Annotated in this window: 214 protein-coding genes and 2 tRNA genes (1 of these 216 cut by a window edge); 119 read left to right on the forward strand and 97 right to left on the reverse strand. The window is 41.9% G+C overall.

Translation table 11 applies throughout. The features are described 5' to 3' along the window. Positions 1–314: 314 nt before the first annotated feature. Both LEP1GSC185_RS17240 and LEP1GSC185_RS17245 read left to right on the forward strand, forming a co-directional pair. Positions 315–1,826 carry a cryptochrome/DNA photolyase family protein gene (locus tag LEP1GSC185_RS17240; protein WP_008592870.1) on the forward strand — a complete coding sequence of 504 codons (1,512 nt, stop codon included), beginning with the start codon at positions 315–317 and terminating at the stop codon, positions 1,824–1,826. Positions 1,827–1,905: 79 nt separating this feature from the next. Continuing rightward, the gene (locus tag LEP1GSC185_RS17245; RefSeq protein ID WP_008592340.1) at positions 1,906–2,241 is read left to right on the forward strand and encodes an Mpo1-like protein; all 336 of its coding nucleotides are present in this window, start codon (positions 1,906–1,908) and stop codon (positions 2,239–2,241) included. A 136-nt stretch (positions 2,242–2,377) separates the two neighbouring features. Here the strand turns inward: LEP1GSC185_RS17245 and LEP1GSC185_RS17250 are convergent, their stop codons facing one another. Further along, a complete protein-coding gene (locus LEP1GSC185_RS17250) occupies positions 2,378–3,898 on the reverse strand; it encodes an adenylate/guanylate cyclase domain-containing protein (protein ID WP_008592663.1) in 1,521 nt (506 codons plus the stop codon). Between LEP1GSC185_RS17250 and LEP1GSC185_RS17255 the strand changes: the two genes are divergently transcribed. Continuing rightward, complete coding sequence (locus LEP1GSC185_RS17255; RefSeq protein ID WP_008592517.1) at positions 3,890–4,576, forward strand: oxidoreductase; 687 nt, start codon at positions 3,890–3,892, stop codon at positions 4,574–4,576. The two genes, LEP1GSC185_RS17250 and LEP1GSC185_RS17255, sit on opposite strands and share 9 nt — an antisense overlap. Positions 4,577–4,640: 64 nt before the next feature. Here LEP1GSC185_RS17255 and LEP1GSC185_RS17260 read toward each other — a convergent pair whose 3' ends face one another. The 3 genes from LEP1GSC185_RS17260 to LEP1GSC185_RS17270 form a co-directional block, all read right to left on the reverse strand. Next, positions 4,641–6,395 (reverse strand): acyl-CoA dehydrogenase family protein, encoded by a 1,755-nt coding sequence (locus LEP1GSC185_RS17260; protein WP_008592415.1) that lies wholly within the window; start codon positions 6,393–6,395, stop codon positions 4,641–4,643. Between the two features lie 431 nt (positions 6,396–6,826). Next, positions 6,827–7,633: a major surface lipoprotein LipL32 gene (gene lipL32, locus LEP1GSC185_RS17265; protein WP_008592267.1), complete on the reverse strand. Its 807-nt coding sequence runs from the start codon at positions 7,631–7,633 to the stop codon at positions 6,827–6,829. Positions 7,634–7,864: 231 nt separating this feature from the next. Next, complete coding sequence (locus LEP1GSC185_RS17270) at positions 7,865–8,263, reverse strand: ParB N-terminal domain-containing protein (RefSeq protein WP_008592847.1); 399 nt, start codon at positions 8,261–8,263, stop codon at positions 7,865–7,867. Between the two features lie 195 nt (positions 8,264–8,458). On the opposite strand from LEP1GSC185_RS17270, the gene metK reads away from it, so the two are divergent. Genes metK through LEP1GSC185_RS17285 form a run of 3 tightly spaced genes read left to right on the forward strand, consistent with a single transcriptional unit; the run spans position 8,459 to position 10,931 of the window. Further along, entirely contained in the window at positions 8,459–9,619 is a 1,161-nt protein-coding gene (gene metK, locus LEP1GSC185_RS17275; RefSeq protein WP_008593000.1) for a methionine adenosyltransferase, read from the forward strand. Further along, on the forward strand, positions 9,619–10,578 hold the full coding sequence (locus LEP1GSC185_RS17280; protein ID WP_008592971.1) for a transketolase family protein: 960 nt from the start codon (positions 9,619–9,621) through the stop codon (positions 10,576–10,578). Before metK ends, LEP1GSC185_RS17280 begins: the two co-directional genes overlap by 1 nt. A 38-nt stretch (positions 10,579–10,616) precedes the next feature. After that, positions 10,617–10,931: an ATP-dependent Clp protease adaptor ClpS gene (locus LEP1GSC185_RS17285; RefSeq protein WP_008597187.1), complete on the forward strand. Its 315-nt coding sequence runs from the start codon at positions 10,617–10,619 to the stop codon at positions 10,929–10,931. 170 nt (positions 10,932–11,101) lie between these two features. Here LEP1GSC185_RS17285 and LEP1GSC185_RS17290 read toward each other — a convergent pair whose 3' ends face one another. Both LEP1GSC185_RS17290 and lsa23 read right to left on the reverse strand, forming a co-directional pair. Beyond that, on the reverse strand, positions 11,102–12,277 hold the full coding sequence (locus tag LEP1GSC185_RS17290) for a MaoC family dehydratase (RefSeq protein ID WP_008592795.1): 1,176 nt from the start codon (positions 12,275–12,277) through the stop codon (positions 11,102–11,104). A 74-nt stretch (positions 12,278–12,351) separates the two neighbouring features. Next, on the reverse strand, positions 12,352–12,951 hold the full coding sequence (lsa23, locus tag LEP1GSC185_RS17295) for a surface adhesion protein Lsa23 (protein WP_008592742.1): 600 nt from the start codon (positions 12,949–12,951) through the stop codon (positions 12,352–12,354). A gap of 96 nt (positions 12,952–13,047) precedes the next feature. Between lsa23 and LEP1GSC185_RS17300 the strand changes: the two genes are divergently transcribed. Then, a complete protein-coding gene (locus LEP1GSC185_RS17300; RefSeq protein ID WP_415857739.1) occupies positions 13,048–15,015 on the forward strand; it encodes a M3 family metallopeptidase in 1,968 nt (655 codons plus the stop codon). A gap of 6 nt (positions 15,016–15,021) precedes the next feature. Here the strand turns inward: LEP1GSC185_RS17300 and LEP1GSC185_RS17305 are convergent, their stop codons facing one another. Both LEP1GSC185_RS17305 and LEP1GSC185_RS17310 read right to left on the reverse strand, forming a co-directional pair. Next, positions 15,022–15,258 carry a hypothetical protein gene (locus tag LEP1GSC185_RS17305; RefSeq protein WP_008592710.1) on the reverse strand — a complete coding sequence of 79 codons (237 nt, stop codon included), beginning with the start codon at positions 15,256–15,258 and terminating at the stop codon, positions 15,022–15,024. A gap of 120 nt (positions 15,259–15,378) precedes the next feature. Further along, entirely contained in the window at positions 15,379–16,032 is a 654-nt protein-coding gene (locus tag LEP1GSC185_RS17310) for a glutathione S-transferase family protein (RefSeq protein WP_008592290.1), read from the reverse strand. Positions 16,033–16,207: 175 nt separating this feature from the next. Between LEP1GSC185_RS17310 and LEP1GSC185_RS17315 the strand changes: the two genes are divergently transcribed. From LEP1GSC185_RS17315 to LEP1GSC185_RS17335, 5 genes are all read left to right on the forward strand, one after another. After that, complete coding sequence (locus LEP1GSC185_RS17315; protein ID WP_024864058.1) at positions 16,208–16,990, forward strand: SDR family NAD(P)-dependent oxidoreductase; 783 nt, start codon at positions 16,208–16,210, stop codon at positions 16,988–16,990. Positions 16,991–17,010: 20 nt separating this feature from the next. Continuing rightward, on the forward strand, positions 17,011–18,195 hold the full coding sequence (locus LEP1GSC185_RS17320) for a sterol desaturase family protein (protein WP_008592931.1): 1,185 nt from the start codon (positions 17,011–17,013) through the stop codon (positions 18,193–18,195). A 156-nt stretch (positions 18,196–18,351) separates the two neighbouring features. After that, complete coding sequence (locus LEP1GSC185_RS17325; RefSeq protein WP_008592059.1) at positions 18,352–19,533, forward strand: acyl-CoA dehydrogenase family protein; 1,182 nt, start codon at positions 18,352–18,354, stop codon at positions 19,531–19,533. Between the two features lie 88 nt (positions 19,534–19,621). Continuing rightward, positions 19,622–21,793 (forward strand): 7TM diverse intracellular signaling domain-containing protein, encoded by a 2,172-nt coding sequence (locus LEP1GSC185_RS17330; RefSeq protein ID WP_008592939.1) that lies wholly within the window; start codon positions 19,622–19,624, stop codon positions 21,791–21,793. 111 nt (positions 21,794–21,904) lie between these two features. Further along, positions 21,905–22,543, forward strand: a complete 639-nt coding sequence (locus tag LEP1GSC185_RS17335; RefSeq protein ID WP_008592773.1) for an START domain-containing protein — start codon at positions 21,905–21,907, stop codon at positions 22,541–22,543. Between the two features lie 11 nt (positions 22,544–22,554). Here the strand turns inward: LEP1GSC185_RS17335 and LEP1GSC185_RS17340 are convergent, their stop codons facing one another. Continuing rightward, positions 22,555–23,364, reverse strand: coding sequence for an LIC_11366 family protein (locus tag LEP1GSC185_RS17340; protein WP_008592490.1), 810 nt, complete (start codon positions 23,362–23,364; stop codon positions 22,555–22,557). Positions 23,365–23,553: 189 nt separating this feature from the next. On the opposite strand from LEP1GSC185_RS17340, the gene asd reads away from it, so the two are divergent. The 3 genes from asd to LEP1GSC185_RS17355 are packed head-to-tail and all read left to right on the forward strand — an operon-like array spanning position 23,554 to position 26,597. Continuing rightward, positions 23,554–25,776, forward strand: a complete 2,223-nt coding sequence (asd, locus tag LEP1GSC185_RS17345; protein ID WP_008592562.1) for an archaetidylserine decarboxylase — start codon at positions 23,554–23,556, stop codon at positions 25,774–25,776. A 3-nt stretch (positions 25,777–25,779) separates the two neighbouring features. After that, complete coding sequence (locus tag LEP1GSC185_RS17350) at positions 25,780–26,109, forward strand: DUF971 domain-containing protein (protein ID WP_008592147.1); 330 nt, start codon at positions 25,780–25,782, stop codon at positions 26,107–26,109. Further along, positions 26,106–26,597: a hypothetical protein gene (locus tag LEP1GSC185_RS17355; protein WP_008592178.1), complete on the forward strand. Its 492-nt coding sequence runs from the start codon at positions 26,106–26,108 to the stop codon at positions 26,595–26,597. Before LEP1GSC185_RS17350 ends, LEP1GSC185_RS17355 begins: the two co-directional genes overlap by 4 nt. Positions 26,598–26,629: 32 nt before the next feature. Here the strand turns inward: LEP1GSC185_RS17355 and ilvA are convergent, their stop codons facing one another. The 7 genes from ilvA to LEP1GSC185_RS17390 all read right to left on the reverse strand — a co-directional run bounded on the left by ilvA (position 26,630) and on the right by LEP1GSC185_RS17390 (position 32,033). Then, entirely contained in the window at positions 26,630–28,147 is a 1,518-nt protein-coding gene (gene ilvA, locus LEP1GSC185_RS17360) for a threonine ammonia-lyase, biosynthetic (protein ID WP_008592853.1), read from the reverse strand. Positions 28,148–28,196: 49 nt separating this feature from the next. Then, a complete protein-coding gene (locus LEP1GSC185_RS17365) occupies positions 28,197–28,631 on the reverse strand; it encodes a DoxX family protein (RefSeq protein ID WP_008592997.1) in 435 nt (144 codons plus the stop codon). Between the two features lie 37 nt (positions 28,632–28,668). Then, complete coding sequence (locus tag LEP1GSC185_RS17370; protein ID WP_008592661.1) at positions 28,669–28,890, reverse strand: hypothetical protein; 222 nt, start codon at positions 28,888–28,890, stop codon at positions 28,669–28,671. A 130-nt stretch (positions 28,891–29,020) separates the two neighbouring features. Beyond that, the gene (locus LEP1GSC185_RS17375) at positions 29,021–29,491 is read right to left on the reverse strand and encodes an SRPBCC family protein (RefSeq protein WP_008592464.1); all 471 of its coding nucleotides are present in this window, start codon (positions 29,489–29,491) and stop codon (positions 29,021–29,023) included. 67 nt (positions 29,492–29,558) lie between these two features. Next, a complete protein-coding gene (locus tag LEP1GSC185_RS17380; protein WP_008592342.1) occupies positions 29,559–30,014 on the reverse strand; it encodes an SRPBCC family protein in 456 nt (151 codons plus the stop codon). A 30-nt stretch (positions 30,015–30,044) separates the two neighbouring features. Next, complete coding sequence (locus LEP1GSC185_RS17385; protein ID WP_008592367.1) at positions 30,045–31,613, reverse strand: MFS transporter; 1,569 nt, start codon at positions 31,611–31,613, stop codon at positions 30,045–30,047. 60 nt (positions 31,614–31,673) lie between these two features. After that, positions 31,674–32,033 carry an ArsR/SmtB family transcription factor gene (locus LEP1GSC185_RS17390; RefSeq protein WP_008592739.1) on the reverse strand — a complete coding sequence of 120 codons (360 nt, stop codon included), beginning with the start codon at positions 32,031–32,033 and terminating at the stop codon, positions 31,674–31,676. Positions 32,034–32,404: 371 nt separating this feature from the next. Here LEP1GSC185_RS17390 and LEP1GSC185_RS17395 point away from each other — a divergent pair, with 371 nt between their 5' ends. The 18 genes from LEP1GSC185_RS17395 (at position 32,405) to LEP1GSC185_RS17480 (ending at position 49,254) form a co-directional block, all read left to right on the forward strand. Next, entirely contained in the window at positions 32,405–32,605 is a 201-nt protein-coding gene (locus LEP1GSC185_RS17395) for a DUF2283 domain-containing protein (protein WP_008592255.1), read from the forward strand. Between the two features lie 163 nt (positions 32,606–32,768). After that, entirely contained in the window at positions 32,769–33,842 is a 1,074-nt protein-coding gene (gene fliN / locus LEP1GSC185_RS17400; RefSeq protein ID WP_008592963.1) for a flagellar motor switch protein FliN, read from the forward strand. Then, the gene (gene fliO / locus LEP1GSC185_RS17405; protein WP_008592843.1) at positions 33,839–34,627 is read left to right on the forward strand and encodes a flagellar biosynthetic protein FliO; all 789 of its coding nucleotides are present in this window, start codon (positions 33,839–33,841) and stop codon (positions 34,625–34,627) included. The genes fliN and fliO overlap by 4 nt, the downstream gene beginning before the upstream one ends. 56 nt (positions 34,628–34,683) lie before the next feature. Then, the gene (gene fliP / locus LEP1GSC185_RS17410; RefSeq protein ID WP_024864059.1) at positions 34,684–35,478 is read left to right on the forward strand and encodes a flagellar type III secretion system pore protein FliP; all 795 of its coding nucleotides are present in this window, start codon (positions 34,684–34,686) and stop codon (positions 35,476–35,478) included. Continuing rightward, positions 35,475–35,738, forward strand: coding sequence for a flagellar biosynthesis protein FliQ (gene fliQ / locus LEP1GSC185_RS17415; RefSeq protein WP_008592775.1), 264 nt, complete (start codon positions 35,475–35,477; stop codon positions 35,736–35,738). The genes fliP and fliQ overlap by 4 nt, the downstream gene beginning before the upstream one ends. Positions 35,739–35,747: 9 nt before the next feature. After that, positions 35,748–36,527 carry a flagellar biosynthetic protein FliR gene (gene fliR / locus LEP1GSC185_RS17420; RefSeq protein WP_008592674.1) on the forward strand — a complete coding sequence of 260 codons (780 nt, stop codon included), beginning with the start codon at positions 35,748–35,750 and terminating at the stop codon, positions 36,525–36,527. After that, a complete protein-coding gene (locus LEP1GSC185_RS17425; protein WP_008592532.1) occupies positions 36,527–37,774 on the forward strand; it encodes an EscU/YscU/HrcU family type III secretion system export apparatus switch protein in 1,248 nt (415 codons plus the stop codon). The genes fliR and LEP1GSC185_RS17425 overlap by 1 nt, the downstream gene beginning before the upstream one ends. A gap of 15 nt (positions 37,775–37,789) precedes the next feature. Beyond that, positions 37,790–39,907, forward strand: a complete 2,118-nt coding sequence (locus tag LEP1GSC185_RS17430; protein ID WP_008592279.1) for a flagellar biosynthesis protein FlhA — start codon at positions 37,790–37,792, stop codon at positions 39,905–39,907. Positions 39,908–39,946: 39 nt separating this feature from the next. Then, the gene (flhF, locus tag LEP1GSC185_RS17435) at positions 39,947–41,221 is read left to right on the forward strand and encodes a flagellar biosynthesis GTPase FlhF (RefSeq protein ID WP_008592364.1); all 1,275 of its coding nucleotides are present in this window, start codon (positions 39,947–39,949) and stop codon (positions 41,219–41,221) included. Positions 41,222–41,259: 38 nt separating this feature from the next. Further along, positions 41,260–42,165, forward strand: a complete 906-nt coding sequence (locus LEP1GSC185_RS17440) for a MinD/ParA family protein (protein WP_008597222.1) — start codon at positions 41,260–41,262, stop codon at positions 42,163–42,165. Continuing rightward, positions 42,162–42,647: a hypothetical protein gene (locus LEP1GSC185_RS17445; RefSeq protein ID WP_008592725.1), complete on the forward strand. Its 486-nt coding sequence runs from the start codon at positions 42,162–42,164 to the stop codon at positions 42,645–42,647. Before LEP1GSC185_RS17440 ends, LEP1GSC185_RS17445 begins: the two co-directional genes overlap by 4 nt. Before the next feature lie 197 nt (positions 42,648–42,844). After that, positions 42,845–43,645 carry an RNA polymerase sigma factor WhiG gene (gene whiG / locus LEP1GSC185_RS17450; RefSeq protein ID WP_008592176.1) on the forward strand — a complete coding sequence of 267 codons (801 nt, stop codon included), beginning with the start codon at positions 42,845–42,847 and terminating at the stop codon, positions 43,643–43,645. A 29-nt stretch (positions 43,646–43,674) separates the two neighbouring features. Then, positions 43,675–45,657 carry a FapA family protein gene (locus tag LEP1GSC185_RS17455; RefSeq protein ID WP_008592539.1) on the forward strand — a complete coding sequence of 661 codons (1,983 nt, stop codon included), beginning with the start codon at positions 43,675–43,677 and terminating at the stop codon, positions 45,655–45,657. A 5-nt stretch (positions 45,658–45,662) separates the two neighbouring features. After that, the gene (locus LEP1GSC185_RS17460; protein ID WP_008592883.1) at positions 45,663–46,028 is read left to right on the forward strand and encodes a hypothetical protein; all 366 of its coding nucleotides are present in this window, start codon (positions 45,663–45,665) and stop codon (positions 46,026–46,028) included. Positions 46,029–46,092: 64 nt separating this feature from the next. Next, positions 46,093–47,301 carry a hypothetical protein gene (locus LEP1GSC185_RS17465; RefSeq protein ID WP_008592309.1) on the forward strand — a complete coding sequence of 403 codons (1,209 nt, stop codon included), beginning with the start codon at positions 46,093–46,095 and terminating at the stop codon, positions 47,299–47,301. Next, positions 47,301–47,582, forward strand: a complete 282-nt coding sequence (locus LEP1GSC185_RS17470) for a DUF370 domain-containing protein (RefSeq protein WP_008597280.1) — start codon at positions 47,301–47,303, stop codon at positions 47,580–47,582. The genes LEP1GSC185_RS17465 and LEP1GSC185_RS17470 overlap by 1 nt, the downstream gene beginning before the upstream one ends. A 14-nt stretch (positions 47,583–47,596) precedes the next feature. Next, entirely contained in the window at positions 47,597–48,130 is a 534-nt protein-coding gene (gmk, locus tag LEP1GSC185_RS17475; protein ID WP_081467339.1) for a guanylate kinase, read from the forward strand. Positions 48,131–48,201: 71 nt separating this feature from the next. Next, the gene (locus LEP1GSC185_RS17480; protein WP_008592148.1) at positions 48,202–49,254 is read left to right on the forward strand and encodes a DUF3089 domain-containing protein; all 1,053 of its coding nucleotides are present in this window, start codon (positions 48,202–48,204) and stop codon (positions 49,252–49,254) included. Between the two features lie 102 nt (positions 49,255–49,356). Here the strand turns inward: LEP1GSC185_RS17480 and LEP1GSC185_RS17485 are convergent, their stop codons facing one another. The 7 genes from LEP1GSC185_RS17485 to fliF form a co-directional block, all read right to left on the reverse strand. After that, positions 49,357–49,752, reverse strand: a complete 396-nt coding sequence (locus tag LEP1GSC185_RS17485; RefSeq protein WP_008592514.1) for a TOBE domain-containing protein — start codon at positions 49,750–49,752, stop codon at positions 49,357–49,359. Positions 49,753–49,758: 6 nt separating this feature from the next. Continuing rightward, a complete protein-coding gene (locus LEP1GSC185_RS17490; RefSeq protein WP_008592384.1) occupies positions 49,759–50,400 on the reverse strand; it encodes a periplasmic-type flagellar collar protein FlbB in 642 nt (213 codons plus the stop codon). 157 nt (positions 50,401–50,557) lie between these two features. After that, positions 50,558–51,130: a flagellar export protein FliJ gene (fliJ, locus tag LEP1GSC185_RS17495; protein ID WP_008592420.1), complete on the reverse strand. Its 573-nt coding sequence runs from the start codon at positions 51,128–51,130 to the stop codon at positions 50,558–50,560. Positions 51,131–51,133: 3 nt separating this feature from the next. Beyond that, positions 51,134–52,498 carry a FliI/YscN family ATPase gene (locus tag LEP1GSC185_RS17500; protein ID WP_008592072.1) on the reverse strand — a complete coding sequence of 455 codons (1,365 nt, stop codon included), beginning with the start codon at positions 52,496–52,498 and terminating at the stop codon, positions 51,134–51,136. Positions 52,499–52,698: 200 nt separating this feature from the next. Continuing rightward, entirely contained in the window at positions 52,699–53,622 is a 924-nt protein-coding gene (gene fliH / locus LEP1GSC185_RS17505) for a flagellar assembly protein FliH (protein WP_008592071.1), read from the reverse strand. A 1-nt stretch (position 53,623) separates the two neighbouring features. Continuing rightward, the gene (locus LEP1GSC185_RS17510; protein ID WP_008592983.1) at positions 53,624–54,592 is read right to left on the reverse strand and encodes a FliG C-terminal domain-containing protein; all 969 of its coding nucleotides are present in this window, start codon (positions 54,590–54,592) and stop codon (positions 53,624–53,626) included. Further along, positions 54,592–56,292 carry a flagellar basal-body MS-ring/collar protein FliF gene (gene fliF, locus LEP1GSC185_RS17515; RefSeq protein WP_008597258.1) on the reverse strand — a complete coding sequence of 567 codons (1,701 nt, stop codon included), beginning with the start codon at positions 56,290–56,292 and terminating at the stop codon, positions 54,592–54,594. Before fliF ends, LEP1GSC185_RS17510 begins: the two co-directional genes overlap by 1 nt. Before the next feature lie 245 nt (positions 56,293–56,537). On the opposite strand from fliF, the gene LEP1GSC185_RS17520 reads away from it, so the two are divergent. Next, positions 56,538–57,278 (forward strand): TrmH family RNA methyltransferase, encoded by a 741-nt coding sequence (locus LEP1GSC185_RS17520; RefSeq protein WP_008592568.1) that lies wholly within the window; start codon positions 56,538–56,540, stop codon positions 57,276–57,278. A gap of 30 nt (positions 57,279–57,308) precedes the next feature. Continuing rightward, a complete protein-coding gene (locus LEP1GSC185_RS17525) occupies positions 57,309–58,190 on the forward strand; it encodes a DUF4349 domain-containing protein (RefSeq protein ID WP_008592771.1) in 882 nt (293 codons plus the stop codon). Here the strand turns inward: LEP1GSC185_RS17525 and LEP1GSC185_RS17530 are convergent. From LEP1GSC185_RS17530 to LEP1GSC185_RS17555, 6 genes are all read right to left on the reverse strand, one after another. Further along, positions 58,187–59,293, reverse strand: a complete 1,107-nt coding sequence (locus LEP1GSC185_RS17530) for a M23 family metallopeptidase (RefSeq protein WP_008592922.1) — start codon at positions 59,291–59,293, stop codon at positions 58,187–58,189. The genes LEP1GSC185_RS17525 and LEP1GSC185_RS17530 overlap by 4 nt on opposite strands. A gap of 1 nt (position 59,294) precedes the next feature. Beyond that, a complete protein-coding gene (locus LEP1GSC185_RS17535) occupies positions 59,295–60,308 on the reverse strand; it encodes an N-acetylneuraminate synthase family protein (RefSeq protein WP_008592183.1) in 1,014 nt (337 codons plus the stop codon). 244 nt (positions 60,309–60,552) lie between these two features. Beyond that, the gene (locus tag LEP1GSC185_RS17540) at positions 60,553–62,508 is read right to left on the reverse strand and encodes an LTA synthase family protein (RefSeq protein ID WP_008592946.1); all 1,956 of its coding nucleotides are present in this window, start codon (positions 62,506–62,508) and stop codon (positions 60,553–60,555) included. Positions 62,509–62,510: 2 nt separating this feature from the next. Continuing rightward, positions 62,511–64,652: a ferrous iron transport protein B gene (feoB, locus tag LEP1GSC185_RS17545; protein ID WP_008592608.1), complete on the reverse strand. Its 2,142-nt coding sequence runs from the start codon at positions 64,650–64,652 to the stop codon at positions 62,511–62,513. Between the two features lie 3 nt (positions 64,653–64,655). Beyond that, positions 64,656–64,889 carry a FeoA family protein gene (locus tag LEP1GSC185_RS17550; protein ID WP_008592751.1) on the reverse strand — a complete coding sequence of 78 codons (234 nt, stop codon included), beginning with the start codon at positions 64,887–64,889 and terminating at the stop codon, positions 64,656–64,658. Beyond that, positions 64,886–66,187 (reverse strand): ABC1 kinase family protein, encoded by a 1,302-nt coding sequence (locus LEP1GSC185_RS17555; protein ID WP_008592393.1) that lies wholly within the window; start codon positions 66,185–66,187, stop codon positions 64,886–64,888. Before LEP1GSC185_RS17555 ends, LEP1GSC185_RS17550 begins: the two co-directional genes overlap by 4 nt. 195 nt (positions 66,188–66,382) lie before the next feature. On the opposite strand from LEP1GSC185_RS17555, the gene LEP1GSC185_RS17560 reads away from it, so the two are divergent. After that, positions 66,383–68,386: a helicase gene (locus LEP1GSC185_RS17560; RefSeq protein ID WP_008592475.1), complete on the forward strand. Its 2,004-nt coding sequence runs from the start codon at positions 66,383–66,385 to the stop codon at positions 68,384–68,386. Between the two features lie 199 nt (positions 68,387–68,585). On the opposite strand, the gene LEP1GSC185_RS17565 is transcribed toward LEP1GSC185_RS17560, so the two are convergent. After that, positions 68,586–68,858 (reverse strand): hypothetical protein, encoded by a 273-nt coding sequence (locus LEP1GSC185_RS17565; RefSeq protein WP_010515454.1) that lies wholly within the window; start codon positions 68,856–68,858, stop codon positions 68,586–68,588. An 85-nt stretch (positions 68,859–68,943) separates the two neighbouring features. After that, positions 68,944–71,490, reverse strand: a complete 2,547-nt coding sequence (locus LEP1GSC185_RS17570; protein ID WP_008592065.1) for a methyl-accepting chemotaxis protein — start codon at positions 71,488–71,490, stop codon at positions 68,944–68,946. Positions 71,491–71,588: 98 nt separating this feature from the next. On the opposite strand from LEP1GSC185_RS17570, the gene LEP1GSC185_RS17575 reads away from it, so the two are divergent. Next, the gene (locus tag LEP1GSC185_RS17575) at positions 71,589–72,539 is read left to right on the forward strand and encodes a metallophosphoesterase (protein ID WP_008592495.1); all 951 of its coding nucleotides are present in this window, start codon (positions 71,589–71,591) and stop codon (positions 72,537–72,539) included. Positions 72,540–72,546: 7 nt separating this feature from the next. Here the strand turns inward: LEP1GSC185_RS17575 and LEP1GSC185_RS17580 are convergent, their stop codons facing one another. Beyond that, positions 72,547–73,665: a tetratricopeptide repeat protein gene (locus LEP1GSC185_RS17580; RefSeq protein ID WP_008592410.1), complete on the reverse strand. Its 1,119-nt coding sequence runs from the start codon at positions 73,663–73,665 to the stop codon at positions 72,547–72,549. A gap of 249 nt (positions 73,666–73,914) precedes the next feature. On the opposite strand from LEP1GSC185_RS17580, the gene ilvB reads away from it, so the two are divergent. The 4 genes from ilvB to LEP1GSC185_RS17600 all read left to right on the forward strand — a co-directional run bounded on the left by ilvB (position 73,915) and on the right by LEP1GSC185_RS17600 (position 80,525). Continuing rightward, positions 73,915–75,624, forward strand: a complete 1,710-nt coding sequence (gene ilvB / locus LEP1GSC185_RS17585; protein WP_010515458.1) for a biosynthetic-type acetolactate synthase large subunit — start codon at positions 73,915–73,917, stop codon at positions 75,622–75,624. Further along, a complete protein-coding gene (gene ilvN / locus LEP1GSC185_RS17590) occupies positions 75,621–76,100 on the forward strand; it encodes an acetolactate synthase small subunit (RefSeq protein ID WP_008592270.1) in 480 nt (159 codons plus the stop codon). Before ilvB ends, ilvN begins: the two co-directional genes overlap by 4 nt. Before the next feature lie 224 nt (positions 76,101–76,324). Beyond that, positions 76,325–78,400 (forward strand): methyl-accepting chemotaxis protein, encoded by a 2,076-nt coding sequence (locus LEP1GSC185_RS17595; RefSeq protein ID WP_008593030.1) that lies wholly within the window; start codon positions 76,325–76,327, stop codon positions 78,398–78,400. Positions 78,401–78,449: 49 nt separating this feature from the next. Continuing rightward, positions 78,450–80,525 (forward strand): methyl-accepting chemotaxis protein, encoded by a 2,076-nt coding sequence (locus LEP1GSC185_RS17600; RefSeq protein WP_008592332.1) that lies wholly within the window; start codon positions 78,450–78,452, stop codon positions 80,523–80,525. A 1-nt stretch (position 80,526) separates the two neighbouring features. On the opposite strand, the gene hemW is transcribed toward LEP1GSC185_RS17600, so the two are convergent. Both hemW and LEP1GSC185_RS17610 read right to left on the reverse strand, forming a co-directional pair. Next, positions 80,527–81,693: a radical SAM family heme chaperone HemW gene (gene hemW / locus LEP1GSC185_RS17605; RefSeq protein ID WP_008592777.1), complete on the reverse strand. Its 1,167-nt coding sequence runs from the start codon at positions 81,691–81,693 to the stop codon at positions 80,527–80,529. 1 nt (position 81,694) lies between these two features. Beyond that, a complete protein-coding gene (locus tag LEP1GSC185_RS17610; protein WP_008592508.1) occupies positions 81,695–83,479 on the reverse strand; it encodes a glycoside hydrolase family 3 protein in 1,785 nt (594 codons plus the stop codon). Between the two features lie 106 nt (positions 83,480–83,585). On the opposite strand from LEP1GSC185_RS17610, the gene LEP1GSC185_RS17615 reads away from it, so the two are divergent. Then, entirely contained in the window at positions 83,586–84,266 is a 681-nt protein-coding gene (locus LEP1GSC185_RS17615; protein ID WP_008592691.1) for an arylesterase, read from the forward strand. Positions 84,267–84,405: 139 nt separating this feature from the next. Further along, positions 84,406–86,520, forward strand: coding sequence for a molybdopterin-dependent oxidoreductase (locus LEP1GSC185_RS17620; protein WP_008592967.1), 2,115 nt, complete (start codon positions 84,406–84,408; stop codon positions 86,518–86,520). Between the two features lie 55 nt (positions 86,521–86,575). Here LEP1GSC185_RS17620 and LEP1GSC185_RS17625 read toward each other — a convergent pair whose 3' ends face one another. From LEP1GSC185_RS17625 to LEP1GSC185_RS17640, 4 genes are read right to left on the reverse strand one after another with little or no spacing between them, the layout of a single operon-like run. Beyond that, complete coding sequence (locus tag LEP1GSC185_RS17625) at positions 86,576–87,028, reverse strand: VOC family protein (protein ID WP_008592492.1); 453 nt, start codon at positions 87,026–87,028, stop codon at positions 86,576–86,578. Positions 87,029–87,032: 4 nt separating this feature from the next. Further along, entirely contained in the window at positions 87,033–87,428 is a 396-nt protein-coding gene (locus LEP1GSC185_RS17630; RefSeq protein ID WP_008592087.1) for a hypothetical protein, read from the reverse strand. A 2-nt stretch (positions 87,429–87,430) separates the two neighbouring features. Further along, positions 87,431–87,943, reverse strand: coding sequence for an SRPBCC family protein (locus LEP1GSC185_RS17635; protein WP_008592678.1), 513 nt, complete (start codon positions 87,941–87,943; stop codon positions 87,431–87,433). A gap of 1 nt (position 87,944) precedes the next feature. Further along, a complete protein-coding gene (locus tag LEP1GSC185_RS17640) occupies positions 87,945–88,325 on the reverse strand; it encodes an ArsR/SmtB family transcription factor (protein WP_008592779.1) in 381 nt (126 codons plus the stop codon). A gap of 103 nt (positions 88,326–88,428) precedes the next feature. On the opposite strand from LEP1GSC185_RS17640, the gene LEP1GSC185_RS17645 reads away from it, so the two are divergent. Continuing rightward, positions 88,429–89,013 carry a DJ-1/PfpI family protein gene (locus LEP1GSC185_RS17645; protein WP_008592969.1) on the forward strand — a complete coding sequence of 195 codons (585 nt, stop codon included), beginning with the start codon at positions 88,429–88,431 and terminating at the stop codon, positions 89,011–89,013. On the opposite strand, the gene LEP1GSC185_RS17650 is transcribed toward LEP1GSC185_RS17645, so the two are convergent. Next, positions 89,010–90,068: a HesA/MoeB/ThiF family protein gene (locus LEP1GSC185_RS17650; protein ID WP_008592885.1), complete on the reverse strand. Its 1,059-nt coding sequence runs from the start codon at positions 90,066–90,068 to the stop codon at positions 89,010–89,012. The two genes, LEP1GSC185_RS17645 and LEP1GSC185_RS17650, sit on opposite strands and share 4 nt — an antisense overlap. Before the next feature lie 79 nt (positions 90,069–90,147). Here LEP1GSC185_RS17650 and LEP1GSC185_RS17655 point away from each other — a divergent pair, with 79 nt between their 5' ends. The 8 genes from LEP1GSC185_RS17655 to clpX all read left to right on the forward strand — a co-directional run bounded on the left by LEP1GSC185_RS17655 (position 90,148) and on the right by clpX (position 95,798). Next, positions 90,148–91,092, forward strand: coding sequence for a GTP 3',8-cyclase MoaA (locus LEP1GSC185_RS17655; RefSeq protein WP_008592163.1), 945 nt, complete (start codon positions 90,148–90,150; stop codon positions 91,090–91,092). Then, complete coding sequence (locus LEP1GSC185_RS17660; RefSeq protein ID WP_008592305.1) at positions 91,093–91,335, forward strand: MoaD/ThiS family protein; 243 nt, start codon at positions 91,093–91,095, stop codon at positions 91,333–91,335. It begins immediately after the preceding gene. 1 nt (position 91,336) lies between these two features. Then, on the forward strand, positions 91,337–91,774 hold the full coding sequence (locus LEP1GSC185_RS17665; protein ID WP_008592810.1) for a molybdenum cofactor biosynthesis protein MoaE: 438 nt from the start codon (positions 91,337–91,339) through the stop codon (positions 91,772–91,774). After that, positions 91,761–92,372 carry a molybdenum cofactor guanylyltransferase gene (locus LEP1GSC185_RS17670; RefSeq protein WP_008592136.1) on the forward strand — a complete coding sequence of 204 codons (612 nt, stop codon included), beginning with the start codon at positions 91,761–91,763 and terminating at the stop codon, positions 92,370–92,372. Before LEP1GSC185_RS17665 ends, LEP1GSC185_RS17670 begins: the two co-directional genes overlap by 14 nt. 63 nt (positions 92,373–92,435) lie before the next feature. Beyond that, a tRNA-Gly gene (locus tag LEP1GSC185_RS17675) sits at positions 92,436–92,507 on the forward strand. A 34-nt stretch (positions 92,508–92,541) separates the two neighbouring features. Next, entirely contained in the window at positions 92,542–93,930 is a 1,389-nt protein-coding gene (gene tig / locus LEP1GSC185_RS17680; RefSeq protein WP_008592326.1) for a trigger factor, read from the forward strand. After that, on the forward strand, positions 93,921–94,514 hold the full coding sequence (gene clpP, locus LEP1GSC185_RS17685; protein WP_008592146.1) for an ATP-dependent Clp endopeptidase proteolytic subunit ClpP: 594 nt from the start codon (positions 93,921–93,923) through the stop codon (positions 94,512–94,514). The genes tig and clpP overlap by 10 nt, the downstream gene beginning before the upstream one ends. 12 nt (positions 94,515–94,526) lie before the next feature. Next, entirely contained in the window at positions 94,527–95,798 is a 1,272-nt protein-coding gene (gene clpX, locus LEP1GSC185_RS17690; RefSeq protein ID WP_008592610.1) for an ATP-dependent Clp protease ATP-binding subunit ClpX, read from the forward strand. Between the two features lie 173 nt (positions 95,799–95,971). Here the strand turns inward: clpX and LEP1GSC185_RS17695 are convergent, their stop codons facing one another. From LEP1GSC185_RS17695 to LEP1GSC185_RS17710, 4 genes are all read right to left on the reverse strand, one after another. Next, entirely contained in the window at positions 95,972–97,018 is a 1,047-nt protein-coding gene (locus tag LEP1GSC185_RS17695; RefSeq protein WP_008592383.1) for an NAD(P)-dependent alcohol dehydrogenase, read from the reverse strand. Positions 97,019–97,323: 305 nt separating this feature from the next. Next, the gene (rktP, locus tag LEP1GSC185_RS17700) at positions 97,324–98,424 is read right to left on the reverse strand and encodes an Arg-Lys translocation region protein phosphatase RktP (protein WP_008592744.1); all 1,101 of its coding nucleotides are present in this window, start codon (positions 98,422–98,424) and stop codon (positions 97,324–97,326) included. 1 nt (position 98,425) lies between these two features. Next, entirely contained in the window at positions 98,426–99,223 is a 798-nt protein-coding gene (gene tatC / locus LEP1GSC185_RS17705; protein ID WP_008592681.1) for a twin-arginine translocase subunit TatC, read from the reverse strand. Positions 99,224–99,281: 58 nt separating this feature from the next. Further along, a complete protein-coding gene (locus tag LEP1GSC185_RS17710) occupies positions 99,282–99,530 on the reverse strand; it encodes a Sec-independent protein translocase subunit TatA/TatB (protein WP_008592990.1) in 249 nt (82 codons plus the stop codon). A 118-nt stretch (positions 99,531–99,648) separates the two neighbouring features. Between LEP1GSC185_RS17710 and LEP1GSC185_RS20055 the strand changes: the two genes are divergently transcribed. The 7 genes from LEP1GSC185_RS20055 (at position 99,649) to LEP1GSC185_RS17740 (ending at position 106,354) form a co-directional block, all read left to right on the forward strand. Next, on the forward strand, positions 99,649–99,822 hold the full coding sequence (locus LEP1GSC185_RS20055) for a hypothetical protein (protein WP_008592916.1): 174 nt from the start codon (positions 99,649–99,651) through the stop codon (positions 99,820–99,822). A gap of 3 nt (positions 99,823–99,825) precedes the next feature. Beyond that, entirely contained in the window at positions 99,826–100,635 is an 810-nt protein-coding gene (locus LEP1GSC185_RS17715; RefSeq protein WP_008592772.1) for a hypothetical protein, read from the forward strand. A 53-nt stretch (positions 100,636–100,688) separates the two neighbouring features. Further along, on the forward strand, positions 100,689–101,003 hold the full coding sequence (trxA, locus tag LEP1GSC185_RS17720; RefSeq protein WP_008592903.1) for a thioredoxin: 315 nt from the start codon (positions 100,689–100,691) through the stop codon (positions 101,001–101,003). A gap of 32 nt (positions 101,004–101,035) precedes the next feature. Next, positions 101,036–103,186, forward strand: coding sequence for a cAMP/cGMP-dependent 3',5'-cyclic-AMP/GMP phosphodiesterase (locus LEP1GSC185_RS17725; RefSeq protein WP_008593002.1), 2,151 nt, complete (start codon positions 101,036–101,038; stop codon positions 103,184–103,186). Between the two features lie 14 nt (positions 103,187–103,200). After that, the gene (locus LEP1GSC185_RS17730; RefSeq protein WP_008592630.1) at positions 103,201–104,331 is read left to right on the forward strand and encodes an acyl-CoA dehydrogenase family protein; all 1,131 of its coding nucleotides are present in this window, start codon (positions 103,201–103,203) and stop codon (positions 104,329–104,331) included. Positions 104,332–104,365: 34 nt separating this feature from the next. After that, positions 104,366–105,580, forward strand: a complete 1,215-nt coding sequence (locus LEP1GSC185_RS17735; RefSeq protein ID WP_008592787.1) for an Lsa36 family surface (lipo)protein — start codon at positions 104,366–104,368, stop codon at positions 105,578–105,580. A 165-nt stretch (positions 105,581–105,745) separates the two neighbouring features. Further along, a complete protein-coding gene (locus tag LEP1GSC185_RS17740) occupies positions 105,746–106,354 on the forward strand; it encodes a hypothetical protein (protein ID WP_008592413.1) in 609 nt (202 codons plus the stop codon). A 54-nt stretch (positions 106,355–106,408) separates the two neighbouring features. On the opposite strand, the gene LEP1GSC185_RS17745 is transcribed toward LEP1GSC185_RS17740, so the two are convergent. The 12 genes from LEP1GSC185_RS17745 to LEP1GSC185_RS17805 form a co-directional block, all read right to left on the reverse strand. Further along, positions 106,409–107,725 (reverse strand): MFS transporter, encoded by a 1,317-nt coding sequence (locus tag LEP1GSC185_RS17745; RefSeq protein WP_010515469.1) that lies wholly within the window; start codon positions 107,723–107,725, stop codon positions 106,409–106,411. Positions 107,726–107,821: 96 nt separating this feature from the next. Further along, entirely contained in the window at positions 107,822–108,175 is a 354-nt protein-coding gene (locus tag LEP1GSC185_RS17750) for a phasin-related domain-containing protein (protein ID WP_008592274.1), read from the reverse strand. 97 nt (positions 108,176–108,272) lie between these two features. Further along, the gene (locus LEP1GSC185_RS17755) at positions 108,273–108,848 is read right to left on the reverse strand and encodes a bifunctional nuclease domain-containing protein (RefSeq protein WP_008592198.1); all 576 of its coding nucleotides are present in this window, start codon (positions 108,846–108,848) and stop codon (positions 108,273–108,275) included. Between the two features lie 60 nt (positions 108,849–108,908). Continuing rightward, a complete protein-coding gene (locus LEP1GSC185_RS17760; RefSeq protein WP_008593008.1) occupies positions 108,909–110,786 on the reverse strand; it encodes an alpha/beta fold hydrolase in 1,878 nt (625 codons plus the stop codon). Positions 110,787–110,875: 89 nt separating this feature from the next. Continuing rightward, a complete protein-coding gene (locus LEP1GSC185_RS17765; protein ID WP_008592114.1) occupies positions 110,876–112,762 on the reverse strand; it encodes a PAS domain S-box protein in 1,887 nt (628 codons plus the stop codon). 737 nt (positions 112,763–113,499) lie between these two features. After that, positions 113,500–113,573 (reverse strand) — tRNA-Ile (locus LEP1GSC185_RS17775). A 44-nt stretch (positions 113,574–113,617) separates the two neighbouring features. Continuing rightward, a complete protein-coding gene (locus tag LEP1GSC185_RS17780) occupies positions 113,618–114,118 on the reverse strand; it encodes a hypothetical protein (protein ID WP_008592390.1) in 501 nt (166 codons plus the stop codon). After that, positions 114,115–114,606: an LIC_11959 family protein gene (locus LEP1GSC185_RS17785; RefSeq protein ID WP_008592090.1), complete on the reverse strand. Its 492-nt coding sequence runs from the start codon at positions 114,604–114,606 to the stop codon at positions 114,115–114,117. The genes LEP1GSC185_RS17780 and LEP1GSC185_RS17785 overlap by 4 nt, the downstream gene beginning before the upstream one ends. Before the next feature lies 1 nt (position 114,607). Beyond that, positions 114,608–116,023, reverse strand: coding sequence for a HEAT repeat domain-containing protein (locus LEP1GSC185_RS17790; protein ID WP_029607962.1), 1,416 nt, complete (start codon positions 116,021–116,023; stop codon positions 114,608–114,610). Then, on the reverse strand, positions 115,956–116,447 hold the full coding sequence (locus LEP1GSC185_RS17795; RefSeq protein WP_008597153.1) for a response regulator: 492 nt from the start codon (positions 116,445–116,447) through the stop codon (positions 115,956–115,958). Before LEP1GSC185_RS17795 ends, LEP1GSC185_RS17790 begins: the two co-directional genes overlap by 68 nt. 109 nt (positions 116,448–116,556) lie before the next feature. Further along, on the reverse strand, positions 116,557–117,888 hold the full coding sequence (locus tag LEP1GSC185_RS17800) for a 6-hydroxymethylpterin diphosphokinase MptE-like protein (RefSeq protein WP_008592616.1): 1,332 nt from the start codon (positions 117,886–117,888) through the stop codon (positions 116,557–116,559). Between the two features lie 42 nt (positions 117,889–117,930). Further along, positions 117,931–118,473 carry a hypothetical protein gene (locus tag LEP1GSC185_RS17805; RefSeq protein WP_008592460.1) on the reverse strand — a complete coding sequence of 181 codons (543 nt, stop codon included), beginning with the start codon at positions 118,471–118,473 and terminating at the stop codon, positions 117,931–117,933. Between the two features lie 86 nt (positions 118,474–118,559). On the opposite strand from LEP1GSC185_RS17805, the gene LEP1GSC185_RS17810 reads away from it, so the two are divergent. The 10 genes from LEP1GSC185_RS17810 (at position 118,560) to LEP1GSC185_RS20060 (ending at position 130,978) form a co-directional block, all read left to right on the forward strand. Continuing rightward, the gene (locus tag LEP1GSC185_RS17810; protein ID WP_008592407.1) at positions 118,560–119,189 is read left to right on the forward strand and encodes a TlpA family protein disulfide reductase; all 630 of its coding nucleotides are present in this window, start codon (positions 118,560–118,562) and stop codon (positions 119,187–119,189) included. Then, positions 119,186–119,881, forward strand: a complete 696-nt coding sequence (locus LEP1GSC185_RS17815) for a type 1 glutamine amidotransferase (protein WP_008592320.1) — start codon at positions 119,186–119,188, stop codon at positions 119,879–119,881. The genes LEP1GSC185_RS17810 and LEP1GSC185_RS17815 overlap by 4 nt, the downstream gene beginning before the upstream one ends. 70 nt (positions 119,882–119,951) lie before the next feature. Next, positions 119,952–122,672, forward strand: a complete 2,721-nt coding sequence (gene secA / locus LEP1GSC185_RS17820) for a preprotein translocase subunit SecA (RefSeq protein WP_008592085.1) — start codon at positions 119,952–119,954, stop codon at positions 122,670–122,672. Next, on the forward strand, positions 122,669–123,154 hold the full coding sequence (locus LEP1GSC185_RS17825) for a hypothetical protein (protein WP_008592637.1): 486 nt from the start codon (positions 122,669–122,671) through the stop codon (positions 123,152–123,154). The genes secA and LEP1GSC185_RS17825 overlap by 4 nt, the downstream gene beginning before the upstream one ends. Before the next feature lie 572 nt (positions 123,155–123,726). Continuing rightward, positions 123,727–125,142 carry a TolC family protein gene (locus LEP1GSC185_RS17835; protein WP_008592076.1) on the forward strand — a complete coding sequence of 472 codons (1,416 nt, stop codon included), beginning with the start codon at positions 123,727–123,729 and terminating at the stop codon, positions 125,140–125,142. After that, on the forward strand, positions 125,139–126,134 hold the full coding sequence (locus tag LEP1GSC185_RS17840; RefSeq protein ID WP_008592222.1) for an efflux RND transporter periplasmic adaptor subunit: 996 nt from the start codon (positions 125,139–125,141) through the stop codon (positions 126,132–126,134). The genes LEP1GSC185_RS17835 and LEP1GSC185_RS17840 overlap by 4 nt, the downstream gene beginning before the upstream one ends. A gap of 5 nt (positions 126,135–126,139) precedes the next feature. Beyond that, positions 126,140–126,883 carry a hypothetical protein gene (locus LEP1GSC185_RS17845; RefSeq protein ID WP_008592328.1) on the forward strand — a complete coding sequence of 248 codons (744 nt, stop codon included), beginning with the start codon at positions 126,140–126,142 and terminating at the stop codon, positions 126,881–126,883. Continuing rightward, positions 126,883–130,176: an efflux RND transporter permease subunit gene (locus tag LEP1GSC185_RS17850; RefSeq protein WP_008592447.1), complete on the forward strand. Its 3,294-nt coding sequence runs from the start codon at positions 126,883–126,885 to the stop codon at positions 130,174–130,176. The genes LEP1GSC185_RS17845 and LEP1GSC185_RS17850 overlap by 1 nt, the downstream gene beginning before the upstream one ends. 69 nt (positions 130,177–130,245) lie before the next feature. Next, complete coding sequence (locus LEP1GSC185_RS17855; RefSeq protein ID WP_008592689.1) at positions 130,246–130,647, forward strand: hypothetical protein; 402 nt, start codon at positions 130,246–130,248, stop codon at positions 130,645–130,647. A 187-nt stretch (positions 130,648–130,834) separates the two neighbouring features. Beyond that, entirely contained in the window at positions 130,835–130,978 is a 144-nt protein-coding gene (locus LEP1GSC185_RS20060; protein ID WP_008592952.1) for a hypothetical protein, read from the forward strand. 108 nt (positions 130,979–131,086) lie between these two features. Here the strand turns inward: LEP1GSC185_RS20060 and LEP1GSC185_RS17860 are convergent, their stop codons facing one another. The 5 genes from LEP1GSC185_RS17860 to LEP1GSC185_RS17880 all read right to left on the reverse strand — a co-directional run bounded on the left by LEP1GSC185_RS17860 (position 131,087) and on the right by LEP1GSC185_RS17880 (position 135,607). Beyond that, a complete protein-coding gene (locus LEP1GSC185_RS17860; protein WP_010515481.1) occupies positions 131,087–132,673 on the reverse strand; it encodes an outer membrane beta-barrel protein in 1,587 nt (528 codons plus the stop codon). Between the two features lie 244 nt (positions 132,674–132,917). Further along, positions 132,918–134,213 carry a CCA tRNA nucleotidyltransferase gene (locus LEP1GSC185_RS17865; protein WP_008597180.1) on the reverse strand — a complete coding sequence of 432 codons (1,296 nt, stop codon included), beginning with the start codon at positions 134,211–134,213 and terminating at the stop codon, positions 132,918–132,920. After that, complete coding sequence (locus tag LEP1GSC185_RS17870) at positions 134,210–134,557, reverse strand: hypothetical protein (protein ID WP_008592062.1); 348 nt, start codon at positions 134,555–134,557, stop codon at positions 134,210–134,212. The genes LEP1GSC185_RS17865 and LEP1GSC185_RS17870 overlap by 4 nt, the downstream gene beginning before the upstream one ends. Positions 134,558–134,894: 337 nt before the next feature. Beyond that, on the reverse strand, positions 134,895–135,290 hold the full coding sequence (locus tag LEP1GSC185_RS17875; RefSeq protein ID WP_008592055.1) for a ribonuclease HI family protein: 396 nt from the start codon (positions 135,288–135,290) through the stop codon (positions 134,895–134,897). A gap of 5 nt (positions 135,291–135,295) precedes the next feature. Continuing rightward, positions 135,296–135,607 (reverse strand): hypothetical protein, encoded by a 312-nt coding sequence (locus LEP1GSC185_RS17880; protein WP_008592116.1) that lies wholly within the window; start codon positions 135,605–135,607, stop codon positions 135,296–135,298. A 56-nt stretch (positions 135,608–135,663) separates the two neighbouring features. Here LEP1GSC185_RS17880 and LEP1GSC185_RS17885 point away from each other — a divergent pair, with 56 nt between their 5' ends. The 3 genes from LEP1GSC185_RS17885 (at position 135,664) to LEP1GSC185_RS17895 (ending at position 138,860) form a co-directional block, all read left to right on the forward strand. Then, complete coding sequence (locus LEP1GSC185_RS17885) at positions 135,664–136,458, forward strand: arginyltransferase (RefSeq protein WP_008592181.1); 795 nt, start codon at positions 135,664–135,666, stop codon at positions 136,456–136,458. A gap of 165 nt (positions 136,459–136,623) precedes the next feature. After that, the gene (locus LEP1GSC185_RS17890; protein WP_008592818.1) at positions 136,624–137,349 is read left to right on the forward strand and encodes an SDR family NAD(P)-dependent oxidoreductase; all 726 of its coding nucleotides are present in this window, start codon (positions 136,624–136,626) and stop codon (positions 137,347–137,349) included. A gap of 17 nt (positions 137,350–137,366) precedes the next feature. Continuing rightward, the gene (locus LEP1GSC185_RS17895) at positions 137,367–138,860 is read left to right on the forward strand and encodes an FAD-binding oxidoreductase (protein WP_008592943.1); all 1,494 of its coding nucleotides are present in this window, start codon (positions 137,367–137,369) and stop codon (positions 138,858–138,860) included. Between the two features lie 131 nt (positions 138,861–138,991). Here LEP1GSC185_RS17895 and LEP1GSC185_RS17900 read toward each other — a convergent pair whose 3' ends face one another. Then, positions 138,992–140,521, reverse strand: coding sequence for an LA_3751/LA_3752 family putative glycosyltransferase (locus LEP1GSC185_RS17900; protein WP_008592552.1), 1,530 nt, complete (start codon positions 140,519–140,521; stop codon positions 138,992–138,994). Between the two features lie 120 nt (positions 140,522–140,641). Here LEP1GSC185_RS17900 and LEP1GSC185_RS17905 point away from each other — a divergent pair, with 120 nt between their 5' ends. Together LEP1GSC185_RS17905 and LEP1GSC185_RS17910 are read left to right on the forward strand one after the other, a co-directional pair. Beyond that, complete coding sequence (locus LEP1GSC185_RS17905; protein WP_232298461.1) at positions 140,642–142,288, forward strand: hypothetical protein; 1,647 nt, start codon at positions 140,642–140,644, stop codon at positions 142,286–142,288. Between the two features lie 94 nt (positions 142,289–142,382). Next, the gene (locus LEP1GSC185_RS17910) at positions 142,383–143,666 is read left to right on the forward strand and encodes an EAL domain-containing protein (RefSeq protein WP_010515483.1); all 1,284 of its coding nucleotides are present in this window, start codon (positions 142,383–142,385) and stop codon (positions 143,664–143,666) included. Between the two features lie 2 nt (positions 143,667–143,668). On the opposite strand, the gene LEP1GSC185_RS17915 is transcribed toward LEP1GSC185_RS17910, so the two are convergent. Next, positions 143,669–144,829 (reverse strand): DUF1577 domain-containing protein, encoded by a 1,161-nt coding sequence (locus LEP1GSC185_RS17915; protein ID WP_008592271.1) that lies wholly within the window; start codon positions 144,827–144,829, stop codon positions 143,669–143,671. Between the two features lie 88 nt (positions 144,830–144,917). Here LEP1GSC185_RS17915 and guaB point away from each other — a divergent pair, with 88 nt between their 5' ends. The 3 genes from guaB (at position 144,918) to LEP1GSC185_RS17930 (ending at position 147,967) form a co-directional block, all read left to right on the forward strand. Next, positions 144,918–146,444: an IMP dehydrogenase gene (gene guaB / locus LEP1GSC185_RS17920; RefSeq protein ID WP_008592675.1), complete on the forward strand. Its 1,527-nt coding sequence runs from the start codon at positions 144,918–144,920 to the stop codon at positions 146,442–146,444. An 81-nt stretch (positions 146,445–146,525) separates the two neighbouring features. Beyond that, complete coding sequence (locus tag LEP1GSC185_RS17925; RefSeq protein WP_008592318.1) at positions 146,526–147,269, forward strand: outer membrane lipoprotein-sorting protein; 744 nt, start codon at positions 146,526–146,528, stop codon at positions 147,267–147,269. Then, positions 147,269–147,967, forward strand: a complete 699-nt coding sequence (locus tag LEP1GSC185_RS17930) for a 16S rRNA (uracil(1498)-N(3))-methyltransferase (RefSeq protein ID WP_008592379.1) — start codon at positions 147,269–147,271, stop codon at positions 147,965–147,967. Before LEP1GSC185_RS17925 ends, LEP1GSC185_RS17930 begins: the two co-directional genes overlap by 1 nt. Here LEP1GSC185_RS17930 and LEP1GSC185_RS17935 read toward each other — a convergent pair whose 3' ends face one another. Beyond that, positions 147,968–148,306: a hypothetical protein gene (locus LEP1GSC185_RS17935; protein ID WP_010515487.1), complete on the reverse strand. Its 339-nt coding sequence runs from the start codon at positions 148,304–148,306 to the stop codon at positions 147,968–147,970. It lies immediately after the preceding gene. Between the two features lie 102 nt (positions 148,307–148,408). Here LEP1GSC185_RS17935 and thiS point away from each other — a divergent pair, with 102 nt between their 5' ends. The 3 genes from thiS to LEP1GSC185_RS17950 all read left to right on the forward strand — a co-directional run bounded on the left by thiS (position 148,409) and on the right by LEP1GSC185_RS17950 (position 150,214). Then, positions 148,409–148,609 carry a sulfur carrier protein ThiS gene (gene thiS, locus LEP1GSC185_RS17940; RefSeq protein WP_008592479.1) on the forward strand — a complete coding sequence of 67 codons (201 nt, stop codon included), beginning with the start codon at positions 148,409–148,411 and terminating at the stop codon, positions 148,607–148,609. Positions 148,610–148,616: 7 nt separating this feature from the next. After that, a complete protein-coding gene (locus tag LEP1GSC185_RS17945) occupies positions 148,617–149,285 on the forward strand; it encodes a thiamine phosphate synthase (protein ID WP_008592599.1) in 669 nt (222 codons plus the stop codon). Between the two features lie 98 nt (positions 149,286–149,383). Further along, positions 149,384–150,214 carry a WecB/TagA/CpsF family glycosyltransferase gene (locus tag LEP1GSC185_RS17950; RefSeq protein ID WP_010515490.1) on the forward strand — a complete coding sequence of 277 codons (831 nt, stop codon included), beginning with the start codon at positions 149,384–149,386 and terminating at the stop codon, positions 150,212–150,214. A 191-nt stretch (positions 150,215–150,405) separates the two neighbouring features. Here the strand turns inward: LEP1GSC185_RS17950 and LEP1GSC185_RS17955 are convergent, their stop codons facing one another. Then, the gene (locus LEP1GSC185_RS17955; RefSeq protein ID WP_008592789.1) at positions 150,406–154,104 is read right to left on the reverse strand and encodes a tetratricopeptide repeat protein; all 3,699 of its coding nucleotides are present in this window, start codon (positions 154,102–154,104) and stop codon (positions 150,406–150,408) included. A 122-nt stretch (positions 154,105–154,226) separates the two neighbouring features. Here LEP1GSC185_RS17955 and LEP1GSC185_RS17960 point away from each other — a divergent pair, with 122 nt between their 5' ends. Both LEP1GSC185_RS17960 and LEP1GSC185_RS17965 read left to right on the forward strand, forming a co-directional pair. Beyond that, entirely contained in the window at positions 154,227–155,105 is an 879-nt protein-coding gene (locus LEP1GSC185_RS17960) for an early set domain-containing protein (RefSeq protein ID WP_010515492.1), read from the forward strand. 31 nt (positions 155,106–155,136) lie between these two features. Next, on the forward strand, positions 155,137–155,859 hold the full coding sequence (locus LEP1GSC185_RS17965) for a hypothetical protein (protein ID WP_008592715.1): 723 nt from the start codon (positions 155,137–155,139) through the stop codon (positions 155,857–155,859). A gap of 49 nt (positions 155,860–155,908) precedes the next feature. Here the strand turns inward: LEP1GSC185_RS17965 and trxB are convergent, their stop codons facing one another. Continuing rightward, positions 155,909–156,856, reverse strand: coding sequence for a thioredoxin-disulfide reductase (trxB, locus tag LEP1GSC185_RS17970; protein ID WP_008592323.1), 948 nt, complete (start codon positions 156,854–156,856; stop codon positions 155,909–155,911). Between the two features lie 170 nt (positions 156,857–157,026). On the opposite strand from trxB, the gene LEP1GSC185_RS17975 reads away from it, so the two are divergent. Continuing rightward, positions 157,027–158,364, forward strand: a complete 1,338-nt coding sequence (locus LEP1GSC185_RS17975; RefSeq protein ID WP_008592693.1) for an LA_2490 family SGNH/GDSL-type esterase — start codon at positions 157,027–157,029, stop codon at positions 158,362–158,364. Next, on the forward strand, positions 158,354–159,784 hold the full coding sequence (locus LEP1GSC185_RS17980) for an MBOAT family O-acyltransferase (RefSeq protein ID WP_008592782.1): 1,431 nt from the start codon (positions 158,354–158,356) through the stop codon (positions 159,782–159,784). Before LEP1GSC185_RS17975 ends, LEP1GSC185_RS17980 begins: the two co-directional genes overlap by 11 nt. Positions 159,785–159,982: 198 nt before the next feature. Here LEP1GSC185_RS17980 and LEP1GSC185_RS17985 read toward each other — a convergent pair whose 3' ends face one another. Both LEP1GSC185_RS17985 and LEP1GSC185_RS17990 read right to left on the reverse strand, forming a co-directional pair. Further along, on the reverse strand, positions 159,983–161,038 hold the full coding sequence (locus tag LEP1GSC185_RS17985) for an LA_2486 family SGNH/GDSL-type esterase (RefSeq protein WP_008592912.1): 1,056 nt from the start codon (positions 161,036–161,038) through the stop codon (positions 159,983–159,985). Continuing rightward, positions 161,035–161,583 carry a tetratricopeptide repeat protein gene (locus tag LEP1GSC185_RS17990; RefSeq protein ID WP_008592917.1) on the reverse strand — a complete coding sequence of 183 codons (549 nt, stop codon included), beginning with the start codon at positions 161,581–161,583 and terminating at the stop codon, positions 161,035–161,037. The genes LEP1GSC185_RS17985 and LEP1GSC185_RS17990 overlap by 4 nt, the downstream gene beginning before the upstream one ends. Before the next feature lie 172 nt (positions 161,584–161,755). On the opposite strand from LEP1GSC185_RS17990, the gene xerD reads away from it, so the two are divergent. The 3 genes from xerD to LEP1GSC185_RS18005 all read left to right on the forward strand — a co-directional run bounded on the left by xerD (position 161,756) and on the right by LEP1GSC185_RS18005 (position 163,562). Beyond that, positions 161,756–162,652, forward strand: coding sequence for a site-specific tyrosine recombinase XerD (xerD, locus tag LEP1GSC185_RS17995; RefSeq protein WP_024864084.1), 897 nt, complete (start codon positions 161,756–161,758; stop codon positions 162,650–162,652). A gap of 18 nt (positions 162,653–162,670) precedes the next feature. Next, entirely contained in the window at positions 162,671–163,096 is a 426-nt protein-coding gene (locus LEP1GSC185_RS18000; protein WP_008592233.1) for an ATP-binding protein, read from the forward strand. 61 nt (positions 163,097–163,157) lie between these two features. Further along, positions 163,158–163,562 (forward strand): LA_2478/LA_2722/LA_4182 family protein, encoded by a 405-nt coding sequence (locus tag LEP1GSC185_RS18005; protein ID WP_008592366.1) that lies wholly within the window; start codon positions 163,158–163,160, stop codon positions 163,560–163,562. A 74-nt stretch (positions 163,563–163,636) separates the two neighbouring features. Here LEP1GSC185_RS18005 and LEP1GSC185_RS18010 read toward each other — a convergent pair whose 3' ends face one another. After that, positions 163,637–165,355 (reverse strand): DUF342 domain-containing protein, encoded by a 1,719-nt coding sequence (locus tag LEP1GSC185_RS18010; RefSeq protein WP_008592381.1) that lies wholly within the window; start codon positions 165,353–165,355, stop codon positions 163,637–163,639. A 212-nt stretch (positions 165,356–165,567) separates the two neighbouring features. Between LEP1GSC185_RS18010 and LEP1GSC185_RS18015 the strand changes: the two genes are divergently transcribed. Together LEP1GSC185_RS18015 and LEP1GSC185_RS18020 are read left to right on the forward strand one after the other, a co-directional pair. Further along, the gene (locus LEP1GSC185_RS18015; protein ID WP_008592602.1) at positions 165,568–166,173 is read left to right on the forward strand and encodes an LIC_11485 family protein; all 606 of its coding nucleotides are present in this window, start codon (positions 165,568–165,570) and stop codon (positions 166,171–166,173) included. A 1-nt stretch (position 166,174) separates the two neighbouring features. Continuing rightward, positions 166,175–167,149 carry a tetratricopeptide repeat protein gene (locus LEP1GSC185_RS18020; protein WP_008592277.1) on the forward strand — a complete coding sequence of 325 codons (975 nt, stop codon included), beginning with the start codon at positions 166,175–166,177 and terminating at the stop codon, positions 167,147–167,149. Here the strand turns inward: LEP1GSC185_RS18020 and LEP1GSC185_RS18025 are convergent. Together LEP1GSC185_RS18025 and LEP1GSC185_RS18030 are read right to left on the reverse strand one after the other, a co-directional pair. Further along, a complete protein-coding gene (locus LEP1GSC185_RS18025; protein WP_008592074.1) occupies positions 167,146–167,610 on the reverse strand; it encodes a chemotaxis protein CheX in 465 nt (154 codons plus the stop codon). The genes LEP1GSC185_RS18020 and LEP1GSC185_RS18025 overlap by 4 nt on opposite strands. Further along, on the reverse strand, positions 167,610–168,764 hold the full coding sequence (locus LEP1GSC185_RS18030; protein ID WP_232298463.1) for a hypothetical protein: 1,155 nt from the start codon (positions 168,762–168,764) through the stop codon (positions 167,610–167,612). The genes LEP1GSC185_RS18025 and LEP1GSC185_RS18030 overlap by 1 nt, the downstream gene beginning before the upstream one ends. A gap of 167 nt (positions 168,765–168,931) precedes the next feature. Between LEP1GSC185_RS18030 and LEP1GSC185_RS18035 the strand changes: the two genes are divergently transcribed. Next, positions 168,932–169,651: an LIC_11490 family protein gene (locus LEP1GSC185_RS18035; RefSeq protein ID WP_008593020.1), complete on the forward strand. Its 720-nt coding sequence runs from the start codon at positions 168,932–168,934 to the stop codon at positions 169,649–169,651. Positions 169,652–169,671: 20 nt separating this feature from the next. On the opposite strand, the gene lmtA is transcribed toward LEP1GSC185_RS18035, so the two are convergent. The 7 genes from lmtA to LEP1GSC185_RS18070 form a co-directional block, all read right to left on the reverse strand. Then, a complete protein-coding gene (lmtA, locus tag LEP1GSC185_RS18040; protein ID WP_008593028.1) occupies positions 169,672–170,430 on the reverse strand; it encodes a lipid A Kdo2 1-phosphate O-methyltransferase in 759 nt (252 codons plus the stop codon). A 79-nt stretch (positions 170,431–170,509) separates the two neighbouring features. Next, positions 170,510–171,514 (reverse strand): DUF4340 domain-containing protein, encoded by a 1,005-nt coding sequence (locus LEP1GSC185_RS18045; protein WP_010515504.1) that lies wholly within the window; start codon positions 171,512–171,514, stop codon positions 170,510–170,512. Further along, on the reverse strand, positions 171,511–173,154 hold the full coding sequence (locus LEP1GSC185_RS18050; protein WP_008592374.1) for a GldG family protein: 1,644 nt from the start codon (positions 173,152–173,154) through the stop codon (positions 171,511–171,513). The genes LEP1GSC185_RS18045 and LEP1GSC185_RS18050 overlap by 4 nt, the downstream gene beginning before the upstream one ends. Then, positions 173,151–173,903 carry an ABC transporter permease subunit gene (locus tag LEP1GSC185_RS18055; RefSeq protein ID WP_008592483.1) on the reverse strand — a complete coding sequence of 251 codons (753 nt, stop codon included), beginning with the start codon at positions 173,901–173,903 and terminating at the stop codon, positions 173,151–173,153. The genes LEP1GSC185_RS18050 and LEP1GSC185_RS18055 overlap by 4 nt, the downstream gene beginning before the upstream one ends. Continuing rightward, positions 173,900–174,811, reverse strand: a complete 912-nt coding sequence (locus LEP1GSC185_RS18060; RefSeq protein ID WP_008592877.1) for an ABC transporter ATP-binding protein — start codon at positions 174,809–174,811, stop codon at positions 173,900–173,902. The genes LEP1GSC185_RS18055 and LEP1GSC185_RS18060 overlap by 4 nt, the downstream gene beginning before the upstream one ends. Positions 174,812–174,864: 53 nt before the next feature. Next, a complete protein-coding gene (locus LEP1GSC185_RS18065) occupies positions 174,865–175,167 on the reverse strand; it encodes an STAS domain-containing protein (protein ID WP_008592372.1) in 303 nt (100 codons plus the stop codon). Positions 175,168–175,262: 95 nt separating this feature from the next. After that, complete coding sequence (locus LEP1GSC185_RS18070) at positions 175,263–176,048, reverse strand: class I SAM-dependent DNA methyltransferase (protein WP_008592157.1); 786 nt, start codon at positions 176,046–176,048, stop codon at positions 175,263–175,265. A 59-nt stretch (positions 176,049–176,107) separates the two neighbouring features. Here LEP1GSC185_RS18070 and LEP1GSC185_RS18075 point away from each other — a divergent pair, with 59 nt between their 5' ends. The 4 genes from LEP1GSC185_RS18075 to LEP1GSC185_RS18090 all read left to right on the forward strand — a co-directional run bounded on the left by LEP1GSC185_RS18075 (position 176,108) and on the right by LEP1GSC185_RS18090 (position 181,860). Further along, positions 176,108–179,689: a SpiroCoCo family coiled-coil protein gene (locus LEP1GSC185_RS18075; RefSeq protein ID WP_008592218.1), complete on the forward strand. Its 3,582-nt coding sequence runs from the start codon at positions 176,108–176,110 to the stop codon at positions 179,687–179,689. 237 nt (positions 179,690–179,926) lie between these two features. Then, positions 179,927–180,160, forward strand: a complete 234-nt coding sequence (locus LEP1GSC185_RS18080; protein WP_010515511.1) for a hypothetical protein — start codon at positions 179,927–179,929, stop codon at positions 180,158–180,160. Positions 180,161–180,167: 7 nt separating this feature from the next. Continuing rightward, positions 180,168–180,923 (forward strand): type I methionyl aminopeptidase, encoded by a 756-nt coding sequence (map, locus tag LEP1GSC185_RS18085; RefSeq protein WP_008597167.1) that lies wholly within the window; start codon positions 180,168–180,170, stop codon positions 180,921–180,923. A 13-nt stretch (positions 180,924–180,936) separates the two neighbouring features. Next, a complete protein-coding gene (locus LEP1GSC185_RS18090) occupies positions 180,937–181,860 on the forward strand; it encodes a DUF350 domain-containing protein (protein ID WP_008592605.1) in 924 nt (307 codons plus the stop codon). Positions 181,861–181,862: 2 nt separating this feature from the next. Here the strand turns inward: LEP1GSC185_RS18090 and LEP1GSC185_RS18095 are convergent, their stop codons facing one another. Then, a complete protein-coding gene (locus LEP1GSC185_RS18095) occupies positions 181,863–182,225 on the reverse strand; it encodes an LIC_11502 family protein (RefSeq protein ID WP_008592439.1) in 363 nt (120 codons plus the stop codon). A 16-nt stretch (positions 182,226–182,241) separates the two neighbouring features. On the opposite strand from LEP1GSC185_RS18095, the gene queG reads away from it, so the two are divergent. After that, positions 182,242–183,171 carry a tRNA epoxyqueuosine(34) reductase QueG gene (queG, locus tag LEP1GSC185_RS18100; RefSeq protein WP_008592830.1) on the forward strand — a complete coding sequence of 310 codons (930 nt, stop codon included), beginning with the start codon at positions 182,242–182,244 and terminating at the stop codon, positions 183,169–183,171. Positions 183,172–183,215: 44 nt separating this feature from the next. Here the strand turns inward: queG and LEP1GSC185_RS18105 are convergent, their stop codons facing one another. The 4 genes from LEP1GSC185_RS18105 to LEP1GSC185_RS18120 all read right to left on the reverse strand — a co-directional run bounded on the left by LEP1GSC185_RS18105 (position 183,216) and on the right by LEP1GSC185_RS18120 (position 188,113). Beyond that, a complete protein-coding gene (locus LEP1GSC185_RS18105; protein ID WP_008592956.1) occupies positions 183,216–184,265 on the reverse strand; it encodes an LIC11966 family surface protein in 1,050 nt (349 codons plus the stop codon). Between the two features lies 1 nt (position 184,266). Then, a complete protein-coding gene (locus LEP1GSC185_RS18110) occupies positions 184,267–186,339 on the reverse strand; it encodes a carboxy terminal-processing peptidase (protein WP_008597264.1) in 2,073 nt (690 codons plus the stop codon). 141 nt (positions 186,340–186,480) lie between these two features. Then, complete coding sequence (locus LEP1GSC185_RS18115; protein ID WP_008592089.1) at positions 186,481–187,173, reverse strand: Pr6Pr family membrane protein; 693 nt, start codon at positions 187,171–187,173, stop codon at positions 186,481–186,483. A gap of 49 nt (positions 187,174–187,222) precedes the next feature. Beyond that, positions 187,223–188,113: an AraC family transcriptional regulator gene (locus LEP1GSC185_RS18120; RefSeq protein ID WP_008592896.1), complete on the reverse strand. Its 891-nt coding sequence runs from the start codon at positions 188,111–188,113 to the stop codon at positions 187,223–187,225. A gap of 157 nt (positions 188,114–188,270) precedes the next feature. On the opposite strand from LEP1GSC185_RS18120, the gene LEP1GSC185_RS18125 reads away from it, so the two are divergent. The 4 genes from LEP1GSC185_RS18125 to rfaD all read left to right on the forward strand — a co-directional run bounded on the left by LEP1GSC185_RS18125 (position 188,271) and on the right by rfaD (position 193,189). Then, on the forward strand, positions 188,271–189,023 hold the full coding sequence (locus tag LEP1GSC185_RS18125; RefSeq protein WP_008592677.1) for an SDR family NAD(P)-dependent oxidoreductase: 753 nt from the start codon (positions 188,271–188,273) through the stop codon (positions 189,021–189,023). 232 nt (positions 189,024–189,255) lie between these two features. Beyond that, on the forward strand, positions 189,256–190,386 hold the full coding sequence (locus LEP1GSC185_RS18130; protein WP_008592499.1) for an A/G-specific adenine glycosylase: 1,131 nt from the start codon (positions 189,256–189,258) through the stop codon (positions 190,384–190,386). 23 nt (positions 190,387–190,409) lie between these two features. Continuing rightward, positions 190,410–192,167, forward strand: a complete 1,758-nt coding sequence (locus LEP1GSC185_RS18135; protein WP_008592765.1) for a UbiD family decarboxylase — start codon at positions 190,410–190,412, stop codon at positions 192,165–192,167. A gap of 56 nt (positions 192,168–192,223) precedes the next feature. Next, positions 192,224–193,189: an ADP-glyceromanno-heptose 6-epimerase gene (rfaD, locus tag LEP1GSC185_RS18140; protein WP_010515518.1), complete on the forward strand. Its 966-nt coding sequence runs from the start codon at positions 192,224–192,226 to the stop codon at positions 193,187–193,189. 36 nt (positions 193,190–193,225) lie between these two features. Here the strand turns inward: rfaD and LEP1GSC185_RS18145 are convergent, their stop codons facing one another. The 3 genes from LEP1GSC185_RS18145 to LEP1GSC185_RS18155 all read right to left on the reverse strand — a co-directional run bounded on the left by LEP1GSC185_RS18145 (position 193,226) and on the right by LEP1GSC185_RS18155 (position 195,430). Beyond that, positions 193,226–193,528: an ArsR/SmtB family transcription factor gene (locus LEP1GSC185_RS18145; protein WP_008592190.1), complete on the reverse strand. Its 303-nt coding sequence runs from the start codon at positions 193,526–193,528 to the stop codon at positions 193,226–193,228. Between the two features lie 443 nt (positions 193,529–193,971). After that, positions 193,972–194,742 (reverse strand): SDR family NAD(P)-dependent oxidoreductase, encoded by a 771-nt coding sequence (locus tag LEP1GSC185_RS18150; RefSeq protein ID WP_008592292.1) that lies wholly within the window; start codon positions 194,740–194,742, stop codon positions 193,972–193,974. Beyond that, positions 194,726–195,430, reverse strand: coding sequence for a hypothetical protein (locus LEP1GSC185_RS18155; RefSeq protein WP_008592866.1), 705 nt, complete (start codon positions 195,428–195,430; stop codon positions 194,726–194,728). Before LEP1GSC185_RS18155 ends, LEP1GSC185_RS18150 begins: the two co-directional genes overlap by 17 nt. A gap of 621 nt (positions 195,431–196,051) precedes the next feature. Between LEP1GSC185_RS18155 and LEP1GSC185_RS18160 the strand changes: the two genes are divergently transcribed. From LEP1GSC185_RS18160 to LEP1GSC185_RS18200, 9 genes are all read left to right on the forward strand, one after another. Next, positions 196,052–197,035, forward strand: a complete 984-nt coding sequence (locus LEP1GSC185_RS18160; protein ID WP_010515521.1) for a GDSL-type esterase/lipase family protein — start codon at positions 196,052–196,054, stop codon at positions 197,033–197,035. A 148-nt stretch (positions 197,036–197,183) separates the two neighbouring features. Next, on the forward strand, positions 197,184–198,890 hold the full coding sequence (gene recN, locus LEP1GSC185_RS18165; RefSeq protein ID WP_008592067.1) for a DNA repair protein RecN: 1,707 nt from the start codon (positions 197,184–197,186) through the stop codon (positions 198,888–198,890). Between the two features lie 131 nt (positions 198,891–199,021). Beyond that, a complete protein-coding gene (locus tag LEP1GSC185_RS18170; RefSeq protein WP_008592180.1) occupies positions 199,022–199,627 on the forward strand; it encodes a MotA/TolQ/ExbB proton channel family protein in 606 nt (201 codons plus the stop codon). Position 199,628: 1 nt separating this feature from the next. After that, a complete protein-coding gene (locus LEP1GSC185_RS18175; RefSeq protein ID WP_008592349.1) occupies positions 199,629–200,096 on the forward strand; it encodes an ExbD/TolR family protein in 468 nt (155 codons plus the stop codon). 86 nt (positions 200,097–200,182) lie between these two features. Beyond that, positions 200,183–203,080, forward strand: coding sequence for a BamA/OMP85 family outer membrane protein (locus LEP1GSC185_RS18180; protein WP_008592534.1), 2,898 nt, complete (start codon positions 200,183–200,185; stop codon positions 203,078–203,080). Positions 203,081–203,092: 12 nt separating this feature from the next. Next, the gene (locus LEP1GSC185_RS18185) at positions 203,093–205,303 is read left to right on the forward strand and encodes an ATP-dependent helicase (RefSeq protein WP_008592755.1); all 2,211 of its coding nucleotides are present in this window, start codon (positions 203,093–203,095) and stop codon (positions 205,301–205,303) included. 59 nt (positions 205,304–205,362) lie between these two features. Beyond that, positions 205,363–205,803: an LIC11625 family surface-exposed protein gene (locus LEP1GSC185_RS18190; protein ID WP_008592849.1), complete on the forward strand. Its 441-nt coding sequence runs from the start codon at positions 205,363–205,365 to the stop codon at positions 205,801–205,803. Positions 205,804–205,812: 9 nt separating this feature from the next. Further along, complete coding sequence (locus tag LEP1GSC185_RS18195) at positions 205,813–206,664, forward strand: 3'(2'),5'-bisphosphate nucleotidase CysQ (RefSeq protein ID WP_008592093.1); 852 nt, start codon at positions 205,813–205,815, stop codon at positions 206,662–206,664. Positions 206,665–206,693: 29 nt separating this feature from the next. Then, positions 206,694–207,830, forward strand: a complete 1,137-nt coding sequence (locus LEP1GSC185_RS18200) for a glycosyltransferase family 4 protein (protein ID WP_008592932.1) — start codon at positions 206,694–206,696, stop codon at positions 207,828–207,830. Here the strand turns inward: LEP1GSC185_RS18200 and LEP1GSC185_RS18205 are convergent. Further along, positions 207,807–208,226 (reverse strand): hypothetical protein, encoded by a 420-nt coding sequence (locus LEP1GSC185_RS18205; protein ID WP_008592315.1) that lies wholly within the window; start codon positions 208,224–208,226, stop codon positions 207,807–207,809. The two genes, LEP1GSC185_RS18200 and LEP1GSC185_RS18205, sit on opposite strands and share 24 nt — an antisense overlap. Positions 208,227–208,328: 102 nt before the next feature. Between LEP1GSC185_RS18205 and LEP1GSC185_RS18210 the strand changes: the two genes are divergently transcribed. The 3 genes from LEP1GSC185_RS18210 to LEP1GSC185_RS18220 all read left to right on the forward strand — a co-directional run bounded on the left by LEP1GSC185_RS18210 (position 208,329) and on the right by LEP1GSC185_RS18220 (position 211,832). Beyond that, positions 208,329–208,835 (forward strand): TlpA family protein disulfide reductase, encoded by a 507-nt coding sequence (locus tag LEP1GSC185_RS18210; RefSeq protein ID WP_008592804.1) that lies wholly within the window; start codon positions 208,329–208,331, stop codon positions 208,833–208,835. Positions 208,836–209,002: 167 nt separating this feature from the next. Next, positions 209,003–211,042, forward strand: a complete 2,040-nt coding sequence (locus LEP1GSC185_RS18215; RefSeq protein ID WP_008593038.1) for an AMP-dependent synthetase/ligase — start codon at positions 209,003–209,005, stop codon at positions 211,040–211,042. Between the two features lie 118 nt (positions 211,043–211,160). Then, the gene (locus LEP1GSC185_RS18220) at positions 211,161–211,832 is read left to right on the forward strand and encodes an LIC11631 family protein (RefSeq protein WP_008592718.1); all 672 of its coding nucleotides are present in this window, start codon (positions 211,161–211,163) and stop codon (positions 211,830–211,832) included. A 97-nt stretch (positions 211,833–211,929) separates the two neighbouring features. Here LEP1GSC185_RS18220 and ptsP read toward each other — a convergent pair whose 3' ends face one another. The 3 genes from ptsP to LEP1GSC185_RS18235 all read right to left on the reverse strand — a co-directional run bounded on the left by ptsP (position 211,930) and on the right by LEP1GSC185_RS18235 (position 215,608). Continuing rightward, on the reverse strand, positions 211,930–213,672 hold the full coding sequence (gene ptsP / locus LEP1GSC185_RS18225; protein ID WP_008592612.1) for a phosphoenolpyruvate--protein phosphotransferase: 1,743 nt from the start codon (positions 213,670–213,672) through the stop codon (positions 211,930–211,932). Between the two features lie 102 nt (positions 213,673–213,774). Continuing rightward, positions 213,775–214,680 carry a UDP-3-O-acyl-N-acetylglucosamine deacetylase gene (gene lpxC / locus LEP1GSC185_RS18230; RefSeq protein WP_008592449.1) on the reverse strand — a complete coding sequence of 302 codons (906 nt, stop codon included), beginning with the start codon at positions 214,678–214,680 and terminating at the stop codon, positions 213,775–213,777. Between the two features lie 262 nt (positions 214,681–214,942). Further along, positions 214,943–215,608: an SDR family oxidoreductase gene (locus LEP1GSC185_RS18235; protein ID WP_175284901.1), complete on the reverse strand. Its 666-nt coding sequence runs from the start codon at positions 215,606–215,608 to the stop codon at positions 214,943–214,945. An 89-nt stretch (positions 215,609–215,697) separates the two neighbouring features. On the opposite strand from LEP1GSC185_RS18235, the gene LEP1GSC185_RS18240 reads away from it, so the two are divergent. Genes LEP1GSC185_RS18240 through LEP1GSC185_RS18250 form a run of 3 tightly spaced genes read left to right on the forward strand, consistent with a single transcriptional unit; the run spans position 215,698 to position 217,749 of the window. Then, positions 215,698–216,363, forward strand: a complete 666-nt coding sequence (locus LEP1GSC185_RS18240; protein ID WP_024864087.1) for a TIGR00266 family protein — start codon at positions 215,698–215,700, stop codon at positions 216,361–216,363. An 18-nt stretch (positions 216,364–216,381) separates the two neighbouring features. After that, positions 216,382–217,053, forward strand: a complete 672-nt coding sequence (locus LEP1GSC185_RS18245; RefSeq protein WP_008593043.1) for a TIGR00266 family protein — start codon at positions 216,382–216,384, stop codon at positions 217,051–217,053. Between the two features lie 3 nt (positions 217,054–217,056). Then, positions 217,057–217,749: a TIGR00266 family protein gene (locus tag LEP1GSC185_RS18250; RefSeq protein ID WP_008592736.1), complete on the forward strand. Its 693-nt coding sequence runs from the start codon at positions 217,057–217,059 to the stop codon at positions 217,747–217,749. Here the strand turns inward: LEP1GSC185_RS18250 and LEP1GSC185_RS18255 are convergent. Continuing rightward, positions 217,746–219,077, reverse strand: coding sequence for a radical SAM protein (locus tag LEP1GSC185_RS18255; RefSeq protein WP_008592827.1), 1,332 nt, complete (start codon positions 219,075–219,077; stop codon positions 217,746–217,748). The genes LEP1GSC185_RS18250 and LEP1GSC185_RS18255 overlap by 4 nt on opposite strands. A 98-nt stretch (positions 219,078–219,175) precedes the next feature. On the opposite strand from LEP1GSC185_RS18255, the gene LEP1GSC185_RS18260 reads away from it, so the two are divergent. Beyond that, a complete protein-coding gene (locus tag LEP1GSC185_RS18260) occupies positions 219,176–220,375 on the forward strand; it encodes a PQQ-dependent sugar dehydrogenase (RefSeq protein ID WP_008592151.1) in 1,200 nt (399 codons plus the stop codon). 100 nt (positions 220,376–220,475) lie between these two features. Next, on the forward strand, positions 220,476–221,657 hold the full coding sequence (locus LEP1GSC185_RS18265) for a lipoprotein LipL45 (RefSeq protein WP_008592546.1): 1,182 nt from the start codon (positions 220,476–220,478) through the stop codon (positions 221,655–221,657). A 224-nt stretch (positions 221,658–221,881) separates the two neighbouring features. On the opposite strand, the gene LEP1GSC185_RS18270 is transcribed toward LEP1GSC185_RS18265, so the two are convergent. Together LEP1GSC185_RS18270 and lipA are read right to left on the reverse strand one after the other, a co-directional pair. Continuing rightward, positions 221,882–222,217 carry a hypothetical protein gene (locus tag LEP1GSC185_RS18270; protein WP_008592470.1) on the reverse strand — a complete coding sequence of 112 codons (336 nt, stop codon included), beginning with the start codon at positions 222,215–222,217 and terminating at the stop codon, positions 221,882–221,884. After that, positions 222,202–223,107 (reverse strand): lipoyl synthase, encoded by a 906-nt coding sequence (gene lipA / locus LEP1GSC185_RS18275; RefSeq protein ID WP_008592088.1) that lies wholly within the window; start codon positions 223,105–223,107, stop codon positions 222,202–222,204. Before lipA ends, LEP1GSC185_RS18270 begins: the two co-directional genes overlap by 16 nt. 93 nt (positions 223,108–223,200) lie before the next feature. Between lipA and LEP1GSC185_RS18280 the strand changes: the two genes are divergently transcribed. From LEP1GSC185_RS18280 to LEP1GSC185_RS18290, 3 genes are read left to right on the forward strand one after another with little or no spacing between them, the layout of a single operon-like run. Then, positions 223,201–223,956 carry a pseudouridine synthase gene (locus LEP1GSC185_RS18280; RefSeq protein ID WP_008592780.1) on the forward strand — a complete coding sequence of 252 codons (756 nt, stop codon included), beginning with the start codon at positions 223,201–223,203 and terminating at the stop codon, positions 223,954–223,956. After that, complete coding sequence (locus LEP1GSC185_RS18285; protein ID WP_008592432.1) at positions 223,953–225,362, forward strand: MBOAT family O-acyltransferase; 1,410 nt, start codon at positions 223,953–223,955, stop codon at positions 225,360–225,362. Before LEP1GSC185_RS18280 ends, LEP1GSC185_RS18285 begins: the two co-directional genes overlap by 4 nt. Before the next feature lie 8 nt (positions 225,363–225,370). Then, positions 225,371–226,405 carry a DUF1574 domain-containing protein gene (locus LEP1GSC185_RS18290; protein ID WP_008592570.1) on the forward strand — a complete coding sequence of 345 codons (1,035 nt, stop codon included), beginning with the start codon at positions 225,371–225,373 and terminating at the stop codon, positions 226,403–226,405. A gap of 175 nt (positions 226,406–226,580) precedes the next feature. Here LEP1GSC185_RS18290 and fsa read toward each other — a convergent pair whose 3' ends face one another. From fsa to purN, 5 genes are all read right to left on the reverse strand, one after another. Continuing rightward, complete coding sequence (fsa, locus tag LEP1GSC185_RS18295; RefSeq protein WP_008592908.1) at positions 226,581–227,225, reverse strand: fructose-6-phosphate aldolase; 645 nt, start codon at positions 227,223–227,225, stop codon at positions 226,581–226,583. A 71-nt stretch (positions 227,226–227,296) separates the two neighbouring features. Continuing rightward, a complete protein-coding gene (locus tag LEP1GSC185_RS18300; protein WP_008592960.1) occupies positions 227,297–228,007 on the reverse strand; it encodes a hypothetical protein in 711 nt (236 codons plus the stop codon). A 35-nt stretch (positions 228,008–228,042) separates the two neighbouring features. Then, entirely contained in the window at positions 228,043–228,675 is a 633-nt protein-coding gene (locus LEP1GSC185_RS18305; RefSeq protein ID WP_008592066.1) for a hypothetical protein, read from the reverse strand. A 1-nt stretch (position 228,676) separates the two neighbouring features. Beyond that, on the reverse strand, positions 228,677–230,218 hold the full coding sequence (gene purH, locus LEP1GSC185_RS18310; protein WP_008592430.1) for a bifunctional phosphoribosylaminoimidazolecarboxamide formyltransferase/IMP cyclohydrolase: 1,542 nt from the start codon (positions 230,216–230,218) through the stop codon (positions 228,677–228,679). A 1-nt stretch (position 230,219) separates the two neighbouring features. Next, a protein-coding gene (gene purN, locus LEP1GSC185_RS18315; RefSeq protein ID WP_008592347.1) for a phosphoribosylglycinamide formyltransferase crosses the window boundary here: on the reverse strand, positions 230,220–230,686 show its 3' portion. Its footprint extends 160 nt past the window's final position; only the last 467 of its 627 coding nucleotides appear in the window; its start codon lies off the right edge, out of view; it ends in the stop codon at positions 230,220–230,222.

Raw genomic sequence — 230,686 nt, forward strand, 5'->3', positions numbered from 1 at the left:
TGAGCGGTCAAGCACTTTAAGCTTAAGAGTGCTAAAATATTGCCCAAATTCCTTTTAAACCCTCAAATTTTTCATTTCCCGTTTTTTAGAGAGAAGAGTCTAAGGGGGACTGGGCGGCTCCTCGGACCGGGCTTACTCCGGGTTCGCGCATTCGCGCTCATCCAGGCTTCGCCTGGACTAAAGCCCTTCGTATCCCTGCCGCGTTAGCTACCAAGAAATAGACACGCAGAGACGCGAAGCCGCAGAGGAGTTTCATAAAGACCTTCGCGACTTTACGCCTCTGCGTGATAAAAAGAAAAAAAGGATATTATCATTTGTTCTCAGAGAAAAACTTAATCAGAGTGCGAGAAGGCAATAAAAAGCCTGTCTTGGAAGAAGGAGAATATATCCTTTATTGGATCCGAGCGAATCGAAGGTTGGCTTGGAATCACTCTCTTGATTACTCGATTCATTTGGCGAAAAAGTTCAAAAAACCTTTGGTCCTATTCGAATCCGTCATGATGGATTATGAATGGAGTTCCCCTAGGCTCCATCAATTTCTTTTAGAGGGAATTTGTGATACAGCCGAAGATGCTTCTCGTGTCGGCTTTACTTATTGGCCTTTTGTGGAAACGAAAGAGCATTCACTTTCCGAGATCGTTCCGGGTATTTTAAAAAAAGCCTCAGTGGTGATTACGGATGATTTTCCTTGTTTTTTCCTGCCGGAACATGCGGAGAAGATCGCAGAGATTCTAGATTGTAAACTTCTGCTCGTAGATTCCAATTCGATCACACCTCTTGCTTCTTACGAAAAGTCCTTCGGTTATGCTAGAGTCCTTCGCCCTAAACTACATGATAGATTTGTGGAATCTTATATGCATAGATCCGAGCGGAAACCGAGTCCGAAAAGAATTCCAAGTTCGGATACTTTAAAAAAACCGGATTTTCTATTTTCAGGGAAGAAGGAGGAAATCCCTTCCTATTTACAAAAAATGAATTCTCAATTCCCGAATGTGCTTCCTGTTCCCGGAAAGATTGGAGGAAGAAAAGAAGGGTTGGACCTACTTAAAAAATTCCTAAAGGAAGGTCTTCCGTATTATTCGGAAGAAAGAAGCGAACCAAGGCCGCCTGAAAAGACCAAATCCTCATATCTATCCCCCTATTTACATTTTGGAATGATCTCCGTGGAGGAGATCGTAACTGCAGTACTGGAAGCAGATCCTAAGGTCAATTGGACACCGGATACTTTAAATCATTCTTATAGAGGAAAGAATGAAGGTTTCTTTCATCCGAACCCGAATATAAACTCATTTTTGGACGAACTTTTAACCTGGAGAGAACTGGGTTATCTTTTATTCTATAAGGAACCGAGCTTTAGAAAGGATCTCTCTATTCTTCCCGATTGGGCTAAGCTATCCTTAAAGGTGCATAGCGTAGATAAGAGAGAATACATATATACCAAGGAACAATTTGAGAACGCAATGACTCACGATCCTATTTGGAACGCTGCTCAGAAAGAATTAGTTCTCACCGGGACCATCCAAAATTATCTCAGAATGCTTTGGGGAAAGAAAGTAATCGAATGGTCTTCTTCGCCGGAAGAGGCATTTCGTACATTAGAAGATTTGAATCATAAATATGCGTATGATGGTAGAGATCCGAATTCATACACCGGCATTCTATGGTGTTTTGGAGCATTCGACCGGCCTTGGGCACCGGAAAGAGCGGTATTCGGGAATATCCGTTATATGTCATCGGATTCTACTTCTAAAAAGTTCAAATTAAAACCGTATTTGGAATATATCCAATCTCTGGAGGGATTGTCGGAATTCCGACTTTTTAAATAACGGTCGTTATTATAAGCGAAAGAGAAGTTGTTGCGAATTCTTTTTCCCTGCCGTATCATGTAGTTCCGGAGGGACAAAGATGACCGAAAATAAAAAATACGAAACCCTGCAGGAATTCTGGCCATTTTATCTAAGAGAACATTCGAACAAAATGAATCGGGTATTCCATTTTATAGGAACCACATGTGCCCTTGTGTTTATAGTTTCTGCAATCTTCTATTTAAACGCTTGGTACTTATTGGGAGCGTTGTTTAGCGGATACCTGTTCGCATGGATCGGGCATTTTTTCTTAGAAAAAAACCGTCCTGCTACTTTTATATATCCGTTCAAATCCTTTGTAAGCGATTGGAGAATGTATTTTTATACGATCACCGGTCAATTAGGTAAGGAACTCGAAAAGGCAGGAGTGAAGTAACTTCCTTGAGTTGCGAAGTCGCAGGGTTTTTCTTTAAGATTTACCGTTATCTGCGATTTCGCGACTAGTACCTCGTTTTAGTGTTATTCATCTATTACCGAAGCATAATAAATTTAATCGCAACTATCTAAAATCCTTAAGCTCCGACAGCTACTACAGTCACCGGTTTTTCTTTTCCTTTTACTTGTACTGGAGGAAGAGTTTCTCCTATAAAGTTCGCCCCCGCTAGTTTCCAGGTTTCTTCGGAGACCAATAGTTCTTTTCCGAAGTTTTTAGTAAGAGATTCTATTCTGGAAGCAGTGTTGACTGCGTCTCCGATTACGGTGAATTCTGCTCTTCTGCTTGTTTCAATATTTCCGGAGAAAACTTCTCCCGTATGGATCCCGATCCCGATCCTTACAGGTTCCAGTCCTTTGGCTTCTCTGTTCTTATTAAATTCTCCTAATTTTTCCAACATCCTCTGTCCGCATTGTAACGCACGGATTGCATCCGAGGCAGGATCGGCAGAAGGATAGGGAGTTCCGAATGTTGCCATGACTGCGTCGCCTATATATTTGTCCAGGGTCCCGCCGAATTCGAAAACACAATCGGTTAATGTTTCTCTAATGGAAGAAAGAAATCTACTTAGTTCGAGAGGATCCATATTTTCCGAAAGAGCAGTGAAGTTGCGGATATCGGTGAATAATATTGTGGCGGTTTGTCTTCTTCCTTCCAAGACGTCTGGATTAGTCATCATTTCCTCAACCATTCCGGGAGAGAAGTAACGAGATAGTAGTGATCTTTGTGCTTCTCCTTCTCCGATTCGTCTTATCATGATCAGAGTCCTCAAGATCCCGAAAGCGAAAAAGAATGCCAGGATCAGATAGACCATAGGCCTTCCGAATAATGCATCCGTGAAAAGAACGTTCGGACCCATTACATAGTCTCCCCAATCTTTTGCGAATACCATCTTATCATACAATAACGCATAGGAAAAGATCCCGAAATAGACCATGTAAAATAGGATAACGCTTAAGACCACGTATCTTAATCTGAACTGGATCAATGAAAACGCGAGAGGGAAGAGCAGAAAGTTCATGATTGGATTTTTGATAGCAAATCCTAGATCGAACGAATTTTGGTGAAGAGTATAATATAATAACAAAGAACTGATCACAAAAAAGTCCGCTACCAAAGCAAGATAAGAAAATCCTTTGATCGCCCAATGAGTGCAGGTGCGTATTACGTAAGAGTGTCCAATTGTGACTGCAGTGAAAAGTGTAAACGCGATCCCGTTTATGATTGCGTCTCCGGTTTTCCAATTTAAGGCCAACTGGGCCGCAAAAAATAGAAGAAGCAAATATCGAAAGGCATTGGACACATAGGCGCCTATGATCTCTTCGTTTTCCAAAACTTTACGGACCGAATCGTCCATTTTATTGCGATCCGTTATTTCCAGAATATTACAAAGAAACTTAGGTAGATAATCTTTGATAGGCATAGCTCCCCAAAATACTCCTTTCCATTTTTGATTCAATCGTTTCTTATTGTTTTCGACTGAATCGGATAACAAAAGGAATGTTATAATTCCTAAATAAAAATCCGAATCGGTGGAACTTTTATACAAAACCAAGATCGGGTCAACCCTTGGATAGAACAGGATAGAAGAATGAACCATAGAGTTGCAATCATTGCAGGCGGAACGGGACTTGTTGGCGGAGAGCTTGTGCAGGAATTATTAATAGATCCATCTTGGGATAAGGTTTACCTTTTGGTTCGCAAACCTCTGGGATGGACCCATTCCAAATTGGAATTGATCCTTACAGATTGGGAAAAACTTCCTGAGTTTCCTCAAGGTATTACGGATGCATTTTGCACTTTAGGAACTACGATCGGCAAGGCAGGCTCTAAAGAGAATTTTAAAAAAGTGGATTTCGAATATCCATTAAGCTTTGCAAAAGCCGCAAGGGAGAAGGGCGTAAAATCTTTCTTCATAGTGACTGCACTCGGAGCGGATACGAATTCATTCGTATTTTATAACCAAGTTAAAGGAGAAGTAGAAGAGGAAATTTCAAAACTCGGTTTTGAAACTTTCGGGATTTTCAGACCTTCTCTTTTAGAAGGAGATCGAAAAGAATTCAGGTTGGGGGAGAAGATCGGATCAAAACTTGCCTTTTTGATCAATCCTCTGCTTTTAGGTCCTCTCAAAAAATACAGATCTATTCATGCAAAGACGGTAGCCAAGTCCATGTTGAACCTGGCTTGGTCCGGCAAAAAAGGAAAGCAGATCATAGAATCGGATCAGATACAGATATTGGGATCTTCTTCCGCAAGAGCGAATTTGGATTCTATTTAGCAGCTTCCTGCCTCTGTGCGCAAAAAACTGAGGCTTTCCTTCCTTTTGTGCCGAGAAGCCGAAATTAAACCAACACTGCTTCTTTTTTATTTTGGATGCGGATTTTATTATATTCTAAGAAAGCCGAGCTATCCAGATTATAAGAATGAACCAGAGTTTCTCTTTGGGCCTTCGCTTCTCCGTCTAACTTTTTCAGGCCTCTTTCTAAGATCACTCCTATGATAACTCTTGTTGCGGATTCCACTAGTTCGAACGCAACCTCGTCTTTGGATGTTCCATTCTCTAAAGAAGTATAAATTGTATGGGATTCTTCCAGTTTTTTACGGTTTTCGATCAGTTCTCTGGAGGCGGAGATATTAGATATTTCCTCGTCCAGATATTGTCTTAAGATCCCTTTTGCGCCAAGTCCGGTGACAATTCCACCGATTGCCGCTACTACCTGCAATTGTGTGGTCCCTTCATAAATATTGGTGATCCGTACATCCCTATAGATCCTGGAAATATCGTAATCGTAGGTATATCCCGCTCCTCCGTGGATTTGGAGTGCGTCGAATGCGATCTTATTTGCCTGTTCCGTAATATAATATTTAGATAATGGAGTGAATAGATTGGCGAGTTTCTCCCATTTTTTGATACTTTCTTCCTTTTTGATCTCCCTTTCGTCTACACCGGACTCTTTCATTTTTTCCGATTTCCAATGATAAAGGTCTATAGATCTGGAAGCTTCCTGGAGAATGGAACGCATTGCTAGGATCTCTCTGTCCATTAGATCCAACATTTTTTTCACCGCAGGTATATTTTTGATCTTCTTACCGAATTGTTCTCTTTCATCCGCGTATTTTTTGGCTTCATAATAAGCGGCCGCTCCGATCCCCATTGCTTGCCCTGCGATGGAAAGTCTTGCGCCGTTCATCATTGCCATGGAATATTTTACGAGTCCGTAACCTTCTTCTCCGATCAATATACCTGGGGTGTTTTCGTAGACTACTTCACAAGTCGGAGAACAATGTAGTCCCATTTTCTTTTCAATTCCGGCGATCTCCACATCTTCACTTTTGACGATGAAGAAGGAGAGTCCTCTTGCACCGCTTGTCGGACTTCCGGTTCTTGCCAATGTAAGAATAATGGAAGGTTTATCATTGAAGCCGCAACCGTGAGTGATGAATCTTTTCGCTCCGGTGATCCTCCAGATCCCGTCTTCTCCTTTGATCGCTTTTGTTTGCAGGTTTGGGAGATCTGATCCGTAATTCGGCTCCGTGAGCGCCATTGCTCCGCAAAGTTCTCCGGCCGCCATTTTAGGCACATAGGATTCTACCATTTCTTTAGAACCGAATCTTTCAATAGTCTCTGCAAGGTTCATACATCCTAAAGCGATCGCAACCGATCCATCCGCTCTGGAAAATATTTCCATAAGCATTGCCTGTACGGTGCAAGGTAATCCTAAACCCCCATGTTTACGTCCGATCGAATAAGGAAGAATTCCGGCTTCTTTGACCTGATTGACTGCGTTTATCATTTCCTTAGGGAAACGAACTTTACCTTTTTCGTATATTAGACCTTCTGAATCCATTTTCTGAGCGAAAGGAGCGATCTCTTTTCCTGCGATCTCACCCGCAGACTCTAGTACGGATCTGTAAAATTCGACTGCTTCTTCTTTACTTCCCGGAGCTAACGCGAATTCTTCCTTTCCGGTCTTTTCATATTCTTTTTTGTCTAAAAAACCTTGTTCGAATGCTTCTACTATCTCTTCCCAATCTATTAAGGATTCGAAATATTGTTTTAAGTCTTCGTTCTCTAAGAAGTAATTATTTTCGAGCATAGATATTCTCCGGATATAAATGAACTTTTGTTCAGTGTGATTGCGTTTCTTAAGAGACCCTTATTATTCGGATTTGATATGGAAAGGGAAAAATTCTAGGACGGAATATTTTTTAAAAGTCAGGATTCTTTTTGAACAGTATTAGGTTTCGCGAAGAGGCCACGGAGTTCGAAGAGTTAGAAGGAATGGGGAGATTATTCACGCAGAGTCGCAAAGCCGCAGAGAGGGTTGGATAATAGTTTTTGATGGCTTGAGGATTTAGTTAGTCTGAGGATTGATAAAGAAATTGGAAATTGAGTATTTGGAATGTGAAAAAAACTCCGCGCCCCTGCGTCTCGGCGAGCGTAATTGCAGCTAATCGAATGTATAAAAAAAGCCGCCGGTTTTACCCGACGGCTTTCGGCTTTAAGCAAAGCGGGAAAAAAGAAGGATTACTTCTTGTCTCCAGCAACTGCAGCTTTCAATTTTTCTTCTGCATCAACAGCTAATTTTTGCAATTCAGCTGGGTTTGCGTGAAGAATAGGAGAAAGACCTGGAACACCTGGAGGGCCAAGAACTCCAACAGTAGCTACGAAAGAACCTTTAACTTCGCCTACTTTGTAAGTAGTGAAGGTAATTCTGTATAAACCGCGAACTAAAAGTTTTTTAGTGTCGATGTTTTTCAGTTCGTCCAAGCTTTTTGGAATATTAGGAATTTGGATACGAAGTAAAGAGTTGTACTTGTTGTGACGCTCTTCATTGTAAGTATCGTCTCCATCATCATTGTCGCCAAGATTTTGAAGAGCTTTTCCTTTAGCTGCTCCTTCGATTTGGTTCGGCATAATAGCTGCTAAGCGCTCTACGCGAATCCAAGTATCGAACCAGTTCGGCATGCTTTTTTCTTCTGGAGTTGCAGCTTTGAAAGCCTCGCTCACGAAGTCGCCGCTAGATGGCTCACCGATTTCTCCGGTAGGGGAAATTAAGCGAACACCTAGTTCAACGATAGCTGCTGGAACCCAAATATAAAGGAAATATGATTTCTTTCCGTTTACTACTGCGTCAGCGGCTTGTCCTGGTTTGATGTATCCCCAATAGTTCACAGTTTCAGAATAAGGTGCGAAAAGCTTCTTAACTCCTACTCCTGGAATGTCTTGCTCTCCGACCGAGAAATTACTTTGTAGGCCGGGGAGTCCACCGATACATGCAGCAAAGCTGACCATTATAGCGGTGGAGATTATAAGGATCGAAGATTTTTTCATTCGAGAGATCTCCTTGGTATGGATTGCTCAAGATAGAGAAGAGATTCCTTTTTGTAAATCTAATTAATAAATTTTTGTTTCCTACGACTCTTTTGCGGTGCAAAAATTTTACAAAGAGGTAATTTTACCTCCGGCAGGGATCATATAACAAGTTCCATTTGGAGAGTAAAAAAATTTCCAGGTCTCCGAATATAGGAAACGTTTCAATGAGGGAATGATGGATAGGTTAGTTTAGTTTTTGAAAAGCCAGGACCAAAACCATTCCCAAAGATCCAATAACCAGGCAAATAATCTACCAAGGATCCCAGTATGGGAATATCTTCTTAATAGCTTTTGGGCCCTTTCTTGTTCTTCCGGGGTAAACGGTAGCCGTACATTGTTTTCTTCGGCTTCGATCAGAACTCTTTCTTTTTTACTTCGTACATCTACGATTCGGACATCAACATATTCCCAGCCCAGAAGTTTTACACATTCCAGGCGTCTTTCGCCAGAGACTAATTTATTGTCCAGGTCGATAATGATCGGATGCAAAAGCCCTAAGTTTTGTATGGAAGATTTTAGACCTTGTAAGTCGCCTAAATCTTTACGAATGCGGTTCTTTACCTTAATATCGGAGACCCGAATTTTCATCTAAGAAATGCTTTTTTCACCGTATAATTCCTACAAATCAATTTCAGAAGTTTTGACTAAATTTCCGTAAGAAGCCTCCTTGGATTGGAAAAGGTTGGGTCGGATTCACTTGACAGTGACGACTTGCATAGGTTTATAGTTTTAGGCGGGGAAGATTCTCCCCTTCGAAATAATTTTAACAGGAATTACAATCGAATGTCCCTTCAAGACTTCATCTTTACCTCGGAATCCGTATCGGAAGGACATCCGGACAAGGTTTGCGATCAAATTTCCGACGCAATTCTGGACGCTTATTTAGCACAGGATCCAAAATCTAGGGTAGCCTGCGAGTCCCTGGTAACTACTAATTTAGTGGTTATCGCAGGAGAAGTTACCAGCAAAGGAAAAATCGACGCTGCCGAGATCGCAAGAAACGTAATCAAAGAGATCGGTTATAACGATATTTCTCTAGGATTTGATGCAGAGTTCGCGGTAGTTTCCTCTCATATTCACGCCCAAAGTCCTGACATTTCTCAAGGTGTTACCGAGGGAGAAGGTCTTTTTAAAGAGCAAGGAGCCGGCGACCAAGGTTTGATGTTCGGGTTTGCTATCGACGAGACTCCTGAACTAATGCCTATGCCTATCTACTATTCTCACGAGTTAGTCAAACATCTGGCTGGATTACGTCATACCGGTAAATTGAATTGGTTACGTCCTGATGCTAAGTCTCAGGTAACTGTTGAATACAAAAATGGAAAACCTACTCGTGTGGATACCGTGGTAATTTCCACCCAGCATACTCCAGAAGTTTCCCATAAACAGATTGAGGAATCCGTAATTGAAGAATGTATTAAGAAGGTAATCCCGGCTAACTTCTTGAAAGACACGAAATATTTTATCAACCCAACCGGACAGTTCATCATTGGCGGGCCTCACGGGGATACAGGTCTAACCGGGCGTAAGATTATCGTGGATACTTACGGCGGCTACGGAAGACATGGTGGTGGAGCATTCTCCGGAAAAGATCCATCCAAAGTGGACCGTTCCGCAGCTTATATGGGTAGATATATCGCGAAAAACGTGGTAGCAGCCGGACTTGCTTCTCAATGCGAGGTGCAGTTGGCATATGCGATCGGAGTGGCAGAACCTGTTTCGGTTCACGTGGACACTTTCGGAACAGGTAAACTTTCCGAAGAAGAGATCGTAAAAAGAATTAGAGCTAACTTCAAACTGACTCCAAGAGGGATCACCGAGTCCTTACAATTATTGGAGAAAGGAAGAAAATACAGGGAAACCGCAGCTTACGGACATTTCGGAAGAAGTGGAGAAACATTTACCTGGGAAAGAACCGATAAAGCAGGAGCATTGAAAGGTTAATGGGAGCAGTATCCGCATCTAGCGCAGACCAAAAAGCAACCAGAGACGGTTACGGAGACGCATTGCACGAATTAGGTGCTGGACGTCCCGATATCGTAGTACTAGACGCGGATCTTTCCGGTTCTACTAAGACCAATAAATTCGCGAAAGCATTTCCGGATCGTTTTTTCAACGTAGGAGTTGCGGAGCAGAATTTAGTGGGCCATGCAGCCGGACTCGCTCTTTCAGGTTACGTTCCGTTCGCTTCTTCTTTCGCGATGTTTTTATCCGGAAGAGCTTGGGAAGTGGTGCGAAATAGTGTAGTTTATCCTTTCTTAAATGTGAAATTAGTAGCTTCTCACGGCGGGATTACGGTGGGCGAGGACGGAGCTTCTCACCAATGTATCGAGGATTTTGCCACTATGAGGGCCATTCCTGAAATGGTGGTGATCTGTCCTTCCGATTATAATGAAACTAAACAGATCATTCATGCAATTGCAGATTATAAAGGACCGGTTTATGTAAGAGTTGGCCGTCCAAATCTTCCGTTGATCGAAAGAGAAAATTATAAATTCGAGATCGGAAAAGCGGAAGTGATGAGAGAAGGTAAAGACGTTCTTATCATCGCAAATGGAGTTCTGGTAAACGAGGCTATGATCGCAGTAAAAGAACTGGAAGCAGAAGGCATCCAGGCTACTCTTTTGAACATGGCAACGATCAAGCCAATCGATAAAGAAGCTATATTAAAATATGCTAAACTTTGCGGTGCAGTTGTCACTTGTGAAGAGCATAACGTGATCGGAGGATTAGGTTCCGCAGTCAGCGAATTTTTATCCGAAGAACATCCGGTTAGAGTTCTGAAATTAGGAATGAAGGATACTTTCGGAAAATCCGGTACTTGGTCGGGACTTCTGGATTATTTCGGACTCAGATCCAAAAACATAGTGGAATTAGCGAAAAAAGCAGTCCAATCCAAATAGTCCCGCGCCACCTCGAGGTATATTCGGTTTTTCTTGTCATGCCTAGCTCACCCTCAATAGAAGAAACCACCACAGAAGAGCCGGTGCAGATCGGAGGTCCCTGGAGAGTGGTTTTGTGGGATGATAACGAGCATACCTACGAATACGTGATCATGATGCTCATGGATGTTTGTAAGATGACTCCTGAGCAAGCGTTTAGTCACGCTGTAGAAGTAGACGCCCAAAAAAAGACTGTAGTGTTTGCAGGGGAATTAGAACACGCAGAACATATCCAAGACTTAATCCTGAATTACGGACCGGATCCTTTGCTGCCCGCATCCAAAGGCTCTATGAGCGCCACTTTAGAAGGGTGAGACATAGCCCACGCGAAGTCGCTAAGACTCAAAAGAGACGCAGTTTTTTAGGCACGCTGAGACGCGAAGACGCAGAGAGTTTTTGGTTTTACTAATTCCAATAAACCTCCGCGACTCTGTGCCTCCGCGTGAGTCATTACTACGCCGCGTCTCTAATATCTCTGCGGCTTTTACTTCTTCTTAACTAAGATCTTTCTTTCGATCTCGAAAATTTTCTCAGGTAATTTTTCCTTACCGTGTTTTTTCTTATCGTTTTCTTTGAGGAATAGATCCGCTCCGAATTTTTCGAAGGCGTCGTTTGCCTTGATGTTTTTCAGACCGATGAACTGAAGATGCACTTCTCCGGCAGGGATCCCAAATTCGGTCCCTCTGTCTTTTACCGCCAAAACTCTAGTGATCGCAGTCACTGTGTCCCCACTGAAAGAAGGTTGAGTATGATATCCTTCGGTGAATCCAAGATCCCAAAGAACATTTTCGGTCACATCTCTGGAAGAAAGTCCGCATAACCATGCGAAGACTAATCCTCCGTAAACGACAGGCTCTCCACCCATTGGACCGGAAATTCCAGAAGAATACAGTTTGTCGTAGTGAAGCGGGTGAGTGTTCCCAACTCTGTACGTCCAAGGGAAATGTTCGTCAGTGATGGTTCTTCCGTTTTGGTGGATATAGATCTGACCTGCTGCGAAATTTTCGAAATAAGTGTCCGTCCAGGTAGCGGTCTCGAAACCTTTAGGGAATTTTAACTCAGGAAGTTCGATCACAGGGCTATCGGTCTCAGGGAAAAAAGCATCCTTGATCACAGGTTTAGGAGTTCCTTTCGGTTTTCCGTTAGAGTGATAGATCATGATCTTTCTTTCGTATTGAAGAACCAACTCTTTGTTCTGGTTCAAGCAGATCGTACGAACATGAACGATCCCCGGTTTGTCCGCTCCCTTATCATCAATTTTGATAATTTTGGTTTTAGCGGAAAGAGTATCTCCGGGATATACAGGTTTCAAGAATTGAACGTCGTAGTATCCAAGGTTTGCGAGAGCTTTTTCGGAATCATTTTGAACTCCTAAAGAAAGCGCTACGTTGAACACCATTAACGGGGAAACTAATAGATCCTTAAATCCGTGAGCTTGTGCATAAGGAGCGGAAAGATAAAGTGGGTTTGCTTCCATAAAAGTGGTAGCAAACTCTTGTGCAAAAGAACGATCGATGGTCAGTTCTCTTGGATGTTCGAAAATTGCACCTTCTGTAAATTCTTCCAGATATCTGCCGTAAATGCCCCGTTTTACGGTTCCGGTTTCCACCGGAGTTTTGGGACCTAGTTCCGCGAAGGGGGAAGTAGGGATTTTAGCCATAGTGAGAACTCCTGCTTCGTTTTAAGTTTCTTCCAGGATTTTGAGATCCTCCGGTCGGAAAAGGCTTTTTCGGCTTAATAAGTCCCGAAATACCCGTCCAGTTGGCTTCTGGATCCGAAACGAAACTCCGAAATTTGGATCTCTTGTTTCGTAAGCTCCGGATTATTGTCCTTCTCCCCAAACATATGATTCCAGGTATTTACGTAAAGGATCGGCAGAGAGTTTCGATTTTCCAAATGAGAAGAAAAAAGTACCCTGTCTTTATGGACGACCGGATCTTCTTGGAAGAGCTGGTCTCCTGAATAAACATTCTTTAGATCTAATTGAAAAGTTTTACCGTCCGGCTCGAGTCGAACTAAGAACGACTCAATGTCGTAGGTCCTACCGTAGCGGATCCTTCGGTAAATCCTGTAAAAAAAATCCTTCCAGGAGCTTGGATGGATCTCATCCCTAAAGACCAAACTGATCTCCCATTCGAATCCAATCGGAGTGATATTTGCCTTACAATAGATCCCTACCAGATCGTTGCCGGTCTGCACATCTATCTCAGGTTGGGATAAAACGAAAAGATCCGACTTGGGACAGATCCCTTCCGTGGCTTGGAATATTGGCAGAGGTGGACTAGCGCAGCCCAAATGAAGAATGAATAGTGGGATGAGAAGATAAGATTTCATGAGAAGGTCGGAATGGAGGAATTCGAATCAGTTTTTCAATCTTGTCAAGATGGAAAATAGGTGCTTTTCCATTCGGGAAGAGAAAGTCTGGAATCGATGAGTTCCTCAGTTTTATTCAGAGAATTTCCCCAAATAGCGCTTTCTGCCCAAAAGGAGAAGGTGAGAGAAAAGATACAAAACACTAAAAAGGTTTTGGAAGAAGTTTTACAAAAGAGGGATGTTGTAAATTACGAGTCCGTAATACGACCTCTGAACGATTCTATGGAAGAATTGCAGGAAGAGTTTACCGTACTTTCCCACCTAAATAGTGTTAAAAATAGCGAAGAAACACAAGAACACTATACTGAGATACTTCCTGAGATCACAGAGTTTTATACAGCACTAGGCCAAAACGAAGAATTATTCAAACTATATTCTGAAATTTACGAGAAGGAAAAATCCAGATTAGACAGACCTAAAAACAAGGTGCTGGAAGATGCAATCCTGCAGTTCAAATTAGGAGGAGTTGGACTTCCGGAAGATAAAAAAAATCGTCTTCAGGAAATTCAACTTAGGTTGTCGGATCTTTCCAACCAATTCTCTCAAAATTTATTGGATTCCACCAACTCTTTCGAAATGAAGATCGAATCTGAAGAAGATGTAAAGGAGATCCCTGAATCGGATAAGGCGTTGTACAAAAACGAGGACGGGACTTACACTTTCACTCTTCAGTTCCCAAGTTATAATTGTTATATGACTTACGGAACAAATCGCTCCAAAAGAGAGGAATTATACAAAGCATACGTAACCCGCGCTTCGGGAAACGGCAAAATTTTGGAAGAGATACTGGCTGTCCGAGATGAGTCCGCTAAATTATTAGGATATAAAAATTACGCAGAATCTTCTTTGGCGACCAAGGTTGCCGATTCTCCTGAGCAGGTGTTGGACTTCCTTCAAAGGATCGGAAAACTTGCCAAGCCGGTAGCAGAGAAGGAAATTTCCAAACTCAAAAAATTTGCAGAAACGCTTGGTATTCCGGATTTTCAAGCATTCGACAGCGCTTATGTTTCTGAAAAATTAAAGAAGAAGGACTATAATTTTGACGAAGAGCTGACTCGTCCTTATTTCGAAAAAAATTCTGTGGTAAAGGGAACTTTCGCCTTTTTGGAGAAATTATTAGGATTAAAATTTGAGAAGACGAACGCTCCCGTTTGGGATCCCAAAACGGAAGTGTATCATGTAAAAAACGGCTCCGAAATTATTGCCAGATTGTATTTGGATCTGGAAGCGAGAAAGGACAAACAGGGCGGCGCCTGGATGAATCATTGGGAAACTAGAAATAAACTTTCCGGTAAAACGATCCTTCCTTCCGCATTCGTTATTTGTAATTTTCCTCCTTCTAAGGATGGCGCTCCTTCTCTATTAAATCATTCCGATGTCGTAACATTCTTTCATGAGATGGGACATGCTCTCCATCATCTTTGCGCGAAAATTGAAGAACCTCCTGTGAGCGGGATCAACGGAGTAGAATGGGACGCAGTGGAATTTCCTTCTCAGTTTTTAGAAAATTTTGCGTATGAACCAGAGGTTTTAGATTTTTTTGCATTTCATTATGAAACGGGAAAACCTATGCCGAAAGAATTGGCGCAAAAATTAAAGGATACTAAAAACTTTTTGGCTGCGATGGGGGTGGTGAGGCAGCTAGAATTCGGGATTTTTGATATAAGGATCCATCTTCAAAAATATTCGGAGGAGGAAGTGCAAAATATTCTGGATACTGTGCGAAAGGATGTAAGCGTAATTTTTCCGCCCGAATATAACAAGTTCCAGAATGGTTTCGGTCATATTTTCTCAGGAGGATATGCAGCAGGTTATTATAGTTATAAATGGGCGGAACTTTTAGCAGCGGACGCGTTCTTTGCGTTTAGATCCAAGGGAATTTTTGACGAGGACCTGGCTGCAAAATACAGGACCGAGATTTTGGAAAAAGGGGGCTCCGAAAACGCAATGGTACTATTCAAACGTTTTCTGGGAAGAGATCCTGAACCGGACGCTCTATTAAAACTCTATGATTTAGTAGCTTGAACCGCTTTAAGAAAGCTTTTTGCGGAAATTTTGAAGCAATTGTTCCGTGCCTGAAAGTAGTAATTCTACTTGGTCGGAATCGATATTATAGACCACATTCGTCTTTAAAGAATCTTTAAAGGCGTTTGCATCTATCGTTTTCTGATCGTAACTATCCTTTAAAAAATTGTACCATCCGGCTAGGATCACTTTTAAGTGAGGAAGTTCTTTGATAGGGACCGAAATGACTTTCTCTGCTTCCATAAAGACACCAGCAGGTTAATTTGCGAACCGAACCAGTCAACCAGATTTTTTGAAACTATGTTTGATCCGAATTTTTCTCATGGAAAAAGGCGGCGCACAAAATTAGAGTTTAGATCCACTCTATTTGCGGAGTCTTTTTAAGGCTTTCATCACGACTGACTTTGGTTTATCCACTTTTACGGCATTCGGATTCTTCATCATCATATCTAGATACTCTTGTAATCCTGTAATTTCTAAGAGAGGATTTGGAGAGATCCAATCCGCAATATGATCGTTTATGATCTGAAAGGTGGCAAACGCGGAACAATCCGCTGCAGTGAATTCTTTTCCTGCGATATAGGGAGAAAATTTTACCACCCTGGAAAGCGCTTTCGCTCCTTTTTGGATAGAGAGTCTTGTGAGTTCTACAGTTTCCGGTGAGATTGTTTTTCCTTCCACGATCGACTCATACAGTCTACGGGCGGGAATATCTATATAATTTTCGATAAAAGATATAATCGTCCGAACTTCGGCTGCTTCGAAAGGATCTGCCGGGATCAAACGTTTGCTATTTGGATAAGCATCATCTAAGAATTCCAGAATCGCTTGGGACTCTACCAGATATTTTCCATCCACTTCTAAATAGGGAATTTTTCCCATTGGGCTTTTTTGTAGGAACTCCTCGTCTTGGGAAAAGCCGGTGCGAATCTCTTCGAACTCCAAACCTTTTTCTAAAAGTGCCAATTTGACCTTATTCGTATAATTGCTGATCGGATAACCGTATAGTTTTATCATAAGAGCCTAGGATCATCCAATTAGAAGCAGGATGGTAAAGTCTTTTTCAAGATAGATAAGAAAGAATGGGAACTTGGATGGATTTTCAATTTCTACTTTCCCGAAAGGAAATCTAAATCTAAAATTGGCAGCGAAAAAAAGAATTTACTCTTTCGAAAAGGAATCTTATCGGATCATGAAAAAAACAGCATTAATTACAGGTGCTAGCGTAGGCATCGGATACGAAATTTCAAAATTGGCCGCTAAAGACGGTTACGATCTTATACTCGTAGCTCGAAATCTCAAGACCTTAAATTCCGTAAAAAAGGAAATGGAAAGTTTAGGAGCGAACGTAGAAGTTCTTTCCGCGGATCTCTCCGATCCCAAGTCCCCTAAAAAAATTTACGATTTCGCCAAAAAGAAAAAAGCGATCGTGGATCTTTTGGTAAATAACGCAGGCTTTGGGACTAACGGAAAATTCCATTCTTTAGATCTGAAAGAAGAATTGGATCTTATCCAAGTGAATGTTACCTCTCTTGTGGAATTAACTCATCTATTTTTGAAAGATATGAGAGAAAGACATGCAGGAAAAATTTTAAACGTAGCTTCCACTGCGGCTTTTCAGCCGGGACCTATGATGACGAACTATTACGCTTCCAAGGCATACGTTCTATTCTTCTCGGAAGGTATTGCGGAGGAAGTCCGTAAAGACGGAGTGAACGTTACCTGTCTTTGCCCTGGTCCTACTAAAACCGAATTTTTTAAAAGAGCGGAAATGGATAAGTCTGCGATCTTGAATAGTTCTCTTGTCCCTAAAGCGGACGCAGCCTATGTGGCAAAGATCGGTTATCAGGGAGTAAAGGCGGGTAAAGCTGTAGTAATATCCGGAGTGGCAAACAAGGTAATGGCACAATCCGTTCGGATCGCTCCTAGATTTTTGGTCCGTAAGTTGGCAAAATTTCTAAATACAGTAAATTAAACAGAAGAGTGTCCTAAGATATGCAAGAAACGATTTTGGATAAGGCGGTTCCCTTTTTCCTCGGATTGGCTTTGGTGGAATTTATATGGGGAAGAAGGAAATCGGTCTATAGATGGAATGATTCTGTCTCGGATCTCGCAACAGGGATTTTATACTCTTTTACCGGAGTTATTATCACTTTGGGAGCTATTCTCCTATATGATAAAATCAGAATATATTATTCGATCCAAAGTCTTTTTCATGTAGGGGAATTCCCGTCTTCTTCCCCTTTGGTAAAAACAGCCGAGGGTTGGCAATTCAGTCCGGAGTCGTTTTTTGCATGGACATTCGTTTTGATCGCTGTGGATTTTATTTATTATTGGTTCCATCGGGCAACTCACGAGATCCATTTTCTTTGGGCCTGTCATGTGACCCATCATTCTAGCGAAGAATTTAATTTAACTGTGGCGCTTAGGCAATCCATGTTCCAAAGGATTTTTGAGTATATGTTTAATCTTCCTTTGGCTTTACTCGGGATCCCTTGGTGGATGTTTTTTATCTGCCATGGGATATTGAAGATCTATCAATTCTGGGTCCATACTAGATTGATCGGAAAGCTCGGTTGGATGGAAAAAGTTCTTTTGACTCCTTCTCACCATAGGGTCCATCACGGAAGAGATCCGGAATATTTGGACAAGAACCACGGAGGCATTCTCATCCTCTGGGATCGTTGGTTTGGAACATACGCGGAGGAGAAGAAGGAACCGATCTACGGACTGACGGAACCTCTTCCTACATTTAATCCAATTTGGGCGAATCTACATGTGTATGTTTCCCTCTGGAATTTAATGAAGGCAACTCCAAACTGGAAGGATAAACTTCTTCTTCTTGTCAAAAAGCCTGACTGGAGACCCGATTCCCTGGGAGGGGAGAAGAAGGTCCCTGAAATCAACAGAGCCACTTATACAAAATTCGATCCGACTATTTCTAGTTCCAGAAAAGTTTATGGAGTAATGCAGTTTGTACTTCTTGCCGGACTTTCCGTTTATTTATTAAAACTTTTGAAATTAGGAAAGATCTCTCTAGCTTTGTATTCAGGCTTTGGAGTTTGGTTCTTCTTTGCATTTTTAAGTTTAGGACTCGTATGGAACGGTAGATCTAGAATGGAAAAATGGGAAGTCCTGAAATTCGTATTGCTCGGAGTCCTAGTTTGGAACCTGAAATAATTTTCTCGAATCGGCTCTTTTAGTTCGTATAACAAACAATCCGTTTATTATAGTAAGCGACATGAAAAGCTTCGCTTGATCAATCCATACCTTCTTCTAAAGATTGCCTAGGAATCAAAAACCGAATTTGAAAAAGAATATCATTGGGAGGCAAGCTTGAATTCACCGCTTCAATTCGAATTACCAGAGGAATTACAACAACTCAGAGAACTGGTCAGGGACGTAGTCAGAAAGGAAGTTGTTCCGAACAGGATGCACTACGACGAAAATAACGAATATCCGAAAGCTATTTTACAAAAATTTAAAGAAGCAGGATTGTACCAGGCGTTGTTCGACGAAGAACACGGCGGACTAGGTTACGGAATGATGGGAGGTATCGTCCTCGCAGAAGAAGTTTCTTGGGGTTGTTTGGGAGTAAACACAGCATTCACTTCTACAAAACTTGGCGCTTTGCCGATCGATGTGGGAGGTACCAAAGCGCAAAAAGACAAATGGCTCCCACTTCTTGCTTCCGGAGAAAAAACTGCCGCATTCGGTCTATCCGAACCCGGAGCCGGCTCGGATGTTCCCGCTATGGCGACTACCGCAGTAAAAAAAGGGGACCGTTATGTTTTAAACGGGACCAAACAATGGATCAGTAGCGCCGGCCAAGCGGATATTTATACTGTATTTGCGATGACCGATAAGGACAGAGGCCCGAGAGGGATCTCTTGTTTTATCATAGAAAAAGGGACCAAAGGATTTTCTTTCGGAAAGAAGGAAGATAAATTGGGGATCCGATGTTCCGAAACAAGACAGCTCATCATGGAAGATTGCGAGATCCCGGAAGAAAATCTTTTGGGCGGAAAAGAGAATATGGGATTTTTACACGCGTTCAAGACGCTCATACTTTCTAGACCCGCAGTTGCAGCAGGTGCAGTCGGGCTTATGCAAGGTGCATTCGACGCTGCGATCGAATACGCAAGAGAAAGAGAGCAGTTCGGAACTACGATCGCTTCCTTCCAAGCGATCCAGCATATGCTTGCAGATATGGCAATCAAGATAGAAGGTTCCAGACTTCTGACTTACAAGGCAGGAGTGTATGCGGAAACTTTTCATAAAGATGCCGCAAAATTTTCCGCAATGGCAAAATGTTACGCATCCGATTCTTCGGTCCAAGTCGCGTCCGATGCTGTACAAATTTTCGGCGGCTATGGATATACAAAAGAATACCCTGTGGAAAAATTTTATAGGGACGCTAAAATCCTTCAGATTTACGAAGGCACAAGCCAGATCCAGAGAAACGAAATTGCCGCAGGACTTATAAAAGATGCGGCATCCAAAAACAAAAAAGGGTAAAATTCTCTTTTAGTCTCCGGCGGGAGAATTTTGACTTGCTTGCCGATCCGCCAGAAGTCAAACTTTTCCCTCCGGTTTTTTAGAAAGAGTGAAAAGGTTTTTGGACATCCAGAATTTTTTGCCTTCGAGAGTTTTTTGTAAACTCTCGTTCACTTTTTTGATCTTTTCCTTTTTTAGTCCGATTTTTGCGTTCGATCCTTCTTCCCTTCCTTATGATGGGATATCATTGGTTCCTCATGCCGAGGTTTGGGCCGACCTAGAAGGAGGCACAAGCTTCGAAAAAATGCAAAAGAAAGAATTTTATCCTCTTTCTTCTGCGAGTTTAGGTTATTCGGATCTGGCTCACTGGTTTCGGATCCCTCTTGAAAATAAATCTTCTCATTCTGTTTCTTGGATTTTGGAAATCCATTATAGCCAACTGGATAAGGCGGAATTATATCTTGCCTCCAAAGGTGACCAGGTTTTGTTCCGGGGCGGGGATAGAGTTCCTTTTGGAGAGAGACCGATACAATATAGGTTCCCTAGTTTTCCTTTAGAATTAAAGGCAGGAGAGAAGGACACAGTCTATTTAAAGATCCAAACCAAAAGTTCCATAAACTTTGCTGCATACGCGTATAAGTCGGAGGATTTTTTTTCGAATATTAGCAATGAGCAGATATTACTTGGGATCTATTTCGGATCTCTTTTGGTAATGGCGTTGTATAATTTATTTTTGTTCTTATCCACAAGGGAAAGAACATATTTGGCGTTTTTCGGATATGTTGGCGCTGGAGTCTTGACCCAGTGGTCCCTCCACGGTTATTCTTTCCAATTTTTTTGGCCCAACTCTGTAGTGTGGGCAAGTCATATAATCACTTCCTTTACGTTTTTAGTCTCAGCGACCACTGCGGATTTTATCCGACTTTATTTCGATGCTCCTAACGATTATCCGAATTCGAATAAGGTTCTGAAAGGAATATCAATTTTATCTTATATACTTGTAGTTGTCGGGTATTTTTTCCCTTTCAGTTTCGCGTTAGCGCTTTATATGTTCCTTTCTACGATCACGTTAGCCGTTATCTTGTATTTGGGGTTTCAGGGATTTTCCAGGAACATCCGACCTGCACTTTTCTTTTTGGGAGCATGGATTGCGCTAGTTACGGGAGCGTTCGTATTCGTCTTAAGATTTTCCGGAATCATTCCTCATACAATTTCTTTGGCTTATTGGGGAGTGGAGATTGGGACTGCGATACATATCCTTCTCTTGGCCTTGGCCTTAGCCGATAGAGTAAACGACCTTTCCAAAGATCTTTCTTCCAAGGTGGAAGATTTGAACGAGGCAAAACACGCGATAGAACAATCCGAGCTTAGATTTAGGAATTTGTTTGAAGGAGCGGAAGAACTTCTACTTACATTGGACCAAGAGGGAAATATTAAGGATGCAAATCGGACCCTCTCCAGGCTCACAGGCTATAAACCTGCAGAAGTAGAAGGTAAAAATTTTTTAGATCTGATATATACTATAGATACCCAGGAAGGTTCTATAGTAATCCTTCTTGCTAAAGAGAAATTAGAAGAACATTTACGAACCAGAAAGACTGTCGAGTTCCATTCCGAATTCAAACAGAAATACGTAATGGAACCTAAACCTGTAAAGATCCGTCTCCAATCTTTCGAGAGTGAAGCGGGCAGAAAGGTGCTCGGTAAAGTTTCTGAGATCTCCGAGGATATTCTATCTCGCTTTTTGGTCTCAGAAAGTATGCATTTCACCGTGAATAATTATCTCAGAAATGCGGATATCCTAAGTAGGCAGCTTACTTCCAAGTTAAGTCAGTTTGCAGGTTCCGAGATAATAACCGCGATCCGAACATGTCTTCGAGAAGTTCTGATCAATGCGATTGAGCATGGAAATTTGGGGATCAGCTTTGATGAAAAAACGGAAGCGATGAAATCCGGAAATTATATGGAGTTCATACAAAAAAGGCAGAGAGAGGCTTTTTACGGTGCAAGAAACGTAAAAGTAGCTTATTCCCTAAATTCTAAAAGGATCGGTTTCGAGATAGAGGACGAGGGAGACGGTTTCGATTTTAAGAAGATGTTAAATTTAGACGGAGAAAAACTGAACGAGGAAAGTTATACGCACGGTCGCGGGATCATGATGACCCGGAAAGTTTTCGACGTAGTAAAATTTAACGAAAAAGGGAATAAGGTCCTTTTAATTAAATATCTCCAAAAGCCTCTTAAATACAAAAGAGAACCGAGTTCTTTAGATATTGATTAATATTTCCTAACTTGGAAAATTGAGACTCGATTTTACGGTTGATCTGATCTTAGATCCGGTTAGATCATTGCTTCGGCTCGGAAGCATTTCTCGTGAGGTTAAAATATTCCTATGAAACATATTTATATGATCGTTTTTCTTTTAATTCCAATGCGGATATTTTCTTGGGATTTGGAGAAGGAGAAAAACGGGATCACTATTCATACAAGAGCTGTAGAAGGTTCGGAGTTAAAAGAGTTCCGTGGAAAAACAAAACTTAAAACGGATCTAAATACCGTGATCTCTTTAATGGAGGATAATCCGAACTATGTGACTTGGTTTAAAAATTGTAAACATGCGGAAGCGGTTAAAGTTTTAAATACAAGAGAAAAGTATATTTATATCCAAAATGGAGCACCTTGGCCGGTGGATGATAGGGACTTCGTTATCCATACTACTTTTAGCCAGGATAAAACCACAGGAGCAGTAACCTACACAATTCGACCTGTCGCGAATATAGTCGCGGAGAAAAAAGGACTCGTAAGAGGAACGCTTAAAGGTTTTTGGAAGTTTGTGCCAGTTGGGGACGAGATAGAGGTTACCTACCAAATACTGAGCGACCCTGGGGGAAGTATCCCTAGCTCCATTGCAAATTTTGTGGTAGTGGACATTCCATATGAAACATTAAGGAAAATGAAAGAGAAGGTGACGGAGTCCAAATATATCAATTCTCCCAAACACCCGGATCTATTTATTCCAGTGCCTAAATGAGTATTAGAATTCTATAATTTATAATTTACGCCGAAAAATAGTCCTCCATATGCGGACTGCATGTCCAACTTTCTGGAATATTGGTTGGAGAGTAATATATTATCCTGGTTGGCGGATTCAGTAAGAGGAGAAAGTCTTCCGTCTTGTCTTACATAAAAGGATGCAGTATCTCCGTTAAAGGAACCGTCAAAAGAAGTGATATTGATCCATGCTAAATAAGTGCCGAAGCTTAAGCTCACTCTTTCATTGATTGGATGGATCAAAGAACCTTCCAATCGGAATTCTAATCCGCTTCCTCTCATATTACCGTTTTGTTGGTAGTATTCTTTTCCGTCGGTAGCATAACCTTTTGTAACCCACAATGCTCTTGTAATTCCGAGTCCGAGCCCGGTTTCCCAACGAAAGTATCTATTCAATCTACCTTCCTGCCAGACCATTCCTAAAATATAAAAACTTTCCATTTGGAAATTCAGATTCGTATAAAAAGGTTCGGAAGTTAGATTGGTAAGACGAAACGGATCGAAGTATCTGTATCCACCTATCATCCCGATCTTAAAATTTTCGCTGAATCTGGTCCTGGCTAAAAATTCTCCCTGAATACTTCCTCTTGTATTTTCCTGCTTTGTTTGGCTGGCCACGAGTGGATTGAGGTTGGAACTAAAACCGTTTAAATTCTGATCGAATCTGTTGGGTCCTCTCATTCCGAAACCAAATCTGGCTCCAAATTCCCAAGTATCCTGAGTTTCAGAAGCCCTGTTTTCAGGCATTTCCTTCAGTTTGGGCGTGGTTGTAACACTTTCTTCTGCGCCCAAGGAAATCATTCCGAATAAGATCCCGGTCAGGAGGATAGAAATGAAACTTGCTCTTCTCCTTTTGGGCCCCGACGGCTTTTTAAAAAGGAGTGGTTTTGGGACTGGATGCGTGAAAACTGTGTAGGAGCCCGGCATGCTAGCAGAATTTTCCGGGCCAAGAATTGTAAAAGCCTTTATTTTAAGGAAAGATTGATTGGGATGCTGACTACTAAACTATTTCCGTTCTTGGATTTGGATCTTCTAAAACCTTATTTTTACTTTTTAGTTTTTATAGGGATATACCTTACCTTTCGTTTGAAGTTTCCACAGGTCCGATTCCTATTTTTAGCGATTAAAATTTTTTCCGGGAACATGGACTACAAAGGTTCCCGAGGACGTTTGGTACATTCTCAAGCATTCTATGCGGGAACAGGTTCCTCTTTACTTCCCGGAGCAGTGCTCGGTTCCGCGCTTGCATTGGTATTAGCGGGTCCGGGGGTTTTAGTTTGGATTTGGCTCTCTAGTTTTCTGATCATGCCGCTTCGTTTTGTTTCCTCTACACTAGCGATCAGATTCAGGATCAAATTGGAAAGTGGGAGATATCTTTCCGGTCCGATGTATTTTATAGAAAAGGCGCTTAGAGCAAGATGGCTTGCTATCGCTTTTTCTTTGGCTTGTTTATTGACTGTACTTTCTATGGGAAGTGCTATCCCCGTTTTAGGCGCTTCTTTCTTAGCGCAGAATGGACTGGATATCCAAGGGATGACAGTTCCATTTTTGATCTCCATCATAGTCGTATTCGTAGTGTTAGGCGGGATCAGAAGGATCGGAAAAGTTTCTTCTTATATCGCTCCTATAGGTCTAATCCTATTTTTCTTAAGTTATGTTCTATTGTTTAGGGATCATTTAGGGAATTTTTACGTATTCTTAGAATCCGTATTTAAAGAAGCTATGCAACCTTTCTCCTTACTACTTGGGGGAGGATTCTCTCTCGCAAGGATTTTCAGCACTGGAACCGGAATGTTCTTCTTGTCCACTGAAACAGGGATCGGAAAGAGTGCGGGAGTTGCAGGAGTGGTCCGTACCGATTCAGCCGCAAAACAAGGGATCGTGAGTATGCTTGCCACATTTTTCGAAGGATTTGTGGTCTCCACTCTTGTGATTTACGCGTTATTCTCCTTTGGAGTAAAGGATGTTGAGTCTGTTAGGAATTTCTTATTCGTACTAATAAACGGACCTACCGATCCAGCAAGACTTGCTTTGATCGTTTCTTTCTTATTATTCTCTATCGTTGCGATCTCCGGATGGTTCTATACAGGAGAACAAAACGCTAGATATATTTTCGGAGAAAAATTCGCAAACGCGTATCGGATTTTATTCGTAGTTTCTTTGCTCGGTTCCGCATACGCTTACGTTCAATATGGAGAAGAGTTTCTATTACAGGTATTCGGTATCGGTTATGGACTTGCTCTAATCACCGCGGTCCCAGTTTTAATCAGTTTGGTCCTTTTAGCTAAGGTGGCACAGGGAGAACTAAGAAAATTCCTGGAAGGTGGGGCGCATTACGAAATCTTTAAGGACTTCTATCTACTTCTTCTTTCTATCCTACCTAAAAACTTGGTTTCTTTGTTATTCGGGATTTTGGCTTCTTTGAGACTGCCTAGGTTTATCATGATCCCGATCTTAAAGGCGTTTGCGAAGGCCTATAAGATCAATTTGAACGAGGCGGAGTTAGAAATCCAAGAATATAATTCTTTGAACCAGTTTTTCACCAGAGCGTTAAAAGCAGGCGCAAGGATCATAGATTCCGCGGAGAATGCGCTTGTTTCTCCGGTTGACGCAAGGATCACAGGTTTCGGAGATATTAACGATCAGGTGATCCTCCAAGCAAAAGGTGTGGATTATAACCTAAAGGAATTGATAGGAGGAGATAAGTATCTTTCCAAATTTCAGAACGGAAAATATATCACATTCTATCTTTCTCCTCAGGACTATCATAGGATACATTCTCCCGCGTATGGAAGAATATTAGGATATTATTATGAACCTGGAAAACTTTTCCCTGTAAACGAATTGGCTGTTTTTGGGATTAGAGGACTTTTCCCTAAAAACGAAAGATTGATCACGTTCTTGCAGACAGAATATGGACTTGTCGCTGTGATTAAAGTGGGGGCTTCCAATGTAGGTCGTATCCGTGTGACTTACGATAAAAAGATCATCACAAATACTTTGATCAGAACCACCAAAGAAGAAGATTATAAAGACGTTTCCATTATGATCGAGAAAGGTGCGGAATTGGGCAGATTTGAAATGGGTTCCACGGTTATCTTGATACTGGAAAGAGATACCTTCGATTTTGCGGACCTTCCTCTAAATGAAAAGGTTACTTACGGAACTACGATCGGGACTTTCAGAAAACAGGTCTTAAAACTTCCTAGATAAAATATGAGCCTTAGTTTAAAAGCGACTACGCCAGAAACCATAGAATTCGATGAGAATATTCTAAAAATAGAATGGAAAGACGGAGTGATCTCCGAATTTCCGCTATTGGAGCTCAGAAAAAGATGTCCCTGCGTTGTTTGCAAGGGTGGCCACGGGGGAAAAGTAGGAGCTACGACCGGCGGGATCAAGGACGCTAAATTATTGTCTTTTTCCAAGGTGGGAAGATACGCAATCAATTTGGTCTGGGGGGATTATCATAATACAGGTATTTATAGTTTCGATTCTCTCAGACTATATTGGCAAGGTGAACCAGGGGATCTTGGGATCCCATGAATCGTATACTTTTCGTGTTTCTGATATTTTCGGTATTTTCGTCTCTTTCTCCGGAAAAGAAGAAGGAGCCGAATTCTCCTCTCAATCTGACCATACCATTCGATTGGTTTCCTATGGAACCGTTTGCAGGTGGGATTTTTGCTGCAAAAGATTATAATGAATCTGCAAGTGTTTTGATCACTCGAAGAGAATTAACGGAACCGATAGACCAAGGCGCCTTAAATCGTGATTTCCAGATAGGGGTCATAGATTCTATCAAAAAGGGAAACGGCAGGATCATCGAATTCGGAGAATTAGAAGTAGCGAGCCGTCCAGCATTCAGTGTGCATTATAAAGATAAAGGAAGTAATCTTCACATTCTCCATATCACCTTATTTAAAGAAAATGTAATGTATGGAATTATGTTCTTTTGTTTAGGAGAAGATCCAGGCCAAAGATATGACGTCCAAAAAATGGTGAAAAAAGCCTACTTTAGGATAGACGCCTAGATAATTGGCTTAGATCGTTTCTCAATCTTTGATCAAACGCTGTGCAAGAACATCTTATAGGCCGGGTTATCCGTCTCTTCTTCGTATGGATAGCCTAAACTTTTGAGTCTTTCTCTAAAACCTTCTCTATCGGAAGAAGGAACCTGGAATCCGACTAATACTCTTCCGTAATCCGCTCCATGATTTCTATAATGGAATAATGTAATGTTCCAATCGGTTCCGACCGATTCTAAGAATTTCAATAAGGCTCCGGGACGTTCCGGGAATTCGCATCTTAAGATGATCTCGTCTTTGAGTTCGGAAACTCTTCCGCCAACCATATATCGGATATGGATCTTAGCGGTTTCGTTCGCGCTTATATCCAAAACCTCGTAGCCTAAGGATTCTAACTCGGAGATTACCTTTTCTTTTTCGGAATGGGCGCCTTTTAATTTTAAACCGACGAATACATGTGCTTGTTTGTCCGTCGCATATCTATAATTGAATTCGGTGATGATCTTATTCCCTAAAGTCTGAACAAATTTCAGATAACTTCCCGGTTTTTCCGGAATGGTAACCCCGAGTAAAATTTCTCTTGATTCTCCGATCTCAGCTCTTTCCGCCACATGTCTAAGCCTATCAAAATTCATATTAGCGCCGCTATTGATCGCTATGAGCGCTCCTGATCGATTCGGATTTTTGTTTACGTAAGATTTTAATCCTGCGAGGGACAATGCACCTGCGGGTTCCGCGATCACTCTCATGTCTTCGAATATATCCTTAACTGCGGCGCAGATCTCGTCCGTGTTAGATACTATTACGTCGTCCAGAAGTTCTTTACAAACTTTGAATGTTTCCGCTCCCGCTTGCCTAACTGCAACTCCGTCCGCAAATAATCCGACTCTATCTAAAATGATCCTTTTGCCTGCGGATATTGCTTCTTTCATCGAAGCTGCATCCGAAGGTTCTACTCCGATTACTTTGATTTCAGGTCTTAAAAATTTTATATAAGAAGCAATACCTGCTGCCAAACCGCCGCCTCCGATCTGAATAAAAACCGCTTCGATCGGATCGGCATACTGCTGTAAAATTTCCAGACCTACCGTGCCTTGCCCTGCGATCACATCCGGATCATCGTAAGGATGAATGAATCTTAGTCCATTCTCCTTTTCTAATTTTCTGGCATGAGAGTATGCATCGTCAAAGGTATCTCCATGGAGAACGATCTCTGCTCCGAAATATTGGACCGCTTCTATTTTGATGGATGGGGTAGTGACGGGCATGACGATGATCGCTTTTATCCCTAATTTTTGGGCGGAGAGTGCAACTCCTTGAGCATGATTCCCAGCGGAGGCACAAATCACTCCTGATCTTTTTTCGTCGGGAGAAAGTCTGGAGATTAGATTATATGCTCCTCTGATCTTAAAGGAGAAGATAGGTTGTAGATCCTCCCTTTTTAAAAGAACCGAAGAATTTAATCTTTGGCTCATTCGGATCATCGGGTCCAAGGGGGTATGGACCGCTACGTCGTACACTCTTGCGTCTAAAATTTTGCGGATATAATCTATCACGAAAGGTAATCCCTAAGAGCAAAAACCGCTCTTAAGGATAGAATTTAACCTACTCGGATTTACTTCCAAAGATTTTTTGATCTAAAGAGAATCTTCCTGCGCCTACCGTTAGAAATACCAGAGAGATGGTAAAAAACACTCCTGCCAATTCGTACGATCTACCGCCCGTCAGATTGATAAAAGAATCCCCCAAGATCACCGAATGAAAGTATGCAGCCACGATCATGGTACAAACGATACCGAAGGAAGCAAGCCTTGTCAAAAGTCCAATCACCCAAGCTATCCCTCCGCCGAATTCGGAAAGAGCGGCTAAAAATTGGAAAACAGCAGGCACAGAGGAATCTGGTCCCATCCAATGAAGAGGATCTTGTATTTTTCCCCAACCATGTAGTATAAATGCGTAACCGCAGACCGCTCTTGCCACTAAGATTGCGATATCCGCTTTGATATTTAGGGTTTCGTTCTTAAATATGTCCAAATTCATCCAATAGTTTCCTTTAAATTTTAATAATATTCTAATATCAAGATCCTTGGATCTTACGGAGAAGTTCCGCTAATCTTTCCAAGGCTTCCTCCCAAAATCGGCTTATCTCCTGTTTTTCCTCGGGAACGGAAAATAGGGCCGTAAAAAAGATCCTTTTTTTATGAAAAATGTCGTTCTGAGCTTTTTTGGTGTGAATCTTCTCCTTATTGGGAGGAGATTTATGAAAATAGTGGGAGTACCCTCCCACTTTTGAGTCCATCTTTAAGCTCCGGCTCTTTTCCTTTTTTGGAAAGGAAAGATGATGATCCAAAAACTCAGTATTTGCAACGGATTTACTTTCATATTCTGTTTCCTTAATGTTTATTTTTTGTGTTTCCCATCCGGGGAAATTAAGCAAAAATTGCAGTAAGTTTATCGAGGGTTTGGGTCCAACCTTCTTCCATACCTTCCACTGCAGGATAAAGTTCCGGATCCACTTTGATCGGAAGTGCGCGCACTTGAAGTTCCGTTTGAGAACCCTTGTCCGCAAACAGAATAGTGATCTGGATTTCCGCTGCAGGTTTTTTGCCGTCCATTTCAAAAGCGATATAAGAGGAGAATACTATCTTTTCTAAAGTGACGATCTCTTTATATTTCCCGCTCATCGGATTGATCCCGCCTTCCGGATCTTTCATATGGATCAGGATCTCTCCGCCTGGCCGAAGATCTAATTGGCATAGAGGAGCCGTAAAACCGTGTGGACCCCACCATTGAGACACCATATTCGGATCCGTCCAAGCTTTCCAAACCAGGTCTCTCGGAGCGTTTATAGTCCTAGTCAGTATCATTTCTTTAAATTCAGGTTGTTTGATCTCGCTCACAAACTTCTTCTCCTCTATTTAGAAAATTATTATATTCAAAGTTACTTCGGGATCGATCGGAGATCTTTTATTTCCTTTCCAAAAAATCCTGTAGACGTCCCAAAGTTTCTCTAAGCCCATCCAATGCATATTTGACAACGTTTTTGACTTCTTCTTCGCTTGGGAAAATGGTTCTCATGGTGAGTTTAGTTTTGGGACCATCTTCTTCGAAAAGAACGATTACATGGAATTGTTTCGGATTGGCATCGTCTCCATGGTCGTAGACTAGTTTTTCAGGTTTGATCACTTCGATGAACTGGATGTGATTCGGATAATCTGTTCCATCCGGACCGTGCATTGTAAATCTCCAGATCCCTCCCGGTTTTACGCTCATTTCGTGAATTGTATTCGTAAAACCGTTCGGTCCCCACCAGATAGCTACTTGTTTAGGGTCAGTCCAAACTTCCCAAACTAATTCTCTCGGTGCGTCTAAAGTCTTAATCCCTATGATTTCTTTTCCAACTACTGAAATTTCTGCCTTCATTCCATTTACCTTATTTATATTATTTTAATATTATCTTGCTACTTTGTCTAGTTCTGCCGGTTCTGCGACTACTTTGGGTTCTTTTCTGTCCCTTAATATGAAGAAGATCGCAAATGCCAGAGCAACAGAGATCCCAACGCTCAAAAAAGAAACAAAATGCAAAGAATCGGTAAATGCGCCTTGGGCGGTGGTAAGCAGTATTTGCCTAGTAGGTTCCGGAAGTTCTTTCGCTACGGCAACCGCGGAAGCTAAAGTATTATGAGAACTTTCTAATTGTTCGGGAGTAAGCCCAGGTAGATCAATTGAATTGATCCTGGATTTGAAAATCGCGACGCCTATACTTCCGAGTACTGCAATTCCGAGAACTCCTCCGAACTCTGCCGCTGTCTCAGAAATAGAGGCAGCAGCTCCCGCTCTTTCCGGGGGGGCAGAACCTACGATGATGTCTGTTCCTAAGATCACAACTGTGCATATCCCGAAGGACATGATTATTGATCCTGCTATTATCATCCAAATTCCATTCTCAATATTGATCAGAGCATAGAGGAGCATACCAATTGCGAGTAAGAAAAGGCCACCTAACATTGCATATAATGGACGCATATTACGAGCGATAATCGGAATTGTAAGAGAACCGATCACATTCCCGGCTGCTCCGGGTAGAGTCCAAAGTCCTGCTTCTAAAGGAGAAAGTCCTAAAACCAATTGTAAATATTGAGAAATAAATAGGAATCCTCCTAATCCTACAAAGATGGTCATCGTATTTCCAATAACAGCCGCGCTGAATGCCGGAAGTTTAAACAACTGAAGATCTATCATTGGATCTGCCAGAGTAGTTTGTCTTTTGATAAAGATCACTCCAATCAAAAGTCCGGCAAGTATGGTAAGAGTAGGAACAATTCCAAAACCATTTTCCGCGATCTGTTTCAATCCATAGATGATAGAAAGCACAGATACCAGGGATAGAACTGCACTAGGTAGGTCCATCTTACCTGAATTCGGATCCTTAAACTCCGGAAGAAGTTTAGGACCGACAATAAGAAGAAGGATCATAATAGGGACACTCATCAAGAAGACGGATCCCCACCAGAAATATTCTAAAAGAACACCGCCTGCAAGAGGTCCGATCGCTCCGCCTAAAGAGAAGCTCATACCCCAGATACCGATCGCAAAAGTCCTTTCTTCAGGATCCAAAAACATATTACGAATTAATGATAGAGTAGAAGGAGCTAAGGTGGCCGCCGTGATACCTAAAATTGCACGAGTTAAGATCAAAATTTCGGAACTAGGCGAAAATGCAGCAAGAACCGATGCCACTCCGAATGCAGCTGCTCCATAGAGAAGAAGTTTACGGCGCCCGATCCTATCTCCCAAATTTCCCATAATCACAAGAAAACCTGCGACCAAAAAGCCGTAGATATCCATGATCCATAATTGTTGAGAAGGGGTCGGATTCAGATCTGCGGACAATTGGGGAGCCGCCAAATAAAGAACCGTTAAATCCATTGCGTATAGAAGGCAGGGGAGTGCGATTACCGCTAAGCCAATCCATTCTTTTCGTGTGGCTTTGGGAATATTTTCAGTTTTAGTTTCAGACATTCTGAATGTACCTTTTTATATAATTCTAATATAACACCGGGACAAATTCCCGGATGATTCCTATTTTTCCGGCTCTTTATTTTTAGCTTGGAGTTGTTGTAGATACGCATCTAAACGATCCAAACTTTCTTCCCAAAAATGACGGTAATGATCCAGCCATCCGGAAGCTTCCTTTAAGCCGTCAGGTCGGATCCTGCAAGGCCTCCATTGAGCCTCTCTCCCTCTTTCAATCAAGCCCGCCTTTTCCAAAACCTTTAGGTGTTTGGAAATTCCGGGGAGGCTCATATTAAAGGGTTCTGCAAGTTCCTTAACAGTTGCCTCTCCTGAAACCAGATAGAGTAAGATCTCCCTCCTGGTTGGGTCTGCCAGAGCGGCAAAAGTATTGCTCAGTCGATCGGATTGTGTCTCGTATTTAACCATTTAGTTAATTTACCATTTGGTAAAATAAGGGACTTCGGATCGTCAGTCAAGCCCAATCTGCGAGGTAGATCCAAAAAATTCGGACAGGGAAGCTGGTCTGGAGCGATTTTCCGTGCTTGAGATGACGAGGTCGTGACCTGAAGCTTCGTGCACTAGACTCGTTATTTCGTTACGGTATTAGAAAGGCGGCCCGAGATTCGTTTAGAATGGGTCAGGGAGACGATCTCTAATCCGGACTATATGGTGATTCAAATCGATAAAAGGTTTCGTTACTGGAAATGGATTGACGAGGCTCAAAAATACCTTCGAGTTATTACCTTAGAAGATCGCAAAACTGTTCATAATGCCTTTTTCGATCGAGGTTTTAAAAGATGAAAGTTATCCATTATCCTGAAACTGATTCCGTTTATATCGATTTAGCTGACCGGCCCTCGGCAGAAACCAGGGAAGTGAGCACGGATCTGAACATAGATTTGGATGCTGAAGGCAAGCTTGTGGGGATCGACATCCACGGAAATGCTTCTAAGTATGTAGACCTTTCTTCTTTCCTGATCGAGACCATAGAAACCTGATTTCATTTTTATAGAAATATACTTGTTTTCACCCTAAAATTGGGGTTTTATCTAATAGTTCATCACGGCTCTTTTCCGCTGATTTTCTGAGCAAGAAAAAAAAGGGTCGACAAATTTCTTTTTATTATGTCTCCTAATCCAAAACTAAGAGAGAGTGCCCAAGATGGGTGAAGGATCCCTTTCCCAGGAAGAAATAGATGCCCTTTTAGCGGGTGCAAATGACACATTCGATCCAGGCAGTAGCATGGCTGCCGGAGGCGGGTCCAAGGAAGCTGCCGGTCTTTCTCCGGTAGATAGGGATCTTCTGTCCGATTTTCTTTCTCATTGTTTTATGACTGCTGGAAATACTCTAGCCGCTATTCTTTCCAAAACTTCTAATTTTATGAATCCTACTTCCGAGGCAAAGTCCCGGAAGGATGTGGAAGCGGAACTTAAATCCAACACGTTTTTATTATATTCTACCTATTCCGGAAATCTGAACGGTAGAGTTGTGCTTGCAATGGGCGCGGATAATGCGGCTCGCATCGCGAATATGATGATGGGTGGCTTTGATTCAGGTGGCCTAGACGAAGGCCAACTACAAACATTAAGAGATAGTTTAACTCCTATCATGGGGGCTCTTCAGTCTCAGATCGCTGCTAAGACCGGTGGTGGAGTGAACGGGTCTCCTGCGGAGACCAGGCATGTAACTTCTCCGGCTGCGTTAGTGCTTCCTGAAGGTGATCCACTAGTTCGTACATTCTTCAATTTAGCGATAGAAGGACTTCCATCCTTCAGAGTTCAATTCATTCTCTCTTTATCTATGGCGAATGATATTCTCTCTCTTTCTAAAAGATCCGGAGGAGGAGGGGGAGGAGATTACGCTTCCGGTGGCTACCAAGGCGGAATGGGCGGTGGCGGAATTTCTCAGGTAGGAATGAAGGGCGTTTCTTTCCCGAACCTTGCTACTGCAAGCGGTGCCCAAGGCACGCCGAACCTGAACCTTCTCATGGACGTTCAAATGTCTGTGACAGTGGAACTCGGAAGAACCAAGATGTATATTAAAGATATCTTAGGTTTGGGAGAAGGTTCCATCATCGAATTAGACAAGCTTGCAGGTGAGCCTGTGGATCTTTTAGTAAACGGTAAGTTGATTGCGAAGGGAGAGGTCGTGGTCATCGACGAAAACTTCGGTGTGCGTGTAACGGATATCGTAAGTCCGGCCGATAGGATCAAGCCGGAGTCAGGAGGCGGATGAGCCGAATTTTTCAAACGATCCATTCGTTTTTTTCAGGATTCGGCTCCCTCGCTTTGGCGTTCGGAGTCTTTTGTATTTTATCGGGTATCGCCGGAGGATTGTATTCTCAGGGTTCCGAGAGAGAACAAATGGACGAAGTTCTTAAGAAAGAATTGGGAACCTCCGAAAAAAAGACTTCCGAATCTTCCACAATATCCGCTCCCAAGCAGGAAGAGAAGAAGGAGCCAGCTACCGAAGCGGCACCGAATCCTGTGGAAGAAAGATATAAGCCTGTTTCGGACGGGCCTAGTCTCGCCGGAATTTTATTTAGGATCGTTCTTGTATTAGGAATTCTTTGTGGAGCCGCGTATTGGGTACTTCGCACTCTCGCAAAATCCAGAGAAGGTTCTCTTCCTGTCCGAGGAGAAATGAATCTTCTCGGAAGTTTGAACTTGGGGACGAATAAGCAGCTTCAGATCGTAGAAGTGACTGGACAGATTTTTGTGTTGGGTGTGGCGGATAACGGTATCAATTTAATCTCCGAAATTACTGATACGGAGACTAAGGCGAGACTCCAAAGGATGAGAGACGAGTTCAAACCTCCGGAAGGCGGTTTTTTGGTCACCGCTCTGGAACAATTAAAGGATTTGAATATCCGTCTGACAGGAAAGTCGGAGGAAGAGGAACAAACTTTTCGGCAAACGCCTGGCGAAAGAAAAGAGAAACAGAGAAAACTCAAAGAGAAGTTAGACGAAATTAAGAAGGAAAGGAATAATCTGGAGAACGGATTATTCGATTTGAACTAGGGGGAAATGTGGGAGAGGGGTTCGCTACAAAGGCAGGGAAAAAGTTTTCCGAAGGTATGAGACATAACTCGGTTATGTGGAAGATACTTTCGGGTGTTCTTCTTTTTACCATATTGATCGTTGCAATCCCGGAAGAAACTTACGCGCAAGCCAAGGCCCCTAGGATTCCGATTCCGAATTTGAATATCAATGTGAACGAAGCAAAAGGTCCGAGAGAGACAAGTCTTTCTTTGATGATTCTTTTTTTGGTCACTATTCTTTCTTTGGCTCCTGCCATTGTGATGTCCCTGACTTCTTTTACCAAGATAGTGATTGTTTTGGATTTTGTAAGAAGGGCTCTTTCTATTCAGAACCTTCCACCTAACCAAGTAATGGTGGGGCTCGCATTATTCATGACATTCTTCATTATGGCGCCCACTTTGAATATCGTGTACGAGAAAGGTTTAAATCCGTACATGGAAGGTAAGATAGACACAAACGAATTTTTCGATAAGTCCATGATCCCTCTTAGGGAATTTATGATGAGGCAGATCGGGACAAGTGGAGCCAAGGATGTGGCTTTGTTCTTAAAGATCGGTAAAGTGGAGAATGTGGAATCATTCGACGATGTTCCGAATTACGTTCTGATTCCCGCCTTCATGCTTTCGGAAATAAAGAAAGCGTTTTGGATCGGGATCATAATATTTATTCCTTTTATAGTAGTCGATCTTGTGGTCGCTTCCGCACTTCTCTCCATGGGTTTGAATATGCTTCCTCCTGTGATGGTGAGTTTACCGTTTAAATTGATCTTATTCGTTCTGGTGGATGGTTGGAATTTAATCGTCTACGAGCTCGTAAGGAGTTATAAATGACGGAAGTAGATGCAATCACTCTGATCAGGGATGCTTTGTTTGTGACTCTAAAACTTTCTGCCCCCATTTTATTTACTGCGATGGTGGTTGGGCTTATTATAGGAATTTTGCAAACCACAACTTCTATCCAAGAGCCTACGATCGCTTTCGTTCCTAAGTTACTGTCTATTTTTGCAGTAATAGTGATCTTTGCCGGCTGGATGCTCCAAACCATGACTGATTATACCAGGGATCTTTTCCTGATGATAGAGAAGTTTTAGATTCAAAAAATGGAATACTTTATAGGAAATTTCCAAGTCTTTCTTCTGATCCTGGCAAGGATCGTGGGGCTTCTATCCGTAGCTCCTGTGTTTTCCTTTGCCTCCATCAGTTTTCCGCAAAGAATGACTCTTGGTTTTCTGATCTCGGTGATCTTATTTCCTGTAAGCGCTTCCTTTGTTCCTCCGATCCCGGGCAATATGATCGATTACGGTTTGATTGTTATGGCTGAGGCTCTGATCGGGATACTCATGGGATTTTTGGTGAGTTTGGTTTTTTCTTCATTCCAAATGGCGGGAGAATTTTTTAACGTTCAACTTGGTTTCGGTTACGCGGAGATCTTGGACCCGATCTCTCAAACAAGTCTTCCCGTTATCAGCACTCTAAAAAATATGTTGGGTATGCTCCTATTCCTTTCTTTGGGAGCTTACCGTTTCCTGTTCGAAAGTTTGGTATATTCTTTCGAGAAAGTACAGGTCTTAAAACTCGTGCCTGAGATCCAAGATGGTCTATACAAGGCAATGGAAGAAGCGGTAGGTGCGATGTTCCTAGTCGCTTTTAAAATTTCTTTGCCGATACTTGGAGTTCTTTTTTTAGTCACAGTTTCGGAAGCGCTGATGGGAAAAGCAGCTCCTCAGTTAAATATTTTACAGCTTAGCTTTCCCATTAAGATTGCGATCGGTCTTATTGTGATGATCCTGATCGTTCCATTCTTGATCACTCAGATGGACAATGCATTCCAGCTTTCTTTCGAGAAGATGAACCTAATGCTGAAAGGGTGGCCGAATTAATGGGCTCCTTTTGGAAGAAGATATTCGGATTTTTTTCTAAGATTGCCGTGTTGGAACTCCTGCACAGGGCGTGGGGATTCTTTTCTAATGCGATGTTGGAATTCCAACATGCTACTTCGCACTCGCAGCCAGTCCCCGCAACTACTCCTTTCCGGATCGATCTGCAATTATTCGCCGCGGAAGATGAGGGACGTACACAACCGGCCAGCGAAAGAAGAAGAAGGGAAGAAAGAGAAAAAGGAAATGTTCCCAAAAGCCCTGAAGTCGCATCTGCAGTCGTTCTTTTAGCAGGCATTGTTTTAATGTATCTTATGGGAGAATATTTTTTCATGAGATCCTACTATCTATTGAGGAAATATTTTTTCGGAATACGTTCTGCGAATGTGGTTAGTTCGGAAACGGTAGGCGAACTTCTGAACAACGCTCTCGCGGATATCACTCAACTTCTTCTTCCTTTGATGGGGATCACAGTGGTTGCTGCGATTATTGGTAATGTAGTCCAGACCGGGTTTTTATTCGCTCCCAGAGCTCTTGCGTTCAATTTCGGAAGGATACGTCCGAATTTCAAAAAGGTGCTTCCGAATCGCCAGACGTTATTCGGTTTAGCAAAATCCTTAGTCAAAGTGGCTGTAATCGCTTGGGTCTCTTATTTTGTAATAGAGAAGGACTTCTTCAAGATACTGATGCTCGGAAATATGGGCTTAGAAGAATCCGTAGCATTAATCACTTATACGGCATTTAAAATTTTTATAGTGGTAGGGATACTTCTACTCGCGATCAGTATCGGAGATTATTTCTTCCAAAAATACGAATACGAAGAAGCCCTCAAAATGACTCCTTCCGAATCCAAAAGAGAGATGAAGGAGCAAGATGGGGATCCTTCTTTGCAAGCTAGAAGAAGGCAAATGGCTAGGGACCAGATCAAAAAAAGCAAGATGCTGGCGGAAGTCCCGAAAGCGGACGTAGTCATTACGAATCCAACCCACTTTGCAGTGGCATTAGAGTATAAGCCTAACAAACATAGAGCGCCGGTCGTGATCGCAAAGGGCGTAGACGATTTTGCATTACGTATCATTCGCGTTGCAAAGGCGAACGATATCGCTACGGTAGAAGACCGTCCAATGGCAAGAACACTTTACGACGAGGTAGAAATCGGTCAGGAAGTTCCTGCCAAATTCTATACGGCCCTTAGTGTGATCTTCACAAAACTCGAATCTTTCCGGAGAGCGTTCCGAAACGCTTCTTAAGCCTAGGAGAATATTATGGATAAGAAATGGTACACACAATCCGACTTCATCCTGGGTGCGGGAGCAGTTGCAATTGTCGGGATGTTGGTAGTTCCTCTACCTGGATTTGTTCTGGATATTTTGATATTATTCAGCTTAGCCTTGAGTTTACTGATCGTTCTGACATCTTTATCCATTAAAGAGCCGTCCGAGTTTTCCATTTTCCCAAGCTTATTGTTGATCACTACGATCTATCGATTGGCTTTGAACGTTTCGACGACCAGACAAATTTTGTCAAAAGGTCCCGCGGTAAATAGCGCTATCATAGATGCATTCGGTTCCTTCATCGTAGGAAGTGAATCTGGTTTGAGCAAGTACGTAGTCGGATTTATTATCTTCTTAATTTTAGTGATCGTTCAGGTTCTCGTGATCACCAAAGGTGCAACCCGTATCTCGGAAGTGGCAGCAAGATTTACATTGGACGCATTGCCCGGTAAACAGATGGCAATCGATATGGAACTTTCCACCGGAAATATTAACGAGGCGGAAGCTCGCAAAAGAAGAAAGAAGATAGAGGAAGAAGTGGACTTTTACGGTTCCATGGATGGAGCGAGTAAGTTCGTGCAAGGTGACGTGAGAGCTGGACTTATCATCACAGCGATCAACCTAGTTGGAGGAGTCATTATCGGAGCAAGTATCCGCGGAGAATCCTTTATATCCGCGATCGAAACCTACGGAAAGTTCACTATAGGTGACGGACTTGTTTCTCAAATCCCAGCGCTTCTCACAACTGTTGCAACGGGTATAATTGTTACCCGTTCCGGATCCGAATCGGATCTTGCAAAACAATTTAAGACCCAGCTATTTGCGAACTCCAGAGTATTGTATGTAGTAGCCGCTTCCATGGGTCTTGGCGCATTTATACCTGGTTTACCTTTTATTCCGATGGTGCTTCTTGCAGGCGGACTTGCGTATCTTGCATATTCCTTGGAAAGAACAGTGCAAGAACAGCTTGAGGTTTTGGAGAAGAAGGAAAAAGAATCTGTGGGGGATCGCAAACCTAGGGATTATTACGACGAACTTAGGATAGAGCCTATCGAGATCGAATTCGGTTATCATTTGGTGCCGTTAGTGGACGCTTCTCAAGGCGGAACATTGATGGATCAGATCTCCAACTTAAGAGGAAAGTTTGCGCGTGAAAGCGGGATCGTCATTCCTCCGATCCGTATATTAGATAATTTGGAAATACCTCCGGATCAATTCACGATTAAGATCAACGGAGTGGAGGTAGGTTCCAGCACTATCCGTCCTGAAAAACTGATGGCGATGCCTTCCGCGGAAAGCCAAGATCTTTCCTCTATCGAAGGAGAATCTTTCTTAGAACCTGCTTATGGAAGGACTGCGAAATGGATCTCTGCGGATTCGAAAGGAGATGCGGAGTCCAAAGGATTTATCGTGGTGGATTCTTCCACCGTTATCATAACATATTTGAGAGAATTACTCGCGACTCATGCTTCCAGTTTACTTGGAAGAGAAGAAGTCAAAAAACTTCTGGATCATTACAGATCTCAGTATCCGACTCTCATCCAAGAATTGGAAGCAGACAAGCCGGGAAATTTGGGAATGCTCCAGCAAGTTCTTCAAAATCTTCTCAGAGAAGGTTTGGGAATTCGAAACCTGGTCCCGATTTTGGAAACTGTCGCAAACAAGATGGGCAAGTATCCGAACCCGTACGTTCTTACGGAATTCGTAAGACAGGCAATCTCCAATACGATCGTAAAAGATTATATGGTGGATGGAAAACTACAAGTCATTGTGGTAGAAGGCCGGGTGCTCGACAGATTGAACAAATCTCTGGCGCAAGATCGTTTGGAAGGAAGGGATATTTTAGTCCTTCCTCCCGATTTCCAAAGAAGACTATTGGAATCCGTTGCGGATATGAACCGAAGGGTACAAGAAGGAAGAGGATTCCCGATCTATGTGGTCAACAGAGAGGTGAGAATGCCTTTCGCTTATTTCTTAGCGAAAGAATTCCCGCCTAGGAACTTTGCGGTGCTCGCTTTAGAAGAGGTGCATTCTTCCGTTCCTACGGTAATCGCGGGAGAGCTCAGGATCGCACAAGCCCAGGCGGCGGAACCCGCAGAAGTGGTTTAAGAAAACGTAATATTTTAATCGAAAACACAGGAGGATAACATGGATTTCGCAAAGATTAGGGGCAAGGATCTACAGGATTGCCTAATGCAGATGAAGATGAAATACGGCCCGGAAGCCCATGTCATCGAACATAGGATTTTGACCGAAGGTGGGGTGTTTGGAACAGGTCTTATGGCCCGCAAGGTCGTCGAGATCCAAGTCGGGATCCCTGAAAAGGCAAGTTCCAGAGAGAAGGTGGAGAAAAAACTCCAAGACCTAAAAGAATTGCTGAAACAAAAGTCTACTCTTGGCTCTGAAAAAAGAAGAAGTCTGGAAGAGTTACCTAGTTGGGAAGAAAGAACTTCTCGTCCGAGGACTTCTTCTTTGCCTAAAGAACTAATAGAAGTCACATCTGAAGAAATAGAGTCCGAGGAAAATTTAGGGCTTTCTTTCTCCAAAGAATTCGAGCCTAAAATTGTAAGGCCGATCCGCAAAGAGCAGGATTCCAATATCCTTAAAATGAGGGATAAACTTATCAAAGAAGGAATGAGCGAGGCTTACGCGGAAGAAATTATTTCCCAGGTGGAGCAGAGACTTTCCCCTTTGGATCGTTCTCGTACAGTGGCAGTTCAGGAAAAAATCGTAGAAGTTCTTTCTGAAAGAGTGCAGGTGGAACCTGATATTTTTAAGGGAACTAGAAGGGGACAGAGAAAAGTGGTCTTCTTTGTGGGGCCTACCGGTAGTGGAAAGACAACTAGTATCGCAAAACTAGCCGCTAAGTACCATCTTCATATGGGAAAATCAGTGTCACTTTACACAACCGACAACTATAGGATCGCGGCAATCGAACAGCTAAAACGCTACGCGGATACCATGGAAATGCCTTTTTATGCGGTAAAAGATCTGAAACGTTTTCAGGAGACCCTGGCAAGAGACGGATCAGAGCTGATCCTAATAGATACTGCGGGTTATAGCCATCGTAATGTGGACCAGCTTAGCAAAATGTACGGATATCTTTCCGCATTCGGAGAAAGGGACAACGTCGAAAATATCCTTGTATTATCCGCCACATCTTCGTATCATCACACCCACTCCGTAATGAAAGCCTACGAACCTCTTGGTTTCCGTAGAATTTTATTAACTAAACTGGACGAAGCGGAATTTTTGGGTGGATTTCTGGAACTAGCCGATACACTTAATAAGGGTTTTACCCATTTAAGTGTTGGTCAAGAAGTTCCCTTCGATATGATCCCAGCGGAAAAACACCAACTCGCTGAATGCGCAGTAAATCCGGAAAAACTCATCGAGATCCGTGGAGAAGTATTCTCCGCTTAAGGTTTCGATAAACCTAAGTCCCAGAGAAAGAGGTTAGGATGGACCAAGCGACTCAGTTGCGGAAACTTACCGAGGGTAATACGAGTTTAAAACTCGTGTCTTCAACCAAACCTATGACTAAGATTATAGCGATCGCTTCCGGAAAGGGTGGGGTCGGTAAAAGTACTATCTCCGTAAATCTAGCTATCTCCATGGCTAAGGCGGGACAGAAAGTCCTAGTATTCGACGGAGACCTAGGACTCGCTAACGTAAATGTGATCTTAGGGATCATCCCTAAGTATAATTTGTATCATGTAGTCAAGGGACATAAAAGTTTAAAGGACATCATCATCCAAGCTCCGGAAGGAGTGGATATCATTGCGGGCGCAAGCGGATATTCTCAACTTGCGAACCTGAACGATACCCAAAGAAATAATTTGATCAAAGGATTTGCCGATCTGGATTCCTATGATTATATGATCATAGACACCGGAGCAGGGATCAGTTCTAACGTGATCGGACTTACACTTCCTGCGGACGATGTAATCGTAGTTACTACGCCTGAACCAACCGCAATCACCGACTCTTATGGTCTCATCAAAGCGATCGTTTCCCAAAGTAGGGACAAAAATCTAAAGATGGTCGTCAACCGTGTGCGTTCCGCTATCGAAGGCAAAAAGGTTGCAGATCGTGTGATCGATATCTCAGGCCAGTTCCTAGAAGTGAGAGTCGAAAATTTAGGATTTATCTTCCAGGACGACGAGGTGGAAAAAAGTATCCGGGAGCAAAAACCTTATATCATCCATTCACCTAAGAGCAAAGCGGCCGCTTGTTTGAATCGGATCACTTATTCTCTACTCAACCAAGAAATGGACAATTTGGACGACTCCGGAATTACAGGATTCTTCCGTAAGTTTTTCAATTTTGTGGACGTTAGAGAAAAACAACAGAGCGAGGAAGAGTGAACCTGCAAATCGGTTTCCTCGCTTTTTTCTCCTTTTTAGGACTCATCATTAGTCTTGTCTGCGGCATCATGGTCGGAAATTACTTCGGCCATATTCTATTTATTACCTTTTTATCCACGGTCGGTATGTCTGTTTTCGGATTCGGGGTTTATTCCGTTTTAGCTGCTAAGGTCCCAGAGTTTTTGGAACTTTTAAGCAATTTTACCGGGGCTCATTCCTTGGGAGACGAGGATGGTTTGGATGGCGGGGGTCGTCATTCTCATTCGGAGCACGCGGATATGGATACTTCTACCGTTAATTTCGATTCTCCAAGTAGCGCGGACGAGATCCGAGCGGCTGCAAGTGGTATCCCTCGCAAAAAAGCGGATAAATTCGGAGATCATATCATTGTAGAAAATATCGCGATCAAAAACGAGCCTAAGTTAATGGCGGAAGCGATCCGGACCATGCTCGCCAAAGACGACGGCAGCCAGGACAAATAGTAAAAATCTTTCCGACCGAATTCTTGGCTCGTTGGAACTCCAACACACGATTTACATCGCGATTTTGGCTTAAATCCGCCCAGAAACCCAATGAGACAAAAAACTGCTTGATTTCCCTTTTTTGAGTCAAAAAATGCTATTGCAAATCGGTTTGGTCCACGACACTCTTAAGCAGAGGACCATCCTATTCCGTTGTTATGTCCAAACTTTTCGAAAAATACAATAATACGGATGAAACCGAACTTTGGAAGTCCTACCGGGATTCAAAAGACCAAAATATTCGCAGTTATCTTGTAGAAAAATATTCTCCTCTAGTCAAACACGTAGCTGGTCGTATCGCGATCGGTATGCCTCAAAATGTTGAGTTCGATGATCTTGTTTCATACGGGGTATTCGGTCTTCTAGATGCGATCGAAAAATTCGATCCGGAAAGACAGATCAAATTTAAAACCTATGCGATGACCCGGATCAGAGGTTCTATCTTCGACGAACTTCGTTCTATCGATTGGATTCCCCGCTCTATTCGCCAAAAAGCGAAACAGTTGGAGCAAATTATCGGAATGCTCGAGAACAAAGAGGGCGCTCATGTAGAGGACGAAGCGATCGCAAAAGAAATGGGGATCTCCGTCGAGGAGTTCAACTCTCTTCTTACTAAGATCAGCGGCACGTCACTCGTTTCTTTAAATGATATTTGGTTCCTTGGCGATGAGAACGACGAGGTTTCTTTCATGGAGACATTAGAATCTCCAATGAACATGAATCCTGACACGATCATCGAAAAAGAAGAAATCAAAAACGTGATCGTGGAAGCGATTAAGACACTTCCGGACAAAGAAAAAAAAGTAATCGTCCTTTATTATTACGAAGATCTAACCTTAAAAGAGATCGGAGAAGTATTGGAAGTAACCGAGTCCAGGATTTCCCAACTTCATACGAGAGCTGTCGCAAGGCTTCGTAGTAAATTAGGAAAAGTGAAATCGGTTATTAGTAAAAAATAATATACCGAACCGTCTCAGAGGAGCTTCTTTTGAGTCTTACATCCTTTCTTAAAGACCAATCTAAAGAACTAGATAAGCTCCAAAACGAGCAGGTAGAAGTAATAGCTCCTACTTTGGAGAAATGTCTGCAGATGGCTGCAGCACATCTCAAACGAAAATCACACGAGCTGGACTATATAGTAATCAAACGCGGAAAGAAAAAACTTTTCGGATCGGAACCTTGGCATATCAGAGCATCCATTCTTCCGGAAGATACTTTCTTAGACGAACTCTCGGAATTGGACAAAAAGCTCACCGGCGGCTCCGGAAAACTAGTCTCCAAAGATCTGAAAGAGTTCCTACAACCTAAGGATAGAGACGGAAAAGCAGTCGTTCAAATTTTCCGCAACGGAGTTTACCTCACAGTATATCCCCCATCCGGCGAAGGAAAGGCGATCGAATTGTCGGAAGTTTCTCGAAGACTTTCCGTTAGAGGCGTAAACGAAGTAGACGATGGCCAGATCCGCAAGATCGTAAAAGAGACAAAGGGAGAACCTATTTATATTTCCAATATGAAACCAAGGCAGGGCGCCGAGGGGAAAATGGTATTGGATATCGCTCCCGATAAGATGAAGGCAAAGATTACTTTTATCCCTCCAAAACCGGGCGGAAGAGATCTGGAAGTAAAAGACGTAGTCAATTATCTCAAAAATGCAGGGATTAAATACGGAGTAAAAGAAGAAGAGATCCAAAAAAGGTTGGAGGACGAATTTTATAACCAACCTTTCACCGCTGCAGAAGGAGATCCTCCTGTTAACGGAAAAAATGCTCAGGTTATCTTCCATGTACGTGTCAGCAAGAAGGTAGTCTTCCGAGAAGACGAGTCCGGAAAAGTAGACTACAAAGATATGGACCTGATAGAGAACGTTGTTGTAGGACAACTTCTGGCGGAAAAAATTCCTGCGGAAAGAGGGAAATACGGACGCACATTATTCAACGAACTTCTACCAGCAAAAGACGGATTAGATACCGAACTCAAACAAGGTAAGGGTACTATCCTTTCCGAAGACAGGACCAAACTCACTGCGGAGGTGAACGGACAAGTTGTCTATGCAAGCGGTAGACTTTCCGTCGAAACGGTTTACAGGGTCAACGGGGACGTGGGTATCAAAACAGGTAACGTTACATTCTTAGGTTCCGTAATCATCACTGGGAACGTAGAGGACAATTATTCGGTCAAGGCAGCGGGAAATATAGAGATCTACGGCACTGTCCAAAAAGCAAACGTAGAAGCGGATGGGGACATTATCATTCGCCAAGGGGTTTCCGGAAGAGACGAGGCCAGGATCGAATCCACTGGCGGGAACGTGATTGCAAAGTTCATTCAGAACGCAACCGTAGTCACCGAAAAAGACGTAGTAGTGCAGGAAGGAATCCTACACTGCTTTGTGAGCGCCGGGGGGAAAGTGATCTCCAACGGTAAGAGGGGGCAAATTGTAGGAGGTACGATTCGTGCTTCCGATACCATTGCGGCCAAGGTCATAGGATCTTCCGCCAACCCAGCAACAGAGTTGATTGTAGGAACGGATCCAAAAGTATTAAAACAAATCTCAGAATACGAAGAAAAACTGGCAGAAAACCAGGATAAGTTCGAGCAGATCTCCAAGAGTCTAAAGACTCTTAAGGCGAGAAAGGAGAATGATCCGGCATCTTTTACCCAAGACCATGAGCAACAATTGATCAAAACCAGTAAGGCTACCGAAAAACTGGAGATCCGGGTCCGAGAATACGAAAACGAGATCCAGAATCTCAAGGCGTATATAGAAGAAAGAGCCGCGAACGGAAAGATCAGCGTCGAAAAGACCTTATACGGTGGGGTTACCATCAAGATCAAAAGTGCGGAATTTAAGACCCGTAATGAGATCAAACATAAGAGTTTTGTGGAAGAGAACGGGGTTATTAGACAATTGCCGTACCAAGATCCTGAACCGGATAAAAAAGACTGGAGAAAAAACAGATCTAGAGGAAAATAAAGGATATGAGGCTGAACGAACCTCTTTCCGGATACGGCGCTGCGAACGATTTGGTCCGAAGGACTATACTGGAGAACCCACATACTCTTTCGAACGTAATCGCCCAGAACGAAAAATCGGTCCGAGAGTATTCCATAGATAAAAAGTATGCGGTGCAAATGTACACCGAGACTTTTTCTCTTTCACCGGAATATAGGGAAAGACTTCGCACCTCATACACCCAAAGGATCGGAGAAATAGAAAAGGAAATCCGTTCTTTTAAAGGACCAAAACCCGAGGGTGGAAAGGAGAAAATTTTCTCCTATGATAAGAGCGGTAGAAAAACCGAAATTCGGACTCCTACTCGTTCTACAGTGGACTATATAGCTTAATAAAAACGCGCCGGTCTTCCTGAGGGATGTTGTTGGAAATATCCTCGAAAAGGACGCTTGTGCGATGGAACTATTCACAGTCCTATTCTTAAATATCATCATAGCCGTAGGCTTGTACGTAGGCGTATCCGCCCAAGTGACGAAGAGAATTCGTTCTCATATGATCCGTCGTATCAACGAAGAGATCCGTACATTAGTAGACGAGATCCAAACGGAAACAGAAAGCCAGATCGAACTTTTGAATTCAAAGATCCAAGCTTATAAAATTTTGGTCCAACGTTCCGATTCTTTGGAGGATAAATATAAGTCCATTCTCCAGAAACTGGAATCTCTTCCAGACAGAATACTTTCTACCGAAGGTAAAAAATCAGAAAAACAGAATATAGCTCCTGAACCGATCTTGGAATTCGAAAGTGTAGAAGAGGAATTAGAAATCAGCGAGCCTTCTATCCTAACACAAAAAGAAGCGATCCAAATTTCCGACGAAGAAAAATTCAAGAATGAGTATCTGACCCTGATTCGTGAAAAACAAAAGGAACTTAAAACTACTCCGACTGAATCGTTAGAGAGTAGAAAACAAGAACTTGCCGCAAAAGCCGGAGAAGGTGTAGGCAGGCTTTATAAACAGAATCTGAGGGAGAATTATTCTGCAGAAAATCCAAAACCTTTCTTGGATCCTGAAAGAAAAAATCTCAAAAAAGAAACTGTTCCTTCTGGAGAAGAAGATTCGGGAACGTTAGGGATTCTGAAAAACTTCGGCAAGAAGATCAAGGATGTAATGGGCTGGAAAGATCCTCAGGAATTGATGTCCGAAATTTCTCCCACCAGAACTCCTCAGCCCATGTATAACCCGAGTTCTACATTCGATATTTCTCTGGACGGAGATCCGTTCGAAGAGAATAAAATCCAGTTTCCAGATGATATTAGCGGAGGCTCTTTGAAAGCGGAGTCGGATTATACTCCTGAATTGGATCCTAAAAAAACGAGTTCCAAGTCCAAAAGAACGGACAATAAAATCCCGGTGGAGGAAAACTTCGGAAAAATCCTGGAAAGAAAAATGACGGGTTACGCTCCTCAAAAACAGGATTCCGTAAAAATTTCCTCCGAAACAGCGCTAAAAGACCTAGGAGAAGGGGCAAGCAAAATTGAGAAGGTCGTTTTCCTCTTGAAAAAAGGATACTCCCATGAGGAGATCTCAGAAGCCTTGGATCTCGCCACCGGTGAGGTGGACATTATTGAAAGATTTAGGTTGGAGAGAAATAGGAGGACCTAATGTCCCAATTTAGCGTCTTGAACGTTGGTTTTGGAAATATAGTCATGGTTTCCAAGATCGTGGGTATCATTCATTCGGATTCGGCCTCCGCAAAAAGGATCCGAAACGAAGCCAAAAGTAATAACAGTTTGGTAGACGCGACTCAAGGGAAAAAGACCAGGTCCATTATCATTACGGACTCCAACCATCTGATCCTTTCCAACTTAAGAGTGGAAGCCCTCACAAGAAGGATAGAAAGCAGGGATAATTCTATCGCAGAAGAAGAGGAAGAAAAGGACTGAAATCTCCCAAACTAATCGTTCTATCCTCCGTAGCAGGAGGCGGTAAATCCACACTTATCCAAATGATACGAGCCAAACATCCAGATTTGGCTTTTTCAGTTTCTTGTACTACGAGACCTCCGCGTCCCGGGGACAAAGAAGGAGTAACGTATTTTTTCTTAAGCAAAGAAGAATTCGAATCCGGGATCGATAAGGGAGAATTTCTGGAATGGGCCAAGGTTCATGATAATTACTACGGAACTCCCGTTAAGTTCGTGAATCAATGTATGTCAGCCGGCAAATCCGTGATCATGGATTTAGATGTGCAGGGAGCTGCCCAGGTAAAACAAAAACTCGGAAAAGAAGCTATCACGATCTTTATACTTCCTCCAAACGAAGAAGAATGGGAAAAAAGACTAAGAGGTAGAGGAACCGATTCCGAAGAAAGTATCCTGAAACGTATCAAGAATGGAAAAGAAGAACTGTCACATAAAGACGAGTTCGACCATATCATTGTGAACGATACTCTCGAACACGCTCTCTCTCGTTTAGAAGAAATTTTATTTTAGTTCAAATTCATTCCCATGAGTTTTTCACAAAAAATACAAAGTCACTAAAGATTTTGTTAGCAGGAGATAATATGAGTAAGACAGTGCGTTTTATTTTCTTGGTATCCGTTTTAACAGTTTGTTCTAATTGTATATTCCTCATTAAACCCAGGAAGGATTTTGAAGAGAGTAAAAATTTAGCAGCCCCCGATTATTCTAGATCTGAATTTTGGGCGGCGCTCCCGGATAAAAAAGATAATGCGGATCTGGTCCCGGAAAATTCAGGTTTAAAGGAAAGCCAATCTATAGCGGAAGCGGATACTTTTTATATTCATCCAACCACGTTACTTCTTCGGCCTAAGTATTGGAATGGGGATCTAAAGGACGAAAGTTTAAACGAAAGAACCGATAAACATCCGATCAAGACGCAAGCGAGCGCATTCAATGAATGTTGTAAGGTCTATGCTCCTAGATATAGACAGGCTGCATTTTTCGTTTTTACTAAAGATGCTCCGGAAGGAGAAGCCGCTTTGGATCTTGCATTCCAAGATGTGAAAAACGCCTTTTTATACTATATGAAAAACTGGAACAAGGGGCGTCCTTATATCATAGCTTCTCATAGCCAAGGTACTCGGCATTCCGTTCGTCTGCTCAAAGAGGTCATTTCTTCTAATCCTGAATATAAGAAAAATTTAATTGTTTCTTATTCGATCGGGTTTCCATTTAAACAAGAGGAAACTGGTTTGCCCGTGTGTTCCGGTCCAAAAGATACAGGATGTGTGGTCGGTTGGAATTCCTATATTTGGGGAAATTCTCCGGGTAGATTATTGGACAGATATGGAAAAGAGACAGTCTGTGTGAATCCGTTAAGTTGGAAACAAGACCAGGAATATTCTGCTAAATCCGAAAATTTAGGAAGTATAAATCGAAGTTTCGATCAATTGATCCCGGGCATTGCCGATGCTAAATGTAATTCAGGCGTTCTATGGATCCATGAGCCGGAGATAAGCCGGACGCCAAACTTAGGAAAGGACGGGAATTTACATACAGGTGATTTTCATTTCTTCTACGCGAATATTAGAAAAAATGCAAAGGATAGATTGGAATCTTTTAAAATACAGAGTGTTAAAAGAGGCAGAGAGTAAATTATCACGCAGAGCCACGGAAAACGCAGAGTTGTAATTATAGAATATGAATAAATATAACTTTAATTTCTCCGCGTCTTTGCGCCTCTGCGTGACAAAAAATTAATTCGTGCAGTAGGTTTGTTCTATCACGATCGAAGGCATATCTGTTCTTCTTCCGTCCAGATCTAACTTTTTGTTTTTTAGATAAAATCCGCAGACTTCCACGTAAGAACCGACGGATACTCTATTCATTAGGCTGTAATCATCCGAGTCCAAAACCACCGGTTTTCCTGAAAAATGAACTACGAATCGGATCGAATTCCCTTTGTATAATACATGGGTCACAGTGCCGGCGACTCGTACTGTTTCGCCGACAGCTTTTCCCGGATTATTGACCAGTTCCTCTCCGGAAACATATTTAGGTTTCGTGGGAGCAGAAACTTTTTTACTCTTAGAGTAAACGGTTCCGGTAGAGATGATTATTAGTGAAAGAAAGAGGATCGTTTTCTTTTTCATAAAATTTTAAAGTTCTTCGGACTCTGAATTGGACTCAGGAGCTTTGATCACATCAGATCTGGACAACCATTTGTTCGTAATATTCGCCCTGCGTTCGGCCGGGAATAAGGTGAGAAGGTAAGTGGTGATCGTTTGTCTACCGTCTTGTTCTGCGTCCTTATCCATTTGGATGAATACATCTATAATATCTTTGTCCGGCCAATTGGTCAACATCTGCACGGCATTATCCGGAGGCATATTTGCAACCTTCTCCGCCATGACCTTAACCAATTTACCTCTGCTATTCCTTTCGGACTCTGAAGACTTGAGCTCGTTTTCCTTGGAAGTAAGACCTCGCTTGAGTTCCTCGATTTTCTCGAGTTCTGCCTCCAGACGCTCTTTTTCTTTTTTTAATTCTTCTTCTTTTTGTGAGATCTCATCCCTATCTTTAGCGAGTCGTTCCATCTCTTTGCGGAATTCCAACTTTTCCAATTCGGAAGGGGATTCTGAGTCCGCATTCACTAAGCCGGGTTCGGTCCTTAAGAAAGGAAAAATTTCAGCAGCATCTATGATCTGAAAATAATGAAACGCGAAAAATCCGATCAACACAAGGAAGAAGATCAGAAGTACTAGATATACGGCTCTTGCTTTGTCGGTTAAACTTGCCACTTTTTATACCCGGATGTCCAGCCTGGAGCCTGAAATTCTTTTTTCCAATTCTCCTGCCTTATTTTCCAAATGTGAAATTTTGTCTTGGAGGTTTGCCATACTCCCGATTAAAGGATCGGAAGATTCTACAGTTTTACGCACTTCTAAAAAGGGAAGGTCACTTTTTATAACGCTCGTAAAGCTTTCTGAGCTCAGAAAGTCCCGCATCTTCTGTACCGGTGCGCTCGACGCCTCCCGTATCATAGGTAAATACTTTCGGATCCCGTTTAGATCTATCATCCCCATAAATTTCCTCCCTAGTTTTCCTATAAAGATCTGCTAAAAATTGCTCTTCTGCTTGGATTCTTTCCGCCTTTCTATAGGAATGCATGTATTCCTTAAAACGGCTTTCCTTTAGAAGTTCCAGCACCTTCTTCTCTTTTCTTGCCTCTGAGACTTCCGCCCTTTTTTTTCCAACCGGTTCATCGAAAGAACGGATCTCGGTCTCTAACTCAGTGTTTCGAGTTAGAAGCTGTCTCATATAAGTTTGCAAATACGAATATTCTCTTAAGTCCGTATTTCCGGAAAGCTCCGTAGAAGATAGGGAATGTATCCTTGCTTCATTGGAATCTATTTCAGATTGTCGTTGGTTTACTTCCGCAACCAATTCCGAAAGTTCTTTGAGCTTTTGGTCTTCTCTGATCTTCTTTAAACGAAGTACTGGCTCGAGTCTGAATTGGAATCTTTTCATAGATTAGAATTCCTCTTCTTCTCTTTCTTCTTTTAAGATATCTCTTAAACCGCTGATTGTTTGAGGGAAAAGACTTCTTTCCATAAGTCTCTGTTTTAGATAAGAATCTATTTTATCTTTTTTACGAATGGCAAGATCTACTTTTGGATCGGATCCTCTTACATATGCATTCAACAAGATCAATTCTTCCACAGAATAATATGTGGAGATGAGTTCTCGGATCATCCCTGCTCTCATGAATTGATCTTCTTCCACAATGGATTGCATTACCCTGGAAAGAGAAGCCGGAATATCGATAGCGGGGTAATGATTTCTTTCCGCAAGTTTACGGGAAAGGATAATGTGACCGTCTATATAACCGCGGACTGCGTCGGCGATAGGGTCTTCCATTTCGTCTGTGTCCGTTAGGATCGTATAAAATCCGGTGATACTTCCTCCTGATTTGGAAGTTCCCGAACGTTCTACAAGTTTTGCTAATTTAGTAAAAACGGATGAACTAAATCCTCTGGTGATTGGAGGCTCATGGTTGGAAACGGAGATTTCTCTGTTAGCGTGAGCGAACCTGGTCAAGGAATCCATCATTAAGTTTACATGAAGTCCTTGCTCTCTAAAATATTCCGCGACGGAAGTGGCGAGTAGGGCGCAGTTGACCTGTTCCATTTTAGGAGCGTCGGAAGTAGCTGCAAATACGACCGATTTTGCGAGACCTTCTTTTCCTAGGTCTCTTTCCAAAAATTCGTTCACCTCTCTGCCTCGTTCTCCTACGAGTGCGATCACGTTCACATCTGCGTTCGTGAATCTTGCGATCATACCGAGCAAGCTGGATTTTCCCACACCGGATCCGGAGAAGATCCCTAATCTTTGTCCTCTACCTACGGTTAAAATCCCATCGATCGCTCTTACGCCTGTAAGAAGAATGTCCCGGATCACAGGCCGATCCAAAGGATTGATACTTTCTCCCTCTGGAGATTTTTCTTCCGATGTGATAATGAGTCCTTTTTTATCGATTGGACGTCCAACACCGTTCAACACTCGGCCGAGTAGTTCTCTACCTACAGGGACATTTAAACTTCTTCCCGAAGAAAACACGAATGCGTCAGGATATACACCTTCTACTGGACCCAAAGGCATTAGTGTATATACATGATTTTCGAAGCCAACAATCTCACATTGCAGGTAACCTTCCGTTCCTGCTTTTTGGACTTCCATGATCTCTCCGATCTTGGAATCTGGAGGTCCTTCCGAATAAATTACATTGCCGGAAACACGAACAACCCTTCCGGACTTACGGATGGTTTCTGTGCGGTCCAAGATCAGGAAATACTTGGAGATGACGTCTACCTTTTCGTGAAACTTCTTCTCTATCATGATCTTAGGCTCGAAAGAGTGAGGATACTGTCCTCGGGATTTTACCCGGAGTCAAGTGATAATGAGAATATAACCGAATTATGTCACTTATCGGACTAAGGCAGAATCTGTCGAAGTGCCTACAAAGAAAACCCCCCTGACCCGACCGCCTATGGTTTCGGCGGCCGGGTAGGAGACTAAGTTTGGACGTGAATGGTGGATTAGATCGGCTCCGCATTTCGAATTGCTTCTTCGATTTCTTTGAGCTGGGTGGAGATCCTTGCATCGATAGCACCAACATCCGTTTCGATAATGACCCCGCCTCTGTCGACGCGAGAGTCTTCGTAGATATTGACCTTGCGAAGTGACTCCATGAGTTTGATAAGTTCGTCTTTGTGAGCTGTGGTTATCTCCAAGTCCGCAAAGTTGACTCGGATATCCACACGGTCCCTGTCCTTGATACGTTTCAGGGCTTCTCTAATATTATTGAGTACGATTTCTTTACGTTCAATGATCTCGTCTTTGATGATCTTACGAGCGATGATCAGGATCATCTCCACCATCTGTTTTTCGGATGCTTGGATGAGTTCCGCACGGATATCGATCGCTTTACCTACGATGGTCCCAAGACGGTCGATTAGGCGTCGGACTTCTCCTTGTCCTTTTCTGAAACCGACCTCTCTTCCTGCTTCGAATCCTTTTAAGTAAGCCTCGTGTTCGATCTCTGCCGTTTTCATCTCGGCTTCTTTGATCATTCTTTCGGCTTCCATCTTGGCTCTTTCCAAGATCTGTTCCGCTTTGGCTTTTCCTGAATCCTCTTCGAGTTTGATCTTCTCTTTGGAATCCTGGATCATTTGGAAGGCTTTTTTACGACCTTCTTCCTCGATCTCCTCCGATTTGCGGCGGGAGTCCTCGAGCATTGTTTTGATATTTTCTTCCGTTTCTTCTTTGTAACGGTTTAGCTCTGCCTCGATCTCTTCGATAGAAGGACCTTGGTATTGCTCTATAATATTTCCTTCTTGGTCGACTTCGAACTCTTCGGCGTCTTCGTCCCTATGGAATTTTTTATATTTGTCCGGAATTTGCAGCTCTACCTGATCCTGCATGTCCGCGATTTGGATAGGTTTGAAGACTAGTTTTGCCATATTAGTTCTTTCTCCGGAACTTGATTCTTCCTGATTCTACGGATTCCTTAAAAATTTCAAGTAGTCCGTTCTGAGCGGTTTCAATCTCTGCGAGAGAAACCGGTCCCATCGAATCTTCTTCCAAACGGATGGAGGAGGCAAGAGATGGATCCAGCCTTTCCAGTAAGACCTGTTTCGTTTCCGGTTCAGTGCCCTTAAAAGCGGTCGCGGTCACGATCGGATGGAGATCGGCCATAAACTTGTTTAAGGCTTCTCGACTAAGATCCATCAGGTCTTCCATTCGGAAGAAATGCTTATTTATATTTTCGGCAAACGACTGGCTCTTTTCGCGTATCCTGGAGAATAATTTCTGGGAATCTTGCGGGTCCAATTTGCCCAAAAGTTCCGCGGCTCTCTTCCCGCCCTTGTCCCTGGTAGGAACTCCAGATTGAGGGGATTTTAGAACTTCTTTCTTGAAGCGCAAAAACCTCTCCAAAGAGTCCATAAGCCCTGCAGAAGAAAGGTCCAAATTCCGGATGGAAAGTAAGATCTCCTCTTGGGTCTCTTCAGGGAATTCCTCCAATACTCTGGCGGAAGTATCCGGATCCGCATAGCAGAATACGAGCCCTATCCTGTCTGGGGATTCTCCCGCTACGATCTTGGAAAGTTCTTCCTTGGTATAAGATTTGAGTTCCTCGGACCATTCTGGCTCGGTAACCAAATCTTCTTTTAAGATGGTTTCGAGTTCTTGGATTAAAGCCAAGGTGTCTCGATCGATTCCTTCTTTTGGGACGCTTGAGAGTCCTTCTAAAAAGGAACCTAAAAGTTCTCTTTCTTGTTTTGCTTCTATCTTGCCGGACTTGTGAAAACTTTCTAAAAGTTTCGATGTGTCCTGAGGCCCAAGCTTACGAAACACTTCCGGGGGAAGATGCTCCCCCAGGATTCGGAGGAGCTGTCCCGCCCGGTTTCTTTTTCCGGACAGGATACTCATTAGGTTGCTTCCTCTTCAGATAGCCAGGTGCGTAGAAGTTGTGCCACTTCTTCCGGTTTTTCCCTGGCCAGGTTGATTGCGTTTTCGAGAAGTTCTCTTCTGAGTTTTTCGTCCAGAGAGAGTTCGACTTCTGCACTTCCGTCGTCCATGACTCGAAGTGCTGCTTCTCTCATCATCTGCTGCATTGCTGCGAGTTCTTCTTCGCGTAGTCTGCGGCGTCTTGCGATCTCTTTTTTGATCGCTCTGTAGATGAGGATAGTGAGTATTAAGAATAATACGATGACCAAGGATGCAATGACCATTTGGCGGATCGCTTTCTGTTTTCTTAATTCTTCGTCTTCTGCAGCGAATTGAGCGGTGCGGTCTTTAGCGATGCTGATTACGGAGATTTGGTCTCCTCTTGCTTTGTCTATACCTACTGCTGCTTCTAAGTTTTTGCGAATGGTCCGGATATCGTCATCCGAAACTGGGATATAAGTTCTGTCGTATCCTGTTCCGTCTGCGTTCTCTTTTTTGGTCCATTGACCGTCAACTACCACGGAAAGGTTTACTTTTTCGATCTTCCAAGGTTGTTTTTGGACTTCGCTTACTCTTCTGTTGAATTCGAAGTTATTAATATTCTCAGTTTTTTTATAATCTGCTTTTTGATAGTCGGTGTCTTTATAACCGGGAGGAAGATTAGGCTCTGTTCCTGCAGGGCCGTCCGGAGTAAAGCCTCTACCGGTAAATTGTTCGCTGGTTTCTTTGGAAGAAACTTTCAAACTATAACCGTCTACGATCTTCAATTCAGAGTAAGGAGTATTCGGATCATCCGGTCTTTCGATTACTGGGGAAACTTGGTTGTCTTTATAGGACTCCTTGTCCCAATTCAACATGTATTCGAAACGAGTGATGTCCACTCTGTCTTCTCCGCCTAAGAACCAACGAAGAGTGTTTCGTACGTCGATGAGTCTTTGGATCCTTTGTTCTTCTTGGATCCTTAATTTTTCTTGGACAACTCTAAGCTCTAATCTTTCTTTTTCTAAGTCTTCTTCGAAGTCGGAGATGATCTTGCCGTCTGCATCCGCGACTACTACGTTTTCCGGTTTGAGTTTAGGCACCGCCCTGGAAACCAAGTTTACGATACCTTTCACTTCTTTTTTGGAAATCCCTTCGACTCCAGGGATAAAATGCAAAATGACCGAGGCTTTTACTGGAGAAGCATTCGAGTTGAACAGTTCATCTTCCGGTATTGCGATGTTTACGAATGCCTTGTCTACAGGTCTTAGGGTCATCAAAGATTGTTCGATGGCTCCTTTTAAGGCCCTGTATTTTTTGATATCCTTGTCGAACTGGGTTTCCGTGAATTTTTCCACGTTGAATAGTTCCCAGCCTTGGACACCTGCAGGAATCAGGTTCTCTTGGGCAAGTTTAGTAATAATTTCTTGCCTTTGTTCGGGATCCACGCTTACGATGCTCGTGTCTCCGGTGCTATACGAATAACCCATAGAGTCCAATTTTTTAGTAACCTCTGCGAAATCCTTCGCAGTTAGGTTTTGGAAGAGAATAACCTTATTCTTTTGAGACGAAACGGTTGTCAGAAGCCCTAAGGCAACGACCACAGTGATCGCCACTCCACCTAAAATCAGTTTCTTTGTAGTATCTAAAGAGTTGAAGAACTCCTTGATATTGTTCAGAATCTTTTGCAATTGCTCGGGCATTTTCCTTCACCACCGGACAAGATAGGGGACATAATAGATTTTCGGAAACAAAGTACAATCCCTTTTTAAAAAAACTTTAGAATTTTTTTATTTTCTCCGGATTTTTTATATTAACTCTTTTGGAAAGAGTCTCGAGACGAAAAATAAAATCTGTTGTACGTAAATGCTATATTAATGTTTAGTATGAATTTGATCGCTTCCGATTTTCACGCATGAAATTGTCTAGGAAATAATACATTTTTAACATGAAACTCTCCCAAGAACATTCAAATTTTATAACTCTAGAGGAGGCGATCCGGTTAGAACAATATTTTAAGACCTTAATATCGCCGGAGAAGGTCTCTAAGATCCAAGAAGTCGCTTCTTTTCGCACAAAGTACTTAACAATTGTAATGGAAGATATATTCCAACCTTATAATGCTAGCGCTCCTGTACGAACTTCAGAATGTTTAGGACTAACGGAGATCCATGTTGTGGAGAATCGAAACCCTTATAGACCTAACGAAGGCATTTCTCTTGGCGCACAAAAATGGATACAGATACACAAATACCAAAAACCTAATATCGATAATACTAGACATTGTATAAGCGGATTAAAGGAGAAGGGATATCGTGTAGTAGCAACTTCTCCTCATACATTAGCAAATTCTTACGAACTGAATACTTTGCCCTTGGATAAACCGTGCGCCATCCTATTCGGATCGGAAGAAAAAGGATTATCTTCTTATTCAATGGAAGAAGCGGACGTATTCCTAAAACTTCCTATGTACGGGTTTACGGAAAGTTACAATATTTCGGTAACAGTGGCAATCGTGCTTTCTCACCTTGCATTTAGGCTTAGAAAGGAAGTTCCAAATTGGGGATTAACAGAAGAGGAGAAGTTGTATATCCGAAATTCTTATTATAAAAAATGCCTTCATAATGGAAATCTTGTGGAATCCGACCTATTACAAAGGATCAGATCGGAACCTACAAGGGTCCAATAATTCGATTTTTCAATTAAAAAGTAGGGTAGGATGGAGCAATTCAACGGTGTTTCTAAGTTTGTTAAAAAGTTTTCTCTGATATTTGCGGGGATTTTTGCATTTCTATTTATAATTCGGCTTATCTACAGCTATGCAGTTGGTCCAGAAACAAATATTGTAAATCAAGAACAAGGTTCTTCCATCAATTTTGACTATGGACGCAAAAACTATGCGTCCGAAAAGTTTTATGCTCCCCAGGACAAAACCACAATCAGTTCATCTTCTCAAAAATATGAAAAGGTAGCGGCTGTTTCTTCAAAAACTTCCGAGTTTGAGGAGAGCGAAAAGAAGACCCGCAAGATGGTAGAGGACGTAAAAGGTGTCATCCAATACGAACAAAGATCAGGACTTCCCGGCAAGAGAACTTTGCAATTAGGGATCGGAGTAAATCCGGATAAATTCGATTCCATGGTAGAATCTATTCAGACGATTGGTGTCATTGATTCTATTTCGGTGAATAAAACCGACAAAACAAACGAATATAAAAATATCACTGCAACCAGAATCTCTTTGGAAAAATCTAAAGCAGGTCTTTTGGGTCTAAAAGGAAAAAACGGCAAAATAGAAGAACTTATCTCTCTAGAAAAAGAAATTTTAGAGATAGAAGGTAAGATCCAAGACTTAGGGGTGAAGTTAGGCGAATTCGATCAGGAGAATGAATTTTGCACGATCAAATTTACCTTAAAGGAAACTGGCGCGGTATCCGGTGGATTCGTTACTTTTTTGAAGAAATGTAAAATATCGCTGGAGTGGACTATCAAATACGGACTATTATTCTCTTTCCTCTATGCATTCGCTGCTGTCGGAGGTTGGATCACTTGGTTTTTTGGAGTAAAAACTTTAGGTTATTTAAGATCTAAAGGAATTCTTTAATTCAGATTCGACTTTGAAAAGAAAAACTGAAGGAGTTTCCTCATTTGATTTGTAGGAACTCCGGCACCTAGATATTCTCCGTCCACCCAGATTTCGAAATGCAAATGTATGTTCTCATCATTTCCTTTCGCTTCTCCCATGAGACCCGAGTTACCTACGTTACCTATCTCTTCGCCTGATTTCACTTTCGCACCGGGTTTGATCCCTCTTTTGATAGAAGAGAGATGATTAAATGATGTCATTACTCCGTTCCCATGATCGATCCAAACCTGTCTGCCGCCGAAGTCCTTTTCCACATAAGTTACCCCGTTCTTCTGGGCTAACGAGGAATATTTTTGGAATTCCGAGAGTGTCATAGGAGAATAATCTAGATCTGCCCGGATAATCGTGCCGTCTGCCGGCGAAACCAAAACATCTTCGAAGGTCAAGCGTCTAGGCGGACCGATCTTCTCACGTTTATAATAAATATCTAATCCTTTGTGGATTCCGTTCCTATATTCTCTGGGAGCTCCCGGAAGTTGATAATCTTTTTCGGGAAGAAGTCCGTCCGGAACCGGATATTGGTAGCCGGTAAATCTGCTGGACACCGAATTTAGGACCGTTCCGTTTAAAAGGATCTTAAATTCACCGATCACTATATTCTTTTCTTCTTTTTTAGGAAAATATAATCTAAGAATAGAGGCATCGATCGGAATAATATCGTGATGGTTAACTAGATCGACTTTATTCGTCTTGAAAATTGTCTTCCAGTTTTCTTGATGAAGAACTTGAAGTTCGTATTCTTCCGCCGCTCTTTTGCCCCTGAACATAGGGACCAAAACTTCGATCGAATTGATCAGTCTCTTGGAGCCGAAATCCACGATGATCCATTCCGGTTTATTTTCCCCGGAGGAATACCAGTAGGATTTCGGATTGGAATCGAATAGATTAAATGCACCGTATTCTTCATCGAAGGAAGAAGATACGGAATAGGAAAAGGGAGCCACTGTTACTTTTCCAAAATCCAAAAAATCCACTTCGGAACCTAAGGATCCGTAAGACTTGGGAGCTGCAGATAGGCCGAAAGAAAAAGCCGTAAATAAAAGAAAGATTTTTCGGATCATATTAAGATAGGAAAGGCGCTCCCGGTTTTGGGCCCTTGCCGTGCTTTAGGAGAGAGTTTGCCTCATCTAGTTTCCAGGAATCGAAATATATTTTATCTTCTTGGCTTAGGTCTGGTCGAAGCGAGATCGCATTTCCGTTTTGGTCCGCGTATAAACCTCTTCTTCCGAAAAATCTACCTGCAGATTCTTGGGGTTGCACTAACTTCTTCTTTTCTCCTCTCATTTGAAATGCTAATCTTGCATTTTCTACGTAGGATTTCAGCTCGGAAGGGTCGACAGAAATTGTATGATCCGGACCGGGTAGTGTTTTATCTAGGGTAAAATGTTTTTCTAAAACGCTTGCTCCAAGCGATACTGCTAACGCTCCAGCGATACTTCCCGCAGTATGATCGGAAAAACCTATGGGACCATTAAATATATTTTTATAATATTCGATAGTTAGCAAATTTGCCTTTTCAGGCGGAGTAGGATAAAGGGAAACGCAGTGGAATAATACTAGATCTTTTACTCTTTCTGAGCCCAAGTATTCTAATGCACGAATGACTTCAAAACCTTCCGCAGCGCCACTAGATAGAAACAAAGGGAGTCCTGTACTAGCACATTTTTGCAGAAGTTGCTTATTTACTATATCTCCGCTAGCGATTTTAAGAGCCTTAACTCCTAAGTTTACTAAAAGATCCACACTTCCCGTATCTAAAGGAGTTGAGAAAAAGAAAAGACCTTCTTCTTTTGCCGTTTTTTGGAATTCAATATGTAATTTTTCGGAAAGTTCGTAGGTTTGAAAAATATCCACTAGGACTTTCGCTTTAGGATTTTTAACATCTAAAAAGTTTTCAGTCTTATAGGTTTGGAATTTTACCGCATTTGCTCCCGCTTTTTTCGCGGCTTGGATGGTCTTCTTTCCTAATTCCAGATCTGCATTATGATTCAAACCGATCTCGGCGATTATAAATGGGGAAGAATCCGGACCAATCTCCCATTTTTCTTCCAAAGGAAAACTTTTCGAAAAAGACATTCTTTCTCCTGAAATGAAAGGGTAATACCCTTAAGACTAGGATCGGAATACCTGGCCGGAAAGGGAAGGATTTCTCTCGGAATTCAGATCAAGTTGGAAGGCAAGAAAATAAAAAGAAATAAGTGTGTAGGAGCTCCTACAAAATTGTTGGAGATAATTGTTTGAAAAATACCTAATTTCGTGAGATGGCTTGCGAACGGTACCACCGGACCGGCCCCCACCCAGGAAGGGTGGGGAGACCATTTTACTTCTCTGGCAAGATCCGATTCGTGTTCAAAAGCTCATAACTTAGATTTAGAAATGCCTTTGCTTTCCGTTCGTAGGCGTCACAGGTTTCCTTGATGGAGACACACTTGGACATACTCTCGCTCCATGGCATAGGATAAACTTCTCTGAGTTCACCCTCGGTGGATCTGTAAAGAGCGTATTCGTTCTCTATCCAACCGATCACGCTGGAAAATGCAAAATAAGAACCGCCTGCTTCGGATTGTTTGGAGTTGGAGAGCAGGTCCTTCCCGAAAGAAGAAAATTTTACCTTCTTTCCTACGAGACCTAAGATAGTAGGGATCACATCCAGCTGAGAGGAAATTTGAGGGTCCAATCCTGATTTTACGTATTTCGGGGAATAGATCAAAAAAGGAATATTACGATCTTCGAATGGATTTAGATCCCTATGATGTGTATGATCCGCCACAAATATAAAGATGGTATTTTGAAAGTAGGGAGACTTTTTCGCCTTCTCCATAAATTTGCCAATGGATTCGTCCGAATAGGAGTAGGTATTAAAATAGTCGGAATCCTTCATTGTTTCCGGATAAGGATGTTTTGAAGTTTCCGGTACTTGGTAAGGATAATGTGTGGTCAAGGTTAAGCTAACCGCTGCAAAAGGAGGTTTTGCATTTGAGAGGGTTGCATGTAATTCCTCTAATACATCTCCATCGTAAAATCCCCAGGCGCCCGATCTATATTTTCCTGTTTTTTCGATTTCCTCTTTTCCAATGATAGTGTCGAAACCCCAATGAGGAAAAAGAAAACTCATATTATCGAATCCTACATCTCCGCCATGAACGAAATATGTGGAGTATCCCAATGTTTTTAATAAGGAACCTAAACCGCCGAAATTTCCTAAAACTTGATGAGTCCTTACTACCGTTATACCTGGGCGATCCGGAATTCCAGTGAGTACTGACATGAGTCCGTTTACGGTTCTGCCACCTGTCGCGAAAAATTTAGGAAAGTATCTGCCTTCCTTTATTAGAGAATTAAAATTCGGAGCGAGTTCTTTTCCTCCTACGATACCATCCCCATTCGGTTTTAGGAATTTTCCAGTCCAGCTTTCCAAAAGAATGATCACTATATTCGGAGGAGTTTCTTTTCTTGTTTCGGAAGTCTCTCTTAAGAGAGGATATTCGGGATCGATAAACTTTGCTCCAGGATAGTCTATCTCATTTCTCACTATCCTGATCGATTCTTCTTTAGACATTTGTAATTCAGGAAGAATGGACTTTGATTTTAAGTCCATGATCGTAGTGAACACTCCGTTCAATGGAAGTTGGTTTAAGAAGGGATTTTCCGAGTGGATTGCTTCTGTGGATCTCAATGGCCTTGGTTGGATCCCTCCTCTAAACAGAAGTAAAAGCAAAATTATGGATATAGGTATCTGCGCCAATTCTTTGGTTTTATTCTCGGAAGAATATTGATACCCATTATATTTTATAAAAAGATAAATTAATGCGGGAAGTCCTGTGAATATTCCTATCAATCCCAGGATCACTTTTAAAGTGTCATTCTTGATAGCTGCTTCTATCAATATTAATAGGTCTTTCCCTAAGAATACGAAACCTTCATAGCCTAAATGTTTGTCAGCTTCTCCGAAATAGATCGTGTCTCCGATCAAATGTCCGATCATCCAAAGGAATAATGGGATCGGTAATATTCCCCAAATGTATCTGTAGGACTTCCAACGATTCGGATAATGAAAGGAAGATAGGATCCAAGATAAGGCGATTACTATGGAGATCACACATAGGTCGAAACGTATTCCGATCAAAAAAGAATTGATCACTTCGATAATCGGAGAATTTCCTAGTTTGGAAAAATAGATAAAGAGTAATACGAATCTAAAAATAGTTAGGAGGATCAAAAAACAAAATGAGTAGAATAGGATTATCCTGAGGTTTGCAGGCAGCTTTTTTAACATTCTTAATTCCAGCCTAAAAATTTAGAAAGATGGAAAATTAAAAAAGAAGAAGTATATGCGAGAACTGTCATGTATGTGAACATAAAGAACGGCCAGAATAGGGAGTTTGTCTCCTTTTTTACCACCGCAAGAGTGGACATACATTGGCAAGCGAACGCAAAAAATACGAGTAAGCTCAAGGCGCTTGCGATTGTCCAAACAGGTTTTCCTGTTTCTGGGTCCCTGTCTTTTCTTAGAGCTGATCTTAGATTTTCGTCCTCTGAATCTTCTCCTTGTACCCCGTATACGATGGATAATGTGGATACCATTACTTCTCTAGCTGCAAATGAAGTTATGATTCCTAACCCCATCTTCCATCCGAAACCGATCGGTTCTAAAACCGGCTCCATCATTTTGCCCATTCTTCCTGCGTAGGACTCTGAGATTTGTAAGGACTTTGCCTGAGAGGAACTTAGGTTTTCTGTTTTGGGACCTTCTACCCTTGGATAATTTGCCAAGAACCAAAGGATGATGGAGATAAATAAGATTATTTTGCCCGCATTTCCTATGAACGCTTTTAGTTTTTTATAAACGGTAAAAAAAAGACTTTTGAGGGACGGCCATTGGTATCTGGGAAGTTCCATCAAAAAGTAAGCAGGCTCTGATCTGAAAAAAGTCTTTTTGAATAAGAAAGCGGCTCCCATGGATGCAAACATACCTAACAGGAAAAGGCCGAATAACGCTAGGACTTTGGGAGAGAATATGCCAAAAACAGGTTCAGCAGAGAAGACCGTTCCGATTACTAAAATATAAACCGGATATCTGGCAGAGCAGGTGATTAAAGGCGACACTAAGATCGTAGTGAGCCTGTCCGCTTTGTTTTCGATCGTTCTAGTTCCCATGATCGCGGGGACCGCACACGCTGCGCTGGAAAGTAATGGGATGAATGATTTTCCGGAAAGTCCGAATTTTCCCATGAATCTATCCATAAGAAAGGAAGCCCTAGCGATATATCCGCTTTCTTCCATGATCCCTATGAATAAGAACAACAAGCTAATCTGCGGAACGAATACTAAAACTGCTCCTACACCGCCTATCATTCCTTCCTGGACAAGAGAACGGATCGGGCCGTCCGGCAAATAATTTCCTGTCCAATCTGCTAGATCCCCGATTCTGCTTTCGATCCAATCCATGGGAACTTCGGACCAGGTAAATAAGAATTGGAATACCAACGCCATGATTCCTAGAAAGATCGTAAGTCCCCAAACCGGATGGAGTAGTATTTTATCCGCGAATCCTAAAATCCCTTTTTCGGAGATTTCCGAGCCGGAGACCGCTTTTGATAAAAGTTTTTTGATCCAAATGGATCTTTGGACTAATTCCTCTCCATAAGAAAATTCTAATTTAGATCTTTGCCATTCCGAACGAATGAATTCTCTGGTTTTTTCCGGGAAAAAATTAGAAGAAGGAAGTCCTTTTTGAAGACTTTCTCCGCTAAATTCCTTAAAACTATTTTCCAAAACGAATCGAACCGAGTCCGGATCGTCTACCGAAAGTTTAGAAAGTACCGACTCGATCAGTTCAGTCCTTTTTTTGTCCCAGGAAAAATCAGGGACCGGGACCTTATAAGAAGAAGAGTCCATCAAAACATTTTCTAAAACCTCTACACCTTCTCCGGATCTTGGGTTTACGAAATAGAAAGGAACGCCGAAAGCCTTGGATAAAACTCTTAGATCTAAATGAACTCCTTTTTTTTCCAAGGTATCGTTCATCGTCACTGCGACTATCATTGGGATCTTGAGAGAAGAGACTTGAAGTAAAAATTGGAGTCCTCTTTCTATTGCAACCGCATCCAATACGAAAATCAATTTGTCTTCCGTATCCCTGGAAAGCAGAATTCGGGTAGTTACCTGTTTGTCTTCCGATTCTCCCCCTAAACTATAAGCTCCGGGAAGATCCACTATATGAACAATTGTATTATCTTTATGAATCGTACCTTCCGCTTTTTCAACGGTGACTCCGTGGTAGTTCCCCGTCTTTTGTCTAAGACCGGTCAACCTATTGAACAAAGTGGATTTACCACAGTTAGGATTGCCGGTGAGCAGTACCCGAAATTTTTCAGTTTTATGTTCGGTAGCTTGTATTTCGGTATTTAATAATTTCATAAACTAATTCAATTCCAGAAGGTCGGCTTCTAATTTTCGAATGGCCAAACGGACCAGGCCCAATTTTACGATCATCTTGTCTTGGTCCTGGAATTTTCGGACCACTGTGATTTTAGTTCCAGGAAGAAAGCCCATGTCTAAAAGGTTTCTGACCAGTCCGGTCTTTCCGGATTCGTTCTTAATTCCGGTGATCTTTCCGGATTCTCCCTCTTCTAATTCGAAAAGTTTGGATTTCATCTGATAAATTTTTCCCTGTCCCGGATCAGATCTAACTCAGGCGCGAAAGATTTTATATATCTGTCAAAGTATAAGATTTGTTTTATAAGAAGTCCGAATTCTTTAGGGATCTTTAAACCGTTACGATCGGAAATATCCCTGAACTCGAAAAGGATAGTGTTCATCTTCTTCTCGTCGAAAGCGTCCAATTCTCCCATTTGAATATCTAAGACCATCTTGCTCATTTGATCGAATACGGTTTCCAGATCCTTCGCTAACTTTTTCTCGTCTATTCCTTGAGCGGTCCCGTCCATACGAACTAACCCGCTTGCGATCCGATCCGTTCTGTTTAATGCAAGTCCTTCTAAGAAGATCATTAGACCTTCCCATACTTTGGCGGAAATCCTTCCTACGATGCCGAAATCTATAAAACCTACAGTTCCGTCTCTTAATATCATTAAATTTCCCGCATGTACATCCGCATGAAAAAATCCCGATTTAGAAAGTGTGGAGAACCAGATCTCCAGGGCGTCCGAAAGCGTTTTGGCGGGATCTTTGGCCGATTTACGAAGAGAAACTTCGTCAGTGATGGGAGCTCCGTAAAATTTTTCCATGACCAAAACCTTTTTGGTGCTGAGGTCTCTGTAAATTTTTGGAACTCTTGCTCTAGTTTCTCCGGAAGAAAGAAGATATCTTTCGAATTCTTCACAATTGTTCGCTTCTTTTATAAAATCTATTTCTTCTAGGATGGAGGATTGGAACATTCCTACCATTTCGGAAAGTCCGGATTTGTTCAGACCAGGTACGAATATTTCGAATAATTTGGAGGCTAAAAATAGAAGATTTAAATCAGCTCCTAACGCGCCTTCTATATCCGGCCTTTGCACCTTGATCACCACATCCAAACCTTCTTTGGTCACGGCGGAATGGACTTGCGCGATAGACGCGGATGCCATAGGGACTGGATCTATATTTTGGAAAAGTTTTTGGTAATCTCTACCCAGTTCTTTCTTTAATACTTTCTGGATATCCGAGAAAGGAAGAGGTCGTACGGAATCCAAACATTTTTGCATCTCCGTTACGATCTCTTCGGGAAAGAGAGAAGGTGCGGACGCGATGAACTGGCCCAATTTAATATATGTTGCGCCTAATTCTTCAAACGCTTCTCTCAATCGAACCGGAATATTACGGGACCCGCTTCCTCCCGTAGCCAAATCCTTTAAAAGTAGGATGGTTTTGGTGGAAAAAACATAACTACTGGTCACTATACGACTAGCGCTGTTTACCCCTTGCATAAGTTGGTCTAGGAATCCGGTCATTTCAGCTCCAGATTATGATAACTTGAAAGGAACACAATCGAAATCAGGGAGAAAAGAACCTCTATTCGGGATAAAGGAACCTGAAGAAAGGTACTCGGGTCTATTTTGCATGTTCGGCCGAGAAAACCGTATTTTGGTTTACTGCAGCGGCGAGAATTAGAGTATGGCTCTCGAGCGAGAATTTCGGTCAGTGGTATGAGCGGCGAATCGGTTTTATTGCAAGAATTAGAAAAACTCGAACTGAACGACCTAAAGAAGACAGCTGCTCTCTGGAACATTCAAAAGCTTCCGTTCAAAGAAAAGAATAAGAACGTTAAGTTCCTTTTCGACAGTTTTCTGGACGAGTTCTACCTCAAAGGTGTGCTGGAAAAGCTCACCGTTCTCCAAGTTAATATCTATACTTCTATCTTAAAAAATAAGAATGTTCTCACTTTGGGAGAGATCTCTCGTAAGGTAAATATTCCGCCAATCAACGTGGAGATGGAACTCAACCTTCTCCGCAAATACCAACTCGTATACCAAAGAAAGAACAGAGAAAGACTTACCAATAACTTGGATAAGTACCATGCGTATGACGAGCTGGCCGATCTAGTTTCCTTAGACCAAAACCTGAAAGGGGACAAATACAAGGTCTCCGTCGAAAAACTTCTAGATCGCAAAAAGCTGACCGATATTTCCAACGAATGGAAGAAGGCGGTCAAGGCTCCTGCAAAGATAGACAGCATTCGCAAGTTTATCACTCATGCTACTTCCGACGAGGCGTATGAGGCCGCTATCCAATCCCTATCCGAATTAGAAAGAGATACTGTAGTTAGGATCTATCTAAGCGGTGGTGCGGCTGACGCAGACGATATCAGAAGTTTTATCGTAATGAGCAGAGGCAAATACGAGACAATCATTCCTGCTTTGGTTGAGAAAGGAATGATCGCAGACGTTTGTTTCGTAGAGGAAAAGTTCGTAAGGATTTTTGCTCTTCCGGAAGAACTTTTAAAATATATCCAAAATAATCCGATCCTTCCTTCCGTTAAAAAAGGAACACGCCAGAGACAGGAAAAACTTGCAACTAACGAGTTGGACTTCTTCTTAAATACCAAAAAGCTTCTTTCTTATATTAGCAGAAAAGGTTTGGTTCTTGCAAAATCCGGCAAAGTAAAGCAGGCGGATCATAAAAGAACAGAGCAGGAATTATTAAATCCGGATATCAGTATTTTTCCGGAAAAAAGCCAGATCTATCAAATGGAGTTAATTCTCCCTATACTGAAACTTTTGAATCTGGCGGATATCAAAGGTGAGAATATCATTTTAAGAGGGGACCTGGACGGTTTCCTTGCAAAGGATATTTTCGAGATCATGAAGCTAGTCATCCATGAGGTGAACGAAGCAAGAATGAAAAGGGTCAATCCTCCTGAAGTTTTCCAACCTACGGAGATGCCTTTTTACGATAAGATGATCCTGGACAAATGTGTGAACCTGATCATTAAGTCCAAACGTATCCATCTTTCCGTTATTTTCTCTAATATTATCAGGGAACATTTGATCTTTAGCCCTGGTTTCCGCACTAAAAACTTCCAGACTGATCTGGCGGATCTTCGTAAAGAGATCATGAGTGCGATCTTCTATCTGCATTTATTCGGATTATTAGAAGTAGAATATCCGAACCGTTTCCTGACTCTTTCCAAACTGGGAGAATATTTTTTCCAAACTGGAGAGCTTGCTGGAGTTACGGAGAAGGGTGGGATCACGATCAACCCGGACTTTTCCGTGATCGCATTCCCGGAAAAAGTTTCCATTTACGGAATTCATCTTTTAAAAGCATTCACTGAACTCAAAGACTATGACAGGGTTTATACTTTTGTTCTTACCAAAGAAGCTTACCAATTGGGAATTCTTCTGGGATACAAAACGAATGAGTTCGTAGACTTCTTAAAAGCATCCAGCAAAGCGGAACTTGCACAAAACCTTCTATTCTTATTGGAAGACTGGGGCGGAAACCTGCCTGTGGTCGAAGTAGCAGAAGATTGTGTACTTGTTCGCACCAAAGACCAAAACGTTATGGAACTTTTACTTGGTCAGATCAAAGGCAAGAAGATCGTTCTGGACGAGATCGGGCCGACCGCAGTGCTTGTGGATAAAACTCGGGTCCAAGATGTGATCACAGTCGCAGAAAAACTGAACTTGATAATTAACCTAACTAGATAACCTTTTTACTAATTTTAGTTTCCACGCAGAGGCGCGGAGACGCTGAGTTTTGGGCTTTTGTAAGCTGGTTTCTTTTTGATTTCTATATCTTTTGCTGTGAGAAAATCCTAAAAACAGAAAAACCAGAAATCATGTTTCTCTCTGCGTCTTCGCGTCTCTGCGTGCAAAAATCCTTGGGTCTTCTAACTCTCTGCGGCTTTCAATCGGGAGTGACTTTGATTTTAGTTTTGAATTCCCATTTGCGGAATGGAGCCAGTGCTTGGAGCCTTTCTTCGCTCACGAAAAAAAGACCCTCTCCAAATTTGACCAATCCACCCTTGTAATGGGCGTATTTGGTTTTGTGATCGATTAGACCTATTTCCTTTACCTTATTCCAGTCATCGCAGGTTTTCAGGGTGGGAACTCTCCGAAGATACAATTCCTTGATTGAACCGTCCCGTACAGAGTCCCTTAAGATCTTTTCCCATTCCATATAAGCGCAAATTAGAATAAATTCTCTAAAATGCAACTAAGTTTCGGAATCTTCTTTTTCTCCCGAAAATCCGGCGGATACTTTTTTAAAATTGAAAGTACTCAGCTTGGTTTTTCAGATCCTCGGACAAATGGGCAAGTCCCACTGAACCGGAACTCAATTCTTCCGTGGAAGAAGCGTTAGATTGGGTCAGGTCGTTGATACTAGAAATGGTTTTCGAAATTTCTTCGATCGCCAGTTTTTGCTCCTGGATAGCAGTTTGGATCCCTTCCGATCTTTCCTTCACTTCCTGGCCCTTTTTGTTCACGATCTTATTTCGGACCAGCTGCTCTCCCATCACGGAGGATACCTCATTCATCCGGATATAGATTGTTTCTATTCTTTGGATAATCCCACCGATCACACTCACCGTGTCTCGGATATTGCTGACTCCGATCCCGATTTCGGTCTCATTTGCTTGGATGATATTTTCTATTTCCTTCATGCTGTCGGAGGTTTTGTCCGCGAGTTTGGAAATTTCATCTGCAACTACTGCGAATCCTTTTCCAGCGGCTCCGGCTCTGGCTGCTTCGATAGCTGCGTTCAACGCAAGAAGATGGATCTGTTCGGAAATAGTTGTTATGATCTCTATCACACCGGTGATCTGATCGGAACTCTGAGAAATTTTTCGGATACTCTGGTCCGTCAGTTCCAAAGATTTTCCTCCTCTTCTTGCTTCGTCGGTGATCTCTTTTACATGAGAAAGAGTGTTTTCTAGATTTTCGGAAGTGGCTTGGATAGAAGATGAAAATTCTAACATCTCCGTGTCCAAAGAGTTCAGAAGAGTGACTTGTTCTTTTGTTCTATAGGAAATAGCATCCATTCCGGCGGATATCTCCTCGATAGAAGCTGAAATTTCCTCGGAAGCGGCCGCTTGGCTTTGCGCATTATCTGAGATCGTTTTTAAAGTATTCGACATTTCATCGGAAGAATTCGCCAGACTATGGGAGGCATCAAAAATTTTATAAAGAACCGCTTTTACCTTACGATTGAATTCGTTGATACTGATGGCCATTTCTCCGATCTCATCTCTGGAAAGAACCGTGAGTTTTTGGGTCAGATCTCCTTCCGACATTTTTTCGATCAGGTTTTGGCTATCTCTTAAAGGTTTCAGACTTTTGGAAAGGATGAAATAAATGATAAATCCTATTACAAACAATCCGCTAAATGAAATAGCTAACATATAGAAGATAGTGGAGATCGCTTCTTTGGAAACTTCTTCATTTACGATGGTCACAAAGGACCTAAATCCATATTTTTTATTCGTATGTACTACCATGGATTTATAGGCGCCGTCCATCACGTACTTGATCGGGACTCCGTCTTGTGCGTTTACGAATGATTTTGCAAAAGGAAGATCCTCCATTTTTTTCAATCTCATATTTTCGCTGACGTGATTTAAGAAGGTCATCTTAGGGGTTAGAAGTCCCGGATAGCCTGTCTTTCCTATCTTGATCGATTGAACTATATTATTCGTCAGATCACCTATCCGAACGGAAAAAACTAAAAACGCCTTTGAGCCGTCATTCAATTCAAATTCTCTAATATACAGAATGACCGGGGAACCGTTTTGGGTGGAATTGGAAGGTTCGCTAAAAAAGAATGCTTTCTCTTTATTTGTATTTCGTATTTCTTCCGCTCCGGGAAGTTGGAAGGCTGAAGTCAAAGGAACAATTGTGCTGCTCGCCAATGTACCGGTGCCCACGGAATGAGAAAACCAATCTCCTGCTTCTTTCCAAACCGCTATCCCTTCGAATCTTTGGCTAGATCCTAAAAAATTACTTAGGAAATTCTCCGCCTCTTTCCATTTTTTCTGAGAGACTAGATATCCTAGGGTTTTGTTCCGGATAATGAGCTCAGCTTCGTCTTCCGTGTCCTCATAGATTCCTTGTGTGAGTAGGTCCAAAGTATGGGCCACGTTCAACATTTGATTTGTATAAGCGTTCTTTAGAGATTCGTAATTTAGCTTGTAGACTACTAGGGAAACGCCGATCGCCAAAACTAGGACGATAGCAAAGAAGATCAATGATAGGGTCCTAGTCAGATTCAGTTTAACCAAAGACTCTAAGGAAATAGAACCGAATAGATCAGTACTGGTCAAATTGTCCTTTAACCAATCGGTGACTAGATAAAAATATACGGCGCTCCAAAGTCCCCCGAATACGATCAATCCTAACAAGATAGAATAATCGGTTTTGCTGATCGGCAGGAAAATCCCGAGAGCCACCACAAAGATCCCGCCTCCTATCCAGATCCTGACCAAGATGTCCAATGCATGAAGAATCGGAAGACGGAATACTGCCTTTTGAGCTCCGATGACCGTTTCTTTAGTCACTGCACCTTCTGCAAATTGTTTGGAATATTTTCGTAACGGTTTTAATTTATAGTAGGAGGAAAGAGAACTGGTGATAAGTCCTAATACAAAGATTATCCCCATGACGACCCAAAGAGAATCGGCGCCGCTAAGATCTAAGTCCATAAAATGGATCAAAAACACGATCGCAAATGGCGTTCCGATCAGATAACCTAGACCTTCCGTTAAGAACAGAAACCTTGCGGAGAATACGGAAATTTCTTTGTTTATGTTTTTCATGCGTGATCCTGGTTGATTTTTTTTTCGACCTAGTATGAGCTAAAAAAGTTTCTTTTAAAATGCCCTATGGGCGAAACCCAAAATTTAGGAATACAAAATTGATATTTGATTCTTCTGATAAGCGGATCGCTGTAATAGGCGATATACATGGATTCTGGACCTGGGTCGATACCGAATACTTCTCTAAAAGTAATTATGATTCTGTGATATTCACCGGAGATCTTGGAAACGCTCGACCCGGCAATACGAACAAAATCGCACAATTGATCTCCAAAGTTCGGAAACCAAAGTATATCATTTTAGGAAATCATGATACTACTTCTATCCCCCAATTGTTGATGGAGATCACGAATGCTTCGCCTAATATGGGTTACTTAAGTCATACTTTTCATTTGCTTCGATATAGAAAGTTACTCAAAGATCTGGGCGATTCCCATATTTGCCAGTACAATCTTTCCGAGATCGGATCAGGGCTTTCACTTTTGGGCGCCAGACCTCTTTCTATGGGAGCTAGGTTTAATTTTCAGGTATTTATTAAGTCGGTATTCGGGATCTCTTCTTACGAAGAATCCGAGAGAAAACTGAATCAATTGATCCAGGAAGTTGACCTCCAAAAGCAGGATCTGATCGTTCTTGCTCATAATGGACCTTCCGGCCTAGGAGGCAGAGCTCACGATATTTGGGGCTGCGATTTTAAGAGCGAAGAGGGCGACTTCGGCGATAAAGACCTGGGCGATTTTATTCGAACTGTTTCCAAACAAGGCAAACAACCAAAAGTAGTGATCGCAGGCCACATGCACCATTCTTCCCGAAAATTAAGAGTAAAGACTAGAATTTGGAAAAAGAAAGAAGAAGGTATACTGTATGTAAATGCCGCCAGAGTTCCTCGCATCTTTTCAGACAAAGAAGGAAATATTTGGCACCATCATGTGGAACTCACAAGAAAGAACGGAACTTGGGATGCGGAAGCGAAATATTTGAAGAATGGAACGGAGGAAATTTTCCCCCTCCCTGAATTTATAGAGAGGGAGAAAAATCGAGTAGAGTAAACCCGAATTATTCGGAAAAAGAATCTAGCTTTTGTTTTACTTCCTCGTTCAAAGGCTGCTTTTTGTGGAAGTCGTTTAACAACTTGAGAGCCTCGTCCCTTTTCCCCAGATCCGAATAGAGTTCGGAAAGTTCTACCACAGGACGAGGATCCATCGGGAACTTTTTATGAAGATCCACATAAATTTCCTCTGCCTTGTCCCTTGCGCCTTTCATCTTTAAGGATGAAGCTTTTCCAAGAAGTGCGAAGTAGTCCTCACCCTCGGAAAGAATTCTATTAAAACATTCTAATGCTTTATCGAATTCTCCCATACCTCTCAAGCTGTCTGCATATCTGTTAATAATCAGCTTATTATCCGGATCGAATTCCAAAATCCTTTCCCAGAATTCGTTAGCTTTGCGGAAATCCTTTTTACCACGATAAGATTCCGCCAAACCGTACAGTGCGAAGAAGTTTCTAGGATCTAGATCAGCTGCTCTGCGATAATAACGGATCGCTTCATCGAAATCTTTGATCTTACGATAGCTGTTCCCGATCTCGGTTAGGATCTTGATATTATCCGGTTGGATAACCAACAATTTTTCCCACCAGCTGATTGCATCTTTGTATCTTTGGCAGGCAAAGAATAAATGTCCCAAACCTACGATCACATACTGATCCTTAGGATTGATCTGCAAAGCCTGCATATAATAAACTTCTGATTCTTTGAAGTTTTTGAGTTTTCTGTGAGCGTCCGCAACTCTACTTAAAATAGATGCGTCTGTGATAGTAATATGTCTGTATTCTTCCGCTACTTCGATGACCCGATTGAGTAGATTCATCTCTCTATAGCAGTTCATAAGTCCCATTAGGGAAAACTTATTGGATGAATCTTCTTTGATACATCTGTTATAAAAATCCAGAGCTTGCCTGAATTCCTTTCGTTTAAAATGAAGATCTCCCATTCCGACTAAACCGTAGGTGTTACTAGGTTCTTTAGCCAGAAGTTCCTTTAATTTAGATTCGGCCTTGTCCCATTGTCTGCTATCCAGAAAACGGTAGGCCTCTTTTGCTAAACTTTTGATCTGAGCAAAATGTGAATCTTCTTCTTCCTTTCCTGCTTGGGGTTTTTCAATAGGCTCGTTCATAGGACCGAAGTTCCTTTTTAAATTTAGAAAGAAGATCCGCGAGATTCTTCATTCAATTTTTTATTTAATATTACTTTGACGGATGAGTAAAGGTTTTCCTTGGTACTAAATCCGTAAAGAAAATTTGAAATTGGAAAAAAAGAGAGAAATCTAGGTTTGCAGTGCATAAAATAATACGAAAGCTATAGTCCATTCTTCCTTCTTGACAGGGCCTTTACTTTGCATGGAATGGATTCTAACGAGGGAAAGATGCCGAAAACCGAAGCAAAAATCTCCGGTGCCCGTTTGATGGTCGAACTCCTAGAAGAATACGGAGTGGATATCGTCTTCGGATATCCCGGCGGAGCCATTCTGCCGTTTTACGACGAATTATATAAAAGTACTAAAATCAAACATATCTTAGTCCGCCACGAACAAGGCGCAATCCATATGGCAGAAGGGTATGCGCGTTCCACCGGTAAGCTGGGGGTATGTATTGCGACCTCTGGGCCAGGCGCTACAAACTTAGTCACCGGGCTGACGGATGCAAAACTAGACTCGGTTCCGATCTTAGCGATTACCGGACAGGTTGCTACCAACGCGATCGGAACAGATGCATTCCAAGAAGCGGATATTTATGGGATCACAATTCCTATTACAAAGTATAACGCGCTCATCAAATCCGCAGATGATATCGCTCGTCATTTCCAAGAGGCGACTTTAGTCGCCTTAGGTGGAAGGCCGGGGCCTGTTCTTTTGGATTTTCCTAAGGATGTCCAAACTGAGCTTACCTCAGTTCGTAAAGTAGATAAACTTAAAATAGATCCTAGACATTACCAAAAGCCTCCGATCGGAGGAGACTTGGATTCTTTTGCGGCGGCATTGAATAAGGCAAAACGTCCTCTTCTCTATGTGGGAGGAGGAGCGATCAATGCGAACGCTTCCAAGGAGATCAAGGAATTAGCGGAAAAGGGAAATATACCCGTTACTACTACTCTTATGGGGATTGGGGCGTTTCCCGGTACTCACCAACTTTCCGTAGGGATGTTAGGGATGCACGGAACAGCTTATGCGAACAAGGCTGTATTAGAATGTGATTATATTCTAAACTTAGGCGCTAGGTTTGATGACCGGGTCGCTAAACCGGGAGAATTTGCGGAGAATGCCGTACGTGCTCATATAGATATAGACACTGCGGAATTTAACAAAAGAGTCTCCGTAGATTATCTTCTACACGGGGACTTAAAAGAAGTCCTAAAGGCGTTGATTCCGAAAGTGAATAAGGTGGATCGCCCGGAATGGGTCGGATTTTTAGACACACTAAAAAAGAACCATCCATTAGAATTTGATGATTCTACCGAGACCATCAAACCTCAGGGATTTTTGCAGAAATTGTACGAAAAAAGTAAGGGAAAGGCGATTGTTTCCACCGACGTGGGGCAACACCAGATGTGGGCGGCTCAGTACTATCTTTTTGAAGAAGCGAATCGTTGGCTGACTTCAGGAGGATTAGGAACCATGGGTTACGGTCTTCCCGCAGCTATCGGAGCTAAATTCGGAAATCCTAATAAAACTGTGATCTGTGTTTCGGGCGACGGTTCTATCCAAATGAATATCCAAGAATTGGCAACCATAGCAATGTATAAGAAAGGTGTAAAGATTCTGATCTTTAATAACAACTTCTTAGGTATGGTCCGCCAATGGCAGGAATTATTCTACGAGGAAAGATTCTCTGAGTCCGAATGGAATTATAACCCAGATTTCGTAAAATTGGGAGAAGCTTATTCCATAAAAGGATTAAGAATTTCTAATAAATCCGAAATCGACAAAGCATTGGAATTTTTCTTAGAAGACGATGACGCAAGGATCCTGGAAGTAATGATCCCAGCGGAAGAAAAAGTATTCCCTATGATCCCAGCTGGTAAATCCCAGAAAGACATGATCGAATTTTCCGACACAGTTCGGGCCGGTAAAAAATGAAACATATACTGAAAATTTTGGTAAACAATCATCCGGGTGTAATGAGCCATGTCTCCGGTTTATTTACCAGGAGAAGTTATAATATAGATTCCATCGCAGTAGGTGTTACCCAGGATCCGGAAATTTCGAATATGGTGATCGTAGTTAAGGGAGACGATTCAGTAGTAGAGCAGGTAAAACGGCAACTTCTGAAACTTCCGGATGTGATCGAGGTGGAAGATCTTGCTTATCATGATTGTATTAGCAGAGAGCTTGTGCTTGTCGTTGTAAAAACAGAGGATTCCAATCGGACTGAGATCATTTCAATTTGTGAAGTTTTCCAAGCAAAGATTGCAGACCTTACAAAGACTACGATGACCATTGAATTTTCCGGAAATACCAGACAGGTGGAGCATTTCCTGGAAATGATGCAAAAGTATGGGATCCAAGAAATCGCTCGTACTGGTCAGATTGCTTTAAAATACAGATCTACCTAGTTCTGAGTAAATACTTCGAACGGTCCAGGTTATCTATTGTTACAAAATTATTACAATTAGATTACAGGAAAAGGCTGCTTCGGAAATTAATTTCCTGAAAGAATGCTTTTCATCGTTGGAATAAAAACGATCTATGTTGCGGATCGGTTTTCTTTTTTACAATTTCGTATCGGAAAGAATTTTTTTGTTCCATATTTGCGGTTTCCCTATTCTAATTCCCTCCCATGAGTATTAGGGCCCGAATTTCATTATATCTATCCTTAGTTCTGTTTTTAGGTTTTGCAGTGCTGACTGCGATCAATTCGGTGATCTCTTATCGTAGTTTGCATACTGAGATAGAGTCCGGTTCCGCATTAAGTGCGGAAAGGTATACTTTTGAAGTGAAAGATTATCTGGATTCCGCTATGGGAATGACCAGAGGTTTCAGAATGCTTCTCATCTTCTCCAACCCTAAAAGAGAAGAAGTGGTAGATACAATGTTGGAGATCCTGCACCGGAATCCCAAGTGGTTCGGAATGTGGGCGGTGTATGAGCCTAACGCGTTCGATGGGTTGGATGCTCAGTTCAAAAATAAGAAGGGACATGATTCGACCGGAAGATTTATAACTTATGTTCATTCAGTGAAATCGGTTACTGATGCAGTAATCGAGCCTTCCACCAATTACGATGCTACCGATGGGAGTGGGGATTTTTATCAGATCCCTAAAAAGACAATGGAGCCATTCGTAACGGACCCTTACATTTATAGCGCGGGCGGAAAACAAATACAAATGATCTCTCTTTGTGTTCCTGTAAGCAATGCAGGAAAGTTTTGGGGAGTACTTGGAATGGATATCACAACGGCTCAGCTACAAGAGACAATGGGAAATATAAAACCTTTTAGAGGTTTAGGATATCTTGCTCTTATTTCTCCTAAAGGGATTTATGCAGCGAACGGGGGAGATCCTAGTCTAGTCGGTAAGGAAATTCCTAACGCCGAAGAGTTAAAACTAGTACAATCCAAATCGGAGGAGCATGAACGTTTTATTTATGAATCGGACGGTTATACTCATCATTTCTTTCCGTTTAAGATAGGTAAAGGACAGAAACAGTGGGTGATGCAAATCAGCATCCCGAATTCGATTTTTGCGAAAGAACTATTTAGTGTACTTCTACAAAATGCTCTCTCTTCTTTACTTATCGTGAGTTTGATCGTGGTGGTCCTTCATTTTATATTCCAAAAACTGATCTCCGCCGGATTATTAAAGGCGATCGGATTTTCGGAGGAGATCGCAAAAGGAAATCTGCTTGCTTCTTCCGATTATAATCGTAACGACGAGATAGGCGCATTATTGTCCGCAATGAATACGATGAGAGAACATCTATTCGGTGTTGTTAAAGAGATCGGCGTATCCACCAACAAGTTAGCCGGAACAGCGGAGAAGATGGCGGTGTCTTCTCGGAACTTCTCGGATGTAGCCCAGACACAAGCTTCTGCTGCGGAAGAATGTTCCGCTGCGGTGGAAGAATTGGCTGCTTCCGCCCAAAATGTAGGTAAGTCGATGCAAAGGGCAGTCACTAGTATGAGAGAGATTGACGGGAACGTAATCTTATTGAAGGAACAGATTGCAAGTATCAATTCCGAGATGCAAGGCCTGGTAAGTTTGGCTGCTTCTTCCAAAGAAGAAGCGGTTACCGGAGAATCCGCGATGAGTACTTCTAATCGTGCTATGGGTGCGATCGGGGAAAGCGCCTCTAGGATCAACGAGATACTTTCTTTAATTACCGAGATTTCCGAAAAAACGAACCTTCTCGCATTAAACGCCGCGATAGAAGCCGCTAGAGCGGGAGAAGCCGGAAAAGGTTTTGCGGTTGTAGCGGAAGAAATAGGAAAACTTGCTTCTCAAACTTCCAGTTCCGTACAAGAGATCGGAGGCCTAGTAAATTCTACTAATACAGCGGTCTTAGACGGTAATAATAAAATGGGAGAAGCTTCTCAGATCCTACAAAGGATCAAGGAGAGAGTGGACGAATTCGATAAATCCGCGAAGGCGGTCTTAAGTTCCGTTAAAACCCAAGAATCCAATACCAAAGAGATCGCAGAAAGTGCAAATTCTTTGATGACCTTCAGCTTGCAGATTGAAGAAGCAGTAACCGAGCAAAGAAGAGCAACGGAAGAAATCACTAAAACTATCGTAAATATCTCCGAAGGAACGCAAGAGATTGCGACCGGAGCCGACGATCTCACCACATTTTCCGGAGATATGCATGGTCAGTCTGAACAACTGTCCAATCTGATCGGAAAATTCAAAGTCGGTTAGAAAGAAAAAGCGTTCCAAAATTTCTTTCGATTTTCATAATGGAGCCCTTATGAGTATTCGGCTCCGAATTTCTTTATACATTTCCATTATTCTATTCACCGCATTCTCTCTGCTTGCGGCTTATAATTCTTATTCTTCTTACCAGAACTTGAGAGAGGAAGTGGAACAAAGTTCCGATGTCACTGCGGAAAGATGGACCTATGAAATTATGGAAGAGTTGAATACTCTTATGGGTTTGATCCGAGGCTTTCGTTTTCCTTTGATCTATGCTTCTCCTCAAAGGGAGCAAGTGATCCAAACCTTACAGGAAATTATGAAACGTAACCAAGACTATTTCGGAATGTGGCTTTGTTACGAACCGAACGCGTATGACGGAAAAGACGCTTTGTATCGGAACAGACCGGGGCACGATGGAACTGGTCGTTTTATTCCGTATTTAAACCGTGCTCGCGCCAAAGACGTAGTGGATCTGGAAGCATTAAGAGATTATAATAACACCGACGGCACCGGAGATTTTTATCAGATCACTAAAAAGACGGACAAGATGAGTGTAGTCGGTCCTTATCATTATACGGTTAGCGGTAAAAGTATATTAATGATCTCCCTGGTTGTGCCAATTAGCGTAGAAGGCAGTTTTTACGGCGCTGCAGGAATGGATATAGATCTGAAAAATCTGCAAGAGAGGATCGGGAATAAAAGACCTTTTCGTGGTAAAGGTCATATAGCTTTGATCTCTCCGGCCGGTTTGTATGCGATCAACGGAGAAAATCCTGAATTACTCGGCAAAAAGATCCCTGATGAGGCCGAATTAAAACAATATCTGGAAAATTCGAAAGAAGGAAAAAGATTCGTGTATGAATCCGGTGGAGAGACTTCTTATTATTTTCCGTTCCATATAGGCAAGGATCCCAAGTTTTGGACCCTGATGGTGAGTATTCCGAATTCGGTATATTATGAAAGTATTGGGGAGATTATTTTAAATGCCGTACTTTCTTCTTTTCTAATCCTTGTCGTAGTCTTACTTTCTTTAAATTTAATATTCGATCGATTAGTGAGTTCCGGTCTTTTGAAAGCGATCGGTTTCTCGGATGAGATCGCTAAAGGAAATCTAACCGTACAAAATGATTACCCTGTAAAAGACGAGATCGGCACATTATTTATTTCTATGGACCAAATGAGAGAAAATCTTCTGAATGTGGTCAAAGAGATGAGATCCTCTTCCGAAAAATTGAGTTCTAAATCGGAGGAGATGGCTATCTCTTCCAGAAATTTTGCAGATATAGCTCAAACCCAAGCCTCCGCGGCAGAAGAATCTTCCGCTGCGGTAGAAGAGCTTGCCGCCTCCGCTCAAAACGTCGGTAAATCCATGGAAAAAGCCGTGGAGAATACCAAAGAGATCGATGGAAACTCTATGCGTTTGAAGGAGCAGATCATAAGTATCAACCAAGAAATGCAGGGCCTAGTGAATCTCGCGGTCGAATCCAAAAGACAGGCAGTGACGGGAGAGAATGCAATGTTCGCATCCACAAATGCGATGGGGGAGATCGGAGAAAGCGCTTCTAGAATTACGGAGATCTTATCTATTATCACTGAGATCTCCGAAAAAACGAACCTTCTAGCATTGAACGCTGCGATCGAGGCTGCAAGAGCGGGAGAAGCAGGTAAAGGATTTGCAGTTGTAGCGGAAGAGATAGGCAAACTTGCTTCTCAAACTTCAAGTTCGGTGCAAGAGATCGGAGAACTTGTAGAATCCACAAACGACGCAGTGATGAACGGTAACTCGAAAGTAGAAGAGGCTTCTCTAATATTAAAAAAACTGAAACAAAGCGTGAACGAATTCGAAATTTCCGCGAATAAGGTTTTGGCTTCCGTAAAGGATCAGGAATCGAATACGAGCCGTATCCAATCAAGTTCTAATACTTTGACTTCTTTTAGCATACAAATCGAGGAAGCGGTCATCGAGCAGAAAAATGCTACGAATGAGATCACTAAAACGATCATCAGTATTTCGGAAGGGACTCAGGAAATTGCGGGCGGGGCAGACGATCTTACCACATTCTCCGGTGAGACCCAGATGTTGGCAGAACAACTTTCCAAACTGATTGAAAAGTTTAAAGTGGATTGATTTACTGATCTGCCAGATCTAAGATCTCTGAATCTAAAAATAGGACAGATTTCGGATCCCATTGGAAAATAGTACCATCCAAAATACATTTTCCCTCCGAGGCTTTTTGATTTAGTTTATATAGGATGTTTTCCTTTTTATCAGGAAAACGATCCAAAAAATCCTTTAAGTCTATCGGAAGGAATATTCTAAAAAGAGATATTAGGATTTCTTCAAATGGGTCGGAAGTTTCATACGAGGTTGGACTTTTTCCGGTTCCGTTGATATAAGTTAAAGTATTTCTTGGGTTGGAATATCTACCTGGCGGTAAAAATCCGTGAGCTCCCGGCCCGATTCCCAAATAATATTCGTAGGTCCAATATTTCATATTATGGCGGGAGAAAAGCCCGGGCTTGGAATAATTTGAAACCTCGTATTGGACAAAACCTTTGGATCTCAAAAAATCAGGCAGATCTTGGAGGATTTTTTGCTGCACTTCTTCGGAAGGTGGGGCAACCGTTCCAGCGGAAACTTTTCTGCTGTATTCCGTTCCTTTTTCCACAGTAAGAGCGTAAATGCTGATATGAGAAACTCCGGACGCTAGGACCGAATTTGCATCTTCGTAAAATTCACTTTCCGTTTGTCCCGGGACTCCGAACATCAGGTCAGCGCCGAAGTTTTTTATTTTAGAAGTTTGTAATGCTTCCAAAGTTTTAGAATAAGTATCCGGATCGAAATATCTGTCTAAAAATTTCAGATTTTTAGGAAGAAAGGACTGTATTCCGACATGAACCCTGTTGATCCCTGCATCATGCAGGCCTTGCAAATACTCAGGAGTTACGTCTTCCGGGTTACATTCTAATGTGATCTCCGAATCGGAGGAAAAATTTAGATTATCCTTTAAGAATTTTATAAAATCCGCATATCGCGTATAGGAAGCTTTTGAGGGAGTTCCTCCGCCGAAAAATAAACTATCAAATACAAGATCTTGGTACTTAGGGAAATTTTTAAGTCTGAGTACGACTTCTTCCTTATATTTTGAAAATAAATTTTCTTCCAAGGGAGAAGGTTCTAATCCGATCCCTTCTGAAAAAAAATCGCAATAGCTACATTTGTGAACGCAGAATGGGTAATGTACGTAGATTCCCGGCCTGTTTGTTTTTTGTATGACCGGGAGTCCTGTTTCCAAATTACTTCGTATTTTTGCTTACCGAGTTTTCTTCCGTTTCCGTGGATGCGGTAGCCTTTTTTGGATTCGGTTTTAAGATCAGATCGACAAGTGGGATCTCGTCCTTTCTATCCAATACAGAATAAACTAAAGCCTTTTTGGATTCTGCCGTAGGAGAAAAGGAGAATAATATTTTCAGATTGGATGCATCGGGCAAATCCAGGAATGGAGTTCCGTAATGCAGACAGACGATTTCCACTTCCGGAAATTTTTGAGCAAGAGAAAGAGCCAGATCCAATTCGGTTTGGGTGAACGAATTTAAGACTGCACGTTTTGTTTCTTTCTTTTCCAATTTTTTGCGGAGGGAAGCTAAGTCTAAGTTGGCGATATTGCGAGACCTCAGATCGGAAAGGAATTCCTCTCCTTTTAAATAGAAAGCAGTGTTTTCGATAGATACCTTTTCGGGAAGAAAAGTTTTAGGAAAGGAAACAATAGCTTTTCTGCTTACATCTCTGTTAAGAGTATCTTGGTAATATTGAGAGAATAAATTTTCTCTATTTTTATCTTGTTCCTCAAAATGATTCTTTAATACTTCCGGAAGTTCTTTAGGAAAAACGGAGGAGGCTCTTCCGGTTTTTGCAACTTCGCTAAACTCGGTAATGATCCCGTATTTTAGTTTATAGTAAATTTGTCTTTTGACCGCTTCTTTTAGAAGGTCTTTTCCTTCTCTTACTAAGGTTCCCTTTTTATAAGCCTTTAAGATCTGGTCTCTCATTGCCTGAGTAGTCGGGCCCCAACTAGTCATAAGCACTATATCCGCGCCGGCGATTAGCGCCAATACACCCGGATCTTCTTTTTGGTAATGTTCGTCAATAGCGTCCATTTCCATTGCGTCCGTAATGATCAATCCTTGGTATTGGAATTCTTTGCGTAAAAGATCTCCTAAAATTTTAGAAGAGAGCGTGGCGGGAAAATTCGGATCTATTTTAGGATATACGATATGCGCGCTCATAATTGCATCCGCACCGTTTTGAATAGAAGTTTGGAACGGGATCAGTTCGAAATTTTTCAATTCTTCCAATGTTTTTTCTATTTTAGGAAGTCCTAAATGACTGTCCACATTGGTGTCCCCATGTCCCGGAAAATGTTTGATCACAGGAATAGAACCGCCGAGTCTTGCTCCTTCTTCGTAGGAAACTCCTGCATTTAATACCGTTTCTAAATTGCTTCCGAGAGACCTGGTATTGATGACAGGGTTGAATGGATTATTGTTGATATCCATGTCGGGAGCGAATAGAAAGTTTAAGCCCAATTTTCTCAATTGGTAAGAAGTGACAAAGCCTACTTTTTTAGCCATGTCCTTGTCCTTGGTCTGACCAAGGGCCATTGCTCCTGGAAATTGGGTCACTCCGTCTTTGACTCGGATCACTCTTCCGCCTTCTTGGTCGACGGAGATTAGTAAAGGTAATCCAGTATTTTCTAATGCACTAGTTTGTAGATCCTTGTTCAAGGATTTGATCTCTGATTTGGAGCCCAAATTCCTTCCGAATAAGATGACCCCACCAGGTTTGATCGTCTCAATTTCTTTTTTAGCGATCGGATCTAAAACGGTCCCAGGGATAGCAACATGGATGACCTGTCCTACTAATTCTTCTGCCTTTAGTTTAGAAGTAATCTCCTCAGCTTGACGAAGCATTCCTTCTTGGATTTCCTGGGCTTGGAGTTCACTTCTGAATTGGCCCAACCAAAAGAATAGGAAGAATAAGAAAGCGGCAGTAACGCCTGCAACTAGAAACCGTTTGAACATACTTACTAGATCCCAATCGGTTGCGTATTCGTAAAGCAGAACTTAAAGCCTCGGTTTTTGGGACCTTGGTTGGGGCAGCGGGGTCGGATTGGAGATAGGAGAAAAAATGAGCCGTTTATCATATTCCGGATTTTTTAGTATTTTAGTAATCTTTTCTTTTGTTGCTTCCTGTGATAAAGATGGATCGGAGCAACAACCTAAGGCTTCTCCTAAAATGGAAATAAAAACAAACGGCAAAAAGATCCTATTCTTCGGAGACAGTTTGACCGCAGGTTACGGTTTGAACGGGCCTGAAGAATCTTTTGTCCACCTGGCTTATTTGGAACTCAAAAAAAAATATCCGGATCTGGAATACGTAAATGCAGGCGTAAGCGGGGATACTACTTCCGGCGGACTTGCAAGATTAGATTGGGTCTTGAATACCAAGTATGATGTATTCGTTTTGGAATTAGGCGCAAATGATTCTTTGAGAGGACTTCCCACAAAAATGACCGAGGAGAATCTAACAAGGATCATTCGAGAGGCTAGGGCAAAATATCCTTCTATTAAAATTCTATTAATCGGAATGAGAACGCTTCCGAATATGGGTCCGGTGTACGCGAAGGAATTTGCGGCGCTTTTTCCTAGGGTATCTAAGAAAGAAAAGACGGAGTTTATGCCATTCTTGCTGGAAGGAGTAGCCGGGGACAGAAGGCTAAACCAAGACGACGGGATCCATCCGACTGCGGAAGGTCATAAGATACTTTCCAAACAACTTCTCCCTTATTTGAATAAACTATTGAAATAGTTCGAACTTCAAATCATATAAAGTTCTTTAATATTCGTAAATGCTTGCTTTCTAATTTCGGATGGGGGATAACTCCTTCCTGGGACAGGGGCAAGAGATGATACGCCAACATTATAGATCATGTACTTTATGCGAAGCTATGTGCGGACTTAGACTTGAGATCGAGGACGATGTAGTAGTTGCAGTCAGAGGAGATAAAGAGGATAAGTTTAGCAGAGGTCATCTATGCGCCAAAGGACCGGAACTCAAAAATTTATACGAGGATCCGGACAGGCTTAAATTTCCTTTAAAACGTACAGAGAGCGGATGGGAGAAGGTGGACTGGGTCACTGCTCTCACTGATATTGCTACAAAACTTGTAGAGATCCAAAATAAATACGGAAACGATTCCATCGCAGTATATAGCGGAAATCCAAGCGTTCATAATTACGGTTCCATGTTATTCGGCCAACGGTTTATCGGAAGGCTCAAAACTAAAAATAATTATTCTGCAACTTCCGTAGACCAACTTCCTCACCAATTACTTTCTTATTGGATGTTCGGTCACCAACTACTTGTCCCGATTCCGGATATAGACAGGACCAATTTCTTTTTGATCTTAGGTGGAAATCCATTTGCGTCTAACGGAAGTTTAATGACTGTTCCGGACGTAAAAAAAAGGCTCAAAGAGATACAGGAAAGAGGCGGAAAATACGTAGTTATAGATCCGAGAAAGACCGAGACTGCAATCCACGCAGACGAGCATCATTTTATCCTTCCAGGAACGGACGCATTCTTTTTACTTTCTATTATAGATGTATTATTTAAGAAAAACTTAACAAAGAACAATTCTTTAATTAAGGAAGAAGATTTACTCAAACTAAGATCTATTGCAGAGAAATATCCTGCGACTGAAACGGAAAAAATGACAGGGATCTCTGCTGAAACAGTGGAGAGGATCGCAATAGAATTTTCCAAAGCGAATGGTGCTGTATGTTACGGTCGTGTAGGAGTTTCTACACAACCATTCGGAGCACTTTGCCAATGGTTAATTAATTCGATCAATTGTATCACAGGAAATATGGACTCAGTGGGTGGAGCAATGTTCACACTTCCTGCCGTGGACATGATAGATCCAAAAGGTGTGATGAAAAGTTCTCCGGGAAGTTTTCATACTTACGGTTCAAGAGTCAGGGACTTACCCGAATTTAACGAAGAGTTACCTGTAGCAGCCCTTGCGGAAGAAATTTTAACGCCGGGAGAAGGTCAGATCAAAGCGCTCGTAACTTCCGCTGGAAATCCGGTGTTATCTACTCCGAACGGTTCTCAGTTAGAGAAGGCGGTCTCTAATCTAGAATTCATGGTAAGCGTTGACTTTTATTTAAACGAAACAACAAAACACGCTCATTATATTCTTCCACCTAGTTCCGCTTTGGAACATGACCATTACGATCTAGTATTTAACGTTTTTGCTGTAAGGAATACTGTCAGATACAACCAACCTGCATTTGAACCGGAAGAAGGAATGCTTCATGATTGGGAAATTTTTTCGGATCTTACCAAAAGAATAGAATTATTAAAATCGGGAAAACCTTTGCCTAAAGAACTGATCAAAACGAAGATCACTCCTTCTGCGATTATTGATCATGCTTTGAAGTCAGGCCCTTACGGAGAAAAATCAGGATCTTCCGTTGGGATGAGTTTGGAACTTCTAAAAAACAGTCCTCATGGAGTCGATCTAGGAGCATTGAAGCCTTGTTTTCCGGACAGACTTTGGACGGAAGATAAGATGATCCGACTTGTACCAAAAGAAGTTATTTCCGATCTGGACCGATTGGCCAAATACGGGCAGAATCTTATCGCAGATAAAGAAGGGAACGGCTCTTTCTTGTTAATAGGAAGAAGACATTTAAGAAATAATAATTCATGGATGCATAATCTTCCAAAACTAATGACAGGAAAAGATAGATGCACTCTCATGATCCATCCCGAAGATGCAAACCTACTCGGTATCAAGGAAGAAGAGGAAGTCCTTGTAGAATCCAGGGTCGGTAAGATTGGACTACCTGCAGAGATCACAGACGAAATGATGAGGGGAGTGGTGAGTATTCCTCATGGATTCGGACATGCAAAAGAAGGAGTCTCTTTGCAGGTTGCGTCTAAATTTGCAGGATCTAGCATCAATGATCTGACGGACGATCAGGTCCTGGATGAACTCTCCGGAAATGCAGCGTTCAGCGGCATTCCGGTTTCTTTAAGTAAAAGATCCGCTTAAGACAGGACCTTAGGACACTCGGCATCCATGGGTCTAACTGCGGATCTCGCAGAGCTTAATTTTGATCGTAAGCTTCTTGTAGTTTAGATATTTCTATCTTATACATTTGCAACATTGCTTGTGTAACTCTTTGCGACTTCGCTTGGTCTTTATCGTATAGATATTTTTCTAAGATGGGAGGAATGATCTGCCAAGATAGACCGAATTTATCTTTTACCCAACCGCAAGGTTGTTTGGTCCCGCCTGCAGAAAGTTTTTCATACAGATCGTCTATTTCTGTCTGGGTTTCCGCACTGATATAGATGGAAAATGCCTCAGTAAATTTAAAATGAGGACCTCCTGTGAAGGCCAGAAATTTCTGGCCTTCTATCTCGAACTTTGCGGAAACCATTCCTCCGCCTAGTTTCGTAAGATTTTCTATTTTCATATTTTTGAATATACTAGAATAGAATTGGAGCGCTTCTTCTAAACCCTTATCGAACATTAAAAATGGAATGACCTTTTGCATGTTCTTATCCTATACGTTTCAGATAGATAGATCCACCGAGCCAAGAGAGCGGGATGGAAATGACGATCAGTCCTATGGAATACCAAGCAGGTCCTTGGTCTCCCATTTGGATATGGCCCAATGTACTTGCGATAGTGCCAATTATTCCTAATACGATCACGTGGCCGATCGGACTATGAGGAGAAAGTTTTGCAGTAAAAAATCCCCCTAAGATCGCAAGAACCAAACGATAGGAAATTGCGAGGAGGAATAAACCATCGGACATTCTTTCTCCCATCGGAGGATAACAATTTGTAACGTGTAATACCGCATCGATTGCTATAGCAGGTATTACGTTGATCAATATGCCGGTAAAAACGGCTCCGATACTTTGGAAGATGGAAATAGTTTTTGCGTTCATGATTATTTTTTTCCTTGTGGGGTCTCGCTGAGCGAATTAAGCAAAGTTTCAAGACGATTATAACTTTGGGAGGCTCCGCCTTCCATTGGGGACTTGATCACCATATCCCTTCCTTCTTTGGTTTCATATAGAATGTTGATCGTAACGAAGGTCCTGCCGGATTTTTCGACAAACGTTGTCGTGAGTAAGGCTTCTCCTGGATACCAAGGTTCGTCGAAAGATTCGGTATGAACTAGTTTGTCCGGTCCTAAAATTTCTTTATAAGTTCCTCCGGCGCCCATAGTCGTTCCGTCTTTGAGATATTTCCAAACATATTTGTATTTTCCGCCGACTTTGAGATCCACAGTGCATACATCTAAGCTCCATCCGTCCGGGCCGTATAACCAGCGTTTGATCAATTCCGGTTTTGTAAAACAATCGAATACCAAATCTTTCCCTGCGTTAAATTCGCGGGTCATTACGATCTCCCTTTCTCCTTTAGCTTCTACCTTTAAAGTCCCGACATAGCTGCTCATTTTATTCTCCTTTTTTGTTCTTACGTTTAGGGGAAGCTTGTTTAGAAAGTTTTAATTCTTCCAAAAGTGAATCCAAGTGTTTGAATCTTCCTTCCCAGAATTTTCTATAATTTTCCAACCATTCACTCGCTTCTGCCAACGGTTTGGCTTCTAATTTTCGCAATCTTTTTTGAGCGTCCTTGATCCCTGATATCAAACCTGCTTTCTCTAAAACTTTCAGATGTTTAGAAATTGCAGGCTGGCTCATGGAGAACGGTTTCGCGAGATCCATTACGGAAACCTCTCCGTTTGCTAAACGTGCCAGTATCGCTCTTCTGGTGGGATCTGAGAGTGCGGCAAAGGTCGCATCCAATCTCGAGGAATGATTAAGTGCATGATTCATATTTTATATAACCATATGGTTATATATTTTAAATAATCAAGTACTTTTTTAGGAAATTATTTTCGAAATCGTTTGTAGTAAGTATTGTGACAAGAGAGGGAAAATGGAACAGATTGAAGTTCATATTTTAGCATTTAACGAAGTGGAGGTTTTGGATCTTTCCGGTCCTTACGAAGTATTTTCCATCACAGAGAATGAAAATAAGGAGAAATTATTCAAAGTTTCCATAGTTGCTGAGAAGAAGGAACTACTACATGCCAGAAATCGTTTCCCCGTTTTTCCTCATCTTACTTTGGAAGAGGCGGGTGTTCCGGATATTTTGATCATCCCTGGCGGATACGGAGCGGAAGAAATAGAGATCCACAACAAAAAGTTGATCGGATGGATCAAAGAAATGGAGCCCAAGGTAAAGATCTTAGCTTCTATTTGTACAGGCGCGTTTTTACTTGCAGAGGCAGGAATTTTAGATGGTCTGGAAGTCACCACTCATTGGATGGACCAAGATACTCTTCGTAAAAAATATCCTAAGATCAAAAATGTGGCCAATGAAAAATTCATAGATCATGGGCATATTTTGACTTCCGGAGGAGTTTCTAGAGGGATCTTGATGTCTTTACATCTTGTGGAAAAGTTAGTGGGTAAAAAAATCGCAGAGTTTACTGCAAGAAGAATGGAATTCGACTTTTAAAGGATTTCTTCCAAAGCCAAAATTTTTCTTCCGCCTTGAAAAGAATAAGCAGTGAGTCCCGCTTCTTTTAGGATCTTAACTGCTTTTTTAGACCGTATGCCTGATTCGCAAATCGTAATATAGATTTTCTCTCTGGAAAAGTTAAGTGCAGTATTTTTGGAAAGTTCGGAAAGAGGAGAAAATTCTGAGTTACCTATCGGAGTTTCCTTTCTTTCTTCCGACTCTCTGACATCGAGTAGAACGTATCTAGGATCCTTTTTCCATTCTTTCCAATCCTTTAGGTCGATCTCATCTCGGAAGGTTTCTTCTCTTTTGCCAGAACCACATTCGGTGCAGTTTGGATCTGCTTCTAAAAAGGTTTCATAAAGTAGCGGGGATTCCCATTCTAGTTGGAATGCGGAATGAGTGGGGGATTTTTCCGGAAATAGTAAATATCGGATCGCAAAAGATGCCTGGTATAAACCAGCAATCGCAGTTTGGACTCCCAAGACTCCTCCATCTTCGCAGGAAAGAAGTTCAGAATTTTCTAAATTCGGATACAAACATTTATAACAAGGTTTTCCATGAGGGGAGAATATTGCAATTTGAGCGCTGGTCCTGAATACGGACGCAGTAACAAGCGGTCTAAAATTTTGGATACAGAATCGATTGATAGTATACTTTGCCTGGATCTGGTCCGTACAATCTAAAATAATATCGTAATTTTTGAATATACTTGGATCTATGTTTTCCGAAAAAATTTCTGCAAACGTTTCTAATTGTATGTCCGGCACTCTTGCTTGAATGTATTCTTTTGTGACTTCCGTTTTTTTTCTGCCAATATCGGAAAGAGTGAATGCGGTTTGTCTATGAAGATTGCTTAATTCTACCGTATCAAAATCCCAAAGGCCTATCCTTCCTATTCCTGCAGTCGCCAAATGTAAAGAAGCAGGAGAGCCTAAACCTCCGAGACCGATCACCAACGCTGATTTTTGGAGAAGTCCATTTTGACCCGATTCTCCTAAAAACGGCAGTTTAGTTTGTCTGGAAAAATACTTTTTCTGTTCCGGACTCATCTTAGGAAAGGATCTTATATTTTCGCAAGTCCGACAAGACTTTTTAATTGGCTTTCATAAGTGTCCGGGTATAGTAAGCTTGGACATCGTGGACGCCTACGGTCGAAAATTCGAGGTGCTTAGAGTGAGTGTTACATCCTCTTGCGGATTCGGTTGTGTGTATTGTGCTCCCGGTGCCGCATTAAATGGGGAAGGAGCAAATGGCTCCTTCTTAAGTGCGGAACTTCTTCGCAAAAACATCCATCTTCTTGCCCGTAAAATTCCGCTGAAAGAGATCCATTTCACCGGAGGAGAGCCTACTCTTCATAAAGATCTTCCTAAACTTGTCAAAGTTGCAAAAGAGGAAAAGATCCCAAACATCGCGCTTACCTCGAACGGTTTTTTTCGAGATGGTCTTATTAGAGATCTGAAACTTGCAGGCTTAGATAGACTGAACTTCTCTTTAGATTCACTTTCCCAGGAATCTTTTTCTTTGATCTCAGGTAAAAACCTTCCTGTAATTCGCTTATTAAATAGGATAGAAGAGGCGATTCAAGAAGGGTTGGAAGTGAAACTTAATTGCACCGTATTAAAAGGTTATAATGAAGAACAGATCCGTCCTCTTCTTCGCTGGGCGGGAGAAAGGGATCTTCCGATCCGATACTTAGAACTCATGAAGATGGGACCTCTGAGGGCAAAACATTCCGAATTATTCTTTTCAGCCGCAAAGATCAAAGAAGAGCTTTCCCAAGAATTTGATTTTGAACCAGAGGAGACTCCGATCGAATCCACTGCAAAGTATTATCGTACTGCAGAAAATTATAGATTCGGGATCATTGCAAATCATACTGAACCTTTTTGTGAGGGTTGTAATCGTCTCAGAATGGATCATTTGGGAAAAATTTACGGATGTTTGAGCGATTTTCGTTCCTTCCCCGTTTCAGAAGATGAGTCCGAACTTTCACGTTCTTTAGATCTGGCGATGAAAACTAAAAAAAACGAGTTTACCGGAAGTGAACTTTCTATGAAATATATAGGCGGATAGATGGATATTCAACTTTTGTTTTTTGCCGCAGTTAAAGATCATTTTCCGGATCTAAAAAAAATAGAAGTTTCGGAAGGACATTCCATTTTACATCTTCGTGAAATTCTCACTCATAAAAATCCTGATTCAGTATCCATTTTGAAAGTCAGTAGGTTCGCAGTGGATCAGTCCATCGTAGGCGATGATTATATTCTGAGGGAAGGTTCTGTGGTGGCAGTGCTTCCTCCTTCTAGCGGCGGTTGATATGTCCGTTTTAGAAACTTATTCTCATATTTCTTCTTCTCCCATTTTTGTTTCTTCACAGTTACCCGATATTCCCGAGATGGGCGGTTTTGTAGTATTCTCCGGGATCGTTCGAAATCTAAACGAAGGAAAAAAAGTCACTCATTTGGAGTATGAAGCATATGCTCCTATGGCAAATGAAATGATTGCGGGTATTCTTGCGGATGCCCGAAATAAATGGGACCTTCTCCATACGAATTGTGTCCACAGGATCGGAAGATTGGGAATTTCCGAAATTGCAGTGATTGTTGAGACAGGATCCATACATAGGGCGGAAGCATACGAGTCCAATCGTTATATCATAGACCGCGTAAAACACGAGGTTCCGATTTGGAAAAAGGAATTCTATTTAGACGGTTCTTCCGAGTGGTCGAAGGGCTGCGTGCATGAGAGCCACTGATTCCGTTGGCATAGTACTCGCCGGCGGAAAAAGTTCCAGAATGGGAAGGGATAAATCCTTCTTATCTCTCAAAAGCCAAAAATTCTTTCTTTTAGAATCTTATAAAAAACTAAAATTCCTTTGCAAGAACGTTCGTGTTTCCATTCGGGAAAACCAAATAGAAGAATATTCCAAACATATAGACAATGAATTTCTAATTTGCGATTCTATCCAGGATCTCGAAGGTCCTCTTCAGGGAATTTTCAGCTCTTTTCTTCCCTTCCGGAACGATCCTAATATTAAGAGTTTTTTAGTTTTGGCAGTGGATCTTCCTTATATGAGGACCAAAACTTTGGCTAGGTTATATTCTAAAAAAGAAATGATCGGTTCAGGTGTTTTTTACAGAGCGGAGGAGGGGATCGAGCCGTTATGCGGTCTTTATTCTTCCGACTATCTTCGCTTTTTATTCCAGGATTTCGAAAAAGGCAGTTTAGATTCTATTTCTCCTAAAATTTTGGTCCAAAGGGGAAATCCTAGCCTTTTGGAAATTCCGGAAATGGAAAAATCGTCCTTCATTAACCTGAATTCCCCGGAGGATCTAAGGCCTCTAAAGTCATAAGTTTCCGGTCAAAAACCGATTTACATGGGGTCCGAGAGAGAAATCATGGCTCTACCAACCAATGCGGGAATAGCTCAGTGGTAGAGCACCTCCTTGCCAAGGAGGGGGTCGCGGGTTCGAATCCCGTTTCCCGCTTACAGAAGTCCTCCGCCTTCTGTCTTCTGAGACCATGGAATTCAAGACAAAGAAAAATCAAAACGCATCCGTAGACCTTAAGTTAACCTTTGATAAGAACGATCTGGAAAAGGCGTTCGAAAAGACTTATAAAGAAAAACAAAAGGATCTCAAGATCCCGGGCTTCCGCCCCGGCAAGGCACCGATCGAAATGGTAAAACGCCATTTGGGAGACTCGGTAGCAAACGACGCAATCAATCTTCTACTATTAGAGACCGTTAGTGAGCTGTCCGGGAAATTGGAACACAAGATTGTCCGTTTCCCTAAATTTACCGTCGAGGACTATGTTCCCGAAAAAAGTTTAGTGGCAACCGCGGTCTATGATACTGATCCGGAAGTTTCCTTAGGAAAATACAAAAAGATCAAGATCAAACTTCCTGAAGTACAGGTGACTGAAGAGGATATCATCGAGGAACTCCAGTTTGTTCGTAAACAACTTGCCAGAAAACTTCTGAGAGAACCGGGCGAAGGAGCCGAGAGCGGCGATATCGTAGACATGGAATTCGAAGTGAAGGAAGACGGGCAGGAACCTAAGAACGCTAAAAACGGTTCAAGCGATTATAAATTAGGAGAAGCTAATAATCTTCCAGGTTTCGATGATAACCTATACGGAATCAAGACCGGAGAGACCAAAAACTTCTTCTATACTTATCCAAGCGATTATCCTAGAGAAGATCTGGCAGGAAAGAAGATGGAATTCGCCATGACCTTAAAGGCGATCTATAAAGAAGTCCTTCCTGAACTGGACGACGATCTAGCGAACGAATATGACGGCTCTTCTTCATTACAAGTCCTGAAAGATAAGATCAAATCCGATCTACAAAAAAATTATTCTGAAGCCGTAAAATCCAAGAAGATGGAAGATATTTACAAGGAGCTGGTCGCAGATTCCAAGTTTGTATTCCCTGAGTCCTACATTACCGAAGAATCCGAGCATGTGTATCAGAATATGATGCAGGACGTTTTAGGAAGAGGCCAGGCCAGAATCCCTAAAGAACAGATCCCGAGTATCGAAAAATACGCAGAAATGGTCAAAAAACCTTTGGAAGAAGTAAGGGATTCCTTTAAAACCATCGCCGAAAATAGACTGAAAGGATACTTCTCCAGACAGAAACTTGCTTCCGCCGAGAATATTGTTTTAACGGAAGAGGATTTCGACCGCGAAATCTCGACCCTTGCCTCAAGATATGGTATGTCTGACGCCGATTTTAAAAAAGAATTGGAAAAAGGTAAACTTCTGGAAACTTACCGGGACAATTTTTTAGCAAAAAAGATAGACGATACCCTCTTCCAGCTTGTAGAAAAGAAATACAACGAGAAGATGAGTATCCGTCAGCTAAAGGAATTCCTTTCTAATAAGGAAACTGGAGAAGTATGGCAATAATTCCCACAGTTATAGAGCAAACCGGTCGCGGAGAAATGCGGTATGACGTATTTTCCCGCCTCTTAAAGGACAGAATTATCTTTCTAGGTGACGCGATTTCGGATGATTACGCGAACGTAATCATCGCCCAACTACTGTTCCTGGACGCGGAAAACCCGGACAGAGACATCTATTTATACCTGAATTCCCCGGGCGGATACGTATCTTCCGGGCTTGCCATTTACGACACTATGCAGTATATTAAGGCGGACGTTCGTACACTTTGTATTGGTCAGGCTTCTTCTATGGCGGCGCTTCTTCTGGCAGGCGGGGCAAAGGGCAAAAGATCCGCTCTTCCTCATTCCAGAATTATGATGCACCAGCCAACCGGAGGAGCTACCGGCCAGGCTTCCGATATTGCTATCCAAGCAAAGGAAGTTCTGAAATTAAAGCAGGTGTTAAACGGTTTATACGCTAAACATACGGGCAAATCCGTGGAAGAAGTGCAAAAGGATACCGAAAGGGACCTTTACATGACTCCGGAAGAAGCCCAGAAATATGGGATCATCGATTCCGTAATTTCCATAGAGCGTCAAAAGAACTGATAGGGGATCAACGTGGCAAAGAAACCGACCGGAACCAATAATAAACAAAAATTATTTTGTTCGTTCTGCGGAAAAGAACAAGACTCCGTAAAACGACTGGTTGCCGGTCCAGGTGTTTATATTTGCGACGAATGTATTTCTCTTTGCAATGAGATCATTGCGGAAGAACCAGAGCAAGAAAAAGAACGCACAGAACTATTGGGAGAAGTCCCGAATCCTGCAGCTATCAAAGCGATCCTAGATCAGTATGTAATCGGACAAGACCATGCTAAAAAAGCTTTGTCCGTTGCAGTCTATAACCATTATAAAAGAATTTATCTTAAAGACAAAAAAGCGGATATCGAATTAGAAAAATCGAATATTCTTCTGATCGGACCTACAGGTTCCGGAAAAACTTTGCTAGCTCAAACGCTTGCAAAGATCATAAAGGTCCCGTTTGCGATCGTAGACGCCACCGCACTTACCGAAGCTGGATACGTAGGAGAAGATGTCGAAAACATCATTCTAAAACTGATCCAAAACGCCGACAACGATATCAAAAAGGCCGAGATAGGGATCATCTACATAGACGAAGTGGATAAGATCGCTCGCAAATCTGACAGCGCTTCCATCACAAGGGACGTGAGCGGAGAAGGTGTGCAACAAGCTCTTTTAAAAATTATCGAAGGAACTGTTGCGAACGTTCCTCCTCAGGGCGGAAGAAAACACCCTCACCAGGAATATCTACAAGTAGATACCAAAAATATACTATTCATTCTTGGTGGAGCGTTCGTTGACCTGGATAATATCATCAAAACTAGAACCGGTGTAAAAACAATCGGATTCGGTAGCGATGAAAAAGACGGCAAAATATTAAGGGACGAGAGCAAAGGTGAGATCTTAGCTCGTGTAATCCCTGAAGACTTAATGAAGTTCGGACTAATTCCTGAGTTTATAGGCCGTATGCCTGTGATCGCTACTCTGCAAGATCTGAGTGTAGAAATGCTCAAACGTATTTTCAGAGAGCCTAAAAATGCAATTCTTCGCCAATACACTAAGATCCTAGAAATGGAAAATGTAAAACTTTCCTTTGAAGAGGCAGCCATCGACAAGATCGCTCAGCTTGCTATCGAAAGAGAGTCCGGTGCTCGAGGACTACGCGCTATCGTAGAAAATTTAATGCTGGATCTAATGTATGAAATTCCTTCACGCAAAGACGTGGAAGAAGTGATCATCACAGAAGACGCAGTTTCTGGGGCCAAACCTCCTAAATTAGTTCTGAAAAAAGAGCCCAAAATCGCTTAAGTGCCGCAGAGCGAGCAGAGTCCGCGGTGTTGTTTCTCACGCAGAGACGCAAAGCCGCAGAGTTTGTTTGGGGTTAAGGGAAATAGCCTTGCCTTATAAACAAATCCTTTTCCAATACCCCTCTGTGCCTCCGCGTGCCATAATCCCTGCGCTTCTTACAAGCTCTGCGTCTCCTAATTCAGAGTAGCGATATCTATCACAAATCTATAACGTACATCGCTTTTAACGACCCTTTCGTAAGCATCATTTACTTTTTGGATAGGAATGAGTTCGATATCACTTGTGATATTGTGTTTCCCACAGAAATCCAGCATTTCCTGGGTTTCTTTGATGCCTCCAATCAGAGAACCTGCAAGACTTTTGCGACCCATAATCAGAGAAAAGGCTCCGACAGGTACTTGTTCTTCGGGGACACCTACCACAACTAAGGAACCATCTACTCTCAATAGGCCGAGATACGCATTCCAATCCAAAGGCATAGAAACAGTATTGATAATCAGATCAAAACTTCCTCTTAACTTATTGAATATGTTCTTATCGGAAGTAGCATAGAAATGATCCGCACCTAGGCGTTTTGCATCCGCTTCTTTTTTGTTGGATTGGCTTAGGACCGTAACTTCTGCACCGAGAGCGTGAGCTATCTTTACACCCATATGGCCCAAACCGCCAAGACCGATGATCGCTACTTTTTTACCGGGACCTGCTTTCCAATGAACAAGAGGAGAATACAGAGTGATCCCGGCACAAAGCAGAGGAGCCGCGGCATCCAAAGGAAGATTATCAGGAATTTTTAATACATAATTCTGATCTACTACGATCTTGTTGGAATAGCCTCCGTAAGTCGGGGTCTTTTTGTCCTGTTCTCTTCCGTTGTAAGTGGCGCTCATTCCTGTTTCGCAGAATTGTTCCAGACCTGCTTTGCAATGTTCACATTCTCTACAAGAGTCTACAAAACAACCGACTCCTACCTTATCTCCTACTTTAAACTTTGTAACCTTGGATCCGACTTTTGACACAACACCGGTGATCTCATGGCCCGGCACCATTGGGAAGATGGATCCTCCCCATTCGTCTCTTGCCTGGTGTATGTCCGAATGACAGATACCGCAGTATTGTATATCGATGACTACATCTTCGTCCTTTGCTTCTCTTCTATCGAATTGAAAAGGTGCTAAAGGGGCTTTTGCAATAGCGGCAGCATAACCTTTTACTGGGATCATTTTTGTTCCTCGTTTGGTTTGGAATATTGGATGAATTTCAAGTGGTGAGAAATTCGAAAATTTTCAGTCGGAAAAATTTCGCTAGTTAGACAATACTAAATGAGTTTTGTTTTTTATTTTTTATTCTATTCTGAAAAATGAATATGGGAGACACAGAGTTTTAGAGAGGCGCAGCGTAGGGTCATCTCACGCAGAGTCGCGGAGCCGCAGAGACGGAAAGTTTTAGGATTTAGTAACTTATAAACCCTCTGCGTCTTGGCGTCTCTGCGTGAGATGAGCCCTGTTTCTCTCCACACTCTGCGCCTCTAATCCGTAACTCGACCCACAGTCAAGATTGCTGCTTTGGTCAGCCCTTTTTTACCGGATTCCATTTCCAAAAATCTTCCAAAGTCCAGGGTCAGTTCTCTGGAGTTCTTATATTCCCTGCCTGAACTCCAGTTTTGGAGTTGGATCAGAAGTGGGGCTACGCCGGCAGAACTTGTAAGTTCCGTCAGTCTGTCGCTTAAGAATACCAAATATTCTCCGGGTCTGACTTGAATCTTTTTTACTTCTCGAGTGGAACTTCTAAAATCATAAAATACTTGTTTAGAGATCGGCAATATGTTCGTTTTACCTTCTTTGTGAACGAGCGCCGGAAGTTTTTGGAATTGCAAGATTCCCGCTTCTCCATTCCTTGTTTCTAAATAGAAAAGTGTAAGATTCAAATAAGAGATTGGGGTCGACCTGAGAGCTCTATCTATTTTGTACAGTAGATCTTCTCCTCTGAGTCCTGTGGTTTCCTGCGCGAGGGAGATCATACCTTCTATCCTTGCCTTTAGAGAAGATTCAATCGTTCCGTGATTCGGAAAACCTGCCAATACTCCAAAACAGCCGTCCGCAGTCGGAATGATATTTGCGTAATCCGATTCCCCAGTATCTGAGGAACGTGGGAAAACGGTGATGTCCAAATTTTTGATCTTATGAAGCCTGATCTTGTGGAAAAATTTTTGGATCTTGTCGGAAAGTTCTCTTTCCTTTTTATTTAAGGATTCCTGTGAAACAGTTTCTTCCTTGGTCTTTTTCTGGTAGAGAGCGATCCGGAAATGTCTAGCAAGTTCTCCTAGTTCGTCTTCTATTTCCGATTCTCCTGAATCTTCGTACACATCCTGAGACCAGTTTTGTAAAAGTTGGGAAATTGATTTGAGAGATTTAAAACTTAAGCTTAAAAGATAATAGGTAAGTATTCCTAGTATGACCGAGAAAAAAAGTCCGACTCCTAAACGAATCCAAACGAACGCTCTTAATTCTTTTCTGATCTCTTCTCCAAAAAGGAAATCATCCAAAAGTAGAAAGGATAAGAATAATACGAAAGAAGCTGTAAAAGAAGCGAAAGCTAATTTATGCTTGGATCGAAGATTCGGAAACAACTCATTTCCTCTCTATAAGCGCGATGAGTACCAAAGAGATCGCAAATAATACCAGTAACGGAACGAATAACATCAACATTGAGATCACATCCGGTCCGGGAGACAAAACTGCCGCGGCAAATGCGATGCCTATGAAAGCTTCTCGCCAATGTTTGAGTAAAAAAGAAAGTTTTAATATTCCAACCGCAGCTAATAATACCATGATCACTGGAAGTTGGAACGACAATCCGAAGATCAAATGCATGTTAAAGAATACGTCGTAGTATTCGTCTATGGGAAGCCTGGTCTCTATATCCAGTGGTCGAACGGTAACTAAGAATATTTTTAGAAAACTTTCGAATGCTTGCGCCCAACATAACCAAACTCCCAACCAAAATAGAACAGTAGAGAATGCAATGAGCGCTTTTCCAAGTCTTGCGGTTTTAGGTTCTAATGCGGGAGAAACAAATCCCCATAAAAAAGCTAATGCGAAAGGAAATGTGATCAAGATGGAGACCATAAATCCCGTTCTCAGATAAACCATGAAAGGAGCCATGAGCTTTATCTGGTAGAATGTAGCAGATTCTCCCAAAATATTCTTGTACGGTTTGATGACTATCTTATGCAGCTCTTCTCCGAAATACAAAGCTACCACAAAAAACACTGTAAACACCAGAATGGAACGTATCAGTACAGAACGTAATTCCTCTAAATGTTCTCCCAGAGTCATAAATTTTTCTCTGTCATGAGGAAGACTTTCTTCGGGAGCTGAGATTGTAGGTTGGGTAGTGTTAGAGAGATTCTTTTTTTTAGAAGGCATATCGAAAGGTTGGAATTCCTTCCCGGTTATAAAAAGGGCCCGAAGGCCCTATATTAATTTAAGCGGATTTTTTGGATTTTTTAGGAGAAGAAGCAGGAGCCGCCGGTTGTTTTGTTTCCGGTTCCTGGATTTTAGCTGATTCCGATTCAGAATCTCCTGAAAGAGATTTGCGGAATTGGCGGATTCCGTCCCCTAAATCCTTAGCTAAAGAGGGAAGTCGCTTGCCCCCGAATAGCAGGAGAGCTAAACCTAGTATGAAAAAGATTTCCCAAGGGCCTAAATTTAAAAATGCGAGTGGTGCGTACATATACTATCTCCTTAGTTAGGATTTTGCCTCTGTAATATATGTCAAATAGTTAGTAGGAACAAGCCGATAATTCTATTAGGACTTCAGTTCGGATAGAAAGGAAAACGGATACGGGAATATGAGAATAGAATCCTCCAACCCATTAGATTCACTCTCCGTTCCTCCACCGGTCCGAGAACCGGGGCGAGAGGAAGAAATAGAAGCGGATCGGAAAAAAGCGGAAGAACCCGCAGAGAAGTCCGATTATATGTATGCTCTTTCCGTCGGAAGTTTGATAAATGTGCAGGTGTAATTAATGGCTCTTACTAAGGAACAGAAGCAGGAATTCCAGGAAAAACTGGCGGATTTTCGCGCATTTTTGGAGGATTTGAAGAAGGAAGCGAACCTTCTGAAAGCCCAATCCAGAAAAGATCCTAAAATGGAACCTTACTTCAATGTGGCCCTTTCCTTAAATTCCGTCAAAAACATAAATACCTGCCTTTTGATAAACGAGATCTCCGTGGCTATCTTGGATCTAAAATCGGATACCTACCTAAACCAAGGGAGGAAAGAAATTTATAGCGCGATCTCTTTTATGGAGAAAGTAGTCGGAACCGACTTCGAGTCTGGTCTGGGGGAAAATAAGGACCTTCTCGCCAAAATTATAGAATTTAATCCTCTCCAAAGGCTGAATTACGTAAAAGGACTTCGGACCTGCACTACGAACACGATAGAAGCATTCGGTTCCAACTCCAAATGGAAGTGGAGTTTTCCGGAGATACATTTCAAAATCGCCATACTTAGTAAGAATCTTTTTGACTTTCGGGCTTTTGAGAAGGAAAGAGACCTGGAAAATCCCTTTTATTATCCCAGACAGGAACACTATAATTTAATTCTGGAACTTTGTAACTTTGCGGCTCAGGAATATCGCGCCAAATTCGATTTGTCCACCCAAGACGCCGGGGATCTGAAAAAATCCATATCCCTTTTGGAGGTAAACCGTAAAATCCTGCAAACCACAGGCGAAACGGAGGATCTGGGCAAGACAAAAACCCTGATAGAATCCCTAAAAGAAAAGGTAGAGTCGATAGAAGCTGAGAAGGAAAAGAAGAAAAAGAAGAAATAGACCCGTCCAATTTGTTATAAAGAGTGGGAAAAAAATAGGAGAAAATCTAACTCATGGCATTGACCGAAATTAACGATTCAACTTTCAGTTCCGAGATCAACGGGGGCATGGTTCTAGTAGATTGCTGGGCCGAATGGTGCGGTCCTTGTAGAATGGTTTCCCCGGTTCTGGAAGAACTCTCGTCAGAGATGAATGATATCTTAAAAATTAAAAAATTAAACGTAGACGATAACCAGGACACGGCACAAAAATTAAATATCCAGTCCTTGCCGACACTTCTACTTTTTAAAGACGGACAATTGGTGGATAAGATTATAGGGGCCCTTCCTAAGGCGCAAATCAAAAGTTTCATCGAAAGACATAAATAAAAAATTCGATCTCGACTGCGGCGGAATTTTTCATGCTAAAAGAACAAACCAGGGGATACATAGAACTTCCTAGAGGGGGTTATTTAGTCGAAACGAGCGAAGGCTTCTTTCAGATCGGCTCTCCTCCCGAAACCATCAAAGATACGATGGCCGAAAAAAAGACTCCCCTGGTATTTATACTTCCTAATAAATTTTTCCACGTAGAAAAGGGGATCAGCACCGCAGAGCTTGAATTCCCGATTTACTTTAATTTCTTCCTAAGACAAAAAAAAACCACGATCATCTGTACTTCCGAGCAGAAAGATCAGCTAATTACCGTACTTAAAGAATCCTTAATGGGTCCAGAAGAGATCAATTTAGAATCGGAGTATCTGGACGGAGCGGAATCTTTCGGGTTCCCGGATATGAAAGCGGAGATGGGTTATTTCAGAGGTTACAAGGGACTAGACGATGTGGTCGACTTCCAAGTATTCGATAGAGATAATATGGTCAACCTGGGAAAGGTTTTGGTACGTAAACTTCCTTCCGGTGACTTTAGGATCACCGACGGGACCAAAGAGACAGAGATCCCTGGAGAAGTTGGATTTAATATTAAATATGAGATCGGTCATAGACTAAAGGAACCATTCCAGGCTCCTTTACTTGGGATTACATGTCTTGGACCTTCTCACGGATTTGATCCTGAGGATAACACTTCCGGATTTATTATTTGGCTGAACCACCAAGGTATCATGGTAGATCCTCCTGTGAATTCCACAGAGTGGCTTAGGATGTCTAACGTAAATCCTAAGTTGATCAACCACGTTATTCTTACTCACTGCCACGCGGATCATGACGCGGGTACCTTCCAAAAAATTATGGAAGAGACCAAAATCACAATTCACGCAACCGCAACGGTGATGGAAAGTTTTATCCGAAAATATTCGGCGCTTACTAAGATCCCTCGTAAGGAATTGTTGGAACTTTTCAATTTCCAACAAATCATCATAGGAAGACCTGCGATGATCAACGGGGGAGAATTCAATTTTCATTATGCATTACATTCTATTCCTTCCGTAGGATTCGAGTTCTTCTTCCAAGACCAATCCTTTGTGTATACTTCGGATCATTTGAACGAGCCCGAAGTTCACGACAAAATGTATGAGAAGGGAGTTCTTCCCGAATCTCGCTGGAAATTCTTAAAAGAATTCCCTTGGGACAGAAGGATTATTTATCATGAAGCGGGGATTCCTCCTCTTCATACTAGAGTCAGTTATTTGGCGAGTTTACCTTCCGAGATCCAGGAAAAGATCACGGTATATCATATCGCAAGAACGGATATGCCTGCAGATACCAAACTGAAACTGGCCCGTTTCGGAATAGAGAACACGGTTTATCCGGAAATCACTCCTCCTAAGCATATGGAGGCTTATAATCTTTTAGATATCTTAAGCCAAATCGATATTTTCAGCGGTTTCCCGATAGAGAAGGCGAAGGAATTCCTACTGATCGTCCGCGAGGAAAAATACAAACGTGGAGATCAGATCATTAAGAAGGGAACTCCGGGAGATAAATTCTATATCATCGCTTCCGGGAACGTAAAATTCGAAGGTCTTTTAGGAGACTCCGATATAGCGCCCATTAAACGATACGGGCAATATGAGTATTTCGGCGAGGCTTCTTTGGTTCTAGATTTGCCAAGAGCAGCCGACGTTTTTGCGGAAACGGATGTAGTAGCTCTTACGATAGAGAAAAATAAGTTCTTACAGTTTATCAGAAATACTGACCTAAGACAAAACTTAATACGACTGAACAGCATTCGTGATAGTAACTCTTGGAAAACACTGTTAGATTCACGCCATTTTAAAGGACTTACAAGTCATCAAGTCACCCAATTAGAAATGATCATGAGACTTTCCAAGGTGAACAAAGGTTCAGTGCTTATCACGGAAAAAGCGTTTTACCACGAGGCATATATTATTCGTCATGGAAAAGTAAGCGTATATCAACACGGCAAAAAATTGGCCGAGCTGACAGACGGAGATTTCGTGGGAGAGATTTACTCTATATCCAAAAAACTGGTGTCCAATTACACGTTCCAAGCAGAATCAGAAACGGAATTGTTCTCTATTTCTCAGAACGAACTCATCCAGTACATTAAACGAAATCCCGGTGTTTACATGAGAATGAATACCGTCTATTGACACGGGAGATATAAATGGAAAGAGTCCTACAATTTACCGAAGAGCATGAAGCTTTTCGTGATATGGCACGCAAGTTTTTCGAAACTGAAGTAGCTCCTTATCATCATGAATGGGAAAAAGTCGGAATGGTTCCGAAAGAACTTTGGAAAAAGGCCGGAGCGAGCGGATTACTTTGCCCGGACGTTCCGGAAGAATACGGCGGATCAGGCGCCGATTTCCTATATAACGTTGTTGTAATAGAAGAATCTTCCAGATCCGGGAACAGCGGATTTTTCGTTTCCCTTCACAACGATGTGATCGCACCTTATATCAGCGCTTACGCAAACGATGAACAAAAGAAGAGATGGTTGCCTGGTTGTTGCAGCGGAGACAGCATTTTAGCGGTCGCTATGACCGAACCTGGAGCAGGTTCCGATCTCAAAAATATCAGAACTATCGCCGTGGACAAGGGAGACCATTATATTGTCAACGGTCAGAAAACATTTATTTCCAATGGACAGCTCGCAAATTTAGTAATTACCGCCGTGAAACATGAAAACGGTACAATTTCACTTGTTATGATAGAAGAGGGGATGAAAGGTTTCGAAAGAGGCCGTAATCTCGAGAAGATCGGACTAAAAGCTCAGGATACCTCGGAATTATACTTCAACGACGTAGTAGTTCCCAAAGAGAACGTAATCGGAAAAGACGGACAAGGTTTCCGTTATTTGATGATGAAACTCGCGCAAGAGCGTCTCGTACTAGCGATTGCAGCGGTAGAAGCCACTGCACTTGTTCAGAGAATGACTCTAAAATATATTAAAGAGAGGATGGCTTTCGGGAAAAAGATCGGAAGTTTTCAACACATCAAATTTCAAATGGCGGAGATGGCTACGGAACTTGAAATGTGCCGTACCTTCGTCGACAAAGTGGTTTCGGAGCATATTGCTGGAAAAAAATTAACTGTAGAGGCTTCTATGGCTAAGTATTATTCCACAGAGATGCAAAAACGTCATACAGACCTTTGTCTCCAGTTCTTTGGAGGATACGGTTATATGATGGAATACCCGATCGCAAGAGCGTATTTGGATGCAAGGATCCAGACGATCTATGCGGGAACCACCGAAATCATGAAAGAAATTATTGGTGGAAGTTTAGGACTCTGAAATAATCTCGTAATAGCTATCGTCCAAGGGTAAAATGGATCGAATGGCTCCTTTAGAGAGTATAGTTAGGCGGTATATTCGATATACCGCCTTCCTTATCTTAGCTTCTTCCCTATATTTCATCCCGGTTTCCTCTGCAGAAGCCCAGGTAACATGCCTTCCTCCTGCTTCCGGAAACAATGTTTGTAATTTAATCCCAGCATCCACAGTAGCTCAGTTCAATGGTTTGGAAGAAACCATTCGTAAAGAATATCTAAATGAACTGACAAAATCTATGGCAGATGCGTCCGTTCTTGCAAATATCAACTCTTCCATGATGGGACCTGGAACCGTTAACAGATTCCAGATAGGAGCAGGCCTTGGAGTCGCCGGGGTCAAAAAAGACGATATTAATATCCAATACGGGGATATTTCCATCCCTAAGTTCCCGAATGTAGGAGCTTCTATCAACCCTGGAGCAATGGTAGGTGTGAACTTGGGCTGGTTACTCGGCCAGGGACCTTCTCACCAACCTACTGATGATGAAAAGGATTCAGGCAGGTCTTTCCTGCATAGGATCAATATTTATGCTCACGGCTTCCAAGGGAATATCTCTAACGGAGATATAAAATCGCTGAGCGACTCCACTTCCAAGGACTTATCCATGTCCGGGAATATAAACAGTTTTGGAATGACGGTTAGATTCCAGATCGCAAAAGAGAGATACACTAAGTTGGATTTTTTCGGATTCACTGGACTAAGTTTAGGGATCGGCTTCCACAGGAAATGGGAAGAGATCAATATGAACTATCATCCAAGCGGATCAGATGCGGTTAAAGTCGAGTTTGGCCCCGCTACTGGTAAATGGGATGCGGATGTCAACTTCGCTTATCAATCCAAGGTGCAATCTGTTCCGGTGGATATTCGGACAGGAGTTCGACTCTTCTATATCTTAACCTTATTTGCGGGTGCCGGTATTTCTAATAATAGCGGATACACCAAATTGAATCTGGGGGTGAGCGGTCCTCTTTATTTAGCTTTGGATCCAAATGCTTCCGGTCTTCCTCCTGAGATCATCCAGCAGATGAACGGTAATGCAGGAGGAACACTATCCTTAAGGACCAGTGGGTCTGCGGACGTTAGAACTCAAATGAATTACTTTGTGGGTGGCTTCGAATTGAATATATTGATGTTCAAGGTATTAGCAGAAGCTATGGCCACAGACGATAAGATATATTCTGCAAACCTAGGTATCAAGTTCGCACTTTAATATAGTCTCAAAGCCCGGGCGACCGGGCTGTCCATTTCCCTTATTTTTATTATAAGCTTATATAAAAAAGGCACGCCTTTTGCAGTATTGTTATTAGAATGCAAAAGTCTAGAATTTATTGGATTTAATGTTCAGGAATTCAGCATTTAGCATCAAAGGTATCCGATGATCACTACTCCAGGAAAACCTCTACATCTCTCTTGCATCCCTAGGGGCGAGGCTTACGCCCTAAAGGTCAATATTTCCAAAAATGAGATAGGGATCATTTATAGGGTAACCGCAGTTCTATATGTTCATGGTTGGAATATAGAGGAGGCAATTGCTGAAACTTCCACGGATGGTTATATCCAGGACATCTTTATAGTGAAACGTATAGATGGCGCCCCTATGACTGATAGTCATCTGAATGCGATCCATGCCGATCTTCATGAGTTGTTTTACGGCGGAATGTCCGTGATGAACTATTTGGCAAACCATCCTGAAAAAATGGAAAGTTTAAGGGCCAAGCTTATGACTGCTCCGGAAATTTTTCTCTTCAACTCTGAGATCAGCGATTCCACAGTAATGGATCTTAGAATGGAAGATAGACCTGGGATCTTATTCGAGATCTCTCAGATCTTATTCTTGTTCGGAGTGGATATTCTATCCTTTAAAGCGGTAACCGATTCTGGTCAGGTAAGAGATACATTCTTACTCAGATTAGAAAACGGATCCAAACTGAATGAGAATCTTCATTTCCAAAGACTGAAAGAAGCTTTAAACGCAGTTCTTTAATATTATGCGGATAGTCGCTGTTAGAAAGAGAACTGTTGCGTAATATTTTCTTTTTTAATTTTTAGGATTCGGCTGTTTTACGAATAGAAACAATCCGAAGAAAATAAAACTTAAGATTCCGGATACCAAGAAGGAGGTTTGAGGTCCTTTTTGAGAATACACTACGCTGAATATGATCGGAGAGATCCCTCGTCCGAAAGACCCTAAACTTCTCAAAATTCCCAGATTTTTTCCCTGCTCGCTTGGAGAAGAGAATAGGGACACGATAGAAGATACAGTAGGGTTTAAGAACGCACTTCCCATAGCCAAGAATGTCAAGGCCACGAATAATAAGAATGATGATCCTTCTGAAGCTATAACCGAAGCGCTGGAAAAATATAAGAAGGAAAATCCCAGAATTAAGAAGACTGAGGCAAGAAGTCCGACTTTTTTTTCAGGGACTTTTCCGCTGATCCTGCGGATAATTCCTCCTTGTACGAATACTATGATGAGTCCTATATAAACGAAAGTGTAACCGATACTTACAGGTTTATATCCTAAGAACTGATCCAAATAAAAGTTAAGAGAGAATTCGAATCCTGAAAAGAAGAGTAAAAAATACAAATTTAGGAAACCCAAATACATAATCTCTCTGGAACCAAGATCAAAAACTCCTAATGCAGGATGCAGTCTTCCTTCCGATTTTTTGCGTAAATGATGAGGAAGAGTTTCTCTGAATCTGAAAAGTATTAAGAGTAAATTTACGAAAGATGCAGCAGTCGCCATTAGCGCTACGGAAGGGAAGATCGTCATCTTCTCCAACGGTAAAAAGGGAAGAAGATAAGAAGGATTTGTATGAGCTAAGATCCCGCCGATAGAAGGACCTGCGATAAATCCGAGACCGATTCCGGCTCCGATCATTCCCATTCCTTTGGTGCGGTCTTGCTCCGAAGTGGAGTCCGCCATTGCAGCTGTTGCCACAGACACGTTTCCTCCCATAAGACCTGTGATCAGTCTAGAAAGAACGAATAGGGAAAAACTTCCGGAGAATAACCAGACTAAGTATCCTAAAAAACTGCCTGTGCAGGTAAAAACTAAGACAGGTCTACGGCCGGTGCTGTCCGAGAGTTTTCCCCAAATAGGTGAGAACAAAAATTGAAGTATAGAATATAAACTGGCTACGATCCCGCCGAAGAGCGCTACAAAAAGTTTCCAGTCACTTGTTCTTCCGTCCAAAATGCGGGAAGTCCAACCTGCAAGAAGATCCAAGACAGGATCTCCTGCCTGGGCCAGGAAATGATTTAGTGTTTCCGGAAAGATAGGGAAGATGAGGGAAAATCCCATCATGTCAATGAAGACTGTAAGTATTAATATGAAGGATTGTTTCCTCATCATAGGCGCCTGAATAAGATGAGGCCTAGTATCCGGGACCCGGTTTGTTTGTCCCGAATTTTTCTAAGGTAAATCTTTTATCAAGTTTTCAGAATTTTATTTTTTGATCAGCTTTTTCAGCTCTTCTAGAGCGGACTTAGCCTTTGTTTTAAATTCTTCCGGAAGAGCTTCGTCAATTTGTGCCGAAATCTTTTCGAAATTATCTTTGAGCTGACCCATCACCGCTTTTGAACTTTCGTTTGCGTTCAATAGTTTATCCTGAGCGTCTCCTACAGTTTTCTGGATCAGATCCCTAAGCCTGTTCGCCTGTTCCGATTGGTTCTGGGCCCCTTTGTTCTTGAGGTCCTGGTAGGCATGGTCCAGGTCGGAAAGGCTTTGTTTTAGTTTATCTTCTCCGGATTGAAATAATGCGATTCCGGCGTTTAGGATGTCCATTAGAGATTTTTCCATGATTGTTGCTCCAAGGGAACCAAGGATACAAAAGGAAATGGCTTAGGTCCAGTATGTTCGGAGGAAAAATCCGATTTTTTGCCGATTTGAAAAGAAATTAGGAGGGATTTTCCAGAAGTTTGCGGATCTGATCCCTGATCTTTGCAGCAGTCTCGTAATCTTCGGCTTTTAGAGCATTGTCTAGAGAGTCCTGTAGGATCTCCAACTGGGACTTTGGCAATTGGGAAATTTTTTCTTTTCCGATGGTTTCGCCCGGAATCTCGTCGTCTTTCATTACGATTCCAGCTTCTTCGATGACTTTTTTTGCCAAATAAATCGGTGCGTTAGCACGAAGTGCGAGTGCGATCGAATCGCTCGGTCTTGCGTCGAGGACGATCAGCTCCTCGTCTTTACGAAGAGTGATCTTTGCGTAAAAAGTATTATCTATAATCTCTTCGATCGCGATCTTTACGATCTGTACTCCCAGAGTGGTGAGTAGGATCGTCATTAGATCATGTGTCATAGGTCTAGGAGGTTTTGTACCTTCTAAAACCGAAGTGATGGAATGTGTTTCTAAAGGACCGATAAAAATCGGAACGACCCTCTGATCCGAATCGTCTTTTGCCTTTAAAAATACGGCAAAGCCCACATTCGTGAGAGAGATATTATATATGGTCGCTTCCAAAAGATCCATTTCCTAGTATTTGAACCTATCTTTCGTTTCCCGAAATGTCAAGCGTTCTAAACCTGGGGATCAAGTCGAGTCCAATCCTTTGATCCAGGAGTCAATTTCGGAGCACATTTCCTTTACCACCGGCATGTGGAAAACGATACCTAAGTGACCCTGTTCGTACGAAAGAATCTTATTTTTTTTGTGAGGAAGTGCAGCAAGATCGTTCTCGATTGTCTCACTCGGAACCACTTTGTCCACAGAACCCAAAACGGAAAAAAGCGGGATCTGCAGATTTTTTTGGAGTGCGGTATAATCCAAAGTGCCGTCGTAAGAGAGGAACGATCTGTCCTGACTCAATTGAGATCTAAGGAACTGAAGGACCACTTTTGTGGATTCTTCGCAGAAAATATCTTCGATCAAAAAATACCATTCAGGAGGAGAGATCTGTTTGTAACCCACAAAGTCTCTCAGGTTTACGACTTTTGCATGAAGATCGAAAGATACGGCTCTCAAAGAAGAATGTAGTCCCAATAGAAATTTGAAAAACTTATTTAGGTCCACAGTAGGAAGAGTTGTCTGCAAAGAAAAAGAAGTCAGATCGAAAAGAAAATCGGAGATTGTTTTAGAAGGAACTAGTTTCAGTCCCATCTTCAGAATATCCAAACCTGGGATTTGCGCCTGTAGTCTTACAAAATTCGGAGAAGTAATCGAAACAATCCCTGAGATCAGTTCGTCCGGACGAGGAAGCGGAACTGCGGAGTCTTTTTTCCTTTTTACGATCTCTTCGTACGCGGAACAGTAGAATCGAGGGATCATTCCCCCCATGCTATGGCCGACCACCACTAATTGTTCGTTTGGAAAATTCTCTTTGATCCATGCGAGAACAGCCGGAAAATCTTCTTGGATAAAATCATCCACGGTCCAACCTTCTCGAATTCCGAAAAGTGGCAGAGTTCTTCTGGATCTTCCCCTCATATCCATGGAGAAAACTCTATAACCATGGCGGAGAGATAACTCTCTGGCTACTTTGTCCATTACGGACCTTCTGCAAAAAAAGCCAGGGATAAGAAGAAGGTTCTTACCTGTATCGTTTTTATCCTTTGGTTCAAAACGTTTCAAACTGACGGAATATCCATCGCCGGAAGGAATTAAAAAGCTCGCATCCAGCCGGTAAGATCTTTGGTACGTATGGGAATCGAATACTATCGTGGTAACAGGCTCGTCTTGGCCGAAACCTCTGGTATAGAATAGGTGTTTTGCTCTGGAATGAAGATCCGATTTTTCGATATTCTTGCGTGCGTAGTATGGATCTCCTTTTAGGCCCATCTCTTTGGAGATCACAAAGTCCACTACGTCGTAAAGACTGTACAATTGCTGACGAACTTCTTCTTCCTGTTCGGGGGTCATATTGTCCCTGCGGATTCCCCATAACATACCGATAGGTGAACCTTTCACAAATAAGGGAATCCCCGCGGCGTAGTTCATCGTTTTAGTAAGAAGCTGTTTTAAGTTGGGATGGACCCTTTCGTCGTCCAGACTATGGAAATAAACTTCAGGTCTTGCTTTCTTTTCAACGGAGAGGATCGCTTCTCTCAAATATCTGGCGGAAAGATTTCCCGGATCTTGGATGGAAATCGGGATCGTGTTACGAATGAAGTCTTCAATACTTTGGAGACCGATCCTGTCCGTCACTTGTTTCATTCTGAAATGAGTTGCGGATGCTACGATCTTTAGGTTTTTATCTTGGATCGCCTCGAAAATTGCATATTGGAATATTGGTTTTCCATTCGGAAGGGTCATGGAGACCATTTTGTTTACGAATGCAGTCCAAACTTTTTGAAGAAATAAGTTCGTACTTTCGGAGAGTGGAAAAATATAAATATCTTCCGCTCCTACCGCATAAGCCCCTCCTTTTCTGCGGGGCTTGGGGTTGACCTTTCGGGCTAGGGTCTGGTCCATTGTTTAAGTTTCCATTTCACCCTGCAGAATGGCAATCTGGAATTCTGGCTAATTTTGGCAGGAAATTCGGAAAAATCCGGAAGAAATTTTTAGGATTTTATGAATGTAAATTGATCGGAATGATCCTCTTTGTTGCAGAATCGGATCGAAACTTCCTTTTCCCCGTTCAATTTCCATTGGATTTTTCCTCTCAGTTGGTCCACTAACATATTCACAAGTTGTAATCCTAGTCCTGGAGAATAATCGGTTCTGAATCCCTTCGGAAAAGGGACCCCATTGTCCGAGACGATTAAATTTACCCAAGAATCTTCTTTGAAAAGTCGGATGGAAATTTTACCTTCTCGCTTTTTAGGGAATGCATATTTGAAAATATTGGTAACTAACTCGTTCAAGATTAGTCCTAGAGGGATTGCACTTTTTACATCTATTTCCAGATCGTTCAGATCGAGTTGAAGAGAGATCTCTTTTGTTTTTTCTTGGAAAGCATTCAGAAGATTTTCCGTGATCTTTTGGATATAACGATCCAAACGGACAGAATGGGAATTGTTGGAAGTATATAACATCTCGTACAAGTTCCCGACCGAATGGATTCTATTTACTAAATTCTCCAAAGTATTTCCCAGTTTCGGATCCGAAGATCTGGATGCTTCTATCTCTACGATAGAACTGATCATACTCATGCTGTTTTTGACCCTATGTTGGAGTTCCTTATAAAGATACTCCCTTTCGTGAAGATCCTTCGCTAATGTTTCCAATGCTTCTTTAGCTTCGGTGATATCCACGCATGAACCGATAAATCCGGTAAAAACGCCCGATTCGTTAGTTATAGGAAGTCCGTTATCCTGGATCCATCTCCATTCGCCGTTTTTGTTTTTTAGACGGTAGGTCATGCTAAAAGCTTCTCTTTCGTCGAAATGACTGGAATAGATTTGGATACATTCGTCCAAATCGTTCGGATGAACGCTTTCTGCCCAGCCGTCCCCAAGCTCTTGCTCGATATTTCTTCCGGTAAAATTCAGCCAGGTCTGATTGAACCAATTACATTTTTTGTCCAGGCCCGAAACCCAGATCATCACAGGAGCGGCATTCGCGACAGTTTTAAATCTAGATTCACTTTCTTTAATATTCTCTAATAAACTGTATTCTTTGGAAATATCCCTAAAGACTAGAACGGAACCTATGGTGTATCCTTTTTCGGAGCGGATCGGAGCGGAACTTTCTGCGACCCTATGCTCCGCACCTGATTTAGAAACGAGTAATACTTGGTTTTCCAAGCCCATATTTTTTTCTTTATTAGCGGCTAAAGCATCTAGAGAGTTTCTCATTCTTCTTTTAGTCTTTGCGTTCACAATTTTGAAAACTCTTTCGATAGGTTCGCCGATTGCATCCGATCTGGACCAGCCTGTCAGAGTTTCCGCAACATAATTCATATCCGTAATATTCCCTAACTCATCGGCGGAGATGACGCCGTCTCCAATGGACCTTAATGTTGCCTTTAGAAGTTCCTGGTTTTCTTTTAAGGACTCTTCGCTTCTTTTCAAACGAAGATGGGACTCGTAAAGTTTGAACGCCATTTTGATGGAAGCGATTAGAACGGTTTCTCCGGAATTTTTAACAACATAGCCGTATGATGTGATCTTCTCCGTTTTTTCGACGATCTCCGGTTCGGTATGGCTGGAGAGAAATACGATGGGAATATCCCTTGTTTTCAAGATAAGAACCGCAGCATCCGTACCGTCTTCTTCTCTTCCAAGATCAATATCCATAAGAACTAAGTCGACAGTGTAGTCGTTAGTCGCTATTTGGACTGCCTCGTCCGCAGTGTAAGCGGAGATAACCCGGAACCCGTTCTTTTTTAATCTTTGGGTCTCGGAGAGTGAAATGATCGCCTCATCTTCCACGAGAAGAATGGTCTTCTTTCTTTCTTCCGGGATGGGAAAGTATTCTCTAAAAATTTTTTCTACAGTCTGGATCATCCCGAGTTTCTCCTAACGTAAATTGTGTCAAAGATTTGACCGATTTACGTATTATGACACAATTTACCGGTTTCTAAATGAGAGGGCAAGCAAAACTGAAAAATTTAGACTGGCTTCTAATAATTTCAGTTTCTGGAAAAACTAATTAAAAAGACATAATATTAGGAATTCTTTACCTTATTCTGTCGCATTAAATAGTTTATGTCTTGTTCGGAATGGGTTGTCGAAGAGCCTACAAGAGAAATTTCGGAGTAAATATGAACGCATTCCAAAAGAGAATATTGCCAACTGCAATCTACCTCGGACTAACTTCAACTTTGCTTGCGGCGTATTTCTTTTATGAAAGATCGCTCATTGGTTTTTCCGGACGGACATATTACGGACCTGGACCGTGCTTTTCTTTGGCTTTATCTGATAGTAGGAATACAACATATTTTGAATGTGCTGTATAAACGAATGAGAAGAAAATTTTGGGCCCAGAAGGACTTGCCGTTACTCAGTCTCACATCCTGTTCGACTAAGCTCCACGGCGTCTTTTGCACTCGCTTCGCCATCCTGGCTCGCGGCGCATTTGCGACGCTTCCTATGGGGCGCTGCAAATGCTTTCGTGCAAAAGCTTCAAGTCCTTCAGGAACTTTATTTTGGAATGTAAGGAATGATTTCTTGGGCCCAGAAGGACTTGAACCTGCAACCCGGAGATTCTGAATCTGCTGTATAAACGAATGAGAAGAAAATTTTGGGCCCAGAAGGACTTGAACCTTCGACCCGCAGATTATGAGTCTGCTGCTCTAACCAACTGAGCTATAGGCCCGGAGGCTCCATTTTTTGAGAGCCGTGCCTCCTAGCAAGTCGATTTTACTGTGGGTTTAGATAACGGTTCGGATTGGAGAACCATTCTTTTAGGTCTTGGCGTTCTTTGTAGAAAGCGATATAAAATGTATAGGCCTTATCTTCCTTTCGAAGTAAGAAGAAGTAGAGCAGGAGTGGGTTTCCGCCCGAATTATCTTCTTTAGACCAGCGTAGGATCTCCGTTCTGTAGATGCTGAATTTTTCAGGAGTTGTGTCCGGAAAGACCGCCTCTAACACCTTGGTTCCGAGAGTTTCTTCTCCTACTCGATCCAGTTTGCGCCAGATGGCGAGCCAGGATCTGTCTTTGAGCGGAACCGCTCTCCAACGCTTTCTAGATTCGGTGCGAACTAGAGCTTTTTCCGGGAAATCGATCCGGACAAAATTTTCCGTAAATGTATCTCCGGGTTGGTAGACTTTTTGGTCCGGGTCTAATGGGACTGAATCTAAGGATATACTTATGAGGATGAATGAGAAAGGAAAAATTTTGGAGAATGGAATTCGGATCAAAAGATGATTTCCTCTAAGATCAATTCTCTGTATTTGATTAGTTGGAATACCGGGATGGATTGTTTTTCTTTTCTGTCGGCGAGTGAATCTTCTCCCTTCTTCTTGAATCTTCGAATGGTTTTGTTCTCGAATACGAATACTCCTTGGTATTCTCCTGTGACCTCGTAAGGTGCGCCGGCTGCCAACCTAGAAACATATTTTTTTAATCTTCTGTCGAATTTATTATCTCTATATTTATAATATAGAGTATGTCCGTTCCAATCATAGAATACTACGTAGTTTTCCTTTAAACCTTGGTAATATAGTTTTATTGTTTCCGGATAATTGGGAGAAGAATCGGTTAAGGATTCTTTTATATCGAGGGCTCTAGGCTCTTGGAGAGTGATTGTCCCACGGTAGGTATTTCCTGCGGGTTCCGCATCCAATCTTCTCCCGTCCGATGTTGGTATGACACAAAGGATTGCGGATAGGAGAAGGAATTGTTTCATACTAATCGTTTTCCAAATCCTCTGATTCTCCACCGGATGGTTTCCCTCCGCCGGAACCGCCTCCCGAACCACCGGAAGATCCACCACCACTGCTGCCTCCGGAAGATCCGGCTCCTTCTCCACTCAATGGAACTGGATTAGAACCTTCTCCTCCTCCGCTGCTCGGTCTGGATCTTCTGGAAGAAGAGCTGGAACCTCCTGCTTTTCTGGTGCTTGTATCCTTTGCAGGTTTTGTATCAGTGCTTGTTGGAACAAAATTCGGATCTAGTTTTTTACGAAGTTGGTCCAACGCGCTTTGAGCGGCGCGTTTTACTTTTTCGCTAGGGTCTCTCTGAGCCTTGTATTCTAGAATTTCGATCACTGCTGGATCTTCGGTTTCCGCCAAATGTTTGATTGCACGAAGTCGGACCATTGCATCGTCGTCTCTTGCGAATGAATATAATTCTTCGATAATTTCCTTATCTCCTAAGGAAACAAGAGCGGTGATCGTATGTATCTTGAGAGCTTGGTAGTCCTGGATATCGTTCTTGGATTTTAAGGCACGGATCTTTTCTAAAAGTTCCCTGAGTGGAACGATCGCTGCCTCCGATTTGATCTTTCCGAGTGCGTTTACAGAGTAGGCACGAAGTGTAATCGGTTCTTTTTCGTCTTTTACAGTTGCGATCAGAACATTCTCAATGGAAGATTTTTTTACCTTTCCGAAATAAAGTGCGATCTGTGCCCTTACTTCAGGATCGTTAAACTTCTCTTGGAATCTTGCTTCTAATACGGAGAAAGCTTCGTTTGCCTGAGGAAATTCGGCTAGTGTTTCTATCAATGCGATCAGAAAATTCGAATTTTTTGTAAAGTCTTGTGCTTTTAGCAATTCGGTTAAAACAGGAATTCCGGAATCGAATTTGAGTTTTTTGACCACATAGACCGCTTCCTTCTGCACGTCTTGTTGGTCGTATTTTAATAATGCGATGATCTTATCTTCGAATTGTGTAAGTTTTAGAATTCCGGAAATTCTAAGCGCATAGATTTTCATGGACCAATCCGGATCCTTGGAAAGGATCACTCCAACTTGGTCGTACAATTCTCCTGCTTCTTCTTTCGGAAAATCCTCTAATTCTCTGAGAGCGCTTGCTCTTTCTTTTGTAGTTCCGTATTTTAGAACTTTGGAAAGTATTTCTTTTTTCTTACGGATCTGTTCTTCCGTATATTTTGGCTTAGGTGGAGCCTCTTTGGCGACCAGAGAGCCGAAAGATAAAAAGGATAATACTAGAAAAAGCGCGGAAATAGCCGCTAACTTGAAAAAGTGAGAATTCCGCAAGATCTGATCTGTTTTGTTTTCGAGGATAGACAGCCGGTTATTCGCCAGTTTGCTGCAGTTTGCGGTTTTCTTCTTCGAGTTCCTTAATTCTTCTGTTAAGCTCATTGACTAAATGTTGATTCTCCAGGTTCTGCCGGAACTTTTCTATCAAAGATCGGATGTCTCTGGTTAGATCCTCAATGTTCCAAGGTTTTTCCACGTATCTGCTCAATCCCCCGAAATTTATCGCGTGGATTGCGGAATCTAAACCGGCTTGGCCGGTGAGCAGAATTTTGATCGAGTCAGGAGACCGTTTGTGGACCGATTCCAGAAAATCGGCTCCTTTCATGCCGGGCATCACCTGATCCGTAATGATAACTTCGATCACATAACCGGAAGCTTGTATCTCTTCCAATAAGGCGAGTGCCTCCTCGGCGCTTCTCGCGGTTTCGATCTCGTGAGTTTTTCCGAACTCGTTATGAAGCTGTTCCTGGAGAGTTTCCAGTACCGACACTTCATCATCGACACAAATAATATAACCTTTATTCATAATCCTAAACCGAAAGGTTGGCCGGTTTCCCGGAACTAGAGAGTTTTAGAGAATTCTCCCGGAATGTCAAGTAGTAGAATCTTCTTCTTGTAGGTTCTTCGACCCAAAATCAGGTTCTTGGATCTAAAAGTCTAGTTTCTCTGGGAAGAAGTATCCGGATCTCACTTGGAAGTTCTGAAATTTCCGCACAAAGTTTTCTCCAGTTCGGTCCTGTACCAGGAAAAGAAGAAGGGTAACTTTCCAGAGAATTTTCCCAATCCGAGAACACCTTCCACTTAGAGTCGATTTCGGAAAGAATAGGGATCGGACTCCATTTTTTTAATATTTCTAGGACGCTCGTTCTTGTTCTCCATCTAGATTCAGGCGTATATCTCGAATTATATAGGCTTCTTTTCCGATCGATGAAAAATCTGTCGTATCTTTCGTAACCTGTGGATCTGCAGTGAGTTTTTCCGCCTTCTCTTTCGAAACCAAATCCTTTCAATAGAACGGATTCTGCTCCTAAGGAACTGAGTAGTGAAACCGCAAGGCCCGCCACATTTAAGGTTGGATTTTCTAAGATCGGTGCCTTCGGATAAAATTTTGCTCCCAGGATCTGGTCCAGTGGATGAGTAGAAAGATAGATGATCTTTGGATTTTTTAGGTCGAAGATCCTACAAGCTCCACCAAACCATGTGAAAATCGGAATATTCTCCGGCGTATTTTCCGGAAAATGGTAGAATGTTCCAAGCCCACTGTCTATGGAAAGCACAGCATTCGGTTGGATATCGTTCTGTAATAGATATCCAAGTGCAGTGTCCGAACTGAGTAAAAAGACTTTCTCTTTATTTTCGCGGATCCAATCGATCTCAGACTCTAAATTTGGCGAAGCTCCTACAAAACATCCGATCTTACCAGGCTTGGGAGAAAGTGTTTTTCCAAGGATCCGATAAGAGTCCTGACTTTCTGAAGACTTTTTTAAATGTTTGAAGAAGTTTCTGACCCAGAGCCTTCTGAACTCTTGCTTCGCGAGTTTATTTTGGGAAACGGGTTCCTTTTTTTGGAAGAAGGAAAGTATCCTTTCGCTTAGATCCGGATACCGTCTGGAATAATTCGGGTGAATGAAAATTCGCAGATTTTTGGTATCTGCGGGCATCCACTCGGATTTGTCTAGTTTTTCAAATTTCTCCCAACCATAATATACTGGAACTCCGCCTAATTTTTCCTTCAGTTCAGCGCCAACCAGGGATTCAAGTTCGGAGAATGGTTCGAGTAATAGGATTTTTGTAGGCACTTCGACAGATTTCAGATAAGAAATCACATGATAGGCGCAACCAATCCCAATAATTATTAGAAATTCGTCTTTTTGTAGGGGGGAAGGAATAGAAAGGGAGATTCTCTCTCCCTCTTTGATTGGATTTTGTGTGGAATGTAGATGGAAGGAGGAATTTTCCTCCTTCAAATTCAGAGAACCGTCAGATTGCCGGACAAGCTGGAAGATAGATTAATCCTCGTCTTCTTCTTCCTTGTCGTCATCATCGTCGTCGGAATCATCATCATCTTCCTCATCTTCATCCTCGTCGTCATCGGAATCGTCATCCTCTTCGTCGTAGGATTCTCCCTCTTCACCATCTTCCATGTCCATAAGAGGTTTTGCAGCTTCTTCTGGAATGAAATCTTCTTCCATATCTTCTTCTGCGATAGGAGCTTGGGGAGCTTCGAATAGTCCGTTGAATTGAGAATAAGTAGCACCGTTTCCTTGTGCTTCGGCTTCTGTGATGGCTCTTTCTTCTTTAGTTACGTATTTGTACTGAACTTCGTCGTTTGCGAGTGCAAACATCGCTTGGACGGCAAGTTTGCGTCCTTTGATCTTTTTAGGTAATTCGAGTCTGTCGATTCTATCCAGGATTTGGAAGCCGGCTACGGCTCTTTCGTACTTGTTTTTTTTGGCCAGTTCAATCAAAGTTACAATATCGAATTCTGAATTCTGGTTCTGGGTCATTTTGTATTCCTGAGAGGGGATAGAGGCCTTTGAAACTACCATCATTCTCAATTTCCCTTCTCTGTCAATCCCTTATATCTTTCGTTTATTCCTTGAATTCTGGGGAGAATCTTCGATTTTGGTAAACGCCCATGGATTCTCAGGCCAACTCCGATTCCAGGCTTAGTATTCCCTTTCCCAAGGGGATTTTCTTCCGCCTAATCCTTTTATTAATAGCGAGCCTTCTTACTGTTTGTGCTCCGTCAGAACAATCCAATCTAGGTGTCCAAGATTTTGAAGGCATCAGTTTGGAAGGAGAAAGTATCCGAATATCGGATATTGCTGCTGACCGTATCGCACTCAATGTGTATGGTCCGAATTGCCTTCCTTGTATTAAGGAAATTCCGGTCTTAAATTATCTGAATGCGGAACTGAAAAAAACTCCTCATATCAAGTTGTACATGATCGTGGACCCGGATATATTTTTTGATAATCCGGAGGCTCTTTCTACGGAACAAAAAATGAAAGAAGCTGCGGTTTTGATGAAGGAAGAAGTCAAAAAATTCGGGATACAACTTCCGGTGCTCATTATGAAACCTCCTTTCAAAGTAGATCGAACTGAGGGACTTGTCACTGGAACTCCGGAAACACTTCTGCTAAAAACAAAACCTTTGATCCTATATTATAATTTTATCGGGCCAATCAGCGAGGAATCCGACCCGAATAAAATCCCTAAAAATATGAAGGTGATCTTCTTCAAAAGAATGGCCGGCCAATCATGAGATGTCTCATTGTTCGTTTCAAGGATTGTGAGGGTCCTGGAACTCTATTATATTCTTTGCAAGCTAGAAATTATAGGATTACCTATCATAACGCGTATGACGAACGAGTTCATATCGTTCCTGCGGCTCACCAAATGTTCGACCTGGTAGTATTTTTAGGCGGACCTCAAACTGTACATGATCCTAATCAGCATAAATTTTTCAAACCTTGGCTGGAACTAGCATCTCACTTAGTATCTATGAAAGATAAAAAGGTCATCGGTATCTGTTTGGGTTCTCAAATTTTAGCAACTGTTCTGGGCGCTAAGGTATACGAAGGAGAGAAAGGCCCGGAAGTAGGGTTTTCCGACGTAAAAGTAATAAATCCTTCTCATCCTGTGTTTTCTAAATTGGGCGGGATCTCTTCTTTTCCTGCTTTCCATCTACACGAAGACGTATTTGAGATCCCTAAAGGTGCTGATCATCTGTTACAAGGAAGTTTTTATTCTAACCAGATGTTTGGATATGAGAATCGAGTGTTCGGTATCCAGTGCCATCTAGAAGTAACAGAGAATATGTTGGGTGTTTGGAAGAATGTACATTCTGAGTTTATTAAAAAAGCAGGATGGATTCCCGGACCCGAAACGGAAGATCTTAGGTCTCAGATGGAAAGAGCTGGTAGAGCTCTCTTCGAAGGAATTTTGGATTTATAATATTTCTTATCCAATGTCCCGAATTCCGGGACTATTATCATATTGAATTGAAACGGTTAATGGTGCATACATGATTCAGAAATTACTCAGGGTCCTATTCGGAAGTAAATACGAAAGAGATCTTAAAAGACTTACTCCGATCGTAGTCCAAATCAATTCTTTGGAAGAGTCCATGCGCTCTCTGAGCGACTCCGAACTTTCTTCCCAAACTAGAAAGTTTAAAGAGAGACTCTCTAAGGGAGAAACTTTGGATGATATCCTTCCGGAAGCATTCGCTACCGTAAGAGAGGCAGCCTTGAGAAAATTAGGGATGCGCCATTTCGATGTGCAGATGATGGGCGGTATCTCTCTTCATTGGGGAAATATCTCCGAGATGAAGACCGGAGAGGGTAAAACTCTAACTTCTACCCTTGCAGTTTATCTAAATGCGTTAGCGGGTAAAGGTGTTCATGTCGTTACAGTGAACGATTATCTGGCAAGAAGGGACGCAAATTGGATGAAACCGATTTACGATTTCCTGGAATTGTCCGTCGGGATCATCCAACACGATATGGACCATGATGATCGGAAAAAGGCTTATTCTGCCGATATCACCTACGGAACTAATAACGAATACGGTTTCGATTATCTGAGAGACAATATGGTTTCTCATATCGATCATAAAGTGCAAAGAAGCCATTACTTTGCGATTGTGGACGAGGTGGACTCGATCTTGATCGACGAAGCAAGAACACCTCTCATCATCTCCGGTCCATCCGACGAATCCACGGACAAATACACTCGTATAGACAAGATCATTCCTAAGTTGATCGAAGGCGAAGATTACGAGAAAGACGAAAAGGCAAAAAACACTCTCATGACTGAAAAGGGTGTGGCTCATGTGGAAGAGATCTTAGGGATTGAGAACTTATACGCACCTCAAAACGTGGATCTGGTACATCATGTTCACCAAGCATTAAAAGCTCATAAAATATTCCAGAGGGACGTGGACTATGTGGTCCAAAACGGAGAAGTGATCATCGTAGACGAGTTCACCGGTCGTTTGATGTCCGGCCGACGATATTCAGACGGTCTTCACCAAGCTTTGGAAGCAAAAGAAGGAGTTCCTATCGCCAGGGAATCCCAAACTTTGGCGAGTATCACTTTTCAGAATTATTTCAGATTATACGAAAAACTTTCGGGTATGACCGGAACGGCCGATACGGAAGCGGAAGAATTCCATAAGATCTATAATCTAGATGTGATCGTAATTCCTCCGAACGTTCCTGTTCAAAGAAAGGATGCGGCTGATAGAGTTTATAGAACTGAAAAAGAAAAGTTCGCAGCTATTTTAAACGAGATCAAGGATTGTCGCGATAAAAAACAACCTGTTCTTGTCGGAACCATCTCTATCGAAAAATCAGAGGTTCTTGCTAGGCTTTTAGCACAAGCAGGGATTGCGCATAACGTTCTGAACGCTAAATTCCACGAAAAAGAAGCGGAGATCATCGCAAACGCAGGAAAACCTGCGGCAGTTACAATCGCTACTAACATGGCGGGAAGGGGAACTGACATCGTTTTAGGTGGAGCTCAGTTATTTAAGGAAAGTTTGGAATCCTGGAAGGAATCCGATCCGGTCATCAGCGAATTTAAGGAAGCTGTCGTTCGTGCGGATTTTGAAAGAGCGGAATCCATTTCTCAAAGATTAGATTCTCAGGCAAAAAAATCCAAAGCGAATGAGATACTTACAAGCGCAAAGATCTGGAGAAAGAACCACGAAGAAGTTCTAGAAGCGGGCGGACTTCACATTTTAGGAACGGAAAGACATGAGGCGAGAAGGATAGACAACCAGCTCAGAGGTCGTTCCGGTCGCCAAGGAGATCCGGGTTCGAGCAGATTTTATCTTTCCTTACAAGACGACCTAATGAGGATTTTCGGATCGGACAGGATCGCAGGCATCATGGAAAGACTCAAGATGCCGGAAGGGCAAGAGATAGAGCATCCAATGGTGTCTAACGCGATTGCCAGGGCGCAAAAAAGGGTAGAAGGTCATAACTTCGATATTCGTAAGCACCTTTTGGAATATGACGATGTGATGAATCGCCAAAGGATCGTCATCTACAAGATGAGAAACGAAGTACTGGAAGGTGGAGACGTAACCGGTCAGGCAAAAAGTTTCTTAGAAGAAATGATAGAGGCCCAAGTAGTTGCCACCTGTGAAGGTGGAAATCCTAACGGTTGGGAATGGGAAGTTTTAAAAGAATGGTTCGAAGGACTTGGACTTCCTTGGAAAGTGGACCAAGACGAAATTAAAAAATCCAAAAATCCCCAGTTGGCTATTTTCGATTCTTTGAATAATGCAGCACAAACTTTCTACCAAGAAAAAGCTGATCGGATCGGCGCCGACGTTTGGAAACTTTTAGAAAGAAATATTTTCCTGGATATCCTGGACCATCGCTGGAAAGAACATCTCTATTCCATGGACCATCTGAGAGAAGGTATCTGGACTGTAGGTTACGGAGAAAAGAATCCGCTCGTAGAATATAAACTCCAAGGTTTCAGATTATTCGACCAAGCAATCGAGAACATGAAATATGAGATCGTTAGCTTCTTACTACGTGTGGAAGTTACGGAAAAAACCCAGTTGCCTGAAGAGAAAAAAGAATATAAAAAAGTAGGACAAGAACTGACCGGAGGCTTCCAAGAATTGCAGGGGGCTAAACCTAAAAATCCGGCGGCAGAGGCTATGCCTGTTACTTCCGGCGGCGGCGGTTCTTCCGAAAGGAAGACGAGCAGAAGGAAAAGAAAATGAGATCCTTATTCGTATTTACTCTCTGTTTATTCTCCTTTCTTCAGTGTGCATATTTTTTTCCTGAATCATCAAGTAAGGAATCTAAGAGTCCGAAACGTTTGTATTCAGAGTGTATGGAAACCTTCGCAGATGATACGAAGTGTAAGGAATTCGTACTCAAATCTATTCCGGATGCGGACATAAGTTTACTTGGGAAAGATGCGGATCCGAATGCAGTACAGGCTTCTAACACTATTTTTATCAGAGAAGAGTTGGTCCGGTCCTTACTTTATCAAAATAAATTATTCGTAAAAAACAAACTGGGCGAGCCGGACGAGAAAAGGATCGTAAACAATTGGGCCCCAGGAATGGAAGAATGGCTTTATTATAGGCCTGTTTCTAAATTTGCGGAAGGGTCCAGACCGGATAGGGAGATATTGATTCGCTTTCAGCGAGGTGCAGTAGTCCATGTAGGTTATACCCCACCTAGTCAAAATCGTTAGACAGACTATCAGTAAATTCAACAAAAAACGAATAGGAATGTTGGGTGTTTATTCGTAATATATAGTAAGGATTGACGGAATATACTCCTATATTCTTTTGGCAATAGTGCGGCGCATACCTTACATTCTGCTAATTTTCTTACAGATAGCTCTGGTAATCTTCTCATCTACTTTGGAATGGGTGGATAAGGAACAAGAAAGCCGCCTTATTTCTTTATCCCAAACAAAGAAAAACATTTCAACCGCCCTTGAATCGGACCTTAAGGATTCAGAAGGATTACTTTACACACAAGCTAGAGAAAGAGACAGCAGACTTGTTGATTTTCTGGCAGATGAGTTAGTTACCTGTCCTTGGTCTCCATCCTCCTTCGATTCTAGTATCGTATTTGTAAGCGGCCAGCATAGAGCGGACCGACTTCTACACTTTTCCCTAACAAACCTTCCCCCACCTAGCCTGGCTTAATCGTTTATATTACTTCGGAACGATTCTCGAGCCATAGGTATATTGGCATCGTTCCATAGGGGGCCTTTGCGTAAGCTAAAGCTATCTTTAGGGATAACTTCGTACAACTATGAATAAAAAGATACTAACGTTTCTAATCTTGGTCTGGGCCACGAATCAGACCGTATCCCAGCCGGATAGTCCTGGAGCTGCTCCTATTGGACTTGATCCTTTATATTCCGAAGCAAAGATCGCGGCTGCTTCCGGAGATCAGGAAAGGACACAGGTTCGTTTGGAACTTGCCAAGGCGGAAGAACTGCTCTGGAAGAATAACCTTCTATTACTCGCATCAAAATTTAATATAGACGCGAGAAAAGCTGGCATAGAGCAAGCAGGCCTTTACGCGAACCCGAATATTTTCGTGGATCAAAGTATTTTTGCGGAACCTACTCAACGTTATTTCGATTTTACCAGATCCGGACAAACTGTAGTGCAGATCCAACAAGTATTCTTACTAGGCGGTAAGATAGACAAACGGATCAGAGTGGCCGAATTAAGCGCTAAGATGAGCGAGCAGGAATTTTATGATCTCGCTCGAGCGCTGATCACTAAACTTCGTAGGACCTTCTACTTTATTCATTATTATAGGGATGCGATCGCTTTTTACGATAGGAGTCTGATCGCTCTGGATAAGACGGTAAACTCGGCGGAGCTTGCCTACAAAAGAAGAGCAGTTCTTCAATCGGAAGTTTTACGTTTAAAAGCTCTTTTATTCTTTTTAAGGAAGGAAAGAGAAGATCTTAGGATAAAAGTTCTGGAGAAGGAAGCGGATTTAAGAGTTTTACTCAACGAAGAAACTTATAAAAGTCAATCCGTCGCGATTGTTCCCGTCCTAGATTTGGACTTTGTGGAGAAAGCCACCTTAGAAGGTTTAAAATTAGATAATATGCTTTCTAAGGCTAGGGAATACAGACCTGACCTGAAAAAAGCGGTGCAGGCGTTAAGATACGAAGAAGCGAACCTAGAACTACAACATGCAAACGCTATCCCGGATCTAGCATTCGGTCCTATGTATAACAGAGGGGGAACTGCTTTCCAGAACTACTGGGGAGTTACCGCTCAGTTGAATATTCCGATCTTCGATAGGAACCAAGGTAATATCAAGGCCGCCGAAAAATCCATCCAAGTCAGAAAACAAGAATTGAAAAACCTGATCTTGGAAGTGGAGAACGATGTGAGCGTTGCTTTGGCTACCGCAAAGGCAAAAGACGATCTTTATAAAAAATTCAGGAATACTTATACTAAGGACTACGCTGATCTAGCAGAGGATATGATCCTTAGTTACGAAAAACGTTATATATCCATTTTAGAATTCGCCGACTTCTTCGAAACATACAGATCCAGTATTGTGGAAATGTTACGCCTCCAAACTGATAGAATGGAAGCGATTGAAGGAGTAAATTACTCGGTCGGAACGGGGCTGATCGTCCCAAGTTACAAATCCAACGGAGAATCCGGTGGTGCTAAGGAAGGGAGCTCGAAATGATTCCATCATCTAACAAACTTAGGATTATATTAATCGTTCTGGTGGCGGCAGTTTCCGTTTCCATCGTATCTTTTACCTTGAGCAGGGGGGCAAAGAAGAATGCTCCTCGACCGCAAAAGGCAATCGTACATGATCACGGCGAAAGGATAGAGTTTAAAGAAAATAGTCCCGGCCTAGAGATCGTTAAAAGTGCTGAGATAGGTAAACCTGGAGAATTCGTAAACGTAGAAGCTCCTGCAAGGTTGATAGCCACTACTTCTCCTTCCGTATCGGATTCTGAACAGATCGTATTATTCGAATCTGCGGAGTTGAACGACCTATATGTCGGTTACGTTCATGCTAAGAACAGTCTGAACAGATCCCGTAAGAACTTGGATCGTATCAAAGATATGTTCAAACATAGAGTAGCAACCGAAAAAGATCTGATCGAAGCAGAGACCGAAGTGAATAACGACGAGGCAGAATTCGCTGAGTTCGAAGGAAAACTGAGAGCTGTCGGTTTGAACCCGGCATTGATCAAAAAGGCACCGGGCCAAACTGCTTGGATCATCTCAGACGTTCCAGAATCACAACTTTCCAGTCTGCAAAAAGGAAAAAGGGTGAGAGTCGTATTCAACTCCTTCCCGAACCAAGAATGGGCAGGGACAGCGGAGGCTTTAGGAGATAACGTGGATCCTTTTACAAGGACCGTAAAAGTCAGGATCGCCATTAAAAACGAAGGTTATAGATTAAAACCTGGAATGTTCGCAACCGTAAAATTCCCCGAAGAAACAGGAAGCGATTCTGTTGTGATCCCTTTCAACTCGGTAGTTACCGTAGAGGGTAAAAACTACGTATTCGTAGAAGAAACTCCGCGCGAATTTTTCAGAAGAGAAGTCGTTCTCGGGATCTCCACCAGAGAAAGGGTCAATGTATTAGAAGGTCTGACAAAAGGCGATAGGGTAGTAGTCGAAGGTGCCATCCTGTTAAAGGGACTTAGTTTCGGATTTTAATCTCTATGAAAAGAATACTAAGTTTTATTATTATAATATTCTTATTTTCTTTTGTTTCTTCCGTTTATTCGGAGGAAAAGAAGAAGGACGAGAAAAACGAGAAGAGCGGAGAATATTCTCCGGAATGGACACCTGATCCGGAACGTAAGACCAGATTCGGAGAAGAGGAGAAGGACGACCTTACTCAGAAGTCACTTCCTAAAACTACGAACTTTTTCGTATATGGAGCGAGTATAGGCTCTCCCGGAAGTATCAATTTCAATCTAGGTTACTACTATAAAGATATCGTAATACGAGGATCAGGCGGACATTGGGGACCTCATTGGTGGGGTTGGCAGGCGGATCTAGGATTTAGTTTTTGGAAAACTTCGGTGATCGCTCATAGTGTTTCCGTGGTGCTCGGACAATTCCAAGTGGATCCTTTCGCTCCTGAGTTGGGAAGAGGCGGACAAACTTCTTATCCTACAGGTACTAATTTTCCAGGATACCAGCATAGAGATCCTACTTTCGAGGATCTGATCATTCGTTCTTATGTAGCTCAGCAGAATCCGAATCTTGCCACTTTTCTTGAATATGATAGTAGGGACAAACAGAAGGTAACTTTAAACCAAAGATATATAGGACTTACCTATGATTTCCTTTTAGGAAATTTCTTTTTGCAGGTTGGCGGCGGGATCGGAAGCGGAGATTATAAAAATCCTCAGCTTCTCATCCAACTTGGCTACCTGTTCGATACGAGGTCTTACTAATGATCAATAAACTTATAGAATCCGTTCTCAAGTACAGAATTCCTACCATCATCTCCTCTATTTTCGTTTCGATTTTAGGAATATGGGCTTGGACAGACATTCGAAAGGAAGCTTATTCGGATATCGCGGATACACAAGTTCGTTTGATCGCTAAATTTCCTGGAAAAGCAGCTGTCGAAGTGGAAGAACGGGTAACTCTTCCCATCGAAAGGGTTTTGAATGCGATCCCCAAAGTAGCGGTTCGCCGTTCAAGAACAATCAACGGTCTTGTAGTTTTCCAATTCGTATTTGAAGACGGAACGGACGATTATTTTGCCAGGATGCGACTTATGGAAAGGGTCGCGGATGCTGATATTCCTGAAGAAGTGCAGCCTGCTTTAGGACCTATGAGTTCTCCTGTCGGAGAAATTTTCAGGTATGTGGTGGAATCTTCCGGGAATCACACTCCGATGGAACTTAGAACGATCCAAGATTGGATTGTAATGCCGAAGATGCTTTCTATTCCTGGGATTGCGGATGTGGTTACATTCGGAGGTTTGCCTAAACAATTCCATATTGTAACTTCTCCTGATAAGTTAGTACGTTATAAACTTACGATTAACGATGTGATCCAGGCAGTTCAGGAAAATAACCTGAATACAGGTGGAAACCTTTTACTACAAGGAGAGCAAGGATTTCCGATCCGTTCTTTAGGTGCGATAAGAGAAGCGCAGCATATAGAGAATATCGTTGTAAAAACTGTGAACGGAGTTCCTGTTTTTATTCGTGATTTGGCCACAGTGGAAATTTCACATCCAATCCCGAGCGGTGTCTTGGGTTATACGGTTCGAATAGACGATCAGATCATGGATGTGGACTCGTCCGTCCAAGGCCTTGTGGCAATGCGTCGCTGGGGTGATCCGAACGAGATGGGAGATCGGATCCGTGCTAAGGTAAAAGAGATCAATGAGAACTATCTTCCTGACGGAGTACAACTTAGGACTACTTATGATAGAAGTGACCTTGTAAATTATACGTTACGCACTATTGGTAGAACACTTCTGGAAGGTGTGATGGTGGTCAGTTTGGTGCTTATCTTCTTCATAGGAAGCGCCAAGGCATCTCTCGTTGTAGTAGCGACAATTCCTTTCGCCTTATTGTTTGCATTCCTTTTGATGGATATGACCGGGATTCCTGCGAGTTTATTGTCTTTGGGGGCGATCGATTTCGGGATCGTAGTAGATGGCGCAGTCATCATGGTGGAAAACATTATCCGAAGATACAGGGACGCAACTCCGGCAGATAAGAGTAAAGGGATCATTAAACTCACTGCGGAATCCGCAGGAGAAGTTGGGACAGAAATCTTATTCTCTATTCTGATCATAATACTTGCTTATTTACCGATTTTTTCTTTCGAACGTATAGAAGGACGTCTGTTCAAACCGATGGCGTTCACCATTTCCTTTGCGATCCTTGGCGCCTTAATTTTTTCTATGACAGTCGTTCCGGTATTAATGACCTATATGTTCCGAAAATATTTCGAATCGGAGAGGCCTGGACCGATCGCATGGCATAATCCTTTTTACGCATGGGTAGAGGAACGTTATAAAAAGTTAATAGACTATTTGGTCGAAAGGTCCAAAAAAGTCGTCATTTATACATTCGCTGCCGTTACACTATTTTTAGGAATAGGTGGATACAAACTCGGAACAGAATTTTTGCCTGAGATGGACGAGGGCGGTTTTAACTTAAGGATTTTCTTTCCTGTAGGTATATCTCTCCCCGAGGCTCGCAAGTTTATGCCTAAGATACGGGAAACGATCTATAAAAACGAACAAGTAAGTGTAGTACTTTCTCAGTTGGGAAGGAACGACGATGGAACGGATCCTCTTCCCCCAAATCGATTGGAAGTTCTTGTAAGTTTGAAAGATTACGATGATTGGAAGGAAAGGATCACTAAACAAGAGCTTCTTCTTAGAATGAAAAACGACCTGGAGGCAACTCTTCCTGGAGCGAGGATCAGTTTCTCTCAGCCTATCATGGACAACTTGTCGGAAGCGATCATGGGAACCATTGCCGACCTTGCTGTTTTCGTATCGGGACAAGATCTAAAAGTAATGCGCAAGCTTGCTGAAGAAATCCTGGAAATTGTAAAGGACATGCATGGAGCCAGCGAATTCGGGATCGAACAAGAAGCGGATAGTCCTCAGTTAACAGTTAGGATCGATAGAGAAGCTGCGGCTCGTTATGGGATTAACGTAAGCGATATCCAACAAATGGTAGAGGCCGCCATCGGTATGCAGAGGATCAGCACTCTATACGAAGGGCCTTCCGATATTCCCCCAAAAACGCCTGCTAGATTCGGGATAGTAGTCCGATTCTCCAAAGATTATAGAGCTTCCAAAAGAGCGATAGAAGCAATGCCCATTATTTCGCCAAAAGGAGAAAGGGTCCCACTTTCTCAATTAGCGAAGATAACCTTGGAAGACGGACCTACTATGATCTTCCGCCAAGAGGGTAGAAGAACGATTACAGTCCGAACAAACGTAAGAGGAAGGGACCAGGGTGGATTCGTAAATGAACTCAGGAAGAAGATCCAGGCAAAGATAAAACTTCCGGAAGGATACGAGGTCCGTTACGGCGGGCAGTACGAGAACCTGGCTCGCGTGGGTAAGAAGTTAGCAATCGTTATTCCTGTCACGATCGCGATCATTTTCGGAGTGTTATTTTTACTTTATAGAAATCTAAAATACGTATATGTGGCCCTGGCTTGTCTTCCACTTTCATTAGTGGGTGGAATGTATGCGCTTTTATTCAGGGGATATTACTTTAACGTATCCAGCGGGGTAGGGTTTATTTCTCTTTTCGGGATTGCTACCATGTCCGGTGTACTTTTCGTTTCCAGGACAAATCATCTATTACAGGACGAACCGACCCTAACCACTAAGGAAGCGGTCACTCAAGCTGCGGTAATCCAATTACGACCAATGTTGATGACAATGTTGCTTGCTCTACTTGGATTGATCCCTGCGACACTTGCATCAGGAGTAGGCTCCGACGTCCAGAGGCCTTTGGCTACGGTAATTGTAGGAGGATTATTCTCCGCATTATTTCTAGTACTGAGCGTTCTTCCTTCGTTATATTTGGTGGTAGTCGGAGATAGAAAACATCCTGTCGAAGAGGAAACTTTCGAACTTCATCCGGAAGCATATGTTTCCTTATATGATGAAGAGGAAATAGAGGATGCTACACCTTCTCATAGGAACGGAAGTAAGAAATCAAAGAAGAAAGTTACCGTTAAGAAAAAGCGTTAACCTAAAACGGTTGACGCTTTTTGCGTTCATAGTATGCACTTAGGCCTAAATATAGATTAGGTGATGACTATGAATTTACCCGAAAAAATTTTGATCCTAACCGGAGTTTTAAATTTAGCGTACGGAAGTTTGACAGGATTTGCATACGCATTCGCAAGAATGAAGGCGGAATTCCCTTCTAGATACCTGCAGGCGGCACATATTGGCCCCTTAATGCAAGGAGCTATGATCCTAGGTTTGGTATTTGCATTTCAATATGCACTTCTCTCCGAAACCACCGCTTTAATCGGAGCGATCTCATTCGCAGTTTCTTCCGGATTTATAGCTTTGAAGGATACGGTGGATTGGCTCCAGGGGATCAAAGACGAATTCAAAGAAAATCCTGCTCTTGGGAAGATCCTGGGTGGAATTGGAGTCACCGCAAATTTGGTAGGGATTGCGATCATCGTTTATGGGGTTTTAGTAGCTTAATAGAAAGGATAAAATAGCGGGGTGCGGTCCAGAACTGATCGGTTATCCGACGTATAAATCATAAAAATCTATCTAGGGATTATACAATTTCTTAGATAGAATTTTGGAATTATGGACCAAGAAACAGCTAACAGCTCGAAGTTTTTTTTCATTTTTTTCGCTCTAAAAATCTTAAGAGGGATTTGAGATGAGCGAGGACTTAAAGGCAAAACTGAAAAAAGCAGAAACAGGCTTTTGGAAAAAAACATTCAGATCCTGTTGGAATATCCTTCCTCATTCTCTTAGAAGGCAATTGGTAGCCATGTCGGGACAATCGGATCTGGATTTTTGAGTAGTTTCCCTTCTTCTCTCCCTGCTTAACACTTTATCAATTCCTATGGAGATAAAAAAAGAGCGCCCTTTCGGACGCTCTTTTTCGTAGAAATCTACTGAATTCGAATTAATCGAACTTAGCGACGACCCCTAAGGTTATACCGTATTGGTCTTTGCTTTTCTCACCGGAAGAGGTTACGAATTGATAACCGGTTGCCCAGTCTCTTCTCATATCCAATTTGATGAGTAGATTCTCAGTGTAATTCCAAACTGGAGTAACAGTAAATGTTTTATACTGTCCGTAGTTGGAAGCTCCACCGTAATCTTTGTAGTTTTTCGGGTCTAAAGCTGCAAGTAGTTGGTCTGCAGTTAAGCCACCCAATGCAGGAGTAGCTGCAATGATTTGCTCTGCGATCGCTTTATCTTGAGCGTATTTTCCTGCATACCAAGAGTTAGCTGCTTGAGATCCTGCAAACGGGTTGAAGGTAGTCAGACGACCGTTGTTATGGCTATCGTCGATATACTCAACACGAACGTTAACTCCCCAAGTCTCACCGATCTTAAACTTACTGAAGATACCATATGCTTTATAAGAGCTTTTAGTATTTTCAGTTGTTACGGTTCCACCTAGGATAGTTTCAACTGTAGCTGCGCCTGTTGGGTTGTACTGTTGTTGTGCAAGGTTAGCTGCTGCTGCACCACCAGACTTCTCACTCCAAGTATAGTCTAAGTCAACTTGGATCCTGTCAGTAGGAGTGATGGATAAGATTGCATGGTTCATGAACCAATAATCTTTATTATACTTTGCTGATGGAGCAGTAAGAGCTGCTACAGCCGGGTCTCCGGTTTGAGCCGCTAATTGATCAGCTAAATATTGCTGAGTTGGATCGATCCTTCCAGTAGCACCGTCTTGAGAATACAAAGTGTTCCAAGTTACGGACAATTTGTCTTCAATCAAGGTTCCTTTTAACTGTGTTCCAATCGCTTTATGTTGAGTAGCTGCTTCGTAGAAGTAGTTATTCGTAGTGCTTCCGTCCGGAACCCCAGTTCTATAACCGGTACCACCACCACTGTTATACAGATAAAAGGTTCCTGCCCATTTGTCTGTAAATTGAGTGGTTAAGCGAGCACCGGTGTGAATGAACGGGATTGTGTTTTGGAAGATGGCCCCTATCGAGTAGTTAGGGTTGTTCATCGATTCTAACACTTCGTATCCAATATGCGTTGCCATTTTTCCAACGTCTAAGGTCATTCCTTTCAACACAGGGAAATACATACTGATGTATGCTTGTTTCAGCATGTTATAGTTGTAAATTCCGTTGTATTGAACGTAAGGCGCCTCTTGATAAGCGTTGTTTTGTCCGTTTTGGAAATCCACACGGAATCCCCAAGGGCTGGATTTTTCTGCGGTCTTTTGTACAGCAAGTGCTGCTGCGTTAACACCAAAGTTTTTGTTGCTGGTCTCGAATGCTCTGGTACTGTCTACGGCGCTTCCTTGGAGTGGGTTGTTATTGTACATGTAGTACACATCCACAAATCCAGAAAAGTCTACCTTATCATACCATTTCGTATCTTCAGGTTCTGGGGCTGGAGCAGCTTTCACTGCGCCTGCTGCCTTCGGGTCCGGCGTTTCCTTTTTCGGCTGGGCAAAAACCGAAGAGGCGGTCACCAGAGTAAAGGTAGCAATGAGGCTTGCTGTTTTTTTTCTCATCATTCTCCTAAATCTCCTATGCCCATAAGTATGCAACTTGCGTGCCAACTTGTTAAAAATAGGCAAAGAGACTAAATTAGGCTTAAAAACGATTCTAAATCAAATATTTAGTGTTCATATTTTATGAACTTTTTTATTTATTTTTTCAATAATGGCATAGTGCTTAAAAATTAAGCTCTATTGGAAGCTGAAAGGGGGCGAGTTTTGTAGGCACTTCGACAAAATCTCCCAAACTAAATCTTTCGGATTAGATGGAGTTCCGGATATTTTCCAGGAGGATGTTCTCTGAATTGAGGCTAGGATCTTGGAGAACGGAAAGCAAAGAGGATCGTAACACTTCTCCCAATTTAGGTGGAGGAATGTTTGGGAATTTTTCTCGGACTAGATTTCCGTTTATGCTTAAATCGGAGAGTAAAAGTGGGGGATTATTCTTCCACTCCTGCTCCGCGCTTGCGAGCCAGAATGGTTCTTCGTTCAAGAATGCGGCCCAAAGGAGAGAAACTTCTAAACACCAGTCCCAAAGATCTTTTTTTCCCGCAAATTGTGCGATCGGATGGAGTAAATGAGTGCGAAGTCCAGGAGAAGTTTTTAATTCTTCTTTTTGTTGGATGAGAGAATATAAGGTTTTTACTAAAAACTGAGAATCCTTGGTTCTCTGGTTGGAGAATTTCAATTCTTTAAAAAACAAGTTCGAGTCGGAAAACCAGTTTTGCTCCGAGAAACAGGAAATTAAAAAATAAGCAATTTTCGATTTTTCGGAAGCGTGGAGAAGTTTTGAAAATCCGTTTTTATGTTTTTCCCAATCCCCGGAATATAATTTCGTTTTACTGAATAATTCGAGAGTTTTATGTTTTTTTAATAGATCTAATCCACCGATCGGGTTTTTACTTTTTAGAACTTTTAAGAACTCATCGTGTATTCTTTCCGGAGAAACTTTCGCGGTAATTTCTCTGCAAGAGTCTATCGCTTCAGCGGTTTCGGGGTGGATTGTGAATCCCAATGAGGAAACAAATCGAATCGCCCTGACAGGCCTGAGTCCGTCTTCCGTAAATCTGGAGACCGGGTCTCCGATGGTCCTGATTAAGGAGTTTTGTATGTCTTCTAGTCCGGAATGTTCGTCCACTAATTTCTTTTTTTGAAGATCCAAGGCAAGTGAGTTCATAGTGAAGTCCCTTCTTTTTAGATCTTCGCTTAGGCTTACTCCGAATTGTACGGTTTCAGGCCTTCTTCCGTCTATATAGTCTTCGTCCTTTCTGAATGTCGTTAGTTCGTACGATCGATCATGGAATAACACTGTGATGGTTCCGTGTTTGATCCCTGTTGGTACAGTTCTTTTGAAGATCTTTTGTATTTCTTCCGGATGGATCGAAACCGCAAGATCGTATTCGTGAGGGATCTTATTTAAGACCAGGTCACGCACACTTCCTCCCACTAGATAAGCTTCTCCCCCGTAATTTCGTACGATGTTACCGATCTCTAACAGATCCTCTAAAAAAGGAGAAGGGATTTGGGAGATAAGTTTGTTCGGATCGGAGTGAATCATTCTTGTACGATCTTTTCCCAAATAGCCAAATAACGGTCTTTGAGAGCTGGGTTTTTGGAAAAAATTTCTTCTATTTGTTTTTTGGTTTTTTCGTCTACGGAGACTCTTAAGAAGGGAAGGTCGGATTGTTGAGAAAGAATTTGGTCGATCCTTCTTCCTGTTTCGTCCCAGGCGGTATTGCAGATCTCTTTGTATTCTTGGTCCGTATGTTCATTGCATAGGATCGCAAGTTCCAAATACTTTCCCTCTTTTTTCAGCTCTAACATTTTATCCAAGATGCTGGCCTTACAGGTTTGAAGAAAAAGAAAGAAGATCAGAAGGAGCAGATATCTGCGAGAGCTCATGCTTAGATTTTTTTTGAAAGAACTCTATTAGGAAACCATTTTTTATTTTAGAGTTTTGGGGCGGCTTCTTCGCTTCGCTCGGACCGGGCTACTACGGGTTCGCGCATTCGCGCTCATCCGGGCAAGCCCGGACTAAAGCCCTTCGTATCCCTGCCGCGGTTTATTCACGCAGAGGCGCAAAGACGCAGAGAGAGTAGGGTAGTAACAAGTAGAAATCAATCCGTGGCCTTTATGATCTCTGTGCGAGCCAAAAGATACAAAAACAAGCTTCTCACATAGATCACTGAGCGCCCAAGTTTTTCAATGTAGGAACTCCGACACGGCGGTCAGAATTAGATCAAGACTCGAAAGCCAGGTTTGCTAACTTATCCGCCCGTTTGTTCTTTTCGCGCGGAACATGATAGATGGTAAAAAGTTTAAGTTTGGAGGTGAGCGCTTTGACTTTTTCTTTAGCGATCTGTAAGTGAGGGGATTTTACCCTGTATTCCCCTTTGAATTGTTTTACTACCAACTCGGAATCCAGATAAGCAGTAATTTCGCCTGCACCTTGGGAAAGACAATATTCTATCCCAGCTTCCAAGGCTGCCCATTCCGCCATATTATTGGTTCCGTCGGAGATCCTACTAGAGATGGAATGTATTTCGGTTTCTTCTTCGTAAACGGCAACCCCGATGGAAGAAGGTCCCGGATTTCCTTTAGAAGCGCCGTCGCAATATATTTTGAACTTTTTCACCTGGCTTATTCTTGATCTTTAGATCCAAAAACGAACTGGAAAGGTCTCCAAAAAATTAAATACCCGATCAGGATCACTAGGGAAGCAAAAAAGGAGAGTATGCCTAAAACCAAAAATTGGATACCTCGATATAACTGATCGAATGTATGAGGGAAGAATAACCCTCCGATCAGGCAGAAAAGTCCGGCCGCTAATAAGGCGAACAGAACGAAAGGAAGGGATAAAAAATAGAAAAGATAGCTTAAGGCAGTGAATCCGAAAGCCAATCTATAAGCGTTCCAACGTGCCGGATGATCTATCATTAAACCAAATACCATCAATAGTCCTATCCTTCGGAGGCTTTGGTTTGGCAATGTAAAAATGGATCCGTATCATGGCAAAGATGAGGCTGGACTATTTTACATTCCTTGGTTCCCTCCCGGAAACTCCCGAGTCGGAATGTGCCTATTATCCGGAAAGGAATTCCAAGGTGAAAGGTTTCTTTTCGAAGGAGAAACTCCCTCGGGAGATTTTAGACGATCTTTTTCGTTTCGGTTTCAGAAGGTCCGGGACTTTCTTTTATCGAACCAATTGTTCCGCATGTTCTCATTGCCTGAGTTATCGAGTTATATTATCCGAATTTTTTCCTAGTTCGAATCATAGAAGGACGATCAAAAAGAATCATGATCTGACTTTGAAAATTTCTCCTCCTCTTATCGATCTAGACAAAAAGGATTTGTATGTGAAGTATCAAAAGTTTCGACATAGCGGAAGTTACGGTGAATCCGAATCTGAAATTTTGGAGAATATGAAGTTCCAAATGTACGAGGGTTCTGAAAATTCTGCGGAACTTCTTCTTTATAAAAACGATGTACTTTTAGGTTGGATCTTATTGGATCTGGGACTTGAGACTGTGTCCGCCGTGTATTCCGTTTTTGATCCGGAAGAAGGTAAAAGAAGTTTAGGAAATTTTCTGATACTTTCTTCTATTCTTTGGGCTAAGGAAAACGGGTTTAAAGAATTTCAATTGGGTCTTTTTCTTCCGGGTCATCCAAAGATGGATTATAAAAGGAATTGGAAGCCTGCGGAAATCCTGGATCGTGATACAGGTGTTTGGAAGAAGAGTGAATTTTTTCTTTCCGATTATTTTTTAAAGAATGGCCCAAACGGAGGGAGACTTACTTTTTAGTTTTCTCCGCGCCTTGGCGTCTCTGCCTGAGATCGAAGAAGTATTCATTGGCACGCAGAGACACGGAGCCGCAGAGATTTTCATTTTCAATTCCTTATAGCTTCCTCCCCAAAAACCGTCCAAATCAGGCTTGTCAGACTGGCCTTACGTCTCAGAAAGGTTGGTATGGCTAAAAAGATCATCGTAGTAGGCGCTTCTAGCGGCATCGGAAAAGAAATTGCATCTCAATTGATCGAACAAGGACATCAGGTCGCTGCTTTTGCAAGAAGAGAAAAGGAACTGAAAAAACTTCCTGCCTCCAAGGTAAAGAACTTATTCGTCAAACACGACGTTACTGAATATTCCAAAGTTCCGGGAGAGTTTGCGAAGGCCGTTAAGGCATTAGGCGGTTTGGACGAGATCTACTACGCATCCGGAGTGATGCACAGAGTTGGTGAGGAAGAATTCCCTATCGATAAAGACTTGGAAATGTTGGAAGTCAATCTTTTAGGTTGTGTGGCATGGTTGGATTCTGCAGCCGCTTATTTCCAAGAGAAGAAGGCAGGCAAAATTATCGGTATATCTTCCATTGCAGGCGATAGAGGCCGCAGAGGTAACCCGGTTTATAACGCATCTAAAGCCGGAATGACCACTTATTTGGAGGCTTTACGAAATCGTTTAGCGGTAAAAGGTATCCAAGTAGTCACGGTAAAACCCGGAATGATCGAGACTCCAATGACCGAAGGTTTACCTGGTCTTATGTGGCTCATCACAGCCAAGGAAGCTGCTCAAGTTATATTAGCAAAAGTGAATGCAGGAAAAGAGAACTTCTATGTGCCTGCTCGTTGGGCATTGGTTTCTCTCATCATTCGACTTATCCCTTCTTTTATTTTCCGAAGACTTTCCATTTAAGGAAAAGGTGATCTAAAATGGCAACCGCCTCTAAAAAAAAGACCGTTAAAAAAAGTGCATCCCCCAAAACTAAAAAAGGCGGTTTCGATCCGAAAGAGTTCGAGTCCCGTTTAAGTCCGGTCCAAAAAGTGGAAGCCTGGGGAATGAACCATTTTTCCAATAGTAAGGTTTTTTTACCCACTTCTATCCAAGACTTTAAGGACCTATTCTCTTACGCTAGAGACACGAATACGAAAGTTGCATTTAGGGGTGGCGGTTGTAGTTACGGTGACGCTGCCACCAATGAGAATGGGATCGTAGTAGATATCCGTAATTTTAACAAGATCTTATCTTTCGATCCTAAAACAGGGATCTTAGTTGCTGAGTCCGGAGTGACCATCAAACAACTTTGGGAATTCGGTATTGAAAGAGGATTTTGGCCTCCTGTTGTGAGTGGAACAATGTTCCCAACTTTAGGCGGCGCTCTTTCCATGAATATTCATGGGAAGAATAACTTTGCAGTCGGGCCGATAGGCGATCATGTCCAAGAGTTTACCTTTTTAAGTCCGGATGGAAAAGAATCGGTTTGTTCTCCTAAAAAGAATTCTGATCTATTTTACTCTGCAATTTCTGGTTTCGGAATGCTTGGCGCTTTCCTAACGGTAACAATCAAACTCAAAAAGATCTACTCGGGTAAAATGAAAGTTTGGCCGGTCAATACCGCAAACCTGCAAGAGATGTACGATTATTTCGAAAGAGAATACAAACAATCCGATTATCTTGTCGGTTGGGTGGATTCATTTGCTTCCGGAAAAAGTTTGGGAAGAGGCCAGATCCACAAAGCGGTTCATTTCAAAGCAGGAGAAGATCCTGATTTTCCTGAAAATTGTAAATTGGAGAATCAAATATTGCCGAGCACATTTTTAGGGATCATTCCAAAGTCTTGGATGTGGCTCTTTATGTATCCGTTCAGCAATAATCTCGGAATGAGATTTGTAAATTTCGGGAAATGGATCTCCGGATTTTTGAATAATAACAAACCGTATCAGCAAGGACACGCGGAGTATGCTTTTCTCTTGGACTATGTTCCGAATTGGAAATTTATGTACAAGCCGGGTGCTATGATCCAATACCAAAGTTTTATTCCGAAAGAGAACGCGGTCAAAGGTTTTGAAGAGATCCTGAGTCTTTGTCAAAAAAGAGGGATTGTTAACTGGCTTGCAGTATTCAAGAAACATAGACCGGATAAGTTTTTACTTACTCATGCGGTTGACGGCTATTCCATGGCGATGGACTTTCCGGTTACCAAAAGAAATAAGACCAAACTTTGGGAACTGGCCAAAGAAATGGATGAGATCGTTGTGAAGAGCGGAGGTAGGTTCTATTTTGCAAAAGATAGTACTCTTCGCCCAGATGTTTACAGAAGATCCATGCCTAAACAGAATTTGGAAAAATTCAGAGCGATGAAGAAGAAGTTAGATCCTAAAAACCTTTTAGAGTCTGATTTGTTCAGAAGGGTCTGGGGAGAATAGATCCGATTGTGGAGCCGCTATGTTGGAATTCCAACATGCGCGGCGGTTTGCTCAAGGATCCGTGTAGGAGTTCCTACATCGAGTAAGAATGCTTTGTCGGAATTCCTACACGGCATTACCTCTCTTTAGGATTATTTCTCTATTTTATAAAAATCTAAAGTTTCCATATTGATGGAAGGGCTTTGGTAAAAGTTTCTATTCTTAAATTCGAATTGTTCCGATTTTGGGACCAGAACTTCTTTCGGATAAGAATCCTTAAATCCAACCACAGTTACTTGGGTTTTGCCGAGTTGGTTCAATTTTTCTAAAAGTAAATCGAACGATTCGGCAGAATCAATTTCATATACTTCTCTTTCTTCTCTAAAAGAATTGGACGGTAAAAACACGGAACCTTTTCTATAAATCACGATCTTGGAAGTATGATCGCTGAGTTCTTTCTGTTCGGTGACAACCGATTTAGTAAATTTATAATATAATCTATCGAATACGACCCCTCCCACAACGGAATAGAAAATAAGAACGATGGAGGTAATCTGAAACGGTTTGCTGAGTTTTTCCCAATTCTTTTCTAAAATCGAAAATAAAAACAAAAGTAAAAAGGGAAGGATCGTTATTAAGAATCTAGGCCCGAATAATACTCCCTGCCAAAACTTAGTGGATGTCAAAAGTCCAGAAAGAAGTATGAAAATCCCTAATCCGTATAGGACCCGAGTTAAAGTATCCGATTTCGGTTTCCATAAAACTACAAATATTAGTGCGGGATACGCTCCGAATAATCCTAAGGAACCGTTTCCTAAGAACACCAATTGTCCCAAATAATAGACCTGCGCAACCAAGTCATAAGAAGAGGAATCTTGCAGATATCCTCTGGAGCCTAATGGATGTCCTACTACCGAATAATTGATTGCCGCTTGCAGGAATAAGAATGTTCCGAAAGTAAATGGAAATAGAGCGATTTTTGGATTTCTGAATATTCTAAAAGCATAAACTATCGAAAGACTTGCGGCTAATAGGATTGTTTCTTGTCTAAAAAACGCTGCGAATCCGAAAAATATTCCCGCAAGTACTAGGTTGGTGGACCTGGAAGATGCTTCCTCTTTGAGCAGGAAGTAAATTCCTTGGGTGACTCCATAAATGGCGAGTACAGTTTCGGAGAGATCCGTGGAGAATAGACTAAATGCGGAACCTAAAAGTAATAAGATCAAAAATAGAAATTTGGATCTTTCCTTTAGTCCTAATAATTCGGAAATTTGAAATAATACCTTTAAAGTTAACACTCCGAAAATTAAGGATAAAAAGAAACTTCCGAATCTTCCCATCAATAGAGCGAATGGATATTGGATTGCAGTATAATAAAAAGGAAAAACATAAAAACATTTTCCTTTATAAACATGGGTCATAGTAGACCCTTTTTTCAGATCCAAAGGTAGAAATCTGAACTCAGGATCTATTTCTTTTCCGGAGTATCTGCAGGAAAAATCCGGAAAACCGTTATGCAGAAGATCCGCAAGTTGTTGTTGTTTGATCGCTCCGTCCCCGACACGAATTCCTGTTTGGTACTGCCATACTAAAAATAAGGATAAAAATACCGTTCCAAAGATCAGAAAGCCTGAAAGTTTACCGGTAAAAGAAGAAATCCTGGAAAGAAGACGATTGAACATTCTGCTAAGAAGTCTTGTTAAAATCCAGGGTCAAGAAGAAATCCCTAAGGGAAGTTTTGGACCGTATTTTGCATCCGAATTCTGAATGACATTAGGATTCCGAATGTTTCTTTGGAGGTTGTGAATTCAGTCTTAGAAAAGATCCGCTCCTTCTTCGAAAAGCCACTTCCTAAATTCTTTTTTCCGATCTCATGTATTCTATTCGTCTATGTCGTAATCGTAAATTCCTGGGTCACAGAGGATGCCTATATTAGTTTTAGGACTGTGGAAAATTTTCTAAATGGATTTGGGCTTAGATGGAATACATATGAAAGGGTCCAGGCATATACTCATCCTCTCTGGTTATTCGGTTTGATCCTTCTTTCCTTTTGGACGATCCCAGTATATTATTCTTCTTTAATTCTTTCTTGGATTTGTATCGGAACAACCGTTTATCTTTTATTCTTTCGTTTTGGAAAAAAGGAAAGGGGATTTTTTAGAGGTTCTTGGATCTTTTTGGTATTACTGACCTCTAGGGCATTCGTGGATTTTTCCAGCTCCGGTTTGGAAAATCCACTTTCCTTCCTCCTTATAATTTTGTTCCTAGAGAAGGCATTCGATCTGGAGAATAGGTCGGAATTTCGCGATATTTTTCTTTTTTTCTTTTATCTCTCTTTGTCTTATCTGAACAGACAAGATACAGTTCTTTTAGGGCTTCCCTTCCTTCTATATTTGTACAAACCCTTGAAAGATAAAAGATCCTATGGTATTTTTTTCGGGGCGAGTGCGTTAGGTGTTTTGCCCGTTCTTCTCTGGTCAGTATTTTCATTAGTATATTACGGATATCTATTTCCGAATACAGCCTATGCAAAGTTGAACACGGATCTGACCATTTCTCTCCTATGGCCCTACGGTATGGACTATTTGGAGAATAGTTTTCGCTGGGATATTTTCACTTCTATTACGATCGGCTCTGCAATTTTTCTTTTACCTTATTTTCTTTGGAAGAAGAAGTTTTTACATGCGGCCCTGTCTGCGGGAATCGGGCTTTATATTCTATATATCTGCTCCATAGGCGGGGATTTTATGGCAGGAAGATTTTTTGCTCTTCCGTTTGTGGCATCAGTATTCTTGTTTGCGGAGCTTTCTCTTACGTTTATTCCCAGAGTGAGCGTTCTATTTTTCGTCGCCTTATTCTTGTTAAACCAAAATTCCTATTTGTATATTACAAAAGACTATACAAGGCTCAGGAACGATGGAGAGATCCAAGACGAAAAGGGTGCTTATTTTAGGAGCACAAACTTTATACGCTCCATAGGATTCCAAGAATTTCCGACTCATGGTTGGGCAGATGTTGGCAGAAAGTTCAAAAAAGCCCCTAAGGACCAGGACAAGGCGTGCGCGACGATTAACGTAGGCTTTTATGGCTATTTTGCGGGGGAAAATCGTAAGATTATTGACTCCAATGCTTTAACGGATCCTTTATTAAGTAAATTGAAATCAGTTTCTAACTGGAGAGTCGGGCATTTTACTCGGAATATTCCTTTAGGATACTTAGAATCGGTTAGTTCTGGACGGAATCAGATCCAAGATTCGGATCTAAAAGTATACTATGAGCGGTTGAAATTGTTAACCGAATCGGAAGATCTTTTCACAAAAGAGAGATTTATGGAAATTCTCCGAGAAAACTCAGGCGGTAATAGAAATTTGATACAAAATTCCGAGCCAAGAACTCCATGGACGGGAATTCCGGAAGGTTTTCGCTGTGGACTGGGGGTCGGTTACTAGTTTAGAGGTTTTCATTCTTCTTTTATCTTAGGACCCGAACTTTTGATTTTAAATTCTTGATCCTTCTTCCAGGGTTTTCATTTTATTGTTAAGAATGAGTGAAGGAAGAACTTCTTGGAATGCATCCAAATGGCGGGAATGGTTTTCCGAGGGTGAGATTGTTCCTTACTTCCAACCCATTTTATCCGTCGAAAAAGATTCCATCTTCGGTTACGAGGCTCTAGCTCGTTTTATAGATAGGGAAGGCGCTGTCCATAGTCTCGGCCCATTCTTCTTGGCCGATATTCCCCATTCTTTTTCAGTTATCGAAAGAGAAGAATTCAAAAATCTTAAATTAGAAATTGATAGGACCATTCGCAAAAAAGCGGTGGAGAAGATCAGTAATACTCCAGGCCTCGATCCCAAAACAAAACTTTTTCTGAATATATCTCCTTCTTTTATGCAGGACTATCTTTCCTCCAAAACGGATGAGGAACCTTATACTTTACAGATCGCAAAAAGTTCCGGTCTCGACCCTAAAAGGATCGTGATCGAGATTGTAGAAGAACATTTTTCAGGTGAAATAGATCAGCTAAAACCATTGATCAATCTATACAAACGATCCGGATTTTTAGTGGCGATAGACGATCTCGGCTCCAAATCCTCTAATTTGGATCGGATAGGCGCTTTACACCCTGATATTATAAAAGTGGACCTCGGACTTATACGTAGCTCTGTCGCCTCTCGAAATTTCCAAGAGATATTATTCACTCTATCTAGACTTGCCGAAAGTTTAGGATGTTCTCTTTTATTCGAAGGTTTGGAAACAGAGACGGAACTTTACAATGCTCTCACATATGGAGCCAGATTTTTGCAAGGTTTCTATTTTGCCGAGCCTGGCCCTGAGTTAATGGATATCAACGGTTTGAGTATCCGATTCTCACAGCTTCATGAATTATTCTTTAATTATAAGAAATACCAGTTGTTACGCAGGATAAAAAAGGAAAAGGAGCTAGAAGATCGTCTGGAATCCTCCGGCATAGAAGTTATCTCTTCTAACGGGATTGTAACCGTTAAATTAAGAAATTCTTATCTACTAGAAAAATCCGTTTTTAGGATGTATGTAACTAATCATGAGGGGAGACAACTTTCTCCGAACTATTCCGGGATCTCCGATTCAGGAATGTTGGAAGACGATTCTTTTGTGGGAAGGAATTGGAGCTGGAGACCTTATTTTTTGGAACAGTTCTATAAGAATGCAAAAGATTCTTCCGGTGGTTGGATTGCAAGTAACCCGTATTACGATCTGGAAAGTAATCTGCTCTTAGTCACTTATTCCAAAAGAATGGAAGAAGGAAATGTTCTCTTCGTAGATGTACGAATGTGGGATTTTCCTTAAGTTTAGCCGACTTTTACACCCGCGTCTGAAAGCATACGATTTACGTTGTCTATAAAACGTTTTTTCTCTCCCGGCCTTGCAGAGTTCCCTTCCAAGGAAAGTCCTACATATAAGTTTCCATCGGTATCTCTTGCAATGGAACGAACTACTCCGTAAGCGGTGATCGGAGATTGCATTTTGAAAAATATGTCGAATGTAAATCCTTTTCTTCTAGGTAGCTCGCTATTTAGATCCGGATGATTGATCTTAACTCTTAAACCGCCTGTGGAAAGATCTATTACAGAGAATCTTTCCTTTACTAGAATTGTATTGGATTCTCTGATACGATCCACCATATCAAAAGTAAGAGTTTTGATCTCCATTACTTCGGAAATATCAATTTCTCTAGTCCTATTTTGGGCATGAACATAGCCGATAGGAATTGCCTGCTCGTCATGGTTGATGTAGATAACCGGAACGATCAGTTCGGATTTGATCTTTTGGTTGGCGTATTCTATGATCTTTTTACGAACATCATCCTCGTCTCCAAGCTCGTGTTCATAATCTATGAATCCGTTCGGATCGGATGATTTATAACAATCCGGTTTTTGAGTATTCGGAATATATAATATTTTACCTGTCTTTTTGACTAGGTCGAATTTATCTCCGATGGAGTTGAAAACGTCGATTTTGACTATATCGAACTTAGGTTTGAGAGTTCTTTCCGTATCCGCAAAATTCACTTTTACGGAAGTAGGGATATTGAATAGGTTGGCGTCGATTGTGGTCCTGCTAGTACGCAGGTTTGTGATCCAAACACTTCCTTCCGGAGGTTTGATCCGAGTGAATTTTCTCTCTCTGCTTGCGATGGAAACATGTTCCACCTGCATTATATACTGATTATTCGGTTTTTCTTCCAGAACCTCGCACTCTAATTCGACGTATCTAGCGAGTAATTTGTACAAAACAATATGAGCATTCAGCTTAAATTGTTCGGCCATTCGACCTTGTACTAAAATTTTTGTGGCGTCTTTGTTGACGGAGAGGAGTTGAACGGATTCATGAGTTTCCGTATCCCTTACGAGTAGATCTGTTTTAAGTAGAAATTTTCCAATGATATGGAGTCTTTTACCAGGATCTGTGATGAACTCTTTATCTCTTTGTTTCCTTTGAACCTTTTCCATTAAATTCCTAGGTCGATCGGATTCCGGCGGAAAATTATCTTGATTCCAGCCTTTGGCTTCGTTTTGATGTAATAGGTAAGGTACACTAATGTCAAACCAATCTTACCGAGACTCCCAATTTTTAGACGGCCTATCCGGCGAAGAACTTTTCAGCATGCAAATCGGGCTCACTTATCGGGACTTTTTAGTCCTGCCCGGTTTTATCGATTTCAATCCTTCCGAAGTTGAACTAGAGACTAGATTAACTAAAAAGATCAAACTTAAGAAGCCGTTCGTAAGTTCCCCAATGGACACTGTGACCGAGTCCTCCATGGCTATCGCACAGGCCCTTATGGGAGGGATAGGAATTATCCATTACAATAATACTGTAGAAGAACAGGTTGCTGAAGTCAGCAAAGTGAAACGTTTCGAAAACGGTTTCATTTCCGACCCGGTTGTTCTCGGACCCAAAAATACGATCCATGATCTGGACAGGATTAAAGAAACTTTAGGATTCACCGGAATTCCGATCACTGCAGACGGGACCAGAAATTCTAAATTGGTTGGGATTGTAACTAATCGAGACATCGATTTCGAAAGAGATCGTTCCATTCCAGTCGAAAAAGTAATGACCACGGATGTGATTACAGGAAAAGCAGGAATCACTTTAAAAGAAGCGAACGATATCATCAAAAAAGAGAAGATCGGAAAACTTCCTATCATAGACAAAGACGGAAAACTTATCTCTTTAGTAAGTCGTTCCGATCTGAAAAAGAACAAGGAATTCCCGGACTCATCCAAGGATGAGAACAAAAGGCTCAGATGCGGCGCTGCGGTATCCACCTTACCTGAATCTAGGGACAGAGTCGCTGCACTGTATGAGGCCGGAGTGGATGTGATCATCATAGACTCCGCTCAAGGAAACTCGATCTATCAGATTGAGATGCTCCAATTCATTAAGTCCAATTTTAAGAATCTAGAAGTGATTGGCGGTAACGTGGTCACTCGAGGCCAAGCCGAAAATCTGATCGGTGCTGGTGCGGACGGACTTAGGATCGGAATGGGCCCAGGTTCCATCTGTATTACCCAAGACACAATGGCTGTGGGAAGAGCCCAAGCAACTGCTGTATACCAGACTGCTGCCCACGCGGCAAAACATGATGTTCCCGTAATCGCTGACGGTGGAATTTCCAATATTGGAGATATCGCAAATGCTTTGGCAATCGGAGCTTCCGCATGTATGATGGGCTTTATGTTCGCTGGAACTTCTGAGGCTCCAGGTGAGTATTTTTATGAAAATGGAATACGTCTCAAGAAATATCGGGGAATGGCAAGTATAGAGGCCATGAAAGCCGGTGGAGACAAACGGTATTTCAATGAAGGCCAAAAAGTAAAAGTGGCCCAAGGAGTCAGCGGCTCAGTAGTGGATAGAGGTTCGATTCTGAATTTTATTCCATATTTAAGCCTGGGATTACGACTTTCTTTTCAGGATATGGGATTCCGTTCCGTCCAAGATTTACATCAAGGTCTCCGAGAAGGAAAACTCAGATTCGAAAGAAGGAGCGAGTCCGCTCAAGCCCAAGGTTCCGTTCATAGTCTTTACTCTTATAGTGCACCTAGTTTGAGAGCAGAATGATAGAACCCTTGGGTTTGCCGGGAAGGAAAGGTTTTGAAAAAGTTTCATCTTATTTCGATAATCCTAATATTCCCGATTTTTATGACTGGGGAAATTTCCCACGCTCAGGCCCCGCCAGATAAGGCAAGAGTCGCTCAGGAACTCGTAGCTAGACTAGACCAAGCGCTCCTAAAGACGGATGGTTTAGTTAAAGCAAACCTGATACTGATCAAAAAGACGGGGGATTCCTGGACCTGGGATATTAGTATTTTCAGAAAGGGAGAAGATTCTCTCTCCCTATTCGAAAGTAAAGGACGCGGTCTAGAATATAAGATCTTATTTAAGGAAGACGGAGAATTGATCTTCGCCTTCAATGCACTTTCCCGTAAAATTTTCAAAAAGAACGACGAAGAAAAATACGAAAACCATCTGAATACAGGATTCAGTTTTGTGGATCTGGCGGGAACTTCTTACCAAGCGAATTATAATCCTATCGTACAAAGCGATTTGGACATCGCAGGAAAGAAGATGAAACGAGTAGCGCTTCGACCTATTGTTCCTTATTTTTATTCCAAACTCATCCTACTTTTGGAACCGGACACATTGAGACCGATCCGTTTGGATTTTCATGATAAAGACGGGGTACTTTATAAAACCATGAATATAAAGTATGGTCCAGTTAAGGTAAAAGCAAAACAAAAGGTCACAAAAGAAGATATAGTCAGTAGATTGGAAATGTTGGATCTGAATACCGGTGCTATCAGCGTATTGGAATATACTGAAGTTGACCGAGACGTAAAGCCGGATCCTTCCTTATTCGAATTAGATAACTTAAATAGATTATAATGTCCTCGGAAGAGATCGTTTTTTTTCGACCTAGATATTCTCCTTCTCCCGATCTGAAGCTTGAAGGAGAAGAGATCTCCCATCTAAAAGCGCTCAGAGTCTATTCTGAGGAAAAAACCGTAATTATCAAAGACGGTGCGGGGATAAGTTTTGCCTATAGTGTACCTTCTTCTTCTAAAATAGGAAATCTGATCGGTACTGAAAAAAAAGAAAAACCTAAAGTTATAGCAAAGATCGCGACTGCGATCCCGAAAGGAAATAGATTAGAATGGCTCATCCAAAAAGGAACCGAGCTTGGGATCACAGAATTTATTTTTTTAGTATTTTCTCATTCGGACAGAAAGGATCTAAATCCGGAAAGGCTCTTAAAGGTTGCTGCGGAAGCTTCTTCTCAATCCGGTCAGGATTTTTTGCCTGAGATCAAAGGACCGGTCTCTCTTACTAAATTTTTAGAGGAGTCTCAGTCTAAAAAAGAGGAACTTCTTCTTTTTGATCCAAGATCTGAAATAAGCATCAGTCCTGAAAACATTCGGAACAAAACGGTTTTGATCGGACCGGAAGGTGGATTTAGAAAAGAAGAATTGGAACTGATCTCTCAGTTTGGAATACTATCTGTGAATGTGGGAGAATCTATTTTGAGAATAGAGACCGCTGGAATTTTTGCGGCCTCTTTATTTAGGTTAGGAAATTTGCGCTGATTACTGACCGAATCCGGTTGCGCCTAAGATTAGAACGCAAGTGTTCAAATAATTATCACAATCACTTTTGCAACTTTGGGACAATTGGAAACAGAGTGTAGAAATATTGCAGCTCGTATTACAAGAAGAAAGGCAGGTGTTCAAACCGGCTAAATTAGTTGTAGTGACCGAGGTGCCGTATTTATTTTCGCAAGCATTCTTACAGGCTGGATAAGATCCGCCTGTGCAGTTTGCATAGAAAGTCGCCAAAGCATTTCCCTTGATATCTCTCTCTCCGGTATTACATGAGAAAATACCTATAAGTGCGATTGTTAGTAAAAACGGGAGAAATCGGGTCATATAAGTAAATCGTTTTCGGCCCGGACAGAACGGTAAACTAAAAAACATTCGACGTTAGCGGAGAATCTAAAGGAATGAAGTATCTAGACCGAGGTGCATGGAATGATCGTAAACGGTAAGGAATTCTCTCTCCGGGAACTTTCTTCTCCGGATTTATTTTCCCTATTAGAATCCTTAAAATTGAAACCGGAAACGGTAGCAATCCAGAAGAATGGAGAGATCCTAAAAAGGGACCATTGGAAGAATTCTTCCCTAGAGGAAGGGGATAAGATAGAGATCCTCAAATTTGTAGGAGGGGGTTGAAACGTTTTTGGAATTCCCACTTAGGCCCAGACATAGTATCTGGAGAGCACCTGGCATTTATCCAATCCTAGATCTAGAATATTGTTCCAAATTCTCCAAGGACCCGGTCCGTATCGTGGAACTTTGGAGTTACCAGAGAGAATGGATCCCATTCTATCAGATACGTGCTAAAAAAGAGACAACTGAAACATTAAAGAATGTTTATAAAAGCCTGATAAAGGCCTTTCCTGATTTTCCGATCATACTAAACGACTTTTGGGAAGAAGCGTTGGAATGGAAATGTTTCGGGCTCCATATCGGAAAAGAAGATTATGCTTCTCTATCTTTAAAGGATAGGAAGAAGGTCCGATCCAGCGGATTATACCTTGGTACTTCCTGTCATAATTCCGAAGATATTTCCGGCCTAGAGCCTGAGGTTTGGGACTATACCGGACTTGGTCCAGTTTATATTACAAACTCCAAGGATACGGAAGATGCTCCTGTCGGCCTTTCCGGCCTAAGAGAAGCCTTACAAATTGCTAAAATACCTGTCACTCCGATCGGCGGGATCGGCCCTGAACAGATCAGGGAGCTATCCGAGTTAGGTCCATTATCCTATGCAATGATCGCTTCCGCTTCGGAAAGAGATTCCTTTTACGATTGCATTCATATCCTTAAGGAGATAAAAAATCCGTAAAGGAACTGAGACTGGGAAACTGTTTCTTCCATCTTTTTGGAGGGTCTGGATCCCAAGTTTCAATTGACTCCCAAATTATGTCCAATAAGATGATCCCTATGAAACAGCCAGGGGAAATACGCCATCTATCTGCAAAGGATGATCGCGACTACTTACTAGATTATCAGACCCTGAATGTGGATGATCTGGAAAAGGCTCCTATTTTAGGTGTGCCTTTTGATAATGCCAGCTTAGATGAAGCAGTGGCAAAAATTTATCATCTCATGGAAGAAAAGGATAAATTCCACCATGTTCTTCTTTTGGATCCGATCAAGACAATGGCTCTTCGCAAAGGGAAGAAGTTACATCGGATTGCGCAAAAAGCTAGTCTCATTTTAGCAGAAGGTGCCGGTCTACAATGGGCCGCTAAAAAATTAGGCGGGGAATTAAAAGAAAGAATTCCCACAATCGCACTTATGATGGACTTGGTCCGTCTTTGCGAGCTTAGAAATTATTCCATTTTTCTTTTAGGCGGAAAGGAAGAGATTGTAGAGAAAGTTTATTTCAATCTTTCTAGACATTTTCCCGGCGTTCGTATCGTAGGCCGTCATGCGGGATACTTAAATACTCAACGTGAGTTGCTCGTTAAGGAATCTATCCGCAAGACCAGCCCGAATATTATATTTCTTGCAATGGATTTTCCGGACCAAGAGATTTGGGTAGAAAACAATACCGCATTTTTCGGTCACGCAGTCGTGATCGGAGTTGGCCCCGCTATGGACATTCTTTCCGGAAAAGTAAAAAAGGCTCCGAATGTTTTCAAACTCAAAGGTCTAACTTGGCTTTGGAGAATTATGGTCCGCCCTTGGAGACTGATCCGACTGAGCAGAATGTTCGGATTCTTTATCATAGTAGCAATTAAGTCCCTTTTTGTAAAAAAGAAGAAGTAATTATTTCGGATTCTTTATGCCACGCAGAGGCGCAAAGACGCAGGGTTTTTAAGAATACTGGTGTAGGAGTTCCTACAGAGGATGAACATTATAAGGGAATGCGTTGTTGGAATTCCTACAAAACAAACTCTGCGATTCCGTGTCTCTGCGTGAGAAAAGCCTTCCGACGACTCTTGACAAGCTCTGCATCTTTATTTACGCACCAAGTCCTTAATCGAATCAAGCGTAGGCGAAACCCAGTCTTCTAAGAGAGGCTCTCTTTTAAGAGCTTCTTTTTTGAATAAAAGGTCTTTGTTGGAAAGTGCGATTTCGCTTGCCTCATTGATCTTGCGAGCGGTTTCAATTGCCTTCCAATAATTCTGCAATGCTAAAGCAGTGTAATTCTCGGACTCTTGTGCGTTCGCTTTTTTAGAAAGAGTTTCGTAGCAAGCGCCAATATTATTATAAGCTGCAGTCAGAGTTTGGTATACTTCTTGGTGGTATGGATCTTCCGTTTTAGGAGAACTCATCTGAGGAAGTTTTTCTTCCATATCGTCTTTGACCCTCAGGAAATATCCCAGAGCAGTTTTTGTCTGGCCTGTATAGAAGAATGCATTTCCTTTTGCCATGAGAAGTGTAGGATTATAATATTCATCCTTATCTTCGAAACCCGTCCAATCAGCCAAAGATTTGTCGAAGTCCGAGTCCATATATTCCACCCAGCCTTTGAAAAATTTCATTTCTCTCAGCATGGAGGCGGGGAGTTCTCTTCTCCATTTGCGAATGAGTTCGAATTTAGGTTCTTCTGAATCCACTTTTGCAAATTCTTGGAGGGAATTCCTAAGTTCGTTTCTACGATTTCTTTTTTCCTCTTCTTCTTTTAAGACGGAAAGGCTTTTTCCATCGGATTCAGAACGAGCACGGAAAGGATAAATTTTACGACCTGGAAATTCTTTCAGGGAATCCTTGTCGGAAAGTCCAGCGGACAATAAATATCTGATCTTTCCAAGATCGAAATGGATACGAGCAGGATTTCCTTCGAATAATGTTTCATCTTCGTCTTTGGAGCCGAACCAACGTTCGCTCGTTTCGTAACGAGATTCCGCTTCTTTTAAAAGGTCTTTTGCTTCTTCAAAATTTCCGACTCGGATGGAATGTTCCGCGAGTTCAAGAACCGCTAACCAATGTTTTGGATCTAAAGTGGCCGCTTTTTCGAAGAACCTTCTCGCTTGGCTATTTTCCTTCTGAGAAAGATAATACTTTCCTCTTTGATAATAACCTTCCGCGTAATTTTTTCCTTCTATCTCAACTCCGGTCCTTTCGTCTTCCTTCGACTTTCTATAGATGGTATCTAAGAGTCGGATCGCACTTTCTTCTATTTCGATTCCGGAAACTTGGTCTACGGGATTGATATTGTATTTTATCCTAAGTTCTTCAGGATCGATTGCAGCATAAAAGGATGCTAACTTTGCGAGAGTGTAGAAGGGCAGCTCAGACTCCATGTCTAGATTGTTCCTAAGCAGACGGTGATGATTCAGGACGAATTGAGGATCCCCGCTTTCTTTCCACATTTCCAAATAAGTGGAAACTAAACCTGCTTGGCCAGGGATACTTTTAGGATTCGCTTCCACAATTCGATTGTAAAAGGACGCCGCTTTTCCGAATTCTCTTCTATTATAATATATTTTTGCGATACCCGCGGTCGAATCCTCGTCATAAGGACTTTCTCCGTCGGTGAATACTTTGGAATAATAATCAACAGCTAACGCGTCGTTTTTATATCTTCCTTTTTTTCCTTCGGTTGGCTCTGCAAAATCAGGCATGATCTGTGAATGGAACCAGCCAAGGTTTCTGTAGGTATTATTATCGTGAGTCCTTTCTTTCAGTCTCATCGTAAGGAATGCGCCGGCGATCAATACTTTTCGAGGGGTTTTTTCCTGGTCTAAAAGGAATTTGATCCCTTCTATCCCTTGGTTTACACCCTTATTCGTTTTGAGCTTTTTATCGTTCCAAGATTCTCCTTGGGCCAATCTAACCATTGGAGATTGTTCCCTTTTATTCCAAGAATCTAATGTTCCCATTCCAAGATCCGGCTCTATCTTACCGAATAATTTTTGGAAGGAAAGTTCGTATTCTCCTGCTCGGCTATATTCCACTCCGTACAGGTTCATATATTTCAGATTATAAGGATCGATATCGAATCCTTTATCATAAGAATCTTCTATACTGATCAGGTATTTTTTTCTATCTTCCTCACCTAAAGTTCCTGCGAACCTTTTGGCCCCCATTTCACGGATCTGTTCCAGACCCGCTTCATAATTTTGAGCGGCCTGTCTAGGAAGAATGATATGTTTGTAAGTGAAATAACTTCCGAATCCGATCAATAGGGCCGCTGCAGCAGCGAAGAATGTCCTACGGATCTTCTTCCTTCTTTCTAATACACCTTCTCTCGTATAGATCGGGTCAGAAGAAATGATCGGAACACCATCTGCGGAGTAGGCGCCGCTTCTATCAGTGAGAGCGACTGTGACTCCTAATGCGGATGATAAGAAAGCCGCAATATCCTCGGGAGTACTTTCTATTTTAATAAGTTCTAATAGATCTCTCTGAGCCTTTTTAGAAAGACGGTCTTGGACAATGGACTCTATGACCGTTCTGCGTAAAAGTGGAGGATAACGAAGGATTTCCCTTTGGATGATCGCAAGTTCTTCGTCGGTAAGGGATTTATCTATCTCGTCCTTATCTTCTCCGCCTAAAGAACGTAGGTCTTCTTCAAATGCGGCAGCTCCGAGATCCTCGTCTCCTGAGTCCGAATCCAGATCGGGAGAGAAGCTGGTGAAATCGGAAGATTCCGGAACAGATTCCATCTCCATTTGGGAAGCCGGTTCTGTCGCAAAATCAGCGAATGGATCCGATTCCGGAACGGAAGTTGCGCCGGAAAGATCCGAGAATGGATCGTGATCTCCACCGGAAACCGGTGCGAAATCCGCAAAAGGATCTGAGTCTGTAGGAGCTTCGGCAAAATTATCTCCTCCAAAGTCTCCAGAATCGGAAGGTTCAGAATCGAAACCGCCTAAATCTCCAAAATCGGAGTCGCCGGAAGTGGGGGAGGCGCCGAACGGATCACCTTCCTCTAAACCGAATTCGTCTCCTGGAGTATCTTCCATTCCGGAAGCATCAAATGCCGCAAATGGATCGTCTCCACCTGAGCTTGTAGGTTCTTCTCCGCCCATACCGGCGAACGGGTCATCCGAATCTGAGGAAGGCGCAGCACCGAAGTCGTCCATTCCCAGATCAGAATCCGCAAATGGATCCGCACTTGGGGTGGAACCAAAGTCTTCGGTAGGAGAAGTGTCAAAAGGGGTATCCAGTGCAGGAGCGGAATCGAATCCGCCGAATGGATCTTCATCACTTGTAGGAGCTCCGAAATCCTCTAGTTCCGCACTTGGTTCTTCCGGCTCGGACGGTGCCCCGAAATCATCCAGGCCTGAGTCCTCAAATGGGTCCGATTCCGCTTCAGGGGGTGCAAAATCGCCGAAATCGTCAGCTGTAGGAGCTTCGTCAAATCCTCCAAAAGGATCTTCTCCCGCATCTGCACTCGGTTCGCCCCCTTGGGAAGGCTCGGTTAATAATTCGTCTAGATCGATATCATCGTCTTCAGAGAAAGATAATGGCTTTGGCTTTTGAGTAGGCTCGGCTTCTTCTTCGTCGCCAAGATCGAAACTTTCTTCGGATCCTTCTTCCGATTGGTCCTCATCGTCGTCTCCGATTGATATAGGAACGCCGTATCCCATCTTTTCACGGAAAGTGGAAAGCATAGGATTCAAATCTTCGGAGGATTCCGGATTCTTGTTCAACGGATCCAAGATGGAGCGGATCTGATCCAGTTCCTGTTCTGAATAATCAGCCATAAAGTCCTTCCAATAGTATCGGCTGGTCTTTGAAAGAGCAAAGATTTTTTCCTTATGTCGGATCTAGGACAAGCCCCGGAAATACGCTTAGGGTTTCCGGGAAAACCTACGACAATCGGTTTATGGTGCATAAAGCCAAGGCGATTGCCTTACTTACCTTGATATTGACCTTCGCACTTGCTGCGGAAGACGCGGAAGATTGGATCGGAGCCTTCCGATCCGTGGATTATGAGGAAGGAGAAGAAGCCCTTCCCGAGGAAAAAATTTATTATTTCTGGCAATTGGAGAATTTGAGAAAGGCGGTACCGCCTAGATTTATCCGATTCGTGGATACATTCTCTGCCTTAAAGACCGGAAAATTATTGAACCGCGGAGTATTGTTCAGTTACGAAGGACTTGCAAACGACGAGGTAAGCGTTTGCGGAGAATTCAATCACTGGCAATGTGTTTCCTTACAGAAGAACGATAAGGGAATTTTTTACGGAGTAGTGGATATTCACGGAGACCAACTCTACGAAGCGAAACCAGCTTATGAATACAAGTTCAAGGTAGACGGTATATTCACACATGATCCAGAAAACCCAGACACTGTAGAAGATGGGGAAGGTTCTCTAGTTTCTAGGATCGCATTCAGAGAAGGCGGACCTAACAAACAGACAAGCACCAGGGTCCTAGAAGATTCTCCTTACGAAGAAAAAGAATTTAGAACGGTTGAATTCAGGATTTATCAACCGCAAGCGGAGTCGGTAAGTCTCATTGGAGATTTTAACCATTGGGATCCTGAATCCGACTTTTTGATCAAAGAAAGGAATGGAACTTTTCGAGTAGTCAAAAAATTGAAACCGGGAGAATACCAATACAATTTCCTAGTAGATGGAAAGATCATAGTGGATACTTATAATCCGCTTACGGTGTTAAGAGAAGACACCGGAGAGATCTCGTCTGCATTATTAGTTCCGACTAGAACCGGAGTTTTGGAAAGAAAGAAGATTGACCCCTAAGGTATAAGAACGGATTGTTTAGATCCGTTCTATGGAAAAGTTGCGTCTCTCCGTATATTTGGTAATCGGGATCATCGTTATCCTGATCATTTTTACCCTGCTAAAAAGTTGGTTCGTATACGACAGAGGGATCGAGCTTGCAAAACATCCGTCTAACAGCATTCAGACTGTATATGTGGAGCCGGATGACGATCTAGTGGAACATTCTTCCGTAGTTTGGGGAAAATTCTTATACTACCCGCTCGGCCTCAATAGGGACAGAGAAAACTTCGGTCCCCGTAAAACGTTAAACCATGCTCAAAATCTTGTGTTTGTAGATCTTCAAACCGGAAGGAACCGCAAGGTATTCAATAAGAGTGTATACATCTGGGATTACTTTTACGGAGCGGAGCCTGAAAAGTCGAGTTCCGATTCGGAGACGCAAGAAATCTCCGAGGATGTGTTTCTTGGCCTAAAAACAGGAAAAAAATTCGTGATCGTAGGAATGCCTGAGGATACGAACAAGGACGGGTATCTGAACCAAAAGGATTCAAAAAAGGTTTTCGTGTACGATCCGAACTCCGATGAGCTAGTTCCTATTCTTCCCAAAAAATTCTATTTGGAAAAAATCCTGCCAGACACTCCGGAAAATAAACTAGTAATGATCGTAAAAAGAGAAGAAGAGTCCAGCCCAAACAAAAAGAAGCCGAACCTTCCTACATTATATATTTATGATACTCTTCAAAAAAGAGGCCAGATGATAGAGCGCCCGTAGGCGCACTTTTACTGATGCCGATGTTGGAACTCCAACACGCGCGAGTCTTTTACTCTTCCTGAGATTCTAACCATCTCTCCGCTTCTAAAGCCGCCATACATCCGGAGCCCGCAGCGGTGATCGCTTGTCTATAAGTTTTGTCCTGAACATCTCCTGCAGCAAACACACCTTCTACACTTGTGCGGGTCGTGCCTGGAACGGTTTTGATATAACCGGTTTCGTCCAGATCCAGTTGGCCTTCGAAAATTTCAGTATTCGGCTTATGGCCGATCGCGTAAAACAATCCCCCAACAGGAAGTTCTTTCGTCTTTCCGGTAGTAAGTTCTTTCACAGCAAGAGAAGTGAGTTGGTTTCCATTTCCTTGTGCGCTTTCAACAGCTGTATTCCAGATAATTTCTATCTTAGGATGAGTGGTCGCTCTTTTCTGCATGATCTTAGAGGCTCTTAAAGAATCTCTTCTGTGGATCAGATATACTTTAGATGCAAACTTGGTTAAGTGAGCCGCTTCTTCTACCGCGGAATCACCTCCGCCTACAACTGCCAATTCTTTGTTTCTGTAAATTGGAAGCGCACCGTCGCAAACAGCACAGGCGGAAATTCCTTTTTGCCAATAAGAATCTTCGCCAGGGATGAACATCCTTTTTGCAGTAGCACCGGTTGCTATGATCACAGTTTCCGCTTCTATCAATTCGTCGTCGGACCAAAGACGGAAAGGCCTTTTGGAAAAGTCCACTTTCGTAATAGTTTGGGTGATAATTTTAGTGCCGTATTTTTCGGATTGGGCGCGGAACAAAGTAGTGAGCTGGGTTCCGTCTATTCCCTCAGGAAAGCCCGGGAAATTTTCCACTTCGGTGGTAGTGGTGAGCTGGCCGCCTGCGGCGATTCCCCCTGCCATAAATCCTTCGTACATAACAGGATTCAAATTCGCTCTGGCTGCATAAATTGCTGCTGTATGACCCGCAGGCCCGGATCCAATGATGACTACTTTATGGGGCATCTCATTTCCTCTAATGATTTAGAATGATTCTAAAATGATTTTATTTTTAGACTGAGGAATTGTAAAGTAGATCTTTTTTTTCGAGAAGAAAGAGTCGGAATTCCAACAGTCCCTTTCCTAGATGAATTGTCTTGTCATCCGGGTAGGAATCCAAATGCTATCCAGTATTCATGGATTTCGCCAAAAAATCGTTTTTCGGCCTAGTTTTTTTGATCCTAATCTTTCTCGGAACCGAAGCCGGTTTGGTTCTACTACGCAGTCCTTCTCTCCAATACTATAGGGATCTCAAACTCATCCACAGTTTTCATCCGGATTATTACGTGGCCTTGGAGCCTGGTGGGTCCAAATATATCAGACATTTTGCCGGAAAATGGGAAGGTCAGTTCAGTATCAATTCTCTCGGCCTCCGAGGAAAAGAAGAGCCCATCCCTGGAAAACCAAAACTTCTATGCTTAGGGGACAGTTTGGTAATGGGATTTGGAGTGGGCGACTCGGACACATTCTGCCAACTCCTGGACGGGATCGAACTGAAGGGAGAATCAAGACAGGCTTTGAACCTAGGAGTAGACGCCTACGGTTCCAGAGGTTCTTATTATAGACTCAAAGATATCTCTTCCAAATTGGACAACGTAAAAGAAGTATTATTTTTCATTTCTCCGAACGATTTCGATATGCCGGAAGCTCTCGCAAAAAAAGGAATATTACCTGACGACCAAACGGATGCGATCCGAGAAAAAGATCCGAACTACGCCCGGAATTTTAAATTACAATTTATTTTAACAAGAATTTCTTATACACTCCAAGCGCTTAAGTTGGCTTACGAACAGATCCAAGTCACATTCGCAGTTACCAAACTTTCGGTATGTAAAGAGTTTGATTCGGCAGGAATTTATAGATGCAGTATGCTCTCTGCTTTAGATGGTGACGCCGGTATAAATGAAGGTAATCCTGCCGGTGTAAATCGTAGTCCTTCCGGAAATATAGTTTCCTATTTCGAATCTTCTTTTTTTAGACCGGTCAAAAGACCGAACTGTGATTCGGATATTACGCCTACCTCTGCGGTATTCGGAGCAATGTGTCCCGAGCCGGTTCCGTCTTACGTAACTTGCGTGGATTCTGCTCCTTCTTTCGCAACTCTTCCTGTATTGCCTGAACTCACTCAGGAATATTATCAAAAAATGATAAATCTTGCTAAAGAAAAAGGATTTAAACTGATCCCGGTGATCCTTCCTATCCAAATAGAAGAGATCTATTGTTTTAATAACGGAAAGTATCATCCTTTGGAAAACTATGCGACCCGAGCCTCCGCATTTTTCGAAAAGCGAGGAATAAAAGTCTTACGTTTCAAAAAGGAAACCGCTTCCATGTGCGGTTTCGATCAAAATGGTAAAAAATTCGGGATCTTAGATCATTATATCCCGGAAGACGGGCATTTTACCAAAAGAGGGAATATCTGGGCGGCGGATTCTCTCAAGGCCAAATTGAAGGAGACGGATCTTGCTCTTTAATTCCCTTCATTATTTATTTTTTGCACCCATAGTCATCTTAGTTTATTTTCTGGTACCTTCCAGATTCCAAAAACTTTGGCTATTAGTTACTAGCTTATATTTTTACGCGGTTTTTAGGGTCCCGTTCATACTATTACTGATCTATTCGATCGCGATCACGTATTTTTGCACTCTTTGGATGGATAAGTCTTCATCCAGGTTCGGAAAATTATTTTTCCTGAATATAGCGATTTGGGGAAACCTAGCTTTACTTTACTTCTTTAAGTATTTGGATTTTTCTTTTTCGGTTTGGAATACGATCCTTGGACTTGTTCCTTGCGAGCCGTATTATGCGTATCCTTCCGGGATACTGCTGCCGATGGGGATTTCATTCTTCACTTTGCAAGCGATCGCATATGCAGTCGATGTGTATCATAAAAAAGTAAAACGTGCGGAGAGCTTGTTCCAGTTCGGACTGTTCTTAAGTTTTTTCCCTCAGTTGGTAGCGGGGCCGATCATTCGCGCTCAGGATATGCTCCACCAATTTTTGGACACGTACACATTCAAAAAAGAAAACTTACTGCCTGGGATCAGACAGCTCGCATGGGGACTTTTTAAAAAAACTTTCGTAGCAGATCCGATCGCAGCAGTTATCGATCCGGTATTTGCGGACCCTCTTCATTACGGTTGGTTCTCGTTAGCTGTCACAGGCTCTTTATATATCATCCAAATGTATTGCGACTTTTCCGGATATTCGGACGTAGCTATCGGAACCGGAAGGATCATGGGCTTCCATATTCCTGTCAACTTCAGGCAACCATTCCTTTCTCAAACGGTTTCGGAGTTCTGGAGACGTTGGCATATTTCATTCAGCTCTTGGTTGAAAGAATATGTGTATATCTTCTTGGGCGGAAACAAAAAAGGTATCTCTAGGACTTATCTAAATCTTTTTCTTACAACGTTTGTGAGCGGGATCTGGCATGGAGCGGATTGGAATTTTGTAGTCTGGGGATTCGTTCATGCAAGTTTAATGGTGATCGAAAGATTCGCGTTCTCCTTCGAAAGAATTAAAAACTATTGGGATAAGATCCCGAGCACAATCAAGGTCGCGTATCCATTTACTATCTTTGGGATTTCTATGTATTTTTTCCGAGCTCGGCCTGTCGAAGGTATCGGAAATAGTGTCCAAGTAGGTTGGGCAATGGTAAGTAGAATGTTTTCGGGTGTGGATGGAGATTTTTTGCCGGTGCCGTTATCCGTTCTTTCTACAGTATTTATCCTAATGCTCGGAGATTATCTCATGGAAAAAGAAACTCCATGGGCTAAAAAACTTTTCGAGAATCGTATCTGGGTCTATGGGATCTCAGCTATCCTGATCTCTATATGTTTTATTTTATATAGTGTGACAGTAAGCGCACCTTTCTTGTATTTCCAGTTTTAAGATTTGGGCGGCTCCTGCGCTTCGCTTCGGATCGTGCTGCTCCGACTTCGCGCATTCGCGCTCATCCGGGCTTTGCCCGGACTAAAGGTCTGCGCATCACTGCCGCTTGGTAATATTCTCTGTGACTCCGCGTCTCTGCGTGAGAATTAAATCTGATTCATTTTGGCCCACGCAGAGGCGCAAAGACGCGAAGGGATTTTAATGAATATCTTTTGCTATTTCTTGGGCAATGAAATTATATAATAATGGATTCGGATGTCCGTCTTTCGGAAGAAAAATCTGATGATTGCTTTTTTTCCAAAAATCGTAAATCGATTGTTGGAGGTCCAGCACCGGGATTTTAGAATCAATTGCGATTTGTCTGACTTCTTTTACTAAGGCGGAATCCACTACAGGCTCATACTTTTCGTTCGGTTCCGGAAGAAAGACTAGAACAAGAGGGATGTTTCTCTCTTTCACAAATGTAAATAAAGAAACAACCGCTTTTCTATGCGGATGGTCCGGGCCTAAAACGGAACCGCTGGACGGAATGATTAAGTTGTCCGCAGATTCTGGCTTGTATTTCTCATAAACAATTTTGCACGCATTGAATACCGCACTGTATTTAGAAAGAAAATAGGAAACTCTCACGAATATTCTTTTTTTCACAGAAGATTGTAATTCTTCTTCTCTATAAGAATCCGTAAAATCGGAGATATGATAGATCCAATACGCAGACTGGGGCGGAGTTGAATTTTTTAGAATTTCGGTCAGTCTTTCTTGGATACCGAAACTTCCGAGAGCGTCCACTCCTAGATTTCGAACGAGTTCATGTTTTTTATCTTGTATCAGTTCATTTTGTAAAACCCAGGGAAGGCTTTCCTGGTCGTTAACCAAATATCCTAAAGCAACAGAATCTCCTAAAATCCAAACTTCCTGTGGATTGCCGCTGTAGGAGTTCCTACCGACGTTTTCATCGGAGCTTGTGGTAACCTCTGAGGTAAACCTTTCCCCTCTAAAATCCGTAGAAACATGATATCGAATATTTTTATCCGGATGATACAAATCCAAACTTTGGTTGGGACAAAGCCTCATCCAAGGAACGGAAGACGGATCTACTGAAGTTTGTAGGCAATGCAGTTTTTTATCTTCCAATCTGAATCGAATGGAAACAAAATTGGGGAGTCTAAGCAGGCCTTCTAAAAGTAGAAAAAGAAAAATAGAATATACAAAAAACTGAAAGCGGATCTTTCGTGAGAGGGTAATATATCTCATTTACCCGAAGTTTCCTCGTAGAGTTTTTTTCCACAATATTCGAATAATCTCTTCGATGCAGGGTTGGATTCAGGGATACGATTCTCTATAAAACGTTTTCTTTCCGAAACATTCTTCTTAGAATCTAGAATACAAGAGCTTAAAAACTTAGCGAGACTCTCTCTATCCTTGTCCCAACTTTCCGAAAATCCTCGCAGGACCGTTTCGGTTTCGTCTCTGGAACCTGCCAGTAAATAAATTTCCAAAAGATAGAGAAGAATTTCCGGATTTTTAGGATCTTTTGAACGAGCTTTTTCTAGATAAAGAGCGGCGGATCCGGGTGCTTCTCCGCTTTCCGCTAAAAGAATTCCTAAATTTTTGTTCGCGGTAAAATTTTCAGGATTTTCTCTAAGTGCCAAATCGTAATAATACAAAGCCTCTGCAGTGTTGCCTTGTGCTTCTTTTTCTCTAGCCTTACTTGCTAACTCACCCGAGGAATCGCAATTCAAAGCAAATTGGGACATAAGCAAAATTATGGCGTATCGGAACTTCTGTCTCATTTCCATAGTTTTTTTTCCCTTAGGGGATAAGAAAAGGACGGTTTTTTGTTATGTCAGCCCGTCGAATTTGTACAATTTACGGGCCTCCTCGTGCCGCAATCTTAAAAAAGTTTCAATCTCGAGGGAGAATTTGTCCGAAGGATTTAGTACTGTAATAATCGGAAGCGGGACTAAGAAAGTGACATCTTCTCATAAGAATCTACTCCAAAATTTTCAAGAATACCTCTCGGTTGAGAAGGGTCTGAGCGACAATTCCATTTACTCGTACGGATACGATCTGAACAAGTTTAAGAACTTCCTCGAAAAAGAACATCTCGACTTCTTAGAAGTCCAAGCGAACGACATAGTTCGTTTTTTGAACGAAGAAAGGAATCGTAAAATTTCCGCAAAGACGATCGCTCGCGAAGTGGTTGCCATCCGCCAATTTTATAAATTTTTAAAAGACGAAAAGAAGCTGGATTCGAATCCGACGGAGAAAATTGAAACTCCGGAAGTGATGAGATCCATTCCGGATTATCTAACTCAGGAAGAGATCGAGGAATTGTTCAATGTGATCAAAGAGGATAATCTCTACGAACTCAGGGACAAATGTATTTTCGAACTTCTGTATTCCTCCGGTCTTCGTATCTCGGAAGCTTGTAATTTAAGACTGACGGACATGGATATGGCCGGAATGACCCTAACTGTAGAAGGTAAGGGTGGGCGCCAAAGACTAGTTCCATTCGGTGAGAAATCTTTGGACATTCTGAACCGTTATTTAAAACAAAGCAGGCCTTATATTCTGAAAAACAGAAATTGTGATTATCTTTTTGTTTCTAAAAAAGGATCTTTCATCAATAGAAAATCCGTTTGGAGACTTCTGAACCATTATATCAAAAGAACAAGTATCAAGAAAAAAGTGACTCCTCACACTCTGAGACACTCTTTCGCGACTCACTTGTTGGAAAATCACGCGGATCTAAAATCGGTTCAGGAACTTTTGGGACATATCGATATTTCAACCACTCAGATCTACACTCATATGGCGAATAAAACTCTAAAGGAAGTTCATAAGAAATTCCATCCTAGAGGATAATTCTCCCCGGACCTAATTTTGGCCGAGATCAAAAAAAACGACTATTCGAATCAGTTTCGGATACAAGTTCCTTCTCATCCGCGTTACGTGACAGTAGCGCGGAACTTCGTTTATAACCTAGCGAGAGAGTCTGGATTTTCCCTTTATGACGCCGCCGACCTAAAATTGGCAGTCGGGGAATGTCTTTTGAACGTGATCAAACACGCGTATCTTGGAAAGACGAATTATCCTATTTTTATAGAAGTCACTGTCCTTGAAAATCGTATGGAAGTCCGTATCCGCGATTTCGGAGTCCAAAAAAATATTTCCGAGATCAGAGGATACGATCCGGGAGATTATAGAGAAGAAGGTATCGGACTCTATCTGGTTCGCAAGCTGACAGACCATTTTTATATAGACCAATCCGGAAAAGGAAATCGTCTAATCCTCACAAAAATGAAATAATTAAAAAAGAACGGCTTGCAGAATAGTAGAATTGTCCGTCTATTCTGTATAATCCTATCTTATGCTTTCTATGACCCAAATGAAATTTATTTCTATATTAGTATTTTCGATTCTGATACTTTCATGCAGAAAAGGCCCTTCCTTGTCCAAAGAGGAAGTGAAGGAACTTAGCCAAAATTATATTAAAGAGTTATGTAAAAAGAATTTAGAATGTTCCGCTCAATATCTGGAATCACTCCCTTCCGGAGAACAGAATGCAGCCAGATCCGGGTTTTCCTCCCTGGACCAATGTATGGCGGAACAAAGTAATCAGTCCATTCTTCCTGATGACTACGAAAAAGTCACGGACCAGCAGATCGGAAAAATAAAACGTTGTATGGACGATCTTCTCAAGACTCCTTGTTCGGAAATGGAGCAGTCCGGAGGGATCCCATCATGTAGGGAATTGTTTCCGGAGGGAAACTGAAATATAGTTTAATAAATTGAGTTAAATAACCGCAACGTATAAGAGATAACAAAAGTCCGCTAAAACGATTTTTTTTAATCTGAAATAGATTCGGACTCCGATGATTCTTCCTGCAAAAGCCCCAGTCGTTTCGGTTTAACTTTAGAGTGAGCGATTTGTCCGTCTCCTCCTAAGTATAAGAAGGAAGGCCCCGGGATCTCTTTTAATTTTACGCTGAACTTTTTATTTCTACCCAGGTTCACCTCCACACCCGGAAAAATTTCTCTTTCTACTTCTACAAAAGAATTTCTGTCCGGATCAAAGGAAAGGATCGCAGATTGTTCTTGTGCAAACAAATTTTCCAGGATGGAACTGTACTTTTGGCGGATAGCCTGCAGTTTAGGTAGGCTATCTTTTTCTTCGGGGCTCAGACTTCTTCTTTGGGAATCGTCGCTTAGTTTCTGGATACTAGTATCTACTTTTTTTAATATATCTTGGTTTTTTCGGATCTCAGATTTTAGATCCTCTAATTCGGAAAGAAGCTCCGGAGGCATACCGCAACTGAGAACGGTTCGGGTCTCTACGATGGCGCCTAATTTGGTGCAGGTGATCATTTTTCCAGCTACACATTGACCACCTATAATCTCTCCTCTTCCTCCTCTGACCACAACGGATTCTCCTGCGATCAGTTCGGAGTGCATCGCTGCTTCTTCTATGAAGATGGAATTTTTAGCGATCATCTTTCCTTGTTCTATGAATTTTGCATAGATGTCGGAGCCTGATTCTATCATTCCGCCGTTTCTTCCCATAAATCCGCCGGAAAGAACAATGTCTCCTTTCGCTTTTAGAAAAACTTTTCCTACAGATTTTTTTACGATGATGGAACCGTCCGTTTCGAGAGTGAAACCGTCCGCAATGGATTCTTCTACAATGATTGTTCCCGGAAAATTAATGTTCCCTGTGGAGAAATCCACATTCTCCAGTAAACAAACCTCATCGACTCGGATAAGTCCAAAACGATCTAGTATTGGACGCCCATCGATCAATGACTGAACTATATTTCCGTCTTCTGAAATTTTAACGTTAGGACCTAATTTCCATTCAGCTAGTTTACCTTCTTCGAATGGAAGAACTTCTCCTTTTACGTTTTTCCCAGGTTTACCGGGAGAGGGAGAAATTTTTTCCGCAAGCTTCTGGTTCTTTTTTACACTTTGGATGATTTGAATATTTTTGAAGTCGACTCTTCCGAATTCGTCTTCTTCCAAAGTTGGCGTACCTGGATGCTGGAATAAGATCCGAATATCTCCGTCCTGTCCAGGGATAGGAGGTTCTCCTTGGGCGACTAAAGTTCTTTTTCCGTAATCTTCCGCTTGAGAAAGTTTGAGGATGGATTCTTCTAATATTCCAAAAACGATCCCGTTGGATTGTAGCTGGGAAAGAATTTCGTCTCTGGTTAATAATTTTCCGCCGAATTTGGGCGGATGTAGTATCCCATGAACCGTCATTTTATCTTCTGAAATTTTTAGGTCCAAACTGGACGCTTCCGGTTTACCAGGCCATTTTCCGATCAGATGAGGTTCCGAATCTTTGGTCTTTAAGATACGTTTGAGTTCCTCTTCGCTAACGCCCGAAATTTTAAATACATCCAAACGTTTTAGAATTTCGCGATATTCTACTTCTTTTCCTTTTTTTCCTGCGGGAAAGATGGTGAGATAGGCGAGCCCGTCCAGATTTTCCACTTTGAAAAATCCGTTTTCGTTCTCTTCGATGTCTTTTAATAGTGATTCTGTAAAATTGCGGATTGAGTCGCTCATCCTGGGGGGCCGTTGTTGGAGAGTAAGTCCCATCCTATTTTTTACAATCGAAAACCTGTAAAAAGACTTAAGCCTTTAGGAAGGAAAAAACCCGAAAACTGTCTATTTTCTGACTGGCCCGGTTCGTCGAAGTTACTACAAACCCTTCCTTTTTTCCAAAATTATGTCCTTGAAAATCCGGACAAAACGACCGATGATCCTAGGGTAAGCTTATGGCATTCAACCCATTCTCCATCCTAACCAGTATCAGGGTATCAATAGACCAGGTTCTGGGAAATCTCCCTCCAAAAGTGGTAAAAACTATCGGAACAGCGGCTCTCAGCTTGGCAGTCCTGGTAGCGATCGTTTTAGGTTGGTTCAGTTTCCAAAGAGGTCTGGCAATGGCGGGAGAAGAAGACCAGGCCAAAGAATTGGATCGTAAGGCATTATTTTTAGAAGATATAGAAAGAGAATATAACCGCAAAAGAAAGGATGTTAGATGGAGCGATCCTTCTTACTCGGATTCCGGAAGTTCTTCCTTGGATATTGAAAGATATTCTTTGGAAAAACCTAAGACGGAACCTACTTCTCCCAAGCCTGAATTAGAAGAGTCTGACACAATTCGTAATTCTAAGATGAAAGATGGAGATTCCAGGGTTTTCTTTCCTACTGAAAACGAAAGGCCTGCCCGGGAAAATTTAGGTCCGAGTGACAAAGGGTCCGATTCTCCACGTTTGGAACCGAGCGTAAAACAACCTAGTAGAGAACTTCCTGTAGAAAAAGAAGATTCCAGACTCAGCCGTCCTCCCAGAAAGGAACAAAGGCCAAGAGGGGAATAAGATGAAATATATTCTGATTTCTTTAAGTATTCTTATTTTTACGAATCAGTTGGCGGCGGATTTTCCTCTACCGATCCCGGAGTTAGGTGAGAGTAATATTTCCTCCAGGGGAACTTCTCCGGATGAGCCGCTTCCTCCGATTGATGCGAGTTCAGTAGTTACGGAACAAAACTCGGAACAGTCCGGATCTGGTATAGTTTCTGAAAATGCAACTGTTACGGGCGAAGAGCCAAAAATCTCGGAAACAAAACAATCGGTTATAGAACCTGTAAAAGAAAAGAAAACTAAACTTCCGAATCTTGCGGAAAGAAAAGATAAAAAAAACGGCAAGAAGAAGGAAGTCTCCGATCCGAGTAGGGCCGCTTACGAAAGAGGACTTTTACGTTTGAGGAATGGCCAAAAAGACGCGGCAAAAGAAGAATTCGGTAAGGCCGCTTCTACCGAAGGGGTTGCGAGTTCTCAAGCAAAATTAGAATTATCTAAATTAGAAAATACAAAAGCTGCCGATCCGAATTCTGAAGCTCCGGCAGAAGACGATTCCAGATGGAAAACTTCTCTGGAAACTGCAAGATCTCTTAGGGCCCAAGGCAAAAATTCGGAGGCAGAGTCCATTCTCCTTAGGACTGCAACAGAAGGAGAAGGGGAATACAGGTCAAGAGCCTTATTACAATTAGGTGATATGCTTTTCAGAATGGGAAGATATTCCGACGCACGCAGTTATCTGATGGATTTTTGGAAACAGTTCGGAAAAACTTTTCCGAATGCGGAAGATACAAATTCCAGAGAATTCAAAAGACAGAGAGAAGAAAAAGAACTAGGCGCTTATTTACTTTTTAAATCCAGCTATAAGGCGGGAGAAGGAGAATGGGCGAAACGTTTTTTGAAAAAATATTTGGATAAGTCCGTTTCTGAATCTCAAGGGATGTATTCCCCCTTGAGAACGGAAATGGAATCTTTCGCAAAAAGCGATCTTTAACTTAAGGCTACGTTTACTTCTAATTTTCCGAATTTGGAAAATAGGCTGATCCCTAAAGCTTGTTTTTTAGGGATCTTGATCGTTTCGTTCTTTGCATCGACTATATTCGGAGCGGTGATCTCAATCGACTGACCAGCAGTTGCGAAAATATTCATCGCGTTACCGGTAGTCATGTTTGCGATCTCACCTAGAATATCTTTGTATTCGTTCTTGATATCTTCGTCGCCCATTCCAGGCATAAGTTTCTTGGAAATTTTATAAGCCGCGTCGTAGTTCAGACCGTAGATTACCTCTCCGTTAAACGTTCCTAAGACCCCGATGATGATCGCAAGTTCTAACGTTGTTTCAGGAGTGTCTTTGATCCCGATCTTTCCACGGATCAGGTCGGTCTGCAATATATCCCGGAAGACAATTGTAGCTGCTTCCAGGAATGGGTTTACTAACTCGGCGCGGATTTGCATTATTCCTCCGAAACGGATCTGACGGATGCTCGTTCGACTTTGATACTTTCCTCTAGGGATTGTGGAATTTCCATGAGTATTGCAGTGAGTAAGGAGCCGTTATCCCTGGTTCTCAAGAATGAAGGATCGGGAGTTCCTAATTTGACTCCGGAGAAGGAAACAATCGCGTATTTTTCTCCCTCTCTATAAGGTCCGATATTTTTCTTTTGGGTTAAACCTGGAAGGCTCAAATCCTGTAAGAATTTTTTGTCGGAGCTTAAGGAGAATACATCTTTACCAACGCTGATCTTTTTCAGATCGGATAAGGACTTGTTTTTCAGAGAGACAGTCTGTCTTCCTAAAAGTGTCGCGATCTTTTGTAGACCGTCCGGCTCGTTTTGGAGTGAGACTAGTTTTGCTTTTAATGACTCAAGGGCATTTTTACGCGCTTCTAATAAGAACTTACTTCTAAGGACAGTTTTTCTTTCTTCGAAAGGCACAGGCTTGCCATCTTTACCTTTTAAGGTATTGGGATCCAAGGATTCCTTGTCATAGAGCTCTTTTAATTGAGCGTCTGTAGGTTCCAGATTTCTTTCGGAAGCTTTGACTAGATCTTCTTCCGTGTATAAAACTGCATCCAAATCCACTCTAGCTCCGGAAGCTTCGGAGAGTACGTTTAGCTCTCCATCCGTGCGTCGGATCTCGGTCGGAAGGAAATTTTGAAATAAGGCCTGGGACACTTTATAATCGATCCTGAAACGTAGCGGTGCCTGCTGGAGGAACTGACGATAAATTTCTTCAGGTTTTTTCAGGTCTTCTTCAGAATATCCTGCACCCTGGAGAGAATTTTTAGAAACTCTTTTGGCTTCTTCCCATAACGCTGTTCTTTCGGATTCTTCTGAGATGGTAAAACCGACTGAATTTCCGATCTTGCGGAAAATATATTGGCCTTTTAAAGATTGGAAGGCACAGTCGGCCCAAAGAGACTCTGAGCCCTGTCCTTGGTACATCTGGATACAAAATCTTTTAGCTGCGTTGAATGAATCGATAGGGACGCTTTGGTCGTCAATGCTTCCCATAGTAATGCTTGCCTTTCCGGCTAGCATGTCTATGCCCACTTGTTCCACATCTGGCTTTAAGAGCATGATGATCAGCATCAGGACAAGAATCCCCAAAAAAACTGCCGATCCGACTTTGAATAAAATATCTCTAATTGAAATTCCGTCTGGATTTGTCATAAAACTACGTTCACAAGGAAGACTCGCCTGCGCCTGGAATCTGTAAAGGAGAAAAACCGCCCGAAAAATGCTTCAGGAACGGCGAAATTAGATAGATACATATAATGATGCTCTATATTGCCTTAGCACTCATTTTAGTAGGGATACTCTGCTTTATCTATGTTTCCTTCCAGCCGAATTCTAAAAAAGAGTTTAGCGCCGGTTCATACTCTAAAGGAAACCTACCTCCAGCGAAAGAGAAAAAAATTTCCTATGATACATTAGCTTCTCTTAAAAAACAGGGACGTTCGGAAACCTATTCTCAAATGGACCAGGCATTCGCAGAAGAGAGAAAGATCCGTCCTCTTTCTGAAAGGCAGAGAATGGAATCTCAAAAAACCGAATCGGAAGTCCCCGATCCGGAAGAATTCGGAACTGAGATTTGGGACGAAACAAAAAGGGGAGAAATTTTAGAAATGGTAACCGAGCCCGAGCGCACCCAACCTAGAATCCCTAAAGAAGAAGAATGGTCTATGGAAGGAGTATTATTCCTAGATCTTTCCGGTAGATTACCATATGAGGCATTACAAGAGAAGATCCGACCTGAAACTTTAAAAGGTTTTAGAAGAATGGGTAAGGGAAGTATTCGTGAGATCCCGGGAGGATTCGCTTTCCAGGCAAAAAATTCCGAATTCAGCTATAAACTGAATGAAGTGGAAAAGATCGTTTTTTACGACCAAGGTTTCGCGTTACTTCCTTTAAAAAGAGAATATCCGACCCCGATCTTTTTGACCAAGGACGGAGAAAAATTCAAATCTTATCTGGAATATACAGCTAACGTTTAAAATAAGTAGAAGGCCGAAAATTAACGGCCTTCTACCACCAACCACTTAGTGGTCTTTACGATCACTCTAACGATCGTATAGAATGCAGCTCCAATTCCGAACGCCCAGATCTGAGGCTCGGTGATCACTGCCCAAGGCTCTTTCCAATCTCCGAATCCTACTTTAAAACTTGCAGCGTAATCGAATAATACGAAAATCACTAAAATCCCGAATAAACTAGGATATTCTCTTTTTAGAATATTTCGGAAAGAGAAGCCGAGTTTAGGTTTTACATAACCTGAAAATTTAGGAATGAATGCAGGGATCTTGTCCGCCCAGCTCAGATAGTCTTGGCCGAACTTATCTCTTAGGAATTTTTCTTCAGCAAACATTATTCTTTCGTAATAGAACCCGAAAAATAGGGAGAATACAAGGAGTAAAGGAATGTCTCTGAAGTAAAGAACCGGTCCCAAATACATTAGGAAATTTCCTAAGTAAAGAGGATGGCGAACAAGAGAATAAATTCCCTCTTGGTTAACTACATCCGCCACTTGTTCTTTTGTGTTTCTACCGGAAGTGCGGGCTGGAGCGTAACCGATCACAAAACAACGAACCGCTAAGCCGAGTAAGCTGACTGCAAAACAAGCTGCGGCATAGTATAAATTGATCTCGTAGGAATCTTCTAAAAATTCGAACTTGCTTAAGGAGTATAGACAAAGAAGAAGAATAAATCCTGGTATATAAGATCTCCAGCGAAATAGAAAATTCCCCTGCTGATCCAATTCTTCAATTAATGCCATACGAATTCCTTTTAAGGTTGTGGTATTAAGGAAGGAAACTTTTATCCCCTCGGAGTGTCAACCATTGATTCAGAGCTATTCAGGGAGAAAGGAACCTGGTGGAAAAGTCAGCAAGATCCTTTTGAAGGATCCTTTCCAGGTTCCAAGGATCTAAAACCAATCTGTAACTTAGGCCCTCTCTTTGGAAAACATAACTCCCTAGCTTGGTCATCCCTATCGGAGAAACCGAATAAGTATCCGTCGAGGTAACGATCTCAATTTTAAAATCCCGATCTTTCGGAACGAGAGAAAGTTCTTCAGACTTCTCTAAAAGTACTTCGTCAGCGCTTAATTTTTTGATCTCTTGTATATAGTTTTCCACTTCTTCGGAAGAAGCTCCGATCTGCTGGCCTGAAGTCTCTAAGATCCAATTCTCAGCTTGTTTGTGTAGAGTAAAGTTTATGGAAGAAAATCCTGAAATTTTGATCTCTGATACTTTTTCTCTGGAAGGGAAGGGAGGAACAAGGGATCTACTTAGGAAAAAATCCAGCTTACCTCCGCCTGTTACCGACTTTAGATTTTCTTTAACTAACCAGATCTGATTTTTTTCGTCTAAGATATAAGTTCCGGAACCTTTTCGAACCGGAGCTCCTATCAGGATCTTTCCTAAAGAATTCCCGGAAACATCCTTCAGTTCTAATACCGGCTCATCTCCCCCTAATCCGAATTCTTCCTTAGAGACCGAATTAGATTCGGAGAGTAGGGTGAATTTGCGTAAATGCAAACAGGTTTGGATCAATTCTTCGATCCTTGAGGAATCTCCAGGCAATACTAAGCGAGAAGGTAACTGAACCGTCCATCCATCCAGATCACGATTGAGTATACTTTCTTGTCCTTTACGCCCGCTGATAATCGTTTGTATTTCTTCCGGGGTGATTTTGAAGAAGGATTCAGAATTTTGATAGGTTTTTTTGAACCAGTCCCAAGGATCTTTTGCAATTAGAAGCAAAACTGCCAAAAGTATATTCCCAAAAAATAATAGAATATACGGATATTCATCAAATGTGCGGAGTAGGAGGTCCTTGAGTCTCGAGAAATCCATCATCCGTTCCTTCTTTTTAGCCTGCGAAAAGCGTAAAGAGCCAATAAACCGGGAACCAAAAATAAATGAAATAAACTGATCGAAGTTTCTAAGAAGAACGGTAAGGGTTTTAGTTTTAAAACTGCGGATTGTTTGGAACGTACTTCTAAAAGATCCGTTTCTCCTTTGAGTATATCGATAGAATTTAATAAAAATGGAATATTCGAGTTTTTGAGTATTTCCGAAAATTCCGGAAATGCTAGAAGATCCGAAACTAAATAAGGAGAACCGAATGCTAAAATTCGTCCGGTTTTTGTGCTATTCGAACCTTGTTTGGAATCTGAGAAATAGGAAGTAAATTTTCCTTCCGCATAAACTCCTAATACGAATGGTCCGCCATTTGCTTGGATCGGAGTGGAAAGGATCTGTTTTTCTCCCAATGAAATCGGCTCCGTTCTGGATTCCGCTTCCGGTCCACTTTTTGCTAAAGGGGTAAACTGAACTTCTTTTTGTTTTTCAGGTAGAATGTTTATACTAGAAGACCAAGGGACTAAAAAACTTTCCTGGTTTTTGGTAAAAGGACTATGCTTGTCTAAAGTTCCAGATTTTTGGTCAGGAACGATCCAAGGCGGATAGGGATATTTTCCTAAAACCCCGGGTTCGATTTCGATCACCGAGCCCATCGGTAAAGAATGATCCGGCTCTAGGATAATGTCATAGTTAATTCGAATTCCGTAATGTTCAAAAAATCGGACCATTTCTTCCGAATCCGGATTTTTCCCTGCGAGTCCTGCTCCCAAATCTCCGGAAAGAAGTCCGAAACTTCCTCTTTCTGAGTTCGCTTTGAACTCCATCGTTTTGGCTAGAAGAAGTAAACTTCCACCTTCTAAAATAAATTTATCTAGTTTTCTTTCTGTGACTTTAGAAAGATGTCCTCCTCCTATCCAAAGAACCACTTCTGTTCCAGAGGGAAGGTCTTCCGTTTCTAGATCCAATTCTAAGATCGGGCCATATTCTCCTCTTAGGACTCTTCTTGCAAAAATTTCGATCCTGTCTTTGGGAGAGCCTTGTTCTTGGACGGAAAAATTTCCAGGTGATCTTAAAATAACTATCCCTGAATCCTGATCTTGTCTCTGCATTTTACGGATTGAATTTAAGATCTGGTATTCTAGATCTTCCGTAAAGAAAGCAAAGGATAAAACTTCCGTTTTCTGGCCTAAGGTCAAAACGATCCCCATAAAAGCCTGTTTGACTGAAGCAGAGTCTCTGGATGTCTGTTGTAGTATCTGAGGTTCTAATCCGACTTCCATTGCTTTTCTGGCATCCTCTTCCGAAACGGACGGATCATAAAATCTTATATGGACATTTTCCTTTCCGATCTTAGAGATCTCTTTTAGGAGTTCTTTGCTAAGTTCAGCTCTTGCCTTATATTCTCCAGGGATCTCGGAGGAATAGAATGCATCTATATAAAGTGGATCATCCAATTCTTTTAGTACTTTTGCAGTGCTGGATGTGATCTGGAATCTTCCGGACCTGGAAAGATCCGCCTTGCACGGGATTGTGGAAAAAATACTGTTCAACAAAATGAAGAGTAGTATCCCGTTTCCTAACCCGAACCAAGGAGATTTAGAGATTTCTAATAAAGGACGGAATAGTTCTCTCATGGATAATTTCTCCTGAGAAAGAAAACGTTTCCGGCCAGATTTGCCGAGATAAAACTAAAAAAGTAAAGTGTATCCGAAAGATCTAATATTCCTAAACGAAATGATTCAAAGTGAGAGGATAGCGCGAATAAATATGCAAATGCAGAAGGCCCACCGCCAAAAAATTTTAGGACAGGCTGAGTGCCTAAAAGGAAAAAGAAAAGGCAAACAAGAACGGTTAGAATATAAGAACTGATCTGATCTTTTCCGAAAGAAGAAAGAAAGATTCCTAGGCTGATATACGCTCCGCCGAGTAGCCAACAACCTAGGTATCCCGCGAATACTATCCCAAGATCCAGATCTCCGAAGGCCCAGATAAAAAACGGGATGCTAAGGCTCAGACAAACGGTGAATCCTAAAAATGCCCAGGCAGCTAGAAACTTTGCGGCAACTATTTCCCATTTGGAGATTGGCAAAGTAAATAAGATCTCCAAACTTCCGGATCGTTTTTCTTCGGACCAAAGCCTCATTGTGATCGCAGGTACAAATACTACGAATAGGAGGGGAGTCCAGACAAAGTATTCTTCCATTCCGGCTACTTTTCTGTCCCAGAAGGAACCTTCTCCTAAACCATAGAAGAATAAGAAAGAAGATAAGAATAAATATAGTATAGAGAAAACATAACCTATCGGTGTATTAAAATAGCTGGCCCATTCTTTTTTAAAAACTGCGGTAAGGCCTGGTGGTAAAGAAGGGATCCTCATAATCATTTAGAAACCAGATCCTGAAAGACGGATTCCAAAGACTTTTGGGAGATCTTATATTCTAAAATGGCAAAAGACCCTTTTCGGATCAGTTCGAAGATCTCCTCCGGTTTGAGTGAAGAAGATTCCAATCTGAACTTTGTATATTCTCCTTCTTTTTCAGAAGATAAGATTTGTACATTTTTACCTTCTAATACTTTTTCTAGAGTTTCTTTTTCTGTTTTTGCAGTTAATAGTACGGAATCCGATCTTTTAAATTCCGAAACAGGAAGGTCCGCGACTAAGTTTCCTTTATGCAAGACCAATGCATGATCGCAGGTTTCTTCCACTTCAGAGAGTATATGAGTGGATAATAGAACTATCTTATCTTTTCCTAAATTTCGTAGTAACTCCCTAAAATGAGAGATTTGTATAGGATCCAGACCGGAGCTTGGTTCGTCTAAAACGATCCAATCAGGATCGTGAAGTAATGCACCTGCTAATGCCAACCTTTGCCTTGTTCCTTTGGACAAAATACCGGCTAAAGAGAAAGTTTGGGATCTTAGATCACAAATTTCTAATACTTCTTTCTTTCTTTTTTTGAGGAATGAGGATTCCATTCCTCTCGCATTTCCTATAAAATCCAAATATTCTCCCACAGTCATATCCGGATAGATAGTGGAAGACTCGGGAAGATAGCCTAACCTTTGTTTTATAAGATTGGGATCTTTTTCTAAAGAGACTCCGTCTAAGAGAACGGAACCTGTGTCAGGCTGAACAAATCCGGTGAGTATCCTGAGCGCAGTTGTTTTACCTGCACCGTTCGGTCCAAGCAGACCGGTAATCCTATTTTTGGGGATGGAAAAATTTAGATTGGATATCGCGACCTTCCCGAAATAGGATTTTGAAAGATCGGATACCTGAAGAGAAGCCACGAAAGTTATTCTTTCGGGACTAAGGGCCTATGCAACTTTTTTTCCCGAGAGGATTATGCTCTGATCCGGAGCATAGCGTCCACTTTGAATTTTCTAAGAACATCCATTAGAGCAGGTTGAAGATTCACCACCTCTAATTTTACTCCAAAATGATCCAAAAGGTTTCTAAGAGTGAGTAGCTTTGCAACGCCGCTAGAAGTGATTTTTTTTGTAGGAGTCATATCCAAGGTTAAGTTTTGGATATGTGCCCTGGAAGCCTGTTCCGATATCTCATCGAAAACTTTTTCGTATCCGTCCAGAAGTTGATTTTCGAAACGAACGATTCCGTGTTTATTTTGTATCGTTAATTTGGCCATAGCACCCTTTGTTTAATGAAATAGACTCCTAAAATCGGACCATCCCAACAATAAAACGGAGATGGACTCGGGTCCTATATATCGAAACAAGTGGGTCAGATCTTTCGGCACATAAAATTCCAATAATTCGCCTTTGGAATAATTTCCCAGGACTCATAATCCGAGCCTATCCCCAAAATTTCGAGACCTGAATTTTGTAGGTTCTTCGACCAAGTTTCGAGCGGATAAGCCCGATGATAATGTTCCTCCAGTTCTGAAATCCCAGGTCCGGAAAATTCCAAACTGGTCTTTAAAACGGAAGTTTTAGGATCAAATTCATTCTTCCAAACGAGTTTGGTCTTCCCATGGGTCTCCTTTAGGACCTTATTCTGGAAATTTTTTCGAAAATTTTCGGAGGTGCTTACATCGAAAAAGAAGACCCCATTCTTCTCCAAAACACTGGAAACTTGGGCAAATACTTGGGAAAGTTCTTCCTCTCTTTGGAAATAATTTAGAGTGTCATGCACAGAGAAAATCAGATCAAAGGATTTGTTCAATTTTGGGAAGGAGAGAAGGTCTCCTAATTTACGAACCCCTCTGATTTGCTGAGAATCGGCGATTTGAAGCATTTCAGGCGAATTGTCGATTCCCCAAAGTTCCGTGGATTCGGGAAAAAATTTCCAAATTTTGCAGGTTCCGCAGCCCAAATCCAATGCGATTTTTGGATGGATTTTCTGGGTTCCGATCTGGTAAGATTCCAAAATCATCTTCGCCCAGTCCAGGTAAGGTGCCCGTTTCATGACTCCGTCATAAATGCCTGCAAATGCCGTATACGGCCTTTTTTTGGGGATTGGAGAAATAATTCTTGATTTATTCCCCTGCTCGCGAGTATTCCTATCCATTTGATGCGACATAATTCTTTGAAGGGTTTTCTTCATCGAATCTTCGTGAAACTCTAAGTATGGGCCTAGAACTTCTTTTACCCTTTTTAGCCAGTGTAGGCATTACTATCCTTCTTCGTAGGATGGACAAGTCGAATTATAAGCTCAGCCAGATCAAAAGATATACTGGCAAACTCCAGGAAGAATTACAAGAGATCGCCCTGGAAAAAATCCAATCCGTAAAAGATTCCGGAATAGAACTGGAGATCAGTTTAAAACAAACCAGAAAACTTGCGGAAGAGGTAAGAGGTCTGAACGAAGAATCCAGGCAATTACTGGAAACAATCCGTTCCAATCGGGATTTTTTAAACGCGGTTACATTAGATCTTAAAGAAGTAGTTCATCTTTCTTCTGACATTCGCCAAGAGTCCCAATCCATCCAAGACGGATTGCAAAGATTGGAGCTGGGCAAAAAAGAAGTATCCGGGATCGGAAATCGTATCCAAGAACTTCGTTCCGAGGCAGAAGTTCTTCTGGAAGCATTCCAAGAAAAACTTAATTTCCGTTCGGATGATATCCTTCAATCACTCGCCTCTAAAATCGTAGAGTTAGAAGGATTATTAGAAGTCAAAGCGGATCGAATCGAATCCGGTTTGGAAGAATTGGGAGAAGCTTTCCGCCAAAGATTAGAAGCCCAAACCAAGTCATTATATCATGAAACCGTAGGCAAAGTAGATAACGCTCGAGAAGAAGTTCAGTCTCTTCTGGAATCTGTAAAAGCAAAAGAAGAAGATCTGGATGCAAGAACAGATCGTATGCAGACGGCATTTTTATCCGTATCCGAAAAAATCGATCGTTTAGAAACTAGAGTGGATGAGAAGGCAGAGCTTGCGGATCGTAAATTGGAGGAAACCTTCTCCCATAATGAATCAGTCATTCGCCAAAAGTACGATCAAGTATTAGAACAAGTAGTTCATTCTAAGGAAGCGTTCTTAAACGGAGTTCGAATAGAGATAGAAGCCATTCGTAAAGAAATAGAAGGAATGAGCCTCGAAACGCTTACTAGACGCGACGAGATCTTAAACGAAACCAGACGCCAAGCAGAAGGGATCAACGACTCTATCAATATCTTCCAAGAAAAATATTTGGAAGCTGAGAACAAATTACTCAAGCAAGCGGATTCACGTAAAGCGGATCTGATGCGTCAGATAGATTCTTTCGAAGACGAATTCAATCGTATTTCCAGCAGTCTAAGAATAGAAGCGGAAGATCTTAGAAAAGAAATCCTTTCCGGACTAAAAGAATTCCATTCCGCTTTAGAATCGTCTCGCTCGGAAGAAGAAAGAAAATCCAAACTCAAATTGGACCAAGTCAGAGAATCCTTGGAAGAAGAACTAAAAGTACTCCAACACTCTCAGGCGGAAAAATTCCGTGCGGACTGGGAAACGATTCAGGAAAAAGTTAAGGACTATTCTTCTCAAATTTCCACTCGAATGAAAGAGATAGATGCTTCCGTTAAGGAACTAAAAGTTTCTTTAGAAGAGGAAGTAGGGGCATTGCACGCTTCCCATTCAGAACGTTTCCGTTCCGAATGGGATTCGATTAGAGAGAATGTAAAAATTTTCGACGTCCAGGTCTCGACTAGGATGAAGGAAATGGATTCCTATGTAAAAGATATCCGAGAAGCTCTGGAAGGAACTGCAGGAGATATTTTAGGGGAAGCGGAATCTAAGGTAAGCGAGATCGGTCTTTCTATCGAAGACGAGTTCCGCAAAATGGACAGAAGATTCGAACACTTCTCTCGTTCTTGGGAAGAAGAAGTACAATCCCAGAAAAACCATACCATGGATGCGATCCGTGGATTGGAAGAAAGACTGGGGCAGATCCATTTTAAAGGCGCGGAATATCTGGAAGAATTCTCCAAATCTTATGCGGAACAAAAAGATAAGATCGAAGAATTCGTATCTAAATATAAGGCGAACTTCCAGAAAGAGGGAGACGAGGTCAGAGAGGAGCTTGTTTCTCGTTTTAAAGACCTGAAAGCGGAAGCGATCACAAGCGTAGAAAACGTAAAAGTCGAATATTCCGCGGCGGGAGAAAGATTCGAAAATCTTTTACGCAAGAACGAAAAACTTTTAGAAATGCAAGCGGAGAAGATCCGTACTTCCACCGAATCCCAACTGGAAAAAGCGGGAGAGCAGGCAAGAGTCGTTCTGGACAAACTGAAAGAATCCGGCCAAGACTTCTTTGAAAGACAGGAAGAAAAAATAGACCGTCTCAACGATACGATCGATTCCAAGATCAACAGGCAATTGTCCGCACTTTTAGATAAAGGTCAGATCCAACTTAGCCAATTGGAAGAAAGGATCGCAAAACATCTAGCGGATGTTAAACGACATCTGGAAGAAGCTTTAGATTCGGGGATCAAAGAAAGCGAAAGCCAGATGAAGGAATTCCAAAATCAGGTAAAATATCTCCTGAAAGAAACCGAAGAATCTTCGGAAGAATTCCTAAAAACCGGAAGAGAAGAATTCCAAAAGGCACAGAAAGAATATCGTGTGCTCCAAATAGATCTTCGCAAAGATCTAGAAGAGATCCAAGATGCAAAACGTTCCCTTTTCTCCGAGCTGGAAGAAGAAGCGGAAAAACTGCGCTCTTCCGTGGACGAGATCTCGGAAAGGATACTGGATGCGGAGAAACGTTCCGCTCTCTTCTTAGATGTAAAAGAAATTATAGAACGTTCCGAAGAATTCGTCTCGGAGATGAAAGAAGCTCTAGAAGATGCAAATCATACGGAAAAAACCTACGAGGATCTGGACCAAAACTTAGTTCGGATCAAAAAAGTACAGGAAGATCTGGAAACTCGTATTTCTCAGGCAGAAGAGAGAAGTGCGGAAATCCTTTCCATAGAAGAGAAAGCGGAAGTCTTAAAAGAAGAATTCGAAAGGATCATGGAAGAATCTTCTCATTGGAACGATACTCATCGCAAGCTTGTGGAAGCTGGAGAAAGGGCATTCGAAATGGAATCCCGCTTCTTGGATCTAGAAGATCGTCTAGGCAGAGTAGTCTCCGTTAGAGAAGAGATCAAGCAGCTTGATCAGGACAGCCAAGGTCACAAAGAGAATTCATTTAAGTTAGCCCAAAAGATACGCGAGATGGAAAAAGAGATCTCCGTAATAGAAGCTAGAGAAAGAGAAGTCGCAGAAACTCTTAAAAAAACGGACGATAGACTAGAGACTCTTGCAGGTAGAAAAGAAGAGATCCTGTCGGTAGAAGCTAAGTTCGATAAGATAGAAGACCTGATGTCTGAGTTAGGAGAGCGTCATAAACAGATCAGCACTCTTCAGCAAAGGTTAGACGATATGAAAGAAGGTGCTCTATCGGTTAAGGACGACCTAGAAAGTCTACTCTCTGAAGCAGAAGATACCTTCGAAAAACTTTCTACGTTCATGGATGTTGTCCAAACCAATATGTCTAAGACCGGAGGGGGAAAGTCCGGTAAGGCTCAAGGCCAAGATCCCTTAGTCGCTAGAAAGAAAGCAACTGTGTTGAATTTATTTCACAATTTCCATTGGCAACCCGAGACGATCGCTGAAAAATTAGGGCTCGAAACTTCTTTGGTCCAAACTATCATTCAAAACGAGACGGTGAAAAAGGGATGATTTTTTTCTTGACCCCAATGTTTTTCCCCAATATGTCTCGTTCCCACTTGTATTATACGACATGCAAAAAATTTCATAGGGAGATCCTTTCGTTTTTAATAAAAAACTGAAATTGTAGGGCAGCATTCCGAAAATGATTCCTTTTTTCGAGGCATCTGGAAACGTATCACAGTAAATTTGACACGTTCCGGCAAAGTCTCGGGATGGAATAAGGAGAGGCTCCCAAAGCTCGTTCGTATGGTACAAAAAAAGAAAACTACTGTTAAGAGGAAGAATTCCATGGCTCAAAGCGCTGAAAAGGATACCCTCATCGTCGCAAGCAAGGTAAAAGCTTATATCAAATCTAAAGGCTTTATGACTTCCGGAGACGCGGTCGATGGCTTGAATGAAAAGTTATACGGACTGATCGACGATGCTTTAAAACGTACCGAGGCGAACAAACGCACTACGGTTAGACCAACCGACTTCTAATCCATTCTTGATCTACATCAAGAACAAGACTGAAATCGAGAAAATGAGGGCGGCGGGCAAATTAGCCGCCGCGCTTCTGGACTATATATCCGGGTTCATTCAACCCGGTATAAGTACTCTTGCGATCAATGATCTCTGCGAAGAGTTCACGAAGAAGCATGGAGGTAAGTCGGCACCTCTAGGTTACAAAGGTTTTCCGAAATCGGTTTGTACTTCAATCAACGAAGTCGTTTGCCACGGAATCCCAAAGGCAATTGATGTTCTGAAAGAAGGTGATATCGTCAACGTTGACGTGACTCCTATCGTAGATGGATATCATGGAGATAGTTCTCGTACTTTTATCGTAGGCGGTAAAACTTCTCCCGAAGTGGAACGTTTAGTTAAAGATGCGGAACGTGCCATGTGGATCGGAATAGAACAAGTAAAACCAGGAAATCGTGTAAGCGATATAGCAAATGCGATCGACGATTATCTGACCCCTAAAGGATACGGGATAGTCAGAGACCTGATGGGCCACGGAATAGGAAGAGGCTTCCACGAAGAACCTCAAATCCCTCATTATCGCTCCGGCCGTAAACTAGCCAAATTAGAACCGGGAATGACATTCACTATAGAACCAATGGTGAATTTAGGAACTTGGGAAGTTATCTTTTCTAAAAAGGACGGTTGGACTGTGACTACGAAGGATGGAAAATGGTCCGCTCAGTTCGAACATACCATTCTTGTTACTGAAAAAGGCTATGAAATTTTAACCCAAGCATAGTAATCTGTCGTGCATGGATTTCGTTTGGAAATATATTTCTTTACTAGGTAAGGATCTCGCTTTTTTCGTTTTAGGCTTTTTGGTCTTCTACATCGGCAAAAAACTGAAAGACTGGACGGAACCTCGCAAGCTGGACGAGGAATTAGTAAAATCCGATAATAGTGCTCTCGCTTTAAGTTTATCCGGTTACTATATCGGGGTCATTATATTATTTATCACTATAGTTTCCCATCCTGGAGAAAAAGGAGATCTACTCGGAGATCTTTTTCAAGTGTCTTCCTTTTCGATCTTAGGAGTGTTACTTCTTCTTCTTTCCCAAAAGATCAACGACGGATTGATCTTAGGCGGAATAGACGCAATCGAAGAAATTTACGAAAAAAGGAACTTAGCTGTGGCTTCCGTTTTATTCGGAGGAACGATCGCCAGCTCCTTTTTTATAGCTGCTGCATTGAATGGAGATATTGGAGAGAAGGTATTTCCACAAGGATTAGGCATAGCAGTTTCCCCGCTTGTAGAAAAGACGATCATTGGATCGATTATTTCCGTAATTTTTTTCTCGGTGGGCCAGATAGGGATGGTCCTATTTTCAGTTTATTATAAACTTTGGATCCCTTATAAACTTAGATTAGAGTTGGAAGAAAAGCAGAATCTGGCAGCGGGAACAGCATTTGCCGGGGCATTACTTGCGATCGGGATCTTACTCACAAGAGCATTGTTTAGAGAATTTGAATCCTTGTACCAAACTGGGATCTTATTACTTTTAGATTTGGGACTTGCTTTTATCATTATTCCTATTTTACATTTTTTTGCAGACTGGGTTGTGCTGCCCGGCTCTACATTAAAGGAAGAGATTGAAAGGGATCAAAATTTCGGAGCAGGACTTCTGGAAGCGGTAGTTCTTGTATCCTTCTCTGCTATTATATTTTTTGCGATTTGAATTCAGAATAGGTCATGGGAGGAGTATAACTTCCATTCCAGATGATATACTTTTTTGATCCCAAAGTCGCAAGCTGCTTGTAAAATCATTTTTTCATTCGATTCTTGGGATAGAATAGAATAGGCGTCGGTTAAATCCGAAACGATCTCTGCAAAGATGTATTTATGAGTGGGTAAGAAGGGAGAAAGTCCTCTTTCTTCAAATCCTCGCAGCGCTCCTAAAAGTCCTGCGAGTAAGATCCTGCCTAACGGTCTTGTCCTTTCTTTCGGAAGATCGAGGCCAGCTTCTTTTGCCGCGCTTAAAAGTTCCTGGAGAGGAATTCCTCCGGATAGAGAAAGTAAGGATGTTTCTTCTCCTTCCTGCATAAAGAAAGAATACGATATGCTTCTTGAAAGTAAAGAACTTCTGGACGAACTGAAAAATATCGCAGAGACGAACGGTTTCCAATTATTCGGAGTTGGACCGGCTTCCGTTCCGTCCGAGGACAAGGAGAATATTCTCCATTGGGTCGAAGAAGGCCGTCATGGAAATATGGATTGGTATCCTAAAAACATGAATCTTAGACTGGAATTGGACGGATTAGGATTCAAGCCACAATCGGTAATCGCGTTAGGCGCTTTATATAACGATCCCGAATATGAAAACTTGGATCTGCCTTACCGATTTTCCAGATATGCGATGGGAGAAGATTATCATTCCGTTCTTCGGAAAAAAGCGTCCGGCCTATTGGAGTTTTTAAGGAAGAAGTTTCCGAACCAAAAGTTCAGACAGGGAGTGGATTCTCTTCCTGTTCCTGAAAAAATTTTGGCAAGAGAAGCCGGTCTTGGCTGGATCGGGAAAAATACGAATTTGATCCACGAAGAATACGGTTCCTTCTTTTTTATTAGCTTAATATTTACGGATTTTCCTCTCCGTTTTGCTTCCATCCAAGCAAAGGACAGATGCGGGACTTGTACTGCATGTATTAATTCTTGTCCAACAGGAGCCTTGGAACCTTATAAGATCGACGCACGAAAATGTATTTCATATAAAACGATAGAAGATAGATCCGAGAGTGTTGACTCTCTACATGGTTGGGTCTACGGATGCGATATTTGCCAAGAGATTTGTCCTTGGAATCAGGTTAAGGCGCGTAAGAAGGGCTGGAAAACTGAGATAGCTGAATTTAAGATCCGAGATCTATTCAAAAAAGAAAATCTCTCGGATCTGGATGAAAATGAATTCAAAACATACTTTAAGGATTCCGCAGTCAGTAGGATCTCCTATTTCCAGCTTAAGCGAAACTTGAAAGTAATTGGCAGAGAGAAATAGAAATTCTTTTCTTCTACCAATTAAAGTTCGAACTCTCGGTCAAATTACTTTTTCGGAACATGCTTGGATAAGAAGTTTTTATTGGACTTGTTCCATTGCTCTATCAATATGCCTCGCTGCTTGTTCAGGGTTTGGTTTATCTTGTTATAAGTAGGTACTAACGAGTTTACTTCTGCCAAAAGTTTATTATGCGTGTCTACATCCTCTTGAGTGCGATCCTTCGGCTCTTTTTCGTTAAATTTCTTTTTGTATGCTTCGAAACGAGCTTCTTTCATGTAGTATTCGATTAGAGTAGGGATCTGCTCTTTTGCTTCCGTCTTATAGAAGTTCAGGTTGTTTTTGCATGCCTGGATCAAGGATGAATCTCCCTCATAAGGGACAACCTTATCCAACAATTTAAGACCTTCTTCTGCATACTTTAAAAGTGTTTCTCTATTTTGTTCGATAGCCTTTACGTCTTGGTCTTTGAGAGCTTGTAATAAATAAATTTCTTGTTTATAAGGTTTGAAGTCGATTAAGTAGATTTCGTCTTTATAATTCATTACCTCGCCTGATTTTTTCAATAATTGACTCATTCTATCTTTACTTTCGTAAAGAGTGATGTCATTGTCCTTCGCAAAAACTCTTTGTTCCTTTTCGAATTTTTCGGCCGCCTCATGTAATCTTTCACCTGCTTTCTTCTCTGCGAGCATGTAGGCTTCCATTGCATCGTAGGATTGTTCTGCGGCTTCTTTTAGATCGACTAACTTTCCGTAATCTTCTCTCAAAACTGTATAATATACATTTAGATACTTGATGACTGCGTCTTTTAGGTCGGAGCTTCCATCGTATTTTGTGGCCTGGTTTGCGTTCAATAAGGCTTTTTCCACAGAGGTAATGATAGCGGTTCTTTTGGCTTCCTTGTCTTGTTTGCTATTACTATGTGCCAAAGCTTGGATGTATGATAAACGATCTGCCGATATTTTATCTATCGGATCGGTTAGTTCGTTTAAATATTTCAAAGCTTCCGCCGAACTTTTTGCTGTTAGATTAGTCGCAAAGGAAAAAACCAGTAAGGTTACTAGGATTTTCCATACCATTCCTTTATATTTCATGCTACTTTCCTTCATTATGATTTATGAAATCGCTAATAATGTTGTAAGACTCTTCTACATATGGATCGGATTCGAGTCTATCTTTTTTGACCTTGAATATTTGGTTCTCTAAGCTACCGCTATGAAACGATTTTTTATCAAATAAGGTTGATTGAGAGCTGAAAATTGAACTTTTGAGAACTGAAATTTCGTTTATTTTACTTATTACATTCTCTCTTTCAGAATAGAATTCAAAAAAGTCCTCTGGATCTAGGGGTATTTCCTTGGGCTTAGATAGCCATTTTTTTGCTTCGCTTTGAATGGAGTCTATCTTTTGAAAAAAATGATTTCTTTTAATTCGATCTGATGATTTATTTTTCAAAGTGCGGATAGGGAGTTCCGGTAAAATTTCATAATGAATCTCCTTAGATATGGAGTTTGGGAAAAGACTATTTTCAAGATCTGTTTCACGAAGAGGGAAATTATTCCATTGAGGGAGTTCTATGTGAGGTGCTACGCCTTTTTGCTGGTGACTTACATTATTTAAACCGTAATATAATCCTGTAGTTAATTTTATTTTATCGATCTTGTATTTCCCATCTTTGATGGTTAAAAATTTTTGTGAGCTAGCCTTTCCGAAAGAAGACGAGCCTACGATCAAAGCTCTATTATAATCCTTTAATACATGAGATAAGAACTCAGGGCCGGAAGCGCTCTGGGAATTTTGGAGGATCAACAAGGGACCAGAAAAAATTCTTCCTCTGTTCGGATCTTTCAAGATATTTAATTCCCGATTGCCGTTTTCATTCAGAAAAAGAGGACCTTCGTCGATAAATAATCCGGCCAGATCCATAGCTTCCTGAAGAGAGCCGCCATAGTTGTCCCTTACATCTAGAATCAGGCCTTCGATCGATTCGCGTTTTAATTTTAAAATCGCTCTTGCTATGTCCTCCGAACATCCAAGGAGATCCGTTTCCGAATCTGTATAGAAAGAAGGTAGATAGATATAGCCGATCTTTCTTTCTCCCTCTAATACCTGGGTAAAAATGAAATCCTCTTCCTTTGCTATTTTTGTCTTTTGGAGTTGGATCCAAACTGTTTTACCTGAAAGTTTTCTTACCTTAAAGAATGCTTTTTGGGGAATTTCGCGGTTGATTAGAATGTAAAGTTCCTCTGCGGAAATATCGGCTACATCCGTTCCTGTATCGGAATTTAACGAATTGCGTATCTCTACTATTTTGTCTCCTTTATGGATCTCTCCAGAATTCCAAGCGGCTCCACCTGGATAGATTTTTGAAATACGTGTATCTCCAAATTGGGAATGTTCGAATTCCAGCCCAAAACTTAAACCTTTATCAAGATCTGGGGAGCTAAATTTCTTTCGAAAGGAATCTGAATAAAAACTACTATGTGGATCCAATTCTTTTAACATTGCGTCCAAAAACTGAGAGCCTAATAAATCAATCATCTGATCGGAGGAAGTCAAGCTGCTCCGTAATCTATAGATTTCGAAGTTTAGAATAGATCTTCTGATCTTTTTCCTTTCTTTTTTAAAAGCTTTTGAGAATTCATCAGATGACCTATATTTTCCGATTTCGAAAAATTGTTGTAAGGCTTTACTTTCTATGTAACTGGCCCATCTCTTCTTTAAGGAAGGTAGGTCTTTTTGATATTCAGTTTTTCCTTTTTGGTATATCCTAAATTCGTCCGGGATATTCTCTGAGTCCTGATCCAACATTTCCAAAAATAATGACAACCTATTGCGAAAATGAAAGGCGAATCTAATGGCTATTTCCCAAAGCGCGGAATTGAGTTCGGAAAGGTTTTGATGTTCTTGGAACATTATGGAAAATTTCCGCATATCCTCTTTTAGATAAATCAAACCCTGGGGATCTAATTCAGAAAGAAAACGCTCTGCGGAGTTGATATAATATTTTCCGTTAAGTAATTTGGCTTTTCCATAATGCTGCTCCTCTAAAATTTTTATAAGGTGGGCTGCTTTGTCCGCCGGTGTAATTTCTGAATCTGAAAAATTCGCTACGGGTAAGATTAGGAGGATAGAATAGAAAACGAGTTTCTTATGGGCGAAGCGCATAACTTACCCGATGCTGTAATAGTTTAACATGGCTGCAAATCTTTTTAGCGGATATTTCCTGAAGAGATTTGCGAAATTTAATCTTCTTATTATTTCGATTTTGTATTATAGAATAATCTGAGCTTTATCGAAACTAACTCGTTATTTTGGCAAAGAGATTCTTCCGAATTTAGGGGATAAAAGTCTATCTAGGATCGCTAAAAATCCCGCGATCAATAAAAACAGAACGAAGATCCCGACAATATTTATAAAAACTCCTGAATAACCTAAACGAGGAACATCCATAATATTATATGGATACCATTCTATAATAGCACCTCTAACTAATGTGAATACCGCATAAGCTATCGGAAGGATCGAAGCTAAAAGAATTCTGCGAAGTGTTACCGTTTTTGCAGGTCCGAAAATGACCCAACCGATTACCGCTATGATAGGAGCAATATCGTGCTCTAGATGACTCGCAGTATCTGCAATTATATCGTTCTTAGGAACGGTCTGCAGTACGAAATTAAAGACGATACCAGTGATAGTAATATCTATGATCCCGATCAATCTCCAAATATGGAAAGCAGATGAGGTCCGATCCAAATTGAATACAAGAAGAAGAGTAGTGATCCCTAAGATCAAATTGGACTGAGTCGTGAAAAATGAAAATTGATTAAGTAAGCTGCCAATTCCTGGACCGAATGTGCGAGTGAAACCTGCGTTTGGCGGAAGAGAGGATTCGTGATGGTAAGCATACCAAAGTTCCAATAGAACTCCCATGAAACAAACTAGAGCGGTAGAAGCGAATACTAAGCGAGCCAGAGTGACATTCAGTTTAGAATTTTGCATTTGATTACTTCTCCGTTTAGAAAAACCGATCGCTGGATTTTTATGAGTCTTAAAAGTTCGTCAATGCTAATTTTTCTCTTAGGCTAGATGCATCTCTCATCGGAGAGTCACCGAAAAATCTGGAATATTCCCGATTGAATTGAGTTATACTTTCGTATCCTACTTCAAAGGCGGCACGAGATGCAGAGTAGTCACTATGGACTAAAAGTTTTCTTGCTTCGAGCAATCTAAGCTGTTTTTGGAATTGGACAGGGCTCAGTCCTGTGATCTGCTTAAATTGTCTATGAAATGTGGTAACCCCTAATCTGGATCTTTCTGCTAAACGTTTTATTTCCATGGTGGCTGTATAATTTTCTCTGATCCATCGAATTGCAGGATAGATATTCGGTCCTTTGCCTTGGGTTTGGCAGAATTTCCTCAAACGCCATCCTTGCGGACCAAGGAGAGTTCTATATAATATTTCTCTTTCATAGACTGGGGCGAGTGCGGGGATATGTTCCGGAGTTTTCAGAAGTCGGAGCATTCTTAGCCAAGCTTCCAAAAATTCTGAGGAAGCTTCACATGCCTTAAATTCTTTATTTCCATTTTCTTCCGAAGGATCTTTAGGAAGGTCATTCAACAAATCCAGAATGGAGTCTTGGTCCAACTCAAGGCCCAAGGATATATAAGGTCCGTTTTTGCCTTGTTGCACTTTTCCTGTCGCAGGGATATCCGAAGAGATCACAAAGTAAGAAGGTGCCTTAAATCGGATAGTCCGTTCTCCGATAGAGATTGTTTTACCTCCCTGGACAACTAATCCGATCATAGGCTCATAGATCGCGGCGAGTTGATATTCGGATACTTCTCCCTTTATGAGTAATATTCTCGGAAGGGCGGTCTTGGTGGGTTGAGAGGTTGCGCGAATTGTCAGTTCGGCAATCTCTTTCAAGATTTCTTTCATTCTGTAATATAAAAAAGAGCAGTATATTTTCTAAAGCTAAATCCTGAGAATATTTCAATTTAATAATGGTTCGGTAGGATTAGGCAATCAATCGGTATGATCGCATCTTTACGTAATTTATAAAATCATCTAAGATCAAATTCTATTGGAGGACGTCATGAATATAGCAATCGTCACAGGAGCAAGTAACGGGATCGGAAAAAATACCGCGATCGAATTAGGTAAAAGAGGGATCGGAGTGATCTTAACTTATCATTCGGATAGAAAAGGAGCGGAAGATGTTGTAAAGGAAGTGGAGAAGAATGGTGCAAAGGCTGTTTGCCTTAAATTGGATTTAAGTCAAAAGTCTTCTTTCGAAAGTTTTACCGAACTTGTAAAAAAGAATCTAGAAGAGATTTGGAATAGAAAAACTTTCGATTATTTAGTGAATAACGGAGGTATCGGAGGGGGAATGCCTTTCACAGAGATCACGGAAGGATATTTCGATCAGATACTGGACACGAATTTTAAAGGACCTTTCTTTATAACTCAATATCTTGTCCGATTTATGGAAGATGGCGGGAAAATTGTGAATACGTCCAGCTCATCCAGTCACGGATCTTTTGTAGGATATTCCGCTTATGGAGCTTCCAAAGCAGCTTTAACTTCTTGGACAAAGTATCTTGCGAAGGAGCTTTCTCCTAGAAGGATCAGAGTGAATGCGGTTTCTCCCGGTCCTACGCACACGAACCTTGGAGGTGGTGCCTTTGATAAATATCCGGAATACATCCAACCGTTAGCGGACCAGACTGCTCTGGGAAGAATAGGAAGTCCGGATGATATCGCTAAGGTGATCGTAAATTTATTGTCCGATGAGTTCTCTTGGGTAACTGCACAAGACCTAGAGGTTTCCGGAGGGTTTTTACTGTAAGTTATTGTGGAAGTGTTCTTGTAGGAGCTCCTACAGAGTTTAGGATTCAGAATATACTTGCTGGTTTGGGTTTTTTGTGATATGGCGGGCTGATTAGAGATTGCCCCGTACCACCGGCGGCCCCCACCCAGAATTTGGGTGGGGCACCCAAAACAATTTTGTAGGAATTCCAACAAATCCGCTTCGAAAACTCCTTTTCTCCCTGGAGTAAAAGGCTTGGATAGTCAGATACATGCGCGCAGGTCTGAAACAAAAAGAAGTCGATCTTCCGGCCTACGAATTCGATCCAAAAACGAATTTAAAGCTTAGAAATTGGTTCTTAAAAGAAAAGAGAGACCTGGCATTTCGAAAGAACAGAACTCCTTATTCGACTTGGGTAAGCGAGATCATGTTGCAACAGACAAGAGTTGCAGCAATGCTTCCTCTTTACGAAAAGTTTATGCATAGATTTCCAAAACCGGAAGATCTTGCGGTCGCGGAAGAAGAAGAAGTATTTCGTTATTGGCAAGGTCTGGGTTATTATTCCAGGGCTAAAAATCTTTTGGCTGGAGTTCAAAAACTCGTGAACGAGTTCGGTGGGAAGTTTCCCAAAAGTTTGGACGATGCTCTTTCTCTTCCTGGCGTTGGACCTTATACCGCCCGTGCTATTCTTTCTATTTCTTACAATCTACCTTTTGCCGTTTTGGATGGAAACGCGAAAAGAGTTCTTTCTCGTTTAGTCATGTTCAAAGAGTCGGGACCTAAAGCGGATCCGGCCTTGCAAAAAATTGCCGATTCTTTTTTGAACTTGGAATTTCCGGGAGATCATAACGAGGCAGTGATGGAATTGGGTGCCCGCATCTGTATTCCAAAACCTTTATGTAATGAATGTCCTCTTCAGAACGACTGCTTAGCCTATCAAAACGGGGTCCAAGAAAGGATTCCGGAGATGGAAAAGAAAAAAAAGGAAATCCCCTTAAATATTCGTTTCTATATCCTAAAAACCGAACAAGGAATATTACTCGTTCGTTATCCGGAGAGAAGGTTTTTTAAAACGATATATTCTTTACCTTTTTCATTCGAAGGAAAAAATCCTTATGAAGCGGATCCTGTTTTGGATTGGACTTTAAAACCAGCCGATCTCGGGATCAAATTTAAACATTCGATCACTCACCATAAGATCCAAGGTTTCGTTTCTGAAACGGGCCTGGATCCAAGAACGGAAAAAAAGATCCTGGAGAATTTTCGTAAAATTCGCCCTTCTATAGAGATCAAATACTGTAATTGGAAAAATTTGGAGACGGAGTTCCCTTCTTCCATTGCAAAAAAGATCAAACAGACCTTGGCTAAAGACGGAGCAGTCCTGCCGGGGATAGAAAATTAAACAAATCGCCAAAAGGAAACACTATGAACATTCGATCCACTTCCGAATTCGTAAAAGAACTTTCAAAAAAAGGAGAACTTTTGGAGATCAAAGAAGAAGTGGACCCTATTCTGGAGATCGCCGAGATCCAAAGAAGGGTAGTTTCCAAAAGAGGGCCTGCAGTTCTATTCTCGAATGTAAAAGGGTCCAAATTTTCCGTAGCTACTAATCTATACGGCTCGGAGAACCGGATCAAAATAGCGTTCGGAGAAGATCCCGAAAAGTTTATTCAAAAAATTGCATATACTGCAAAACATCTGATGCCTCCCACTCCTAAAAAAGTCTGGGAAGCAAGGTCTCTTGCCTGGACAGCTTTGAAAGTCGGATTACGAAAAGTAAGTAAGGCTCCCGTTCTTGATTCCGAGTTACAAAGCACAGAAGAATTGCCTGCCTTAAAATCCTGGCCTAAAGACGCGGGAAGATTTATCACATTACCGTTGGTCTATACGGAAAGCCCCAAAACCGGAAAAGGAAATTTGGGAATGTATCGCATCCAATTCCACGAGCCAAAACTCACCGGGATGCATATACAGATCCATAGGGGTGGTGGCTTTCATTATTCGGAAGCGGAAGCAGAGGGTAACGCACTACCTGCACATATTTATGTAGGAGGTCCGCCTGCGCTTACAATATCGGCAGTGGCCCCGCTTCCGGAAGAGATCAGTGAATTCCTTCTCGCCTCACTTTTATTGGGCGAAAGATTGAAAGTTATAAAAAACAAGAAGATCAGCCCACTTCCTATCGTTGCGGATGCGGACTTTGCGTTGATCGGAAAAATCCCTCCTAAGATCAGAAGACCGGAAGGTCCTTTCGGAGACCATTATGGATATTATGCTTTAAAACATGATTATCCAGTATTCGAGGTAGATAAAATTTTCGCACGTAAGGATGCGATTTGGCCCGCAACAGTTGTAGGACGTCCTCCGCAAGAAGACCACTGGATCGCAGAATATTTACAACATCTGCTATCTCCGATGTTCCCGATCGTGATGCCTCAGGTAAAAGGAATTTGGGCTTACGAAGAGTCCGGTGTACATTCCTTGGCGGCAGCTATCGTAAAAGAAAGATACAAAAAAGAAGCATTCATGGGCGCCCTTAGGATATTGGGAGAAGGACAACTATCTCTCACTAAATTCCTGATCGTGACCGACCAAGAAGTCCCGTTAATGGATTTTAAAACAACATTCCTTGCGGCTCTGGAAAGATTCCAACCGGAAACAGACCTACATATATTCTCTAATATTTCTCAAGACACTCTGGATTATACAGGACCGAAAGTGAATGAAGGAAGTAAGGCTGTTTTATTGGGAGTCGGACCTAAAACCCAAAAACTGAAACCTAAGATTACTTCAAATATTAAAAATTCTAAATTCAAAAATCCTAAAGTATATTGCCCTGGAGTTTTGGTTGTTTCCGGACCGAAATACAGAAAGGGGGATGGGGCCTTAGAGGTACTTCGCAAAGAAGCGATCATTCAAGGATTCTTATTTGTGTTCTTGGTGGATAATTCGGAAGAGGCCACAAAATCGGATCATGATTTTATCTGGAATGTATTCACAAGATTCGAACCTGCTGCGGATATCTTTGGAGATTCTAAAGTTGTGCGTAATCACATTTCTTTCCAAGGCCCGATACTTGTGGATTCTAGATTAAAAACTTGGTATCCACCTGTCCTAGAAGAAGACGCTAGGATCTCCAAACAAGTGGAGACTAGATTTGGTAGACTTTTGGATTCGCTATAGGAACCTGTCCCTTAGGCTTTTGAAGCCTGCTTTACGGACTAGAATTAAATGGAAGAATGGGAATGAAGCGAGTCATCGTTACCGGCGGGGCCGGACTGATCGGAAGTAATATAGTAAGACTTCTAAACGAGCAAGGGATTTCGGACATACTTATCGTAGACCATTTAGGTACGAGCACCAAATGGAAAAACCTAAGAGGTTTAGAATATACTGATTATTCCGAAAAAGAGGAATTCCTACAAAAAGTCCAAACCACGGATATTTTAAAAGATTATTCTCATATTTTCCATTTGGGCGCCTGTTCATCCACAACGGAAACGGATGCTTCTTATTTGATCCGAAACAATTACGAATATACGAAGATCTTAGCCGAAGAGTCTTTACGTAAAAAGATACATTTTTTATACGCTTCTTCGGCAGCTACATACGGAGACGGGCAATTCGGATACGACGATAAGGCTCCGATCCATTCTCTCAAACCGTTGAATATGTATGGTTACTCAAAACATATGTTCGATCTATACGCATTAAAGAAAGGGTTTTTAGATAAGATCACCGGAGTGAAATACTTCAATATTTTCGGATTCGGAGAAGCTCACAAAGAAGATATGAGATCTGTAGTATTAAAAGGATACGAACAGATCTCCTCCGAAGGAAAGTTAAGATTATTCAAGTCCTATCGTCCCGACTATAAGGATGGGGAGCAAAAGAGAGACTTCCTATACGTAAAAGATGCGGCAAAGATCAGCTTGTATCTTTTAGAAAACCGTAAATTTGGATTATATAATGTGGGAAGAGGACAAGCTGAGACTTGGAAATCGCTTGCTTCCGCATTATTTAAGGCAATGGGAAAACCGGAGAATATAGAATATATGGAAATGCCTGAGAGTTTAAAGGCAAAATACCAATACTATACGAAAGCGGAGACCCAAAAACTGATCTCAAGCGGTTATAAAGAAGGATTTACCGATCTGGAAACTGCGATTGCGGATTACGTGAATTTGCTGAGAAAGGAAGAATAGTCAAAGGGGTCCATTTGAACCCCCCACAGCTATTAATTACTTAGAAAAGATCTGAAGTAAAGATTTTGCGAATGCTTTGAATTTTGCGTCTTTGATGGAGTAGAATACTTGGTTGGAAACTTTTTTGCTTCCTAGGTATCCTGCTTCTTTCATTTTGCTTAAGTGTTGAGATGCAGCTGATTGGCTGATACCAAGTGCGTCTACAAGTTCTCCAACGCTATGTTCTTTTCTAGAAAGATGGAGAAGGATTTTTAATCTGTCAGGATGAGCTACTGCTTTAAGTCCGCGGATGGTAGAATCCAGATGAGTTTTTTTAATTTCTAACTTTTGGGCTGCCATAATCTGCCTTCTGTTGTATTTGAATCCACTCTAACATAACCTTTGAAATTTACAAGGATTTCCGAAAAGTATCTCTATTTTTTGTAAAATTATAAATCATGTAAATTATGATATAATTATGTAAATAAAATGGAAAATAATTTATTACCAATTGTAGAAGTAATAACCTCAAAGCTTACATATATTGAATATTATAACTTTCAATCCTTCGAATATTAGAACCCTCTTACGTTTAGAAGATCCCAAAAACTCAATATTCTAATTTAACAATAAACTAAATATGTACTATTATAAACTTCGAATTTGCCGGAATTCTAATTCAAGAAAACGTTTTGAAGTGTGGGCCTAACTAAGATAGGCGAAACGGGATTATTAAAGGCAAAAGTGTGGAAGAATTAAGGAAAACTAATGGACTGAAGAAGGGAATAAAAGGAACAAAGGGGTCAAATTTTGACCCCTCCGGAAATTTCCAAAACGACTCCGTCTACCAGATCGTTTTGGGCGATGAATACCGCAGTACTTGCAATTTCATCCGGTCTACCCAATCTACCGATCGGGATAAGAGCTTCCCATTTTTTGAGAGCTTCCGGATTCATGTCTTTCATTACCATTTCAGTAGCGATAAAACCGGGCGCTATACCTGCGACCCTGATACCGTAACGGCTAAGTTCCTTGGCCCATAACTTGGTCATGGCTGCGACACCCGCTTTTGCTGCGGAATAGTTGGTTTGACCAGGGTTACCATGCATAGAAACGGAAGCGATAGGGATGATTACCCCTTTTGTACCGTTATTTACCATTTGGACCGCCGCTTCTCTACCTGTTAAGAAAACTCCAGTCAGGTTAACGTCGATCACCGCCTGCCATTCTGCTAAAGACATCTTGGAGGCTACTTTACCGGTTTGTTTATCAGCTTTTATTAAGAGACCGTCTCTCAATATCCCTGCGTTCAAAACTGCGATATCTACCGATCCGAAAGCGGAAACGGCTTGTTCCATCAGCTCTACGGCGTCTTTTTCCTTAGAAACGTCTGTCGGAACTGCGATTACCTTTGCGCCTAATGCTTCGATCTCTTTTTTAGCACCGGCAAGTTTGTCAGCGGAGATGTCCGATAGAACGATATTGGCTCCCAATTTCGCAAAATGAAGGGCCATTTCTTTGCCTAAACCTCCGGCGGAACCGGTGATTACGGCAGTTTTATTTGTGATTTCCAACTTGGTTGATTTCCTTACTTCTAATGGTTACGTAATTGTCGGTGAAAGGGATCTCTACCCTGGCGACGGTTTCAGCGGCGCTGGTTTGGATCCTGAATAACTTCGGATCAATATTCTCACTTTTGAGAAGGATCATGATAAGGGCGATCCCAAGACCGGCCCCCTCGGTATTGTCCATATTATCCATATAGAACTCGGCGATATCGTTGTATTCCATCGCCTTTTTCATCTTCTCCCGCATACGAGATTCTTCGATCTCGATCACTGGGGTGTTATTCACGACTTCGACCACTAGACCATCAGTGGTATAGGTGACCGAAATTTTGACAAACACGCCTCTGGCAAGACAACGTTTACCGTATTCGTCGGCCATTTTTTCGGAGAAGTTCTCTTTGAATTGGGCCAGACCTTGGTCGTAATGTTCATGATTTCGGATGTCCAAACCTAGATCTTCGAAGAAAACCCTTTTTTGGTTGGCCTTTACTCCATTGATCGCCATTTCTTTGGTGATCGTATACAACATCTCGATGTATCTAGTTTGGCCTAATTTTTCCAGAACTTCCGTAAGAATACGTAGAACGTATTTTTCCAATTTGGAGTTCATTCTGGAAGATTGAACGGAGATGCGGGAGCGGTTGAGGATGTATTCGGAGAGCTGGGCGTCTAAATGTTTGAAACTTTTTGCCATGCTCGTTTAGTCCTCTGCGGGGAAAAATCGATACCCAGTGTTTCCCCTAGGACGAATCATGCAATCAAAAATCGGAGCCTCCCAGATCTCAAAAAGGATACAAACGGTTCGGTGGGTCGTGTCCGATCCACCGAACTTTGTCCAGATCGGACCAAACTTTTACCTTATCGAGGTCCCATAGGGAGGGAAGATATCCGCAGTGAAAGCGGAGTGTCGCACAAGGCATGCAAGTGTTTTGTTTGAATACTATAAAAGATCTGGAGTTTTATACCTTGGCTCGATCTTTCGCGGATTGTAGGAAAGGGATCTAATTCTCTATTTTACTTTCGAATTCCTGAGAAATAATTCATCGGCGCAAAAGGGGTCTAGAGAGACTGTTATTCATCGTAGAACAAACTTTTTCTTGGGTATCGATCCAGGTTCATAAATAAAAATTCAAGTTAGTCGTATAATTCCTTGTTGATCCGTAAATAGAATTCAGATTTTTAAATTTTTTATAAATTATAATATTATTTATAATTAACATTCTATATTTAAGAATGGAAATATTTTAGCCTAAAGCGAACGGTTTCGTTTATACTGAAATACAGTCAGAATTACTTAATTTAAAAGGAAAACCCGATGAAATTAAAAAAAATCTATCTTGGGAAATTTGCTCTATTACTTTTTCTTTGTAATATATCGTTACAAGCGCAAACTGTACCATATAATCTTAATAATCCGGTTCGAATCAGACCGTTCGGCGATTCGATTACGTACGGAGTACAATTTGCCTACGGCTTTCCGTTTTGTTACGTAAGCGCTGTTAATCAGTTTATTTGCTCCCCGCCGATCGCCATAGGAGGAGGATATCGTGGCTGGATGGCAGTCTTCTCCTTTAATAACGATGGAATAGTATTTAGTACGGAAGGATACCAAGCAGGAGGATCTAATATAAGCCAATGGGAATCGTTTACCCAGATGCATGACGGTTATCCTGGTTGGACGACTGCTGATTTGATACCGATTGCTGGTCTGCCAAGCTTCTCCGACATCACGTTAGTACATGCCGGAACGAACGATATGTGGCCGATCCTAAAAATTGCAAATCCCACGGATGCTCAAATCGATCAAATTGCGTCTACTGCCGGAGCTAATCTTTTCCTTTTGCTCAATCAATTGCTTGTGAATAACCCGAAGGCATATATATTTGTGGCAAAAATTATCCAGGTTTCGGCGCCCCAAGCTTCTTATTTCAATTTCGACTATAACACTGTTAATAAAGTCATCTTTAAGTATAATAATTATATTTCGAATAATTGGATAAATGTTCCCCCTGCCAATCGAGCAAGGATGGCTCTTGTGGATATGTCCCAATTATTACAGCAAGGATCTGACTATTCAGGGGATGGAGTACATCCGAATGCGTCCGGTTATATGAAGATTGCTTGCACATGGATCCGGGCGATCAAAGGGAAACAACCTAATTTGCAGGAGCCTTGCGCAGGTGTTGCGGATGCAAAATCGATCCAGAAAATGACTCCGTCGGAAAGTGAAACAAAACAAATGACCCTGCCAAAGGAACAGTTTCAAAAGATGCTCCAGGGAAAGTTGCGCCCTCAGTGAAATCAATTTTCCTTCTCTCCCAAAAAGGAGAGAAGGAAGAAGAAACCGAAAAGCTAAATTCGTATATTTTTAAGAAATACTATACAAAAAAATAGTTTACATAAATAGATAAATATTCGATTAGTATATTGTTGTCAGGAGAAAAACCATGCTTCAAACAATTACAATTCGAGATTTTGCATTAATTGAATCCGCCCAGATCGACTTAAGAGGGGGCTTAACTGCGATTACTGGAGAAACAGGTTCCGGAAAATCCCTCCTACTGGATGCTCTTTCTTCCTTGCTCGGTGGTAAGAGTAGCACAATGGATATCCGAACCGGCTCGGATAAGTATTGTCTAGAGGCTGAGTTCGATATTTCTCAGAATCCAGGCGCAAAGACGTGGATGCAGGAACACGGATTCCCTTTAAACGGCCCTGTGATCGTGATCCGAAAAGAATTCACTCGAGACGGAAAAACAAAGATACAGATCAATCATTCTCTTTCTTCCGCGCAGGTGCTTCGCGGTTTAGGAGAGATCCTATCCGAAGTGCATAACCAAAACGACCAAATTCTGCTTTTGGACAAGGCACAACAATTGGACATCCTGGATAGTTTTGCAGGGTTGCATACTCTTAGAGGAGAGGTTAAGGAAGGTTTTTTAACCTATAAAAGTCTCAAAAAAAGACTAGAAGAATTGGAATTATCTCACGCGGACAGAAATCGTAAAAAAGAGATACTTCAATACCAGATCGAAGAGATCCATTCTGCAAACTTAAAACTTGGAGAAGAGGAAGAACTAAGTAAGGAGGAGAACCTACTCGTTCATGGCGAAAAACTCGCGGAAAACTTGGATATAATCACTGGCTACTTGCATGAAAGCGAATCTTCCGTTTTGGGAATTTTTCCGAAAGTATTGGCTGCTTCCGATAAGATCAAAATTTTGAACGAATCATTAAACGAAATGGATTCTGCACTTAAGGAGGCATATGTTACTATCCGTGAGATCAATGCCACTGCCCAGGACCAAAAGGAAGAGGTATTTTTTTCTCCGGAAAGACTCTCTCACGTTCAATCCAGACTGGATCTGATCCAAAAACTGAAAAAAAAATACGGAAATTCAATCTCTGAAATTTTAGAAACGAAGAAGAAGGCAGAAGACGAACTTTCCGCCCTAGAACAAAATCTAGATTCTAAAACATCTCTGGAAAAGGAAAAGAAAAAGGCTGCGGACAAATTGACCCAAGCATGTTTGCAACTTTCTAAATCTAGAAGGGAGGTATTGAACAAGTTCGAGTCCAAACTCAAATCGGAGCTGGAAGTTTTGGGAATGAAAGGAGCCGGACTACAAGTGGTACTTCGCTGGGAAACAAGTCCCGAAGGAGAAGTAGAAGCCCAAGGAAAGTCTTATTTGGTAAACGAATTCGGATTGGATCAGGCTGAATTCTATTTCAGTCCGAACCCCGGAGAAAAGCCAAGACCACTTCGTAAAATCGCTTCCGGGGGAGAAATTTCCAGAGTAATGTTGGCCATCAAAAGTGTGCTTGGTTCCAATTTTGACGGAAAAGTTTTAGTTTTTGATGAAATTGACTCTGGTCTGGGCGGAGAGATTGCTTCTGACGTAGCAAAAAAACTCAGAACCCTTTCTAAAACTCATCAGATCATATTGGTCACACATTTACAGCAGATCGCAGCAGCTGCAGACCATCATCTTCTTGTGAGTAAAAGACTCAAAGAGGGAAGAACTGTCTCCGAGACTGAATTCTTGGGAATGGAGGAGAGGACCATGGAACTTGCGAGAATGATCGCGGGTCAAAATATCTCCAAAGGCGCTCTCCATCACGCAAAGGAATTGCTCAAAAAGAAGGCGGTATAATTCGTCTTCTCAATTTCACTTTTTACCGGGGCAGAATTTGCTTCCGGTAAAAAGGAAAACTTCCTTTTAAAAATCGTTTGGCAGGGACAGCCGAGTTGGAAACCCTACTCCTTGGAGAACCTCAAGCCGATATGATTCTTGCCAAAACAGATTCTTTGGTTTCCATTATTCCACCGGAAACAGTACCTATTCTGATCCTTCTAGTTTCTATAGTAGGATTTACAATCATCATAGAAAGGCTGATCTTCTTCTCTCGTTGGAAGTCCATAACCCCTGACGATTGGAGAAGGGTCAAAGATCTACTCAGAGAGAAAAACTACGATTCCGCTTCGGACCTAATGAGAAGTCTGAGCCAAGGGCCGGTCTCCCAAGTTTTACAAGCAGGCATTACACAGTTTAAAAAGAATGCATCTTCCGTAGATGATGAAATTTTGACCCAAGGATTAAATCAGATCCAGAGAATGGAAAAATTCCTTTCTCCGTTAGCTACTATCGCAACTATCTCTCCACTTTTAGGAGTATTGGGAACAGTTCTAGGGATCATTCGCTCCTTTGCGGAGGGTTCCGGAACAAGAGGGGCAGAAGTAGGGATCAGTGAGGCATTGATCACTACAGCTATGGGACTTGCAGTTGCGATTCCTGCTTATATTTTCCATAACTTCTTCCAAAAGAAAAAGGAAGATGCGATTTCCGAAATGGAAAGTCTTTCCGAGCAGGCGCTTAGGTTTTTAAAATAAAATGAAATTTAGGAAGTGGAGTCGGGGAGAGAGCGGAAGTTTTAGGGCAGGCCAGATCGAGCTTGCGCCTATGATAGACGTTATTTGCTTCATCGTAATTTATTTTTTGATGAACGCGACTTTGGAAAAATCCACTGTCGTAAAAATAGAACTCCCTAGATCTTCCAGCACTGCGCAGGAAAAGAAAAAGGACGAATTGGTGATCACTGTCAATAAGGACGGAAAAATTTTCCTAGATAAAGACACTGAGCCTGTTCCTTTGGAAAAACTGACTGAAAAGATAAAATTGTTCAATGGCCAAAACCAAGGCGACGACAAAGACAAAAAAGAACCTAGTAAAAATCGGGTGATTATCAGAGGGGATGGTGGAGCGAGTTACCAAACCATCGTCAAAGTAATCGATAAAGTGAACGAAGCCGGAGTAACAAGATTTAATCTTGCGATGGTTCGTCAACCGGGAGGTCAGTGATCCGCTCAGGTGGATCTAAAGACTTATTTCGAGACATGAAAACGTCTCGATCTTAAATAAAGCCTTAAGGCGATTTCAAAAGACTCTTGAAACGAAAAGTATCTATATATAAATCCTTTGCCGTTATTTTTGTAAGCGGATTCTTTTTTTACTCCGGCGAGATCTCTCAACTTTTCTCCAAAAAAACCGATTATTTCGGAAAGATCGTTAGAGAAATAAAATTTAACGGAAACAAAAATACATCCGACTCGGATATTAGCGGTCTTTTGGAACTCCGGACCGGTAAACTTCTCACTAAAGGGATTATTGATAGAGATCTTAAAGCGTTATTTGCATCCGGATTCTTCTACTTTATAGATATTAAAGCGGAAGAAATGGAAGGCGGTGTACGGGTCATTTTCGAACTTAGGGAAAGACCGAGAGTCAAGGATATCGAATTTATCGGGGCGGACGAAGTTTTTCCCGCTGATCTTAGGGATAAAATGCCTCTCAAGGACAACGAGGTCATCACCCCTCAAAAGGTCACCAAATCTAGAGATATTATATTACAAAAATATAAAGATGAAGGGTTCTTCCTCGCTTACGTAAAAGTGGAGCTCGGCAAACCTGATCCTAAGACAAACTTGGTAAAGGTCCGTTTTATCATCGACGAGGGAGAAGAGATCCCGGTCGCAAAGATCAATATCTATGGAAACGAGACGATCGAAACTTCTGAGATCCTGGGGCTCATGGAGTTAAAAGAAGAAGGCCTGTTCGAAGGCGGTAACTTTAAAGAGAGTTCTTTTGAAAAAGATAAGGAAGTCATCCAAGCATACCTAAGAAGTAAAGGCTACTTGGATTCAGAATTGATCCGAGAAGGTACCAACTGGGAGATCCATTGGGAAAACGCGGAAAAGAAAAATAGAAGGGTGATCATAGTCAATATCAAACTCTACGAGGGACAGGTGTATTACTTTAACGGATATACCGTTTCTCACGATATGACTACGGATGGGGACGGTAGACCGATTTTCTTGAACAAAGAGAATAACCCGCCTGAAACTCCTAAGGATAAATTAAAACCTCTATTCACGATCCCTGAGATCGAAAAATCCTTGGATTATAGCGCCAAAGATGCGGGAGAAGTTTTCGACGAAACTGTATTTTCCAGAGACAGGGCCACAGTAAACGAACTCTACGGTTCCAAGGGTCATATTTTCGCCCAGGTAATTCCAAGAAGAAAGATCGTCTCTTTGGATTCTGAAAGTTTGGAATATTACGAAAATTGTACATCCAGAAGAACTGAGTTGGAAAAAAAATCCTGCGAAGAAGAATACAAACAATTAAATATCCGCAAATTAAGAGAAATTTATAGGGATAATCCCGAACTGAGAGGGCGTAAATTCGTTCACGTGGACTTTACCATTCGTGAAAACAATCTTGCTCAGATCGAAAACGTAATCATCAAAGGGAATAAAAAAACACAGGACAAGGTGATCCGCAGGGAGTTACTTTTCAAACCGGGAGATTTATTCGATTCCAGTTTGGTAAACCGCTCTAGGGAAAGGATCTTTAACCTAGGTTACTTCAAAGAAGTAAACTTTAATATGAGACCCGGTTCGGACGATACAAAGATGAACCTTGTCATCGAAGTCTTAGAACAACCTACCGGAACGGTTTCCATGGGTGGCGGTTACGGGACCATCACAGGATTTACCATTTTTACGGAAATAGGTGAAAACAACTTAAACGGGACCGGACAAAAAGTTTCAGGGCGTTTGGAGTTTGGACCCTATCGTAGATCCTTCCAGATCTCTTGGACTGAACCTTGGATGTACGATACTCCTTGGTCTTTATCACTTTCCATGTTCTACTTCTCAAGAACGATATTCTTGGGTTCCACTTCTACGATCTCCATTTCGGATAGTACAACCGCTCCTACGGTAGAAAATGCGACCTATGATAACAACGGTTTGGGAGTCACCATGGGAGTGGCTCATAGGCTCGGGACCAACTGGACACACTTCCATAGGTACACTCCTGCATTCTATTCTTATTCCAACCCGACTGCGCTCGTGTCAGATGCGGTTTTGGCTAACGTAAGAAGAGGGTGGCAGTTCCGTTCTCAGGTCACGAACGGCCTCGCTTATGATATCCGTGACAACGTATTTGCACCTACTCGAGGTTATGATCTTCTTTTCCAGGTAGATAACGTCGGGCAGTATTTGGGCGGGTCTTCCCACTTCGACCAATATAGGATCTTAGCGGAATATTATCATACTTGGTTCGATTTTACTTTCGGAGGTTTGATCCGAAACAACGCTCTTCGTAGATGGAGAGTTGTTCAGGAATTTAGGACCTCGGACACTTTTATTTTCCAAAGGTCTCCTGCGGGAGGCTCTCATAACCAAGACCCGGTCCAGGACCCTTATATTCGTCCTCAGGATTTGCTCATCATAGGGGGATACGAGTCCTTAAGAGGTTGGTATTATAACGATCAAAAGTATCCTGTAGAATGGAGAGACGGTGCTCAACATCGTATTCTTTTCGATACTGAGATCCGTATTCCGATTGAGCCGAGCTTGCTCTGGCTCGTAGTCTTCTTGGACGGAGGAGCGCTTTACGAACAGGTGAACCGCGCCACAGGAACTAAAAAAGATTATTTCGAATCTTACGATAAGAATAAAGCGGATCAGATTGCGGCAAACCCGATCGGATGGTACATCCAAAACAATTTCAATTTGCAAAATGGACGAAAGGCGGACGTAACCTACGACGAATTGAATAACCCGGGAAGATTGATCCTGTCCTCGGATAACGTTGCGATGGATAGAATGAGATACTCTTGGGGCGTGGGTTTAAGGGTCCAAATCCCGGTTCTACCTCTACGTATTTACTTCGCTCAAAAGTTAAAACCTACCGGAAATTTCTGGGCACCGTTCGAGAGATACGAATCTGATAATGCATTCCAGTTCGTATTCGGTATCGGTGACTACCGATTCTAAGGAGTTTTTGCTTTGTCAGTTGATCTAGTGCAAGGCTTGAACGAACCCCAAAAAGCCGCGGTCGAAAGATTAGAAGGTCCGGTCCTGATCTTGGCTGGAGCCGGTTCTGGAAAAACTAGAGTAATCACTCACAGGATCGCAAACCTGATTCTGAACAAAAAAACGGATTCCATCTGTGCTCTGACTTTTACCAATAAAGCAGCTGCGGAAATGTTAGAGAGGGTTGCAAAACTTGTGCCTTCCATTCCTTGGAATGTCCAGATCAAAACATTCCACTCTCTTTGTTTGTATATTTTGAGAAGAGAGACTTCTTACCTTGGAATGCCTTCCGGATTTACGGTTTATGATTCCGTATTACAGGAATCCTTAATTAAGCAAGTGATCAAGGATCTACACGAAGATCCAAAACAATACAAACCTTCTTCTTTGACCGGGATCTTTTCCTCTTGGAAGGATGGACTTTCCGATTCCGATTCTTATATCCGGAAAGAGAATTTTTCACATAGATCCCAGATGATCTCTAATATTTACGAAGAATATGAAAAGCGTAAGAAAAAGAACCAAGCCCTGGATTTTGGAGACCTGATCCAAAAAACCGTAGAATTATTCAGAGAGAATCCGAGTGTCCTAAAGTCGTACCAAGATAGATGGAATTATATCATGGTAGACGAGTACCAGGATACGAATAAAGCGCAATATACTTTGGTACGTATGCTTTCCGGAGATAGAGGAAATCTTTGCGTAGTAGGGGACGACGACCAGTCCATCTATTCGTGGAGAGGAGCCGATATTTCGAATATTCTGAATTTCGAAAGTGATTTTCCGAATGCGTATGTGGTTAAGCTCGAAGAAAATTATCGTTCTACTTCCAGGATCATCCGGGCCGCTTCCAAAGTAATCGCAAATAATAGCGGAAGAAAAGAAAAGGAATTATTCACAAATAACGAATTGGGAGAGCCGATCGGCGTTTCTCAATTCGAGAATGAAACGGAAGAAGCTTACGATATAGTAAAAAAGATCAGGGCAGGTGCAGCTAGAGGAGCCGAATATAAGGATTTTGCGATCTTCTACAGGACAAACGCTCAATCCAGATATTTTGAAGAGGGACTTAGATCTTCCGGTATCCCGTATAAAATTTTCGGCGGTTTTAGGTTCTTTGATCGGGCAGAGATCAAGGACATGATCGCATATTTAAACGTAGTCGCGAATCCTATGGATTCCAATTCTTTATTAAGAATTGTGAATACACCTCCTCGCGGAATAGGCGAGGCAAGTATAGAAAAGATCCGTAAATTCTCCTTGGATCGTGGAATTTCTTTTTTGGAAGCGATAGGGCATCCTGATCTTCCCTTAAAAAAAGCAAGTTTAGGAAAGGCGAAAGAGCTCTATCATTTATTCGAGGATTTGATCGATCGAAAAGAAAAAGGAGAGCTTCCTTCTAAGATCGCATTGGAGATCGTAGGACGATCCGGTTGGATCGATTATATGGAAAGAGACGCTCATGACGAGGAAGCAGTCTCCAAAGTGGAGAACGTCAGGGAGTTTGTGAATTCTATCGAAGAATATGAATCAAGGGAAGATTCTCCTAACCTAGAAGAATATCTGAATCAGATCAGTCTTCTTACTTCGGAGGAGGATTCTGCACAACTCACTGACTACGTTCATCTGATGACCGTTCACAACGCAAAAGGACTGGAGTTCCCCACAGTATTTCTGACCGGTTTGGAAGAAGGGACCTTCCCTCATGCAATGAGCATGGAAGAACCGAACGGAGAGGAAGAAGAAAGAAGGCTTTTTTACGTAGCTTTGACCCGAGCCAGAGTAAAATTATATCTGAGCTATTCCAGGACATCCCGAAAATTCGGGAAAGTAGAGGATCGGATTCCATCCCACTTTCTTCCGGAAATCCCGTCGGAATGTTTTGGGGAAGAAGGTATTCTTGCCCAAAAGGGAGTTCGTAGACCTTCGGGGCCTCCGACTGCTTCTTCTGGAGCATACAAAATCCCGGAAGGTCCGAGAGAAATCCAAAGGGATGCAGGTACTTCTAAACCTCTGGGCGAAGAAGCCGATATCCGGGAAGGAGACAGGGTCAAACACGCCCAATTTGGCCTAGGACAGGTGATTTCCGTCCAGGGGACAGGCAAAAACCGTAAGGTAAAAATCAAATTCGGGAGCCTGGAGAAGAACTTTTTCCTTGCGTATACTCCCTTAGAGAAATTATAACGAGGGGGAAAGTTCACCCCCTAAAATACCGATATTATTCATAGGACATAGGAGAAACAATGAAACGGATCGTAATACTAACCCTGGCTATCTGCCTGGGGACCCCATTGTTTGCTGGAAAAGTCAGCGGTTTAGTAGAAGAATTTAATAAAGTAGAAGAATTTAATAAGAATCGAAAAGTTTCCGATGCCGCTAAAAAAGCGACCCTGGAAAAAAATCTTCTCTCCGCTTTAAAATACAGCCTTCATCGTAAATACCTGGATTATAAGGAATACACAAAGGATCTAAAAGCGGATTCCATTTCTTACGAACCTCAAAAGGGAACCTTTGGAGTATACGTAAAATATAAAACCTATATCGTATTTTATAGTTATCTAATGGATCCGGAAATTTATCTCCAAACTCCTATCAACGAAGTGTTCTATGTTCGTCCTGATAATTTGGATGAAGAACCTCATAAGGAAGATAAACAACCGGCTCAGCCAACTACCGGAAAATAATTTCTTTTCATGCAATTTCCGGAAGAAGCGGAATTAGTTTCTAAACTTGTTCTGGAAGCCGCAGATCGGATCTTTTCCATCTATGGAACGAATTTCCATGTGATGGAAAAATCCAAAGGTGACCCTCTCACAGAAGCAGACCTGCAAGCTAACGAGATCATCGCAGGCGGCATTCGCAGTATATTAAAAGACAAAGTTTATTCCGAAGAAGATTCGGATTTTTCCCATTCTTCTCTTGGGAAAGAAAGAGTCTGGATCTTAGATCCGATCGACGGTACAAGAGAATTTGTAGCCAAAAATCCTGAATTTGCGATCAGCCTCGGGCTTTTAGAAGAAGGTAAACCTGTTTTCGGAATTGTGATGAATCCCGCAACAGGCGAATTTTTTTGGGGAGCGGAAGGTAAGGGTTCATATTACACAATCTTAAAGTTTCCTTATGTCGAAAATCGGATCGATTGGAAGGACACTTTTTATCTCCAAAAATCCGAGTCTTCCCAACCTCCCAAAATTTTAGTTTCTATTTCCGAAACAAAAGCCGGACTTTTCAAAAAACTAAATTATGGAAATGATTTCGTACTGGAACCAAAAGGATCCATAGCTTATAAATTGGCGCTTGTCGCAGTTGGAAAATATCCTTTAACACTTTCTCTCCGACCTAAAAACGATTGGGACGTGGCAGGTGGGATTGCAATTCTAAGGGCTTCCCTAGGAAAGGATCTGGAAATCCGTTCCGGTAAAGATTATCCATTCTTAACTTCTAAATTAGGGATAGGTTTGCTCGCCGGGGAATCGGAACTTGTGGATCAATTCTGGGAAAAGTTTAAAACTTCCCTCCAAGCTTCCGTAAGAGATCGTTGGTAAATCAATCTTAGAAAAGGGCCGTTCTTCCTTTGACTAATCTAAACGAAAAGAAATACAAGATCGCCTTGGACGCAAGGCCTTTATCCACGCCCGTATCAGGAGTCGGTAGATTGATCGAATCCATTCTAAAGGGTTTCGAAAAAGATTCCAATTTTGAATTTTATCTTTTTTCTCACCGACCGATCCACGAAGGTTATTCTGATCTATTCAAAAATCCGAATATTAAACCTGTGATTGGGCAGGGTCTATTCTCTGTAAAGGGTGGCATTTACTTTGCATTCTACCTTCCTTTCCAATTGAGAAAGTATGAGATCGATCTGTTTTGGGGAACTCAGCAAGTATTCCCTCTTTTCTTACACAAGAATATCCCCGGAGTGTTGACCTATCACGATTTTGTGGCGTATCGATTTCCGGAAACAATGAGGCCGATCGCAAGATTCCAGCAGCTATTTTATTTAAGAAGGAGTATCCAAAGAGCTGATTTTATTCTGGCTAACTCAGAATTCACCGCCTCCGAGATCTTAAAGTATTCTTCTTTTTCCAAAGATAAGATCCAAGTCATCTATCCAGGTTACGATCCTAAGGAGATCCGAAAGATCAAAACTCCTCCTACAGAAAGGATCTCTGAACTTCCTAAAAAATTTTTTCTAACGGTGTCCACTTTAGAACCGAGAAAAAATTTCGGAACACTTCTAAACGCGTATCAAGAAGCCAGAAAGGAAAAATCGGATCTGGTTTGGGTCCATGCAGGTAAGGAAGGTTGGGAATCTCCGGAGTTTTTGGAAAAATTCAAAGACTTATCCGTATCCGGAGAGCTATACTGGTTTGATTTCGTGACGGAAGAAGAGCTGAAATATCTATATTCTCAGGCGAACCTTTTTATTTTTCCATCCATCTACGAAGGGTTTGGGATCCCACTTTTAGAAGCGCTTGCATATTCTCTGCCTTGTATCGTTTCCGATCTAGAAGTATTCAGGGAAATAGGAAAAAAATCCTGTAAATATATTTCTCCGGAATCACCCGAAGATTGGAAAAATGCAATTTTGGATTTTCAAAAGAGGAAGTTTAAGTTTGTAAAGGCGGATCTAGCAAGATTCGAGAGAAAAAAGTCCGCATCGATCGTGAAAATGATCTTCAGAGATCTAGTTTCCGCTAAAAGATCCTAATATCTTTTGTAAAAAAGACTTTTTACCTACCTCTATCGTTCCTGAAAAAATAATGTCGGTAGAGGATTTCCAATGGATATGTATCCGATTTATATCCAAGGCCTGGAAATAAATTTGTTCGGTCGGACTTACGTTCCAAACGAATAGATCTTCTTTTCTTGTCCAAGATCGGTCAGTCCAATCTGTACAGATCCTTTCTATAGTTTTGCCGGATCTTAATTGTAGGATGAATCCTTTTTTGGGATCTAAAAATGCCAAGAGGATCGGGGGTTTGGCTGATCCTTCGGGGGCTCCTGAATCAAAATGGATCCCTTCTCCTTGGAACCTTCTTCCTTCCAAATAAGATCGGAATTCTGCAAATTGGAAATAGTAATTGTAGATCCTGGTTTCTTCCAAGGTTGAAAACCTTGTACAAGTTTTTGATCTCCGCTCTTTAAAGCAAGGTAGAATTGGTAGTAAATGACTTGTAGCTTTGATTCTTATTTGTACTCTGGAAGTATGGTTTTTAGAAAAGCCTGGTCTGTTTTCCTTCTTCTTTTTTTTATTTTATTCTTAAACGATTGTAGATCGGACGAGCAACCGTTGCTCTACCAGGTGACCCTTCAAGATTGGGATGGGAATTCCCATAAGTTTTCGGAAGACAAGGGTAAGTTAGTGGTCTTGGATTTTTGGGCGAGCTGGTGTGAACCTTGTAAAAAAGCGGTGCCTGTAGTCGAAAAACTGAGAGAAAAATTGAAAGATTCTCCTGCAGTCGTATTAGGCGTGAATACGGAAGACGATCTAAGTTTAGAAGAGATTAAAAAAGCTGCTTCCGAATTCGGAATGTTATACCCGAGTCTTTTGGACCCGAAATGGGAACTTGTGACTCCTCTTAAAATAGAAGGGCAGCCCGCATTATTCGTATTTAGCAAATCCGGAAAGAAACTTCATTCCCAATACGGAATTTCAGAGAAAGATCTACCAATATTGGCCGGAAGACTAAAAAACTGGCTCGAATCCCCTTAAAATCGGGTTTTATCCATAACGACCGTGTAACAAAAAACCAAACTCAGACTCGTTTTAAAAAAAAGGATTTATCTTTCAGCATTTCCTTGGAATCTGGAATCAGATCACCGGTAGGTGCTGCCGGACATCATCCATCTTTCCAATTCATTTCAGGAGAATTTCCATTCATGGCTGAGAACCTCGCCCAATTATTTCGTGAGTCAGCAGAAAAATTTAAAAATAAACCTGCTTTCTTGTACAAAGACGCGCAAAAGAATTATTTGCCGATCACCTACTCGGAGTTATACGAAGCAGGTGTGAATCTTGCCGAGGCTTTGATTGATCTAGGTATTCAATCTAGAGACCATGTCGCGTTACTCGCGGATAACCGTGTGGAATGGATCATCGCGGATTACGGTATTATCATGACAGGTGCGGCTGACGTTCCTAGAGGAACGGATATCACCGACTCGGAAATCGTGTATATCGTTAGCCACTCCGAGTCCGAAGTCGTATTTATAGAGAACGATAAAATGTTGGAGAAATTCAACAGGAACAAATCACAGCTCGGAAAAGTAAAAACGATTATCATAATGGATAAGGAATCCGAGGCTCCAGGCGTTCTAAAAATGTACGACCTGATCGAAAAGGGAAAAAGTTTAAGAGCTTCCGGTTCTCGTAAAGTAGAGGATAGAGTCGCTGCGATCAAACCTGAGGATCTTTTCACTCTGATCTATACTTCCGGAACTACCGGTCTTCCTAAAGGTGTTCAATTAAGACATTCTAATATGATGCACCAAGTATTGAACGTAACTCCTATGTTAAAGATCAATGCCGAAGCAAAATTGCTTTCTATTCTTCCTGTATGGCACGTGTTCGAAAGAGTTGTGGAGTATGTTTGTATCAGCATTGGAGCGGCAACTTATTACACCAATGTTCGGGATCTTCGCCAAGACTTAGCTACCGTCAAACCTACATTCATGGGATCTGCTCCTCGTCTTTGGGAAAATATATACAACGGTATTTATACAAGGATCAACGATCCAAGCCAAACTCCTGCGATCCGTCGCGGATTGTTCAAACTTGCCTATTTCTTCTCGGATAAGAAAAATGCGGCGGTTCGTTTTATCACAGGGAAAGAAGTGGATTATCACGGAAGAAATCCGATCTTCTCTTTCTTTTACGGGATCTTAATGTTATTCCAATTGGTTCTAACCGGACCTTTTACATTAACTGTGATCTCTTCGATCGCGGCTTATCTGCTTGCCTCTACAGAATTTTCTTCCCTGAGTTTGCCTCTTTATATCATCGCGGGCCTTGGAGTATTCTTCAATAGCGCAACTTTGGATAAGATTGTTCTTTCCAAGATCAGAACCGCTACCGGTGGAAGACTAAGAGCTTCTATCTCGGGAGGAGGAGCTCTACCTCGTCACGTGGACGAGTTCTTCAATAATATCGGGATCAACGTGTTAGAAGGTTACGGTATGACCGAGACTTCTCCCGTACTTTCCGTTAGAACTTTCCAAAAGCTGATCATCGGTTCCGTAGGTTCCATTGTTCCTAAGACTAATCTGCAGATCCGAAACGATAACAACGAAGTTCTGACAGAAGTTGACGAAAACGGAAAAGTGATCAAAGGAAGACTAGGCCGTAAAGGTGTTGTGTTCGTAAAAGGGCCTCAGGTCATGAAAGGTTATTTCAAAAATGATGAAGCTACCTCTAAGGCTCTTGTAGACGGATGGATGAATACCGGCGATATGGGGATGATCAACTTCAAACATACCCTAACCCTTACTGGTAGAGCGAAAGACACAGTCGTATTGTTAGGCGGTGAGAACGTAGAGCCTGTTCCTATAGAGAACAAACTCCAAGAATCCGCTTATATCAGCCAATGTATGGTGATCGGACAAGACCAGAAAAACTTGGGGGCCATTATCATTCCTGACTTCGATAAACTGGAAGAATGGGCAAAAGAGAACGGAGTGGATACCTCTAATAAAGACGCTCTGATCGAAAATCCGAAGGTTGTGGATCTATACAGAAAAGAGATTAAAGCGCTTAACAACTCTAAGAACGGATTTAAGTCTTTCGAGCAGGTAAATCCTTTCTTCCTGGTTTCCAAACCATTCGAGGTAGGAGACGAGTTAAACAATATGTTGAAGATGAAACGCCACGTAATCGCTGAAAAATACGCGGATAAGATCAAAAAAGTCTATTCCGGTAATTAGATAATCCTTTTGATAGGGTGTAACGCCCTATCAAAAGGAAGGAAGAAGCCTCGGTGATAACACCGGGGCTTTTTTTTACCCTGAGGGGAATCATAGAAGCCGCCGATATGTAACTTGTATGGCGAAAACGATCCTCTCCAAACCCAGTATTTTCGAGCCTTACGGTCATTCGGACCTGTATGCTTTGGACAATCTTTACTTTTCCGCGTTAAGAGAAAGAGAAGTCTGGGATTTTTCCAGAGTAAGAGAATTTTCAGCCCTAAATTTAGGATTTATATTCGCAAGAGCAGAACTTTCCTGGAAGAAATTTCAGTCGGAACTCGAGATCAAAAACCTAAACCCAAGTTTTAAAAAAGGAATCTGTTTAAGTGCAGGCTGGGAAGAAGCACCTGGACTAAAGATTGATTCTTTTTTGCCGAAGGTTCTCGGGTCGGAAGAAGTTTTCCAATATTCCAGATTGGAAGATCTTTCGAATGAGATACTTTTCAGAGAATTTTTCTCTTTGGAAGGATTTACATTTAAAGGAACTTGGAAAGAAAAAAACTATCTGATCTTATTTTCGAACGTTGATTCGGAAGATAGAAACCTTCCCTCCGTAATCAAAAAGATCTCTCAGTTCCATTCTGAGAAAAAATCGGAAGGAAATTTTTTCCTAAGGACTGAAAAACAGTCTTATTTGAATTTTCTAAAACCTAAAGAGTCCTTAGGACCTCTGTTCTTACAGGAAAAAAAGATAGATCAAGATCCGTTCTTATTTCTGAGTTTGGAATATTCGGATATTATAAAGTAAAATTATTCGCCTATTGTGGTACGGCGTAGAAGTTCCAACACCGTATTCTTAGAATAAATTTTCGTTTCGTAGGGACTCCTACCGCCGGGCTCCGCACTTATTCTAAATGTTTACTGAACAGAAAGGCCTCGATAGCCTCGTAGTCTTCATTCTCGGAAAGTTCTAATATCTTTTTTAAAAGAAAGTTCGCCTGCTTTAAACTCACAGATCCTAAAATTTTACGGATCGGCCCCACGAACGGAATCGAGATGGAAAGTTCCCTGAATCCCATGCCCAAAAGTAGGATCGTAAAATTTGTATCGGAAGCTATCTCACCGCAGATACTCAAAGGTCTTTCGTATTTCCAAGCGGTCTCTACGATTTGAACAAGAGTCCTTAAAAATGAGATATGGAACGGATTGTATAGAGACGAAACATTCACATTATTTCGATCCACTGCCATCAGATATTGCAGTAGATCGTTTGTTCCGACAGAGAAAAAATCCACTTCTCTCGCCAAAACGTCCATGGAAGAAACAGCGGAAGGTGTTTCGATCATCACTCCCAGTTTGATCTTTTTATTGAACTTTTCTTTGCTGGCGGTAAGTTCTCTTTTACATTCTTCTAATATTTCTTTGGTTTTTTTGATCTCTCCCAGGTTTGTCACCATAGGAAGCAGAATACTTAGATTTCCATAAGCGGAAGCTCTGAGGATTGAGCGTAATTGTTCTTTGAACCATTCCGGATTTTGCAGACTGTATCGAATTCCTCTGTTTCCTAAAAATGGATTTTCCTCGAATTCTCCTGTGGAAAATTTATCGGCGCCTATATCGAAGGTACGGATATACACCGGGTTAGGATCCATTCCTTCTGCGATCCTTTTATAGGCTAAAAATTGTTCTTCTCCGGAAACGTTTCTATCCTGGTATTTTAAGAATAAAGACTCAGAACGGAAAAGTCCCACACCATCCACGTCCGCTTTTTTAGCAAGATCACAATCCGTGTCCGATTCCAAATTACATTTTAGTCGGATCTTGACTCCGTCTTTTGTGACCGCTTTTTTAGGTTTGATAACCTTTGTCTCAAAACTTAAAGGAGAAGCGGCCCCGTAATATTTTACTTCTTCAATTGTGGGGTTTCTGACGATCTGTCCCGTGTCCGCGTCCAGAAAAACATATTCAAAATCATTAATATTTCTATAAAATTCCTTTAATCCGACAATGGTAGGTATCCCGTAATTCCTAGCAAGGATGGCCATATGGCCCGTTTTTCCTCCCAGGTCCGTCGCGATCCCTCGAATTCTACTCTTGTCCATCAGTATCATTTGAGAAGGAGTCAATTGTCTTGCGACTAAGATCACGTCCTCCGATTGATCCGCTAAGAAAGAGACTTCTTCTTTTTTATCTAAAAGGTTTTCTAAGATCCGATTGGAGATATCCTGAAAATGATCCGATCTTTCGCGAAAGAAAGGATTATCCATACGAGTGAACTTGTCCGTAAGTTCGTTGATCGTATTTTGAACCGCTAAAAACGCGTTTTCGTTATATTCTTTGATCCGATTCCGAAATGAATCTTGAAGACCGGGATCTTCCGTAATTGTGACCTGGGTCTCGAGAATTTCCTTCAGTTCTTTGTCTTGTTCTCTGGTTTTTAGGCTGGAGATGATGGATTTTAATTCTATTTTGGATGATTCGAGAGCGTTCGCAAGCTTTTTGAGTTCTTCCGATTTTTGGCTCTCGTGGATATAGGCGCCGTGAGCTAGATGTCTTCTCTTTGTCCCGACTTTTACGCAACGACCGTAAAATCTGCCGGGAAAAGCGACTATTCCCATGTATGTAGATCTTTTCCCGCCACCATTCATAGATGAATCCGCAGGTAGAAATACAGTTAGTTTAGTGAATCGACAAGTCTTTTATAAATCCGGAACTTCCCGCCTGGAGACAAGCGGGAAAATCGAATATATCTAGACCATCGCCGCTTTTCTGTTGAATAGAGGAATCCGACGGCTTTTGTATTTGCCCAGTTCGTTTCCTGTTACGGAACTCATGACGAGTTTTGCCATAGAAACGTCCAGTGCATGCCCCGCCTTGGAAGCCAAATAATGTCCGATAATAGGTCTTCCTGCGATAGAAAGATCGCCTACTAGGTCCAAAATTTTGTGGCGTACACATTCGTTCTCATATCGAAGGGATTCGTTTAGATATCCGTCCTGGGTCAGAACAATTGCGTTATCCAGGGAACCACCCATTGCAAGTCCTCTTGCTTGGAGCGCTTCTACGTCTTTTAGGAATCCGAATGTCCTTGCTGGTAAAATTTCGTTTTTGAGGATTTCGCGGTCCAGATCGATTGTGATATTCTGGCCTTTTAGAAGTGGGTGAGGGAAGTCTATCGTGTAAGTCACTTTCCAGGTTTCACTTGGAAGGATTACTAGGTATTTGTCCCCATCTACCACCCACATTGGGTTTTTTACATAGATAGGTTCGATTCTTTCTTCAAATTCAGTATAACCTGTGCTTTCGAATGCTTCTAAAAAAGGAAGGGAAGACCCGTCCATGATCGGGACTTCTACAGAGTCGATTTCCAGAACCATGTCCGTAATTCCTACGGAAAATACCGCTGCCATCAGGTGCTCAACGGTTTGGACCCGGTGGAGTCCATCTCCCAGGGTGGTAGCGTTACTCGTATCTACTACGTTACTTAGTTCTACAGGGATGGATGCTTTATCTTCTCCCTTTCTATATTCAAAAACAATACCTGTTCCGGCTGGGGCCGGGTGTCCGATCAGATTTACTTCCTTACCGGAATGTAATCCAATCCCCTTAATTCTAACGGTTTCTTTAAGAGTTTTTCTATGTTCTGTGAAATTCATCATTTCCTGCCCCGGAAACTTTCGCTTCCGGAATCCATTCGCTTTGCACCGGGCTCTTTCTAGATTGGACGTTTGTAAAATCCAAGTTCAAATTAACCCTTTAGGGCTATAGAAGCAATATCTATGCCAGGTGCAGTGCAAAAAGATGATTTTAGACGGGCAGTATAGCTCGGTACAGAGATAACTAGACATAATTTGAAAGAAATTTCTGTACTTCTGTCTCTTTTTTACAACAGTGTTGTTTTAGGGAGACAGAATCCATTTACCATGGTAACTCTTCCCCGTTTTGATGAAAGAATCTTCCGGACCTTTCCGGAGAGAGTTTTTCAACCAAATGGGCTAGCCCCTCGGCTGCTTCTCTTGGTGGAATTCCTTGTCTTCCTGTCATTTCAGTAGCTACCATTCCAGGGTGGAAGATACCTACGGAGATCTTTTTGGGCGCCAAGTCACGAGCGAGACTCACCGCTCCTGCATTCAAAGCTGCTTTGGACATTCTATATCCGTAATACGCTCCGGAAGTATTGTCTGCGATGGAGCCCATTCTGCTAGTGATAAAAACCAGTTTAGAGTGGGGGCCGAGTTTTGGAAGAAGTAGATGACTGAGGCGGATCGGCCCGATTGCATTTACCAGGATTTGGGTTTCCAGTTCAGTAAAGTCCACACTTTCCAGATTATCCGGGATCAGGATGCCAGCGTTATTGATGAGTATATCCAGTTTGACTCCAGTCAAAAAACCGGAAAGAGTTTCGAAAGTATGGCTTTGGGTTAGGTCCAATCCTTCGAAAATTTTCACTCCGAGCCTGCGCAGAGGTTCCGAACTTTTTCTACAAGCGGCGTAAACCGTATAACCTTTTTCGGAATATAAATTAGCGAGCTCTAGACCGATCCCTCGATTGGCTCCTGTGATTAAAATATGTTTCATTGGGATTAAATTCCAAAAAGAAGAATCTAGAAAGAAATACTATACGCCGGGAATCGATTGACGCCTTGGAAAATATTTTCCAACCTTTCCCGCGTATGCAATTCCAGATCTCTCATAAACCTTCCTTCTCCTTATTGAAACTTAGATTAGGCCCTGGTCAATCGATTAAATCGGAAGCCGGAGCCATGGTATACATGAGTTCCCGAATGGGCGTGGAAACCAAAATGGGAAGCGGATTTCTTTCCGCTCTTTCCAGAAAAATTTTCGGCGGAGAGTCGTTCTTCTTCAATACGTATACCGCTCCAGACTCAGGCGGAGAGATTGGACTCGCTCCGGATCTTCCCGGAGATATCATCGATCTGGATCTTGTCGGAAAAAGTATTTTTGTACAATCCGGATCTTATTTGGCTTCCGATCCAGGTATCCAAGTTGTTTCTAAATTCGGCGGCATTCGTTCTTTGCTAGGTGGAGAAGGTTTATTCCTATTAGAAATTTCCGGAACCGGAAAAGTATTCTTAAGTTCTTATGGAGCAATCGTTCCAATTCAGGTACAGGGAAATTATACTGTAGACACAGGTCATATAGTCGCCTTCGAAAATTCTTTGCAGTTCAAAGTAGGAAAGGCTGGAGGAAATTGGAAATCCACTTTGCTGGGTGGAGAAGGTCTGGTCGCAAATTTTTCAGGAAACGGAACTCTTTGGATCCAATCTAGAGTGCCTTCCGGATTTATCAGCTGGCTCACCAAACTTCTTCCAGTTTAACAAAAATTAGGAATTAAAATGAATATCCAAGTTTTATACAAACCATCTTATTCCGTAGCGAAAGTTAATTTAAGTTCCGGAGAATCTATCAAGGCGGAAGCGGGAGCTCTCATGAGTATGAGTTCTCATATCCAAATGCAAACAAGTAAAGCGCAAGCAGGAGGGCTTTTCAAATCTTTGAAGGCTGCTTTTTTGGGAGGAGAATCTTTCTGGATGAATACATTCTCCGCTTCACAACCTGGAGAGGTATTGCTTGCTCCGACACTTCCGGGTGACATCGAAAAATTAGAATTGAACGGGACTATCTTTATACAGTCCAGTTCCTTTCTTGCCGCAAAACCGGAGATAGATATAGATACTAAATTCCAAGGTCTGAAAGGTTTTTTTAGCGGAGAGTCCTTATTCTTCTTAAAACTTTCCGGAAGCGGACCGGTTCTCATTTCCAGTTACGGCGGGATAGAAGTCCTGGATGTAGAAGGAGAATTTATAGTAGATACAGGCCATATAGTAGCATTCGAAGAAGGTCTTCAATACGAGATCACTAAGTTCGGAGGTTGGAAATCCTTCTTCTTGGGTGGAGAAGGTTTAGTCGCCAAATTTAAAGGAAGAGGGAGACTTTGGCTCCAATCCAGAAATGTGCCTACGTTAGGCGCTTGGTTCAGATCCGAATTACCACCTAGAAAGGAATAAACGATGAAATTTGAAATATTAGCAAAACCTGATTTTCCCATCTTAAAGCTTGATCTGAACTCAGGAGAATCCATTCGAGCGGAATCCGGAGCAATGGTTGCCATGTCCTCTCAGGTCAAAATGGAGACAAAGGCGCAGGGTGGAATATTCGCATCCGCAAAAAGAGCTTTATTCAGCGGTGAGTCTTTCTTCCAAAACACATTCACAGCAGAAGGTGGAAACGGTGAGTTATTTTTGACATCAGCCACCCAAGGAGACTTGGAACACAGAACCCTCAAAAACGAAGAATTGATCTTAAGTAGAGGAGCCTATGTTGCAGGTGGAACAGAGCTTGTGATAGACAGTAAATGGGGAGGCTTCAAAGGATTTTTTGCAGGAGAAGGTTTATTCTTTCTGAAAGTTTCCGGTTCAGGGGACCTTTTCTTTTCTAGTTTTGGGGCCATTCACACAGTAGATGTGGACGGAATGTATATCGTGGACACGGGCCATATAGTAGCATTCGAACCAAGCCTGGATTATCATATAGATAAAGTGGGCGGATTAAAATCCCTGTTCTTATCCGGAGAAGGACTAGTCGCAAAATTTTCAGGGAAAGGTAGACTTTATCTGCAAACTAGGAACCAAAACTCATTCGCTTCTTGGGCAAATACTTGGAGAAGAGTGCAACGTTCTACAAGTGTTGGAGGAGGGGACTAAGCCCTTCCTGGATAACCGATCACATCCATAAAGGCGGAAACTGAGAAAACCGCCTTTCCTGGTCCTGGTTCTCCATAACCTGGAGGTACTGGAAGATTATATTTTTCGAATGTAGACTTCCAGACTGTGAGCAATTCACAGAAATATTCCAGAGGAGGACCGGCTTGCGTTCCTAAAGTTGTATAAGGTTCAGGACACCAAGCAGTGAATCTAGGCATGATCCCTTTGGACATGAAGAAGTCCAAACCTTCTCCCGTAGACTTGATCGCTTCTGCAACTGTTGCAAATCCCCAAGGTTGGGAAAGTTCCACTCCTCCTACAAAATTCGGGATTACGTAAGAAGACCCAAAAATTTCCGCAGAGTCAACGATCCTTCTGATCCAAGTATCTCTGCCAATGTATGCTTCTTTTCCTGGACAGATTTTTCTGAATAGTTCCGGTTCCCACACCTCGTAGTTTGGATGATAGACTTGGATGCCTGCGTCTTTGAATTTTTTGCAGTCCTCATTCTCCCAGGCTTGGGAAACAATCTTACCCATCCATCTTCCAGGAAACTTCTCTTCGATCGCTTGCGCGTATTCTAAATAGAAATCTATTTCATTTTTCTTTTTGAGAGAAGTGATTACGGAACCGCCGGTGATTGTGTATACTTTTGCGATCTCATCTTCCGCATCAATCCAAGACAGAACTTCTAAAATATCTTCTATATCTTTAACGCCAGTGTATGGTCTGCCAGCATTCTTCTGTTGTCTATAGTTATGATTGATATCACAGTAGGCACATTCTTCGTCTTTACCGAAGTATTGGCAGTTGCGGAAAACGGTTAGATAGATCAGATATCCCCATTCGATCACGGGTGCTATCTCTCCCGGAATTTTTCCGGATTTGGTCTTGTGTCTGTACCAAGCTGGCTTAGGAGGGTATTCTAATTTTCCCAAAAATGTTTCGTTTAAATAAAGACCAGGTCTGCCTTCGTCTTTTTCTCCGGCAGGGATACGTTTTACTTTGTAAGGTGAGTTCGGATTGTTTCGAGTAGATACTACGGTAGGTAGAAGATTAAAATAACCTCCTGTGATCTTGATCTCTTCCGGAGCTTTTGAGTCTGTACCTTCCTTCATATCCGCAAGTGGAATATGGTCAAAGGAGAAGATGAAATAATCCTTGGTCTTATAATCTCCCTCTATCTGGAAAGATTCCGGAAGAAAATGGATTCCCTGCCTCAGAATATCCTGTTTCAGAATTGCTTCGAAAGGGATTTGTTTGTATTTTTTTTCCATTTCCTCTAGTAAGGCTATGGAAGATTCGGGGCGAAGGGTGCTCGTGCTCATCTTAGCTCCAGACTGGTTTGTGGGTAAGTTTTGGCATCTAGTTTTTGGCTTTTTCATCCTTGACTGAGAGCTTTCAAACTGTATTTTTTTTAGCTAGAATGAGACGATTTCGCAGCGGGTTTTTAACCTTCTCTCTATTTCTGGGACTCTTCCTCTTTACGGTGGAGCACACCCATCTTCTTGCTAAAACCAAAAAACAAAAAAACAAGAAAGAAAGCGGTACCGAATATGTATTCGGTTGGACCCAAGTAGCATCCGGATTTAAGGAAATCACCGATATACAATTTCATCCTAGTTTACCGAATGAGATGCTAGTCTTGGAAAAGAAGGGAAAAATCCTTCTTTGGAATTTTACAAACAAAGAATCCAAACTCATAGCCGACTTTACAGGAAACGTAGAGACAAGATCGGAAGAAGGTTTACTTGGCCTTGCATTTCATCCTAGGTTTTCCGAAAATAAACTCTTCTATATCAATGCGGTTTCTAAAGAATCCGGGAAGGACCAAACATTCATTTTAGAATTTCGCTGGGATGATTCTAAAGTGATCCGCTGGCAGGATCGTAAGAGGATTTTACTTAGAGTGGATCAACCTTATTCCAATCATAATGCTGGCCAGCTTAGCTTTGGGCCGGATGGAAAATTATACATCGGTTTTGGGGATGGGGGTGCCGGAGGAGATCCATACAAACACGGACAAAACGCTTCTACCTATTTAGGAACTCTCATCCGGATAACGCCTAACTTGGATTCCAATGCACCTCCTTATAAGATCCCGGAAGATAATCCTTTCAGAAATTCGCCTGGCTTCTTACCGGAAATTTGGGCTTACGGACTCAGAAATCCTTGGAAGTTTTCTTTCGATACCAAAACGGGAGATTTGTATCTTGCCGATGTAGGGCAGGACGATTGGGAAGAAGTAGATCTGGTTCTAAAAGGCAAAAACTACGGTTGGAATATAAAAGAAGGATTTCATTGCTTTTTACCTAAGGAGAATTGTGAAAAACCCGGGCTAACCGATCCCATTCTGGTGTATGATCATGATCTGGGCCGTTCCATCACAGGTGGTTACGTGTACAGGGGAAAGAATCTTCCCAAATACTATGGGTGGTACATTTTCGCTGACTTTGTTTCCGGAAAGATCCTAGGATTCTCTACCGAAGTAGAAGGCAAAAGGAAACTAACTGTATTAGGGGATACTCACTTCCTAATTAGCACATTTGGCCAGGATTCTGCAGGTGAGCTGTATTTTGGCGATTTTAGTTCAGGAAATATCTTCCAAATTGGAAAAAAAAATTGAAATAAATTGAAAATCCCAAATCCATAGGTGTTAACCCAATATAGATCGGACTGCCTCCACCGCGGTTTCTGATTAATCTCGATCAAAGAAGGATAGGGGTATGAATAAGATCATTTCCGTTGCATCGGCCGTCCTAGTGGTCGGTCTGTTGACATCCGGAGCTTGTAAAAAGCCTGCGGAGAACGCGGATTCCGCGAACGCAAAACAGAGCCAACCATCGGCCATCGTAGTATTTAGCGTAGGAGAAGCAAAAATCCAACACGCTGATTTAACTGAAGACAAAGCTAGTCTTGGAACCGTCCTGAAAGAAGGGGACAAGATTGAAACCAAGGCAAAAGCGAAAGTGGATATCCAATTCTCCGACGGATCAGCTGTTCGTTTAGCTGAAAAGTCCAGCCTGGAATTCTCCGCTCTCGCTTTGAATACCCAAGGAAACACAGACACTAGATTGTCTTTAGTTTCCGGAAAAGTTTTCGCAAAAGTAAATAAAGCAAGCAAAGACGATCAGTTCTCCGTAGTAACTCCAACCGCAATCGCGGGAGTTAGAGGAACTTCTTTCGTAGTAGATCGTACTAAAAGCGACAGATCTGTCGTAAAAGTATTAGAAGGATCCGTTGCTGTATCTCCAAGAGTTCGCGCTCTGGAAGGTGCAAGTGCAGAAGAAATTTCTGCCAATGCAGAATTACAAAAGATCAAAGCTTCTTTAGACAAAGCTGAAGTTATCTTAGAAAAAGACGAGTCTTCCATAGTAAAAGCTCCCGATAAAAAATTCGGTGAGAAAGAACTTACTAAGCTAGACGCTACTTTGGAAAAAGACATTCCAAAAGCGGTTACTAAACTAAGTGGCGCTGGAGTATCCAAAACCGAAGAAGAAGAGATCAGAACTATCGTTACATTGGATAAAGACACTACAGATAAATTAGTAAAACTAAATGTAGATCCTAAATCCGGCAAAGTAGACGAAGCTACCAATGCCGCTAACGAAGCTGAGAGAAAGAAAATCGAAGAAGAATTAGCTAAGCGTCAGGCTGACGAGCTGAAAAGATTCAAGAACGTTCTTGTTTCCGCTCCTAAAAACCTGAAAACCAATAAGGACTTAGTGAACTACTACGAAAAACTGGAAAAAATCGTATTGGCTGATGGTAAAACAACCATCATCGGAGCGATCGTAGACCAGCAAGGTAGTACAATGATCGTCCATACCGAAGACGGTATTAAGAAGATCAACCAGGATGATGTAAAAGAAGTAATCTACGACTTCCAAACTAAATCCGAAAATTAATCCACAGGCACAAGCTTAAAGGTGGAAAAATCCCGGGTTACCGTAAGGTGGCTCGGGTTTTTCTATTTAGAGACACGGAGTTTTTGTTGAGACGCAGTGCTTTATTTCCACGCAGAGACGCCAAGGCGCAGAGTTTTAGAAAACTTCTATCCCAAAATATCTCTCTGCGGCTCCGCGACTCTGCGTGAGAAAAAACTTAGCGTCTCTAATATGCTCTGCGGCTCTTACCTGGGCTTATGATGAGGATGAGTATCCAGGTAATGATCCCAGAGTTTTAGGATCATAGTCGAAATTTCTTCTAGATCTAAAACTAGAACCTTATCTTTGTAATTTATAAGAAGTTTCGTTTTACCAAATTTTTGGATCTCTCCCCATTCTACTCTGAAGCCGGGAATTAAACTGATCGCGTCGAATAAAAGGTCTTTGATCTCCATTTTGGAAATGTGACCGTCTTGTTTAGAAAGATAAGATAGAATAGAATGGAAGATGATCTTTTTCATCTCCCCTGTATCCGGAATGTCCGGAAATTTATCTTTGGTTCTTTTTAATTTTCGAACCACGGCACTTGCTCGTCCGCGTGATAAGAACTTCTGACTAAAGGTCCTGAAAATACGGTCCTGAATCCTAAGGCTTTTCCAAATTCTTTCAGATCTTTGAACACTTCCGGGCGAATATACTCGCTCACAGGAAGATGTGTAGGAGTCGGTTGTAGATATTGTCCTAGAGTTACCATTTGCACCCCAACGGATCTGAGATCTTTTAGGGTTTGATGGACTTCTTCTAATGTTTCGCCTAGGCCGAGTATCAATCCACTTTTAGTTAAAAGCCCTCTTCCAGATGCATGTTCTAATACATCCAAGGATCGTTCATATTTTTTGGCGGGCGCTACTGTAGGAAATAATCTCTCTACAGTTTCTAGGTTATGATTGAATATATCCGGCTTAGAAGAATAAACGATCTCTAAATTTTCTTCCCTCATTTTGAAATCCGGGACCAAAATTTCAATTTTGCATTCGGGTAATCTTTCCCGGATCAACTCTACTGTTTTTTTATAATGAGCCGCTCCTCCATCCGCTAGATCATCTCTGTTTACGGAGGTAATTACTATATGGTTTAGGCCCAAAGATTTTGCGGATTCTGCCACTCTTAAAGGTTCTTCCGGATCTAACGCCAGTGGTTTTCCGAAAGCAACATCACAATAAGAACAACGTCTTGTGCAGATATCTCCCGCGAGCATATAAGTGGCCGTCTTTCTGGACCAACAATGGTTCAGGTTCGGACAAGAAGCACTTTCGCAAACAGTATTGAGCTTTCCTCCCTCTACGGAATTTCGAACGAAATCGACCGGGTTTTCCTTTTCACGGAAGGGAAGTCTGACCTTTAACCAATCCGGTTTTTCGGGAGCGGGTTGATATGCATTAGATCTGGGCTTCTTTTTAAGAGGATTCACCCTTTAAGCCTCCGCCCGAGTCTCCAAAGAGTCAAGTGTTTTGGGTAGCCGGAAATAGGCGGGTGCCCGAATCTGGAGGGACTGAGGGCAAGTTTGAGCGAAAAAGTCGCAAAAGAAAAAACGGGGGAAGATTCCTCCAAAGAGATCCGGATCAACAGATTCCTGGCTGACTGCGGGTTAGGTTCTCGCAGAAAAGTGGAAGAATTGATCCTTTCCGGCAAAGTGAAAGTTAACGGCTCCGTCGAAAAGAATCTAAGCACCAAGATCCTGGTAGGTTCAGACATTGTCCAAGTTGGAAATAAAAAATTAGTTCCCCCAACTGAGTCAGTGTTCCTTGCATTAAACAAACCGAAAGGTTTTCTTTGCTCCCATAGCGATCGTTTTCATTCTAATACAGTTTTTGAATTACTCCCTAAAAAGTACGGAAAACTTTTTATAGCAGGAAGATTGGATTTGGATTCCAGAGGACTTCTTCTTTTATCCGACCAAGGGAATTTAGTCCAAGAAATCACTCATCCTTCCGAAGGTTCCGAAAAAGAATACGAAGTAATCTTAGAAGAAGAATTAGATTCCAGAGAAGTGAAGGATAGATTCACTAAGGGATTTATGGACGAGGGAGAATTTTTAAAAGCGGAAAAGGTTATCTCCTTAGTAAAAGGAGAAGAATCTTCTAAGTTCAGGGTGATCTTAAAACAAGGAAGAAAACGCCAGATCCGTAGAATGTTCTCTATACTCGGCGGAAGAGTGATCGATCTGCAAAGGATCCGGATCGGAAAACTTTCTTTGGAAAAATTGAAAATCGGAGAAGGTAAGTTTATCTTACTGGATCCTAAAGTTTGGAGACCATGAATTTTACCAGTTTAGAATTTTTATTTTTTTTCTGCCTAGTATTTCTGGTGTATTGGAATCTTCCGGACGCTTTAAAGAAATATTTTCTGATCTTTAGCTCGGCGCTATTTTATGCATTCTCTTCTTGGAAGTTTTTGCTTCACCTTATCCTTGTTGTAACGATCAACTGGGCGTTCTTACGCTTCTTCCTTGCAAAAAAATGGTTTTTGCCGGTTTCGATCGGATTCAATGTTCTTAATTTAGCTTTTTTTAAATATTTCTATTTTTTTGCGGATCTTATCGGGATATTTTTAGGAATCCCGGATTTTCAGAATAAGGTTAGCTTGGATGGATTGATTTCCAAGTCTTTGGACTGGGCAGGATTCGAGGTAGTTCTTCCTTTAACCATCAGTTATTATACGTTCCAATTCATTTCTCTTTTAGTGGATAAGAAAAAGGGAACAATCACAGAAGAGATCGGCCTTTTTAAATTAGCTTCTTATATTTTCCTTTTTCCTGTGATGATCGCGGGGCCTATATTAAGGTTTGGTGATGTAGCAACTCAATTCGATTCACCTAAAATGGAAAAGGAAGATATGGTGGACGGGCTATGGCTCGTTGTCATAGGTCTTTTTAAAAAGTCGGTAGTTTCCGTTTTGATGTCCGGCTCTATCTTCCAGGTATTTGCGGAGACCTCCGCTTTCTCGGGAGCGGCACTTTTAAGTACGGTATATTTCTTTGCGATCTATCTATATTTGGACTTTTCAGGACTAACGGATATCGCAAGAGGAATGGGAAAACTTTTAGGATTTACTCTTCCTCAAAACTTTAGGGCTCCGTTCTTCTTTAATGGTTTTGGGGACTTTTGGAGAAGATGGCACTTAACATTCTCCTTTTGGATCAGAGATTATTTATATATTCCGCTTGGTGGTTCGAGAAGTGGAACAATACGCACTTGTTTTAATTATCTAGTCGCATTCGGATTAGGCGGTCTTTGGCATGGAGCCAATTTGAATTATCTGCTTTGGGGAGTTCTGACTGGTCTATACCTTTCCATAGAAAGAGTGCTGAATGATTGGAAGATCAAGATCTTACCTGAGATCCCTTATGTAAAAAGGACCATTACCTATTTATTCGTTTTGAATATTTATAGTATTTCCTGGATATTATTCTTCACTCCTGATTTTGGTTCTGCTTTGGCAGCAGTACAGAGAATATTTGTTTGGTCGAATGGGGTCGCTTTCCCGAATATGGAACCTTGTATTTTTGCGCTCTTAGTCGCCATCTTGTTCCATTCTGCAGAAGAATGGCCCGATAAATTTAAAGTCGGTTTCAGATGGAAGGCGGCTCTTCTTCCTATCGTATGGATCTTGGTCTTACTTGCATTGCCTAGCGGAAATGCAGATTTCTTTTACGGACAATTCTGAGAAATATCATGAAAAAGAAATATATATATCTTCCTTTACTCTTTCTGATCGTTCTGTTCTTCGCGGATAAGGTTTTCCTTATGGACTTCTTTCAAACTTCCTTTTACCAGGAAGGAAATCCGGTCTATTACGCGCAAAGAAGACATTTATTCGAAAAGCTTCAAAAAGACGAATCACTCAAAAATAAAAATTTGCTTTTGGCGTTCGGAGATTCCAGGGCGTATCCTTATTCTATCAAAACACTGCCTGGGACATTTGAAAAGGATTGGACAGTCTATAATTTTTCTGGCCCTCAAGCGGTCCCTGCTTACGGTTTTTATTGGTTTCGTAAAATTATAGAGGCAGGGATTAAGCCAAAAGCGGTCTTTTATGTAATCAGCCCGGAAGGTTTCGACGATTCTAAGGGCTTATTCTACGAACCTTTTTTAAGATTGGGCGCGGACCAAGAATTTAAGAATACATATTGGGATCAGTTTTCCTTCTCCGATAAATTGGAAGTTTGGAAGGAAAGATTTTTTAGCATTCGAAAGATCAAACCAGGTTTTAAACTTTTCTGGTCCAGGTTGGCTGGCGGAAAGCTGAAACTGTATAGAGCGGACCAAAATCATGAAAATCTGATCCTGGAACTTGGGAATGGGGAACAACTTGCGTATGCGAGTGCCAGCAATAATCCTAAAAAACTGGAAAAGGATGCGCTTCGTCTCAAAAGTATTTATCTTTCCGGATTCACTATAGGTGAGACAGAATTTTTCTTTGTGGAAGAATTCTTAAAACTCGCGGAGAAGGAAGGGATCAAAACTTATTTGATCTGGCCGAAAGTTTATCCGGGATATAGGGAAGGTTACTACGAACTGGGACTCGAAAAATCCTGGTGGCCTAGGATTCGAGAACTCGCATTTAAATACGGTGCGTCCTCAGCGGATATGAATACTCTTAGTTCCTGCGATCTATATTACGACGGTTCTCACCAGAGTGTATTTTGTATTTCAGAACAATCTGAAATTCTAATGAACGATTTTACTGGAAAGAAGAAACTTCCCTAATTATAGTTTCGCACAGTGCGCACGGAGAATAGAAGAGCCTCTGAGTTTATTTTCACACAGAGTCACAGAGCCGCAAAGGATTAGATACAGCAATGTAGGAACTCCAACATTGCAATACTGATGAAAACCCTCTGCGCTTTCGCTTCTCTGCGTGAGAAAAAATATCAGTAGTGGATTACCACTTTAACTTCTTAGCGTCTTCTAAGAATTTTTCCAAACCGATATCGGTTAATGGATGTTTAAACAACTGTTGGTAAGCGGAAATCGGCATAGTAGCACAATCAGCTCCACGAAGAGCGGATTCTTTCAAATGGATCGGTCCTCTGATGGATGCAGCTAAAATCTTAGTTTCATAACCGTAGTTATCATAAATCTCTCTGATCTCGGAAATCAGTTCCATTCCGTCCCAAGAAGTATCATCCACACGACCGATAAAAGGAGAAATATAAGTTGCTCCTGCTTTTGCGGCAAGAAGTGCCTGAGGAGCGGAAAAACAAAGAGTTACGTTTGTAGGAATTCCTTTCTCAGTCAGCTTCACTACTGTCTTTAAACCTTCCGGAATTAGAGGAACTTTGATGACCACATTCGGAGCGATCTTTACTAATTCGTCCGCTTCCTTGAGCATATCTTCGTGTTTGGTTGCGATTACTTCTGCGCTAACCGGACCAGGTACGATCGCGCAAATCTCTTTGATCACTTCTTTAAAATTGCGGCCGGACTTAGCGATGAGAGACGGGTTTGTAGTAACTCCGTCCAAAAGACCGTAGGACGCGATCTCTTTGATCTCGTCCACATTGGCTGTATCTAGATATAATTCCACGTAAAATGCTCCGAAAGATTTTGAATCTCTCTGGATAGTGGCGGTCTTAAGCGCCCTCGGTCAAGGATTTCTTACGGGATCAGATCTCTTAAAGTTTTGATTTCTTCTGCAGAGAAGAACTCTTTATATTCTTTTTCGATCTGAGATTTTACCTTAGAGCTGAAATAATCCACTCTTCTGGTAAAAGGTTGTTTTTTATACGCTTCCTTCCATTGGACAATGAATCCGCCTGCAGGAGGGGCTTGTCTCTCGTCTGTCAATTCCCAGATAACAGCCCCACCGATCTTCTTATCATCCAGGGTCTCTTTTTTAGGTTTTCCGTATTTATTTTCCAGTTTGGACTGAACGTCTTTGCCTGGAAGATAACGAAAGGACACTCCGACTGAGAATAATTTACCCGGCTCCAAATGTTCGTCTTCTTCCGGAGAAGTTTCTTTTTCAGGACGAGGTTGGTTCTTGTCTTTAGGGCGGGAATCAAGGATCAATTTAGGAGTGGAATAAAAACGGTATAGATAGAAGATCCCATTTCGTCTTACAAGTAGAGACTTCTCCTTATCTTCATGAACTACTTCTATTTTTTCATCACTCTGAGGATTTGCTGCTAAGGATAAAAACTTGTCTCTGACTTGGGCATAAGAAGCTTCCCAGGAGACTTCTGCAAATCCGTCTAAGGTGGGTTTGGAGCCGTTATTTCTGGAATTATCTCCCGGAAACTGAGAAAATACGGAACTCCAAGGAAGGAGTAGGGAGAATAAGAACAGGAAGATGGATTGCCCTTTCATACTTCTTAAACTATCGGCAGAAAACCGAACAAGAATTAGGAATCTTCCCCCAAATCGTCTGCATCTTCTTCCTCTCTGTCCACACGAATTCCCCCGAATTTCACCTTTCCGTTCCATCTTAAGATGAGAAGGACCATCAGGATCAGAACGTTTGGAAGAACGAATAGAAAGGAAATTTCATGGTACAGGCCGTAAACCGCCAGATTCGAGGCGATCACTGAGATAAAGATCCCCGAAAGTAGGGAAATCTCTTGGTTGAGAAGCCTTGCCAAAAAAGAACCGCCGTTTCGAGAGATCCTAGCCGCTCTTAAAATTTCGGAAGAGATAAAAGAGTAGAATGCGAGCACAAGCACTGGCATCAGAAAAGAAAGAAAGAAATAATTTCCAAAAGAATCCGTATAATGAGGAGAGCCAATGAGCCCTCCGGTCAGTGTCCAGACATACGCAAAAAATGCGGAAAGTCCGAATGCGAGAAGCCCGTGTTGTAGACTTCCCGCAGATTCAAAAATAGAAACGATCTTAGAAGGAATGATTCTCGCCCAATCAGTCAGCTCCTGTTTTTCGAAAGTATCTTTTCCGCTTAAATAAATGAGTCGGAAATAATAATCTCCCAAGGAAACGACCACTAACGTGATCACTAAATAGATCAGGTAGAGAAAAAATTCCATCTTAATGCCTAAAATGCCTCATGCCGGTGAACACCATGATCAATCCATGCTCGTCGGCAGCCTTGATCACTTCTTCGTCCCGGATAGAACCTCCGGGTTGGATGATTGCTTTTGCGCCTACTTTTGCGATCGCATCTATTCCATCTCTGAATGGAAAGAATGCATCACTTGCAACATAAGAACCCACAACAGAAAGCCCTACGTTTAAAGCCTTGGTCGCACCTAATTGGACCGAATCCACTCGGGACATTTGTCCTGCACCGATCCCTAAGGTTGCATTCTCTTCCGTATAAACGATCGCGTTTGACTTGATAAATTTTACCGTAGACCAAGCAAACATCAGACCTCTGATATCTTCCTCAGTAGGCTGTTTTTTAGAAACGATCTTCAGATCTTTTTCTGTAATGGTCGCATAGTCTCTGTCTTGCAGAAGTATCCCATGATGGATCGGTCTCAAATCCATTTCATCCAATGCTTCTTGGAAATCTGCGATCTCAATCAAACGAACATTCGGTTTTTTGGAGAAATATTCCAAAGCAGCGGGTTCGAACTTCTGAGCGATCACACCTTCTACGAAAGTTTCGCCGATCAAAACTGCGAGTTCGCCGGTGACCGTACCCTTGATCCCGATGATCCCCCCGAATGCAGAAATAGGGTCCGTTCTTTTGGCTAAACGAAAAGCTTCTAATGTATCGTCCGCATACGCAATCCCGCAAGGATTCAAGTGTTTGATGATACAAACGGTATTATCTGGAAGAAGTGCTGAAATATGGAATGCAGCATCAAAATCCAACATATTATTAAAAGATAATTCTTTTCCTTGTAGAGGAGAAAATTCGCTCTTAGTAAACAAAGGCTCGTAGAATGCCGCTCCTTGGTGAGGGTTCTCTCCATATCTGAGTTTTTGTTTTTTGGTGAAGGAAAGATTTAGGATGTCTGGGAACTTCTCCCCGGCAAGTTTATTGAACCAAGAAGAGATCGCAGTATCGTACATTGCAGTATGAGAGAACGCTTTTCTCATAAGAAGGAAAGAAGTGTCCGCGTCCACGGAACCGTCGTTTACCTTCATGGATTCTTCCACCGTTTTATAATCGTTCGGGTCAGTGACCACAACAGTGTGTCTGTAGTTTTTACTTGCAGAACGGATCATAGAAGGTCCGCCGATATCGATATTTTCGATTGCTTCGTCCAGATGGACTCCTGGTTTAGAAACAGTCTGAACGAAAGGATATAAATTCACAACTACCAGATCGATTTTAGGAATTTTTAATTCTTCCATCTTCTGTCTATGTTCCGGTTTGGAGGTCACGCCTAAAAGTCCTCCGTGGACTTTAGGGTGGAGAGTTTTTACTCTTCCGTCCAAAATTTCCGGAAATCCAGTATAATCGTCTATTGCGATCGCTTTGATTCCGTTTTCTGTAAGTATTTTGAGAGTTCCGCCGGTGGAAATGATTTCCACTCCTTTAGATTCAAGGTACTTAGCAAATCCGATAAGTCCTGTTTTGTCGCTAACTGAAATGAGGGCACGAGTGATTTTGATCATGCTAGAGGATTGAGACCTTCCTGTCTTTGATTACGAGCCGATCTTCGCAGAAGTGTTTAACCGCGAGGGGCAGGATTTTATGTTCCTCTTTGAGAATGGCAAGAGTCAATTCTCTTTCGGTCATTCCTTCCTCGATTTTAACAACTCCCTGCAAAATGATCGGACCGGAATCCACACCCTCGTCCACAAAATGGGCGGTGCAACCCGCGAACTTGACTCCGTAATCGAATGCCTGTTTTTGTGCGTGGAGACCTGCAAATGCTGGAAGAAGAGAAGGATGTATATTGATGATCCTGTTGCGAAAGACCCGGATGATCTCCGGTTTTAGAATTCTCATATATCCGCAGGCCACGATCAGATCAGGAGAGATTTCTTCCAAGGTGCGAAGAAGGTCCAGATGATATTCTTCCTTTTTGGAATAAGACTTCCAATCTAGGATCCTGGCCGGGACATTATGACCGGCTGCAA

Source organism: Leptospira licerasiae serovar Varillal str. VAR 010 (genome assembly GCF_000244755.1).
GTDB lineage: Bacteria > Spirochaetota > Leptospiria > Leptospirales > Leptospiraceae > Leptospira_B > Leptospira_B licerasiae.

Excerpts from the sequence above, each read along its gene's own strand:
- LEP1GSC185_RS17245 (WP_008592340.1), top strand. The coding sequence starts at position 1,906 with ATGACCGAAAATAAAAAATACGAAACCCTGCAGGAATTCTGGCCATTT.
- LEP1GSC185_RS17255 (WP_008592517.1), top strand. The coding sequence starts at position 3,890 with ATGAACCATAGAGTTGCAATCATTGCAGGCGGAACGGGACTTGTTGGC.
- LEP1GSC185_RS17250 (WP_008592663.1), bottom strand. The coding sequence starts at position 3,898 with ATGGTTCATTCTTCTATCCTGTTCTATCCAAGGGTTGACCCGATCTTG.
- LEP1GSC185_RS17260 (WP_008592415.1), bottom strand. The coding sequence starts at position 6,395 with ATGCTCGAAAATAATTACTTCTTAGAGAACGAAGACTTAAAACAATAT.
- lipL32 (WP_008592267.1), bottom strand. The coding sequence starts at position 7,633 with ATGAAAAAATCTTCGATCCTTATAATCTCCACCGCTATAATGGTCAGC.
- LEP1GSC185_RS17270 (WP_008592847.1), bottom strand. The coding sequence starts at position 8,263 with ATGAAAATTCGGGTCTCCGATATTAAGGTAAAGAACCGCATTCGTAAA.
- metK (WP_008593000.1), top strand. The coding sequence starts at position 8,459 with ATGTCCCTTCAAGACTTCATCTTTACCTCGGAATCCGTATCGGAAGGA.
- LEP1GSC185_RS17280 (WP_008592971.1), top strand. The coding sequence starts at position 9,619 with ATGGGAGCAGTATCCGCATCTAGCGCAGACCAAAAAGCAACCAGAGAC.
- LEP1GSC185_RS17285 (WP_008597187.1), top strand. The coding sequence starts at position 10,617 with ATGCCTAGCTCACCCTCAATAGAAGAAACCACCACAGAAGAGCCGGTG.
- LEP1GSC185_RS17290 (WP_008592795.1), bottom strand. The coding sequence starts at position 12,277 with ATGGCTAAAATCCCTACTTCCCCCTTCGCGGAACTAGGTCCCAAAACT.
- lsa23 (WP_008592742.1), bottom strand. The coding sequence starts at position 12,951 with ATGAAATCTTATCTTCTCATCCCACTATTCATTCTTCATTTGGGCTGC.
- LEP1GSC185_RS17300 (WP_415857739.1), top strand. The coding sequence starts at position 13,048 with ATGAGTTCCTCAGTTTTATTCAGAGAATTTCCCCAAATAGCGCTTTCT.
- LEP1GSC185_RS17305 (WP_008592710.1), bottom strand. The coding sequence starts at position 15,258 with ATGGAAGCAGAGAAAGTCATTTCGGTCCCTATCAAAGAACTTCCTCAC.
- LEP1GSC185_RS17310 (WP_008592290.1), bottom strand. The coding sequence starts at position 16,032 with ATGATAAAACTATACGGTTATCCGATCAGCAATTATACGAATAAGGTC.
- LEP1GSC185_RS17315 (WP_024864058.1), top strand. The coding sequence starts at position 16,208 with ATGAAAAAAACAGCATTAATTACAGGTGCTAGCGTAGGCATCGGATAC.
- LEP1GSC185_RS17320 (WP_008592931.1), top strand. The coding sequence starts at position 17,011 with ATGCAAGAAACGATTTTGGATAAGGCGGTTCCCTTTTTCCTCGGATTG.
- LEP1GSC185_RS17335 (WP_008592773.1), top strand. The coding sequence starts at position 21,905 with ATGAAACATATTTATATGATCGTTTTTCTTTTAATTCCAATGCGGATA.
- LEP1GSC185_RS17340 (WP_008592490.1), bottom strand. The coding sequence starts at position 23,364 with ATGATTTCCTTGGGCGCAGAAGAAAGTGTTACAACCACGCCCAAACTG.
- asd (WP_008592562.1), top strand. The coding sequence starts at position 23,554 with ATGCTGACTACTAAACTATTTCCGTTCTTGGATTTGGATCTTCTAAAA.
- LEP1GSC185_RS17350 (WP_008592147.1), top strand. The coding sequence starts at position 25,780 with ATGAGCCTTAGTTTAAAAGCGACTACGCCAGAAACCATAGAATTCGAT.
- LEP1GSC185_RS17355 (WP_008592178.1), top strand. The coding sequence starts at position 26,106 with ATGAATCGTATACTTTTCGTGTTTCTGATATTTTCGGTATTTTCGTCT.
- LEP1GSC185_RS17365 (WP_008592997.1), bottom strand. The coding sequence starts at position 28,631 with ATGAATTTGGACATATTTAAGAACGAAACCCTAAATATCAAAGCGGAT.
- LEP1GSC185_RS17370 (WP_008592661.1), bottom strand. The coding sequence starts at position 28,890 with ATGGACTCAAAAGTGGGAGGGTACTCCCACTATTTTCATAAATCTCCT.
- LEP1GSC185_RS17380 (WP_008592342.1), bottom strand. The coding sequence starts at position 30,014 with ATGAAGGCAGAAATTTCAGTAGTTGGAAAAGAAATCATAGGGATTAAG.
- LEP1GSC185_RS17385 (WP_008592367.1), bottom strand. The coding sequence starts at position 31,613 with ATGTCTGAAACTAAAACTGAAAATATTCCCAAAGCCACACGAAAAGAA.
- LEP1GSC185_RS17390 (WP_008592739.1), bottom strand. The coding sequence starts at position 32,033 with ATGGTTAAATACGAGACACAATCCGATCGACTGAGCAATACTTTTGCC.
- LEP1GSC185_RS17395 (WP_008592255.1), top strand. The coding sequence starts at position 32,405 with ATGAAAGTTATCCATTATCCTGAAACTGATTCCGTTTATATCGATTTA.
- fliN (WP_008592963.1), top strand. The coding sequence starts at position 32,769 with ATGGGTGAAGGATCCCTTTCCCAGGAAGAAATAGATGCCCTTTTAGCG.
- fliO (WP_008592843.1), top strand. The coding sequence starts at position 33,839 with ATGAGCCGAATTTTTCAAACGATCCATTCGTTTTTTTCAGGATTCGGC.
- fliP (WP_024864059.1), top strand. The coding sequence starts at position 34,684 with ATGAGACATAACTCGGTTATGTGGAAGATACTTTCGGGTGTTCTTCTT.
- fliQ (WP_008592775.1), top strand. The coding sequence starts at position 35,475 with ATGACGGAAGTAGATGCAATCACTCTGATCAGGGATGCTTTGTTTGTG.
- fliR (WP_008592674.1), top strand. The coding sequence starts at position 35,748 with ATGGAATACTTTATAGGAAATTTCCAAGTCTTTCTTCTGATCCTGGCA.
- LEP1GSC185_RS17425 (WP_008592532.1), top strand. The coding sequence starts at position 36,527 with ATGGGCTCCTTTTGGAAGAAGATATTCGGATTTTTTTCTAAGATTGCC.
- LEP1GSC185_RS17430 (WP_008592279.1), top strand. The coding sequence starts at position 37,790 with ATGGATAAGAAATGGTACACACAATCCGACTTCATCCTGGGTGCGGGA.
- flhF (WP_008592364.1), top strand. The coding sequence starts at position 39,947 with ATGGATTTCGCAAAGATTAGGGGCAAGGATCTACAGGATTGCCTAATG.
- LEP1GSC185_RS17440 (WP_008597222.1), top strand. The coding sequence starts at position 41,260 with ATGGACCAAGCGACTCAGTTGCGGAAACTTACCGAGGGTAATACGAGT.
- whiG (WP_008592176.1), top strand. The coding sequence starts at position 42,845 with ATGTCCAAACTTTTCGAAAAATACAATAATACGGATGAAACCGAACTT.
- LEP1GSC185_RS17460 (WP_008592883.1), top strand. The coding sequence starts at position 45,663 with ATGAGGCTGAACGAACCTCTTTCCGGATACGGCGCTGCGAACGATTTG.
- LEP1GSC185_RS17465 (WP_008592309.1), top strand. The coding sequence starts at position 46,093 with ATGGAACTATTCACAGTCCTATTCTTAAATATCATCATAGCCGTAGGC.
- LEP1GSC185_RS17470 (WP_008597280.1), top strand. The coding sequence starts at position 47,301 with ATGTCCCAATTTAGCGTCTTGAACGTTGGTTTTGGAAATATAGTCATG.
- LEP1GSC185_RS17480 (WP_008592148.1), top strand. The coding sequence starts at position 48,202 with ATGAGTAAGACAGTGCGTTTTATTTTCTTGGTATCCGTTTTAACAGTT.
- LEP1GSC185_RS17485 (WP_008592514.1), bottom strand. The coding sequence starts at position 49,752 with ATGAAAAAGAAAACGATCCTCTTTCTTTCACTAATAATCATCTCTACC.
- fliJ (WP_008592420.1), bottom strand. The coding sequence starts at position 51,130 with ATGAAAAGATTCCAATTCAGACTCGAGCCAGTACTTCGTTTAAAGAAG.
- LEP1GSC185_RS17500 (WP_008592072.1), bottom strand. The coding sequence starts at position 52,498 with ATGATAGAGAAGAAGTTTCACGAAAAGGTAGACGTCATCTCCAAGTAT.
- fliH (WP_008592071.1), bottom strand. The coding sequence starts at position 53,622 with ATGGCAAAACTAGTCTTCAAACCTATCCAAATCGCGGACATGCAGGAT.
- LEP1GSC185_RS17510 (WP_008592983.1), bottom strand. The coding sequence starts at position 54,592 with ATGAGTATCCTGTCCGGAAAAAGAAACCGGGCGGGACAGCTCCTCCGA.
- fliF (WP_008597258.1), bottom strand. The coding sequence starts at position 56,292 with ATGCCCGAGCAATTGCAAAAGATTCTGAACAATATCAAGGAGTTCTTC.
- LEP1GSC185_RS17520 (WP_008592568.1), top strand. The coding sequence starts at position 56,538 with ATGAAACTCTCCCAAGAACATTCAAATTTTATAACTCTAGAGGAGGCG.
- LEP1GSC185_RS17525 (WP_008592771.1), top strand. The coding sequence starts at position 57,309 with ATGGAGCAATTCAACGGTGTTTCTAAGTTTGTTAAAAAGTTTTCTCTG.
- LEP1GSC185_RS17530 (WP_008592922.1), bottom strand. The coding sequence starts at position 59,293 with ATGATCCGAAAAATCTTTCTTTTATTTACGGCTTTTTCTTTCGGCCTA.
- LEP1GSC185_RS17535 (WP_008592183.1), bottom strand. The coding sequence starts at position 60,308 with ATGTCTTTTTCGAAAAGTTTTCCTTTGGAAGAAAAATGGGAGATTGGT.
- LEP1GSC185_RS17540 (WP_008592946.1), bottom strand. The coding sequence starts at position 62,508 with ATGTTAAAAAAGCTGCCTGCAAACCTCAGGATAATCCTATTCTACTCA.
- feoB (WP_008592608.1), bottom strand. The coding sequence starts at position 64,652 with ATGAAATTATTAAATACCGAAATACAAGCTACCGAACATAAAACTGAA.
- LEP1GSC185_RS17550 (WP_008592751.1), bottom strand. The coding sequence starts at position 64,889 with ATGAAATCCAAACTTTTCGAATTAGAAGAGGGAGAATCCGGAAAGATC.
- LEP1GSC185_RS17555 (WP_008592393.1), bottom strand. The coding sequence starts at position 66,187 with ATGACCGGATTCCTAGACCAACTTATGCAAGGGGTAAACAGCGCTAGT.
- LEP1GSC185_RS17560 (WP_008592475.1), top strand. The coding sequence starts at position 66,383 with ATGAGCGGCGAATCGGTTTTATTGCAAGAATTAGAAAAACTCGAACTG.
- LEP1GSC185_RS17565 (WP_010515454.1), bottom strand. The coding sequence starts at position 68,858 with ATGGAATGGGAAAAGATCTTAAGGGACTCTGTACGGGACGGTTCAATC.
- LEP1GSC185_RS17570 (WP_008592065.1), bottom strand. The coding sequence starts at position 71,490 with ATGAAAAACATAAACAAAGAAATTTCCGTATTCTCCGCAAGGTTTCTG.
- LEP1GSC185_RS17580 (WP_008592410.1), bottom strand. The coding sequence starts at position 73,665 with ATGAACGAGCCTATTGAAAAACCCCAAGCAGGAAAGGAAGAAGAAGAT.
- ilvB (WP_010515458.1), top strand. The coding sequence starts at position 73,915 with ATGCCGAAAACCGAAGCAAAAATCTCCGGTGCCCGTTTGATGGTCGAA.
- ilvN (WP_008592270.1), top strand. The coding sequence starts at position 75,621 with ATGAAACATATACTGAAAATTTTGGTAAACAATCATCCGGGTGTAATG.
- LEP1GSC185_RS17595 (WP_008593030.1), top strand. The coding sequence starts at position 76,325 with ATGAGTATTAGGGCCCGAATTTCATTATATCTATCCTTAGTTCTGTTT.
- LEP1GSC185_RS17600 (WP_008592332.1), top strand. The coding sequence starts at position 78,450 with ATGAGTATTCGGCTCCGAATTTCTTTATACATTTCCATTATTCTATTC.
- LEP1GSC185_RS17610 (WP_008592508.1), bottom strand. The coding sequence starts at position 83,479 with ATGTTCAAACGGTTTCTAGTTGCAGGCGTTACTGCCGCTTTCTTATTC.
- LEP1GSC185_RS17615 (WP_008592691.1), top strand. The coding sequence starts at position 83,586 with ATGAGCCGTTTATCATATTCCGGATTTTTTAGTATTTTAGTAATCTTT.
- LEP1GSC185_RS17620 (WP_008592967.1), top strand. The coding sequence starts at position 84,406 with ATGTGCGGACTTAGACTTGAGATCGAGGACGATGTAGTAGTTGCAGTC.
- LEP1GSC185_RS17625 (WP_008592492.1), bottom strand. The coding sequence starts at position 87,028 with ATGCAAAAGGTCATTCCATTTTTAATGTTCGATAAGGGTTTAGAAGAA.
- LEP1GSC185_RS17630 (WP_008592087.1), bottom strand. The coding sequence starts at position 87,428 with ATGAACGCAAAAACTATTTCCATCTTCCAAAGTATCGGAGCCGTTTTT.
- LEP1GSC185_RS17635 (WP_008592678.1), bottom strand. The coding sequence starts at position 87,943 with ATGAGCAGCTATGTCGGGACTTTAAAGGTAGAAGCTAAAGGAGAAAGG.
- LEP1GSC185_RS17640 (WP_008592779.1), bottom strand. The coding sequence starts at position 88,325 with ATGAATCATGCACTTAATCATTCCTCGAGATTGGATGCGACCTTTGCC.
- LEP1GSC185_RS17645 (WP_008592969.1), top strand. The coding sequence starts at position 88,429 with ATGGAACAGATTGAAGTTCATATTTTAGCATTTAACGAAGTGGAGGTT.
- LEP1GSC185_RS17650 (WP_008592885.1), bottom strand. The coding sequence starts at position 90,068 with ATGAGTCCGGAACAGAAAAAGTATTTTTCCAGACAAACTAAACTGCCG.
- LEP1GSC185_RS17660 (WP_008592305.1), top strand. The coding sequence starts at position 91,093 with ATGGATATTCAACTTTTGTTTTTTGCCGCAGTTAAAGATCATTTTCCG.
- LEP1GSC185_RS17665 (WP_008592810.1), top strand. The coding sequence starts at position 91,337 with ATGTCCGTTTTAGAAACTTATTCTCATATTTCTTCTTCTCCCATTTTT.
- LEP1GSC185_RS17670 (WP_008592136.1), top strand. The coding sequence starts at position 91,761 with ATGAGAGCCACTGATTCCGTTGGCATAGTACTCGCCGGCGGAAAAAGT.
- tig (WP_008592326.1), top strand. The coding sequence starts at position 92,542 with ATGGAATTCAAGACAAAGAAAAATCAAAACGCATCCGTAGACCTTAAG.
- clpP (WP_008592146.1), top strand. The coding sequence starts at position 93,921 with ATGGCAATAATTCCCACAGTTATAGAGCAAACCGGTCGCGGAGAAATG.
- LEP1GSC185_RS17695 (WP_008592383.1), bottom strand. The coding sequence starts at position 97,018 with ATGATCCCAGTAAAAGGTTATGCTGCCGCTATTGCAAAAGCCCCTTTA.
- tatC (WP_008592681.1), bottom strand. The coding sequence starts at position 99,223 with ATGCCTTCTAAAAAAAAGAATCTCTCTAACACTACCCAACCTACAATC.
- LEP1GSC185_RS17710 (WP_008592990.1), bottom strand. The coding sequence starts at position 99,530 with ATGTACGCACCACTCGCATTTTTAAATTTAGGCCCTTGGGAAATCTTT.
- LEP1GSC185_RS20055 (WP_008592916.1), top strand. The coding sequence starts at position 99,649 with ATGAGAATAGAATCCTCCAACCCATTAGATTCACTCTCCGTTCCTCCA.
- LEP1GSC185_RS17715 (WP_008592772.1), top strand. The coding sequence starts at position 99,826 with ATGGCTCTTACTAAGGAACAGAAGCAGGAATTCCAGGAAAAACTGGCG.
- trxA (WP_008592903.1), top strand. The coding sequence starts at position 100,689 with ATGGCATTGACCGAAATTAACGATTCAACTTTCAGTTCCGAGATCAAC.
- LEP1GSC185_RS17725 (WP_008593002.1), top strand. The coding sequence starts at position 101,036 with ATGCTAAAAGAACAAACCAGGGGATACATAGAACTTCCTAGAGGGGGT.
- LEP1GSC185_RS17730 (WP_008592630.1), top strand. The coding sequence starts at position 103,201 with ATGGAAAGAGTCCTACAATTTACCGAAGAGCATGAAGCTTTTCGTGAT.
- LEP1GSC185_RS17735 (WP_008592787.1), top strand. The coding sequence starts at position 104,366 with ATGGATCGAATGGCTCCTTTAGAGAGTATAGTTAGGCGGTATATTCGA.
- LEP1GSC185_RS17740 (WP_008592413.1), top strand. The coding sequence starts at position 105,746 with ATGATCACTACTCCAGGAAAACCTCTACATCTCTCTTGCATCCCTAGG.
- LEP1GSC185_RS17745 (WP_010515469.1), bottom strand. The coding sequence starts at position 107,725 with ATGAGGAAACAATCCTTCATATTAATACTTACAGTCTTCATTGACATG.
- LEP1GSC185_RS17750 (WP_008592274.1), bottom strand. The coding sequence starts at position 108,175 with ATGGAAAAATCTCTAATGGACATCCTAAACGCCGGAATCGCATTATTT.
- LEP1GSC185_RS17755 (WP_008592198.1), bottom strand. The coding sequence starts at position 108,848 with ATGGATCTTTTGGAAGCGACCATATATAATATCTCTCTCACGAATGTG.
- LEP1GSC185_RS17760 (WP_008593008.1), bottom strand. The coding sequence starts at position 110,786 with ATGGACCAGACCCTAGCCCGAAAGGTCAACCCCAAGCCCCGCAGAAAA.
- LEP1GSC185_RS17765 (WP_008592114.1), bottom strand. The coding sequence starts at position 112,762 with ATGATCCAGACTGTAGAAAAAATTTTTAGAGAATACTTTCCCATCCCG.
- LEP1GSC185_RS17785 (WP_008592090.1), bottom strand. The coding sequence starts at position 114,606 with ATGAAACAATTCCTTCTCCTATCCGCAATCCTTTGTGTCATACCAACA.
- LEP1GSC185_RS17790 (WP_029607962.1), bottom strand. The coding sequence starts at position 116,023 with ATGAGCTTAACAGAAGAATTAAGGAACTCGAAGAAGAAAACCGCAAAC.
- LEP1GSC185_RS17795 (WP_008597153.1), bottom strand. The coding sequence starts at position 116,447 with ATGAATAAAGGTTATATTATTTGTGTCGATGATGAAGTGTCGGTACTG.
- LEP1GSC185_RS17805 (WP_008592460.1), bottom strand. The coding sequence starts at position 118,473 with ATGATGGTAGTTTCAAAGGCCTCTATCCCCTCTCAGGAATACAAAATG.
- LEP1GSC185_RS17810 (WP_008592407.1), top strand. The coding sequence starts at position 118,560 with ATGGATTCTCAGGCCAACTCCGATTCCAGGCTTAGTATTCCCTTTCCC.
- LEP1GSC185_RS17815 (WP_008592320.1), top strand. The coding sequence starts at position 119,186 with ATGAGATGTCTCATTGTTCGTTTCAAGGATTGTGAGGGTCCTGGAACT.
- secA (WP_008592085.1), top strand. The coding sequence starts at position 119,952 with ATGATTCAGAAATTACTCAGGGTCCTATTCGGAAGTAAATACGAAAGA.
- LEP1GSC185_RS17825 (WP_008592637.1), top strand. The coding sequence starts at position 122,669 with ATGAGATCCTTATTCGTATTTACTCTCTGTTTATTCTCCTTTCTTCAG.
- LEP1GSC185_RS17835 (WP_008592076.1), top strand. The coding sequence starts at position 123,727 with ATGAATAAAAAGATACTAACGTTTCTAATCTTGGTCTGGGCCACGAAT.
- LEP1GSC185_RS17840 (WP_008592222.1), top strand. The coding sequence starts at position 125,139 with ATGATTCCATCATCTAACAAACTTAGGATTATATTAATCGTTCTGGTG.
- LEP1GSC185_RS17845 (WP_008592328.1), top strand. The coding sequence starts at position 126,140 with ATGAAAAGAATACTAAGTTTTATTATTATAATATTCTTATTTTCTTTT.
- LEP1GSC185_RS17850 (WP_008592447.1), top strand. The coding sequence starts at position 126,883 with ATGATCAATAAACTTATAGAATCCGTTCTCAAGTACAGAATTCCTACC.
- LEP1GSC185_RS17855 (WP_008592689.1), top strand. The coding sequence starts at position 130,246 with ATGAATTTACCCGAAAAAATTTTGATCCTAACCGGAGTTTTAAATTTA.
- LEP1GSC185_RS20060 (WP_008592952.1), top strand. The coding sequence starts at position 130,835 with ATGAGCGAGGACTTAAAGGCAAAACTGAAAAAAGCAGAAACAGGCTTT.
- LEP1GSC185_RS17860 (WP_010515481.1), bottom strand. The coding sequence starts at position 132,673 with ATGATGAGAAAAAAAACAGCAAGCCTCATTGCTACCTTTACTCTGGTG.
- LEP1GSC185_RS17865 (WP_008597180.1), bottom strand. The coding sequence starts at position 134,213 with ATGATTCACTCCGATCCGAACAAACTTATCTCCCAAATCCCTTCTCCT.
- LEP1GSC185_RS17870 (WP_008592062.1), bottom strand. The coding sequence starts at position 134,557 with ATGAGCTCTCGCAGATATCTGCTCCTTCTGATCTTCTTTCTTTTTCTT.
- LEP1GSC185_RS17880 (WP_008592116.1), bottom strand. The coding sequence starts at position 135,607 with ATGGTATTTGGTTTAATGATAGATCATCCGGCACGTTGGAACGCTTAT.
- LEP1GSC185_RS17885 (WP_008592181.1), top strand. The coding sequence starts at position 135,664 with ATGGCAAAGATGAGGCTGGACTATTTTACATTCCTTGGTTCCCTCCCG.
- LEP1GSC185_RS17890 (WP_008592818.1), top strand. The coding sequence starts at position 136,624 with ATGGCTAAAAAGATCATCGTAGTAGGCGCTTCTAGCGGCATCGGAAAA.
- LEP1GSC185_RS17895 (WP_008592943.1), top strand. The coding sequence starts at position 137,367 with ATGGCAACCGCCTCTAAAAAAAAGACCGTTAAAAAAAGTGCATCCCCC.
- LEP1GSC185_RS17900 (WP_008592552.1), bottom strand. The coding sequence starts at position 140,521 with ATGTTCAATCGTCTTCTTTCCAGGATTTCTTCTTTTACCGGTAAACTT.
- LEP1GSC185_RS17910 (WP_010515483.1), top strand. The coding sequence starts at position 142,383 with ATGAGTGAAGGAAGAACTTCTTGGAATGCATCCAAATGGCGGGAATGG.
- LEP1GSC185_RS17915 (WP_008592271.1), bottom strand. The coding sequence starts at position 144,829 with ATGGAAAAGGTTCAAAGGAAACAAAGAGATAAAGAGTTCATCACAGAT.
- guaB (WP_008592675.1), top strand. The coding sequence starts at position 144,918 with ATGTCAAACCAATCTTACCGAGACTCCCAATTTTTAGACGGCCTATCC.
- LEP1GSC185_RS17925 (WP_008592318.1), top strand. The coding sequence starts at position 146,526 with ATGACTGGGGAAATTTCCCACGCTCAGGCCCCGCCAGATAAGGCAAGA.
- LEP1GSC185_RS17930 (WP_008592379.1), top strand. The coding sequence starts at position 147,269 with ATGTCCTCGGAAGAGATCGTTTTTTTTCGACCTAGATATTCTCCTTCT.
- LEP1GSC185_RS17935 (WP_010515487.1), bottom strand. The coding sequence starts at position 148,306 with ATGACCCGATTTCTCCCGTTTTTACTAACAATCGCACTTATAGGTATT.
- thiS (WP_008592479.1), top strand. The coding sequence starts at position 148,409 with ATGATCGTAAACGGTAAGGAATTCTCTCTCCGGGAACTTTCTTCTCCG.
- LEP1GSC185_RS17950 (WP_010515490.1), top strand. The coding sequence starts at position 149,384 with ATGAAACAGCCAGGGGAAATACGCCATCTATCTGCAAAGGATGATCGC.
- LEP1GSC185_RS17955 (WP_008592789.1), bottom strand. The coding sequence starts at position 154,104 with ATGGCTGATTATTCAGAACAGGAACTGGATCAGATCCGCTCCATCTTG.
- LEP1GSC185_RS17960 (WP_010515492.1), top strand. The coding sequence starts at position 154,227 with ATGGTGCATAAAGCCAAGGCGATTGCCTTACTTACCTTGATATTGACC.
- LEP1GSC185_RS17965 (WP_008592715.1), top strand. The coding sequence starts at position 155,137 with ATGGAAAAGTTGCGTCTCTCCGTATATTTGGTAATCGGGATCATCGTT.
- trxB (WP_008592323.1), bottom strand. The coding sequence starts at position 156,856 with ATGCCCCATAAAGTAGTCATCATTGGATCCGGGCCTGCGGGTCATACA.
- LEP1GSC185_RS17975 (WP_008592693.1), top strand. The coding sequence starts at position 157,027 with ATGGATTTCGCCAAAAAATCGTTTTTCGGCCTAGTTTTTTTGATCCTA.
- LEP1GSC185_RS17985 (WP_008592912.1), bottom strand. The coding sequence starts at position 161,038 with ATGAGATATATTACCCTCTCACGAAAGATCCGCTTTCAGTTTTTTGTA.
- LEP1GSC185_RS17990 (WP_008592917.1), bottom strand. The coding sequence starts at position 161,583 with ATGGAAATGAGACAGAAGTTCCGATACGCCATAATTTTGCTTATGTCC.
- LEP1GSC185_RS18005 (WP_008592366.1), top strand. The coding sequence starts at position 163,158 with ATGCTTTCTATGACCCAAATGAAATTTATTTCTATATTAGTATTTTCG.
- LEP1GSC185_RS18010 (WP_008592381.1), bottom strand. The coding sequence starts at position 165,355 with ATGAGCGACTCAATCCGCAATTTTACAGAATCACTATTAAAAGACATC.
- LEP1GSC185_RS18015 (WP_008592602.1), top strand. The coding sequence starts at position 165,568 with ATGGCATTCAACCCATTCTCCATCCTAACCAGTATCAGGGTATCAATA.
- LEP1GSC185_RS18020 (WP_008592277.1), top strand. The coding sequence starts at position 166,175 with ATGAAATATATTCTGATTTCTTTAAGTATTCTTATTTTTACGAATCAG.
- LEP1GSC185_RS18025 (WP_008592074.1), bottom strand. The coding sequence starts at position 167,610 with ATGCAAATCCGCGCCGAGTTAGTAAACCCATTCCTGGAAGCAGCTACA.
- LEP1GSC185_RS18035 (WP_008593020.1), top strand. The coding sequence starts at position 168,932 with ATGATGCTCTATATTGCCTTAGCACTCATTTTAGTAGGGATACTCTGC.
- lmtA (WP_008593028.1), bottom strand. The coding sequence starts at position 170,430 with ATGGCATTAATTGAAGAATTGGATCAGCAGGGGAATTTTCTATTTCGC.
- LEP1GSC185_RS18045 (WP_010515504.1), bottom strand. The coding sequence starts at position 171,514 with ATGATGGATTTCTCGAGACTCAAGGACCTCCTACTCCGCACATTTGAT.
- LEP1GSC185_RS18050 (WP_008592374.1), bottom strand. The coding sequence starts at position 173,154 with ATGAGAGAACTATTCCGTCCTTTATTAGAAATCTCTAAATCTCCTTGG.
- LEP1GSC185_RS18055 (WP_008592483.1), bottom strand. The coding sequence starts at position 173,903 with ATGATTATGAGGATCCCTTCTTTACCACCAGGCCTTACCGCAGTTTTT.
- LEP1GSC185_RS18065 (WP_008592372.1), bottom strand. The coding sequence starts at position 175,167 with ATGGCCAAATTAACGATACAAAATAAACACGGAATCGTTCGTTTCGAA.
- LEP1GSC185_RS18070 (WP_008592157.1), bottom strand. The coding sequence starts at position 176,048 with ATGGATAGGAATACTCGCGAGCAGGGGAATAAATCAAGAATTATTTCT.
- LEP1GSC185_RS18075 (WP_008592218.1), top strand. The coding sequence starts at position 176,108 with ATGGGCCTAGAACTTCTTTTACCCTTTTTAGCCAGTGTAGGCATTACT.
- LEP1GSC185_RS18080 (WP_010515511.1), top strand. The coding sequence starts at position 179,927 with ATGGTACAAAAAAAGAAAACTACTGTTAAGAGGAAGAATTCCATGGCT.
- LEP1GSC185_RS18090 (WP_008592605.1), top strand. The coding sequence starts at position 180,937 with ATGGATTTCGTTTGGAAATATATTTCTTTACTAGGTAAGGATCTCGCT.
- LEP1GSC185_RS18095 (WP_008592439.1), bottom strand. The coding sequence starts at position 182,225 with ATGCAGGAAGGAGAAGAAACATCCTTACTTTCTCTATCCGGAGGAATT.
- queG (WP_008592830.1), top strand. The coding sequence starts at position 182,242 with ATGCTTCTTGAAAGTAAAGAACTTCTGGACGAACTGAAAAATATCGCA.
- LEP1GSC185_RS18105 (WP_008592956.1), bottom strand. The coding sequence starts at position 184,265 with ATGAAATATAAAGGAATGGTATGGAAAATCCTAGTAACCTTACTGGTT.
- LEP1GSC185_RS18110 (WP_008597264.1), bottom strand. The coding sequence starts at position 186,339 with ATGCGCTTCGCCCATAAGAAACTCGTTTTCTATTCTATCCTCCTAATC.
- LEP1GSC185_RS18115 (WP_008592089.1), bottom strand. The coding sequence starts at position 187,173 with ATGCAAAATTCTAAACTGAATGTCACTCTGGCTCGCTTAGTATTCGCT.
- LEP1GSC185_RS18120 (WP_008592896.1), bottom strand. The coding sequence starts at position 188,113 with ATGAAAGAAATCTTGAAAGAGATTGCCGAACTGACAATTCGCGCAACC.
- LEP1GSC185_RS18125 (WP_008592677.1), top strand. The coding sequence starts at position 188,271 with ATGAATATAGCAATCGTCACAGGAGCAAGTAACGGGATCGGAAAAAAT.
- LEP1GSC185_RS18130 (WP_008592499.1), top strand. The coding sequence starts at position 189,256 with ATGCGCGCAGGTCTGAAACAAAAAGAAGTCGATCTTCCGGCCTACGAA.
- LEP1GSC185_RS18135 (WP_008592765.1), top strand. The coding sequence starts at position 190,410 with ATGAACATTCGATCCACTTCCGAATTCGTAAAAGAACTTTCAAAAAAA.
- rfaD (WP_010515518.1), top strand. The coding sequence starts at position 192,224 with ATGGGAATGAAGCGAGTCATCGTTACCGGCGGGGCCGGACTGATCGGA.
- LEP1GSC185_RS18145 (WP_008592190.1), bottom strand. The coding sequence starts at position 193,528 with ATGGCAGCCCAAAAGTTAGAAATTAAAAAAACTCATCTGGATTCTACC.
- LEP1GSC185_RS18155 (WP_008592866.1), bottom strand. The coding sequence starts at position 195,430 with ATGGCAAAAAGTTTCAAACATTTAGACGCCCAGCTCTCCGAATACATC.
- LEP1GSC185_RS18160 (WP_010515521.1), top strand. The coding sequence starts at position 196,052 with ATGAAATTAAAAAAAATCTATCTTGGGAAATTTGCTCTATTACTTTTT.
- recN (WP_008592067.1), top strand. The coding sequence starts at position 197,184 with ATGCTTCAAACAATTACAATTCGAGATTTTGCATTAATTGAATCCGCC.
- LEP1GSC185_RS18170 (WP_008592180.1), top strand. The coding sequence starts at position 199,022 with ATGATTCTTGCCAAAACAGATTCTTTGGTTTCCATTATTCCACCGGAA.
- LEP1GSC185_RS18175 (WP_008592349.1), top strand. The coding sequence starts at position 199,629 with ATGAAATTTAGGAAGTGGAGTCGGGGAGAGAGCGGAAGTTTTAGGGCA.
- LEP1GSC185_RS18190 (WP_008592849.1), top strand. The coding sequence starts at position 205,363 with ATGAAACGGATCGTAATACTAACCCTGGCTATCTGCCTGGGGACCCCA.
- LEP1GSC185_RS18195 (WP_008592093.1), top strand. The coding sequence starts at position 205,813 with ATGCAATTTCCGGAAGAAGCGGAATTAGTTTCTAAACTTGTTCTGGAA.
- LEP1GSC185_RS18210 (WP_008592804.1), top strand. The coding sequence starts at position 208,329 with ATGGTTTTTAGAAAAGCCTGGTCTGTTTTCCTTCTTCTTTTTTTTATT.
- LEP1GSC185_RS18215 (WP_008593038.1), top strand. The coding sequence starts at position 209,003 with ATGGCTGAGAACCTCGCCCAATTATTTCGTGAGTCAGCAGAAAAATTT.
- LEP1GSC185_RS18220 (WP_008592718.1), top strand. The coding sequence starts at position 211,161 with ATGGCGAAAACGATCCTCTCCAAACCCAGTATTTTCGAGCCTTACGGT.
- ptsP (WP_008592612.1), bottom strand. The coding sequence starts at position 213,672 with ATGAATGGTGGCGGGAAAAGATCTACATACATGGGAATAGTCGCTTTT.
- lpxC (WP_008592449.1), bottom strand. The coding sequence starts at position 214,680 with ATGAATTTCACAGAACATAGAAAAACTCTTAAAGAAACCGTTAGAATT.
- LEP1GSC185_RS18240 (WP_024864087.1), top strand. The coding sequence starts at position 215,698 with ATGCAATTCCAGATCTCTCATAAACCTTCCTTCTCCTTATTGAAACTT.
- LEP1GSC185_RS18245 (WP_008593043.1), top strand. The coding sequence starts at position 216,382 with ATGAATATCCAAGTTTTATACAAACCATCTTATTCCGTAGCGAAAGTT.
- LEP1GSC185_RS18250 (WP_008592736.1), top strand. The coding sequence starts at position 217,057 with ATGAAATTTGAAATATTAGCAAAACCTGATTTTCCCATCTTAAAGCTT.
- LEP1GSC185_RS18255 (WP_008592827.1), bottom strand. The coding sequence starts at position 219,077 with ATGAGCACGAGCACCCTTCGCCCCGAATCTTCCATAGCCTTACTAGAG.
- LEP1GSC185_RS18260 (WP_008592151.1), top strand. The coding sequence starts at position 219,176 with ATGAGACGATTTCGCAGCGGGTTTTTAACCTTCTCTCTATTTCTGGGA.
- LEP1GSC185_RS18265 (WP_008592546.1), top strand. The coding sequence starts at position 220,476 with ATGAATAAGATCATTTCCGTTGCATCGGCCGTCCTAGTGGTCGGTCTG.
- LEP1GSC185_RS18285 (WP_008592432.1), top strand. The coding sequence starts at position 223,953 with ATGAATTTTACCAGTTTAGAATTTTTATTTTTTTTCTGCCTAGTATTT.
- LEP1GSC185_RS18290 (WP_008592570.1), top strand. The coding sequence starts at position 225,371 with ATGAAAAAGAAATATATATATCTTCCTTTACTCTTTCTGATCGTTCTG.
- LEP1GSC185_RS18300 (WP_008592960.1), bottom strand. The coding sequence starts at position 228,007 with ATGAAAGGGCAATCCATCTTCCTGTTCTTATTCTCCCTACTCCTTCCT.
- LEP1GSC185_RS18305 (WP_008592066.1), bottom strand. The coding sequence starts at position 228,675 with ATGGAATTTTTTCTCTACCTGATCTATTTAGTGATCACGTTAGTGGTC.
- purH (WP_008592430.1), bottom strand. The coding sequence starts at position 230,218 with ATGATCAAAATCACTCGTGCCCTCATTTCAGTTAGCGACAAAACAGGA.